Source organism: Nakamurella panacisegetis, from assembly GCF_900104535.1.
Classification (GTDB): domain Bacteria; phylum Actinomycetota; class Actinomycetes; order Mycobacteriales; family Nakamurellaceae; genus Nakamurella; species Nakamurella panacisegetis.
In genome coordinates this window covers 173,015-403,700 of record NZ_LT629710.1, presented here as the reverse complement: position 1 = coordinate 403,700, position 230,686 = coordinate 173,015, and the positions used below count along the sequence as shown (strand labels likewise).

205 protein-coding genes, 2 tRNA genes, 1 pseudogene and 4 riboswitches (2 of these 212 cut by a window edge) are annotated in these 230,686 nt (G+C 70.2%); of the genes and pseudogenes, 131 read left to right on the top strand and 77 right to left on the bottom strand.

Annotation, left to right across the window (positions count from 1 at the left end; genetic code table 11):
- On the bottom strand, window positions 1-18 hold the beginning of the coding sequence (locus tag BLS97_RS24385) for a 50S ribosomal protein bL37 (protein ID WP_370531406.1). The gene continues 57 nt to the left of window position 1, outside the view; the window shows 18 of its 75 coding nt (coding positions 1-18); it begins with the start codon at window positions 16-18; its stop codon lies beyond the left edge, outside the window.
- A 269-nt stretch (window positions 19-287) separates the two neighbouring features.
- Between BLS97_RS24385 and BLS97_RS01800 the strand changes: the two genes are divergently transcribed.
- Entirely contained in the window at window positions 288-503 is a 216-nt protein-coding gene (locus tag BLS97_RS01800) for a biotin/lipoyl-binding carrier protein (protein ID WP_090474274.1), read from the top strand.
- Entirely contained in the window at window positions 500-2,047 is a 1,548-nt protein-coding gene (locus tag BLS97_RS01795) for a sensor histidine kinase (protein WP_090474273.1), read from the top strand. The genes BLS97_RS01800 and BLS97_RS01795 overlap by 4 nt, the downstream gene beginning before the upstream one ends.
- Before the next feature lie 152 nt (window positions 2,048-2,199).
- Here the strand turns inward: BLS97_RS01795 and BLS97_RS01790 are convergent, their stop codons facing one another.
- From BLS97_RS01790 to BLS97_RS01780, 3 genes are all read right to left on the bottom strand, one after another.
- The gene (locus BLS97_RS01790) at window positions 2,200-3,282 is read right to left on the bottom strand and encodes an NADH:flavin oxidoreductase/NADH oxidase (protein WP_090474272.1); all 1,083 of its coding nucleotides are present in this window, start codon (window positions 3,280-3,282) and stop codon (window positions 2,200-2,202) included.
- Between the two features lie 131 nt (window positions 3,283-3,413).
- The gene (locus BLS97_RS01785) at window positions 3,414-3,665 is read right to left on the bottom strand and encodes a WhiB family transcriptional regulator (protein WP_090474271.1); all 252 of its coding nucleotides are present in this window, start codon (window positions 3,663-3,665) and stop codon (window positions 3,414-3,416) included.
- 323 nt (window positions 3,666-3,988) lie between these two features.
- Window positions 3,989-4,951 (bottom strand): diacylglycerol/lipid kinase family protein, encoded by a 963-nt coding sequence (locus BLS97_RS01780; RefSeq protein ID WP_090474270.1) that lies wholly within the window; start codon window positions 4,949-4,951, stop codon window positions 3,989-3,991.
- Window positions 4,952-5,038: 87 nt separating this feature from the next.
- Here BLS97_RS01780 and BLS97_RS01775 point away from each other — a divergent pair, with 87 nt between their 5' ends.
- Window positions 5,039-5,476, top strand: coding sequence for a hypothetical protein (locus BLS97_RS01775; protein WP_157695115.1), 438 nt, complete (start codon window positions 5,039-5,041; stop codon window positions 5,474-5,476).
- Here BLS97_RS01775 and BLS97_RS01770 read toward each other — a convergent pair.
- The 3 genes from BLS97_RS01770 to BLS97_RS01760 all read right to left on the bottom strand — a co-directional run bounded on the left by BLS97_RS01770 (window position 5,433) and on the right by BLS97_RS01760 (window position 7,198).
- Complete coding sequence (locus BLS97_RS01770) at window positions 5,433-5,921, bottom strand: GNAT family N-acetyltransferase (protein ID WP_090474268.1); 489 nt, start codon at window positions 5,919-5,921, stop codon at window positions 5,433-5,435. The genes BLS97_RS01775 and BLS97_RS01770 overlap by 44 nt on opposite strands.
- Window positions 5,914-6,534 carry a histidine phosphatase family protein gene (locus BLS97_RS01765; protein ID WP_090474267.1) on the bottom strand — a complete coding sequence of 207 codons (621 nt, stop codon included), beginning with the start codon at window positions 6,532-6,534 and terminating at the stop codon, window positions 5,914-5,916. The genes BLS97_RS01770 and BLS97_RS01765 overlap by 8 nt, the downstream gene beginning before the upstream one ends.
- Before the next feature lie 67 nt (window positions 6,535-6,601).
- Complete coding sequence (locus BLS97_RS01760) at window positions 6,602-7,198, bottom strand: dTDP-4-dehydrorhamnose 3,5-epimerase family protein (RefSeq protein WP_090474266.1); 597 nt, start codon at window positions 7,196-7,198, stop codon at window positions 6,602-6,604.
- Window positions 7,199-7,329: 131 nt separating this feature from the next.
- On the opposite strand from BLS97_RS01760, the gene BLS97_RS01755 reads away from it, so the two are divergent.
- Together BLS97_RS01755 and BLS97_RS01750 are read left to right on the top strand one after the other, a co-directional pair.
- A complete protein-coding gene (locus BLS97_RS01755) occupies window positions 7,330-7,632 on the top strand; it encodes a 4a-hydroxytetrahydrobiopterin dehydratase (RefSeq protein WP_090474265.1) in 303 nt (100 codons plus the stop codon).
- A 179-nt stretch (window positions 7,633-7,811) separates the two neighbouring features.
- Entirely contained in the window at window positions 7,812-8,672 is an 861-nt protein-coding gene (locus BLS97_RS01750; protein ID WP_157695114.1) for an AAA family ATPase, read from the top strand.
- Between the two features lie 11 nt (window positions 8,673-8,683).
- Here the strand turns inward: BLS97_RS01750 and BLS97_RS01745 are convergent, their stop codons facing one another.
- Window positions 8,684-9,496 (bottom strand): IclR family transcriptional regulator, encoded by an 813-nt coding sequence (locus tag BLS97_RS01745; RefSeq protein ID WP_231988306.1) that lies wholly within the window; start codon window positions 9,494-9,496, stop codon window positions 8,684-8,686.
- 73 nt (window positions 9,497-9,569) lie between these two features.
- On the opposite strand from BLS97_RS01745, the gene hutH reads away from it, so the two are divergent.
- From hutH to hutI, 5 genes are all read left to right on the top strand, one after another.
- Window positions 9,570-11,141 carry a histidine ammonia-lyase gene (gene hutH, locus BLS97_RS01740; protein WP_231988305.1) on the top strand — a complete coding sequence of 524 codons (1,572 nt, stop codon included), beginning with the start codon at window positions 9,570-9,572 and terminating at the stop codon, window positions 11,139-11,141.
- A 77-nt stretch (window positions 11,142-11,218) separates the two neighbouring features.
- Window positions 11,219-12,895 (top strand): urocanate hydratase, encoded by a 1,677-nt coding sequence (gene hutU, locus BLS97_RS01735; RefSeq protein ID WP_090474262.1) that lies wholly within the window; start codon window positions 11,219-11,221, stop codon window positions 12,893-12,895.
- Window positions 12,892-14,127, top strand: a complete 1,236-nt coding sequence (locus BLS97_RS01730; protein WP_197676356.1) for an allantoate amidohydrolase — start codon at window positions 12,892-12,894, stop codon at window positions 14,125-14,127. The genes hutU and BLS97_RS01730 overlap by 4 nt, the downstream gene beginning before the upstream one ends.
- 110 nt (window positions 14,128-14,237) lie before the next feature.
- Entirely contained in the window at window positions 14,238-15,575 is a 1,338-nt protein-coding gene (locus BLS97_RS01725; protein ID WP_090474260.1) for a formimidoylglutamate deiminase, read from the top strand.
- Entirely contained in the window at window positions 15,563-16,792 is a 1,230-nt protein-coding gene (hutI, locus tag BLS97_RS01720) for an imidazolonepropionase (protein WP_090474259.1), read from the top strand. The genes BLS97_RS01725 and hutI overlap by 13 nt, the downstream gene beginning before the upstream one ends.
- Before the next feature lie 572 nt (window positions 16,793-17,364).
- Here hutI and BLS97_RS01715 read toward each other — a convergent pair.
- From BLS97_RS01715 to BLS97_RS01695, 5 genes are all read right to left on the bottom strand, one after another.
- Window positions 17,365-18,417, bottom strand: a complete 1,053-nt coding sequence (locus BLS97_RS01715; RefSeq protein WP_090474258.1) for a type IV toxin-antitoxin system AbiEi family antitoxin domain-containing protein — start codon at window positions 18,415-18,417, stop codon at window positions 17,365-17,367.
- Between the two features lie 213 nt (window positions 18,418-18,630).
- Window positions 18,631-22,458, bottom strand: a complete 3,828-nt coding sequence (locus BLS97_RS01710) for a multifunctional oxoglutarate decarboxylase/oxoglutarate dehydrogenase thiamine pyrophosphate-binding subunit/dihydrolipoyllysine-residue succinyltransferase subunit (RefSeq protein ID WP_231988303.1) — start codon at window positions 22,456-22,458, stop codon at window positions 18,631-18,633.
- 170 nt (window positions 22,459-22,628) lie between these two features.
- Window positions 22,629-23,813: an acyl-CoA dehydrogenase family protein gene (locus BLS97_RS01705; protein WP_090474256.1), complete on the bottom strand. Its 1,185-nt coding sequence runs from the start codon at window positions 23,811-23,813 to the stop codon at window positions 22,629-22,631.
- A gap of 48 nt (window positions 23,814-23,861) precedes the next feature.
- Window positions 23,862-27,689, bottom strand: a complete 3,828-nt coding sequence (locus tag BLS97_RS01700; RefSeq protein WP_231988302.1) for an ABC transporter ATP-binding protein — start codon at window positions 27,687-27,689, stop codon at window positions 23,862-23,864.
- Window positions 27,690-27,739: 50 nt separating this feature from the next.
- The gene (locus BLS97_RS01695; RefSeq protein WP_090474255.1) at window positions 27,740-28,360 is read right to left on the bottom strand and encodes a DUF4190 domain-containing protein; all 621 of its coding nucleotides are present in this window, start codon (window positions 28,358-28,360) and stop codon (window positions 27,740-27,742) included.
- Window positions 28,361-28,576: 216 nt separating this feature from the next.
- Between BLS97_RS01695 and BLS97_RS01690 the strand changes: the two genes are divergently transcribed.
- Window positions 28,577-30,139, top strand: a complete 1,563-nt coding sequence (locus BLS97_RS01690; protein ID WP_090481056.1) for a phytoene desaturase family protein — start codon at window positions 28,577-28,579, stop codon at window positions 30,137-30,139.
- 16 nt (window positions 30,140-30,155) lie between these two features.
- Here the strand turns inward: BLS97_RS01690 and BLS97_RS01685 are convergent, their stop codons facing one another.
- Complete coding sequence (locus tag BLS97_RS01685) at window positions 30,156-31,166, bottom strand: endonuclease/exonuclease/phosphatase family protein (RefSeq protein WP_157695113.1); 1,011 nt, start codon at window positions 31,164-31,166, stop codon at window positions 30,156-30,158.
- A gap of 88 nt (window positions 31,167-31,254) precedes the next feature.
- On the opposite strand from BLS97_RS01685, the gene BLS97_RS01680 reads away from it, so the two are divergent.
- Complete coding sequence (locus BLS97_RS01680; RefSeq protein ID WP_090474253.1) at window positions 31,255-31,719, top strand: nucleoside deaminase; 465 nt, start codon at window positions 31,255-31,257, stop codon at window positions 31,717-31,719.
- A 12-nt stretch (window positions 31,720-31,731) separates the two neighbouring features.
- Here the strand turns inward: BLS97_RS01680 and BLS97_RS01675 are convergent, their stop codons facing one another.
- Window positions 31,732-32,694 (bottom strand): nucleoside hydrolase, encoded by a 963-nt coding sequence (locus BLS97_RS01675; protein WP_090474252.1) that lies wholly within the window; start codon window positions 32,692-32,694, stop codon window positions 31,732-31,734.
- Window positions 32,691-33,017: a hypothetical protein gene (locus BLS97_RS01670; RefSeq protein ID WP_157695112.1), complete on the bottom strand. Its 327-nt coding sequence runs from the start codon at window positions 33,015-33,017 to the stop codon at window positions 32,691-32,693. The genes BLS97_RS01675 and BLS97_RS01670 overlap by 4 nt, the downstream gene beginning before the upstream one ends.
- Window positions 33,018-33,269: 252 nt before the next feature.
- Here BLS97_RS01670 and BLS97_RS01665 point away from each other — a divergent pair, with 252 nt between their 5' ends.
- The 4 genes from BLS97_RS01665 (at window position 33,270) to BLS97_RS01650 (ending at window position 36,914) form a co-directional block, all read left to right on the top strand.
- Window positions 33,270-34,049: an electron transfer flavoprotein subunit beta/FixA family protein gene (locus tag BLS97_RS01665; RefSeq protein ID WP_090474250.1), complete on the top strand. Its 780-nt coding sequence runs from the start codon at window positions 33,270-33,272 to the stop codon at window positions 34,047-34,049.
- Between the two features lie 22 nt (window positions 34,050-34,071).
- On the top strand, window positions 34,072-35,040 hold the full coding sequence (locus tag BLS97_RS01660; protein ID WP_090474249.1) for an FAD-binding protein: 969 nt from the start codon (window positions 34,072-34,074) through the stop codon (window positions 35,038-35,040).
- 156 nt (window positions 35,041-35,196) lie between these two features.
- A complete protein-coding gene (locus tag BLS97_RS01655) occupies window positions 35,197-36,015 on the top strand; it encodes a GNAT family N-acetyltransferase (protein ID WP_197676355.1) in 819 nt (272 codons plus the stop codon).
- A 47-nt stretch (window positions 36,016-36,062) separates the two neighbouring features.
- Window positions 36,063-36,914: a lysophospholipid acyltransferase family protein gene (locus BLS97_RS01650; RefSeq protein WP_157695111.1), complete on the top strand. Its 852-nt coding sequence runs from the start codon at window positions 36,063-36,065 to the stop codon at window positions 36,912-36,914.
- A gap of 38 nt (window positions 36,915-36,952) precedes the next feature.
- On the opposite strand, the gene BLS97_RS22570 is transcribed toward BLS97_RS01650, so the two are convergent.
- Window positions 36,953-37,618 (bottom strand): hypothetical protein, encoded by a 666-nt coding sequence (locus BLS97_RS22570; RefSeq protein WP_157695110.1) that lies wholly within the window; start codon window positions 37,616-37,618, stop codon window positions 36,953-36,955.
- Between the two features lie 121 nt (window positions 37,619-37,739).
- On the opposite strand from BLS97_RS22570, the gene BLS97_RS01640 reads away from it, so the two are divergent.
- Entirely contained in the window at window positions 37,740-38,966 is a 1,227-nt protein-coding gene (locus tag BLS97_RS01640; protein WP_157695109.1) for a GNAT family N-acetyltransferase, read from the top strand.
- A gap of 88 nt (window positions 38,967-39,054) precedes the next feature.
- On the opposite strand, the gene BLS97_RS01635 is transcribed toward BLS97_RS01640, so the two are convergent.
- Window positions 39,055-39,276: a hypothetical protein gene (locus tag BLS97_RS01635; protein WP_090474245.1), complete on the bottom strand. Its 222-nt coding sequence runs from the start codon at window positions 39,274-39,276 to the stop codon at window positions 39,055-39,057.
- 168 nt (window positions 39,277-39,444) lie between these two features.
- Between BLS97_RS01635 and BLS97_RS01630 the strand changes: the two genes are divergently transcribed.
- The 3 genes from BLS97_RS01630 (at window position 39,445) to BLS97_RS01620 (ending at window position 42,928) form a co-directional block, all read left to right on the top strand.
- Window positions 39,445-40,650 (top strand): cysteine desulfurase family protein, encoded by a 1,206-nt coding sequence (locus BLS97_RS01630; RefSeq protein WP_090474244.1) that lies wholly within the window; start codon window positions 39,445-39,447, stop codon window positions 40,648-40,650.
- An 11-nt stretch (window positions 40,651-40,661) separates the two neighbouring features.
- Window positions 40,662-41,732 carry a tRNA 2-thiouridine(34) synthase MnmA gene (mnmA, locus tag BLS97_RS01625; RefSeq protein ID WP_090481050.1) on the top strand — a complete coding sequence of 357 codons (1,071 nt, stop codon included), beginning with the start codon at window positions 40,662-40,664 and terminating at the stop codon, window positions 41,730-41,732.
- A 104-nt stretch (window positions 41,733-41,836) separates the two neighbouring features.
- Window positions 41,837-42,928 (top strand): uroporphyrinogen decarboxylase/cobalamine-independent methonine synthase family protein, encoded by a 1,092-nt coding sequence (locus tag BLS97_RS01620; protein WP_231988301.1) that lies wholly within the window; start codon window positions 41,837-41,839, stop codon window positions 42,926-42,928.
- Between the two features lie 127 nt (window positions 42,929-43,055).
- Here BLS97_RS01620 and BLS97_RS01615 read toward each other — a convergent pair whose 3' ends face one another.
- On the bottom strand, window positions 43,056-43,442 hold the full coding sequence (locus BLS97_RS01615; RefSeq protein WP_197676354.1) for a pyridoxamine 5'-phosphate oxidase family protein: 387 nt from the start codon (window positions 43,440-43,442) through the stop codon (window positions 43,056-43,058).
- Between the two features lie 39 nt (window positions 43,443-43,481).
- Entirely contained in the window at window positions 43,482-44,051 is a 570-nt protein-coding gene (locus tag BLS97_RS01610; protein WP_090474242.1) for an NADPH-dependent FMN reductase, read from the bottom strand.
- Window positions 44,052-44,552: 501 nt separating this feature from the next.
- Between BLS97_RS01610 and ligA the strand changes: the two genes are divergently transcribed.
- Both ligA and BLS97_RS01600 read left to right on the top strand, forming a co-directional pair.
- Window positions 44,553-46,733, top strand: a complete 2,181-nt coding sequence (gene ligA / locus BLS97_RS01605; RefSeq protein WP_090474241.1) for an NAD-dependent DNA ligase LigA — start codon at window positions 44,553-44,555, stop codon at window positions 46,731-46,733.
- A complete protein-coding gene (locus BLS97_RS01600; protein WP_090481044.1) occupies window positions 46,730-48,190 on the top strand; it encodes a cobyric acid synthase in 1,461 nt (486 codons plus the stop codon). The genes ligA and BLS97_RS01600 overlap by 4 nt, the downstream gene beginning before the upstream one ends.
- 2 nt (window positions 48,191-48,192) lie before the next feature.
- On the opposite strand, the gene BLS97_RS01595 is transcribed toward BLS97_RS01600, so the two are convergent.
- Both BLS97_RS01595 and BLS97_RS01590 read right to left on the bottom strand, forming a co-directional pair.
- Window positions 48,193-48,546 (bottom strand): VOC family protein, encoded by a 354-nt coding sequence (locus BLS97_RS01595; RefSeq protein ID WP_090474240.1) that lies wholly within the window; start codon window positions 48,544-48,546, stop codon window positions 48,193-48,195.
- 19 nt (window positions 48,547-48,565) lie between these two features.
- Window positions 48,566-49,783: an MFS transporter gene (locus tag BLS97_RS01590; protein ID WP_157695108.1), complete on the bottom strand. Its 1,218-nt coding sequence runs from the start codon at window positions 49,781-49,783 to the stop codon at window positions 48,566-48,568.
- 63 nt (window positions 49,784-49,846) lie between these two features.
- On the opposite strand from BLS97_RS01590, the gene BLS97_RS01585 reads away from it, so the two are divergent.
- Window positions 49,847-50,749 carry a LysR family transcriptional regulator gene (locus tag BLS97_RS01585; RefSeq protein ID WP_090474238.1) on the top strand — a complete coding sequence of 301 codons (903 nt, stop codon included), beginning with the start codon at window positions 49,847-49,849 and terminating at the stop codon, window positions 50,747-50,749.
- A gap of 70 nt (window positions 50,750-50,819) precedes the next feature.
- Here the strand turns inward: BLS97_RS01585 and cobN are convergent, their stop codons facing one another.
- The 3 genes from cobN to lon all read right to left on the bottom strand — a co-directional run bounded on the left by cobN (window position 50,820) and on the right by lon (window position 58,141).
- Window positions 50,820-54,479, bottom strand: a complete 3,660-nt coding sequence (cobN, locus tag BLS97_RS01580; protein ID WP_090481041.1) for a cobaltochelatase subunit CobN — start codon at window positions 54,477-54,479, stop codon at window positions 50,820-50,822.
- 71 nt (window positions 54,480-54,550) lie between these two features.
- Window positions 54,551-54,704: riboswitch (cobalamin riboswitch) on the bottom strand.
- A gap of 109 nt (window positions 54,705-54,813) precedes the next feature.
- Window positions 54,814-55,683: a DNA-3-methyladenine glycosylase family protein gene (locus tag BLS97_RS01575; protein ID WP_090474237.1), complete on the bottom strand. Its 870-nt coding sequence runs from the start codon at window positions 55,681-55,683 to the stop codon at window positions 54,814-54,816.
- 112 nt (window positions 55,684-55,795) lie between these two features.
- On the bottom strand, window positions 55,796-58,141 hold the full coding sequence (gene lon / locus BLS97_RS01570) for an endopeptidase La (protein WP_090481038.1): 2,346 nt from the start codon (window positions 58,139-58,141) through the stop codon (window positions 55,796-55,798).
- 266 nt (window positions 58,142-58,407) lie between these two features.
- Here lon and ygiD point away from each other — a divergent pair, with 266 nt between their 5' ends.
- Window positions 58,408-59,253 carry a 4,5-DOPA-extradiol-dioxygenase gene (gene ygiD / locus BLS97_RS01565; protein ID WP_090474236.1) on the top strand — a complete coding sequence of 282 codons (846 nt, stop codon included), beginning with the start codon at window positions 58,408-58,410 and terminating at the stop codon, window positions 59,251-59,253.
- A 103-nt stretch (window positions 59,254-59,356) separates the two neighbouring features.
- Window positions 59,357-60,982, top strand: a complete 1,626-nt coding sequence (locus tag BLS97_RS01560; RefSeq protein ID WP_090474235.1) for an APC family permease — start codon at window positions 59,357-59,359, stop codon at window positions 60,980-60,982.
- A 75-nt stretch (window positions 60,983-61,057) separates the two neighbouring features.
- Here the strand turns inward: BLS97_RS01560 and BLS97_RS01555 are convergent, their stop codons facing one another.
- Complete coding sequence (locus tag BLS97_RS01555; protein WP_090474234.1) at window positions 61,058-61,708, bottom strand: SRPBCC family protein; 651 nt, start codon at window positions 61,706-61,708, stop codon at window positions 61,058-61,060.
- Entirely contained in the window at window positions 61,705-62,052 is a 348-nt protein-coding gene (locus BLS97_RS01550) for an ArsR/SmtB family transcription factor (protein WP_090474233.1), read from the bottom strand. The genes BLS97_RS01555 and BLS97_RS01550 overlap by 4 nt, the downstream gene beginning before the upstream one ends.
- Before the next feature lie 147 nt (window positions 62,053-62,199).
- Between BLS97_RS01550 and BLS97_RS01545 the strand changes: the two genes are divergently transcribed.
- Complete coding sequence (locus BLS97_RS01545; RefSeq protein ID WP_090474232.1) at window positions 62,200-63,219, top strand: LacI family DNA-binding transcriptional regulator; 1,020 nt, start codon at window positions 62,200-62,202, stop codon at window positions 63,217-63,219.
- A complete protein-coding gene (locus BLS97_RS01540) occupies window positions 63,219-63,947 on the top strand; it encodes an SDR family oxidoreductase (protein ID WP_090474231.1) in 729 nt (242 codons plus the stop codon). The genes BLS97_RS01545 and BLS97_RS01540 overlap by 1 nt, the downstream gene beginning before the upstream one ends.
- A 51-nt stretch (window positions 63,948-63,998) precedes the next feature.
- On the opposite strand, the gene BLS97_RS01535 is transcribed toward BLS97_RS01540, so the two are convergent.
- The 5 genes from BLS97_RS01535 to BLS97_RS01515 form a co-directional block, all read right to left on the bottom strand.
- On the bottom strand, window positions 63,999-64,235 hold the full coding sequence (locus BLS97_RS01535) for a hypothetical protein (RefSeq protein WP_090474230.1): 237 nt from the start codon (window positions 64,233-64,235) through the stop codon (window positions 63,999-64,001).
- A gap of 270 nt (window positions 64,236-64,505) precedes the next feature.
- On the bottom strand, window positions 64,506-65,777 hold the full coding sequence (locus tag BLS97_RS01530) for an FAD-binding protein (protein ID WP_090474229.1): 1,272 nt from the start codon (window positions 65,775-65,777) through the stop codon (window positions 64,506-64,508).
- On the bottom strand, window positions 65,774-67,270 hold the full coding sequence (gene araA, locus BLS97_RS01525; protein WP_090481035.1) for an L-arabinose isomerase: 1,497 nt from the start codon (window positions 67,268-67,270) through the stop codon (window positions 65,774-65,776). The genes BLS97_RS01530 and araA overlap by 4 nt, the downstream gene beginning before the upstream one ends.
- Window positions 67,257-67,955, bottom strand: coding sequence for an L-ribulose-5-phosphate 4-epimerase (locus BLS97_RS01520; RefSeq protein ID WP_090474228.1), 699 nt, complete (start codon window positions 67,953-67,955; stop codon window positions 67,257-67,259). Before BLS97_RS01520 ends, araA begins: the two co-directional genes overlap by 14 nt.
- 127 nt (window positions 67,956-68,082) lie before the next feature.
- Window positions 68,083-69,975: a glycoside hydrolase family 127 protein gene (locus BLS97_RS01515; RefSeq protein ID WP_197676353.1), complete on the bottom strand. Its 1,893-nt coding sequence runs from the start codon at window positions 69,973-69,975 to the stop codon at window positions 68,083-68,085.
- Between the two features lie 132 nt (window positions 69,976-70,107).
- Between BLS97_RS01515 and BLS97_RS01510 the strand changes: the two genes are divergently transcribed.
- The 7 genes from BLS97_RS01510 (at window position 70,108) to BLS97_RS01480 (ending at window position 79,049) form a co-directional block, all read left to right on the top strand.
- Window positions 70,108-71,121, top strand: a complete 1,014-nt coding sequence (locus BLS97_RS01510; RefSeq protein ID WP_197676352.1) for a LacI family DNA-binding transcriptional regulator — start codon at window positions 70,108-70,110, stop codon at window positions 71,119-71,121.
- 63 nt (window positions 71,122-71,184) lie between these two features.
- Entirely contained in the window at window positions 71,185-72,288 is a 1,104-nt protein-coding gene (locus BLS97_RS01505) for a LacI family DNA-binding transcriptional regulator (RefSeq protein WP_090474227.1), read from the top strand.
- A 132-nt stretch (window positions 72,289-72,420) separates the two neighbouring features.
- Window positions 72,421-74,094, top strand: coding sequence for an ABC transporter substrate-binding protein (locus BLS97_RS01500; RefSeq protein ID WP_157695107.1), 1,674 nt, complete (start codon window positions 72,421-72,423; stop codon window positions 74,092-74,094).
- Window positions 74,091-75,152, top strand: coding sequence for an ABC transporter permease (locus BLS97_RS01495; protein ID WP_090474225.1), 1,062 nt, complete (start codon window positions 74,091-74,093; stop codon window positions 75,150-75,152). Before BLS97_RS01500 ends, BLS97_RS01495 begins: the two co-directional genes overlap by 4 nt.
- Window positions 75,149-76,105: an ABC transporter permease gene (locus BLS97_RS01490; protein ID WP_090474224.1), complete on the top strand. Its 957-nt coding sequence runs from the start codon at window positions 75,149-75,151 to the stop codon at window positions 76,103-76,105. Before BLS97_RS01495 ends, BLS97_RS01490 begins: the two co-directional genes overlap by 4 nt.
- Window positions 76,102-77,775, top strand: a complete 1,674-nt coding sequence (locus tag BLS97_RS01485; protein WP_090474223.1) for an ABC transporter ATP-binding protein — start codon at window positions 76,102-76,104, stop codon at window positions 77,773-77,775. Before BLS97_RS01490 ends, BLS97_RS01485 begins: the two co-directional genes overlap by 4 nt.
- A 98-nt stretch (window positions 77,776-77,873) precedes the next feature.
- On the top strand, window positions 77,874-79,049 hold the full coding sequence (locus BLS97_RS01480; protein ID WP_090474222.1) for a glycoside hydrolase family 1 protein: 1,176 nt from the start codon (window positions 77,874-77,876) through the stop codon (window positions 79,047-79,049).
- On the opposite strand, the gene BLS97_RS01475 is transcribed toward BLS97_RS01480, so the two are convergent.
- Entirely contained in the window at window positions 79,042-80,058 is a 1,017-nt protein-coding gene (locus BLS97_RS01475) for a Kiwa anti-phage protein KwaB-like domain-containing protein (protein WP_090474221.1), read from the bottom strand. The genes BLS97_RS01480 and BLS97_RS01475 overlap by 8 nt on opposite strands.
- Window positions 80,055-80,600 carry a hypothetical protein gene (locus tag BLS97_RS01470; protein ID WP_090474220.1) on the bottom strand — a complete coding sequence of 182 codons (546 nt, stop codon included), beginning with the start codon at window positions 80,598-80,600 and terminating at the stop codon, window positions 80,055-80,057. Before BLS97_RS01470 ends, BLS97_RS01475 begins: the two co-directional genes overlap by 4 nt.
- Before the next feature lie 321 nt (window positions 80,601-80,921).
- A riboswitch (cyclic di-AMP (ydaO/yuaA leader) is annotated at window positions 80,922-81,115 on the top strand.
- 7 nt (window positions 81,116-81,122) lie between these two features.
- Between BLS97_RS01470 and BLS97_RS24105 the strand changes: the two genes are divergently transcribed.
- The 6 genes from BLS97_RS24105 (at window position 81,123) to BLS97_RS01440 (ending at window position 88,146) form a co-directional block, all read left to right on the top strand.
- Entirely contained in the window at window positions 81,123-81,890 is a 768-nt protein-coding gene (locus tag BLS97_RS24105; protein WP_090474219.1) for a LysM peptidoglycan-binding domain-containing protein, read from the top strand.
- 115 nt (window positions 81,891-82,005) lie between these two features.
- Window positions 82,006-83,220 (top strand): precorrin-3B synthase, encoded by a 1,215-nt coding sequence (locus BLS97_RS01460; protein ID WP_197676351.1) that lies wholly within the window; start codon window positions 82,006-82,008, stop codon window positions 83,218-83,220.
- Entirely contained in the window at window positions 83,217-83,876 is a 660-nt protein-coding gene (locus tag BLS97_RS01455; protein ID WP_172832192.1) for a precorrin-8X methylmutase, read from the top strand. The genes BLS97_RS01460 and BLS97_RS01455 overlap by 4 nt, the downstream gene beginning before the upstream one ends.
- Complete coding sequence (locus tag BLS97_RS01450; protein WP_090474218.1) at window positions 83,873-85,411, top strand: precorrin-2 C(20)-methyltransferase; 1,539 nt, start codon at window positions 83,873-83,875, stop codon at window positions 85,409-85,411. Before BLS97_RS01455 ends, BLS97_RS01450 begins: the two co-directional genes overlap by 4 nt.
- Window positions 85,412-85,888: 477 nt before the next feature.
- Complete coding sequence (locus tag BLS97_RS01445) at window positions 85,889-86,386, top strand: MarR family winged helix-turn-helix transcriptional regulator (protein ID WP_157695106.1); 498 nt, start codon at window positions 85,889-85,891, stop codon at window positions 86,384-86,386.
- Between the two features lie 89 nt (window positions 86,387-86,475).
- A complete protein-coding gene (locus BLS97_RS01440) occupies window positions 86,476-88,146 on the top strand; it encodes an MDR family MFS transporter (RefSeq protein WP_090474216.1) in 1,671 nt (556 codons plus the stop codon).
- A 90-nt stretch (window positions 88,147-88,236) separates the two neighbouring features.
- On the opposite strand, the gene BLS97_RS01435 is transcribed toward BLS97_RS01440, so the two are convergent.
- Entirely contained in the window at window positions 88,237-89,589 is a 1,353-nt protein-coding gene (locus BLS97_RS01435) for an amidohydrolase (protein WP_090474215.1), read from the bottom strand.
- Window positions 89,590-89,753: 164 nt separating this feature from the next.
- Between BLS97_RS01435 and BLS97_RS01430 the strand changes: the two genes are divergently transcribed.
- Together BLS97_RS01430 and BLS97_RS01425 are read left to right on the top strand one after the other, a co-directional pair.
- Window positions 89,754-90,116 (top strand): ArsR/SmtB family transcription factor, encoded by a 363-nt coding sequence (locus BLS97_RS01430; RefSeq protein ID WP_090474214.1) that lies wholly within the window; start codon window positions 89,754-89,756, stop codon window positions 90,114-90,116.
- Window positions 90,100-90,582, top strand: coding sequence for an SRPBCC family protein (locus tag BLS97_RS01425; protein WP_157695105.1), 483 nt, complete (start codon window positions 90,100-90,102; stop codon window positions 90,580-90,582). Before BLS97_RS01430 ends, BLS97_RS01425 begins: the two co-directional genes overlap by 17 nt.
- Window positions 90,583-90,871: 289 nt before the next feature.
- On the opposite strand, the gene cobM is transcribed toward BLS97_RS01425, so the two are convergent.
- Together cobM and cbiE are read right to left on the bottom strand one after the other, a co-directional pair.
- A complete protein-coding gene (cobM, locus tag BLS97_RS01420) occupies window positions 90,872-91,609 on the bottom strand; it encodes a precorrin-4 C(11)-methyltransferase (protein ID WP_090474212.1) in 738 nt (245 codons plus the stop codon).
- Window positions 91,606-92,850, bottom strand: coding sequence for a precorrin-6y C5,15-methyltransferase (decarboxylating) subunit CbiE (cbiE, locus tag BLS97_RS01415; protein ID WP_090481019.1), 1,245 nt, complete (start codon window positions 92,848-92,850; stop codon window positions 91,606-91,608). The genes cobM and cbiE overlap by 4 nt, the downstream gene beginning before the upstream one ends.
- Window positions 92,851-92,908: 58 nt before the next feature.
- Window positions 92,909-93,060: riboswitch (cobalamin riboswitch) on the top strand.
- Window positions 93,061-93,119: 59 nt separating this feature from the next.
- Here cbiE and BLS97_RS01410 point away from each other — a divergent pair.
- The 5 genes from BLS97_RS01410 to BLS97_RS01390 are packed head-to-tail and all read left to right on the top strand — an operon-like array spanning window position 93,120 to window position 100,159.
- Entirely contained in the window at window positions 93,120-95,216 is a 2,097-nt protein-coding gene (locus tag BLS97_RS01410) for a magnesium chelatase subunit D family protein (protein ID WP_090481016.1), read from the top strand.
- On the top strand, window positions 95,216-95,830 hold the full coding sequence (gene cobO, locus BLS97_RS01405; RefSeq protein ID WP_090474211.1) for a cob(I)yrinic acid a,c-diamide adenosyltransferase: 615 nt from the start codon (window positions 95,216-95,218) through the stop codon (window positions 95,828-95,830). Before BLS97_RS01410 ends, cobO begins: the two co-directional genes overlap by 1 nt.
- Window positions 95,824-98,418: a cobyrinate a,c-diamide synthase gene (locus BLS97_RS01400; protein ID WP_090474210.1), complete on the top strand. Its 2,595-nt coding sequence runs from the start codon at window positions 95,824-95,826 to the stop codon at window positions 98,416-98,418. Before cobO ends, BLS97_RS01400 begins: the two co-directional genes overlap by 7 nt.
- On the top strand, window positions 98,415-99,515 hold the full coding sequence (cobA, locus tag BLS97_RS01395) for a uroporphyrinogen-III C-methyltransferase (protein ID WP_197676348.1): 1,101 nt from the start codon (window positions 98,415-98,417) through the stop codon (window positions 99,513-99,515). Before BLS97_RS01400 ends, cobA begins: the two co-directional genes overlap by 4 nt.
- On the top strand, window positions 99,512-100,159 hold the full coding sequence (locus BLS97_RS01390) for a histidine phosphatase family protein (RefSeq protein WP_090474209.1): 648 nt from the start codon (window positions 99,512-99,514) through the stop codon (window positions 100,157-100,159). The genes cobA and BLS97_RS01390 overlap by 4 nt, the downstream gene beginning before the upstream one ends.
- Here the strand turns inward: BLS97_RS01390 and BLS97_RS01385 are convergent.
- Complete coding sequence (locus BLS97_RS01385; protein WP_090474208.1) at window positions 100,127-100,708, bottom strand: histidine phosphatase family protein; 582 nt, start codon at window positions 100,706-100,708, stop codon at window positions 100,127-100,129. The two genes, BLS97_RS01390 and BLS97_RS01385, sit on opposite strands and share 33 nt — an antisense overlap.
- Before the next feature lie 69 nt (window positions 100,709-100,777).
- Between BLS97_RS01385 and BLS97_RS01380 the strand changes: the two genes are divergently transcribed.
- A complete protein-coding gene (locus BLS97_RS01380; RefSeq protein WP_231988295.1) occupies window positions 100,778-101,554 on the top strand; it encodes an adenosylcobinamide-GDP ribazoletransferase in 777 nt (258 codons plus the stop codon).
- Here the strand turns inward: BLS97_RS01380 and cobU are convergent.
- Window positions 101,551-102,090, bottom strand: coding sequence for a bifunctional adenosylcobinamide kinase/adenosylcobinamide-phosphate guanylyltransferase (gene cobU, locus BLS97_RS01375; RefSeq protein ID WP_090474206.1), 540 nt, complete (start codon window positions 102,088-102,090; stop codon window positions 101,551-101,553). The genes BLS97_RS01380 and cobU overlap by 4 nt on opposite strands.
- Before the next feature lie 59 nt (window positions 102,091-102,149).
- On the opposite strand from cobU, the gene BLS97_RS01370 reads away from it, so the two are divergent.
- Window positions 102,150-103,130, top strand: coding sequence for a cobalamin biosynthesis protein (locus tag BLS97_RS01370; protein ID WP_090474205.1), 981 nt, complete (start codon window positions 102,150-102,152; stop codon window positions 103,128-103,130).
- Here BLS97_RS01370 and BLS97_RS01365 read toward each other — a convergent pair.
- Window positions 103,075-103,857: a cobalt-precorrin-6A reductase gene (locus BLS97_RS01365; RefSeq protein ID WP_090474204.1), complete on the bottom strand. Its 783-nt coding sequence runs from the start codon at window positions 103,855-103,857 to the stop codon at window positions 103,075-103,077. The two genes, BLS97_RS01370 and BLS97_RS01365, sit on opposite strands and share 56 nt — an antisense overlap.
- A gap of 86 nt (window positions 103,858-103,943) precedes the next feature.
- The gene (locus BLS97_RS01360) at window positions 103,944-104,633 is read right to left on the bottom strand and encodes an ACT domain-containing protein (RefSeq protein ID WP_090474203.1); all 690 of its coding nucleotides are present in this window, start codon (window positions 104,631-104,633) and stop codon (window positions 103,944-103,946) included.
- 232 nt (window positions 104,634-104,865) lie between these two features.
- Between BLS97_RS01360 and gatC the strand changes: the two genes are divergently transcribed.
- From gatC to gatB, 3 genes are read left to right on the top strand one after another with little or no spacing between them, the layout of a single operon-like run.
- Window positions 104,866-105,210: an Asp-tRNA(Asn)/Glu-tRNA(Gln) amidotransferase subunit GatC gene (gene gatC / locus BLS97_RS01355; RefSeq protein WP_269457483.1), complete on the top strand. Its 345-nt coding sequence runs from the start codon at window positions 104,866-104,868 to the stop codon at window positions 105,208-105,210.
- 58 nt (window positions 105,211-105,268) lie between these two features.
- Entirely contained in the window at window positions 105,269-106,801 is a 1,533-nt protein-coding gene (gatA, locus tag BLS97_RS01350) for an Asp-tRNA(Asn)/Glu-tRNA(Gln) amidotransferase subunit GatA (RefSeq protein ID WP_090474201.1), read from the top strand.
- Between the two features lie 38 nt (window positions 106,802-106,839).
- Complete coding sequence (gatB, locus tag BLS97_RS01345) at window positions 106,840-108,327, top strand: Asp-tRNA(Asn)/Glu-tRNA(Gln) amidotransferase subunit GatB (RefSeq protein WP_172832336.1); 1,488 nt, start codon at window positions 106,840-106,842, stop codon at window positions 108,325-108,327.
- A 39-nt stretch (window positions 108,328-108,366) separates the two neighbouring features.
- Here gatB and BLS97_RS01340 read toward each other — a convergent pair whose 3' ends face one another.
- The 5 genes from BLS97_RS01340 to BLS97_RS01320 are packed head-to-tail and all read right to left on the bottom strand — an operon-like array spanning window position 108,367 to window position 114,025.
- The gene (locus tag BLS97_RS01340) at window positions 108,367-109,593 is read right to left on the bottom strand and encodes a PQQ-dependent sugar dehydrogenase (protein WP_090474199.1); all 1,227 of its coding nucleotides are present in this window, start codon (window positions 109,591-109,593) and stop codon (window positions 108,367-108,369) included.
- The gene (locus BLS97_RS01335; RefSeq protein ID WP_090474198.1) at window positions 109,593-111,059 is read right to left on the bottom strand and encodes a PH domain-containing protein; all 1,467 of its coding nucleotides are present in this window, start codon (window positions 111,057-111,059) and stop codon (window positions 109,593-109,595) included. Before BLS97_RS01335 ends, BLS97_RS01340 begins: the two co-directional genes overlap by 1 nt.
- Window positions 111,049-111,573 carry a PH domain-containing protein gene (locus BLS97_RS01330; RefSeq protein WP_090474197.1) on the bottom strand — a complete coding sequence of 175 codons (525 nt, stop codon included), beginning with the start codon at window positions 111,571-111,573 and terminating at the stop codon, window positions 111,049-111,051. The genes BLS97_RS01335 and BLS97_RS01330 overlap by 11 nt, the downstream gene beginning before the upstream one ends.
- 4 nt (window positions 111,574-111,577) lie before the next feature.
- Window positions 111,578-113,440 carry a dihydroxy-acid dehydratase gene (gene ilvD, locus BLS97_RS01325; RefSeq protein WP_090474196.1) on the bottom strand — a complete coding sequence of 621 codons (1,863 nt, stop codon included), beginning with the start codon at window positions 113,438-113,440 and terminating at the stop codon, window positions 111,578-111,580.
- A 60-nt stretch (window positions 113,441-113,500) separates the two neighbouring features.
- A complete protein-coding gene (locus BLS97_RS01320; protein WP_157695104.1) occupies window positions 113,501-114,025 on the bottom strand; it encodes a PH domain-containing protein in 525 nt (174 codons plus the stop codon).
- Between the two features lie 320 nt (window positions 114,026-114,345).
- On the opposite strand from BLS97_RS01320, the gene BLS97_RS01315 reads away from it, so the two are divergent.
- From BLS97_RS01315 to ilvC, 3 genes are all read left to right on the top strand, one after another.
- Window positions 114,346-116,163, top strand: a complete 1,818-nt coding sequence (locus BLS97_RS01315; RefSeq protein WP_090474194.1) for an acetolactate synthase large subunit — start codon at window positions 114,346-114,348, stop codon at window positions 116,161-116,163.
- 84 nt (window positions 116,164-116,247) lie between these two features.
- The gene (gene ilvN, locus BLS97_RS01310) at window positions 116,248-116,760 is read left to right on the top strand and encodes an acetolactate synthase small subunit (RefSeq protein ID WP_090481009.1); all 513 of its coding nucleotides are present in this window, start codon (window positions 116,248-116,250) and stop codon (window positions 116,758-116,760) included.
- A 203-nt stretch (window positions 116,761-116,963) separates the two neighbouring features.
- Window positions 116,964-117,989 carry a ketol-acid reductoisomerase gene (gene ilvC, locus BLS97_RS01305; protein WP_090474193.1) on the top strand — a complete coding sequence of 342 codons (1,026 nt, stop codon included), beginning with the start codon at window positions 116,964-116,966 and terminating at the stop codon, window positions 117,987-117,989.
- Window positions 117,990-118,087: 98 nt separating this feature from the next.
- Here the strand turns inward: ilvC and BLS97_RS01300 are convergent, their stop codons facing one another.
- A complete protein-coding gene (locus BLS97_RS01300) occupies window positions 118,088-118,792 on the bottom strand; it encodes a hypothetical protein (protein ID WP_157695103.1) in 705 nt (234 codons plus the stop codon).
- 307 nt (window positions 118,793-119,099) lie between these two features.
- Here BLS97_RS01300 and serA point away from each other — a divergent pair, with 307 nt between their 5' ends.
- From serA to BLS97_RS01255, 9 genes are all read left to right on the top strand, one after another.
- Window positions 119,100-120,701, top strand: a complete 1,602-nt coding sequence (serA, locus tag BLS97_RS01295; protein WP_231988294.1) for a phosphoglycerate dehydrogenase — start codon at window positions 119,100-119,102, stop codon at window positions 120,699-120,701.
- A 215-nt stretch (window positions 120,702-120,916) separates the two neighbouring features.
- Window positions 120,917-124,315, top strand: coding sequence for a S8 family serine peptidase (locus BLS97_RS23330; protein ID WP_090474191.1), 3,399 nt, complete (start codon window positions 120,917-120,919; stop codon window positions 124,313-124,315).
- Window positions 124,316-124,571: 256 nt separating this feature from the next.
- Entirely contained in the window at window positions 124,572-125,594 is a 1,023-nt protein-coding gene (locus BLS97_RS01285) for a 3-isopropylmalate dehydrogenase (RefSeq protein ID WP_090481003.1), read from the top strand.
- Window positions 125,595-125,601: 7 nt separating this feature from the next.
- Window positions 125,602-127,263, top strand: coding sequence for a citramalate synthase (gene cimA / locus BLS97_RS01280; RefSeq protein ID WP_090474190.1), 1,662 nt, complete (start codon window positions 125,602-125,604; stop codon window positions 127,261-127,263).
- A 47-nt stretch (window positions 127,264-127,310) separates the two neighbouring features.
- Window positions 127,311-128,084 carry a fumarylacetoacetate hydrolase family protein gene (locus BLS97_RS01275; protein ID WP_090474189.1) on the top strand — a complete coding sequence of 258 codons (774 nt, stop codon included), beginning with the start codon at window positions 127,311-127,313 and terminating at the stop codon, window positions 128,082-128,084.
- 34 nt (window positions 128,085-128,118) lie between these two features.
- The gene (gltX, locus tag BLS97_RS01270) at window positions 128,119-129,687 is read left to right on the top strand and encodes a glutamate--tRNA ligase (RefSeq protein ID WP_090474188.1); all 1,569 of its coding nucleotides are present in this window, start codon (window positions 128,119-128,121) and stop codon (window positions 129,685-129,687) included.
- Window positions 129,684-130,463, top strand: coding sequence for an HAD family hydrolase (locus BLS97_RS01265; protein WP_090474187.1), 780 nt, complete (start codon window positions 129,684-129,686; stop codon window positions 130,461-130,463). The genes gltX and BLS97_RS01265 overlap by 4 nt, the downstream gene beginning before the upstream one ends.
- A 108-nt stretch (window positions 130,464-130,571) precedes the next feature.
- Window positions 130,572-130,643: transfer RNA gene (locus tag BLS97_RS01260), tRNA-Gln, on the top strand.
- A 96-nt stretch (window positions 130,644-130,739) separates the two neighbouring features.
- Window positions 130,740-130,815 (top strand) — tRNA-Glu (locus BLS97_RS01255).
- 50 nt (window positions 130,816-130,865) lie between these two features.
- Here BLS97_RS01255 and BLS97_RS01250 read toward each other — a convergent pair.
- Window positions 130,866-131,567 carry an IclR family transcriptional regulator gene (locus BLS97_RS01250; RefSeq protein ID WP_090474186.1) on the bottom strand — a complete coding sequence of 234 codons (702 nt, stop codon included), beginning with the start codon at window positions 131,565-131,567 and terminating at the stop codon, window positions 130,866-130,868.
- A gap of 152 nt (window positions 131,568-131,719) precedes the next feature.
- Between BLS97_RS01250 and leuC the strand changes: the two genes are divergently transcribed.
- The 3 genes from leuC to BLS97_RS01235 all read left to right on the top strand — a co-directional run bounded on the left by leuC (window position 131,720) and on the right by BLS97_RS01235 (window position 134,692).
- Window positions 131,720-133,132, top strand: coding sequence for a 3-isopropylmalate dehydratase large subunit (gene leuC, locus BLS97_RS01245; protein ID WP_090474185.1), 1,413 nt, complete (start codon window positions 131,720-131,722; stop codon window positions 133,130-133,132).
- A gap of 14 nt (window positions 133,133-133,146) precedes the next feature.
- Entirely contained in the window at window positions 133,147-133,740 is a 594-nt protein-coding gene (gene leuD / locus BLS97_RS01240) for a 3-isopropylmalate dehydratase small subunit (RefSeq protein WP_090474184.1), read from the top strand.
- Between the two features lie 253 nt (window positions 133,741-133,993).
- A complete protein-coding gene (locus BLS97_RS01235) occupies window positions 133,994-134,692 on the top strand; it encodes an HU family DNA-binding protein (protein ID WP_090474183.1) in 699 nt (232 codons plus the stop codon).
- Window positions 134,693-134,790: 98 nt separating this feature from the next.
- Here the strand turns inward: BLS97_RS01235 and BLS97_RS01230 are convergent, their stop codons facing one another.
- Window positions 134,791-135,789 (bottom strand): NUDIX hydrolase, encoded by a 999-nt coding sequence (locus BLS97_RS01230; RefSeq protein ID WP_197676347.1) that lies wholly within the window; start codon window positions 135,787-135,789, stop codon window positions 134,791-134,793.
- Window positions 135,779-137,866, bottom strand: a complete 2,088-nt coding sequence (locus BLS97_RS01225) for an RNA degradosome polyphosphate kinase (protein ID WP_197676535.1) — start codon at window positions 137,864-137,866, stop codon at window positions 135,779-135,781. The genes BLS97_RS01230 and BLS97_RS01225 overlap by 11 nt, the downstream gene beginning before the upstream one ends.
- Before the next feature lie 570 nt (window positions 137,867-138,436).
- Here BLS97_RS01225 and BLS97_RS01220 point away from each other — a divergent pair.
- The 3 genes from BLS97_RS01220 to BLS97_RS01210 all read left to right on the top strand — a co-directional run bounded on the left by BLS97_RS01220 (window position 138,437) and on the right by BLS97_RS01210 (window position 141,391).
- Complete coding sequence (locus BLS97_RS01220; RefSeq protein ID WP_231988292.1) at window positions 138,437-139,225, top strand: lysophospholipid acyltransferase family protein; 789 nt, start codon at window positions 138,437-138,439, stop codon at window positions 139,223-139,225.
- A complete protein-coding gene (locus tag BLS97_RS01215; RefSeq protein WP_231988291.1) occupies window positions 139,222-140,247 on the top strand; it encodes an NAD(P)H-dependent glycerol-3-phosphate dehydrogenase in 1,026 nt (341 codons plus the stop codon). The genes BLS97_RS01220 and BLS97_RS01215 overlap by 4 nt, the downstream gene beginning before the upstream one ends.
- 64 nt (window positions 140,248-140,311) lie before the next feature.
- Window positions 140,312-141,391 carry a D-alanine--D-alanine ligase family protein gene (locus tag BLS97_RS01210; protein WP_090474180.1) on the top strand — a complete coding sequence of 360 codons (1,080 nt, stop codon included), beginning with the start codon at window positions 140,312-140,314 and terminating at the stop codon, window positions 141,389-141,391.
- Between the two features lie 20 nt (window positions 141,392-141,411).
- Here BLS97_RS01210 and BLS97_RS01205 read toward each other — a convergent pair whose 3' ends face one another.
- Window positions 141,412-141,981, bottom strand: coding sequence for a DUF3515 domain-containing protein (locus tag BLS97_RS01205; protein ID WP_157695102.1), 570 nt, complete (start codon window positions 141,979-141,981; stop codon window positions 141,412-141,414).
- A 16-nt stretch (window positions 141,982-141,997) separates the two neighbouring features.
- Window positions 141,998-142,231: an Lrp/AsnC family transcriptional regulator gene (locus tag BLS97_RS01200; RefSeq protein ID WP_090480994.1), complete on the bottom strand. Its 234-nt coding sequence runs from the start codon at window positions 142,229-142,231 to the stop codon at window positions 141,998-142,000.
- A gap of 338 nt (window positions 142,232-142,569) precedes the next feature.
- Between BLS97_RS01200 and BLS97_RS01195 the strand changes: the two genes are divergently transcribed.
- From BLS97_RS01195 to BLS97_RS01180, 4 genes are read left to right on the top strand one after another with little or no spacing between them, the layout of a single operon-like run.
- On the top strand, window positions 142,570-143,514 hold the full coding sequence (locus BLS97_RS01195) for a thiamine-phosphate kinase (protein WP_407938035.1): 945 nt from the start codon (window positions 142,570-142,572) through the stop codon (window positions 143,512-143,514).
- A 57-nt stretch (window positions 143,515-143,571) separates the two neighbouring features.
- Window positions 143,572-144,246 carry a uracil-DNA glycosylase gene (locus BLS97_RS01190; RefSeq protein ID WP_090474177.1) on the top strand — a complete coding sequence of 225 codons (675 nt, stop codon included), beginning with the start codon at window positions 143,572-143,574 and terminating at the stop codon, window positions 144,244-144,246.
- Entirely contained in the window at window positions 144,243-146,597 is a 2,355-nt protein-coding gene (locus BLS97_RS01185) for a molybdopterin-dependent oxidoreductase (RefSeq protein WP_090474176.1), read from the top strand. The genes BLS97_RS01190 and BLS97_RS01185 overlap by 4 nt, the downstream gene beginning before the upstream one ends.
- Window positions 146,598-146,603: 6 nt before the next feature.
- Window positions 146,604-147,323, top strand: coding sequence for a YqjF family protein (locus tag BLS97_RS01180; RefSeq protein WP_197676346.1), 720 nt, complete (start codon window positions 146,604-146,606; stop codon window positions 147,321-147,323).
- Between the two features lie 65 nt (window positions 147,324-147,388).
- Here BLS97_RS01180 and BLS97_RS01175 read toward each other — a convergent pair whose 3' ends face one another.
- A complete protein-coding gene (locus BLS97_RS01175) occupies window positions 147,389-148,432 on the bottom strand; it encodes a nicotinate-nucleotide--dimethylbenzimidazole phosphoribosyltransferase (RefSeq protein ID WP_090474174.1) in 1,044 nt (347 codons plus the stop codon).
- A 131-nt stretch (window positions 148,433-148,563) separates the two neighbouring features.
- Between BLS97_RS01175 and BLS97_RS01170 the strand changes: the two genes are divergently transcribed.
- The 7 genes from BLS97_RS01170 (at window position 148,564) to BLS97_RS01140 (ending at window position 155,974) form a co-directional block, all read left to right on the top strand.
- Entirely contained in the window at window positions 148,564-148,842 is a 279-nt protein-coding gene (locus tag BLS97_RS01170; protein ID WP_090474173.1) for a hypothetical protein, read from the top strand.
- Window positions 148,843-148,939: 97 nt separating this feature from the next.
- Entirely contained in the window at window positions 148,940-150,097 is a 1,158-nt protein-coding gene (locus tag BLS97_RS01165; protein ID WP_090474172.1) for an acyl-CoA dehydrogenase family protein, read from the top strand.
- Between the two features lie 78 nt (window positions 150,098-150,175).
- Window positions 150,176-152,839 (top strand): valine--tRNA ligase, encoded by a 2,664-nt coding sequence (locus BLS97_RS01160; RefSeq protein ID WP_090474171.1) that lies wholly within the window; start codon window positions 150,176-150,178, stop codon window positions 152,837-152,839.
- Between the two features lie 331 nt (window positions 152,840-153,170).
- Complete coding sequence (locus BLS97_RS01155; protein WP_090480991.1) at window positions 153,171-154,547, top strand: bifunctional folylpolyglutamate synthase/dihydrofolate synthase; 1,377 nt, start codon at window positions 153,171-153,173, stop codon at window positions 154,545-154,547.
- A complete protein-coding gene (locus BLS97_RS01150) occupies window positions 154,544-154,942 on the top strand; it encodes a DUF4233 domain-containing protein (protein WP_090474170.1) in 399 nt (132 codons plus the stop codon). The genes BLS97_RS01155 and BLS97_RS01150 overlap by 4 nt, the downstream gene beginning before the upstream one ends.
- 52 nt (window positions 154,943-154,994) lie before the next feature.
- Window positions 154,995-155,405 carry a nucleoside-diphosphate kinase gene (gene ndk, locus BLS97_RS01145; protein WP_090480988.1) on the top strand — a complete coding sequence of 137 codons (411 nt, stop codon included), beginning with the start codon at window positions 154,995-154,997 and terminating at the stop codon, window positions 155,403-155,405.
- Window positions 155,402-155,974, top strand: coding sequence for a GNAT family N-acetyltransferase (locus BLS97_RS01140; protein ID WP_090474169.1), 573 nt, complete (start codon window positions 155,402-155,404; stop codon window positions 155,972-155,974). The genes ndk and BLS97_RS01140 overlap by 4 nt, the downstream gene beginning before the upstream one ends.
- 42 nt (window positions 155,975-156,016) lie before the next feature.
- Here the strand turns inward: BLS97_RS01140 and BLS97_RS01135 are convergent, their stop codons facing one another.
- The gene (locus tag BLS97_RS01135) at window positions 156,017-156,295 is read right to left on the bottom strand and encodes a hypothetical protein (protein ID WP_157695101.1); all 279 of its coding nucleotides are present in this window, start codon (window positions 156,293-156,295) and stop codon (window positions 156,017-156,019) included.
- 332 nt (window positions 156,296-156,627) lie between these two features.
- Between BLS97_RS01135 and BLS97_RS01130 the strand changes: the two genes are divergently transcribed.
- The 14 genes and pseudogenes from BLS97_RS01130 (at window position 156,628) to BLS97_RS01065 (ending at window position 173,854) form a co-directional block, all read left to right on the top strand.
- Window positions 156,628-157,584, top strand: a complete 957-nt coding sequence (locus BLS97_RS01130; protein ID WP_090474167.1) for an ABC transporter ATP-binding protein — start codon at window positions 156,628-156,630, stop codon at window positions 157,582-157,584.
- A complete protein-coding gene (locus BLS97_RS01125) occupies window positions 157,584-158,381 on the top strand; it encodes an ABC transporter permease (RefSeq protein ID WP_090474166.1) in 798 nt (265 codons plus the stop codon). The genes BLS97_RS01130 and BLS97_RS01125 overlap by 1 nt, the downstream gene beginning before the upstream one ends.
- Window positions 158,378-159,217 (top strand): ABC transporter permease, encoded by an 840-nt coding sequence (locus BLS97_RS01120; protein WP_090474165.1) that lies wholly within the window; start codon window positions 158,378-158,380, stop codon window positions 159,215-159,217. The genes BLS97_RS01125 and BLS97_RS01120 overlap by 4 nt, the downstream gene beginning before the upstream one ends.
- A 318-nt stretch (window positions 159,218-159,535) precedes the next feature.
- Window positions 159,536-162,967, top strand: a complete 3,432-nt coding sequence (locus BLS97_RS01115; RefSeq protein WP_090474164.1) for a translation initiation factor IF-2 N-terminal domain-containing protein — start codon at window positions 159,536-159,538, stop codon at window positions 162,965-162,967.
- A gap of 346 nt (window positions 162,968-163,313) precedes the next feature.
- Window positions 163,314-163,628 (top strand): 50S ribosomal protein L21, encoded by a 315-nt coding sequence (gene rplU / locus BLS97_RS01110; RefSeq protein WP_090474163.1) that lies wholly within the window; start codon window positions 163,314-163,316, stop codon window positions 163,626-163,628.
- 16 nt (window positions 163,629-163,644) lie between these two features.
- Window positions 163,645-163,923, top strand: coding sequence for a 50S ribosomal protein L27 (gene rpmA / locus BLS97_RS01105; protein ID WP_090474162.1), 279 nt, complete (start codon window positions 163,645-163,647; stop codon window positions 163,921-163,923).
- Window positions 163,924-164,066: 143 nt separating this feature from the next.
- Entirely contained in the window at window positions 164,067-165,659 is a 1,593-nt protein-coding gene (obgE, locus tag BLS97_RS01100) for a GTPase ObgE (protein WP_090480985.1), read from the top strand.
- The gene (gene proB, locus BLS97_RS01095; RefSeq protein WP_090474161.1) at window positions 165,656-166,900 is read left to right on the top strand and encodes a glutamate 5-kinase; all 1,245 of its coding nucleotides are present in this window, start codon (window positions 165,656-165,658) and stop codon (window positions 166,898-166,900) included. The genes obgE and proB overlap by 4 nt, the downstream gene beginning before the upstream one ends.
- Window positions 166,897-168,222 (top strand): glutamate-5-semialdehyde dehydrogenase, encoded by a 1,326-nt coding sequence (locus BLS97_RS01090; RefSeq protein WP_090474160.1) that lies wholly within the window; start codon window positions 166,897-166,899, stop codon window positions 168,220-168,222. Before proB ends, BLS97_RS01090 begins: the two co-directional genes overlap by 4 nt.
- 23 nt (window positions 168,223-168,245) lie before the next feature.
- Window positions 168,246-168,857 (top strand): annotated as a pseudogene (gene nadD / locus BLS97_RS01085) (nicotinate-nucleotide adenylyltransferase); the annotation flags it as partial.
- A 146-nt stretch (window positions 168,858-169,003) separates the two neighbouring features.
- On the top strand, window positions 169,004-169,492 hold the full coding sequence (gene rsfS / locus BLS97_RS01080; protein ID WP_090474159.1) for a ribosome silencing factor: 489 nt from the start codon (window positions 169,004-169,006) through the stop codon (window positions 169,490-169,492).
- Window positions 169,489-170,136, top strand: coding sequence for a histidine phosphatase family protein (locus tag BLS97_RS01075; RefSeq protein ID WP_090474158.1), 648 nt, complete (start codon window positions 169,489-169,491; stop codon window positions 170,134-170,136). The genes rsfS and BLS97_RS01075 overlap by 4 nt, the downstream gene beginning before the upstream one ends.
- Before the next feature lie 407 nt (window positions 170,137-170,543).
- Window positions 170,544-171,449, top strand: coding sequence for a ComEA family DNA-binding protein (locus BLS97_RS01070; RefSeq protein ID WP_197676345.1), 906 nt, complete (start codon window positions 170,544-170,546; stop codon window positions 171,447-171,449).
- Window positions 171,446-173,854, top strand: a complete 2,409-nt coding sequence (locus BLS97_RS01065; RefSeq protein ID WP_090474157.1) for a ComEC/Rec2 family competence protein — start codon at window positions 171,446-171,448, stop codon at window positions 173,852-173,854. Before BLS97_RS01070 ends, BLS97_RS01065 begins: the two co-directional genes overlap by 4 nt.
- A 40-nt stretch (window positions 173,855-173,894) precedes the next feature.
- On the opposite strand, the gene BLS97_RS22565 is transcribed toward BLS97_RS01065, so the two are convergent.
- Window positions 173,895-174,680 carry a hypothetical protein gene (locus BLS97_RS22565; RefSeq protein ID WP_157695100.1) on the bottom strand — a complete coding sequence of 262 codons (786 nt, stop codon included), beginning with the start codon at window positions 174,678-174,680 and terminating at the stop codon, window positions 173,895-173,897.
- Between the two features lie 462 nt (window positions 174,681-175,142).
- Here BLS97_RS22565 and BLS97_RS22560 point away from each other — a divergent pair, with 462 nt between their 5' ends.
- Window positions 175,143-175,283, top strand: coding sequence for a hypothetical protein (locus BLS97_RS22560; protein WP_157695099.1), 141 nt, complete (start codon window positions 175,143-175,145; stop codon window positions 175,281-175,283).
- A gap of 40 nt (window positions 175,284-175,323) precedes the next feature.
- On the opposite strand, the gene hemL is transcribed toward BLS97_RS22560, so the two are convergent.
- From hemL to hemE, 8 genes are read right to left on the bottom strand one after another with little or no spacing between them, the layout of a single operon-like run.
- Window positions 175,324-176,652, bottom strand: coding sequence for a glutamate-1-semialdehyde 2,1-aminomutase (gene hemL / locus BLS97_RS01045; RefSeq protein ID WP_090474153.1), 1,329 nt, complete (start codon window positions 176,650-176,652; stop codon window positions 175,324-175,326).
- The gene (hemB, locus tag BLS97_RS01040) at window positions 176,649-177,665 is read right to left on the bottom strand and encodes a porphobilinogen synthase (protein WP_090474152.1); all 1,017 of its coding nucleotides are present in this window, start codon (window positions 177,663-177,665) and stop codon (window positions 176,649-176,651) included. The genes hemL and hemB overlap by 4 nt, the downstream gene beginning before the upstream one ends.
- On the bottom strand, window positions 177,662-178,444 hold the full coding sequence (locus tag BLS97_RS01035) for a uroporphyrinogen-III synthase (protein ID WP_090474151.1): 783 nt from the start codon (window positions 178,442-178,444) through the stop codon (window positions 177,662-177,664). Before BLS97_RS01035 ends, hemB begins: the two co-directional genes overlap by 4 nt.
- The gene (gene hemC / locus BLS97_RS01030) at window positions 178,441-179,364 is read right to left on the bottom strand and encodes a hydroxymethylbilane synthase (protein ID WP_090474150.1); all 924 of its coding nucleotides are present in this window, start codon (window positions 179,362-179,364) and stop codon (window positions 178,441-178,443) included. The genes BLS97_RS01035 and hemC overlap by 4 nt, the downstream gene beginning before the upstream one ends.
- Window positions 179,361-180,584: a ferrochelatase gene (locus BLS97_RS01025; RefSeq protein WP_090474149.1), complete on the bottom strand. Its 1,224-nt coding sequence runs from the start codon at window positions 180,582-180,584 to the stop codon at window positions 179,361-179,363. Before BLS97_RS01025 ends, hemC begins: the two co-directional genes overlap by 4 nt.
- On the bottom strand, window positions 180,581-181,312 hold the full coding sequence (hemQ, locus tag BLS97_RS01020) for a hydrogen peroxide-dependent heme synthase (protein WP_407938028.1): 732 nt from the start codon (window positions 181,310-181,312) through the stop codon (window positions 180,581-180,583). The genes BLS97_RS01025 and hemQ overlap by 4 nt, the downstream gene beginning before the upstream one ends.
- 6 nt (window positions 181,313-181,318) lie before the next feature.
- A complete protein-coding gene (hemG, locus tag BLS97_RS01015; RefSeq protein ID WP_197676344.1) occupies window positions 181,319-182,815 on the bottom strand; it encodes a protoporphyrinogen oxidase in 1,497 nt (498 codons plus the stop codon).
- Window positions 182,812-183,906 (bottom strand): uroporphyrinogen decarboxylase, encoded by a 1,095-nt coding sequence (gene hemE / locus BLS97_RS01010; RefSeq protein ID WP_231988287.1) that lies wholly within the window; start codon window positions 183,904-183,906, stop codon window positions 182,812-182,814. Before hemE ends, hemG begins: the two co-directional genes overlap by 4 nt.
- A 228-nt stretch (window positions 183,907-184,134) precedes the next feature.
- Between hemE and BLS97_RS01005 the strand changes: the two genes are divergently transcribed.
- On the top strand, window positions 184,135-185,421 hold the full coding sequence (locus BLS97_RS01005) for a glutamyl-tRNA reductase (protein WP_090474147.1): 1,287 nt from the start codon (window positions 184,135-184,137) through the stop codon (window positions 185,419-185,421).
- Between the two features lie 96 nt (window positions 185,422-185,517).
- Here BLS97_RS01005 and thrC read toward each other — a convergent pair whose 3' ends face one another.
- Together thrC and BLS97_RS24100 are read right to left on the bottom strand one after the other, a co-directional pair.
- Window positions 185,518-186,795, bottom strand: a complete 1,278-nt coding sequence (gene thrC, locus BLS97_RS01000) for a threonine synthase (RefSeq protein ID WP_090474146.1) — start codon at window positions 186,793-186,795, stop codon at window positions 185,518-185,520.
- Window positions 186,796-186,808: 13 nt separating this feature from the next.
- A riboswitch (SAM riboswitch) is annotated at window positions 186,809-186,962 on the bottom strand.
- A 48-nt stretch (window positions 186,963-187,010) separates the two neighbouring features.
- Window positions 187,011-187,709: a peptidylprolyl isomerase gene (locus BLS97_RS24100; protein ID WP_090474145.1), complete on the bottom strand. Its 699-nt coding sequence runs from the start codon at window positions 187,707-187,709 to the stop codon at window positions 187,011-187,013.
- A 270-nt stretch (window positions 187,710-187,979) separates the two neighbouring features.
- On the opposite strand from BLS97_RS24100, the gene holA reads away from it, so the two are divergent.
- Window positions 187,980-188,918, top strand: a complete 939-nt coding sequence (gene holA / locus BLS97_RS00990; protein ID WP_090474144.1) for a DNA polymerase III subunit delta — start codon at window positions 187,980-187,982, stop codon at window positions 188,916-188,918.
- A gap of 101 nt (window positions 188,919-189,019) precedes the next feature.
- Here the strand turns inward: holA and rpsT are convergent, their stop codons facing one another.
- The 3 genes from rpsT to BLS97_RS00975 form a co-directional block, all read right to left on the bottom strand.
- Window positions 189,020-189,280 carry a 30S ribosomal protein S20 gene (gene rpsT / locus BLS97_RS00985; protein WP_090474143.1) on the bottom strand — a complete coding sequence of 87 codons (261 nt, stop codon included), beginning with the start codon at window positions 189,278-189,280 and terminating at the stop codon, window positions 189,020-189,022.
- Between the two features lie 132 nt (window positions 189,281-189,412).
- Window positions 189,413-190,210 carry an esterase/lipase family protein gene (locus tag BLS97_RS00980; RefSeq protein WP_157695098.1) on the bottom strand — a complete coding sequence of 266 codons (798 nt, stop codon included), beginning with the start codon at window positions 190,208-190,210 and terminating at the stop codon, window positions 189,413-189,415.
- A gap of 274 nt (window positions 190,211-190,484) precedes the next feature.
- Window positions 190,485-191,096, bottom strand: coding sequence for a TetR/AcrR family transcriptional regulator (locus tag BLS97_RS00975; RefSeq protein ID WP_090474141.1), 612 nt, complete (start codon window positions 191,094-191,096; stop codon window positions 190,485-190,487).
- A 125-nt stretch (window positions 191,097-191,221) separates the two neighbouring features.
- Between BLS97_RS00975 and BLS97_RS00970 the strand changes: the two genes are divergently transcribed.
- From BLS97_RS00970 to BLS97_RS00960, 3 genes are all read left to right on the top strand, one after another.
- A complete protein-coding gene (locus BLS97_RS00970) occupies window positions 191,222-192,022 on the top strand; it encodes an alpha/beta fold hydrolase (RefSeq protein ID WP_090474140.1) in 801 nt (266 codons plus the stop codon).
- A 7-nt stretch (window positions 192,023-192,029) separates the two neighbouring features.
- Window positions 192,030-192,815 (top strand): oxidoreductase, encoded by a 786-nt coding sequence (locus BLS97_RS00965; protein ID WP_090474139.1) that lies wholly within the window; start codon window positions 192,030-192,032, stop codon window positions 192,813-192,815.
- An 81-nt stretch (window positions 192,816-192,896) separates the two neighbouring features.
- Window positions 192,897-193,253: a DoxX family protein gene (locus BLS97_RS00960; protein WP_090474138.1), complete on the top strand. Its 357-nt coding sequence runs from the start codon at window positions 192,897-192,899 to the stop codon at window positions 193,251-193,253.
- A 1-nt stretch (window position 193,254) separates the two neighbouring features.
- On the opposite strand, the gene BLS97_RS00955 is transcribed toward BLS97_RS00960, so the two are convergent.
- A complete protein-coding gene (locus tag BLS97_RS00955) occupies window positions 193,255-193,974 on the bottom strand; it encodes a TetR family transcriptional regulator (RefSeq protein ID WP_090474137.1) in 720 nt (239 codons plus the stop codon).
- 69 nt (window positions 193,975-194,043) lie between these two features.
- On the opposite strand from BLS97_RS00955, the gene BLS97_RS00950 reads away from it, so the two are divergent.
- Window positions 194,044-195,507, top strand: a complete 1,464-nt coding sequence (locus BLS97_RS00950; RefSeq protein WP_090474136.1) for an MFS transporter — start codon at window positions 194,044-194,046, stop codon at window positions 195,505-195,507.
- A gap of 89 nt (window positions 195,508-195,596) precedes the next feature.
- Here BLS97_RS00950 and BLS97_RS00945 read toward each other — a convergent pair whose 3' ends face one another.
- Genes BLS97_RS00945 through BLS97_RS00935 form a run of 3 tightly spaced genes read right to left on the bottom strand, consistent with a single transcriptional unit; the run spans window position 195,597 to window position 197,757 of the window.
- The gene (locus tag BLS97_RS00945; RefSeq protein ID WP_090474135.1) at window positions 195,597-196,166 is read right to left on the bottom strand and encodes a mismatch-specific DNA-glycosylase; all 570 of its coding nucleotides are present in this window, start codon (window positions 196,164-196,166) and stop codon (window positions 195,597-195,599) included.
- On the bottom strand, window positions 196,166-196,564 hold the full coding sequence (locus BLS97_RS00940) for an MmcQ/YjbR family DNA-binding protein (RefSeq protein ID WP_197676343.1): 399 nt from the start codon (window positions 196,562-196,564) through the stop codon (window positions 196,166-196,168). Before BLS97_RS00940 ends, BLS97_RS00945 begins: the two co-directional genes overlap by 1 nt.
- Window positions 196,561-197,757, bottom strand: a complete 1,197-nt coding sequence (locus BLS97_RS00935) for an amidohydrolase (protein WP_090474134.1) — start codon at window positions 197,755-197,757, stop codon at window positions 196,561-196,563. Before BLS97_RS00935 ends, BLS97_RS00940 begins: the two co-directional genes overlap by 4 nt.
- A gap of 283 nt (window positions 197,758-198,040) precedes the next feature.
- On the opposite strand from BLS97_RS00935, the gene BLS97_RS00930 reads away from it, so the two are divergent.
- The 6 genes from BLS97_RS00930 (at window position 198,041) to hemW (ending at window position 203,942) form a co-directional block, all read left to right on the top strand.
- Window positions 198,041-199,039 carry a GGDEF domain-containing protein gene (locus BLS97_RS00930; protein ID WP_090474133.1) on the top strand — a complete coding sequence of 333 codons (999 nt, stop codon included), beginning with the start codon at window positions 198,041-198,043 and terminating at the stop codon, window positions 199,037-199,039.
- A gap of 146 nt (window positions 199,040-199,185) precedes the next feature.
- Window positions 199,186-201,045: a translation elongation factor 4 gene (gene lepA, locus BLS97_RS00925; RefSeq protein ID WP_172832190.1), complete on the top strand. Its 1,860-nt coding sequence runs from the start codon at window positions 199,186-199,188 to the stop codon at window positions 201,043-201,045.
- A 194-nt stretch (window positions 201,046-201,239) separates the two neighbouring features.
- On the top strand, window positions 201,240-201,869 hold the full coding sequence (locus BLS97_RS00920) for a sensor domain-containing protein (RefSeq protein ID WP_157695097.1): 630 nt from the start codon (window positions 201,240-201,242) through the stop codon (window positions 201,867-201,869).
- A 31-nt stretch (window positions 201,870-201,900) separates the two neighbouring features.
- Complete coding sequence (locus BLS97_RS00915) at window positions 201,901-202,215, top strand: antibiotic biosynthesis monooxygenase family protein (protein WP_090474130.1); 315 nt, start codon at window positions 201,901-201,903, stop codon at window positions 202,213-202,215.
- A gap of 61 nt (window positions 202,216-202,276) precedes the next feature.
- Entirely contained in the window at window positions 202,277-202,543 is a 267-nt protein-coding gene (locus BLS97_RS00910) for a hypothetical protein (RefSeq protein WP_090474129.1), read from the top strand.
- 172 nt (window positions 202,544-202,715) lie between these two features.
- Window positions 202,716-203,942, top strand: coding sequence for a radical SAM family heme chaperone HemW (gene hemW, locus BLS97_RS00905; RefSeq protein ID WP_090480968.1), 1,227 nt, complete (start codon window positions 202,716-202,718; stop codon window positions 203,940-203,942).
- 174 nt (window positions 203,943-204,116) lie between these two features.
- On the opposite strand, the gene BLS97_RS00900 is transcribed toward hemW, so the two are convergent.
- On the bottom strand, window positions 204,117-204,452 hold the full coding sequence (locus BLS97_RS00900; RefSeq protein WP_090474128.1) for a type II toxin-antitoxin system VapB family antitoxin: 336 nt from the start codon (window positions 204,450-204,452) through the stop codon (window positions 204,117-204,119).
- Between the two features lie 205 nt (window positions 204,453-204,657).
- On the opposite strand from BLS97_RS00900, the gene hrcA reads away from it, so the two are divergent.
- The 21 genes from hrcA (at window position 204,658) to BLS97_RS00805 (ending at window position 224,429) form a co-directional block, all read left to right on the top strand.
- Entirely contained in the window at window positions 204,658-205,680 is a 1,023-nt protein-coding gene (gene hrcA / locus BLS97_RS00895) for a heat-inducible transcriptional repressor HrcA (protein WP_090474127.1), read from the top strand.
- Window positions 205,681-205,792: 112 nt separating this feature from the next.
- The gene (gene dnaJ / locus BLS97_RS00890) at window positions 205,793-206,938 is read left to right on the top strand and encodes a molecular chaperone DnaJ (RefSeq protein ID WP_090474126.1); all 1,146 of its coding nucleotides are present in this window, start codon (window positions 205,793-205,795) and stop codon (window positions 206,936-206,938) included.
- Window positions 206,935-207,717 carry a 16S rRNA (uracil(1498)-N(3))-methyltransferase gene (locus BLS97_RS00885; protein ID WP_231988285.1) on the top strand — a complete coding sequence of 261 codons (783 nt, stop codon included), beginning with the start codon at window positions 206,935-206,937 and terminating at the stop codon, window positions 207,715-207,717. The genes dnaJ and BLS97_RS00885 overlap by 4 nt, the downstream gene beginning before the upstream one ends.
- A 61-nt stretch (window positions 207,718-207,778) precedes the next feature.
- Entirely contained in the window at window positions 207,779-208,564 is a 786-nt protein-coding gene (locus tag BLS97_RS00880) for an alpha/beta hydrolase family protein (RefSeq protein ID WP_090474125.1), read from the top strand.
- A gap of 176 nt (window positions 208,565-208,740) precedes the next feature.
- The gene (locus BLS97_RS00875) at window positions 208,741-209,091 is read left to right on the top strand and encodes a histidine triad nucleotide-binding protein (RefSeq protein WP_090474124.1); all 351 of its coding nucleotides are present in this window, start codon (window positions 208,741-208,743) and stop codon (window positions 209,089-209,091) included.
- Between the two features lie 211 nt (window positions 209,092-209,302).
- On the top strand, window positions 209,303-210,313 hold the full coding sequence (locus BLS97_RS00870; protein ID WP_090480961.1) for a PhoH family protein: 1,011 nt from the start codon (window positions 209,303-209,305) through the stop codon (window positions 210,311-210,313).
- Complete coding sequence (gene ybeY / locus BLS97_RS00865; RefSeq protein ID WP_090474123.1) at window positions 210,310-210,867, top strand: rRNA maturation RNase YbeY; 558 nt, start codon at window positions 210,310-210,312, stop codon at window positions 210,865-210,867. The genes BLS97_RS00870 and ybeY overlap by 4 nt, the downstream gene beginning before the upstream one ends.
- 5 nt (window positions 210,868-210,872) lie before the next feature.
- Window positions 210,873-212,315: a hemolysin family protein gene (locus tag BLS97_RS00860; protein WP_090474122.1), complete on the top strand. Its 1,443-nt coding sequence runs from the start codon at window positions 210,873-210,875 to the stop codon at window positions 212,313-212,315.
- Complete coding sequence (locus BLS97_RS00855; RefSeq protein ID WP_231988283.1) at window positions 212,312-212,677, top strand: cytidine deaminase; 366 nt, start codon at window positions 212,312-212,314, stop codon at window positions 212,675-212,677. The genes BLS97_RS00860 and BLS97_RS00855 overlap by 4 nt, the downstream gene beginning before the upstream one ends.
- Complete coding sequence (era, locus tag BLS97_RS00850; protein WP_090480955.1) at window positions 212,677-213,597, top strand: GTPase Era; 921 nt, start codon at window positions 212,677-212,679, stop codon at window positions 213,595-213,597. The genes BLS97_RS00855 and era overlap by 1 nt, the downstream gene beginning before the upstream one ends.
- Window positions 213,598-213,713: 116 nt before the next feature.
- Complete coding sequence (locus tag BLS97_RS00845) at window positions 213,714-214,793, top strand: SIS domain-containing protein (RefSeq protein ID WP_090474121.1); 1,080 nt, start codon at window positions 213,714-213,716, stop codon at window positions 214,791-214,793.
- Between the two features lie 27 nt (window positions 214,794-214,820).
- On the top strand, window positions 214,821-216,224 hold the full coding sequence (locus tag BLS97_RS00840) for a M20/M25/M40 family metallo-hydrolase (protein ID WP_090474120.1): 1,404 nt from the start codon (window positions 214,821-214,823) through the stop codon (window positions 216,222-216,224).
- Between the two features lie 90 nt (window positions 216,225-216,314).
- Complete coding sequence (locus BLS97_RS23650) at window positions 216,315-217,064, top strand: hypothetical protein (protein ID WP_231988282.1); 750 nt, start codon at window positions 216,315-216,317, stop codon at window positions 217,062-217,064.
- Between the two features lie 152 nt (window positions 217,065-217,216).
- Entirely contained in the window at window positions 217,217-218,509 is a 1,293-nt protein-coding gene (locus BLS97_RS00830) for a M16 family metallopeptidase (protein WP_407938034.1), read from the top strand.
- A complete protein-coding gene (locus tag BLS97_RS00825) occupies window positions 218,509-220,053 on the top strand; it encodes a M16 family metallopeptidase (RefSeq protein WP_090474117.1) in 1,545 nt (514 codons plus the stop codon). Before BLS97_RS00830 ends, BLS97_RS00825 begins: the two co-directional genes overlap by 1 nt.
- A 47-nt stretch (window positions 220,054-220,100) precedes the next feature.
- Complete coding sequence (nudC, locus tag BLS97_RS00820; protein ID WP_090480952.1) at window positions 220,101-221,018, top strand: NAD(+) diphosphatase; 918 nt, start codon at window positions 220,101-220,103, stop codon at window positions 221,016-221,018.
- A 90-nt stretch (window positions 221,019-221,108) separates the two neighbouring features.
- Entirely contained in the window at window positions 221,109-223,130 is a 2,022-nt protein-coding gene (locus BLS97_RS00815) for an ATP-dependent DNA helicase UvrD2 (RefSeq protein WP_090474116.1), read from the top strand.
- Window positions 223,131-223,308: 178 nt separating this feature from the next.
- Window positions 223,309-223,464, top strand: coding sequence for a hypothetical protein (locus tag BLS97_RS22555; protein WP_157695096.1), 156 nt, complete (start codon window positions 223,309-223,311; stop codon window positions 223,462-223,464).
- Window positions 223,465-223,622: 158 nt separating this feature from the next.
- A complete protein-coding gene (locus BLS97_RS00810; protein WP_090480949.1) occupies window positions 223,623-223,907 on the top strand; it encodes a WhiB family transcriptional regulator in 285 nt (94 codons plus the stop codon).
- Window positions 223,908-223,999: 92 nt separating this feature from the next.
- Entirely contained in the window at window positions 224,000-224,125 is a 126-nt protein-coding gene (locus BLS97_RS24095) for a hypothetical protein (RefSeq protein WP_269457480.1), read from the top strand.
- A 103-nt stretch (window positions 224,126-224,228) separates the two neighbouring features.
- Entirely contained in the window at window positions 224,229-224,429 is a 201-nt protein-coding gene (locus tag BLS97_RS00805) for a hypothetical protein (RefSeq protein WP_090474115.1), read from the top strand.
- A 5-nt stretch (window positions 224,430-224,434) separates the two neighbouring features.
- On the opposite strand, the gene BLS97_RS00800 is transcribed toward BLS97_RS00805, so the two are convergent.
- From BLS97_RS00800 to BLS97_RS23170, 3 genes are all read right to left on the bottom strand, one after another.
- Window positions 224,435-225,784: an ABC1 kinase family protein gene (locus BLS97_RS00800; protein ID WP_090474114.1), complete on the bottom strand. Its 1,350-nt coding sequence runs from the start codon at window positions 225,782-225,784 to the stop codon at window positions 224,435-224,437.
- A 131-nt stretch (window positions 225,785-225,915) separates the two neighbouring features.
- Complete coding sequence (locus tag BLS97_RS00795) at window positions 225,916-226,989, bottom strand: hypothetical protein (RefSeq protein WP_090474113.1); 1,074 nt, start codon at window positions 226,987-226,989, stop codon at window positions 225,916-225,918.
- Between the two features lie 161 nt (window positions 226,990-227,150).
- Window positions 227,151-227,300 carry a DUF5679 domain-containing protein gene (locus BLS97_RS23170; RefSeq protein WP_172832188.1) on the bottom strand — a complete coding sequence of 50 codons (150 nt, stop codon included), beginning with the start codon at window positions 227,298-227,300 and terminating at the stop codon, window positions 227,151-227,153.
- A gap of 259 nt (window positions 227,301-227,559) precedes the next feature.
- On the opposite strand from BLS97_RS23170, the gene mgrA reads away from it, so the two are divergent.
- Window positions 227,560-228,585 (top strand): L-glyceraldehyde 3-phosphate reductase, encoded by a 1,026-nt coding sequence (gene mgrA, locus BLS97_RS00790; RefSeq protein WP_090474112.1) that lies wholly within the window; start codon window positions 227,560-227,562, stop codon window positions 228,583-228,585.
- Between the two features lie 68 nt (window positions 228,586-228,653).
- Here the strand turns inward: mgrA and BLS97_RS00785 are convergent, their stop codons facing one another.
- Window positions 228,654-229,973, bottom strand: a complete 1,320-nt coding sequence (locus tag BLS97_RS00785) for a zinc-dependent metalloprotease (RefSeq protein ID WP_090474111.1) — start codon at window positions 229,971-229,973, stop codon at window positions 228,654-228,656.
- A 154-nt stretch (window positions 229,974-230,127) separates the two neighbouring features.
- On the opposite strand from BLS97_RS00785, the gene BLS97_RS00780 reads away from it, so the two are divergent.
- On the top strand, window positions 230,128-230,686 hold the 5' portion of the coding sequence (locus BLS97_RS00780) for a YlbL family protein (RefSeq protein WP_090474110.1). 506 nt of this gene lie beyond the right edge of the window; only the first 559 of its 1,065 coding nucleotides appear in the window; its start codon is at window positions 230,128-230,130; its stop codon lies beyond the right edge, outside the window.

Sequence of the window (230,686 nt, the reverse complement as noted above, 5' to 3'; positions counted from 1 at the left end):
ACGACCACGCTTGCTCATGGTGACTCCAATGTTGAGGTCTGCTCTGCTGCCGCCGGACCGGGTTGGTGCAGCGATGTGCCCATTTTGCCATGTCGACGGGGCGCCTCCGGCCAGCGCAGCCTGACCCGGCCGCCCGGCTCCGGCCGACGCGCTGGTCGAGTGCGGCTGCGGACCGGGAACGCCGGGACGGCGTGAAAGGATGACGGCAGTCCCTGGGGGTGTCGTGCGGCCGGTGCCACGCGGTAGATGCCCCAGGGTGGGCGGATTAGTGAGTGGAAGGAACGCCGATGGCGGAGGAAGTTCGCGCCGAGATGGTCGCCAACGTCTGGAAGGTGCTGGTCGCGGTGGGTGACGCGGTCGTCGACGGCGACACCTTGGTCATCCTGGAGTCCATGAAGATGGAGATCCCGGTGATCGCCGAGGTCGACGGGGTGATCGCGATCCTGGGCGTCGCCGAGGGTCAGGTCGTCCAGGAGGGCGACTTGATCGCCGAGATCTCCTGAGCACTCTCTCCGACCTGCTGGCCGAGCACACCGCTCTGCCAGGGGCATCGGTTGCGCACCTGCAGGGCCTGGTCTCGGAATGGCAGCTGCTGGCCGACCTGTCGTTCTCCGACTTGTTGCTCTGGGTGCCGACTGACACGGCCACCCCGGACGACCTGGCCCATGGGCCGGGGTGGATCTGCGTGGCGCAGGTGCGGCCGACGACCGGCGCAACGGCCCACCTGGACGACATGGTCACGGTGCGGGCCGATCCCGGTGAGTCCGAGTTGCTGCAGGACGGCTGGGACCAGGCCGACATCGTCTCCGAATCGGAGTTGGGCGAACTCGACGCTGCGGGGGTGCCGCTGCGCCCGGCCCGCGAGCCCCGGAGCCGGACCCACCGCCGCGAGGTGGTTCCGGTCCGGCACCACGAGGTGATCGTGGCGGTCGTCACCCGCGACACGGGCCGCCTGGTCGGGCGTGAGGCCAGCATGCTGGAGACGGCCTACGTCGACGCGGCCGAGGACCTCTTCCGGATGGTCACCGACGGCACCTTCCCGCCGGCCGCCCAGACCGGCGAGATCCACACCGGCCCGCGCGCCGGTGACGGGCTGCTCCGGCTGGACGCCGACGGTCGGGTCGTCTACGTCAGCCCGAACGCGGTCTCGGCCTACCACCGGATGAACCTCACCGGTCCCGTCATGGGTGGCGACCTGGCCACGTTGACCCGCAAGCTGATCGCCGACCCGTTCGACGCCGCCGAGCTGGCCGCCCGGATCTCCGGTGCCGTGCAGGGCCGGAGCAGCCTGCGGATGGAGGTCGAGGTGCGGGCGGCGACGGTCCTGTTCCGCGCGTTGCCGCTGCGGCCCCGAGGTCGGCCGTCCGGGGCTCTGGTGCTCGTCAGGGACGTGACCGAGGTCCGCCGCCGCGACCGAGCGCTGCTGAGCAAGGACGCCACCATCCGGGAGATCCACCATCGGGTGAAGAACAACCTGCAGACCGTGGCCGCTCTGCTGCGCCTCCAGGCTCGCCGCTCCAAGGAGGGAGCCGTCAAGCACGCGCTCTCCGAATCGGTCCGACGCGTGTCCTCGATCGCCCTCGTGCACGACACCCTGTCGCTCTCGCCCGATGACCGGGTGGATCTGGACCAGATCGTCGACAAGCTGGTGCCCATCGTGGCCGAGGTGGCTTCGGCGGAGACCAGGGCCAGGGTCAAGCGGATCGGCAGTTTCGGCATCATCGGGGCCGAACTGGCCACCCCGTTGGTGATGGTGCTGGCCGAGGTGGTGCAGAACGCGCTCGAGCACGGCTACCGCGAGCCGCGCACCGATGCCGAGGTGGTGATCGGCGTGGACCGCTCGGCCCGCAGCCTGGACATCAGGGTGGTCGACAACGGGATCGGCCTGCCCACCGGCTTCTCGCTCGAGAAGGGGGCGGGCCTGGGCCTGCAGATCGTCCGCACGCTGGTCGACGCCGAACTCCTGGGTTCCATCGGCATGCGCCGGCGAGATGACGCGCCGGGCACCGAGGTGCTCATCCGCATCCCGCTGCGGGGCCGCACGTAGTTCCGCGCATACGGAACTGCCCGGCGCATACAGAACGGCCGGTTTCGAGGCTGAAAAGGCCTGAAACCGGCCGTTCTGTATGCGCCGGGCCGGAACGTATGCGCCGAGCCGGAATGTGTGGGCTCGGGCCAGCCGGGCGGATCAGGCGACGACTAGCGCCAGGCGCCTCGTTCGTACTGCGGACGGTAAGGGGCCTTGTCGGTGGGCAAGCCGAGTTCGTGCGCGGCGCGCAGCGGCCAGCCCGGTTCGCGCAGGGCAGCGCGGGCCAGCAGGACGGCGTCGGCGCTGCCGTCGGTCAGGATGCGTTCGGCCTGCGCCGGCTCGGTGATCAGGCCGACCGCCCCGGTGGGTAGGCCGGTGGCTGACCGCACGGCGGCGGCCAGCGGGACCTGGTACCCGGGCCCGACCGGGATGTCGGCCTTGGCCACGTTGCCACCGCTGGAGACGTCGACGAAGTCGGCGCCAAGGCGCCCGACCAGTTCGGCGGCCAGCTTGGTCTCGGCGAGCGACCATCCGCCGTCGGTCCAGTCGGTTCCGGAGAAGCGGACGAACACCGGCTTGTCGGCCGGCCAGGACGCCCGCACGGCGGTCACCACCTCCGACAGCAACCGGCTGCGGCCGGCGAAGTCGCCGCCGTAGCCGTCGGTCCGCTGGTTGGACAGCGGGGACAGGAACTGGTGCAACAGGTAACCGTGCGCGGCGTGGATCTCCACCACGTCGAAACCGGCCTGGTCGGCCCGCCGGGCCGCCGCTCCGAAATCGGCGACGACCTTGGCGATCGCCTCGACGCTCATGGCCTGCGGCGGTGCGTACCCGTCGAACGCGAGAGCGCTCGGCCCGACCGTCGTCCACCCGCCGTCGGACTCGGGTACCGACCCGGACTTCCCGGCGAACGGCGAGTAGGTCGATGCCTTTCGTCCCGCATGGGCCAACTGGATACCGGTCACCGTGCCCTGCGCGTGCAGGAAGGCGTTGATGCGCGTCCAGGCCTCGGTCTGGACGTCGTTCCAGATACCCGCGTCCTGCGGAGAGATGCGCCCCTCCGGGCTCACCGCCGATGCCTCGGTGAGGATCAGACCGAACCCGCCGATGGCGTGCGAGCCGAGATGGACCAGATGCCAGTCCCCGGGGACCCCGTCCTGGTCCTGGCAGCTGTACTGGCACATGGGCGCGAGGAAGATGCGGTTGGCGAAGGTGACGCTCCGCAGGGTCAAGGGCTCGAAGAGAAGGCTCATGCCTCATGCAGCAAATTGCCGGGGGCGGACATTCCACGCGCGTCGCTGCGGCTCGGAGCGCCGCGTCCGGTGCCCGCAGACAGCAGAACGCCCCGACGCTGGTTCGCGTCGGGGCGTTCGGACCGATATCTCTACAGGCTGCGGGCGCGGGCCCTGGCCCGGCGACGCTTGAGCGCGCGACGCTCGTCCTCGCTCATGGCACCCCAGACGCCGGCATCCTGGCCGGTCTCCAGAGCCCAGGCGAGGCACTCACTCGTGACGGGGCAGCGCTGGCAGACGGCCTTGGCTTCGGCGATCTGCAGGAGCGCTGGTCCGGAGTTCCCGACCGGGAAGAACAGCTCCGGATCTTCGTCGCGGCAGATTGCGCGGTGGCGCCAGTCCATCTTGTGACCACTCCTTCGTGTAGGCGGCCCGAGGTGGGTCACCAGGTTAGTGCGGGACAAAGCAGAAGAACGTGACAGCTCGTCAGTCTGGCTAACGATCCATCCGATGCGAGAGTTCCCAGAACTGGATTTCTGGCAATCGGGTGATCGGGTGTATTGGGGCCCCCGACGTCTGACTCAATAGTTTCATGTGACACGGGGATGTCAAGAGTTCGTGACGGCGAGGTTACGTAGCTCACGTTTCGGTTACGACCTGGCCTGCTCCCTCACCATGATGCCTGATCGGAACGATTCAGACCAGGGGTTTCCCTGTCAACCCCCTGTTAAGACCCGGACATTTCGTCGTGGAGACGGACGGGCGCGCCGGTGAGGACCCGTAAGGCTCCGGGGACCGATGTGAACGTGGCTCCGGTCCGCAGACCCAGATAGTCGCCGTCCACTTGCAGGGCCACGGGCTCGGAACAGGAGACTGTGATGGAATTCACGTCATCTTTCCGGAGAAGATGACGCGATGACGGATCGCCATCGGTCCGCAGCAGCTGGCTGGACACCCGCAACACCGTCGGAAGGCGCAGGCTGGTCAGAGCGAAGACGCCGAGACCCCGATCGGCTGACGTTCCGGGGTTGGTGCGGACCGCGCGGCCTTCGAAGTAGGTCCACGGGTCGACGTTCGACACGAAGACCAGGTGGGCCGGGGTGGGGGCCGGGACGCCGTCGATGGTCAGGGTCAGCCGGGGATGACGACGGTCGGTCCTGAAATACTCGCTGATCGCCTTGCGGACGTGCAGGGCGTTCGAGATTGCCCGACCGGTGGCCCGCCGGCTCTCCACCGCCGCGACCACCTCGGCGTCCAGACCCATCCCGGCGTTGAACGTGAAGTACCGATCGTCGACCCGCCCGAGGGAGATGGTGCGCGGGTGCTGCCGGACGATCAGGGCCTCCAGGATCTGTTCGGTGGCCAGCACCGGGTCCTGGTCGATGCCCATCGCGCGTGCGAAGACATTCGTCGAGCCGCCCGGCACGACGGCGATCATCGGGGCATCGCGACCGGCGCCGGCGGTCATGATGCCGTTGACGACCTCGTTCACCGTGCCGTCGCCGCCGTGCACCACGATCAGTTCGGCCCCCCCGGACACGGCCTTGGCGGCCAGTTCGGCCGCGTGGCCGCGGTGATCGGTCTGGGCCACCACCAACCTGACCTCGGCCGCAAGGGCGTGCGCGAGCAGATCGCGACGGCGTTCAGTGGTCGCGGTCGCGTGTGGGTTGACGATCATCATGGCGCGCATATCGTCGGGCAGCCTACGTGTTGGCCGATCGATCGCGGCGCGATCGGCGCGCCCCGGAGAGTGTGACGCCGCCGGTAATCTGGGCCGGTGAGCCAGCCTTCGCCTTCGGGCCCCGTCGTCATCCCGCCTCCCCGATCCGTGGCGGCGGCCGGGGCGTTGGTCATTGCCGAGGCATTGGGCCTGGTCGTGTTGGCCGGCGTGATCGTCGCCTCTGGCCTGCGGCACTCCGCGGCCGTTGGTCAGTTGCTCGCCCAGGGCGCCTACTACGTGATCCTGGCCGCCGGGATGGTGTCCTGCGGGCTGGCGCTGCTCCGGGGCCGACGGTGGGGACGGACGCCCGCCCTCGTCGTGCAGATCGTGCTGGCCGCGGTCGGCTACTGGATGGCCGTCCCGAGTGGTCGGCTGTTGCTGGGACTGGCGCTGATCGGGGTGGCCGTCGTCACCGGCGGCCTGCTGCTGACCCGCGCGGCCAACGTGTGGGTCAGCCGATTCCCTTCCCTGTTCGGGCCAGATCCGGACCGGTGAGCCGGAACACCGTCCATCCGTCCATCCCGGTCGCGCCCAATGATTCGTAGAAGGCGATGGACGGGGCGTTCCAGTCCAGCACCGACCACTCGACCCGGGCATAGCCGTTCGCCACGGCGATCTCGGCCAGGTTGACCAGGAGCGCCTTGCCCAGTCCGGTGCCGCGCCGGTCGGGCTGGACGTACAGGTCCTCCAGGTAGATCCCGTGCACGCCCTCCCAGGTCGAGTAGTTCAGGAAGTGCAGGGTGTAGCCGACGATCTCGCCGCCGGCTTCGGCCACGTGCCCGAACACGGCCGGCGCCGGGCCGAACAGCGAGGTGTGCAGCAGTTCGGCGGTCAGGTGGCACTGCTCGACCAGCTTCTCGTACTCCGCCAGTTCGTAGACCAGCTCGACGATCTTGTCGACATCGGCCGGGGTGGCCGGGCGGATCCGGGGATCAGGCATCGGAGGCCTCGCTCGACTGGTCGACAGTGGTGTGGAACGGAACGACGTTGGCGTGCTCGATGCAGGGCAGGTCGTGATAGGTGCCCAGGACGGTGACGGCGGCCGGATCCATCAGCAGCATGCGGCCCTCGGTGATGGCCAGACCGACCCAGCGCACGGCCAGTACCCGGGACATGTGCCCGTGGCAGACCAGTGCGACGTCGCCGCCGGCCAGCGCGGTCCGGGCCGCGGCCAGCACGCGATCGGCTCGGTCGGACACCTCCTGCGGAGTTTCACCGCCCGGCGCGCCGTCGGTGAAGATCGCCCAACCGGGGCGTTCGACGTGAATCTGGCGGCTGGTGATGCCCTCGTAGTCGCCGTAGTTCCACTCGGCCAGGTCATCCATGACGGCATCGATCTGCAGGCCGGCCAGCTCAGCGGTGCGTCGCGCCCGCAGCCGGGGACTGCTCCACACGGTCGCCGGCGTCAGCCGCAGTCCGGACAACAGGGACGGAATGGTCCGGGCCTGTCGGACCCCCTCGCCCGTGAGGTCGAGGTCGGTCACCGACGTGTGCTGCCCGCTGGCGCTCCATGTCGTCTGGCCATGCCGGATCAAGGCGATTCTGGACGCCATCTGCGGTTCCTGTTCTGTGCCGGTCGAGTCGTCAGCGGATCGAACCGCCGTTGGCGGAGGTGGGCCGTCAGGCCAGGGTGGCCACGTAGGCCTGGCAGGCGTCCCAGGTGGGCAGGAGACCGCCGGCCACCGCCTCGGTCAGCGTGGGTGCGGCTTGGTCCTTGTCCGACAACGTGAATTCGACATCGGTCGGTAGGGGGAGGCCCAACGCCGGGTCGAGCGGGTTGATCGCGTGCTCGCGACCGGGGGCGTACCCGGTCGAGCAGAGATAGCTGAGCGTCGACCCGTCCTCAAGGGCCAGAAACCCGTGGCCGAGACCCTCGGACAGGTAGACCGCGCGGCGGTCGACCGTGTCCAACCGGACAGCGTCGACGGCGCCGAAGGTGGGCGAGCCGACCCGCAGATCGATGATGTAGTCGATGACGGCCCCGGCCGCGCAGGTGACGTACTTCGCCTGGCCCGGCGGCACGTCGGCGTAGTGGATGCCGCGCAGGCTCCCGGCCTTGGACACCGACATGTTGGCCTGGGCCAGTTCCAGGCGGTGGCCGGCCGCATCGCGGAGTTTGTCGACCTTGAACCACTCCAGGAACAGGCCGCGTTCGTCGCCGTGCTGGACAGGTGTGAATTCGAAGGCCCCGGGGACGGCGAGTTCTCTTACCTGCATGATCGGTAACCCTATCGTGGCCGCGGAGGCGACGATTGCTCGCCCGTCGGACGACGCCGAGGTAGGTATCGCCGGTCCATCCCGGCCGTCCGGCTCTTGACCGCCGGCCCGCGCGGGGTGACCGTGACGACATGACGCAACGACTGGACGAGACCCAGATCAACCGCGAACTCGCTGCCCTCCCGGCCTGGAGCCGGGTCGGCGACGAGATCCAGGCGAATTTCACCGCTCCCGACTTCATCGGCGCCTTGGCGTTCGTCAACTCGATCGCCGCCCTGGCCGAGGCGGCCGGACACCATCCGGACATCGACATCCGGTACAACGTCGTGTCCCTGGCCCTGACCACCCACGACGCGAAGGGCCTCACCCACAAGGACTTCGCGTTGGCCAAACAGATCGACATCGCCGCGGCCGGGATCGTCGACGCTGGCTGAGCGGTCGATATTCGTGCGCGATCGTCGGTGCCGGAGGCTACCTTCGACCACAGCCATCGAGGGGCGATTCAAGGGGGCTGAAGTGACGGACGGGAAGACCACGGACGACCGGGCGTCGGAATCGGAGCGGCGGTGTTTCTCTCACCTTCGCTGACCTGCCGGGCACCGAGCGGTCGGCCGTGGTGCTTCCCGACGTCGTGCTCGGCCGGATCGAACGGCACGCACTCGGCGTGGCCGAGTACCGCTCGGAGCTGCTGGCCGCCGGGCAGCACCTCAAACGTGGCCTGCTGCTGTACGGCCCGCCGGGTACGGGCAAGACCCACACCACCCGCTATCTGGTCGGGCAGATGGCCGGCTACACCCGGTTGCTGGTCACCGGCCGGGCATTGCACGCGGTGGGTTCGGTGGCGGAGTTGGCCCGTTCGCTGGAGCCGGCCGTCATGGTGCTGGAGGACGTCGACCTGGTTGCCGAGGACCGCACCCACAGCCCGGGGCCGAGTCCGGTGCTGTTCGACCTGCTGGATGCGATGGACGGCGCGGCGCCCGACGCCGATCTGCTGTTCCTGCTGACCACCAATCGGGCCGACCTGCTGGAGCCGGCGCTGGCGGCCCGGCCCGGTCGGGTCGACGTTGCGGTGGAGGTCGACCTTCCGGATGCCGAGGCCCGCGGCCGATTGCTCGCCCTGTACGGACGATCGGTACCACTCGAGCTGTCCGCCGCGGAAGTCGAAGCGGTGGTGGCCCGCAGCGAGGGAGTGACGGCCTCGTTCCTCAAGGAGCTGCTCCGTCGGGCGGTGCTCGAATCGCTCCGGGATCGGTCGCCGCTGACCACCGTCACCGCGGCCCACGTCGGCCTTGCCCTTGACGATCTGTTGGACAGCACCCAACGGGTCACCCGGAGCCTGCTCGGGGTCGGCAACGACCAGGAAACTCTCCCGCCCGGTGGCGGCCTGGGAATTCCGCCGGGCGGCGCCACCGGTTGGGCCGGAACGATGAGCGGAGCGATCGTTCGTCACGCCGGCCTGCGCCCGCGCGGGTAACGCGCCGGGCGTCATCGCATTCGGCCGCCGATCGCTGCCGTCAGGGCGCCGACGGCCTGCTGGACCGGCTCCACCAGATGCTCGAACGAGCAGTCCGGATGACGGGAGGCGGCGGGGCAGGAGTGGGCCACCGTGATGCCGATGGCCGCGATCGGCATCGCGTTGTGGTCGAACACGGCCGCGGCGACCGATGCCGCGCCCGGGGTGATCTGGCCGTCCTCGTCGGCCCAACCGCGGCGGCGTACCTCGATCAGGGCCGATCGCAGTTCGGGCAGGTTGGCCGGGCCCCGCCCGGTCCGGTCCACGAACGCCCCGGCGTCCGGTAGCAGGGCCCTGACCTGCCGCGCCGGAAGATTCGCGAGAATCGACAGCCCGGTCGCGGTGAGCGCGGCCGGCAGCCGGATCCCGACGTCGGTGACGAGAGTGACCGTGGTGCCCGGGGGTTTCTCCTTGACCAGGTACAGGGTCTGTGCCCCGTGCAGCACCCCGAGGTGGGCGGTGGCCCTGGTCACCGCAGCCAGCCGGAGCAGGATCGGCCGGCCGAGCCGCTCCAGCGGTTCCGTCCGCAGGTAGGCGCTGCCGATCTCGAACGCCCCGACGCCGAGGCCCCACCGTCGTTCGGCGGGGAGGTGCACGGCGAAACCGGCCGCGGCGAGCTCGGTGAGCAGCTCGTAGGTGGTCGATCGGGGAAGTCCGAGATCGCGAGCGATCGCACCGGCCGACACCGGCGACGGCCGGCTGGCCAGCAATCGGAGCACGGCCAACCCCCGGCGCAGGGCCGGGGCCGGGCCGGAGGGATCGGCGTTCGTGACGGGGGGCAGCACTTGTCCGGTATACCGGACAGCAACCATCTTGGCGCCCTCGCGCCGGTGCGTGGTGCAGGCATCCAATGAAGGCGTGAATCTCACCTCCGCCGTCCTGCCGACCCCCAGCGCCCTCGAACCGGTCGAAATCGGGGTCGGACCGATGACGCCGGCGGAGTTCCTGGACGTGACCCGCGGTCGCCGCGCGGTCGTCATCGCCGCCGACGCGCTGGCCGAGATGACGATCACCCGGAACGTCATCGACGCCCTGGCCGGTGACACGGTCCCGCACTACGGGATCTCCACCGGCTTCGGAGCCCTCGCGACGAAGCACATCTCCGTCGACCGGCGGGCCGCCCTGCAGACGTCGCTGATCCGGTCGCACGCGGCCGGAAGCGGCCCGGCGGTCGAGATCGAGGTGGTCCGCGGCCTGATGCTGTTGCGCCTGTCCACCCTGTGCACCGGACGCACCGGCATCCGGCCGGCCACCGCCCAGGCCTACGCCGGGATGCTCAACGCCGGCATCACGCCGGTCGTCCCGGAGTACGGGTCCCTCGGGTGTTCCGGCGACCTGGCCCCGTTGGCCGCCGCGGCCCTGGCGCTGATCGGCGAGGGCACCGTGAACGACGCATCGGGTGCCGAGGTGGCTGCCCTGGCCGCGCTGACCGCAGCCGGGCTCACCCCCGTGGTACTGGCCGAGAAGGAGGGTCTGGCCCTGATCAACGGCACCGACGGGATGCTCGGGATGCTGTTGATGGCGCTGGCCGACATCAACGAACTGCTCGACGTCGCCGACATCTCGGCGGCGATGTCGGTCGAGGCGCTGCTGGGCACCGACCGGGTGTTCGCCTCGGCCCTGCACGCCCTCCGCCCTCAGCTGGGACAGGGCATCTCGGCCGCCCGGATGGCCGCCGCCCTGGCCGGCTCGCCGATCGTGGCGTCCCATGCCGGTCCGGAGGACACCCGGGTGCAGGATGCCTACTCCCTGCGCTGCACGCCGGCCGTGCACGGCACGGCCCGGGACACTGCCGCGCACGCCGCCCTGATCGCCGACCGCGAGCTGGCCAGCGCCATCGACAATCCGGTGGTGCTGCCCGACGGGAGCGTTCAGTCCAACGGCAACTTCCACGGCGCCCCGCTCGCCGCCGTGCTCGACTTCCTGGCCATCTCGGTGGCCGACGTGGCCAACATCGCCGAACGCCGCACCGACCGAATGCTGGACGCCAACCGCAGCCACGGTCTGCCCCCGTTCTTGGCCTACGAGGTCGGCGTCGACTCCGGACACATGATCGCCCAGTACACCCAGGCCGGGATCGTCGCCGAACTCAAGCGGCTGGCCGTCCCGGCGTCGGTCGACTCGATCCCGTCGTCGGCCATGCAGGAGGATCACGTGTCCCTCGGCTGGCACGCCGGCCGCAAGTTGCGGCGGGCGGTCGACGGGCTGCGCCGGGTACTGGCCGTCGAGATCCTGACCGCGGCCCGTGCCCTGGACTTCCGGGCACCACTGGCCCCGGGGCCCGTCACCGGAGCCGTCCATGACCTGGTCCGCACCGTGGTCGACGGCCCCGGGCCGGACCGTCATCTCGGGCCGGAGATCGACGCCGTGGTCGGACTGCTCGACTCGCATGCCGTGACCAGCACCGTCCAGCCCCTTTTGCCCGGGTAGTCCCTCCGAGCCGTCCGACCCGACTGAATCCAGCCCAGGCCGCCCAGCAGCCGAACCTCAGCGAGGAGCCCCCACCGATGTCAGCTCTCCCCGGTGCCCGTCCCGTCCGCGCGAACCGCGGCACCACCCTGACCGCCAAGTCGTGGGCCACCGAGGCCCCGCTGCGGATGCTGCAGAACAACCTCGACCCCGAGGTCGCCGAGGACCCGGACAATCTCGTGGTCTACGGCGGCACCGGTAAGGCCGCACGCGACTGGAAGTCGTTCGACGCCATCTCCCGGTCCCTGATCGACATGGAGCAGGACGAGACCCTGCTGGTCCAGTCGGGCAAGCCGGTTGGCATCCTGCGCACCCACGAGTGGGCCCCCCGGGTGCTGATCGCCAACTCCAACCTCGTCGGCGACTGGGCCAACTGGCCCGAGTTCCGTCGACTGGAAGCCATGGGGCTCACCATGTACGGCCAGATGACGGCCGGGTCGTGGATCTACATCGGCAGCCAGGGCATCGTCCAGGGCACCTACGAGACCTTCGCCGCGGTGGCCGACAAGCGCTTCGGCGGCTCGCTGGCCGGGACCCTGACGCTCACCGCCGGCCTCGGCGGGATGGGCGGCGCCCAACCGCTGGCCGTCACCCTCAACGGCGGCGTCGCACTGTGCATCGAGGTCGACCCGCACCGCGCCCGCCGCCGCGTCGAGACCCGCTACCTGGACATCGTGGCCGACAGTCTCGACCACGGAGTCGAACTGGCCCTGAGGGCCAAGGCCGCCCGTACGCCGCTCTCGGTGGCCGTCATCGGCAACGCCGCCGACATCGTCCCGGAGCTGCTCCGCCGCGGCGTCGACGTCGACATCGTCACCGACCAGACATCGGCGCACGACCCGCTGTGGTACCTCCCATCCGGGGTCTCGCTGGAGGACTGGCACGACTACGCCGAACGCAAGCCGGAGGAGTTCACCGATCGGGCCCGTGACTCGATGGCCACGCACGTGGAGGCCATGGTCGGCTTCATGGACGGGGGGGCCGAAGTGTTCGACTACGGCAACTCGATCCGCGGTGAGGCCAAGTTGGCCGGCTACCAGCGGTCCTTCGACTTCCCCGGGTTCGTCCCGGCCTACATTCGCCCGCTGTTCGCCGAGGGCAAGGGCCCGTTCCGTTGGGCGGCGCTGTCGGGTGACCCGAAGGACATCTACGCGACCGACGTCGCCGTGCGGGAGATGTTCCCCGACAACGAGAAACTGCAGCGCTGGATGCGCCTGGCCCCCGAGAAGATCGCCTTCCAGGGACTGCCGGCGCGGATCTGCTGGCTCGGCGCCGGGGAGCGTCACCTGGCCGGGGTCCGGTTCAACGAGATGGTCGCCGATGGCCAGATCAGTGCGCCGCTGGCCATCGGCCGTGACCATCTGGACTCTGGCTCCGTCGCCTCCCCGTACCGGGAGACCGAGGCGATGGCCGACGGCTCCGACGCGATCGCCGACTGGCCGCTGCTCAACGCCCTGGTCAACACCGCCTCGGGAGCGTCCTGGGTGTCGATCCACCACGGCGGAGGGGTCGGCATCGGCCGGTCCATCCACGCCGGTCAGGTGTGCGTGGCCGACGGCACCGAGCTGGCGGGGCGGAAGCTCGAGCGGGTGCTGACCAACGACCCGGCGACCGGGGTGCTCCGCCATGTCGATGCCGGCTACCCGGAGGCCGAGGTGGCCGCCGAACGCACCGGGCTCGTCATCCCGATGTCCGTCACCGAAACGGCCCGATGATGAAGTACGGTCCGCCGCCGGCCGCGTCCGGGCGGTTCAACTCGGCCTGGGCCGAACTGGCCACCGTCGGCCGCGACCATCGTCGGGGCGGCTACTCACGGCACGTGTTCGACGACGCCGACATGCAGATGCGGGAATGGTTCACCGCCCAGGCCGCGCGACGGGGGCTGGACACCGAGGTCGATCGGAACGGCAACATCTGGGCCTGGTGGGGTACGCCCGGCCCGGGCGCCGTCGTCACCGGGTCGCACCTCGACTCGGTGCCCGGAGGGGGAGCGTTCGACGGTCCCCTCGGCGTCGTATCGTCGCTGCTGGCCATCGACGAGCTGCGGGTGCGCGGGTTCGCGCCGGCCAAACCGATCGCGCTGGTGTGCTTCGCCGAAGAGGAGGGCGGCCGGTTCGGTCTGCCCTGCCTCGGCTCTCGGCTGATGACGGGCATGGCCGACCCCGAGCACGTCCGCCGGCTGCACGACCCGGACGCGATCTCGTTCGCCGACGCGGCCCGTCGGGTCGGCTTCGACCCGACGACGATCGGACCCGATCCGGACCGCGTGGCCATGATCGGCGCCTTCGTCGAACTGCACGTCGAACAGGGCCGCTTGCTGCACGCTGCCGACCCGAACGCCGCGGTCGCCGTCGGCACCCAGATCACCGCCCACGGCCGGTGGCGGATGACGCTGACCGGCGAGGGCAATCACGCCGGGACGACCCGGCCTGCCGACCGGCACGACCCGATGATCCCGGCCGCCGCGGCCATCCTGGCCGCCCGGCGGACGCTGAGCCTGTACGACGGGGCGGTGGCCACGATCGGGCGGCTGGAACCGGTCCCCGGCGGGACCAACGTCATCGCGTCATCTGTCGACGCCTGGATGGACGTCCGTTACGGCGCCGCCGCCGACACCGCGGCACTGGTCGACGAGATCGTCGCCGCCGTTCGGGAGGAAGCGGAGCTGGAGGGTTGCACCCTGGTCGTCCACCGGGAGTCGCTGTCGGATCAGGTGATGTTCGACCCGGCACTGACCATGGATCTGGCGTCCGCGTTGAAGGTACCCGTCATCCCGACCGGCGCCGGACACGACGCGGGCATCCTGGCCGACCGGGTCCCGAGCACCATGCTGTTCGTCCGGAACCCGACCGGGATCTCGCACGCTCCCGGCGAACATGCCGAGACCGCCGATTGCCTGGCCGGGATCGAGGCTCTGGCCGACGCCCTCACCGAGCTGGCCCGGTGACGTCCCCCGTCGCTGCGCTCGCCCCGGTGACATCCCCCGCTGCGCTCGCCTCGGTGACATCCCCCGCTGCGCTCGCCTCGGTGACATCCCCCGTCGCTGCGCTCGCCCCGGTGACCACCTACCGCTGCACGTCTGCGTTCGTCGACGGCGAACTGACCGGCCCGGTCGACATCCGGTGTGCCGATGGACTCGTCGTCGCGGTCGGACCGGCCGTGGGGGAGTTCGACGAACTGCTGCCCGGAATGGTGCTGCCTGGGTTCGCCGATGCCCACTCGCACCTGTTCCACCGCGGATTGCGCGGCCGGACGCACGGCGACTCGGCCGGCGTCGGCAGCTTCTGGACCTGGCGGGACACCATGTACTCGCTGGCCGACCGCCTGACGCCGGCCACGTTCCACGCCCTGGCGGTGGCCGTCTACACCGAGATGGTGTGCGCCGGCTTCACCGCGGTCGGCGAATTCCACTACCTGCACCACGCTCCGGGCGGCGGACGGTACGACGATCCCAACGCGATGGGGCTGGCCGCCGCACAGGCCGCCGACGAGGTCGGGATCGGTCTGACCCTGTTGGACGTCGCCTACCTGGCCGGTGGGTTCGACCGGCCGTTGAACTTGTCCCAACAGCGGTTCACCGACGGGACGGCGGCCGGATGGGCGGCCCGGGTCGCGACCCTGCCCGACGCGCTACCGATCGGGGAGTACGCACCGATCCGGGCCGGCGCCGCCATCCACTCGGTGCGGGCCGTGCCGGTGGCCGACCTGCCCGTGGTGGCCCGGTTCGCCCAGTCGTCGGGGATGCCGCTGCACGTGCATCTGTCCGAGCAGCTGGCGGAGAACGAGGCCGCGCTGGCGGCCACCGGTCGCACGCCGACCCAGCTGCTCGACGATGCCGGCGCGCTCTCCGACCGGACGGCGGCGGTGCATGCCACTCATCTGACCTCGCACGACATCAAGTTGCTGGGGGCCGCGCGAAGCTCGATCGTCATCTGCCCGACCACCGAGGCCGACCTGGCCGATGGCCTGCCCAGGGCCGCGCAGCTGCGGGTGGCCGGCGCGATGCTGGCTCTGGGCGGCGACCAGCATGTGATCACCGATCCGTTCGCCCAGGCTCGTGGACTGGAGTACGGGGAACGGTTGGCCACCGGCGTTCGGGGAACCTTCTCTCCTGAAGCTCTGCTGGAGGCGGCCACCGCGGCGTCCCACCGGAGCATCGGCTCGTCGTCCGGCCGGATCGCCGTCGGCGCACCGGCAGACTTCGTGGCGGTGCGGACGGAGAGCGCCCGGACCGCCGGCTCGGTCGGACTGCAGCTGCTGATGTCGGCGTCCGCCGCCGATGTCGCCGTCGTCGTGGTCGGCGGTGTGGTGCAGGCGCGGGACGGTGTGCACGTGCGGCTCGGCGATCCGGGTGCGTTGTTGGCGAATGCGATCAGAGAGGCATGGTCAACGTGACCGGTTCGGCGACAGGAGCCGTGGTGCGGAAGTCGGTCGATACGGCTCGGTCCACGGCGATCACCGGGATTTCCCGGTTGGTCACGAACGACCCGGGGGCCGGGCCAGGAGCGCTCGGCATCGTCGAGGACGCGGCGGTGGTGATCGAGGGCGACCGGATCGTGTGGGTCGGACCGTCGTCTGCGGTCCCTCCGGCCGATATCGGCTTCGACGCCGCCGGACGGGCGGTGCTACCCGGTTGGGTCGACTCGCACAGTCACCTCTTGTTCGCCGGCGACCGTTCGGCCGAGTTCTCGGCCCGGATGGCCGGCCAACCCTATGCGGCGGGCGGAATCCTGACCACGGTGACCGCCACGCGCGAGGCATCCACTCCCGACCTGGCGGCCCGCCTCGACCGTCGGATCGCCGAGATGGTGGCCGGCGGCACCACCTGCATCGAGACCAAGACCGGCTACGGCCTGACCACGGTGGACGAGGCCCGGTCGGCATCGCTGGCCGCCGCGGCCGGGGTGGACGTGGTGACCTTCCTCGGGGCCCATCTGACCGCACCCGAGTTTGCCTCCGACCCGGATTCCTACGTGGATCTGGTCTGCGGGCCGATGCTCGACGCGGTGGCGCCGAACGTCCAGTTCATCGATGTGTTCTGCGAGGAAGGGGCCTTCGACGAACCCCGTACCCGCCGGATCCTGGCCGCCGGAATGCGGAAAGGACTGGGGCTCAAGGTGCACGGCAACCAGCTGGGCGAGGGAGCCGGGGTCCGCATCGCGGTCGATTGTGGTGCCGTGTCGGTGGACCACTGCACGTATCTGTCCGATCGGGACATCGACCTGCTCGGGGGTTCGTCCACCGTGGCCACCCTGCTGCCGGTGTGCGATCTGTCCACCCGGCAGGCTCCGGCCCCTGGCCGTCGCCTGATCGACGCCGGTGCCACCGTCGCGCTGGCCTCGAACTGCAATCCGGGCTCCTGCTACACCCCGTCGATGGCCCTGGCCGTCGCGCTGGCCGTGATCCAGTGCGGCCTGACGGCCGACGAGGCCGTGGCGGCGGCGACCGTCGGCGGCGCGAGAGCGCTGGCCCGCACCGATGTCGGTGTGGTCGCGGTCGGCAAGCGGGCGGACCTGCATGTCCTTGACGCCCCGAGCCACGACTACCTGGCCTACCGGGTCGGCCTGCCGATGACGCACGCCGTCTGGCGCGCCGGCGTGCGTGCCGTCTAGCTGACCAGCTCCTGCGCGCGGTGGTGGCGTGCGGCTATCGGCTGTCGGCGTACGGCTGTCGGCGTGCGGCTGTCGTTCGGCGCATACATTTCGTCCCGGCGCGGGCTGGTTGGCCCGTTCTGCGCTGTTCCGAGCCCGAAATGGGCCGTTCGGTATGCGCGCCGGCGGTCCCATGGGTGCGGCTGTCGTTCGGCGCATACATTTCGTCCCGGCGCGGGCTGGTTGGCCCGTTCTGCGCTGTTCCGAGCCCGAAATGGGCCGTTCGGTATGCGCGCCGGTGCGGCTGTCGTTCGGCGCATACAGTTCGTCCGGGCGCGGGCTGGGTGGCCCGTTCTGCGCTGTTCCGAGCCCGAAATGGGCCGTTTGGTATGCGCGCCGGCGGTCCCATGGGTGCGGCTGTCGTTCGGCGCATACAGTTCGTCCGGGCGCGGGCTGGTTGGCCCGTTCTGCGCTGTTCCGAGCCCGAAATTGGCCGTTCGGTATGCGCGCCGGCGGTCCCATGAACTCGCCACCGGAACCGTCACAAGAACTCGCCACCGGAACCCGTCACAAGAACTTGCCACCGGAACCCGTCACAAGAACCCACGGAAGGTCGGGTCCGGCCAGCCCTGCCCCAGACCGGGCTCGGACCACCCTGGGGGCGGCTGCATCGACCAGCAGTCCGGCGCTCGGCGTCCGCGTCGTCGGGCAATCATCCGCCGCAGGCGGCCCGCGAGTTCGGCCGGTCGACCCACCGCGAGGGCGGCGTCGAAGCGTAGGACGTCGAAGTCGAGGTCCCGGATCTCTCGCTCCCGGTCGTTCTGATCCATGACGATCGTCGCCGCATCGGGCCGATCGTTGTACTTGATCTGACCGTCCGCCTCCAGGACGATTCCGTGCTCGGGCAGCAGGAGATCAACCCGCCGCGGCTTGGCGCCTCCGATGATCCACGGGTTGGCCACCGCCTCGGGCAGTCCGAAGGTCAGGCAGGCAAGCCGTCCGGCCGACTCCACGGGGCTCTCCGAACGTCGATCCGCGCGGCTCAGAACCCACTCCACCGACTGCATTCCCTTGTACCGCTTGAGATTCTCCGCAACGTCCCACAGTTGTTCGGGCGTGATGCCGACCGCCAGGGCGTAGTCGCCGACGGTGAGACCCTGCAGTCGGCTACCCATCCGGATGACGTCGATGCAGGCGTACGCCGCGCTGGTCACCGCAACACTGGAGAACGGCCACCGGTGGTGCGGAGGGAGCCAGCCGAAGCGGATGCGACCGTTCGGGGTCCGGGAATGGCCGCGATGGGCCGAACCGGGACGAAGCACCCGGGGGAGGTCGGGCGGTTCACCCCACATGGGCAGTCCCAGGATCGCCGCGGCCGAGAAGTCACTGGCCGATGCGTCACGGCGACCGCTGATGGTCCACGCGCGGCTCCGCAACCCGAATCTCTCCCAGGACGATGCGGCCTCGAACCGCAGCCGGTCGGCGTAGACCCCACTGCTCAACTGCAGCAGGTCGCCGTCCCGTTCGAGGCGACGGATCACCTTGTCGGAGATCCCGAATTCGCGGGCATCCGACGTGACGATCAGACCCCTCCGGGTCGAGTCGAGCAGACGGAGATCTTCGTTCAGTGCGCTGAGACGTTGCATGCTGGACCAGCGTGATGCCGGCGGCGAGCCGGGGCCAGCGAGCTGCGGGGAATGTGGACAACTCGGAGGCCGGTGCACAACTGACCTTCCGAACGCTTGCGCACTGACCTTCGGACGCTTGCGCACACAAAAGTGCCCGTATCCGGCCGGAACGGCGCGAATACGGGCACTTTCGACTGCGCAGGGCAGCAATGTATGCGCCGAAGGGCAGCCTCAGCCGGCGAAGGCCGCCGCGATCACCGCTGCCTGCTCGACTTCGTGCACCCGGAGCGAACCGGCCGACGGGGCGGCCATGGCGCGGCGGGAGACCCGCTTGATCCCGGTCAACCGGGGGAGCATCTCGGGCAGCGCCAGGGCCAGGAACGTCCAGGAACCCTGGTTGGCCGGTTCCTCCTGCACCCAACGGAAATCGGTGACGTTCGGGTAGGCCTCCAGGATGTGCGCGAGCTTGCGCCGCGGCACGGGGTAGATCTGCTCGATCCGGACGATCGCCGTGTCGGTGATGCTGTTGGCCCGGCGGTGCGCGTCCAGTTCCCAGTACAGCTTGCCCGAGGTGAACAGCACCTTCTTGACCGCACCGGGGTCGGCCGAGACGTCCGGGATCACCGACTGGAACTTGCCCTCGGTGAAGTCGGCGACCGAGGAAACGGCCGCCTTGTTGCGCAGCATCGACTTCGGGGTGAAGACGATCATCGGGCGGTGGACGCCGTCGAACACGTGCCGGCGCAGCAGGTGGAAGTAGTTGGCCGGGGTGGAGGGCACCGCGACCGTCATCGAACCCTCGGCGCACAACTGGAGGAACCGCTCGATGCGGCCCGACGTGTGGTCGGGGCCCTGGCCCTCATGGCCGTGCGGCAGCAACAGCACGACGCCGGTCTGCTGACCCCACTTGGCCTCGCCGGAGGAGAGGTATTCGTCGATGACGGACTGGGCACCGTTGACGAAGTCACCGAACTGCGCCTCCCACAGCACCAGGGCCTCGCGGTTGGCCACCGAGTAGCCGTACTCGAAGCCGAGCCCGGCGTACTCGGTCAGTGCCGAGTCGTAAGCCAGGAACTTGGCCTGACCTTCCGAGAGATTCTGCAGCGGAACGTATTCCGCGCCGGTGTTGCGGTCGATCAGCGCCGCGTGGCGTTGCACGAAAGTCCCGCGCCGTGAGTCCTGCCCCGAGAGCCGGACCAACCGGCCGTCCATCGCGATCGAGCCGAAGGCCAGCAGCTCCCCGAACGCCCAGTCGATTCCGCCGTTGCGCGACATCTCCACCCGACGCTCCAGCACCGTCTTGACCCGGGGGTGAGCGGTGAATCCGGACGGGAAGTCGACCTGCGCGTCGGCGATCCGGTGCAGGACCTCCAGCGGGATCGCGGTGTCGACCTTCGGCGGGATCGGCTGCTCGGCCTCGACCGACGGGCTCGGCGCGGCGATGCCGCGCTCGAGTTCCTTGACCTCGTTGAACACCCGTTCCAGCTGCTGGTGGTAGTCCTTCAGCGACTCCTCGGCGTCCTCCGGGGACAGGTCGCCGCGGCCGATCAGGGCCTCGGTGTAGATCCGCCGGACGGAACGCTTGCCGTCGATGATCTGGTACATCAGCGGGTTCGTCATCGAGGGATCGTCACCCTCGTTGTGACCGCGCCGCCGGTAGCAGACCATGTCGATGACGACGTCCTGGCCGAACGCCTGCCGGTATTCCACGGCCAGGCGGGACACCCAGACCGCGGCCTCGGGATCGTCGCCGTTCACGTGGAAGATCGGGGCCTGGATCATCTTCGCGACGTCGGTGCAGTACTCCGACGAACGTGACGCCTCGGGGGCGGTGGTGAAACCGACCTGGTTGTTGATGATCACGTGCACCGTGCCGCCGGTGCGGTATCCGCGCAGCTGGGACAGGTTCATCGTCTCGGCCACGACACCCTGGCCGGCGAACGCGGCGTCCCCGTGCAGCGCGATCGGCAGCACCGTGAAGCCGCCCTCGCCCAGGTTCAGCAGGTCCTGCTTGGCTCGGGTCACGCCTTCCAGCACTGGGTCGACGACTTCGAGGTGCGAAGGGTTGGCCACCAGCGAGACATCGACCTGGCCGTCACCGAACGGGCGGATGTACTTGCCCTCGGCCCCCAGGTGGTACTTGACGTCACCCGAACCGTGGGCCTGCCGCGGGTCGAGGTTGCCCTCGAACTCGCGGAAGATCTGCTGGTACGGCTTGCCGACGATGTTGGCCAGCACATTGAGGCGGCCACGGTGGGCCATGCCGATGACGACCTCGTGCATGCCGTACTCGGCGGCCCGGTTCAGCGCGGCGTCGAGGAGCGCGATGACCGTCTCGCCGCCCTCCAGCGAGAACCGCTTCTGACCGATGTACTTGGTCTGCAGGAACGTCTCGAACGCCTCGGCGGCATTGAGCCGACCCAGGATGTACTTCTGCTCGTCCTGGCCCGGCTTGTCCCGCTTGACCTCGACCCGTTGCTGGATCCATTTGCGCTGCACCGGGTCCATGATGTGCATGTACTCGACGCCGACGGTGCGGCAGTAGGAGTCGCGGAGTACGCCGAGCACGTCGCGCAGCTTCATGAACTCGGCGCCGTTGAACCCGCCGACCGGGAACTCGCGGTCCAGGTCCCAGAGGGTCAGGCCGTGCGAGAGCACGTCGAGGTCGGGGTGCCGGCGCTGGCGGTAGTTCAGCGGATCGGTATCGGCCATCAGGTGGCCGCGGGTGCGGTAGGCGTCGATCAGTTCCAGCACCCGAGCCGTGCGATCGACCGATCCGGCCCGGCCGGCGTCGAAGTCCTGCACCCAGCGAACCGGCTCGTACGGGATGCGCAGCGACGCGAAGACCTCGTCGTAGAAGCCGTCCTCGCCCAGCAGCAGCTGATGCACCCGGCGGAGGAATTCGCCGGACTCCGCGCCCTGGATGATCCGGTGGTCGTAGGTCGAGGTCAGCGTCATGATCTTGGAGATGCCGAGCTCGGACAGGGTCTGGTCGCTGGCGCCCTGGAATTCGGCCGGGTACTCCATGGCCCCGACGCCGATGATCGTGCCTTGACCGGACATCAGCCGCGGCACCGAGTGCACGGTCCCGATGCCGCCGGGGTTGGTCAGCGAGATGGTGGTGCCGGCGTAGTCCTCGGCCGTCAGCGCGCCGTTGCGGGCCTTGCGGACGACCGCCTCGTAGGCCGCCCAGAACTGCGTGAAGGTCATCCCTTCGCAGTTCCTGATCGGGACGACGACCAGCGTCCGCTGCCCACCCTTGCCCGGCAGGTCGATGGCCAGACCCAGGTTGACGTGGGCCGGCGTGACCATCTGCGGCTTGCCGTCGACCTCCTGGAAGTGCCGGTTCATGTTCGGGTAGGCACCGAGGGCCTTGATGATCGCGTACCCGATGATGTGGGTGAACGACACCTTGCCGCCGCGGTTGCGGCGCAGGAAGTTGTTGATGACGATGCGGTTGTCGCCGATGAGTTTGGCCGGGACGGCCCGCACCGACGTGGCCGTCGGGACCTCCAGCGAGGCTGTCATGTTGCGGACAACGGCCGCGGAGGCGCCGCGGAGCGGGGCGCTGACGTCGTCGGAGCTCTTCTCGGCGATCCGGGCCGCCTTCGCCGCCTTGTTGACGACCAGGTCGTCCGGGGTCGCCGTGGTGGCCGTCCGGGCGGCCGGCTTGATCGGTTCGGGGGCGGTCATCGGCTGCGCCTTGGCGGCCGGGGCGGGTGCGGGGGCCGCCTTGGCCGGCGTCGAGGGAGCCGGCGCCGAGGGGGCAGAGGAGACCGGAGCGCCGTTCTTCCGGGCGGGTGGCGGCGGGGGCGGCGGGGTCTTCGCCGCCGGGGCGGCGGCCGCCGGCGCCGGGGCCGAAGGTGCGGCCGGGGCCGCCGGGGCGGCGACCGCTGGTGTCGCCGTGTCAGCGGAACCGTTGCTGCTCAACGCTTTACGCTGCTCGGCGACGGGATCGGTGAAGAAATCTCGCCAGATCTGCTCGACACTGGCCGGGTCGGCGAGGAATTGGTTGTACTTCTCCTCGACGAACCAGTCGTTGGGACCGAACTCTGGCACGGTGGCTGACGACACTGTCGCGATCCGCCTTCTCGACTCTGGACGATGTGTAGACCTGTCAAGGCTAGTCCGCCGTCACGCAACGGGGTGAACTGACGGCGGGACATGCCTCACAGTTTCCCTTTCCGTGTCGGCGCAACCCTGGGCCGGGTTGGTGGGCCACGCGGATCTCATGCGAAGGCATCGAATCCGGTCAGGGCCTTGCCCAGGATCAGCTGATGGATCTCGGCCGTTCCCTCGTAGGTGAGCACCGTTTCCAGGTTGGCCGCGTGCCGCATCACCGGGTAGTCGCCGGTGATGCCACTGGCCCCGAGGATGGTCCGGCTGGTGCGGGCGATGTCCAGCGCAGTGCGGGTGGAGTGCAACTTGCCCATGGAGATCGCCTGGGGGGTGGCCGTGCCGGCATCCACCGCACGGCCGATGTGCAAGGCCATCAGGTAGGCGCTGTTCCAGGCGGTCGTCATGTCGGCCAACTTGGCCTGGGTCAGTTGGAAGCCGGCCAGCGGTCGACCGAACTGGATGCGGGTGGTCGCATAGTCCAGGGCGCTGGCCAGGGCATCGCGGGCGGCGCCGAGGGCGCCGAAGAGGATTCCGGCTCTGGCCTGGTTCAAGCAGCCCAACGGTCCGCGGAGCCCGGTGACGTGCGGCAGGATCGCCGTCTCCGGTACCTCCACCCCGTGCAGAACGATTTCCGCGGTGGCCGAGGCACGGAGGGACAGCTTGGCCGGCACCTCTCGCGCGCTGAATCCCGGAGTGCCGGTCGGCACCAGGAACCCACGCACCACGTCCCGCCCGCTGTCCTCGTCGGTCGTCTTGGCCCAGATGACGGCCACGTCGGCGACGGTGCCGTTGGTGATCCACATCTTGACGCCGTCGAGACGGAACCCGTCGGCGGTCCGGGTCGCCCGGGTGGTCATCGATGCCGGGTCGGAGCCGGAGTCGGGTTCGGTGAGCCCGAAGCAGCCGAGCAGTTCACCGGCGGCCATCCCGGGCAGCCACCGGTCCTTCTGCTCGTCCGATCCGTACTTCCAGATCGGATACATGGCCAGTGATCCCTGGACCGAGACCAGCGATCGGACGCCGGAGTCGCCGGCCTCCAGCTCCAGGCAGGCCAATCCGTACTCGACCGCCGAGGCCCCGGCACACCCGTAGCCGTCGAGGTGCATACCCAGGAGACCGGACTCGCCGAACTGGGCGGCCAGCTGCCGGGCCGGGATGCGGCCGTCGGCATACCAGCGGGCGATGTGCGGCCGCACCAGGTCGTCCACCAGGTGGCGAGTGGCGGTCCGGATGTCCCGCTCGGTGTCGCTCAGCGTGGCGTCGATGTTCAGCAGGTCCGGCAACACGGGGGTCATGCCGACCAACTTACGAGCGGTTCCGGCCCGGCGCCGCACGAGGCTCCGTCACGGCTGCTCGGCGTAGAGGCGGCTGTAGAGGCCGCCGCGGTCGAGCAGGTCCGCGTGCGTGCCGATCTCGACCACCTTGCCGTGGTCCATGACGATGATCCGATCGGCGCGGGACGCCGTGGTCAGCCGGTGCGCGACGACGATCGTGGTCCGCCCCCGGGCCAGACGGTCCGTGGCCGCGAGCACCGCGGCCTCGGCCGCCGGATCCAGCGCGGCGGTGGCCTCGTCAAGGAGCAGCAACTCCGGGTTCACCAGCTCGGCCCGGGCCAGCGAGATCAGCTGCCGCTGCCCGGCCGAGAGATTGCGTCCGCGTTCCTCGACCTGGTGCCGGAAGCCGCCGCGTAGCCCGGCGATGGCCGCGACGGCTCCGACCGAGCGGGCGGCCGCTTCGACGTCGCGGTCGGAGGCGTCCGGACGCCCGTAGGCGATGTTGTCGCGGACCGTGCCGGAGAACAGGTGCGGCTCCTGGGGCACCACACCGAGCTGCCGGCGGTAGGAGCCGAGCTCCAGCGAGCGGACGTCGACGCCGTCGATCAGGATCGCGCCGGACGTCACGTCGTAGAACCGCGCGATCAGCTTGACCAGCGTGGACTTGCCGGCCCCGGTCGGGCCGACCACGGCGACCGTCTCCCCGGAGGTGATGTCCAGGGTCACCCCGTCCAGCGCGGCGGCGGCGCCCGGTTGGGCGGTGGAGTACCGGAATCCGACGTCCTTCGCCGCGACGTGACCGGTCAGCGCCGGCGCGGGGACCGGATGGGCCGCCGGCGGGGTCGAGGTCGGGGTGGAGAGCAGATCACCGATCCGGCTCAGGCCCACGGCGGCCTGCTGGTAGCCGTCGAAGATCTGCGACAGCTGCTGGATCGGGGAGAAGAACGAGTCCAGGTACAGGACGAAGGCGACCAGGGTTCCGGCCGTCACCGCCCCGGTGACCACTCGGTGCGCACCGACGCCGAGCACCAGGGCGGCGGCCAGTTCGCTGAGCAGAGCGACGAACGGGAAGTAGATCGAGATCGCCGTCTGGGCCCGCATCCGCGAGCGGCGGTAGTCCTCGCTGCGGGCGGCGAAACCGGCCGCGTTGGTCTCCTCCCGGCCCAGGGCCTGGGTGATCCGCATGCCGGAGACGTTCTCCTGCAGATCGGCGTTCACGATGCTGACCTTCTCCCGTGCCTCCGTGTACGCCCTGGTCGAGTAGCGCCGGAAGAAGAAGGTGGCCACCGCCAGTGGCGGCAGCACCGAGAAGGCGAGGAGCGCCAGCCCGACGTTCATGAAGAGCAGGACCACCGCGATGCCGCCGAAAGTGGCCAACGAGACGACGGACGTGACCAGTCCGGTCTGCAGGAAGGACGACAAGGCATCGACGTCGGCCGTCATCCTCGTCATGATCCGGCCGGCCATCTCTCGTTCGTAGAAGTCCAGCCCGAGGCGCTGCAGGTGGGCGAACTCGCGGATGCGCAGGCCGTACAGGACGGTTTCACCGGCCTTGCCGGTGACGATCTGCTGCCAGCGCTGGATCGCGTAGTCGGCCACCACGATCAGCAGGGAAATGACCGATGCAGTCCACACCACTCCGATGGCGCCCTTGGCGACGCCGTCGTCGATGCCGCGTTTGATCAGAATCGGCAGCATCAGGGCGGCCACCGCGTCGGCCGCGATCAGGATCAGGGACAGGATCAGCAGGGCCCGGACCGGGCGCAGGGTGCGGCTGAGCGACAACTTTCCCAGCAGTGGGTGCGGATCCTGCAAGGCGGCCGCGGCCGCCTTGCCGGTCTTGGGCACCACTAGGTCGTCCGGCAGTTCGGGCGGGGGCGGATCGGTGGCCGGGGGGAGCGCGGCGACCCGGGCCAGGAGGTCGGGGGTGGCCGGCAACGAGCCGAGCATGCCCCCGCCCGGGCCACCGCCGACGCGGGGGTTCTCGATGGTCCGGATCTTCATCTCCGACGTCGTTTCGACGGCCGGCCACAGATCGGGGGTGAGGCCGTCGTCGGCCGGGTCGGCCACCGGCCGGGCGGTCGGGGCGGAGCGGTCGATCTCCTCGCCGTCGCCGCCGAGCAACTCGCGATACGGCGCGCAGCGGACCATCAGATCGTCGTGCGTGCCGGTGTCCACCACCCGGCCGGCCACCACCATGGCGACGGTGTCGGCCAGCTCCAGGGTGCTACGGCGGTGCGCGATCAGGATGGTCGTGCGGTCGGCGGTCAGTCGGTGCAGGGTGCTGTGGATGGCCGCCTCGGTCACCGGGTCGACGGCGCTGGTGGCGTCGTCGAGGACGAGGACCCTGGGATCGGTGATCATCGCCCGGGCCAGGGCCAGACGTTGCCGCTGGCCCCCGGACAGGGTGAGGCCGCGTTCGCCGATCACCGTGTCGAAGCCCTCGGGCAGCGCGTCGATGAAGTCCTCGGCCTCTGCTGCCCGTGCGGCGGCGCGGATATCGGCGTCGGTCGCCTCGGGTCGGCCGTATCCGATGTTCGCCGCGATCGAGGCGGAGAACAGGAACGCCTCCTCGAACACCACCCCGACCGTCCCTCGCAGGTCGGCCAGGGTGAAGTCCCGGATGTCGACGCCGCCGAGCCGGATCGAGCCGGACTGGCCCTCGTAGAAGCGGGGTAGCAGCAGGGACACCGTCGACTTGCCGGAGCCGGACGCGCCGACCAGCGCCACGGTGGAGCCAGCCGGGACGTGCAGGGTGAAGTCGTCCAGCACCGGCTCGTCGTGGGTGTAGCCGAAGCGGACGCCGATCAGGTCGACGTCGATCGGGCCGGGCGGAACCGGGGTGGCCGGCCCGACCGGATCGGTGATCGCCGCCCGGGAGTCGATGATCTCCACCACCCGCTCCACCGAGGCCCTGGCCTGTTGACCGAGGATGAGCAGGAAGGACAGGGTGCGGGTGGGCGACACCAGCTGGGACAGATAGAGGGTGAACGACAGGAAGGTGCCGACGCTGATGGTGCCGTGCAGGGCCAGGTAGCCGCCGAGGGCGAGCACTCCGACCTGCCCGAGGGCGGTGAGCGCGACCAACCCGGGATTGAGCCGGGCGGTGAGGCGGACCGCCCGCATCCGGTCCGCGTACAGCCGGGCCGCCCCCCGGCGGAGCCGTCCGGTCTCGCGGTCCTCCTGGCCGAAGCCCTTCACCACCCGGACGCCGGTGACGTCCTCCTCGACGATCTCGGCCACTTCGGCCGCCGACTGCTGGGCGGCCCAGGTGGCCGGGAACAGCGTCGTCCGGGTGGCCCTGGTCAGCAGGAAGATCGCCGGGAGGGTGATCAGGGCGGTCAGGGTCAGCAACGGTGAGAGCCACACCATGATCGCCAGCGAGGCCACGAACAGCACGACCTGCCCGGCCGACAGCGGTACGACGGCCAGCAGGCCCTGCACCATCTGCAGATCCGACGAGGCGCGGGAGACCACCTGGCCGGTGCGGAGCGCGTCCTGCGCCGCCCCGTCCAAGCGGGCCAACGCGGCGAACACGTCCTGACGCATGTCGTGCTGCACGTCCAGGGACAGCCGGCCGCCGGCCCAGCGGCGGATGAACGACGACCCGAAGCGGATCAGGGCCAGCACCACCAGTGCGGTGATGATCAGCGGAAGGCCCGCGGTGTGCCCGGAGCGGGCATGGTCCACCGCGGCGCCGGTCAGTAGCGGAGTCAGCGCTCCGAGGCCCACCCCGGCGAGCGCGGACAGCCCGGCCAGCCAGGCGGCGGTCGGGTGCCGTCGGCAGTATGCCCACAGCCGGCGGATCCACCCGGCGGCTCGGGGTGTCTCCGGTGCGGCGGGCGTGGTGACCGCATTGGTGGGCAGATCGGTGTCGACGTCGGAGGCAGGTGGCACCTGGTCACGGTAACCGCGGTCACCGACAGCCGGTGCCGTGCGGTGTCGCGTCAGGAGTTGGTGTAGATGCCGAAACCGACGGAGCCGAGCACAGCGACGAACACGACGATCAGCAGCACGGCGGCGATGATTCCCAGGACGAGACCGGCCATCGCCGCTCCTCGATTGGTCGCCTCGCCGCTCTTGACCCGGCCCAGCCCGACGGCACCGAAGATGACGGCGAGGATCCCGAGGATGAACCCGATGAAGTTCCAGCAGAAGACAACGCCGATGATTCCGAGCACCAGAGCAGCGGTGCCCATGCCGTTGCGCGGACCGACCGGATAGCCCGGAACCATCGGCACACCGTAGGTCGGAACGCAGTAGCCCGGAGTGCCGTAGGCCGGGGGGTAGCCCGAGGTCGCCGGTGGGTAAGCGCCGGTCGGGTAGGCGGGCGGGGGGCCGTACCCACCGGGCGCGGGCAGCGCCGGATATCCGCTGGTGTCGGGGGAGCCGGCCAGATGGCCGGGGATCGGGTCCGGTCCGGGGTACCCGCCCTGACCCGGGTACCCGGGCGGGGTTGACGGCGGTTGCGACGCGGGCGGCGGATAGCCGCTGCCCGCCGGATAACCCGATGTCGGATACCCGTGCGGGTCGGAGGGGGGCGGTTGATACGGGTCCGGCGTGGTCATCGAGGTTCCCCAGTTCGTCGTCGGTGCGCAGTGCCGGGTGCAAGCTCTCCGGGCGTCGCCTGGTGCGCGATGTTGGTCGGAGCATAGCTGCTGCAGGGGTCGACGGACCGGGTCGTTGGACCCGTGTGTGCCCTACGCTGACCGGCATCCACGTGACCTCGACGCCGACGCGGGTCGGGCGGCGCGGCGCGGCGAGCGGGAACGCAGGTGACGGTGATGCGGTCGGGTGCTGATCGGGTGCTGGTGGTCGGCGGCGGCCACAACGGTTTGGTCGCTTCCATTCTCGCCGCCCGGACGGGTGCGCGGGTCACCCTGCTCGAGGCGGCGGACCACCTGGGCGGGGCGAGCGTCGGCAGTCGTGTGTTCGCCGGCCACCCGGTCCGGTTGAGTCGCTACTCCTATCTCGTCTCACTGATGCCGCAGCAGCTGATCGACGAACTCGGTATCGACCTGACGCTCCTGTCGCGCGACGTGTCCTCCTACACCCCGTACCGGCGAGACGGAGTGCCCGGCGGCCTGCTGGTCGAACGCAAGCCCGGTCCGGCCACGTCCGCCTCGTTCCGTGCGCTGACCGGATCCGACCGCGAGTTTCAAGCGTGGCAGCAGTTCTACGCTGAGTGCGCGCAGATGGCGAGGGTGCTCGCCCCCGCTCTGTCGGGGCCGATGCGCACCCGCTCGCAGGTCAGGGAGGCCGTCGTCGCGGCGGCCGGCCCCCAGCTCTGGACGGACATCTTCGAGACTCCGCTCGGCGTCGGGATCACCCGCCGTTTCGACGACGACCTGGTCCGCGGGGTGGTGGCCACCGATGGCCTGATCGGCACGCACACCTCCCTGTTCGACGAGTCGTTGCTGGCCAACCGGTGTTTTCTCTACCACCTGATCGGCCGGGGGACCGGCGAGTGGTTGGTGCCCATGGGCGGGATGGGCGCGGTCGCCGAAGCGCTCACCGCCAGGGCGGTGGAGGTCGGGGTCCAGATCGTCACCGGGGCCCGAGTGGTCTCGGCCGGCGAGGACACCGACGGTGTGCGAGCGGCCACCGCCGACGGACGCGACTTCGCGGCCGATGTCCTGCTGGCCGCGGTGGCCCCGATGACTGTTCAGCAATGGCTCGGCCGGCCCGCGGCCCGTCCGGTCGGTGCGCAGCTGAAGATCAACATGTTGCTGGATCGGTTGCCTCGTCTGGCTTCCGGCGTCGACCCGGCGGTCGCCTTCGCCGGTACGACGCATCTCGAGGAAGGGTTCGACCAACTCGAAGCGGCGTACCGGGATTCGGCGGCCGGCCGGATTTCGTCGCCGCTCCCCGGTGAGGTCTATTGCCACTCGCTGACCGACCCGTCGATCCTGAACGGCCACTCCGGAGCCACCCTGACGCTGTTCGGGCTGCACACCCCCGACGCGCTGTTCCGCGAGGACCCGGAGACGGCTAGGGCGCAGGCGGCCGAGGCCGCCTTGGCCGCCCTGCAGCTGCACCTGGCCGAACCGCTCACCGATTGCCTGGCCCGCGACGCGAACGGCCGGCTCTGCCTGGACGTCGCCTCCCCGCTCGACGTCGAGGCCTCGGTGGGCATGCCCGGCGGCAACATCTTCCACGGCGACCTGAGCTGGCCGTGGCTCGACGACGAGGTCGACCCGACGCCCGCCCAGCGGTTCGGGACGCAGGTCCCTGGGTGCACGAAGATCCTGCTGGCCGGGGCCGGGACGGTGCGTGGCGGCGGGGTCTCCGGCTTGGGCGGCGCGGCCGCGGTCGACACCCTGCGCGCGGGTCGACCGACCGGTTGACCCGTTCGACGGCCGGTCAGCGACGGCGCAGTCGCACGATCACGGCGCGGTGGTCGCTGGCGCCCACCCGTACCGTCCGGCTGCCCAGCACGTCGTAGCCGCCGTTGACCAGGACGTGGTCGATCGGTGCGGCCAGCGGCGCCGGGAATGCGGCGGGCCACGTGCCCTCGGCCCCCCGGCCGGCCCGGACCGCGGCGTCGAAAGACGGCTCCAGGTGCCGCATCGGCCCGTGGTCGATGGTGGCGTTGAAGTCACCGGCGACCACCGAGTCGGGGTTCGACCGGCACAGGTCCACCGCGCGTGACACGTAGGTCGCCCACTCCGGGTACCCGACCGCGGCCACCGGGGCCCCGGGATGCACGGCGGCGAAGGTGGGTCCGGAGCCGGACCGGGGCGTCGCGAGGACGGCCCCGAGCAACATCAGCGGGGCCGGAACCTGTTGGTAGGAGCCCAGATTCTCACTGAGCAGCAGACTCGTGGTGTCGAACCGGCGTGGTCCCTCGGTGGTCGAGAACGCCTGGAACGGGTGTCCGGCGGCGGCCAGGCGGTCCGCGATGCGGGCGGCATCGGCGGGCGAGGTCTCCGGTAGCGACACCATGACCGACGAGGTGGCCGGGAGTTCGGCGAGTACCAGTGCGGCCACCTGCTCCGGCGTCGCGGCGCCACCCAGCGTGTTGAGGCTGATGGCCACCAGATCCGCCCGTCCGGGAACCGGCCGGCAGGCCCAGCCACGGCGGGCGACGATGCCGGCCTGCCCGAGGCCGGCTAGAGCCAGGGCCAGGCCGGCGGTCGTCCTGGTCCGGCCGGGGGTGGTCGTTCCGCCCCGCAGGACGGCGAGGCCGGCCGAGGCGAGCAGCAGGCTCAGCGGGCCGCGAAACGAAAGGGCATGCAGTACATACGGTGTCGTCGACAGTCCGAGGCGTTCCGGCCGCACCCCGGCGCCGACCAGGGCGGCCACGGGCAGGATCGTGCGCAGGCCGAGTCGCGGCGACCGGCGGTCGCGGGGCAGTTCGGGGTCGGTCCGCATGCCGTTCAGCATGCCAGGGATGAAACGATGGACTCGGACCGCTGAGCGACGTCCGCCGATGTTCCCAGGCCACCCACGGAGGATCCACATGAGCCAGACCACCCCCAGCGCAACCGATCTGGAACATCTCGCCGCCGCCGTGGCCGCGGCCCGGAAGGGCCGGTCCGAGGGAGGTATCCCGATCGGGGCGGCGTTGGTGGTCGACGGCGAGATCCTGGCCACCGGTTCCAATCAGCGCGTGCAGCTGGGCAGCGCCATTCGTCACGGCGAGACCGACTGCCTGGAGAACGCCGGCCGCCTTCCGGCCCGCGTGTACGCCAAAGCCACCATGGTGACGACATTGTCGCCCTGCGACATGTGTACCGGGGCGATCCTGCTCTACAAGATCCCGCGGGTCATCGTGGGGGAGAACCGCACCTTCCGCGGGGCCGAGGACCTGCTGCGCAGCCGGGGCGTCGAGGTGATCGTGGTCGACGACCCGGCCTGCGTGCAGATGATGACCGACTTCATCGACGAGGAGCCCGAGCTCTGGAACGAGGACATCGGCGTCTGACCGGCTGGTCCCTCAGGCGCTGATGGTCGCCAGCCACAGGTCGGCATAACGGCGGCCGTCGACCTCCAGGGCGACGTCGACCATCGTCGGGCGGGTCTGCTGCGGATCCGCCTTCAGGTCGCCGATCCAGGTGCGGCGGTCGACCACGGTCTGTCCGCGGGCCAGCCCGCGGCTCAGTTCGACCTGCACCGGGAACCGTTCGGTCCGCAGGCCGTCAGGGTCGACCACGGCGCAGACGGTCCCGGCATCGCCGATGGTGGCGGTGTCGGCGTCGAACGTGTCGCAGGCGAATTCGATGAGCGAGCCGGCCAATTGCGCGGCCGGGTCCAGTCGCGACCGCAGGCGGGCCGCCTCGGACCGGGAGATCACCACGTCGTTGAACACGTCGAGCCCGTACATCGTCACCGGGATGTCGAGTTCGCCGGCCGCGGTCAGCGCCACGGCCGCGGCTTCCGGGTCGTGCCAGATGTTGAACTCCGCGGTCGCCGTTGCGTTCCCGACCGACGCGGACCCGCCCATGAACAGGATCCGTTCGATGCCGGCGGCCACCTCGGGATGGGTCCGCAGCAACAACGCGATGTTGGTCAGCGGAGCGCTGGGGACCAGCGTGATCTTCTCGCCCGTCCCGACCGCTGCCATCAGCTCGCGGCGCAGCAGTTCGACCGCGCTCAGCCGGCTCATCCGGCGGTCGGACGGGCGGGAGAATCCGCCCAGGCCGTCCACGCCGTGGACGTGGCTGGCGTCGGCCGGGGGTACCAGCATCGGCCGCGCCGACCCGCGGGCCACCGGGATGTCCGGTGCCCCCGCGGCGTCGAGCACGTACCGCGTGTTGGCCGCCACCTGCTCCACTCCCGTGTTACCGACGACGCAGGTCACCGCGCGCAGGTCGATGCCGGGATGACGGACCGCGAAGAGGAGGGACATGGCATCATCGATGCCGGTGTCCACGTCCATGATCACCGGAATCGGGCTCATCGACCAGCTCCGGCCGACCGGCCGCGGCCCAGTTTCGCTTCCAGTTCGAGGCGCTCCCGGCGAGCCTTCCTGACCCGGCCGTATCGCTGGGAGAGGACGACCAGAACGGGGATGGCGATGACGACCACCACGATCCACCAGGGCCAGGCCGCCTGGAGTGTGATCAGCGTCGCGCTCACGAAGAAGAGCAGCATGCAGCCGATCAACGCGATGTGGGTCGACAACGGGACGTTCGATTTCAACGGATTGCTGTCCGGGCCGGTCAGTTCGGGCGCGGAACCCACAGTCAGCGGTCGGGAGAGGCGGGGCTCGGAGGAGGACACGAGGACAAGCGTGCCACGCCCGGCCCGATTCGCCCCGGTCGCACCGGCGGCCCGCGGGATGAGAAGAGGTGTCGGCTAAGCTACTGGCGAGTAACTTAGCGGTTATCGGCCACCGCCGGACCGGTCCCTCGCGGCCGGGGTGAGAACATGGGCGCCAGATTGTCCGGCGGCGTCCTCGTTGCGGCGGACGAGGAGATCGGTACCACCGCACGCCAACTACCACGAGCAACTACTGAGAGGTTGAGCAGGACCATGGACATTGCAGTTCTGGTCAAGCAGGTGCCTGATACGTATTCCGAGCGCAAGCTGCGCGAGGGCGATTGGGTCCTGGACCGTGATGCGGCCGATGCCGTGATCGACGAGATCGATTCCAAGGGGGTGGAGATCGGTCTGCAGTTGACCGAGGCCCACGGTGGGACGGTGACGGTGGTGACGATGGGTCCGGACCGGGCCACCGAGACCCTGCGCAAGGCGTTGGCCATGGGCGCCCACAAGGCGGTGCACATCAATGACGCGGCGTTGGCCGGGTCGGACGCGTTGCAGACGTCGGCGGCGTTGGCGGCTGCGTTGAAGACGTTGAACGTGGATCTGATCATCACCGGGAACGAGGCGACCGACGGCCGGACGGCGTCGATGCCGGCGATGCTGGCCGAACGGCTGGGGCTGCCCGCGGTGACGTCGGTGGTCTCGATCGCGGTCGAGGGGTCCACCCTGTCCGCGGAGCGGGTGGTGGAGGGCGGGTCGGCGAAGGTGTCGGCGTCGCTGCCGGCGGTGGTGTCGGTGAACGAGAAGATCGGCGAGCCTCGGTACCCGAACTTCAAGGGCATCATGGCCGCCAAATCCAAGCCGGTCACCACGTTGTCCGCGGCCGATCTGGGCCTGGACGCCGGTTCGCTGGGACTGGCCAATGCCTCCACCCAGGTGGTGTCGGGCGCCCCTCGGCCGGCCAAGTCCGCCGGCGAGAAGGTCGTCGACGACGGCACCGGCGGCACCAGGATCGCCGACTACCTCGTCGCGCAGCGACTCGTCTGAGCCGGAAAGGAAGACCACGATCATGAGTGAAGTTCTGGTTCTCGTCGAACACGTCGACAACGCGTTGCGCAAGGTGACCCTGGAGCTGCTGGCGGCCGCGTCCGCGTTGGGGTCCCCGTCCGCGGTGGTGGTCGGTGCCCCGGGTACCGCCGCCGCCCTGGCCGATCAGCTGGCCGCGGCCGGCGCGAGCAAGATCTACGCGGCGGAGTCGGTGGACCCGACCCGGGTCCTGCTCACCGGGCAGGTCGCCGCGCTGGCCGCCGCCGCGGCCGCGGCCGGCGATCCAGCGGCGGTGCTGGTCGCCTCCACCTTCGACGGCCGGGAGATCGCCGGCCGGCTCGCGGTGCGGTTGGACTCCGGTCTGCTGGCCGACGTCGTCGGGGTCGAGCTCGAGGGCGGCGCCGTGGTGGCGACGCAGTCGGTGTTCGGCGGCGCCTACACCACGAGGTACGCGGTGACCCGGGGTGTTCCGGTGATCTCGGTGCGGGCCAACTCCATCGAGGGGGCGGCCCCGGCCGTCACCGCACCCGAGATCGTCCCCCTGGAGACCGAGGCCGGCCCGGCGGTGACCACCGTCGTGCAATGGCTGCCCGAGGAGCAGGGCGATCGCCCCGAACTCGGCGGCGCGAAGGTCGTCGTCTCCGGTGGCCGCGGGGTCGGTTCGGCCGACAACTTCCACGTGGTGGAGGAGCTGGCCGACACGCTGGGCGGCGCCGTCGGCGCGTCCAGGGCGGCGGTGGACTCCGGGTACTACCCACACCAGTTCCAGGTCGGGCAGACCGGCACCACCGTCTCCCCGCAGCTGTACATCGCGTTGGGTATCTCCGGTGCCATCCAGCACCGCGCCGGGATGCAGACCTCGAAGACGATCGTCGCGGTCAACAAGGATCCCGACGCCCCCATCTTCGAGATCGCCGACTACGGCGTCGTCGGTGACCTGTTCACCGTCGCCCCCCAACTCGCCTCGGAGATCAAGGCTCGCAAGGGCTGACGCGAACGGCCGGCACCGGGAGGGGCCCGGAACTGACGCTTCGACGTCCGTTCCGGGCCCTTCCTGCTCGGCTCGGCTGAAATTCACGCAGCGGCCACCAGGTGGACGCTGCGCATTCGGCGGTCCTCCGATTCGGCTGCGCACACTCTGCAGAACGTGACCACCACAGAGTTGCAGACGAAGGCCAACCAGCTGATCGACGCTCCACCTGTCAACGGTTATCACGTCGCGCTGGCCGCTGATGCGGCCGATGTGCTCGCCGCCCAACGACTCCGGTACGACGTCTTCGCCACCGAAGGCGGGGCGGACACTCCGGGGCCGGCCGGCCTGGACGTCGATCCGTTCGACGACCTGTGCGACCACCTGCTCGTCCGGGCCTCCGGCCCCTCGGCCGATCCCGGCGAGGTCGTCGCCACCTACCGGCTGCTTCCGCCGCACGCCAACGATTCCAGTCCCCGCGGACACGGCCTCTACTCCCACACCGAGTTCGACCTCACCGCACTCGAGGGCATCCTCGACCGCACGGTCGAGGCCGGCCGTTCCTGTGTCGCGGCGGAACACCGGACGGCCGCGCCGATCTCGTTGTTGTGGGGCGGCATCGCCCGGTACATGCAACTGACCGGGTACCGCTATCTGATGGGCTGCGCCTCCATTCCGCTCACCGACGGCGGCTCCGCCGCAGCCTCTTTCGCGGATCTGGCCGCCGAGCGGTACGCCGCGCCGCCGGCCCTCCGATGTCGACCGCGCAGGGAGTTCGAGGTCGCCGGAATCGCCCGGCGGCGGACGGACGCGGTGCCCCCGTTGCTGCGCGGCTATCTGCGTCTCGGGGCCGTGGTGTGCGGGCCGCCGGCGTTCGACCCCGATTTCGGAACCGCCGATTTCCTGGTCCTCCTGGACCTGCAGACGGCGAACCGGCGCTATCTGCGGTTCTTTCTCGGCGCCGATGACGTCAACCTGCTCCGGGACGCCCGATGACAGGGTGCGTCCGCCCGGCGTGCGGGGCCGACTGCGTCGACCCACCGATGTCGGAGGTCAGCACCACTCGCTACCTGACGCGCGCCGTGCAGTTGACGGTTGCGCTCACCGTCGGTGCCGTATTCATCGCGGTGTGCTCGAGTGTGCCGGGTCCCGGGCGAGCCGGAAGGGGATCGTGGGCGCAACACAAGGCGTCTCGCTGGGTCCTGCGGGCGGTCGGCGTGCGCCTGTCGGTGCACGGCGCTCCGCGGTCCGGGCCGAGCCTGGTCGTCGGCAATCACGTGTCGTGGCTGGACATCCTGGCCCTGTCGGCGTCGGCCCCGATGCGCATGGTGGCGAAATCCGAAGTCGCTCGATGGCCGCTGATCGGCCGTTCCGCCGCTCGAACCGGCACCCTGTTCCTGGAGCGGAAGCGGCTCCGCGAGCTGCCCCAAGCGGTCGCCGACATGACGGCGGCCTTGAGGTCCGGATCCAGGGTGCAGGTGTTCCCGGAGGCCACGACGCGGTGTGGCGGGGCGCTGGATCGGTTCCACCGCGCGCCGTTCCAGGCCGCGATCAACGCCGGAGTGGTGATCTCGCCGGTCACCGTGCAGTACCTGGACGGTGACGACGCGGGTATCACCTCGGCGGCGTTTGTCGGAGACGAGACCCTCGCGTCCAGCGTGCGGCGGGTGCTCCGGACTCCGCGCACGACGGTGCAGGTGCACTGGCTGCGTCCGATCCCGGCCATCGCCGGAACCGGACGCGATCACGTCGATCGCGCTCGGGTGGCCGCGCTTGCGCAGAACGCGGTGGCCAGGAACCTGGGCCTGCCGGTGCGGCGCCCCGACGGAGTGGCCGCCGTGCCGACGGTTGGCCGCGTGCTCGGCCCGGACGGGGTGCGGGCGCTCGCCGGTTGATCCGCGGTGCTCCGGACTCGGTCCGGCGTGTCCTGAGGTCAGCCGGTGCGGGCGGTCGAATCGGGAACGTCGCCGGTCTCGACCGCTTGCTGACCCGGGCACGTGGTGCCCACTCCGATGCTGACCTGGGCGCTGCGTCGTCCCGTCGTGATCAGAATGGGCAGGCACATCGGACGATCGACGTAGTAGCCGCCGGCGTAGGCCAACCATGTGCCTTCCGGACGCGCCGGATCCTGGCAATCGGTCACCGTGAGTTCGGCGGCGATCGGCGAGACGCCCCAACCGATCCGGGCCCGGTCGGCGAATCCGGGGCCGATGCCGATGGTCAACGAGGCTCCGGCCCTCACCAGCAGACCGGTCTTGGCGAACAGTCTCGTCTGCGTTCCGGCCAGACCGCTCTCCGTCGCCTGCAGGGATCGTGCTCTTGGGCTGGCCGGCAGGGCGACCACGTCGAGAACGATCGTCCATTCCGGCGGCGGATCAGCTGAGTCGATCGACGGTGCGCACGAGAAGTCGGCGCGCGAGGGCGTGATCGACCCGCCGACTGACGGCACGGCCGTCGCCGCCTCGGCCGACACCGTCGGCGCCGTCGACGCCGTCGACGCCGTCGACGCCGGCGACGTCGCGCCGGTCGTGCAGGCTCCCAGCACCGCGGCCAGAACCAGACCACAGGCCGCCGGCCGAGATACGGCAGATCTTGGCATTTTCACCCCATCGCCCGATCTGATTGTGGAGAGCCAGGACGGTGACCGCAACCCGATATCCGGAGACGCAGGTGGTCGTCGACTCGACGAGGCGCGGGGCGGACCCTTTAGCCTTCCGGACATGACCTTGGACGTACGCACCATCACCGAAGACGAGTTGCCGGCGTTCAGCGCGGCCTGGGGGCTCGGGTTCCTGCACCCCACCGAGGACGCTGAGGCCGATGCCAAGGCCCGCCGCGGCGGCACGGTGCTCGATCGGACCTGGGCCGGTTTCGACGGCGACCGGATCGTCGCGACGACCCGTTCGTTCCCGGTCGCGCTGACCGTCCCGGGCGGCGCGGCCGTCGACGTCAGCGCCATCACGTCGGTCAGCACCCTGTCCACCCACCGCCGGCGGGGCCTGGCTACCCGCCTGATGACGGCCGACCTCGGCGCCGCGCGGGCCCGCGGCGAGGTCGCGGCCGTGCTGCACGCCTCGGAGTGGGGGATCTACGGCCGTTTCGGCTTCGGGCCGGCCAGTTCCGAATGCACCCTCGTGGTTGACGCCGCGGCGCAGCTGCGGGAGCCGGTGGCCGGTTCGGCCGAACTCGTCGACCGGGACACCGCCCGGGCCCTGCTGCCGGAGATCTACGCGGGCTACCTGGCGGCGACGTCGGGCGAGATCTCCCGGAACGACTGGGCGTTCGACCTGAGCCTCGGAATCCTCCGGCTACCCAGCCGGGATCGCGTCAAGCCCGGCTTCCACGTGATCGTGCGGGACGTCGAGGGCCGCGCGGTCGGGTTCTGCCGGTACGAGGTCGAGGACCGGTGGGAGCAGAGCCGGGCCCGGCACCTGGTCAGCTCCTCCCTGTTCGTCGCGGTGAACGACACCGGGACGGCCTTGCTCTGGCAGCACCTGCTGAGTCTGGACCTGGTGGCCGAGATCCGGGTCGAGGTGAGGCCCGTCGACGATCCGCTGCCGTACCTGGTGACCGACGGCCGGCAGGTCCGGCGCCACGAGCCGATCGATTCGCTGTGGCTGCGTCTGCTCGACGTTCCGGCCGCGCTGTCGGCCCGGCGGTATCGGACGAGTGGCCGGCTGATGCTGGAGGTGGCCGACCGGCTGGGCTACGGCGCCGGGCGGTTCGTGCTGTCGGTCGCGGACGGAGCGGCCACCTGTGAGCCGACCGATGAACCGGCCGATCTGACCATGGACATCAGCACCCTGTCCTCGCTGTACCTGGGTGGGGTGGGGGCCAAGACCCTCCACCGGGCCGGTCTGATCGAGGTCGGCGACCCGGCACTGGCCGACGTGGCCGACACGATGTTCGGGTGGGGGACCGCGCCCAGTTGCACCACGATGTTCTGACCTCGCCGGGCGGCGCTCCCGTTGGCCCGGAGAGCCGACAGCCACACCCGGTTGGTCCGGGTGTGGCTGTCGGGTGCGGCGGCTGAGGTCAGCCGGTCTTGCCCTGCAGGGCGACCAGGACGCCGGCCAGCGCGAAGTACTTGTTCGAGCCCAGGTCCTTGATGGTCTTGATACCCATCTCGGCCAGGATGCCGTCGTGCCGCTCAGTCAAGCCGGCGAGCGCCGACGGCGGGGCGGCCAGGATCTCGTCGAGGCCCTTGTCCTCGAACGCCTTGTCGAGGCCCTTGGAGAGGTTCACCGAAACTGCCACGATGCACTGCCTTTCGTGTGGTCGATCTTCCGCCGGGCCACCCGATGCGGCCGACACGGGGAGTTAACGCCCTCGCGGATGATCCGGGCAACCGCGACACCGCTGTTCCACCGGTCTTCGGCCCACGATTTGGGGTGATCGCCCGGCCACGGCCTACCCTGGTAGGCGATGACCTACCTCGACCACGCCGCAACCACCCCGGTCCTTCCGGCGGTGGTCGCTGCAATGACCGCGGCCATCGGTCAGTGTGGCAACGCCTCGTCCCTGCACAGCTCCGGCCGGGCCGCTCGTCGCCGGGTCGAGGAGTCCCGCGAGTCGATCGCTCGTGATCTCGGAGCTCGTCCCAGCGAGGTCATCTTCACCTCCGGGGGGACCGAGTCCGACAACCTGGCCGTCGCCGGCATCTATCGGGCGAGGGTCGGTGCCGACCCGGCCCGACGGCGCATCCTGGCCTCTCCGGTGGAACACCACGCCGTCCTGGATGTGCTCGAGTACCTGCAGGCCCACGAGGGAGCCGTCATCGGCTGGCTCGAGGTGGACGACTACGGGCGCGTGCACGCCGACACCCTGGCCGCGGCGATCGCCGAGGATCCGGCTGACGTTGCCCTGGTCACCGTGATGTGGGCCAATAACGAGGTCGGGACGGTCAACCCGATCCGTGAACTGGCCCAGGTGGCGCACGTCCACGGGATTCCGCTGCACACCGATGCCGTCCAGGCGCTCGGACAGGTACCGGTCGACTTCGGGCGCAGCGGGGCCGATGCCATGACGATCACCGGACACAAAGTCGGCGGTCCGACCGGCGTCGGGGTGCTGCTGTTGTCCCGGGACGTCAAGGTGGTGCCGATCCTGCACGGCGGCGGTCAGGAGCGGGGAGTCCGTTCAGGCACCCTCGACGTCGCCGGGATCATCGGTCTGGCCGTGGCCGTGGCCGATGCCCAGGCCCTTCGGCCCGAGCGGGCCGTCATGTTGGGCCAACTGCGCGACCACCTGGTCGAGCGCGTTCGCGAGTTGATACCCGACGTTGTGCTGGCCGGCGATCCGGGTCAGAGCCTGGTCGATTCCGGTCCGTCCCGGTTGCCCGGCAACGCCCATCTGCGGTTCCCGGGCTGTGATGGCGATTCACTGCTGATGTTGCTCGATGCCCGCGGCATCGAGTGTTCCACCGGTTCGGCCTGCACGGCCGGGGTGGCCCGGCCGTCCCACGTGTTGCTGGCGATGGGGATCCCGGAGTCCGAGGCCCGCGGCGCGCTCCGGTTCTCTCTTGGTCACACCTCGACCGCGGCCGACGTGCAGGCGGTCCTGGACGCGATCGGTCCGGTGGTCGAACGGGCCCGGAAAGCCGCGCTGGCCGGCGCCCGGAGGCGGGCATGAAGGAGCCGAAGTTGAGAGTCTTGGCCGCGATGAGCGGCGGCGTCGATTCGGCGGTCGCCGCTGCCCTGGCCGTCGATGCGGGGCACGAGGTGACCGGCGTGCACATGGCGCTGTCCCGGCAGCCCGGGACGCTGCGCACCGGGTCCCGCGGGTGTTGCACCGTGGAGGACGCCTTCGACGCTCGCCGCGTCTGTGACCTGCTCGGGATCCCGTACTACGTCTGGGATTTCAGTGCCGAGTTCGCCGAAGGGGTGGTGGACGACTTCCTGGCCGAGTACGCCGCCGGGCGCACGCCCAACCCGTGTCTGCGCTGCAACGAGAAGATCAAGTTCGCGGCGCTGCTGGACCGGGCGGTCGCGCTCGGCTTCGACGCCGTGGCGACCGGGCATCACGTGAAGCTCATCGACGGGGTCCTCCACCGCAGCGTGGACGAGGCCAAGGATCAGTCGTACGTGCTGGCTGTGTTGACCGCCGATCAGTTGGCGCACACCATGTTCCCGCTCGGCGAGATGACGAAGGAGCAGGTCAGGGCCGAGGCCGCGCGCCGCGGTTTCGCCGTGGCGGCCAAGCCCGACTCGTACGACATCTGCTTCATCCCGGACGGCGACACCCACGGCTACCTGGTCGAGAAGCTCGGCGCCCAGCCCGGTTCGGTGGTCGACGCCGAGACCGGTGAGGTGCTCGGTGAGCACGACGGGTTCTTCGCGTACACCGTGGGGCAGCGCAAGGGCCTCGGACTCGGCCGTCCGGCCGCCGACGGCAAGCCGCGGTACGTACTCGGGATCGAGCCGATCAGCGGCACCGTCAAGGTGGGACCGGTGACCGGCCTTGATGTTTCGGTGATCACCGCCGGCCGGGTGGTGTTCTCCACCGGGGTGGCCCCGGACTTCCCGTTCCGGACGGTCGCCCAGGTACGTGCCCACGGTGGCAACGTGGCCGGATCGGTGGATCTGGTCGACGGCCACCTGCGATTGACGCTGGACGAGACCATCCGCGGTATTGCTCCCGGGCAGACCGTGGTGTTGTACGACGAGGGCAACGACTATGTCATCGGCGCCGGAACCATCACCAAGGCAGGATGAGTCCACGTGCTCTGCTCGGCATTCCGATCCCTTTCTGAGTTGGACGGTTCACCCACCGCGGTCATCGGCCGTCATCGGTCGGCCCGACGTCGCCGGCGCCAGCCGTGAACGACCAGCGGGATCGGGGCGGGATCGAGATCGCGACCGGGTCTGACATCGAGACCATCGTTCCGTTGCGCGTCAAGCGGTCCTGGCACGATGGGGTGGCCACCGGAATCGGTTCGCTGCCCGGGGATTCGCCGGACGAGGCGGCCCGGATGATCGCCGGTGAGCTGCCCGATCTGCCGTATCTGGCCGAGTTGCCCGATCGGGGCGTCGGCGCCGACATGGTCGGGCGGACGGTGGGCCTGTTGGTCGACGTCTTCGCCGAGGTGGTGCCGTCGGGGTGGCGGGTCATGCGCCGCCCGGGGCGGGATGTCCGCCGGGCCAAGGACTTTCTTGAGTGGGACCTGGACGCCGCGACCGAGCAGTACGCCGGTGCCGACTGGGTCAAGGTGCAGGTCTGTGGTCCCTGGACCCTGGCCGCCCAGGTCGAGGTGGGATCGGGGAACCGCGCTCTGATCGACGACGGAGCGGTGGACGACCTGGCCGCGTCGTTGACGCAGGGTCTGCTCGATCACCTCTCCGAGCTCGGTCGGCGGCTGCCCGGCACGTCGTTCGTCGTGCAGATCGACGAGCCGTCGGTGCCGGCCGTCATTTCCGGAATGCTGTCCACGCCAAGCGGTTTCGGAACCGTCCGGGCGGTGGATCGGCAACGGGTCGGGCAGGTACTGCAGCGGGTGACCGACGCCCTCGGCGAGGTGCCGACGGTTGTCCACTGCTGCCACGAGTCGGCGCCCCACCGGCTGCTGAGGGCGGCCGGTTTCGACGCGCTGTCGGTCGATTTCACCGACGTCGGTACCAGTGCGGCTCGGCTGGACCCGATCGGCGAGCTGGTCGAGGGCGGCACCGTCTTCCTGGCCGGCCTGGTTCCCGGTGTCCGGCCCACCGGCCGCGCGCCCGATCTGAGGAGCTGGGCTGCCCCGGTGCTCGGCACCTTCGACCGGCTGGGCTTCCCCCGCGAGACCCTCTCGCAGCGCGTGGTGCCGACTCCGACCTGTGGGCTGGCCGGCGCCGATCACGACTGGGCCCTCGACGCCATGAAGACCGTTCGTCAACTCGCCCAAGCCTTCCAGGACCCGCCCGAAGGCTGGTGACCCCGTATCCGGCGTGGATCAACTTCTCAGGCCTGGATCAAGTTGTTGACTTCTGTCCCGCGCGTCCCAAATCGGCGAAGTTGATCCATGCCGGATACGGGCGGTCAGATGAGGTGCAGATGGCCGGTCAGATGTTGCCCATGATGCGGTCCACGGCCATCAGCAGCACCACGCGGGTCGGGTTGATACGCGGCTGCCGGTATCGCCGGGCATACAGCTCCACGGCCAGTGCGACGTCGTCCGGATCACGCGACACCGAGATCGGGCCCTCCAGGGTGAGCCAGAACCGGCCGTCGATCTGGTTCAGTGCGGCCCGGGCGCCGACGCGAGAGGCGTTGCGCACCTTGATCGATCCGTCGTTGGTGATCACGCGGGCGATGCCGTCCAGATAGGTGAAGCCAACCGGCACCACGTGCGGGGTCCCGGTGACGCGCAAAGTGATCAGAGAGGCCAGATGCCGCTCGGTCAGGAAGACCCGAGCGGCATCCGGTAGATCAAGCGGATCGAATTTCACTGCTCCAGCCTGACACAACTTCGGCTCAGGCCCCGACGGTCAGACCGTTGCGCGGAGCGGTGCCAGAGCCGCGCTGACCTTGACCAGCTCGTCCAGCATGACGTTCGCCGCGCCGGTGTTGGCGTCATTGGGGACGAACTCTCCGTCGACGATCTGCGGGAAGACCACCGGCAGGGCAACGGCTTCCGGGATCGGGATCATCCGCAGCACGGGCACCACCTGGCGGATGTCGTGGGCCGCACGCAATCCGCCCGACATGCCGCCGTAGGTGACCAGGCCGACGGGCTTGTAGGCCCACTCGGCCGACAGGAAATCCAGCGCGTTCTTCAACGGTGCCGTCATCGAGAAGTTGTACTCGGGAGAGACGAAGATGAACGCGTCGGCCGAATCGACGGCCTCGGACCAGGCGATCGTCTTCGGGTGCACGTACTGGCGCAGTCGGGGGTGGTTCGGCTCGTTCATGAAGGGCAGGTCGATCTCGGCCAGATCGAGGACCTCGACCCGGTCGAAGCCGCCGTGGGTCCGCGCCACCTGGGCGATCCAGGTCCCAATGGGCAGGCCGATGCGACCCGGGCGGGTGGACGCGATGATGATCTTCAACGTGGACAAGGGATGGCCTCCGTGGTTCGGCGTGCGACGCGTCGGCAACGCAGCGCATCATGACGTGTCAACTATCGCGCTCGAGGCGATGTTCCGGCGGCCGGAGTGAGCACGCTCACGTCGACCTCCGGCTGGTACGGAACTTCGCCGGATCGCTGCCGCGAGGTCGGGCCGGTGGGCTGAGCCGGTGAGGTGGCGATGGAACGGCGACGCCGTCACACCGGTTTGCCACCGTCACACCGGTTAGCCACCGTCACACCGGTTTGCCACCGTCACACCGGTTAGCCACCGTCACACCCGTTCCCGCCCCGGAGCGGGGTGTGGCTCGGGTGGACGGATGTAGCTGGGGTGAACGGGGGTCACGGAAGCGGTGGACTTTGTGCGTCGAGCCGCGCGCGGCCCCGCGCCGCCCCCCGGAGCACCGTCTGCGCACTGCCTCGCGATCAGCCACTCCTGCGTCGAACCTGCGTCGAACCGCTCGCTGTCGGGGTTCCTGGCTAGGCTCTCAGCATGAGCACGACGACCACTCCTGACGAATCCGCGCAGGTCGCACTCCCGGCTCCCAGCCTCGACGTGCCCACGGAGGCCGCCCAACGGCACGCCGAACTGTCGCAGGAGGTCACCGATGCCCAGTTCCGCTACTACGTGCTGGATGCGCCCACGATGTCGGACGCCCAGTTCGACGAGTTGTTCCGTGAGCTGCAGGCGCTCGAGGAGCGATACCCGGTCCTCCTGACGCCGGACTCACCGACCCAGCGGGTCGGCGGGTCGGGGTTCTCCACCGGGTTCGCTCCGGTCGAACACGCCGAGCGTTTGCTCAGTCTGGACAACGTGTTCTCGGCCCAGGACATGGTCGACTGGCTGGACAAGGCGAAGCGTGATGCCGGCGGCGAGGTGAGCTGGCTGACCGAGCTGAAGATCGACGGCCTGGCCATCAATCTGACCTACGAGAACGGTCGTTTGATCCGGGCCGCCACCCGCGGAGACGGGCGAGTCGGCGAGGACGTCACGCCGAACGTCAAGACGATCAAGACGATCCCGCACCGGCTGGCTGACGACGGTGGGCACGACGTGCCGGAGTTCGTCGAGATCCGTGGCGAGGTCTTCTTCCCGCTGGCCGGATTCGCCGACCTGAACGCCCAGCTCGTCGCGGCCGGAAAGGCCCCGTTCGCCAATCCGCGCAACTCCGCCGCCGGCTCGTTGCGACAGAAGGACCCCCGGATCACCGCTTCACGCCCCTTGACCATGCTGTGCCACGGCATCGGGGCGCGCCGCGGGTTCGACATCGAACGTCAGAGCCAGGCCTACGAACGGCTCCGGGCCTGGGGGCTTCCGGTGTCCGATCACAACCTGGTGCTGCACACCACCGACGAGGTGCTGGCCCGGATCACCTACTGGCACGAGCACCGCCACGACGTCAGTCACGACATCGACGGTCTGGTCGTCAAGGTGGACGAGTTGGCCCTGCAGCGCCGACTGGGGGTGACCTCGCGGGCTCCGCGATGGGCGATCGCCTACAAGTACCCGCCCGAAGAGGCGACCACCCTTCTGCTGGACATCGTGGTCAATGTCGGCCGGACCGGGCGGGTCACGCCGTTCGCGGTGATGGAGCCGGTGCTGGTGGCCGGGTCCACGGTCAGCCAGGCGACCCTGCACAACGCCCAGGAGGTGGTCCGCAAGGGCGTCCTGATCGGTGACACCGTCGTTCTGCGCAAGGCCGGCGACGTCATCCCGGAGATCCTGGGGCCGGTGGTGGAACTGCGTGAGGGGCGACAACTGCGCGCCTTCGAGATGCCGACGCACTGCCCGGAATGCGGGACCGAGCTGCGTCCGATGAAGGAGGGCGACATCGACATCCGTTGCCCCAACTCGCGAACGTGCCCGGCCCAGCTCCGGGAGCGGGTGTTCCACCTGGCCGGCCGAGGTGCGTTCGACATCGAGGGCATGGGGTACGAGGCGGCGACCGGCCTGCTTGCGGCCGGGGCGATCACCGACGAGGGAGACATCTTCGGCCTCACCGAGGAGACCCTCAAGACGGTGCCGATCTTCCTGCGGGCCAAGGACGGCGAGCTCACGGAGATGGGTCGCAAGCTGCTGCTCAACCTCCAGGCGCGCAAGGACCAGCCGCTGTGGCGGGTGTTGGTCGCGCTGTCGATCCGGCACGTCGGGCCGACCGCGGCGCGGGCGCTGGCCGGCCATTTCGGCTCCATGGACGCGATCCGCGCGGTCGCGACCGACGAGCGGCAGGAGGAACTGGCCGCGGTCGACGGGGTCGGGCCGACCATTGCCGCCGCGTTGACCGAATGGTTCAAGGTCGACTGGCATCTGGAGATCCTCCGGAAATGGGAGGAAGCCGGCGTCCGGATGGCCGACGAGGCCACCGACCGGCCCGAGCAGACGCTGGCCGGCCTTTCGATCGTCGTCACCGGGTCGCTGGTCGACTTCAATCGGGACGAGGCCAAAGCCGCACTCCTGGAGCGTGGCGCCAAGGCGGCCGGTTCGGTGTCGGGCAAGACCTCGTTCGTCGTCGTCGGCGACAGCCCCGGCTCAAAGTACGACAAGGCGGTGTCCCTCAAGGTGCCGATCCTGGACGAGGCGGGCTTCAAGGTGTTGCTGATCGACGGCCCGGACGCGGCGCGTGCCGTCGCGCAGATCGGCGAAGCGGCCGCGGACGTGGGGAAGGAGTCCTGACCGCCCGCGGGATCTTGATCGCCGGGACGTCGTCGGATGCCGGAAAGTCCTTGGTGACCACCGGAATCTGCCGCTTCCTGGCCCGTCAGGGGTTGAAGGTGGCGCCCTTCAAGTCGCAGAACATGTCGAACAACTCGATGGTCTGCGCCGACGGTTCGGAGATCGGGCGGGCCCAGTACCTGCAGGCCCAGGCGGCCCGAGCGGAACCGGAGTCGGCCCTGAATCCGGTGCTGCTCAAGCCGGGGTCGGACCGCCGGTCACACATCGTCCTGCGGGGAAAACCCGACGGCGTCCTGGACGCGGGCGAGTTCGCCAGCGGACGGCAGCACCTGGCCGCCGCCGCGTTCGCCGCCTACGAGGAGCTGGCGCAGAAGTACGACGTCATCGTCAGCGAGGGCGCCGGTTCGCCGGCCGAGATCAACCTGCGGGCGGGCGACTACGTCAATCTGGGACTGGCCCGCCGATTCGACCTACCGGTCATCGTGGTCGGCGACATCGACCGCGGCGGAGTCTTCGCGTCGCTGTTCGGCACCGTCGGGCTGCTCGACCCGGCGGACCGCGCCCTGATCAAAGCCTTTGTCATCAACAAGTTCCGGGGTGACCAATCCCTGCTCAAGCCGGGGTTGGACGAGCTCACGAAACGTACCGGCGTCCCGTTCCTGGGCGTGCTGCCCTGGCTGTCCGATGTCTGGCTCGACGGCGAGGACACGTTGCTGGTCGGTCGATGGGGTGGTCAGGTGAGGGCCACCGAGGGCCGTCAGCTCACGGTCGCGGCGGTGCGGTTCCCCCGGCTGTCCAACGCCACCGACCTCGACGCCCTGGCCGGAGAGCCGGGGGTCGCGGTCATGATGACCACCGACCCGGGAGTCCTGCGCTCGGCCGACGTCATCGTGCTGCCCGGCTCCCGGGCCACCGTGTCGGACCTGGAGTGGTTGCACGGCAACGGCTTGGCGTCGGAGGTGGTGGCAGCTGCCGCGGCCGGGAAGACGGTCGTCGGGATCTGCGGCGGCTATCAGATGCTGGCCCGCACGATTCACGACGAGGTGGAGTCCCGGGCCGGCGCGGTCGAGGGGCTCGCTCTGCTGCCGGCCGACGTCCGGTTCGAAACCGGCAAGCGACTCGGGCTGGTCGACGGCAGCTGGCAGGGGCACCCGGTCCGCGGGTACGAGATTCATCACGGAGTGGCCACGGTCGATTCGTCGGCCGAGTCGTTCCTGGACGGCTGCCGGCAGGGGAGTGTCTGGGGTACCACCTGGCACGGCACCTTCGAGAACGACGGCTTCCGGCGGGCCTTCCTCGCCGGTGCCGCCGACCGCGCCGGGGTGCCGTTCGACCCGGCCCCGCCGGCCGGAACCCTGGGGTTCGGCGACCGCCGGGAACTCATGATCGAGCGCCTGGCCGACGCGGTGGCCCAGCATCTGGACACCGACGCCCTCCTGGGGATCATCGGTCGCTGAGGTCAGCTCCGATGGCCGACGACATTGATGACGTTGCCACAGGGGTCGCGGACGAAGAACCGGCGGACACCCCATGTCTCGGTGGTGAGCGGGTGCACGATCTGCAGGCCCCGGCGTTGAGCCTCGGCGTAGGCGCCATCCACGTCGTCGGTGTGCACGGACATGACCGAATCCTCCGGCGCGGTCGCGTCGTGGGTGACGAGCTGGACGCTCGTCACACCGTCCGGGGCGGTGAAACGGGCCACCCAACCCATGTTGAATTCCTCGGTGCGGAACCCCAGGAAGTCGGTGTAGAAGCTCTTCGCGGCCTCGATGTCGGTCACGGGAAGGTTGGCCGTCACGCGTGTGCTGTCCATGTCCGCTCCTTAGCCGACGTCATCGTCCGGGATCCAAACTACGCGCGAGGCCGAACGCCGCCACGGCCAGAACGGCGATGGCGATGACGGTGGCGCTCCAGCCGCCGACCAGGAACGCCAGGCCAACGGCAGCCCCGAGGGTGCTCGATCCCAGGTAGTAGGCCATCAGGTAGAGGGCGGACGCCTGAGCCCGGCTGCGGCTCGCCCGGGCCGAGATCCATCCGCTGGCCGTGGAGTGGGCCGCGAAGAATCCCGCGGTGAAGATGACCAGCCCGACCGTGATCGATCCCAGATGGTCGGGCAGCGTCAAAGCGAGGCCCCCGAGCATCAGGGCGATGCCGCTGCACAGCACCCGGCGGCGGCCGAACCGCCCCGCGCAGTAACCGGCCGCCGTCGAGCTGACCGTGCCGGCCAGGTAGGCCAGGAAGAGCCGGGACGCAGCACTACCGCTGAGGTCGATCGGCGCGGAGGTGAGCCGGAAGGTCAGGAAGTTGTAGCAGGCGACGAAACCGCCCATCAGCAGAAAGGCTATGCCGCAGAGCTTCCGGATCCCGCTGTCGGCCAGCAGTTCGCGGGCCGCGCGCAGATGGTGGCCGCCGCGCGCCGGCACCGGCGTGAACCGTCGGGGGGCCGGGAGGAGCAGGGAGAAGGTCAGGATGGCCACCGAGGCGAAGGCAGTGAACATCAGCACTGCGAACCGCCACGAACCGAAGTCCAGCGCGATGCCCGGTACCAACCGGCCGACCACTCCGCCGATAGTGTTGCCGGCGACGTAGATGCCCATCGCCCCGCTGACCTTCGACGGGTGGATCTCGTCCCCGAGGTGCCCCATCCCCACCGCGACGACGGCGCCCAGGGCGATGCCCATCAACGCCCGGCAGGTCAGCAACTCCCAGAAGTGGGTGCTGGTCGCACATCCCACGGCCAGCAACAGCGCGGCCACCATGCCGATGCGCATCATGCGGGCCCGCCCGAACGACTCGGCCAGGCTGGACATCGGCAGGATGGCCAGGGCCAGGCCGCCGGTGGCGAAGGAGACGGTCAGGCTGGCGACGGTGGCGCTCACCCCGAAAGCGGTGCCGACGGACGGCAGTACGGCCTGCGTGACGTACAGCAGCCCGAACGCGGCCAGCCCGGCCGCCAGCATCGCGACTTCCAGCCGATGCACTTCGCGCGACCCGGCGTAGGAGTCGGTGCGGCCGCTCGCGGTCGCTGCGACTTCGTTCGTTGTGGTCACCGCGTCCACGGTAGAGACGAGCCACTCATGCGTCCAATACGATTTCACCTTTAGACTGATGCAATGACGTATGAGTCGTTCGGGTTGGCGACGACCCTGGAGCAGCTGACCGCGATCGCCGAGTTCGGGCAGATCACCGCCGCGGCACAGCATCTGGGTATCCCGCAGCCGACGCTGTCCCGGGCTATGGCCCGGTTGTCACGTGACCTGGGCACGCCGCTGCTGCAGAAGGACGGGCGAGGCGTGCGGCTGACCCGGCACGGGGAGTTGCTCGCGGCCAGCGCCGGCCGGGCGCTCGACGAGCTGATGGCCGGGGTCCGGGCGGTTCGGGCCGAGGCCGATCCGAGCACCGGAACCGTCATCCTCGGTTTCCTGCACAGTCTCGGCCCTCTGGTGGTGCCGGCGTTGCTCCGCGGGTTCCGTCGCGAGTATCCGGGGGTCACCGTGCGTCTGGTGCAGGATTCAGCCGACGGCCTGCTGCGGCGGATCCCCGGTGGTGGAGTGGATCTGGTGCTGGCCGCCCCGGTCCCGGGCGATCCGCGCTGGCGGTCGCGTCCACTGGCCGAGCAGCCGCTGGCGCTACTGGTGCCGGACGGAGACGAGTTGGCGCAGGCAACGACGGTCGGGGTCAGCGATCTGGCCGGACGGGAGCTGATCACCCTGGCGGCCGGTTACGGCGTGCGCACGATCACGGATCAACTGCTGCAGGCGGCCGGGATTCCCCGGTCGTACGCCTTCGAGAGCCAGGAGATGACCACGGCCGCCGGTCTGGTGGCGGCGGGCCTTGGCATCGCGATCCTGCCGCCCGGCAACGAGGTGCCCGGGACCCGGGCCCGTCCGCTCTCGGACCCGGCGGCCTCCCGCACCCTGTCTCTGGCCTGGTCGGCCGACCGCGAACTGTCGCCACCGGGACGGCACCTGCGCAGTCATCTGATCCGGTTCGCGCCCAACCTGCTCACCGGCTGAACCGGTCGCCGGCGACTGATCGGCGTTCCCGGCACCGACCGCAGGGTGACCGGGGCGGTGGGTGCGATCCTCAGGCGCCCGCGTCCTCCAGGTCACCCTCGACGTCGAGGTAGACCCGCGACATCTGCGCCAGCAGGTCCGGATCGGGTTCGGACCACAGCCCGCGGTCGGCCGCCTCGTTCAACCGCTCGATGATGCCCCGCAGCGCCCACGGATTGGCGTGCTTGAGGAACGCCTGGTTCTCCGCGTCGAGCGTGTAGGTCCGGGCCAGGGTCTCGTACATCCAATCGGTGACGACGCCCGCTGTGGCGTCGTACCCGAACAGATAGTCGACGGTGGCGGCCAACTCGAACGCGCCCTTGTACCCATGACGCCGCATGGCCGCGATCCACCGGGGATTGACCACCCGGGCCCGGAACACGCGAGCCGTCTCCTCGGTCAGGGAGCGGGTGCGCACCGCGTCGGGCGAGGTCGAATCCCCGATGTACGCAGCGGGAGCGGTACCGGTCAGCGCCCGCACGGTGGCCACCATGCCGCCGTGGTACTGGAAGTAGTCGTCGGAGTCGGCGATGTCGTGTTCCCGGGTGTCGGTGTTCTTGGCCGCCACTACGATCCGCCGGTAGTTGGCCTCCATGTCCTCCCGCGCGGGCCGGCCATCCAACTCGCGACCGTAGGCGAAACCGCCCCAGGCGGTGTAGACCTCGGCCAGGTCGGCGTCGTCCCGCCAGTTGCCCGACTCGATCAGCGGCAGCAGTCCGGCCCCGTACGAGCCCGGCATCGAACCGAAGATCCGGGTGGTGGCCCGCCGTTCGTCACCGTGCCGGGCCAGGTCCGCCTGCGCGTTGGCCCGGACGTAGTTCTGATCGGCCGGCTCGTTCAGGCCGGCGACCAGCCGCACCGCGTCGTCGAGCATGGCCACCACGTGGGGGAACGCATCCCGGAAGAACCCGGAGATCCGCACCGTCACGTCGACCCGCGGGCGACCCAGTTCGGCCAGCGGGATGACGGCCAGGTCGGACACCCGGCGGGACGCCTCGTCCCAGACCGGGGTCACGCCCATCAGGGCCAGCACCTCGGCGATGTCGTCGCCTGAGGTCCGCATGGCCGATGTGCCCCAGACCGACAGTCCGACCGACTGCGGGTACTGGCCGTTGTCCTCGAGGTACCGCTCGATCAGCGAGGCGGCCATGGCCGCGCCCGTGTCGTAGGCCAGTCGCGAGGGAATGGCCTTGGGATCGACCGAGTAGAAGTTCCGGCCGGTCGGGAGCACGTTGATGAGCCCGCGCAGCGGCGAGCCGGACGGGCCGGCCGGGACGAAACCGCCATCCAGGGCATGCAGGATCGAGGTCAGCTCGGCCGACGTTCCGGCCAGCCGCGGCACCACCTCCGAGGCGGCGAACTCCATGACGGCCAGCACCGACGGATCGCTGTCCGGCATCACCGACGCGACGACGGATCCCATCGCGGAACGGACCCACCCCGCCTCCTCGGCCGCCAGGACGAGCGAACGGGCTTGCGCCTCAACGGCATCAACGGCGGCGAGTTCGGCGCCGTCCTTGAGCCCGAGGGCCGACCGGAGCCCGGGCAGAGCGTTGGTGACGCCCCCCCAGACCTGAGACGCCCGCAGCATGGCCAGCACCAGATTGACCCTGGCCTCGCCCACCGGCGCCTGCCCGAGCACGTGCAGCCCGTCGCGGATCTGCATGTCCTTGACCTCGCACAGCCAACCGTCGACGTGCAGGATGAAGTCGTCGAACTCCGTGTCGTCGGGTCGGCCGGCGGCCCCGCCCAGACCGAGATCGTGGTCCATCTTGGCCGCCTGGATCAGCGTCCAGATCTGCGCGCGGACTGCCGGCAACTTGGCCGGGTCCATGGCCGCGATGTTCGCGTGTTCGTCCAGAAGCTGTTCCAGGCGGGCGATGTCGCCGTACGACTCGGCCCGGGCCATCGGCGGGACCAGATGGTCGACGATGGTGGCGTGTGCCCGACGCTTGGCCTGGGTGCCCTCGCCCGGGTCGTTGATCAGGAACGGGTAGATCAGCGGCATGTTGCCGATCGCGGCGTCCGTGCCGCAGCCGGCCGACATCCCGACGTTCTTGCCCGGGAGCCACTCCAGGTTCCCGTGCTTGCCCAGGTGGACGACCGCGTGCGCGCCGAAACCCCGTTCCAGCCACCGATAGGCGGCCAGGTAGTGGTGCGAGGGCGGCATGTCGGGGTCGTGATAGATGGCCACCGGATTCTCGCCGAAACCACGCGGCGGCTGGATCAGCACCACCACGTTCCCGGCCTGCAGGGTGGCCAGCACGATCTCCCCGTCCGGGTCGGCCGATCGGTCGACGAACAGGTTTCCCGGCGCCTCCCCCCAGGTCTGCGTCATCGGCTCGGTCAGTTCGGCCGGCAGATCGGCGACCCAGCGGCGGTAGTCGGCCGCGGCGATCCGAACCGTCTGGCCGGAGAGCTGCGCGCCGGTCAGCCACTCCTCGTCCTGGCCGCCGGCGGCGATGAGCGCATGGATCAGCGCGTTACCGGCCGTCGTGTCCGGGTCCTCGCCGTCGATCGGGTCCAGTGGGGCCAGGCCGGGCAGAGCGTCCGGACCGTCGGCCGGCCCCACGTCGTACCCGGCGTCGCGCATGGCACGCAGCAACCGGATGGCCGACACCGGGGTGTCGAGGCCGACCGCGTTGCCGATCCGGGAGTGCTTGGTCGGGTAGGCCGACAGCAGCAACGCGATCTTCCGGTCGGCCGGCGGGGTGTGCCGCAGGCGGGCGTGGGCCAGCGCGACGCCGGCCACCCGGGCACACCGCTCGGGGTCGGCCACGTAGTGGGGGAGGCCGTCGGCGTCGGTTTCCTTGAACGAGAACGGCACCGTGATGATGCGGCCGTCGAACTCGGGCACCGCGACCTGGGTGGCCACGTCGAGCGGCGAGAGTCCCTCGTCCGATTCCTGCCAGGCTGACCGGCTCCAGGTCAGGCAGAGTCCCTGGAGAATCGGGATGTCCAACGCCGCGAGGGCGGCCACGTCCCAGTTCTCGTCCTCGCCGCCCGCGGTCGCGGCGGCCGGCTTGGTGCCGCCGGCGGCCAGCACGGTGACGATCAGCGCGTCGCAGCTGCCGAGCTCGGCCAGCAGGTCAGGGCCGGCGTTGCGCAGGCTGGAGCAGAAGATCGGGGCGCCGCGACCGCCGGACTCGTCGATGGCGTCGGCCAGGGTGTGCACGAAACCGGTGTTGCCCGACGCCTGGTGGGCCCGGTAGAACAGCACGCCGACCTTGGGGCGGACGGCGATCTCGGGGAGCTCCGGACGGGGAAGGGCACCCCAGGCCGGCAGCACCGTCGGGGCCTCGAAGCCTTCGCCGGTGAGCAGCACGGTGTCGCTGACGAACGCGTGCAGCTGGGCCAGGTTGGCCGGACCACCCTCGGCCAGGTACCGGTGGGCCTGTGCGGCGATCCCGATCGGGACGGACGAGAGGCGCATCAGCTCGGCGTCCGGAGTCTGCTCGCCGCCCAGCACGATCAGCGGGACCCCGCGGGCGGCCACGGCATCCAGCCCGGCCTGCCACGACCGGGCCGTGCCCAGGATCCGCACGATGATCACGGCGGCGTCGGCGATCAGCGGTTCGAGGTCGGTGGTCACGTCCAGCCGCGACGGGTTGGCCAGGGTGAAGTCGGCGCGGCTGGCCCGCCCGGACAACAGGTCCGTGTCGGAGGTGGACAGCAGGGCGATGCGGGACAACGGCGAGGCGAGATTCACGGGGCTCCTTCTCACCGGGCCTGGGACCGATGATCGACGGGTCGCCGCAGGGTCAATGTCCTGGCTCCCGGATCGACGCACGTCGCCGGCCTTCCGGCGATGGCGCTGCCGTGGCCTGACACCAGCCGGCGAACCGGCCGATCTCGGTGGCGCAGTACTCCCCGGTCACAGTGGCTCAGGCCGCCCCGGATGCTCGCCGGGTTCCTGACGCCTGTGGCGTGGTGCTGGTCCTGCCACTGTCCTTGCCCCGGACCGGGCGCGTCAAGCCGGGTCGCCGGCCGCCGTCGATCGACACCGCGTTCCATCCGGCTGCCCGTCAGAGGATCCGGTGCCCGGCCGCCCGGATCAGCACCGTGGCCCATGTCCGGTACGGCCGCCATGGCTCGGCGATCCGCTCGAAATCAGCCGGCTCGCAAGGCTTGTCGAGGTGATAGAGGCGCGTCACCAGATCCCGGGCGAGCGGCTCGTCGGCCGGGAGGACGTCGGTGAAGCCGGTGGCCCGGATGGTGATCAGCGAGGCGTAGAACGGGCCGATGCCCTTGATGCGCTGCAGCTGCGCCGTCGCCACCTCCGGGCCGGACGCCAGCAGGCGCTCGACGTCGAGCAGGCCGTCCAGGGCGGCGCGGGCGACGCCCTGCATCCGGTCCAGCTTGTCCGCCGGAAGCCCGGGGAACTCGGTGACGGCCAGCATCTGCTCCGGCGTAGCCAACGCCGCCAGGTGCTGCCCGGCAAGGGCGAACACCCTCCCGTTGGCCTCGGAGAACCGGCGCCGGACCTCGGCCATCTGCTTGGCCGGGCGGCGGGCGGACAGCACGGACCACACCGCAGCCTCGTAGGGCGAATAGAACAGTGGCGGCAGCAGGCCGGGCGCCGCGGCCTGCAGAGCCCCGATCACCGGATCGCGTCGTCCGACCTCGGCGAAACCGGTCGCGTCGCGATCCAGCGACAGCACGCGGGCGACCTGGGCCTTGATCGAGGCCACGTTCCCGTCCCCGCCGTGGATCTCGCCGTGCACGCCGGCCTCGTCCTGCCGGAGCACGACCCCGACCTGATGACGCAGGTCGTCCTGGACGAACGCCAGCCGCATCACGCCGTCGAACGGCTGCGAATGCCGCTGGCCGAATCCGAATTCCACCGACTCCCGGAGCGAGAACGCGGCGGTCGGGACGATCGTGAAGGTGTCCATGCGGGGCAGTCTGCCCCGGCCCACCGACAGCCGGGCGGGAGCGCCGTCCAACGGACAGACGTCCGGCCCGGTGGCCGCGACAGCGACCTCCGGGCCGGACTCAGGGGGTGGATCAGGCGGCCACGGGCGCCGCGGCCGCGGCGACCGGCTCGAGCGCGACGGCCAGGATCTCGGCCACGTCGCTCACCGGGATCACGGTCAGTGCGGCGAGGACCTCCGACGGCACGTCGTCCAGGTCGGGCTCGTTCCGCTTCGGGATGAAGACCGTCTTGACCCCCGCCCGCTGGGCCGCCAGCAACTTCTGCTTGACCCCGCCGATCGGCAGCACCCGGCCGTTCAGCGTGACCTCACCGGTCATCGCCACGTCGGCCCGCACATTGCGGCCCAGCGCCAGCGAGGTCAGCGCGGTCACCATGGTCACGCCCGCGGACGGTCCGTCCTTCGGCACCGCACCGGCCGGAACGTGCAGGTGAATGTTGCGCTGCAACGCTTCCGGGGCGATCCCGATCTCCGCCGCGTGCGCCTTGAGGTAGGACAGCGCGATCTGCGCCGACTCCTTCATGACGTCACCCAGCTGACCGGTGAGCTTGAGCTGCCCGCCGCCCTCGGTCACCTGGACCGCGTTGGCCTCGATGAACAGCACGTCCCCGCCCAGGCCGGTGACGGCCAGGCCGGTGGCGACGCCGGGTACCGCGGTCCGCTCGGCCGTCTCCGGGGTGAACCTTGGCCGTCCCAACAGATCCTTGAGCTGCGGCTCGTCGATCTCGATCGGGCCGGTCTCGGTGGCCAGCCGGGCGGCGACCTTGCGAAGGGCCTTGGCCAGCAGGCGTTCCAGTTGCCGGACGCCGGCCTCCCGGGTGTAGTCGGCCGCGATCTCGTGCAGCGCGGCGTCGGTGATCGTCACCTCGTCGGTCGACAGCGCAGCCCGTTCCAGCTGACGGGGCAGCAGGTGGGTGCGGGCGATCGCGACCTTGTCGTCCTCCGTGTAGCCGTCCATGGTGATCAGTTCCATCCGGTCCAGCAGGGCCGACGGGATGGTGTCCAGGACGTTGGCGGTGGCCAGGAACAGCACGTCGCTCAGGTCGAGGTCGATGTCCAGGTAGTGGTCGCGGAAGGTGTGGTTCTGCGCCGGGTCCAGGACCTCCAGCAGCGCGGCCGCCGGATCTCCCCGGTAGTCGGCGCCGACCTTGTCGATCTCGTCCAGCAGCACGACCGGGTTCATCGAACCGGCCTCGGTGATGGCCCGGACGATGCGGCCGGGCAACGCACCGACGTAGGTGCGCCGGTGGCCGCGGATCTCGGCCTCGTCCCGGACGCCGCCCAGCGCCACCCGGATGAACTTCCGGTCCAGGGCCCGGGCCACACTCTCGCCGAGAGAGGTCTTTCCCACGCCGGGCGGACCGACCAGCACCATGACGGCACCGGAACCGCGCCCGCCGACCACCTGCAGTCCGCGGGCGGCGCGGCGACCGCGCACGGCCAGGTACTCCACGATCCGGTCCTTCACGTCGTCCAGACCGTGGTGATCGGCATCGAGCACCGTCCGGGCGTTGCCGATGTCGGTGTTGTCCTCCGTCTTGACCGTCCACGGAATCTCCAGCACCGTGTCCAGCCAGGTCCGGATCCAGCCCGCCTCCGGGCTCTGGTCGCTGGCCCGTTCCAGGCGCCCGACCTCGCGCAGCGCCGCTTCACGCACCTTCTCCGGCAGATCGGCGGTCTCCACCCGGGTGCGGAAGTCTTCCGCCCCATCGGGTTCACCCTCGCCGAGTTCCTTGCGGATGGCCGCCAGCTGCTGACGCAGCAGGAATTCGCGCTGGTTCTTCTCCATGCCTTCCCGGACGTCGCCCCGGATCTTCTCGGCCACGTCCATCTCGGCCAGGTGGGCCTTGGTCCACTCGATGACCAGTTCCAGCCGCTCGTGCACCGACGGCGTCTCCAGCAGCTGCCGCTTCTGCTCCGTAGTGAGATACGGGGCCCAACCGGCGGAGTCGGCGATGGTCGCCGGATCGGTCATCTTCTCGACCGTGTTGATGACCTGCCACGCGTCCCGCTGTTGCAGGGTGGCGATCACCAGGGACTTGTATTCCTTGGCCAGCGCGCGGGTCTCGTCGCTGGGGGTCTCGTCCTCGACGAGTTCCGCCTCGACCCACAGAGCGGCACCGGGGCCGGTGACGCCGGCGCCGATCTTGGCCCGCCGGCCGGCGCGGAGCACTGCGGCGGGAGCGCCGCCGGCCAGCCGGCCGACCTGCTCGATGGTGGCCACGACGCCGTACACGGCGTAGCGGTCCTTGAGACGGGGGGCCAGCAGCAACTCACCCAGTGAGTCGTCGGTGCTGGTGGCGCGGGCCGCGTCGACGGCCGCCTGCGAGGACTCGTCCAACTCGATCGGCACCACCATCCCGGGCAGGATGACGGACTCGGTGAGGGACAGCACCGGCAGGTTCTTGGTCTGGGTCATGTCATTGGTCATTTATGGCACCCTTCAAAACTTGAGCGTGTCTGACTCAATGCTCGGCGAGTGTCGTTTGTTCCCTATGGGTTCCGCGTTCGCCTTGGGCGAACGACGCCGAGCCACCCAGCCGCCGATCACCGGCGCGGGAGTGACGGTGGGCCCGTACATCGAGGGTGAAATATCGTTGGGGGTGCTCACCGGGGCCGAGAATCTAGCGTTCAGACGGAGACGGCATGACGACGGGACAGAACTCCACCGCTGCGGACCGTCCTATGCCCGCGGCGTTCATCGGCCACGGCAATCCGATGAACGCACTGGAAGTGAATCGCTACACCACCGCCTGGAGGGCATTCGGCCAGGCCGTGCCCCGGCCTCGAGCCATTCTGGTCGTCAGCGCGCATTGGTACATCAACGCGACGGCCGTGACCGCAATGCCGCGGCCGCGAACGATCCACGACTTCTACGGATTCCCGCCCGAACTGTTCCAGGTGCAATATCCCGCGCCCGGTCTGCCCGAACTGGCCACGGAGGTGAGTGACGTCGTCCATCCGACCTGGGTCGGGGCGGACGTCGACAGTTGGGGCATCGATCACGGGACGTGGTCGGTCCTGGCCCACGCCTTCCCCGATGCCTCCATACCGGTGGTGCAGCTGAGCATCAACGCCGACAAGCCGCTGGACCATCACCTGGAACTCGGCGCGAAGCTGGCCCCCCTACGAGACCGAGGGGTGCTCATCGTGGCCAGCGGCAACGTGGTGCACAACCTGAGTGGGATGAACTGGAAGCTGGCCGACGACGGATTCGACTGGGCCCAGCGGTTCGACGAGGAGGCCAAGGAACGGATGCTGACCGATCCGACGGAGTTCGCGACCCTGGATGCACATCCGGATTTCCGGCGGGCCGTGCCGACACCGGACCACTTCATACCGGCCCTGTACCTGGCCGGCCTGGCCGGCGAGGCCCGTTCGGATTCCACCGATGTGCTCGTCGACGGCTACGCCTACGGGTCGTTGTCGATGACGGCCTACACGCTCGGTATGTCGTGCCCCCACGTGGCCGGGGTCGGCGGTTCGTCGCAGCCGCCGGCCTCTGTGCCTCCGGACGGCTCCAACATCTGAGGACCCGGGCCGGGCCGGGCCGGGCATCGCACGAACCCGCCTCCGGTGGCACGATTGACGCTGGTGACCAGCCGACCACCAGTCAGACCCACGGGAGCCGTTCATGGCCCATGACCTGCGATCCCAACCCGGCCCGCCGCCGATAACGCCGGACAAGGGACTCAAGCGCGGGGCGCTGGGACTCGTCTCCAGCGTCGTCATCGGGGTGGCCTCGACGGCGCCGGCCTACAGCCTGGCCGCCACGCTCGGCTTCATCGTCACCGGCGTCGGCCTGCAGTCGCCGGCCATCGTGGTGCTGGCCTTCGTCCCGATGCTGTTCACCGCCATCGGCTACTCGGAGCTCAACAAGGCCGATCCGGACTGCGGGACGACGTTCACCTGGGCCACGCGGGCCTTCGGACCGACCACCGGCTGGCTCGGCGGCTGGGGCATCCTGGCCGCGGACCTGCTGGTGATGTCGAGCCTGGCCCAGGTGGCCGGGCAGTACGTCTTCCTCCTGTTCGACGCCAACGACATCGGTCACGACCCGACCAGCAACTGGGTGCTGCTGGTCGGCATCGCCTGGATCGTGCTGATGACCTGCATCTGCTACGTCGGCATCGAACTCTCGGCCCGGTTGCAGCGAGTGCTGCTGGCGGTGGAACTCATCGTGCTGCTGACCTTCGCCGTCGTGGCGTTGGTCAGGGTGGGGATCGGGCACGCGCCGACCGGCGCCATCGGGGTGTCCTGGTCCTGGCTGAACCCGTTCCGTATCGACTCGTTCTCGGCGTTCTTCCGCGGGCTGCTGTTGATGATCTTCATCTACTGGGGCTGGGACAGCGCCGTCTCGGTCAACGAGGAGACGGCCGACCCGTCGCGCACCCCCGGGCGCGCGGCCGTGCTGTCCACCCTGTTGCTGGTCGTCACCTACGCCCTGGTGACGGTGGCCGCGCAGTCGTTCGCCGGCATCGGGACCAGCGGCATCGGCCTTGGCAACCAGGACAACGCCGGCGACGTGCTGTCGGTGCTCGGCTCGGCCGTGTTCGGCCCGGGCTGGGTCGGCTCGTTCCTGTCGCACCTGCTGGTGCTGATGGTCCTGACCTCGGCCGCCGCGTCGACCCAGACCACCATCCTGCCCACCGCCCGGACGTCGTTGGCCATGGCCACCTATCGCGCCCTGCCGAGGGTCTTCGCCAAGATGCACCCCCGGCACCTGACGCCGTCCGTCTCGACCCTGACCTTCGGCGCGGTGTCGATCGTGCTGTACGCCATCCTGAACAACGTCGCCAACCCGACGAGTGTGATCGCCGACTGCGTGACGGCGCTCGGGATGATGATCGCGTTCTACTACGGCCTCACGGGTTTCGCCTGCACCTGGTACTACCGCCGGACCCTGCGCCAGAGCGCCCGGAACCTGTGGATGCGCGGGATCCTGCCGACCGCCGGCGGTCTGATCCTGTACTTCGCCCTGGCCTGGAGCCTGCACGACGACTGGCTGGACCCGAACGTGTCCGGCGCGGCCAGCTACACCGTCTGGCACCTGCCGTTCAGCCCGCACTGGAACATCGGGGGAGTGTTCCTGCTGGGCGCGGGCACCGTCGCGTTGGGCATCGGGCTGATGATTCTGCAGCGGCTCACGCAACCGCCGTACTTCCGGGGCGACACCCTGGCCGTGTCCGCCGCGCCGGCCGTGGGGGTCACGGCGAGCCAGGCCCCAGCGGACGAGTCGCCGGACGGCGAATCGGCCTGACCGGCCGCCGGGATGTCCGGCCCGGCTGCTCCCGCCGGTCGACGGGGTCGCGCCTCACCGACGACCACCGGGCGGTCACGACCGGGCGGCGTCCGGCTCCGTCCCGGTGTAGGCGGCGAGGGTGCGGGCGGCCGCTGCCTGCGCCGCGTCCGGATCGTCGCCGGCGGCAATGTGCGCCTGGCACCATGCGCTCCCGGAGCGAGTGATGAAGTCGTGTCCGGCCGGAGACGCCATCCAGGCCATCGCTCCGGTCGGGTCCACCGCCTCTCCGGACGCCAGGTGAAGGGTCAGGCCGATGAGCGCCATGTCCCAGCCGATGCCGACCGCGCCCGGGCCGAACTCGTTCCACCGCTGATCGTCGACGTGAGCCGTGTGCTCGAGACGGAACTCGGTCCGGTCGGCGGCCAGGGCGGTCAGCCGCAGTTCGATCCAGCTGACGTCGCCCCCGATCTCCCAGGTGGCCGAGAAGCCATGCGGGGCATCGCAGGTCTGGACGGTCCCGCCCGCGTTGCCCTCGAGTTGGTAGTGGCCGCCGACGCTCAGGTCGCCGGTGATCGGCAGGAACCACCGGGGGATCCGTTCGGCGTTCGTGCAGGCGTCCCAGACGTCCTCGAGCGCGGCCCGGTAGGTCTGGGTGATGGTCACCGTCCTGGCCTCGCCGGCGGCCATGGTGCGGCGGCCGACAGTTCGTTCGACGGCGTTGATCTGTTCCGAGATGTCGATCATGGCTGTTCGTCTTCCTTCCGGTTCGGGTGGCGGCGTCCCCGTGCGAGTTCGGTGGCCAGTGCATCCAGCGGTGGCGTCCAGAAACGGCGGAACCGGCCCAACCAGGCGTCCGCATCGCGCAGGGCATCCGGCGCCACCGCGTAGAGCCGGCGGGCGCCCTCCGGGCGCACGTGGGCGAATCCGTTGTCTCGCAGCACCTTCAGGTGCTGCGAGACGCCGGGCTGGCTGATCCCGTATTCGGCCGTGATCGTCGCCGTGAGCGATCCGGCGGTCTGTTCGCCCGACAGCAGCAGTTCCAGGATCCGGCGCCGGACCGGATCACCCAGGACGTCGAACGCATGCACCGGACCATCTAATCGCCGTCTCTTATATAAGTCAAGAGTGAAATCGCCGCGATTGCTCTGTCACCGGTGACAGGGGTTGCTCTGTCACCGGTGACAGACCGGCCGCTCTGGGGTAGTTTCACCCGGACAGGCAGCGGAAGGACGTCGATGAGCACCATGCGCGAAGTCGCGGCGCTGGCCGGGGTGAGCGGTAAGACGGTGTCGCGGGTGATCAACGGCGACCGGTACGTCTCGACCGACGTCCGCGAGCGGGTGGAGCGAGCCATCGCCGAGCTGCGCTACGTGCCCAACATGCTCTCCCAGGCCTTCCGGAACGGACGGGACACGGCCATCGGGGTCGCGGTGCCGACCATCGCCGACGCGTTCTTCGCGGCCGTGGTGCAGGCGATCTCGGAGCGGGCCAGGGCCCGCTCGACCCCGGTGCTGATCACCAGTCTGGGCACCGATGCCGCCCAGGAGCAGGTCGCAGTGGAGGCGCTGCTGCGTCGTCATGTGGCCGGATTGATCATCGCCCCGGTGTCGGCCGACCAGTCCTACCTGCGCCCGTGGCGGGAGACCACCGAGCTGGTCTTCGTCGACCGGCCGCCGAGCCGGATCGCCGCCGACAGCGTGATCGAGGACGACGAGGGTGGCGCGGCGGTCGCCGTGTCCCACCTGCTGTCCGCCGGCCACCGCCGGATCGCATTTCTCGGTGACGGGTCGTCCGTGGTCACCACCGGGCGCCGGCTCGACGGGTACCGGACGGCGCTGGCCGGGGCCGGCATCGGCGAGCGCGAGGATCTGGTCTGTCTGGTCGACCGGACCGGTGGCGATCCGGGTTCCTCGCTGGACGTCCTGCTGAGGCTGGACGAGCCGCCGACCGCGGTCTTCTCGTCGAACGCGCGGCTGTCGGTCGCGCTGGTGTCGGACCTGCACCGCCGTCGTCGGACCGATCTCACCGTGGTGAGCTTCGGCGACTTTCCGATGGCCTCGGCCCTCACCCCCGCGGTCACCGTGATCGACCAGGACCCGGCGTTGCTCGGCCGGACGGCCGCGGACCGCCTGTTCGACCGCATCGACCGGCCCGGCGCCCGCCGCAAGCGGCAGATCCTGCTGCCGGTCGAGCTGCGCGTCAGACCGACCCACACCCACCCACGAACCACCGAACAGATTGGATCGCAAGCGTAATGACCGAATTCGAAGGACGCACCATCCTCGTCACCGGCGCCGGGGGAGGGATCGGCGGCGCCACCGTCCGCCAGCTCGTGGCCAAGGGCGCCGACGTGATCGCCGCCGGGCGGACGGCCGAATCCCTGGAGAAGATCGTCGCCGAGACCGCCGCCCGCCCGCTGGTGTTCGACCTGGAGTCCGAGGAAAGCATCAAGAACGCGGTCGACGGGCTCGACCTGTGGGGGGTGGTCAACTGCGCTGGCTTCGGAGGCGAGATCGCCAGTCCCCAGGACACCGACATCGACGTGTTCGACAAGGTGATCGCCATCAACGCGCGCGGTGCGTTGCTGGTCATCAAGTACGCCGCCCGCACCCTGATCCGCCTCGGACGGGGCGGATCCATCGTCAACGTCTCCAGCCAGGCCAGCCTGGTCGCGCTGACCAGCCACGTCTCCTACGGCTCGTCGAAGGCTGCGCTGGACAACATCACTCGCGTCTCGGCGTTGGAACTGGGCCGGTACGGCATCCGGGTCAACAGTGTGAATCCGACCGTCGTCATGACGGACATGTCGAACTTCTACTGGGGACGCGACGACATCGGCAAGCCCTTCCTGGAGCAGATGCCGCTCGGTCGCTGGGCGACCGAGGACGATGTGGCCGGGCCGATCGTGTTTCTGCTCAGCGACGCCTCGGCCATGATCAGCGGGGTCTCGTTGCCCATCGACGGTGGTTACACCAGCCGCTGAGCCGGAGGCCGGGCGGTCACGGTTCGTCGGGCCCGCGGCGGGCCCGGACGGTCAGGACTCTCTCGTCCGGAAGCGTTGCTGAGCACCCTGTTTGGTGAGGCCGTAGATCGCTCCGACCTGCCCCCAGGTCGCACCGGCGGCTCTGGCCTCGGCGACGGTGGAGGCCTCGAGTTCCTCCAGCTGTTCCAGGGCCGCCCGGACGGCGTCAAGGCGGACCAATGGATCCGCCACCTCGCGGAGTGCTTCGACCGCGCGGGCGACGCGCTTCGCGTGGGTGGGCTCCGGCACCGTCGTAGCCTACCCGTGTCGTTTCGGCGTCAACGAGTAGTTGCCGTCGGGGTCAATGGTATGTTGACGTCATCGTCAACGGATGCTTGACTGTCGGCATTCGAGACGAGTGCGGTGGCCGCCCGATCGGCCACCCGGAGCGAAAGGAGGCGAACATGGCGAAGAAGAAGGACAAGAAGAAGGGCAAGAAGAGCAAGAAGAAGTGAGCTCCGACCCTCCCGGGACGCGGCCGCCGGCACCAGCCGGCGGCCGCCCTGGGAATCGGGGGAGTCAGACCCGGATCAGCCGCTCGACCAGTTCGTTGCGGAACTTCCCGGCCGGGTCGTAGGTGCGCAGCAGACCTCGGAAGTCGTCCATCCGGGGGTAGAGCGTGTCCAGGACCTCCGGGGCCGTGGCGAACACCTTGCCCCAGTGCGGACGGGCGCCGAACGGCGCCAGGGCGGCCTCGATCGCCGCCGTCACCGGCGCCAGCGCCACCGGATCCGGCCGGAACGTGAAATGGAAGGCCACGCTGTCCTGCCGGTGACTCGGGCTGATCCACAGATCGTCGCCCGCGATGGCCCGGAACTCGGAGATCATCAGCACCGGAGCGATCAGCGACGAGATCTCCTCCAGCGCCTGCCGGGCAGCCGCCGCCTGAGCCAGGGGCAACAGGTATTCGGCCTGCAACTCGTCGCCGCTGCTCGGGGTGAATTCGAGCCGGAAGTGCGGGAGGCGCTCGTTCCACGGCCCGGGCACACCGAGTTGGGCGGTGGCGTTCTCGCCCGGCATGCCGGGCACCGGGTTGACGTCGACCGCCGCCGGTATACCGCCGAAGAAGTCGTCGGTGCCGGTGAACGCGTCCACTCTGGACTTCCGCCAGACCTGGTAGCGCCCCGGGGTGGTCCAGTCGGTGAAGACGCTGACGCTGTAGCCCGAGGCCATGATCTCCTGGAAGTGCTCGTCCAGGGTCGTGGCGTTCAGCTCCTCGAAGACGTCCTGGCGGATGTCGAAGGTCGGCACCACCTCCAGGGTCAGTGACGTCATGACGCCCAGGGCCCCCAGGGCCAGCACCATCCCGTTGAACGGCTCGCCGTCGGCGCGGCGGCTCAGCGAAACGAGGTCACCGCCCGGCCCCACGATCTCGATCGCGGACACGATAGTGGCCAGATTGCCGTTGCCGACCCCGGATCCGTGGGTTCCGGTGGCGCTGGCGCCGGCCACCGAGATGTGCGGCAGCGAACCGGTGTTGTGCAACGCGAAGCCCTGCCGCTGCAGGAAGCGTCCCAGTTCGCCGTAGCGGGTGCCGGCGCTGACCTTCACCTGCCCCGCGGCCGAGTCCAGTTCCAGCACGGTGGGCAGGCCGGACACCGAGACCAGGTCGCCGGCGGTGTCGGCGATCCGGTTGAAGGAATGCCCCGAACCCAGGGTGCGCACCGCCCGGGCCCCGGCGACGATCCGCTGCAGTTCCGGAACGCTCGTCGGGCCGTGGAAGCGGGCCGCGGAGAAGGTGACGTTGCCGGCCCAGTTGGTCCGCTCCACCGTCGTCGGGTCGGTGGTCACAGGGCTTGCGCCAGACGGTGGTAAGCCTGGTTCCAGCGCAGTTCCTGCGAGAAGCGGCGGGTGGTGGTCTGCTGGTCGATCAGCAGCAGTTCCACACCGATGATCTCGGCGAAGTCGGCCAGTTCCTCGACCCCGACGGCCGAGGACAGCACGGTGTGGTGCGGGCCGCCGGCGGTCAGCCAGCACTCGGTCGACGTCTCCAGGTCCGGGTGCGGCTCCCAGACCGCGCGGGCCACCGGGAGCTTGGGCAGCGGCTCGGACGGGGGCACCACGTCGATCGTGTTGGCGACCAGCCGGAAACGCTCGCCCATGTCGGCTATGCCGACCACGACGGCCGGCCCCGGGGCCGCATCGAACACCAGACGCACTGGATCCTCCCGTCCACCGATGCCGAGCGGGTGGATCTCCAGCCGCGGACGGGCCGCGGCGATGCTCGGGCAGACCTCGAGCATATGCGCGCCCAGGATCTTCGCCGGCTGCGCGCCGAAGTCGTAGGTGTAGTCCTCCATGAACGAAGTCCCACCCGGCCGGCCGGCCGCCATGGCCTTCACCGTGTGCAGCATGACCGACGTCTTCCAATCGCCCTCGCCGCCGAAGCCGTAGCCGTCGGCCATCAGCCGCTGCACGGCCAGCCCGGGCAACTGCCGCAAACCGCCGAGGTCCTCGAAGTTGGTGGTGAAGGCGCCGAACCCACCGTCGGTCAGGAAGCGGCGCAGCCCGGCCTCGATGCGAGCTCCGTAGCGCAGGGATTCATGACGGTCGCCCCCCGGGAGCAGCTCCTCGGCCACGTCGTAGTCGAGCAGGTAGGTCTCGATCAGATCGTCGACCGCCGCGGCCGGAACGTCGTCGACCACCTCGACCAGATCGTTGACGGCGTAGGTGTTCACCGATACGCCGAACCGGCGCTGGGCCTCCACCTTGTCGCCCTCGGTGACGGCCACGTCCCGCATGTTGTCGCCGAACCGGGCCAGCTTGAGCCGGCGGACCGCCGTCGCGCCGACCGCCGCCCGCTGCCAGGCGCCGATCCGAGCCGTGACGCGTGGATTGCTGACGTGACCGGCGACGGTCTTGCGGGCCACCCCGAGCCGGGTCTGGATGTACCCGACCTCGCGGTCACCGTGCGCGGCCTGGTTCAGATTCATGAAGTCCATGTCGATCTCGGCCCACGGGAGATCGACATTGGCCTGGGTGTGCAGATGCAGCAACGGCTTGCGCAGCGCGTCGAGCCCGTTGATCCACATCTTGGCCGGCGAGAACGTGTGCATCCAGATGATGACGCCGACACAGTTGTCGTCAGAGTTCGCGTCCAGCATCACCCGGCGGATGGTATCGGCGTTGGTCAGCACCGGCTTGAACACCACCGGTACGGCCAGGTCCGGGCTGGCGTCCAACTGCCGCGCGATCTCCGCCGACTGGGCGGCCACCTGGTCCAGAGTCTCGGGGCCGTAGAGGCCCTGGGATCCGGTCAGGAACCAACATTCACGAATTGCCATCGGTGTGCCCATCTTGTCCGTAGATGTTCTGGTAGCGGTCGAACAACGAGTCGATGTCGCTCTGGGGGATCGGGTGCGGGACGCCGAGTTGCCGGGCCAGGGCGACCGTCCGGCAGACGTCCTCGCACATGACGGCGGCCTTCACCGCGTCCTTGGCGTCCTTGCCGATGGTGAACGGTCCGTGGTTGGCCATCAGTACGGCACGAGAGCGGCTGCCGCGCAACGTGTCGACGATGCCCTTGCCGATGGAGTCGTCGCCGATCAGCGCAAACGGCCCGATCGGGATGTCACCGCCGAACTCGTCGGCCATCATGGTCAGCACGCACGGCACCGGGATGCCGAGGGTCGACCAGGCGGTGGCGTAGGGGGAATGGGTGTGCACGACGCCACCGACGTGGGCCAGGTGACGGTAGACGTAGGCCGCGGCCGCGGTGTCGGAGGACGGAAGGTGGTTGCCCTCCACCAGGTTTCCGTGGAGGTCGGTGACCACCATGGCGTCGGCGTCCAACTCGTCATAGGAGACACCCGACGGTTTGATGACCATCAGGTCTGCCCCCGGCACCCGGGCCGACACGTTGCCGGCGGTCCAGATGACCAGGCCGTTGCGCGGGAGTTCGGCGTGCAGTTCGGCCACCTGCGCCCGCAGGGAGTCGATGGTGGAACGGATCTGCTGGGAGATGGTCATGGCCGGACTCCGGCGAGATCCGGGCGGGGGCAGGGTGTGCGGCGCGGGAGGCCGGTGCCGCCGGTATCGGCCGGCCGTGGCCGATGAAGGGATTTCATCGCAGAAGCCTTTCAGTCAACAGTGATCGTCAGGTGGTGGGAAGCCAGACCCGCATGCCCCCACCGCCGCGGTTGCCCCAGCGGTAGTAGGGAATCAGTCGCAGTTCGACCTCGCCGGATCCGGCGGAGGACGCCGGCGTGGTGCTGTACAACTCGTCCGGCCGCTGTCGTACCCGGCCGCCGGCCAGTGTCAGCACCGTGGCCATCAGGTGGTCGTCGGTCCCGCCCGGCCGGACCTCGGGGGTCGCCGGGACCAGCACGTCCTCGATGGTGATCCCGTCCGGCAGATCGGTCTGTTCCAGGGCGTACAGCACCGGGCCGCGGGTGACGGCGACGCAGCCCCGCGACGCGTCGACGTGCGGGTGGGGATGCACGACGCTGATGGGCAGCGGCAGGGTGAACACGACGGTGTCGGCGCCACCGGTGATCCGGAGGTAACCGTGGTCGGTCCGGTCCGGAGTGACCACCACCCCGTCCACGACGACGCGCTGACCATCGGCCCAGGCCGGTACCCGCAGCAGCAGGGTTCCGGTGAAACGGTGATCGAACCCGATCTCGATGCGACCGTCGAACGGATAGCCGGTGCGGACGGCGGCCCGGGTTGCCCCGAATCGGCCGTCCAGGGTGATGTCGCCGTCGGCGTAGAGGTGGATCTGCAGGCCGTCCCCGTCGGTGGTGACCAGGTAGTCGTGCACCGAGCTGATCAGCCGGGCCAGGTTCGGCGGACAGCAGGCACAGGTGTACCAGGGCAGCCGGCTCGACGGGGCGTCCTCGTCACTGCCGTCGTGGTCGGATCGGAGTTGCAGTGGGTTGGAATAGAAGAACTCGGTGCCCTCGACCGAGGTGGCGACGGCGATGCCGTTGTACAGGCCGCGTTCCATCTCGTCGGCGAACCGGCCCTCGCCGGTGGCCAGCAGCATGCGGGCGTTCCACATGAAGTTGGCGATGGCGGCGCACGTCTCGGAGTAGGCGCGGTCCGGTGGCAGCTCATAGGAATCACCGAACGACTCGTCCCGATGACGGGCTCCGAGTCCGCCCGAGATGTACATCTTGCGGCGGTGCACGCTGTCCCACAGCCGTTCCAGCGGCGCGTCCAGCGAGCGGTCGTCCAGTTCGGCCCGGAGGTCGGCCATGGCCGTCGTCAGGTACACCTGGCGAACGGCGTGACCGGTCGCCTCGGTGACCTCCCGCACCGGAAGGTGATCCTGGAAGTAGGGGTAGCCGAACCGGTCCTCGCCGATCAGTTGGTGACCACTAAGGTCGACCATGTCGCGGGCCAGGTCAAGGTAGCTGGGTTCGCCCGTGGTCCGGTAGAGCTCGACCAGGGCCGTCTCCACCTCCGGGTGACCACAGATGAAGGGTTCGTCGGCGAACCGCTTCGCGACCAGATCGGCGAACCGGCGGCCGATCTCGAGCAGGTCGGCGCGGCCCTGGGTCCGCTCCCACGCGATACCGGCCTGCAGCAGATGCCCGAGGCAGTAGAGCTCGTGCCCCCATCGCAGGTCGCCGAACCGCTCGGCGGGCTTGACCGCCTGGACGTAGGAGTTCAGGTAGCCGTCCTGGGCCTGGGCGCGCTGCAACAGCGCGACGGTCGCGTCCACGAACGGCAGGAACTCGGTGATGTCGGATCGGCCGGCCTCCCACCCGATGGCCTCGAGCACCTTGTAGATGTCGGAGTCGGTGAAGAACATGCCCTGGAACGACTTCTCCGATTCCCCGGCCGCGATGCGCAGGTTCTCCACCGCGCCCGAGGTCTCGAGCTGGGCGATGCAATGACCGATGGTGGCGGCTCGGTTGACCAGCTGCCAGCGCCCGAGCCAGCCGTCCGGGGTGAGGGTCACGTCCTGATGGGGCAGTGGGCGAAGCGGCGTCATGGTGGTGGCGATCGGACCGAATCCGCGGGAGTTGGGCAGAGCGGTCAAGATCTGGCCTCCGTGAGCCTTGTTCGCCGGTGAAAAGGAGCCCCGAGGGCGGGGCTGCGGTCGAGGTGAGGCGACAGTACATCGATGTACAGGGCGGCGTCTACATCGATGTAGATCGGCTACGCTGGATCGGTGGCCGTCACCATGGAGGATGTCGCCCGGCTGGCCGGGGTCTCGAAGAAGACGGTCTCCAACGTGATCAACAACTACCCGTACCTGCGTCCGGAGACCAGGGCCAGGGTCGAGGACGCGATCGCGACCCTGCAGTACAAGGTCAACGTCTCGGCGCGCAACCTCCGCTCCGGGCGGACCGGCATGATCGCCCTGGCCATTCCCGAGCTCGGGCAGCCGTACTTCGCGGAACTGGCCCAGTCCGTGATCTGGGCGGCCGCCCGATTCGATCTCACGGTCTTCGTCGAGACCACCGGCTCCGAGCTGGAACGGGAGCGGTCGGTGCTCTCGGGGGCGCGGCGGAGCCTGGTCGACGGGTTCATCTACAGCCCGTTCGCGATGGGCCCGGCCTACGCCGCCGAGATCCCGCTCGACCTGCCGCTGGTACTTCTCGGCGAACGGGCCTTCGACCGCCCGGTCGACCACGTCGCCATGGCCAACGAGGCCGGTGCCCGGGCGGCGGTCGACCATCTCCTGGACCAGGGATGCCGCCGGATCGCCCTGATCGGGGTCGACCCGGACGACGAACCGGGCGCGGCGACGCTTCGCGTCGCCGGGGCGCTGGGCGCGATGACCGACCGCGGCGTCGCGCCGGTGCCGGAACTGTTGGTCAACCCCGGCGTCTGGCACATGGACACCGGCGCGACCGCCATGCAGGGCCTGATCGACTCCGGCCTGGAATTCGACGCTGTCTTCTGCCTCAACGACGCGCTGGCCATCGGGGCACTGAGATCGCTGCTGCGCAACGGGGTCTCGATTCCCGGCGACGTCTGCGTGGTCGGCTTCGACGACACACAGTCGGCCGCCTACTCCACCCCCGCGCTGACCAGCGTGTCACCGAGCCGGGACGCCATCGCCGAGTTGGCCGTCACCCTGCTGCACCGCCGGCTCACCCAGGACGTGCCGCTGGCCGACCGGAAGCAGATCATCGCCCCGTTCGAGCTCAAGATTCGCGAATCCTCGTTGCGGCACTGAGTCGCGGTGCCGGCCGTGCGCGGTGCCCTACACTCGGCCTCCCAGAGGTGGGAAGGGGCAGCAATGCCGTCCGCGTCCAAGCATGCGACGGTCTACGACGTCGCGTCGCTGGCCGGGGTGTCGATCGCCACCGTGTCGCGGTTCTTCCGCGATCCGCAGGCGGTCCGGCCCGCGACCAGGGAGATCGTCGCCGCCGCGGTCCGCACCCTCGGTTACGTCCCGAGTGCCAGTGCTCGTGGCCTGGCCGCCAACCGGACCGGAGTGCTCGGCCTGTGTGTGCCCGGCGTGGACGGCCTGGACGACCCGGATCTGGCGCCCGAAGTGGCCGGGAATGTGACGATCCGGCGCGACGACGGGCCCGGAGGTGACCCCGGCGGGCGGCAACTCTACGTCGACCAGGTGATGCGAGGGGTCGAGATGGAGGCCTGGCGGCGCGGTTTCGCGGTGATGACCTCGGTGATCCGGGGGCCGGGCAAGGATGCCGCGGTCAGTGACATCGCCGGCCGGGTCGATGCGCTGGCCGTGCTGTCGCGTACCGCTTCGGATGACGTGCTGCGCCATATCAGCCAGCGGGTTCCGGTCGTCATCCTGGCCGGTCCGTTGGCGGACAACACCTTCGACCACGTCGGGGTGGACAACGAGGCCGGGGTCCGGGCCGTGACCGGGCACCTGCTGGCCGGGCACGTCTATCGGGACCTTGAGTTCGTCGGTGGGCCAACGGGTTCGCCCGACTCCGATGCCCGGTTCCAGGGCTTCCGGGCGGCCATGTCCGCGGCTGGGCGCCCGGTGCCGTCGGACGTCAAGTGGCACACCGATTTCACCACCGCCGGAGGAAGAGAAGTGGGCCGGCAGATGCTGGCCGCCGGCGCTCTGCCTCGTGCTCTGGTGTGCGCGAACGACCAGAGTGCGGTCGGATTGCTGGAGGTGCTCACCGAGGCCGGGGTGGACGTGCCGGGGGAGGTGGCGCTCACCGGCTTCGATGGCATCGAGGCCGGGCGCCTGGTGCGGCCCCGGATCACCACCGTGGCCCAGCCGATGGCGCTGATGGGCCGGAGTGCGGTGGACGTGCTGGTCAGGCGTCTGGCCGACCGGCGGGCCGCCCGCATGGCGCGGCTGCTCCCGGTCGAGGTGCTTCTCCGGGAGAGCTGCGGTTGCTCGCGCGTGTGACGTGACCCGGCGCCATCCCGAGGTTCTGGGCTTGCCCGACCGGGTTGCCGAGCGGCAATGTATGCGCTTACAGTGGGTACCGGCACGGCCGAAGATCCTCACGTCGATGACGACACGAAGGAGAACCGCTCGATGAAACGTCTCCCACTACGGCGGGCGCCCGGCAGACGCAGACGCGTCGCCGCGTTCCTGGCCCTGACCCTGGCCACCTTGCTCGCTCTGTCGGGATGCAACATCGCGGTCCAGGGCGGTTCCAGCGGAGCCGGCGAGCCAGGCGCGGTGTTGATCGCCGCCGACACCGGTTCCCCGACCATGGCCCGGAACTTCAATCCGTTCGCCTCCTCGGCCCGTGTCGGCGCCAAGTTCATGTACGAGCCGCTCGGCGTCATGAACCAGATCGACGGCAAGGACACGATGTTCCTGGCCACCGGCTACCGGGTGGAGAATCCGACGACGATCGTCTTCACCATTCGGCGAGGGGTCACATGGACCGACGGAGCGGACTTCACGCCGGCGGATGTGGCATTCACCTTCGGATTGCTCAAGGCCCATGTCGCCCTGGACACCACCGGGGTCTGGCAGCACGTGAAATCCGTTGCGGTGTCAGGTGACGACGTCACCTTCCACCTGCTCGGGCCGGACGTGCCGGCCGCCCAGATCATCGAGAACGTGCCGATCGTTCCGCAGCACATCTGGTCCGGTGTGGCTGACCCGGTCACATTCACCAACCAGACGCCCGTGGTCACCGGTCCCTACACGCTGGGCACGTTCAATCCGAACGAATACACCCTGGTGAAGAACGACCACTACTGGCAGGCCGACAAGGTCGCCATCGACAAACTGGTCTTCCCCGGTTCCAACAGCCAGCTCGACATCGTGGATAACGGTTACGACTGGGCCTATTCGTTCCTCACCGACGTGCAGAACACCTGGGTGAAGCAGAACGGCGGCAAGAATGTCTACTGGTATCCGCCGGGCGGCACCATCGCGCTGTTCCCGAACCTGACGAAGGCGCCGTTCAACAACCTGAACTTCCGCCAGGCGCTGTCCTACTCGCTGAACCGCAAGCAGATCGCCGACACCGCCGAGCAGGGCTACGTCCAGCCGGCCGGGCAGAGCGGTCTGCTGCTGCCCAACCAGCAGAAGTGGCTCGATCCGTCGTTACCCAACGGCGGCAACATCTCCCAGGACACGGCCAAGGCGCTCTCGTACTACCAGAAGGCCGGGTACCACCAGAGCGGCGGCAAGATGGTCGACGCCTCGGGCCGGCAGCTCGTCCTGACCATCACCACGGCCAACGGCTATTCCGACTGGCTGCAAGGCGTGCAGACCGTGCAGAAGCAACTGTCCGCGCTCGGCATCAGCGTCAAGATCAACCAACCGCAACCCGCGGCCTACGCGCAGCAGCAGCAGAACGGCACCTACGACCTGATCGTCGGTTCCTACGGCGGCACCGGCTCGGTCTATCAGGACTTCAACAACCTGCTGAACTCGAAATTCGCCGCTCCGATCGGTACCGCAACGACGGCCAACTACCAACGGTTCAAAAGTCCCGCGGCCGACAAACTGCTGGCCCAGTACCAGGCGACGAGCGACCCGGCGACGCAGTTGCGGATCGCCCACCAGCTGGAGCAGATCGTCTACACACAGCTCCCGGCCATCGGGATGTTCTACGGCGGGCTGTGGGGGCTGTTCAGCAACGCCAATTTCACCGGCTGGCCCAGCCAGGCCGATCCGTACGCCCCGCCGATCACCTGGATGTCCTCCGTCCTGCTGATCCTGACTCATCTGAAGAAGGCGTCATGACGATCACCACACCGGCGCTGGCCGCCGGGGCGTCGCCGGCCGATGCCGCCAAAGGACCGAAGTCCGGCACCGGGCGCGGCCCCTATCTGGCCCGCCGACTCGGCCTGCTCGCTCTGACGCTCTGGGCCGCAGCCACTCTCAACTTCATCCTGCCGCGCCTGATGCCCGGTTCGCCGGCCGACGCGGCCATCGCCAAACTGGCCCAGAGCGGCCCGGTCAGCCCGGCCACCAAGGCGGCGATCGAAGCGCAGCTCGGCGTGCCGACGGGCAACGTCTGGAGTCAGTACTGGCATTACCTGGGGAGCATCGTCCGGCTCGATTTCGGGGTGTCGTACACCTTCTTCCCGGAGTCGGTGTCGAGCCTGATCGCGAAGGCGCTTCCCTGGACCCTGATCTTGGTCGGTCTGGTCACCATCGTGGCGTTCGTCGTTGGCACGCTGATCGGCGTACTGGCAGCCTGGCGGCGGGGCACCTGGCGCGATTCGCTGCCGACGCTGTCCGGTTCGTTCATGTCGGCCTTCCCGTACTTCTGGACGGCCCTGCTTCTGTTGTTCTTCCTGGGCTACGTGTTCCGGTGGTTCCCCACGTCCGGCGCGTACAGCCGGGACGTCTCCCCGAATCTGTCCTGGAGCTTCATCGGCGACGCGGCCTACCACTCGGTGCTACCCGCACTGACGATCCTGATCACCTCGCTCGGCGGCTGGATCCTGGGCATGCGGAACACGATGATCAACACCCTGGGCGAGGACTACGTGACCTTCGCCGAGGCGAACGGTCTGCGTCCGCGGACGGTCGCGCTGAAGTACGCGGCGCGCAACGCCATCCTGCCGAACCTCACGTCCTTCGGCCTCGCGCTGGGCGGCGTCGTCGGCGGATCCCTCTTGGTGGAACGGGTGTTCAACTATCCGGGGGTCGGATATCTGCTCTACAACGCGGTGGTGAACCAGGATTTCCCGCTGATGCAGGCGCTGTTCCTGATGATCACCACCAGCGTGCTGCTGGCCAACTTCCTGGTCGACATCCTGTACGGATTCCTGGACCCGAGGACGCGCCGATGACCACCCACGCCGAATCGAAGCCCGTTCCGCCGGCTCCCGTTCCGCCGGCGGCGACTCCGGACGCATCCGGGGTAGCGCCGAACATCCCCGGGCCGCTGAGCATGCTGGGTCGCACGGTCGGGGTGCTCTGGAGCAACACCAAGGCCCGCATCGGCCTGATCCTGCTCGGATTCTTCGTCCTGGTCGCGATCTTCGCGCCGCTCATCGCGCCGTACGCGACCGACGACAACAGTTTCGGCCGCAGCCTGCCCGGCAGTTCGGCCCACTGGTTCGGCACCACCGCCGCCGGTGAGGACGTGCTGAGCCAACTGATCTCCGGGGCGCGGATCTCGGTGTTCGTCGGTTTCGCGGCCGGGCTGCTGTCGACCGTCGTCGCGGTGGTGGTCGGGCTGCTGTGGGGCTATCTGCGGAACTGGGTCGGTGACGTCATCAACTTCGTGGTGAACCTGTTCCTGGTGGTGCCGGGCCTGCCGCTGATGATCGTCATCGCCGCCTATCTGCAGAACGGTGGGATCGCGATGATCATCCTGGTCGTGGTCATCACCGGGTGGGCCTGGGGCGCCAGAGTCCTGCGGTCTCAGACCCAGTCGTTGCGCAGCCGCGATTTCGTGACGGCCGCCGTATTCAGTGGGGAGGGTACGTTCCGCATCGTGTTCCGGGAGATCCTGCCGAACATGGTGTCGCTGATCGTGGCCAGCTTCTTCGGGGCGGCCACGGCCGCGATCCTGGCCGAGGCCGGCCTGGAGTTCCTCGGTCTCGGCGACTCGTCGACCGTCAGCTGGGGAACGATGCTGTTCTGGGCGCAGAACTCCAATGCGTTGCTGCGCGGCCAGTGGGCCCTGCTGTTCGCTCCCGGCCTGTGCATCGCCCTGCTGGCCACCTCGATGACGCTGATCAACTTCGGCGTCGATGCCTTGTCGAACCCGCGTCTGCGGGAAGGAGCTGGAAGATGAGCCTGCTCAGCGTGGAGAACCTCTCGGTGCGGTACGACCCGCGCGGGGCTCAGCCGGTGCTCGCCGTCGACGACGTCAGTTTCGAACTGCAGCAGGGTGAATTCGTGGGCCTGGTCGGTGAGTCCGGCTCGGGGAAGTCCACGCTCGGGTTTGCCCTGACCCGGCTTTCGAAGCCGCCGGCCCACATCGTCGGGGGCCGGATCGATTTCGACGGCCGGGACGTCGCGGGTATCGGTGACGAGGAACTGCGGACCATGCGGCACGGCGGATTCGCCATGGTGCTGCAGTCGGGCATGAACGCCCTGAACCCGGTCCGTACCGTCGGGCACCATTTCGGCGACATCTTCGCCGCCCACTCCCATGTGGCCAAGGGCGCCCGCAAGGCCCGGGCGGTGGAACTGCTGGGGAAGGTCGAACTGCCGGCATCGGTCCTGGATCGCTACCCGGGTGAACTGTCCGGCGGTATGCGGCAACGGGTGTCGATCGCACTGGCCCTGTCGCTGGAGCCGAAGCTGATGGTCTTCGACGAGCCGACCACCGCACTCGACGTGCTGGTCCAGCACGCCGTCATGGACACCATCACGACGCTGCAGAAGCAGGAGAACTTCACCGCCATCTTGATCAGCCACGACCTCGGAGTGGTGCTGGAGGCCACCGAGCGGGTCATGGTCATGAAGGACGGCGTGATCGTCGAGGACAACAGCGCCCCGGAGATCCTGCGCAATCCGCGGCACGAGTACACCCGGATGCTGCTCAGTCACTACGGCGATCCGCGCGCGGAGACCGTGGAGCTGCCTGGGCTGGCCCGGCGGACGGCAACCGCGGCCTCCCCGGCGGACGTCTCGGGTCGGGTGCAGGGTGCGCACGACGCGTTCGTCGTCGAGCATCTGAGAAAGGTATTTCCACCGCCGCGGCGCGGGGAGGCGGCGGTCACCGCGGTCGACGACGTGTCGTTCACCCTGGAGCCGGGGGAGTCGATGGCGCTGGTCGGCGCCAGTGGCAGCGGCAAGAGCACCATCGCCAAGCTGATCACCGGCGTCGAGGTCCCGACCTCGGGGACCATCCGCTTCGGACGGCTGACCGTCGACCGACTGAACCGGAAACGCCTGCGCGAGTTGCACTCCCAGGTCCAGATGGTGTTCCAGGATCCGTACGCGGCCCTCAATCCGCTGCACACGGTCGAGTACATCCTGACCCGGCCGGTGAAGAACATGTCGGGTCTGACCGGCGGAGCCGTTCGGGCGCGGGTGCTGGAATTGCTGGACACCGTCGGGCTGACGCCGGTCGAACAGTTCGCGGCGAAACTGCCCCACCAGCTCTCCGGCGGCCAACGGCAGCGGGTGGTCATCGCGCGGGCGTTGGCCTGCAACCCGCAGGTGATCATCGCCGACGAACCCGTCTCGATGCTGGACGTCTCGCTGCGGGCCGGCGTGCTGGCCCTGCTGGAGGACCTCCGGGTGAGATGGGGCGTCAGCATGCTCTACATCACGCACGACCTGCTGTCGGCGCGTGTGGTGACCGACCGGATCCTGGTGCTGAACAAGGGATCCGTCGTCGAATCGGGTCAGACCGCCGAGGTGCTCCAGCACCCGAAGGACGACTACACGATCACCCTGCTGAACGCCGTTCCCCGTCCGACCCGGGCCCTGGAGCGGGTCGCGCCGCACTGATCGGCGGGGCCGGTCTCAGGCCGCCCCGGCGGGCGGAGGTGACGGGCCAGGTCGAGTAGAGGGATCCAGTGAGCAAGACGAACGGAAGGACTGAACCCATGCCGCAGTTTCCGGAGGAGTTCCTGTGGGGGGCGGCCACCGCGGCCCACCAGGTCGAGGGGAACAACGTCAACAGCGACTGGTGGGTGCTGGAACACGCCCCCGGGAGTGCGATCGCCGAGCCGAGTGGCGACGCCTGCGACAGCTATCACCGGTACCGCGAGGAAATGGCGATCCTGGCCAGGCTGGGTTTCAATTCCTACCGCTTCAGCCTGGAATGGGCCCGGATCGAGCCGGAACCGGGATTCTTCTCGCTGGCCGAGATCGACCACTACCGGCGGATGGTCGCGGCCTGTCACGAGTTCGGGCTCACGCCGGTGGTCACCATGCTGCATTTCACCGTTCCGCGGTGGATGCGGGATCGCGGGATGTGGCGGCATCCGGAGGCGGCTCAGGCCTTCGGCCGGTACGTCGAGAAAGCCCTGGACGTCGTGTCCGACGGCGTCGAATGGGTCTGCACCATCAACGAGCCGAACATCGCGGCTATGCTCGCCGGCGGCGAGAATGCGGCGAATCTGGTCGCCCATGGCCTGCCCGCCCCCGACCCTTTGGTCGCCGAGACACTCGTGGCCGCGCATGGCATCGCCCGCAAGGTGCTGTCAACGGTGCCGGCCATCCGGAGCGGCTGGACGGTGGCGACCCAGGCGTTCCAGGCCGAACCGGGGTGTGAGGACATCGCCCTGACCTATGGGCATCCCCGGGAGGACTTCTATCTGGAGGCCGCGCGCGGCGACGACTTCGTCGGCGTGCAGGCCTACACGCGGACCATCATCGGACCCGACGGGCCACGTCCGGTCCGGACGGATGTCGAGAGGACGCTCACCGGATGGGAGTTCTATCCACCCGCCCTGGGTATCGGAGTGCGCAATGCCTGGGCCGTGACCGGCGGGGTGCCGGTGATGGTGACCGAGAACGGCATCGCTACCGACGACGACGAGCGACGGATCGCCTACACCGCCGGTGCGTTGGCCGGCTTGCACGACGCCATGACAGACGGGGTGGACGTGCTCGGCTATCTGCACTGGAGCGCCCTGGACAACTTCGAGTGGGCGTCCGGCTACCGGCCCACCTTCGGCCTCATCGCCGTCGACCGCAAGACGTTCGTCCGCACCCCGAAGCCCAGCGCCGCCTGGCTGGGGCGCGTGGCCCGGACCGGAACCCTCCCGCTCAGCTGAGGTCCCCCCGGTTGCGCACCACCTCGATCTTGGAGTTCGCCTCGTAGTTGATGTTGGTCAGGTCCGAGCGCAGGAAGTCGTCGTCGAGCAGCTTGAGCAGGGCCCAGCGGTGCTGCGGCTGCGGGCTGAACACCAGGGCCGGGGCATTCCCGGACCGGTCGATCGGGACGTCGATGTGCTCGTTGCGTTCCAGGAAACTCAGGACGCTCGGCATGTCCAGCGCCTCCGGGTAGCCCGGCTGGTCCATCTTGTGCTGGATGGACAGCAGCTTGCGCATCATGTTGATGTCGCTCTCGCACGCGGCCTGCAGGGCCTCGGCGCCGACGATGTCGAGCCGGCCCAGGGTCGCGGCATAGGTGGAGGCCGCCCGGGCCCTCAGATCGGGCAGGGCACCGAACAGCGATTCGTAGGCGCTGTTGCTCTTCATCAGGACCACGGTGCTCGTCTCGCCACCGAAGACGAACAGGCGCAGGCTCCGGTCGATCACCAGCGGCTGGGCGTCGAGCGAGGCGAACCGCTCGCCGGTCCAGACGGCCATGATCTTCGTGTGCTGGGCCAGCGCCTTCTCGGGCGAGAAGCCCTGGTAGAGACGCCCCAGATCCTGCCCGTCCCGACGACGCACCCGCAGGGCCAGCAGGCTCCGCCGACCGAAGTCGGTGGAGCGGTCGTACTGCAGGTGGGTCGCGGCGAGCACCATCGGCTCCACGTCGACCAGCGGGCCGTCGTCGACCGTCCCGTGCACCCACTCGTGGGCCGCCGGGGTGTGACCGGGTTGCATAGGGCGGAGCTCGGCGTCGGCCGCGGCGGAGGCGGTCTCGGCCACCTGGTTGAGCAGCGCGTCGGCCAGGTCGGTGCTGATCGGCACGTCGTACACGGTGGGCGAGTCGGTGCGATGGCCGTTGATCAGCAGCAGGGTGACCGTCAAGGCGTCCGGATCAGCGAGCGCGGCCACGCGGCCGCGCAGGTCGGCCTCGGTCGGCTGGGCGGGGGCAGGGGTGGCAGTGGTCACGGCCGGTGCTCCTTCGGTTGCACGTAGATGTAGCCGCCGAGCGGCACGAGCAGGATCGTCTCGTCCGGAGCCAGGTACCAGGCGCGGCTGATCACCAGCAGGAAGCCCCGATCGGCCCGCCCGAGTTCGAAGATCCGAAACCCGAGCGCGGCGAGCACCGGGTTGGAGAAGTACATGTCGCCCTGCAGGTACAGCAGGGCGATCAACACCAGATAGATCAGCAGTCCCCAGCGGGCCGGCGCGGCGGCGCTGGTGGTGACGAAGAACGGCACCACGTACGACGCGAAGAACTTCAGCGCCTCGCCCTCCCGGGGCTTGGCCGTGTGGATCGTCTCGGGAACCGCATTGCGCCGGGGAACGGCTCGGGTGAGGAACAGCAGGGTCCCCAGGACGCCCGCGACCGCGACCCCGGCGAACAGCCATCGCAACCACGGCACGTGGAACGAGTCGAGCACGGCCAGCAGGACCAGCAACGGCGCGTAGGCGGCCGACAGCATGATGACCCGGACGGCCAACGACGGCCGGAACGCTGCGTTTCGCACGAACAGGACGGTAGTCAGGGGGACCGACAGCGCTCCGGCACCCGCCGGCTGGAGTCGGCGCGGAGCCCGGTCTTGGAGAAAATTCCCTGTGATTCAGGCCACAAGACATATTGCGAGATCAAATTCGGCCCGAACTGCACAAATGGCCCTGAGGCTTCTCCGTGATTGTCTCGTTATCGTGCTGTGATCATGGGAAATGGCCGATTCTCGACGGCCGGCACTCAGGGACCGGTCGTATGGTTCTCATCAGCGGTCGAAAGTTGATCGCCTCCAAGCAACTTCGTGGGCCGCCGCGCCGAGCGCTGTCCGAATGGTCCGCGAAACCCTCACACGCAGAAAGGCTTGGACAGCGGCGGGGGACCCACCGCAGTTCGGATGTTCACCCACATCCTTGGGGTCAAGCCGGAACCGTCATGACGGCGCCGGCCGGGCGATACCCCACGTCCACCGCGGCACCACGCGCGGCGGCACGCCCGAACCCGACAGCTCACCTCGCAGGCGCAGCAAGGGGAACACAGACACATGAGCATTCGCCACATCGGTCGGCACCGCCGACCCAGCACCAGCCTGATGTCCGCCGGACGCACCATCGCCTTCCGCACCGTCGCCGCCGGCGTCGTCATCGGCACGCCGATGATCGCCCTGGCCGGAACGGCCTCGGCCGCTCCGGACTCCACCTGGGACGCCATTGCCCAGTGCGAGAGCACCGGCAACTGGGCCATCAACACCGGCAACGGCTACTACGGCGGCCTGCAGTTCTCGCAGAGCACCTGGGAAGCCGAAGGCGGCACCGCCTACGCCGCCCGGGCCGACCTGGCCAGCAAGTCCGAGCAGATCGCCATCGCCGAGAAGACCGCGGCCTCCCAGGGCTGGGGTGCCTGGCCCGTCTGCTCGGTGCAGGCCGGAGCCACCGGGCAGAGCGTGACCCTGCGCAGCACGCCGTCGAGCAGCTCGTCGAGCTCCAGCTCGTCCGGCTCGAGTTCGTCCGGCTCGAACTCGTCCGGTTCGAACTCGTCGGATTCCAGTCCGTCGAACTCCGGTTCCGCGTCGTCGGATTCCGATTCCTCGAGCTCCGGGTCCGATTCCAGCTCGTCGAACTCGGCGCCCGTCACCAAGAAGTCGGGGAGCGCGGCCGATGGCGACTACACCGTCAAGTCGGGCGACACCCTGTCCAAGATCGCCGCGGCCCGGAGCGTCTCGGGCGGTTGGCACGCGCTGGCCAAGGCCAACGCCGACGTCATCCCGGACCCGGACGTCATCTACCCGGGCCAGGTCATCCGCCTCGGCTGATCCGGATCCGGGTACTCGGGCCGTCCCCGTCATCGTCCTCGGACGGTGCCGGAGACGGCCCGAGTGCTTTCCTCCGGGGCCGGTGATGTCGGTCCGGCATGCCACCATGGGTGCTGTGAGTGCATCGTCCCCCTGGGCTGCCCCCCGGACGCAGCCGGATCGCTGCCCCGGGCTCCTGCGTCCGCATCAGGCGGCCGACGGGGCTCTGGTTCGACTGCGCATCCCGGGCGGCGTGATCAGCGCGGCCGCTCTGACCGAGGTCGCCGCGGTCGCGACCGAATTCGGTGACGGGCAGGTCCGGTTGACCTCCCGCGGCAACCTGCAACTGCGCAGCGTCCCGGTCGACGCCGAAGGCGACGTCCCGGCAGAGATGGTCGACCGGATCGCGGCCGCCGGTCTGCTGCCGTCGGCTCGTCACGAACTGGTCCGCAACATCGTCTGTTCCCCGCTCACCGGTCGCGTCGGCGGCCGGGCGGATCTGCGGCCACTGCTGGCCGAACTCGACGCACGCCTGTGCGCGTCCTCCGAACTCGCCGCCCTGCCGGGCCGGTTCCTTTTCGCCCTCGACGACGGCCGCGGTGACGTGCTCCCGCTGGCCCACGACCTCGGCGTGCTGGCCGTCGACGCCGAGTACGTGCGGCTCAGCGCGGCCGGCGCGGTCGGTGCTCCGATCCCGCTGCACCGGGCCGCCGGTGAGCTGCTCGTCCTGGCCCGCCGGTTCCTGGCCCGCCGCGGGGCGGCGTGGCACGTGCGCGAACTCGACGGGGCGCCGCTGATTCCCGATGCCGGCGACCCGATGCTCCCGCTCGGCGGCCCACTCGACTTCGGCCGGCTCACCCAGGTCGACGGACAGGGCCTGTTGTCCCTGGGCGTCCCGCTGGCCACTCTGACCGCGGATCAGGTGGACGCGGTGGCCACGGCGGCGACGCGGAGCGGATCGGGCATGCTGGTCGTCACGCCGTGGCGCGGGCTCCTGCTGCCCGACCTGCGCGAGGACGCCGCCCAACCGGCGGCGGCGGGTCTCATCCTGGATCCGGAATCTCCGTGGCGGAACATCTCCGCCTGCGCCGGGGCTCCCGGCTGCGTCAAGGCCGCGGCCGCCACCCGGCCGGTCGCGGCGCTGCTGGCCGGAACGGGCTGCTCGGCATCAACCCCGGGCGTGCACGTCGTCGCCTGCGCGCGCCGCTGCGGGGCGCCCAGCGGCGAGCACATCCAGGTGCTGGCCGGCCCGTCCGGGTTCACCGTCTCCGGCCCGTCCGGTCGGCCCGACATCAACTGCGACGCCGCCCATCTGGCGCAGGTCGTCGCTCGCGCAAGGAATGGTTCGTGACCGACAACCTCATCGCCGCACCGAGAAGACGCTACGACTACGTCACCGACGGGCTCGAGATCTACCGGCGGTCGTTCGCCACCATCCGGTCCGAGACGGACCTGTCGGGGCTGCCCTCGTCGGCCGAGAAGCTCGCGGTCCGCATGGTGCACGCCACCGGGCAGATCGACCTGATCCGTGACCTCTGGGTACATCCCGGCCTCGTCCCGGCCGCGCGCACGGCGCTGGAGGGCGGCGCGCCGATCTTCACCGACGCGCACATGGTCGCGTCCGGCGTGACGCGGGCCCGGCTACCCGCCGACAACGACGTCATCTGCCTGCTCCGGGATCCCCGGGTGCCCGAACTGGCCGCCCGCTGGGGGACCACCCGGTCCGCGGCCGCGGTCTCCTTGTGGGGGCCGCGGCTGGAAGGTGCGGTGGTCGCCATCGGCAATGCGCCGACGGCTCTGTTCCACCTGCTGGAGCTCATCGACGACGGGGGGCCGCGCCCGGCGGCCATCGTCGGAATGCCGGTCGGGTTCATCGGGGCCCGGGAATCGAAAGAGGCGCTCTTGCAACACGAAGCAGGCATCCCCGCGGTCATCGTCCGCGGTCGCCGCGGCGGCTCGGCGCTGGCCGCGTCCGCCCTCAACGCCCTGGCCCAGGACCGCGAATGACGGGCCGACTGTACGGAGTCGGGCTGGGCCCCGGCGATCCGGAGTTGATCACCCGCAAGGCGGCCCGGTTGATCGAGGCGGCCGATGTCATCGCCTATCACTCCGGTACCCACGGCCGGTCCATCGCCCGGTCCATCGCGGCCGAGCTGCTGCCGGCCGGCGTGCGGGAAGAGCCGCTGGTGTACCCGGTGACCACCCAACGGTCGTCCCATCCGGGCGGCTACCAGGGGGCGATGGCCGACTTCTACGACGAGTCCGCGGAACGGCTGGCCGTGCACCTGCGTGCCGGGCGCACCGTGGTCGTGCTGTGCGAGGGGGACCCGCTGTTCTACGGGTCGTACATGTACCTGCACGACCGGTTGGCCGGGGAGTTCGTCACCGAGGTGGTGCCCGGCGTGACCTCCGTGTCGGCCGCCGCGGCGGCCGCCGGTCGACCCCTGGTCCGCCACGAGGACGTGCTGACGATCCTCCCCGGAACGCTCCCGGTGCCCGAGCTGGCCCGCCGTCTGGCCGACACCCAGGCCGCGGCGATCATGAAGCTGGGCCGCACCTTTCCCGAGGTGCGGGAAGCGCTCTCGCAAGCCGGCCGGCTCGACGCGGCCCTGTACGTGGAGCGCGCGTCGACCCCCGGCCAGGCGCTGGTCCGGGTGGCCGACGTGGATCCGTCGACGGTGCCGTACTTCTCGATCATCCTGGTGCCCGGCGCCGACCGGCAGGTCGGTGCCATGTCCGGCGACGCCGGCTCGTCGTCGGTGGCCGCCCCGGCCCCGGACCCGACCGAACTGATGGTCGTCGGGCTCGGTCCGGGACCGGACAGGTGGATCACCCCCGAGGTCACCGCCGCTCTGGCCGCAGTCGACCACATCGTCGGCTACGGCCCATATGTCGACCGGGTTCCGCAACGAGACGGATTGCAGCGTCACGCTTCCGGCAACACGGTGGAGGTTGACCGGGCGCGATTCGCGCTCGACCTGGCTCTGGCCGGCGAGAAGGTGGCCGTCGTGTCCGGCGGGGACGCCGGTGTGTTCGGCATGGCGTCAGCCGTGTTCGAGGCAGCGGAGGACGAGCGATACGCGCCGGTCAAGATCACCGTGCTGCCCGGCCTGACCGCCGCGCAAGCGGTCGCCGCGGCCGCGGGCGCCCCGCTGGGTGGCGACTACGCCGTCATGTCGCTGTCGGATCGGCTCAAGCCGTGGGACGTCATCGCCGACCGGCTGCGCAAGGTGTCCGAGTCCGACCTGGTCCTGGCCATCTACAACCCGGGGTCACGATCCCGGCCGACCCAGGTTGCCCAAGCGAAAACCGTGCTGCTGGAACATCGATCGGCGAACACCGTGGTGATCATCGGCCGGTCCGTCGGCCGGCCGGACGAGTCGGTGCAGACCACCACTCTCGGCGCCCTCGACCCGGCGAGCATCGACATGCAGTGCCTGCTGATCATCGGCGCCAGGGGAACCTTGGTCACCGGTGATCGCGTGTTCACCCGTCGATTCGTCCCGGAGGTGGTGGCCACGTCGGTCGGCGGCATGTCGTGACGGCGATTGCATCGGCCCGATCAGGGCGACGTCGGTGCCCCGCCCGCGGATCCGTCGGCGGTGATCATGGGACGCTTTCCGGGGGTGCACGAGCCACTCGCTGATCCACGGCTGACCTCCGCGCATACGCTTCTGCCCGGCGCAGATCGAAGTGCCCGTTCCCGGCGAAAGTCCGCCGGGAATGGGCACTTTCGTCTGCGCCGGGCCTTTTGGTATGCGCGGAGGCCCAGCTTCATATCCGCACAGGCCCAGCTTCATATCCGCAGCGGCCCAGGCTTCGTATGCGCGGAGGCCCAGCTTCATGTGCGCGGAGGCGCAGCTTCATGTGCGCAGCGGCCCAGGCTTCGTATGCGCGGACGGTCAGCTCTGCATACGCGACGGGATCAGTCCGCGGAGCGGCGTTGCCGCGCTGCCGCCTGAGTCGCCCCGGTCACAGTTGCTTGAGTCATGCAAGCAATATGCTTAGCATCGGTAATTGTGCAGAGTGAAACAACCGGACCCACCACGCAGGACTGCGTCGACCTGCTGCGCTCGCTGCAGCAGTTGACCCGTGCTCGTCGGCGGTCGATGAGATACAAGCAGGACGCCGGAGCGTTGATGATGCTCAGCGCCCTGGAGGGGACGCCAGGGGCCCGAGTCTCGATGCTGGCCGAGATGTTGATGATCGACATCTCGGCGGCCAGCCGTCAGGTGGCCGCGCTGGAAGGGGCCGGCCTCGTCGCCCGGGTCCGGGACGAGGCCGACCACCGAGCACAGCTGGTTCGGCTGACCGCCGCGGGGGAGATGGCCCTGGCCACTGCCTGCGAGACCGCCGGATCGGACATCGCCGGCCGGATCTCCAACTGGTCCGCCCAGGACCTGGGCACCCTCACCGATCTGGTCCGGCGCCTGGCCACCGACCTGGTCGCCAGCGAGCCGGGCTGCGCGAAGTCCCCGCCCGCCGCGTACCGGGTCCCGGCGTTCACCGTCGGCTGACCACGGAAGTTCGACCGCTGCCGGTCACCCGGCCTGACGCAATACCGGGCTCCATCCAAGGCCCGACCCTCTTTCGAAAGCGTGAACACATGACCAGCGCCACCGCGCCCCAGACCCAGCCGGCCCACGCCGGCGAGATCGGGACCATGTCCCACAAGCAGATCCTGCAATCACTGTCCGGACTGCTCATCGGCATGTTCGTGGCCATGCTCTCGTCGACCGTCGTCACCAACGCGCTGCCGACGATCATCAACCAGCTGCACGGCACCGAATCGGGTTACACCTGGGTCGTGGTGGCCACCCTGCTCGCCCTGACCGCGACCACCCCGATCTGGGGGAAGCTGTCGGACCTGATGAGCCCCAAGCTCCTGGTCCAGCTGTCCCTGGTCGTCTACGTCGGCGGATCGGCGATCGCCGGCCTGTCGCAGAGTGTCGGCATGTTGATCTGCGCCCGGGCCGTCCAGGGCATCGGCGCCGGCGGCCTTCTGGCGTTGGTCCAGGTGATCATGGCCCGGATGATCTCGCCGCGGGAGCGGGGGCGCTACAGCGGCTACCTCGGTGCCGTGTTCGCGCTGGCCACCGTGCTCGGCCCGCTGGTCGGCGGCGTGATCGTGGACACCCCCTGGCTCGGCTGGCGCTGGTGCTTCTACGTCGGAGTCCCGTTTGCCGTCGCCGCAATCATCGTCCTGCAGAAGACCCTGAGGCTGCCGACGATCAAGCGCGAGGCGAAGATCGACTACCTGGGGGCCAGTCTGATCGTCGCCGGTGTCAGCGTTCTGCTCATCTGGGTCTCGCTGGCCGGCACCAACTTCGACTGGCTGTCCTGGCCGTCCGCGGTCATGGTGATCGGCGGTCTCGCGTTGCTGGCCGTGGCGGTGTGGGTGGAGAGCAAGGTCGCCGAGCCGATCATCCCGCTCGCGATCTTCAAGAACCGCACCGTCACCTACGCATCGATCGCCAGCCTGCTGGTCGGATCCTCCCTGTACGGCATCACCGTCTTCCTCAGTCAGTACTTCCAGGTGTCCCGCGGCGACAGTCCGACCATGTCGGGCGTGGCCACCATCCCGATGGTGCTGGGGATGTTCGTGACGTCGCTCGTGATCGGCCGGATCATCACCCGGACCGGCAAGTGGAAGCGATACCTGGCCGCCGGCGGTGTACTGCTGGTCGCCGGACTGGCGGTGCTGTCGACGATGTCGTCCACCTCGCCGTACTGGGTGTTGGCCGTCGGCATGGCCCTGGCCGGCAGTGGCATGGGCGCCACCATGCAGAACCTGGTGCTGGCCGTCCAGAACAGCGTCTCCATCCGTGACATCGGTAGCGCTTCGGCCACCGTCTCCTTCATCCGATCGCTGGGTGGGGCCATCGGCGTCAGCGCCCTGGGGGCCGTCCTGGCCGGCAAGGTGACCTCGCACGTGGCCTCCGGACTGGCCCAGCTCGGGGTGCCGGCCTCGGCCCTCGGTGCATCGTCCGGTACTCCCGACACCTCCGCCCTGCCCGGACCGATCGCCACCGTCGTCAAGAGCGCCTACGGCACCGGCACGGCCTGGGCCTTCGGGTTGAGCGCAGTCGCGGCGGCGATCGGGGCCGTCGTGATCTTCCTGATCAAGGAGACCCCGCTGCGGGCCAGCAACACCGCACCGGAAGAACTCAACGTGATCCTGGATGCCGAAGTGGTCCAGGAAGAGGCGCTTCTCGACCTGGGCGACGCCGGGGATCCGACGTCCGGCGACACCCTGGTGGCGAGCGCACGCAGCTGATCGTCCCCATGACGAAAGGGGCGGCAGACCGAATCCCGGTCGGCCGCCCCTTTTCTGCGTTCGGAGACCGATGTCTCTGCTCCACCTCGATCAGGGATCGTAGAACTGCACCGATGCGCCGGACGAGAGGTCGACGAGACGTCCGGCCCGGGAATCGATCTCGGCCAACAGGCCCGGGACGTCGACGGTCAGCAGCTGCCGATTGCGCATCAGCACCCGGCCGGCCACCACGGTGGACTTCACGTCGTGGGTCTGGACGCCGTAGACCAGGGCGGCCCGCGGGTCGTGCAGCGGCCGATGGCGCATGCCGGACAGGTCGACCAGCGCGATGTCGGCCCGCTGCCCGGGTTCGAGAGCACCGGCGCCCGGGCCGAGACGGGCGGCGGCGGCTCCACCTCGCATGGCCAGTCGCAGAGTGTCCGAGACCGACAGGAACATGGCGTCACGGGTTTCGAGTTTCTGCGTCTCGGCGACCAGACGCAGTGCCTCCCAGACGTCCAGGGTGTTGTGCCCGGCCGCTCCGTCGGTGCCCGCGGCTACGGTGACGCCGAGTCCCAACAGGTCCCGGATGGGGGTGAGCGGCCACAGGGCGTGCTTCAGGTAGACCTTGGGACAGCTGGCGACCGCGATCCGATCGGCGTGCGCGGCCAGCATGTCGTAGTCCCGCGGCAGAATTCCGCAGCCGTGGGCGATCATCACCCCGGCGTCCAGGATGCCGGTCTGCTGCAGGACTTCGATCGGGGTGACGCCCCGCCGGGCCAGGCTCGACTCGGCCTGCTGGACGTTCTCGCTGGCGTGCAGGTGCACCCCGATCCCCAGGCGCCGGGCATGGTCGGCGAGCAACGTCAGATCGTCGTCGTTCACCGTGTAGGGCGCATGCGGTCCCATCGACACGCTGACCCGCCCGCCTGCTCCACCGTGCCACTGCTCCGCGAAGGCGACCGTCGCCTCCAGAGCGTCCCGCCCCTGGCTGCTGAAGTACGTCGGTGCGATGTCGGCCCGGATCCCGCTCTCGGCCACGGCTTCGGCGATCTCGTGGGGAGTGAAGTAATGGTCGACGAAGGTCGTCACGCCGGAGGAGATCATCTCGGCACAGGCCAGCAGGGCGCCGTAGTACACATCCCGATCGGTCAGATTGCTCTCCATCGGCCAGACCCGCTTGTTGAACCAGTCGTGCACCGGCACGTCCTCGGCCGCGCCGCGGAACAGCACCATCGGACTGTGGGTGTGCCCGTTGACCAACCCGGGCGTGGCCAGCAGTCCGTGGCCGTCGAGGATCTCGACACCATCCGGGACGAGCTGACCGGTCGGCGTGATCGCGGTGATCAGCCCGTCGTCGATCCTGATGTCCTGGGCCGTACGGACCGTCACATCGCCGGACTCCGGGACCACCAGCACATCGCAGCCTTGGATGAGCAGCGGGCCGGGCGGGTCGATCGTCATCGCGGGAACGCTACAGCGAGCGCCGCCCCGCCCTCGATGGCGGGTGATCGAGGTGGCGTGGCAGCGGCGAGATCGGGAATTTTCCACGGGCCGACCCATTGACGGGGCGGGCGCCGAGTGCTTCTATAACCATATGGTTCGCAAACCGCTTGGTTTGATACAGCATGAATGAGGCGCCGGCGACGGACCAGCTCAGCCTGATCTTCGCCGCGCTGGCCGACCCGACACGCCGCGCCATCCTGGCCCGGTTGACCGCCGGCGAGGCCACCGTCAAGGAACTGACCGAGCCGTTCGAGATGAGCGGTCCGGCGATCTCCAAGCACCTGCGCGTACTCGAGCGCGCGGGTCTGATCGAGCGCGGCCGCGATGCGCAGCGTCGGCCGTCGATGCTCCGGGCGGCGCCGTTGCAGCAGGTGAGTCGGTGGACGGAGGAATACCGCCGATTCTGGGATGCGAGCTACCGAAACCTCGACGACTATCTCGTCACCCTCCAGTCGAAGGAGCAGAACAATGGCCACCACCAGTAATGCGCATCAGACGGTCTGGACCACGCCAACGGACACCCAGATCGTCTCCGAGCGGGACTTCGACGCGCCCATCGACGTCGTGTTCGCCGCGTTCACCCGACCCGAACACGTCCAGCAGTGGTTGCTCGGGCCGGACGGCTGGATCATGCCGACCTGTGAGATCGACCTCCGGGTCGGCGGCGCCTGGCGGTATGTCTGGCGCAATCCGTCCGACGGGCGGGAATTCGAGATGCACGGCGTGTACCGGGAAATCGAGCCCCCCGGTCTGATCATCAACACTCAGGTGTACGAAGAATCGGAATCGGTGAACCGCATGGAGCTGACCGGGGTCGGCGGCCGCACCCACATGCGGCACACCATGACTCTTCCGTCCCAGGAAGCTCGCGATGCCGTGCTGGCCACCGGGATGACCAGCGGCGCCGACACCAGCTACGACCGTCTCGAGTCGTATCTCGCCGCGCGGTAGCCGGCCGCGCCATAGTGGGCCGCTCCGTAGTCGGCGGCGCACAGCCGGCGGCGCAGGGCGGTCGCGCATACGCCGGTCGCGCATGGTCGGTCGCGCACAGCCGGTCGCGCATGGTCGGCCGCGCATACGGAAATGCCCGGAATCGGCGGGAATCTGCCGAGAATGGGCATTTCCGTATGCGCCCGGACGGAATGTATGCGCCCGGACGGAATGTATGCGCCGGGACGGAACGTATGCGCCGGGACGGAACGTATGCGCCGGGACGGAACGTATGCGCGGAAGGGCAGCCTCAGCGGGGGCGGGTCGCGTAGAGGTGGGAGTCGGCGAAGTGCTTGGCGCCCAACGTGTTCCCGACGATGATGACAGCCGCCTGGCGCAGGCCGGCCGCTTCCACCTGGTCGGCGATGTCGGCCAGGGTGCCGCGCAGCACCAGCTCGGACGGAGCGGATGCGTTGGCCACCACCGCGACCGGTGCATCCTGGCCGTACTCCGGCACCAGATCGGCCACCACCTGACGGATCCGCGTGATGGCCAGGTGCAGGACGAGCGTCGCCCGGCTGCGGGCCAGCAGTGGAAGGGCCTCGGTCTCCGGCATCTTGGTCGACCGCGCCTGGGCCCGGGTGAGGATGATGGTCTGGGACAGCTCCGGGGCGGTGAGTTCCCGACCCAGGATGGCGGCGGCCGCGGCGTAGGCGGGCACCCCGGGGGTGACGTCCCAGGGCACGCCGGCCGCGTCCAGCCGCCGGGTCTGCTCGGCCAGGGCCGAGTAGATCGACGGGTCGCCCGAACACAGCCGGGCGACGTCGAGTCCGGCGGCATCGGCCCGCACCAGATGGGCGGTGATCTGGTCCAGGTCAAGGTGCGCGGTGTCGACCAGATCCGCCCCGGGCGGGCAGTGGGCCAACACGTCCGACGTGATGTAGGTACCCGCGTACAGGCAGACCGGGGCCGCGCCAAGGAGTCTCACCGCCCGGACGGTCAGCAGGTCGGCCGCTCCGGGCCCGGCGCCGATGAAATGAACCGTCATGCCGGACCTTCCGAAGCTCTGGTGATCGACCATTGGGTGACGGCCCGGGAGGGCGTCCAACCGGTGAACGTGCCGACCGGGGCGGCACGTTCGACCGACAGCCGGACCAATTCCCCGCCGAGGGCCTTGTACCGCTCGAACAGTGCCGCCTCGGTCTCCAGGGTCACCGCGTGGACGACCAGACGACCGCCCGGACGCAGTGCGGCCCAACAGGTGTCCAGCACTCCCGGCGTCGTCGCACCGCCGCCGACGAAGACCGCGTCCGGCTCCGGCAGGCCGTGGAGCGCGTCGGGAGCGCCACCGACGACCACCCGCACACCGGGAACGCCGAGCGACGACGCGTTCCGCCCGATCCGCTCGGCCCGCCCGGCATCCCGCTCGATCGCGATCGCGGCGCACCGCGGATCGGTGCGCGCCCATTCGACGGCCACCGAACCGGCGCCGGCGCCGACGTCCCAGAGCAGTTGGCCCGGCACCGGAGCCAGCCGGGCCATGGCCGATGCCCGCACGTCGCGTTTGGTCAGCTGACCGTCGTGCTCGAACGCCTCGTCAGGCAGGCCCGGAACGCCCGCCAACAGGACCGTGCCCGGGTCGGAGACCAGGGAAAGGCAGATCAGATTCAGCCGGGGCGACACCGCCGCCCAGGCCCGCGCGGTGCCCTCGATCCGGGATTCGGCCGGGCCACCGAGCTCGCCCAGCACCGTCATGCCCGATGCCCCGTACCCGGCGCCGACCAGCAGCGACGCCACCTGTGAGGGGGTGTTCTCGTCGGCGGAGAGCACGATCAGCCGGCGCCCGGGCCCGACCCGGGCCAGCACCGCCGCCGGATCCCGGCCGACCACGGTGACCACGTCCACCGACTCGGCCGGCCAGCCCATCGCCGCCCGGGCCAGGGCGACCGACGACACCGCCGGCACCACGGTGACGTTCTCCGCGCCGAGCCGGGCCACCAGCGTGCTGCCGACACCCGACACCATCGGATCGCCGGAGGCCACCACCACGATCTCGCGGCCCGCGTACTCGTCCAGCAACGCGGACAGGCTGGGCAGCATCGGCGTCGGCCACCGGCGGCGATCTTGGCCCGGGATGTCCGGCAGCATGGTCTGGTGGCGATGTCCGCCGATCACCAGCGGGGCGGCCGTGATGGCGTCCCGCGCGGCCGGTCCGAGGCCGTCCCAGCCGTCGGCCCCGATCCCGATCACGGTGACCCGGGCCGGGGGGACGGGTGTATCGGAGGGCACGGCCACCGACCCTAGCCGCTCGAGGCGGCGGCGCCGGTCGGAGCGTGCGGCTGCGCCGGCAACTGTGGGATCATTCGGGCGACCCCTCGAGAGGAATCCCGGTGGATCACGCCCTCACCGGCGTGGTGAATCCGGAGCGGTCCCGCCACTGTGAGCTGACGTCCCACCGACGAACAGCAAGCCAGGACGTCTCGAGTCGTCCCGCCCGCCCACCATCCGGGCGGCGGACCGTCAACGCGGGCGTGGACACCCGCACGAGGAGCTCGCAGATGCGTACCTACCCCTTCACGGCCGTCGTCGGGTCCGACGACATGGCCCTGGCGCTCGCCCTCTGCGCGGTGTCCCCGGCCATCGGCGGGGTACTGGTGCGCGGGGAGAAGGGCACCGCCAAATCCACCATGGTGCGGGCCCTGGCCGCGTTGCTGCCGGCCGTCGACGTCATAGCGGGGTGCCGGTTCTCCTGCGACCCGGCCGACCCCGACCCGCGGTGTCCCGATCACGCGCAGCACAGCGCGGCCGCCGCGCGACGGCCGGCCCGGCTGGTCGAACTCCCGGTCGGCGCGACCGAGGACCGCGTGATCGGCTCCCTGCACCTGGAGAAGGCGCTGGCGGCCGGCATCACCGAGTACGAGCCGGGGCTGCTGGCCGCGGCCCACCGTGGCCTGCTCTACGTGGACGAGGTCAACCTGCTGCACGACCACTTGGTCGACCTGTTGCTCGACGCGGCCGCGATGGGCCGCTCGACGGTCGAGCGGGACGGTGTCTCGGTCGCCCACGCCGCGCGGTTCGTGCTGGTCGGGACCATGAACCCGGAGGAGGGCGAGCTCCGTCCGCAGCTGCTGGACCGGTTCGGGCTGACCGTGGAGATCAGCGCGCCGCGGGACCCGGCCCTCCGGGCCGAGGTGATCCGCCGCCGACTCGCGTTCGACGCCGACGCCGACGCCTTCAGCCATCGCTACCAGGCGGCCGAGACCGAGATAGCGGACCGGATCCGGCTGGCCCAGGAGGCGATCGGCGGGGTGAGGTTGTCCGATGCCGCGCTGGTCAAGATCGCCGAGGTGTGCTCGGCCTTCGAGGTCGACGGAATGCGGGCGGACATCGTCACCGCGCGCACCGCGGTGGCCCACGCGGCCTGGCACGGCCGGACCACCGTGACCCGGGCCGACATCCGGGCCGCCGCCCGGCTCGCCCTGCCGCATCGACGGCGGCGCAATCCGTTCGACGCCCCCGGGCTGGACGAGGAACTCCTCGACGCGATCCTGGGCGACCAGGAGCCCGACCCGCCGTCACCCGAACAACCAGACCCCACGGAGCCTGATCCCACCGAGCCTGATCCCACCGAGCCCGACGCCGACGGGAACGGCCCGGACCTGGATGGCCCGGCCGACGGTTCGTCGGAGCCGCGGGCCGAGTCGGCCGGTGACGACCCGTTGCCGGACACGACAGACGACGAGCCCGGAAAGAGCCGGCCCGACGCCGCGGCCGACCCGCCACCGGACGCCCGGCCCCAGACTCCGGGCGCCGGCCCGGGGACCCACCGCACCGCCACCCCGGGAGGGGCCTTCCGGACCCGCTTGTTCACCGTCGCCGGCAGCGGGGAGGGGGAGGCCGGCAAACGCTCGCGGGCCATCACCTCCATCGGCCGGACCGTCGGATCGACCCCACTGGTCCGCGGGGCCGGCGGGTCGGTGCACCTGACCGCGACGGTCAGGGCGGCGGCGCCCTACCAGCTCGGCCGGGGCCGGGTCGGTGCCGGTCTGTTGTTGCGGCACAGCGACTTGCGTATGGCCGTGAAGGAGGGCCGGGAATCCAACCTGGTGCTGTTCTGCGTCGATGCGTCCGGTTCGATGGCCGCCCGGACTCGGATGGAACAGGTCAAGACGGCCGTGCTCTCACTCCTGATGGACGCCTACCAACGCCGCGACAAGGTCGGCCTGGTCACCTTCCGCGGGCACGACGCGGTGCTCGCCCTGCCGCCGACATCGTCGGTGGAAGTGGCGGCCAGACGCCTGGCCGACCTGCCGGCCGGGGGGCGCACGCCCCTGGCCGAAGGACTGCTCACCGCGCGGGAAACGCTCCGGCTGGAACGCATCCGCGATCCGCGCCGCCGCCCGCTGCTGGTCCTGGTCACCGACGGCCGGGCCACTTCCGGTCCGGACGCGCTGATCCGATCGCGGCGGGCCGGCGCCCTGCTCGCCGCCGAGCACGTGTCCAGCCTGGTGATCGACTGCGAGACCGGACGTTTCCGGATGGGCCTGGCCGCGGCGTTGGCCCAGAGCCTGGCCGCCGAGTACGTCCCGCTCGGCGAGGTCGGGGCGCAAGCCCTGACCGCGGCGGTCCGCGACTCCCGGGGGAGGGCCGCGTAATGCCGCAGGGTCAACCGGAATCGATCCCGCAGGACGGGCTCACCACCCGCCAGCGTCGCAACCGCCCGCTGCTCATGGTGCACACCGGCGACGGCAAGGGAAAGTCAACGGCCGCCTTCGGCCTCGCGTTGCGCGGTTGGAACCAGGGCTGGTCGGTCGGGGTGTTCCAGTTCGTCAAGAACGCGAAGTGGCGGATCGGCGAGGAGACCGCGTTCGAGACCCTCGGCGCGCTGCACACCGAACGGGGCACCGGCGGTTCGGTGGAATGGCACAAGATGGGCTCCGGCTGGTCGTGGAGCCGGCAACCGGGGTCCGAGTCGGACCACGCCGAGCAGGCCGCGCAGGGCTGGGAAGAGATCAAGCGGCGCCTGGCGGCGCAGACCCACGGTCTGTACGTGCTGGATGAATTCACCTACCCGATCAACTGGGGCTGGGTCGACATCGATGACGTGGTCGCCACTCTCGCCGCCCGTGCCGGCCACCAGCACGTGGTGATCACCGGGCGCCGGGCCGACCCGAAACTGATCGAAGCGGCCGACCTGGTGACCGAGATGACGAAGATCAAGCATCCGATGGACGCCGGACAGAAGGGCCAGCGGGGAATCGAATGGTGACCCGCCTGCCCCGGATCGTCATCGCCGCCCCGGCGTCCGGACACGGGAAGACCACGGTGGCAACCGGTCTGATGGCCGCGTTGCGGCTGGCCGGACATCGCGTGTCCGGGCACAAGGTGGGACCGGACTACATCGATCCCGGCTACCACGCGCTGGCCACCGGGCGTCCGGGCCGCAATCTGGATCCGCACCTGGTCGGTGAACACCGCCTGGTGCCGCTGCTGCTGCACGGCGCGGCCACCCCGGAGCCGGCCGACATCGCCGTCGTCGAAGGGGTGATGGGCCTCTACGACGGGGCGATCGGCCGGGACGGGTTCGCCTCCACCGCGCACGTCGCCGGGATCCTGCGGGCCCCGATCGTTCTGGTCGTCGACATCTCCTCGGCCTCCCGGACCATCGCCGCGGTGGTGCACGGGCTGGCCACCTTCGAACCCGAGACCCGGATCGCCGGGGTCATCCTCAACAAGTCCGGGTCGGCTCGGCACTCCGGCGAGGTGACCAGCGCTCTGGAGGCCACCGGTATCCCGGTGCTGGGTGTGCTGAACCGCGACGACGGGATCTCGGCGCCGTCCCGGCACCTGGGGTTGGTGCCGGCGCAGGAACGCGACGACGCCCGGACCGGCCTGGATCGTCTGGCCGGGCAGATCGCGGCCGGGGTCGACCTCGACGAGATCCTCCGGATCGCCTGGGGGGCAAGTGATCTCGACGGACAGGCGTGGGATCCGGAGCGGGAGTTGGCCGGATTCTCCCGGCCGATGTCGGCGGTCAAACCGGTGGTGGCGGTGGCCGGAGGTCGCGCGTTCACCTTCCGGTACGCCGAGACCGACGAGTTGCTGCGCGCGGCCGGGCTCGACCCGGTCGTCTTCGACCCGGTGTCCGACGACGCCCTGCCCGCCGGAACCCGCGGCATCTATCTGGGCGGCGGATTCCCCGAGGTGCACGCGGCCGGGCTGGCGGCCAACGAGTCGATGCGCGCATCGTTGCGGGCCGCCGTCGATGCCGGCGTGCCGACGGTCGCCGAATGTGCCGGGCTGCTCTACCTCTGCCGGAGCGTCGACGGCGCCGACATGGTCGGCGCGATCGAGGCGAGCGCCGCCATGACGCCGAAGTTGACGTTGTCCTACCGCAGCGCCATCAGCCCGGCCGACACCTTGCTGGCCCCGGCCGGCCACCGGTCGACCGGGCACGAATTCCACCGCACCACCGTCGATCCGGTACACGACGGCCGGCCGGCCTGGTTGCTCGACGGCGTCCCGGCCGGTTTCTCGATCGATCCGGCGGGGACCGGCAAGCCGACCTTGCATGCCTCCTATCTGCACAGCCACTGGGCCGGATATCCGTTGTTCGCGGCCAATTTCGCCCGGGCGGTGCACGACTTCGAGGGCGCCGTACCGGTTCCCGCGGTGCCGGTGCGCCCGACCGGATCGCCCGTCGTGCCCGTGGCACCGGCCGGGACCGGCCCGGTCGTCGCCGCCCCGGAGTTCGATCTGCACCACCACGGGGACGCCGACATCGCCGATGGATTGGTCGATCTCGCCGTCAACGTCCGCGTCACGGCGCCGCCGACCTGGCTGGCTGCCCTGATCGCCGACACCGTGGTCGATCTCGCGCACTACCCGCGACCGGAGGCCGCGTCCGAGGCCATCGCCGTCCGTCATCAGCGACCGCGTAGTCAGGTGCTGCCGACCAGCGGCGGGGCCGAGGCGTTCGCCCTGCTGGCCCGGGCCCTGCACCCGCGGCACGCCGTGGTCGTGCATCCACAGTTCACCGAACCGGAGGCCGCCCTGCTGGCCGCCGGCCATACGGTGGATCGGGTGATCCTGGACCCGGCCGACGGATTCGTCCTGCACGCGGACCGGATCCCGGACCAGGCGGACCTGGTGATGATCGGCAACCCGACCAATCCCACCGGGGTCCTGCACCCGGCGGCGGCGCTGCGCTCTCTGGTCCGGCCCGGTCGGGTGGTGGTCATCGACGAGGCCTTCATGGACGCGGTCCCGGGTGAGTCCCAGTCGCTGGCTGAGGCCCTGGTGCCCGGCCTGGTCGTGCTGCGGTCCCTGACCAAGACCTGGGGGATCGCCGGGCTGCGGGCCGGCTATGCCGTGGGCGACGAGTCGGTGATCGCCGCGATGGCGGCGCAGCAACCGTCGTGGTCCGTGTCGACCCCGGCGCTCGCAGCCATCGTGGCCTGTCTGCAACCGGCGGCGGTGGCCGAGGGTGCCGCGGCGACGAGAATCATCGCGGCCCACCGTCGGGTGCTCGTCGACGGGCTGGCCGAGTTGGGAATCCCGGTGACCGGGTCGCCGAGCACCCCGTTCGTGCTGGTCGACACGTCCCGGATCGGGGCCGTGCGGGATGCGCTGCGTGGCCACGGATTCGCCGTCCGCCGGGGCGACACCTTCCCCGGGCTGGGGTCGCAGTGGATCCGGATCGCCGTACGCGAACCGGCCGTCACCCGCCGCCTGCTGGAGACGTTGGCCACTATTGCGGCCACCGGCGCCGCCGGGGGCGCCTCGCCCGACCGGGCCCGTCGCTCGGCCCGTCCCGATGAGGCAGGATGGCCTGCTGTGCACAAGGTGAACGGATGACCGGCCCAGCGGGCGACATGAGAATCGACCTGCCGGTGCGGGGCCGTCAGGTGGTGGTGGTCGGCGGGGGCGTGGCCGCATTGGGCCGGATCGCCGCCCTCCGGGCGGCTCGGGCCGACGTCGTGGTGTTCGCCGTCGACCCGGTGGCCTCGGTGACCGACTTCGCCGACCGCGACCTGATCACGTTGCATCAGCGGGACATCGACGAGGACGACCTGCGCTCGTCCTGGCTGGTCTTCGCGGCCACCGGCGACGCCGACGCCGACGCCGCCCTGGTCGAGCGGGCCGCGGCGGTCGGCCGGTTCTGCCTCACCGGCTCCGGCCGGGCCGCGACCGAACCGGAGAACACCCGGCGCAAACTCGGCGGCCGCGTCGTCCTGGTCGGCGGTGGGCCGGGCGATCCCGGGCTGCTGACCTTGACCGGCATGCGGGCGATCCAGGAGGCCGACGTGGTGATCGCCGACCGGCTGGCGCCGCTGGCCGTGCTGCAGTACGTCCGGCCCGGCGCCGAGATCATCGACGTGGCCAAGATTCCGCGGGGTGAGTTCACCTCGCAGGAGGAGATCAACCGGCTGCTGATCACGCATGCCAAGGCCGGCAAGTCCGTGGTGCGGCTCAAGGGCGGCGACAGTTTCGTGTTCGGCCGGGGCGGCGAGGAGTGGCAGGCCTGTGCCGCGGAGGGTATCGAGGTGCAGCTGGTACCCGGGGTGTCCTCGGCGCTGGCCGGACCGGCGCTGGCCGGCATCCCGGTCACGCACCGCAGCCTGAACCAGGGCTTCACCGTGGTCACCGGGCACGTGCCGCCGGGTGACCCGCGGTCCACCCTGGACTGGAATGCATTGGCGCACACCGGGACTGCCCTGATCGTGATGATGGGCGTGGCCAATCTGGCGGCCATCGCGGCCACGCTGATCGCCGCCGGCATGGATCCGGGCACACCGGCGGCCACGGTGGCCGACGCCGGCCATCCCGGCCAACGGACGGTTCGGGCCCGGCTGGCCGACATCGCCGATGCGACGACCGATGCCGGGCTCGCCCCGCCAGCCGTCACCGTCATCGGATCGGTGGCCGGATTCGACCCGATGCAGCCGGAATGAACCCGGCCGCCCCGGCCCTGCACCTGGTGCGGCACGGGCAGTCCACATGGAACCTCATCGGCCTGGTCCAGGGGCAGACCGCCCATCCGGAGCTGACCGAACTCGGCCGGGACCAGGCCGTTCGGGCGGCCACCCGGTTGGCCGACCTCCCGATCGTCCGGCTGCTCACCTCCGATCTGGTCCGAGCGGCACAGACGGCCGAGATCATCGGGGCCGCAATCGGTGTCCGCCCGCAGGCGACCGCCCTGCTGCGGGAGCAGGACGTCGGCGACCTGGAAGGCCGGCCCAGTGACGACGCGGCCCTGGCCTGGGAGGCGGCCGCACAGGCGCTGGACGTCTACGGGGATCCGATCGGAGCGGTCGACGTCCGGCCGGGCGGCGGTGAATCGCTGCGTGACGTGCTGGCCCGGGTGACCGCCCTGCTGGCCTCGCCCTGGATCACCGAAGCGGCCGGGGACGTGGTGCTGGTCTCCCACGGTGACACCATCCGGGTGATGCTGGCCCACCTCCTGGGGGACGAGTTCGAGGACCTGGACTGGCGGCGGGTGGACAACGGCGAGGTGCACTCGGTCCACCGCACCGATGACGGAGCCGTGCGGTACGTCGTCCGCTCAGGCGCTCTCGTCCCGGGCCCACAGGGCTGACCAGGCGGCGAACGGCATCAGCGACCGCATGGTCCACCGGGCGTCGGATCGGCTGCAGCTCAACGCGTCCAGCGGCGCGACGTCGAAGTTGAAGTAGGCCGATTCGGGCAGCCCCAGCAGGTGGACGACGGCCGCGCGCACCACCGCCGGCGACGTGACCAGAACGGTGCGGCCGTCCGGCCAGTCCCCGTCGCACCGCCGGCCGACGCGGGCGATCAGTTCGGACACGGTCTCGCCGCCGGGTGGGCGCACCGTTGGCCGGCGGAAGAAGTCCGCCAACTCGGGTGTGCCGGCCATCAGCAGATCCATCGGGTCGGCGCCGGCCCACGCCCCGAGATCCAGATCGTCCAGTGCCGGGTCCACCTCGGCCGGCCAGCCGAGACCGGACGCGGTCTGGGCACAGCGTTGTTCTGATCCGCGCAGACATCCCACCATCCGGATCGGGGCCGGCTCGACCCGGCCGACGACCGCCGAATCGGGCGTCGGGAACGTCGCGGCGCGGGTCGAGTCGATCGGGGCGTTGGCCACGAAGACCAGGCGTGCCGCCATCGGATGTCCCTCCCACCGCCGGATGTCGTGGTGGCAGGATAGCCGCGCCGCGCCTGAAAGACTGGGCCGGTGAAAAGCGGATCGGTCCGGGACGGAGTCCGTCTGGCGATGGGCACCATGACGGCGCTGCGGGTACCGGGGCCGGTGGTGGTCGACCGCGACAGCGCTCGCGTGGCCATGATGGTCGCCCCGCTGGCCGTGCTGCCGGTGGCCGTGATCGCCGGGGCGGTCGCCGAACTCGGCCGGGCGGTCGCGATCTCGCCGCTCGTTGTCGCCGTCCTCGTGCTCGGGACCTTCGCCCTGGGCAGCCGGGCCCTGCACCTGGACGGTCTGGCCGACACGGCCGACGGCCTGACCGGCTCCTACGACGCCGAACGGGCGCTGGAGATCATGCGCCGGGGCAACACCGGTCCGGCCGGCGCCGCCGCCCTGGTGCTGGTGCTCGTGCTGCAGGTCGCTGCGCTGACGCCGATCCTGGCCCGGCCCTGGGGCCCGCTGGTGGCGGTGGTGCTGCTCGGCCTGGCCCGGTCGTCGCTGCTGGTCACCTGTGCGGCCGGCATTCCGGCGGCCCGACCCGGCGGGCTCGGGGCGTCGGTGGCCGGGGTGATCCCGCGGCCGGCCGGCGTCGTCCTGGGGGCGGTGGCCGCCGCGATCGCCGCGGTGGTGCTGCCGCTCAGCGGCCGACCCTGGTGGCAGGGCGTGACCGCGGTCGTCGTGGCCGGTGCGGCCGTGCTGGCGTTGGTGCTGCGGTGCCGCCGCCGGTTCGGGGGCATCACCGGCGACGTGGTGGGCGCCGGGATCGAGGTCGCCGCGGCCGCACTCCTGGCGGTGGCCGGTGCCGGCTAGAGCCGGAGCACGCGGCCCGCGACGACGAGCAGCACGTCGTCGCTGACCGCGGCGATGCCCTGATTGACGGTGCCCAGCAGGTCCCGGAACAGCCGTCCGGAGCGGTGCTCGGGGAGGATGCCCATCCCCACCTCGTTGGTCACGGCGACCAGGGGTCCGCTCGCGCCGACCCAGGCCTGGGTCAGCTCCTGGACCCGGTGGTCGAACTCGTCACGCCAGTCGGCGGCCGGCCGGTCCCAGCCCCGGAGGTCGTCCATCAGGGCGGTCACCCAAGTGCCGAGGCAATCGACCAGCACGGCGCCGTCGGCGGCGCGCACCGCGGCGGCCACGTCGATCGTCTCCACCGTCGACCAGTGGGCCGGGCGGCGGGCCTGATGGAGCGCGACCCGCTCCGCCCAGTCCGGGTCGGCGACCGGGTCGGGGATCGGGCCGGGGGCGACGTAGGTGACGGATTGCTGGTGTTGCAGAAGGGATTCGGCGTAGGCCGACTTCCCGGAGCGGACGCCGCCGGTGACCAGGGTGCTGCGGACCGTCATCGGTTCTCGGGGTCCTCTCGGGCGGTCGGGGGTGACCGGGCCACCGTACGCTGACGGGCGTGACGACGTCCCGCGCCCGCAGTGTCGGCCTGCTCGCCGGCGTGCTGGCCGACCGGCTGCTGGGCGATCCGCGGCGATTCCACCCGGTGGCCGGGTTCGGGCGGCTGGCCGCCGGCCTTGAGCAGATCGACTACCGCGATGCGCGAACGGCCGGCGTCCTCCACGTGGGGTTGCTGGTCGGCGGGACGGCGCTGCTGGGCCGCACGCTCGAGCGCTCCGCCGCCCGTCCGGTGACGCGTGCCGTGGTCACCGCCGCCGCCACCTTCGCCGTTCTCGGCGGTCGTTCGCTGCAACGGGAGGCCCTGACCATCTCCGGCCGGCTCCGCTCCGGGGAGCTGGAGGCCGCCCGGCTGCAGATCACCCACCTGGTCGGCCGGGACCCGTCCCGGCTGGACGCCGCGCAGATCACCAGGGCCACCATCGAGTCGGTGGCCGAGAACACGGCCGACGCGGTGGTCTCGCCCTTGTTCTGGGGAGCCATGGCCGGGATGCCGGGACTGCTGGCCTACCGGGCGGCGAACACGTTGGACGCGATGATCGGCCATCACCGCCCGCGCTACGAGAACTACGGCTGGGCCGCCGCCCGGCTCGACGACGTCCTGAACTTCGTCCCGGCCCGGCTCTGCGTCGTCGTGGTCGCGCTGTGTGCCCCGGTGGTCGGTGGCCGTCCGATGGACGCGTTGCGGGCCGCGCGACGCGACGGGCCGGGACATCCGAGCCCCAACGCGGGGCCGGTGGAGGCGGCGTTCGCCGGTGCGCTGGGCATCACCCTGGGCGGGGTCAACGTCTACGCCGGCCGCGTCGAGGACCGCGGCACCCTGGGCGACGGCCCACCGCCGGAGGTACCCGACATCGCGCGGGTGGCCCGGTTGTCGGCGGCGGTCACCCTGGTCACCTCGATCTCGGCCGCGATGCTCGGGTCGGCTATCGGCTCGCGCCGATCCAGGCGACGGCGTCCTCGACCGTGGCGACGGCGTTGACTCCGGGCCGGGTGGCCGGGCGGCGCACGACGATCACCGGGATGTCCAGCCGGGCCGCCGCGTCCAGCTTCGCCGACGTGTAGGCGCCGCCGGAGTCCTTGGTGACCAGGACGTCGAGCGACCGGGTCGTCATCAACTCGATCTCTCCGGCCAATCGATACGGCCCGCGGTCCCGGATGATCTCCCAGCGCTGCGGCAACGTCCCTTCCGGCGGCTCGACCACCCGCACCACGGTGACCCGGTCGGCGAGCACCCGGAAGTCGTCCAGGGTCTGCCGACCGGTGGTCAGGAACGCTCGGCGCCCGGCCTGCCGCGCCGCGACTGCGGCTTCGGACGTCGAATCCACCCACCGCCACGATCCCGCGTCGGGGCGCGTGCCCCAGCCCGGGCGGGCCAGGCGCAGCAGGGGCGTACCGGTGACCTGGACCGCCGCGGCGGCGTGGCCGGACATGGTGGCGGTGAACGGATGAGTCGCGTCGACGACGGCGGCGTACCGATGAGTCCGGAGGTGCTCGATCAGTCCGGCCGTGCCGCCGAAGCCGCCGATCCGCACCGCGCCGACCGGCAGCGCCGGGTCGGACACCCGCCCGGCCAGCGACGACAACACGGTCACGCCGTTGTCCTGCAGGGCCGCGGCCAGGGCCCTGGCCTCGGCCGTGCCGCCCAGGACGAGGACGGTCGGTTCGTCTGCCGGGCCGGTGGGTGGTCGGGACCAGTCGGTGGGCACACGCGAGTCTGGCACGCGGACCGGGGCCCGGCCCGCGTCCGCCCGGGGCTGTGCCGTCGGCGGTGCGCGGCCGCGCTACCGTCCGGTCAGCGCGGCTCGGCGGTGCGCGGGTGCGGCCCGCCGCGGGCGGCCACCACCGCGGTCAGGCCGGCCAGGTGGGCCAGACGGGCGACCTCGGAGTCGCGCAGCGCGGGGCCTCCGGGCCGGCCGACGATCACCGCGATCTCGGGCGAGCCCACCGGGGCGACGGCCATCTCGGTGCCGATGGTCTTCCAGTCCTCGGGCACCCAGTAGGCCTCCGGGTCGAGCACACCGGCTTCCTCGACCGGGGCCCAGCCGGGCGTCACCCCGGTCAGGTTCGGAACCCCGCCGCCGCCGGCGAGCAGATGAATGACCTTGTCGTCGCCGACCCGGACGACGATGGCCCAGCCGGCTCGGAGGACCTTGGGCAGCATCCGGGCCAGGGCTTCGATGGCCTTGGCCGGTTCGGCGGCGATCGCCTCGACGAGTTCCCACTCGCGGTGACGGTCGGCCACCCCCGGGTCGGGACGGACCGACTCCACCCGGACCCCGGGTACGGTCTCAGCCGCGGTGATCAGCACGTCGGGCTGCCGCCCGCTGGGCAGGTCGACGACCAGATCGTCGACGGCGTTCTCGTAGGAGCGTTCGACGATGTCCATGGCCAGGATGTCGGCGCCGACCCGGCCGAGCGCACTGGCCACCGCCCCCAGGCTTCCCGGCCGGTCCGGCAGTACAACCCGAAGCACGTAGGACATGGAACCGCCTTCATATTCTGATGAGTCGATTTGTCGGGTCCTGTTCGTCGTCGCCGCCACCCCGCAACCACGGCCAGTATCGCCGAGAGTGGTTTCCGGCAGGTGTCCTGCGTGAGTCTGCCCGATGTGGGCCCCGCCCGACGTGTCCCGTGGGCCCGGAGACACGACCTAGGATCGTTGAGTACCGCTGCGCGCCCAGCGTCCGGCGACGTATCTACTGCCTTGGAGGATCGTGTCCAGCTCCGCAGAGCCGACCGGCGTGGCCGGATCGAGCCACCCCACGCTCACTCGTGACGATGTCGATCACCTCGCCCACCTGGCCCGGTTGGACCTGACCGACGCCGAACTCGACACCTATGTCGGGCAGTTGTCGGTGATCCTCGATGCGGTGTCGGAGGTGACGGCCGTGACCTCCGGGCAGGAGATCGAGCCGACGACCCACGCGGTCCCGTCGACCAACGTGTTCCGGCCGGATGTCCGGGTACCCGGATTGAGTCAGCGCGAAGCGTTGGCCGGGGCACCGTCAGCGCAGGACGGTCGGTTCCGCGTCCCGCAGATCCTGGGAGAAGAGCAGTGAGCAGGCATCACGTGACGACAATCGGTGCCGCAAACGGCAGGACGAGCGAGGTGGGGGCATGACCGACGATCTGACTCGCATGACGGCGCAGACGCTGGCCGGGCAGATCGCATCCGGCCAGGTCAGCGCGGTCGAGGTGGCCCAGGCGCACCTGGACCGGATCGGCGCCGTCGACGGCGACGTCCACGCCTTCCTGCACGTGTCCGGCGAGTCCGCCCTGGCCCAGGCCCGCACGGTCGACGCCGCCCACGCCCGCGGCGAGGCCGGCGCGTCGGCGTTGGCCGGTGTGCCGCTGGCGCTCAAGGACATCCTGGTGCAGAAGGGATCGCCGGCGACCGCCGGATCCAAGATCCTCCAGGGGTGGATCCCGCCGTACAACGCGACGGTCACCGACCGGCTGCTGGACGCGGGCATCGTCATTCTGGGCAAGACCAACCTCGACGAGTTCGCCATGGGCAGCTCGACCGAGAACTCGGCCTACGGCCCGACCCGGAACCCGTGGGACCTGACCCGGATCCCCGGTGGTTCCGGTGGCGGCAGCGCCGCGGCGCTGGCCGCCTTCGAGGCGCCGCTGGCCATCGGCACCGACACCGGCGGCTCCATCCGGCAGCCGGCGTCGGTCACCGGCACGGTCGGCGCCAAGCCGACGTACGGCGGGGTCTCGCGATACGGCGTCATCTCGCTGGCCTCCTCGCTCGACCAGGTCGGCCCCTGCGCGCGGAACGTCATGGACACCGCTCTGCTGCACGAGGTCATCGCCGGGCACGACCCGCGCGACTCGACGTCGATCAACCGTCCGGTACCGAAGGTGGTCGACGCGGTCCGCCGCGGGCAGTCCGACGGTGTGGCCGGGATGAAGATCGGTGTCGTCAAGGAGCTGGGCGGCGAGGGCTACCAGGCCGGCGTCCTGGAGTCGTTCGACGCGGCGGTGGCCGCGCTGACCGACGCCGGCGCCGAGATCGTCGAGGTCTCGTGTCCGCACTTCCGGTACGCCCTGGCCGCCTACTACCTGATCCTGCCCAGCGAGTGCTCGTCCAACCTGGCCCGGTTCGACGCCATGCGGTACGGACTGCGGGTCGGCGACATCGCCGACGGCGGGAACCTGGTCTCGGCCGAGGCCGTGATGGCGGCGACCCGCGGCCAGGGTTTCGGGGCCGAGGTGAAGCGCCGCATCATCCTGGGCACCTACGCGCTGTCGGCCGGGTACTACGACGCCTACTACGGCTCCGCGCAGAAGGTCAGGACGCTGATCCGTCAGGACTTCGAGAAGGCCTACGGGGCGGCCGACGTGCTGATCTCCCCGGCGTCGCCGGTGACGGCGTTCGCGTTGGGGGAGAAGGTGAACGACCCGATGGCCATGTACCTCAACGATCTGGCCACCATCCCCGGTTCGCTGGCCGGCATCCCGGCGATGAGCGTGCCCAGCGGTATCGCGTCCGACACCGGCCTCCCGGTCGGGCTGCAGATCATGGGGCCGACCCTCGGCGAAGAGCCGATGTACCGCGTGGCCGCGGCCTTCGAGCAGATGTACGTGGCGGCCAACGGCCGGACCGTTGCCGATTCCGCGCCCGAACTGGAGGTTTCCGTATGAACGCCCCCGCCCCGGCGCCCGAGGTGGTCACCGGCCTGATGGACTACGACGAGGCGATCGAGCGGTTCGACCCCGTCATGGGACTCGAGGTGCACGTGGAACTCGGCACCGTCACCAAGATGTTCTGCGGGTGCTCGACGGAGTTCGGCGCCGAGCCGAACACGCAGGTGTGCCCGGTCTGCCTGGCCCTGCCGGGGGCGATGCCGACCCTCAACGAGGCGGCCGTCGAGTACGCCATCAAGATCGGTCTGGCCCTCAACTGTCAGATCGCGCCCTGGTGCCGGATGTCGCGGAAGAACTACTTCTACCCCGACATGCCGAAGAACTATCAGATCAGCCAGTATGACGAGCCCATCGCGTTCAACGGATATCTCGACGTCGATGTCGACGGCGAGACCGTCCGGGTGGAGATCGAGCGGGCCCACATGGAGGAGGACACCGGCAAGTCGCTGCACGTCGGCGGATCCACCGGTCGCATCCACGGTGCCGAGTACTCCCTGCTGGACTACAACCGGGCGGGCGTCCCCCTGGTCGAGATCGTCACCAAGCCGATCTTCGGGACCAAGGAGAAGGCGCCGGCGGTGGCCCGGGCCTACGTCGCCGCGTTGCGGGACCTGCTGCTCTCCCTCCACGTCTCCGACGTCCGGATGGACCAGGGGTCGTTGCGGTGTGACGCGAACCTGTCGCTGACGCCGGCCGGCAACCCGGTGATGGGTACCAGGACCGAGACCAAGAACGTGAACTCGCTGCGGTCGGTCGAGCGGGCCGTCCGCTACGAGATCACCCGGCAGGGCGCGCGTCTGGCCGCCGGCCTGCACATCACGCAGGAGACGCGGCACTTCGACGAGTCGACCGGGACCACCAGCCCCGGCCGCTCGAAGGAGACTGCCGAGGACTACCGGTACTTCCCGGAACCCGACCTGGTGCCGATCGCCCCTGATCCGGCGTGGGTGGAGGAGATCCGGGCGACCCTGCCCGAACTTCCCTGGGTCCGCCGGGCGCGGCTGCAGGCCGCGTGGGGTCTGACCGACCTGGAGATGCGCGACCTGCTGGCCGCCGATGCGGTGGATCTGGTCGAGGCGACGGTCCTGGCCGGAGCGGCTCCGGCCGACGCGCGCTCCTGGTGGTCGGCCTATCTGGGTCAGCGGGCGAACGCCCTTGGCGTGTCATTGCGCGTCCTGGCCATCACCCCGGGGCAGTTGGCCCGGGTGATCGCGCTGGTGGCCGAGGGCACCCTCAACGCGAAGATCGCCCGCCAGGTGATCGACGGGGTGCTGGCCGGGGAGGGTGAACCGGATGTCGTCATCGCCGCGCGCGGGTTGGCGGTGGTCTCGGACGACTCGGCCCTGCAGATCGCTATCGACGAGGCCCTGGCCGCGCAGCCCGCGGTGGCCGAACGCATCCGCAGCGGCAACATCAAGGCCGTCGGCGCCATCGTCGGCGCCGTCATGAAGGCCACCCAGGGGCAGGCCGATGCGGGCAAGGTCAACCGGCTGGTCCTGGTGACCCTGGGCGTCGAAGGCTGATCCGCTCTGCGGACGCCGCCGGCGGCGGCGTCCGCCGGCTCAGTCCGGGCCGTTGCCGCCGGAGGCGCCCCCGTCGGGCAGCACGATGACGCGGTCGTCGGCGGCGACGGGCTTGCCGTGGCCGTCCTTGTTGGACGTCGTCATCCACAAGGCGCCCTTGAGGCCGGTCTGCACCGTCAGCAACCGACCGTAGGTGTGGCCGAGCAGGACCCGCGGGCTACCGGAAAATATCCCGGTCGACGACATCGACACTCCGGCCAACTGCTGTTTTCCGAGCGAGGTGTTGGCCAGAACTCCGTCGGACGTCGCGCAGTCGGCGGCGCCGCCGTCGGCCGCCTTCCAGGTCCAGATCGCGTCGCCCGAGCTCAGGGTCGTGTAGTCGGCCCCGGACCGGGCGGCCAGCAGCACATCGGCCGCGGCCCGATGGTCGACCGCCGCCATGACGCCGGTCGGCAGCACACACAGCCCGGTCACCTGGGTGAACCCGGAGGAGAAGATCGGGGAGGTCTTCTTCGGATTGCCGGGCGCGGGCTTGCCGAACTCGTCGATCCGCAGCAGCTTGCCGCCCAGCGACGTCGCGCTCTGCGTCTTCCCGGCGTCACCGGTGCCCACGTACAGCACCCCGTCGGCGTTGAACGCGATCGCGCCGCCGTTGTCCTTGGTGCCCTTGGGGATGCCGGTCAGGATGGCCTTGGGCTGGTCACCGGGGGCGATCCGGATGATCCGGTTGTCGGTCTTGGTGGTGACGTAGGCGTAGATCAGTTCGTCCTCGGCGTAGGACGGCGACACGGCCACACCGAGCAGCCCGCCGCCGCCGCCGGAGTTGAGCCCGGCGATCGTCGTGACCAGGACCGGCTTCTTCCCGGTGGCCACCTTCAGGATCCGGCCGGTCGTCCGTTCACCGACCAGGGCGCTGCCGTCGGCCAGCGGAGCCAGGCCCCAGGGGGCGGACAGGCACGCCGCGACGACGGCCGGGTCGGTCGGCGTGCAGGGATCGGCCGGCTTGGTCGTCGAGGTCGTGGTCTTGCCGGTGGTCGGCGAAGGCGACGACCGCGCCGTGGTGCTGCCATCCGCCGGCTGCGGGACGACCGGCGTCACCTCGGCCGGCGTCAGGCTGGGCTGCGCGGTGAAAGTGGTGCCCGCACCGGAGAAGTTCGCACAGGCGGCCAGCACACAGGTCAGGCTCAGCAGCAGGGCCGACATGCCTCGTCGGCGCAGGGCACGGCGCCGGCCGGAGGTGGCGGGGCGTCGGGGGCGGGCGTCCATCACCGTTCACGGTACGTGGCGACGGGGGCCCCGGGTGACGTATCGACCACGTCGGCCGCCGGCCGGGACGGCGCGCCTCGCCCGACCTGGTGCAGCAGCACGAGGGCGTCGTCGGCTTCGAGATGTCGCAGTCGCGCCTTTCGTTTGGACGACAGCAGCAGGCGGACGCCGGCCAGGCCGACGCGGCGCTGGAACGGGGTCCGGGTCACCTCCAGCAGTTGCACCCGCGAACGTCGGGCGATCACGGTGTGGGTGGCCAGCACTCGTCGCCACCGGAACGTCACCGTGGTGGCATCGAACGACCAGGCGGCATCCATGGCCTGGCCCCAACCGACCAGTAGGGCCAGCGGGACCGGAACGACGGCCAGGTAGGTGCCCCAGCCGGGGAGCCAGTACAGACCGAAGGCGATCGGCGCAGCGCACAGGACCGGCAGGCTGAGATAGCGGCGGCGGGCCCGGCCGGGCACCGGGGTCAACGGCCCCGGGGTCCATCGCAGTTCGGGGAGGGCCCGGCTGACCAGGTCGAGGGCGGCGTCCAGGCGCAGCAACGGGAACAGGCTGCGCTCGGTGTCGTCGGACGTGCTCAGTCCGGCCACCTCGACCTCGAGCGCGCAGTAGCCGAGCATTCGTCGCCACCAGCCCTGGACGATCCGCACCGCCTGCACCCGGTCGACCGGGATGGTCCCGGACCGCTGGGCGATCAGCCCGCGGCTGATGCGTAACCGGTCACCGTCCCGTGCGAGCGAGAACCGGGCCAGCCGCAAGGAGGTGAGGCCGATGCCGGCCAGAACGGCCAGTGCGGCCGCGGCCAGCAACAGCAGGGCCGTGGTGGTGCCCCCGACGAACACTTCGCGCGTGAGCCGGTGAAACGTCCGCTCCGGCAACAGGTCGCGGGCGCGTCCGAAGGTGGCCGCGGCGCCGGCCAGGATCAGCGGAACCGACGTCCCGGTGACCGCGGCGATCAGCAACGTCCGGGTGTCCAGCGCGGCCAGTGTCACGGCCGGGTCCTCCGGGACCGGGGTTTCGGTCACGAGGCCCGGCGGCCGCAGCGCGGTGCGGAGTGCCGCCAGCGCCGGGGCCGACAGGCAGACCAGGTGGACCGACGAGCGGTGATCGTTGCCGGGAGTCTGGACCTTCAGGCCCCACACCCGGAAGATCCGTTGCACCACACCGCGTTCGGCGTCCAACGCGGTGATCCGGTTGATGCCAATGGTGTGCCGGGTCTGGTTGAACAGGCCCGACCTGACCCGCAGGCTGCCGTCCTGCACGGCGTAGGTACGGGCCCACCATTCGCCCAGCGCCCGCAAGGCGATCAGGCCGGCGAGCACGGCGACCGCCCAACCGGGGGCCTTCCAGATGCCGACCGCGATCAGCGGCAGGAGGGTACGGATCGATCGGCCCAGGCTGATCACCAGGTAGGCCGGGTGCAGCCGGCGCTCGGCGATGACGGCGGGGTCAGACGTCATCGGTGAGCCCGGCCAGTTCGCCGAGGCGGGTGCGGATCAGCGCCGCCTCCCCGCCGTCGAGACCTTCGATGACGACGGTCCCGGCCGCCGTGTGGATGTGCAGGTCGGCCAGGCCGAACCGCCGGGCCAGCAGGCCCTGTTCGGTCTTCAGATGCTGGACGCGGCTCATCGGGACGACCGTCCGGGTCTGCACCGGCCATCCATGCTGCAGGTCGATCTCCCGGTCGGACAACGAGTACCAGAGGAACCGGCGCCGCAGTACCGGACGGATCATCGTCCCGATGACGAAGAACCACACGAACAGCCCGCCGACGACGGCCCACCGGATCGGCTCGGTGAACCAGTCGAGGCCGGCCGCGCCCCAGGCGGTGAGACCGACCGACAGCAGACCGAAGGCGGCGGCCCTCACGCGCCAGTAGGCCAGCACCCGCACCGGCAACTGATGCCGGGCGGCCGGGGCGTCGCCGGGCAGCGGGTCGGCCGTACCGTCCGGAGGGATCGACGGGCCGCTCACCCGATCAGGAGTTCTTGTGCTGCCGGGCCGGGACGACGCGGACGGCACCGGTGGACGCCGACGAGGCCATGGAGGCGTAGGCCTGCAACGCCTTGGAGACGACGCGGTCGCGGTTGCGGGGTTCCCAGGGACGCTCGGAGACCTCCATCTTGGCCCGGCGCTCGGCCAGCGCGGCGTCGGAGACGTTGACCCGCAGGACGCGGTGGTCCACGTCGATCTCGATCTCGTCGCCGTCCTCGATCAGTCCGATCGCGCCGCCGGCCCAGGCCTCGGGGGAGATGTGCCCGACCGAGATCCCGGACGATCCGCCGGAGAACCGGCCGTCGGTGATCAGGGCGCAGACCTTGCCCAGGCCAAGGCCCTTCAGGAACGACGTCGGGTGCAGCATCTCCTGCATGCCCGGTCCGCCGGCCGGACCCTCGTAGCGGATGACGACGACGTGGCCCGGCTGCACCTTCTTACCCAGGATCGCCTCGACGGCCTCCTCCTGGGATTCGAGCACGATGGCGGTCCCGGTGAAATGGAACAGGGACGGGTCGATGCCGGCCGTCTTGATGACGGCACCGTCGGCGGCGATGTTGCCGTAGAGCACCTGCAGCCCGCCCTCGACGGTGTAGGCGTTGGCCTTGTCGCGAATGCACCCGTTCGCCGCGTCGGTGTCCAGCGAGTCCCACCGGTTCGCGGTCGAGAACGCCTGCACCGTACGGACTCCGCCCGGAGCGGCGTGGAACAGTTCGAGCGCGGCGGCCGACGGGGCGGCCGAGCGGACGTCCCATTCGGTGAGCCAGGAATCCAGATCGGGGGAGTGGATGGTGTGCACCGTCTCGTCGAGCAGACCGGCCCGGTACAGCTCGCCGAGAATGGCCGGGATGCCGCCGGCGCGGTGCACGTCCTCCATGTGGAAGTCGGAGTTCGGAGCGACCTTGGACAGGCATGGCACCCGCTTGGAGATGTTGTCGATGTCCTCGAGGGTGAAGTCGATCCCGCCCTCGAGTGCGGCGGCCAGGATGTGCAGGACGGTGTTGGTGGAGCCGCCCATAGCGACGTCCAGGGCCATCGCGTTGCCGAACGCCGCCTTGTTGGCGATGTTCCGGGGCAGCACCGACTCGTCGTCGTCGCGGTAGTAGCGCTGGGCCAGCTCGACGATCAGCGAGCCGGCCCGCAGGAACAGATCCTTGCGGGCGACGTGGGTGGCCAGGGTGGATCCGTTGCCGGGCAGGGCCAGTCCGAGCGCCTCGGCCAGGCAGTTCATCGAGTTGGCGGTGAACATGCCCGAGCACGATCCGCAGGTCGGACAGGCCGACCGCTCGACCTCGTCCAGGCCGGCCTGATCCACGCCGGGGGAGGCCGAGGCGGAGATGGCCGTGATCAGATCGGTCGGGGCGTGGGCCACCCCGTCGACCACGACCGCCTTTCCGGCCTCCATCGGGCCGCCGGAGACGAAGACGACCGGGATGTTCAGCCGCAGGGCGGCCATCAGCATGCCGGGGGTGATCTTGTCGCAGTTGGAGATGCACACCAGGGCGTCGGCGGTGTGAGCGTTGACCATGTACTCGACCGAGTCGGCGATCAGATCGCGGCTGGGCAACGAGTAGAGCATGCCCGCGTGGCCCATCGCGATGCCGTCGTCGACGGCGATGGTGTTGAACTCCTTGCTCACCCCGCCGGCCTCCCGCACCGCTCCGGCGACCAGATCCCCCATGTCCTTGAGGTGCACGTGGCCGGGGACGAACTGGGTGTAGGAGTTGGCGATCGCGATGATCGGCTTGCCGAAATCCGAGTCCGTCATGCCGGTGGCCCGCCACAGGGCGCGGGCGCCGGCCATGTTGCGGCCGTGGGTGGACGTCTTGGAACGAAGCGCGGGCATGGCGAACTCCAGCTGGGCGGTGTTTGTCGGACGAGAAGTCGAAGAACCGGAAGTCCGACGTTACTCGTCGGCGGTGGCGCTCCCGGCCGGGGTCGATGTCGGATCGGTGAGGCGCTTGTCGGGCGGTGCGCCGGTGCCGTCCGCGGTCGCCGGGCCGGTCGGCAGAACCGGGGCCAGGTCCTCGGCCATGGGGGCGTCCGGGCCGAGCAGCAGCCGACCGCCGGACACGGCGGCCAGCCGGGGTAGGTCCCGTGGGCGCACCATCGGCAGGCGAAGCCGGCGCCCGTCAAGGGCCACGGCGATCGCCCACCTCGGCCCGTGGAACTCCAGGCCGTCCAGCTCCGACCACGCGATGGTGCGGGCCCCGAGCAGGCCGACCGTGCGGAGCTGCACGGCGTCGGCCACGGTCCGGGTGATGAGGATGTACACCAGACCGATCAACGGGAACAGGTACAGCACCAGCAGGATGTGGTGGGTTCCCGCATTGGCCAGGGGAGTCACCGCGATGAAGAACAGGAACGGGATCAGGAACGAGACACCGGGCAGCCGGAAGACGGCCTTGCGGTTGACGGAGGGGCTGGTCACGGACCCATCGTCCCATCCGTCGAGGAATGGTCGAGCCTGGTCGGCCGGGTCCGGCCCGATGGCGTTTGACAGTGTCGAAGATCGGCCCGTAAGGTCGGGAGCGTGTCTCAGATTCTCGTACTCCGCTAGCGCGTCCGTTCGGTCACCCCGAACCCGACGCGCAACCCCTTGGTCCCCGCTAACCGGTGGACGAGGGGTTTTTTATTGCCCACACCAGGGCGACGGGCGGGCCGCGAGGCCGGCCAATCAGCGGACGATGAAGACACACCCACCCTTTGTGGCCGTTCTCCAGGCCCGATGAGATCGAAGAGGTCTTCCCCATGACCCAGACACCGACGGCCCCCAGCCGGCCGTCGCCGACCGCCTCGCCGGCCGCCGCCCGACCGCAGCCTCCCGTGGAGCACGTGACCGGCGCCAAGTCGGTCGTGCGCAGCCTCGAGGAAGCGGGCGCGGACATCGTCTTCGGCATCCCCGGCGGGGCGGTCCTGCCCGTCTACGACCCGCTGTTCGACTCGAAGCGGGTGCGTCACATCCTGGTCCGTCACGAGCAGGGAGCCGGGCACGCCGCCACCGGGTACGCGCAGGCCTCGGGCAAGGTCGGGGTCTGCATCGCGACCTCCGGCCCCGGCGCCACCAACCTGGTCACCCCGCTGGCCGACGCGCACATGGACTCGGTGCCGCTGGTCGCCATCACCGGTCAGGTGGCCCGGTCACTGATCGGCACCGATGGTTTCCAGGAGGCCGACATCTGCGGCATCACCATGCCGATCACGAAGCACAACTTCATGGTCACCGACGCGGCCGAGATCCCGACCGTCATCGCCCAGGCCTTCTACCTGGCCTCGTCCGGCCGCCCCGGACCGGTCCTGGTCGACATCCCCAAGGACATCCTGCAGGCCGAGACCGTCTTCAAGTGGCCGACCGAGGTGCACCTGCCGGGGTACCGCCCGGCGTCCAAGCCACACTCGGGCCAGATCAACGCGGCGGCCAAGCTGATCGCCGCCGCCCGCCGCCCGGTCTACTACGTCGGCGGCGGGGTGCTCAAGGCGCACGCCACCGAGCAGCTCAAGGTGCTGGCCGAGCTGACCGGCATCCCGGTCGTCACCACGCTGATGGCGCGTGGCGCCTTCCCTGACTCGCACATCCAGCACCTCGGCATGCCCGGCATGCACGGCACCGTGGCCGCGGTCGCCGCCATGCAGCGGTCCGACCTGATCGTGGCCCTCGGGGCCCGGTTCGACGACCGGGTCACCGGTCAGCTGTCCTCGTTCGCGCAGGGCGCCAAGGTGATCCACGCCGACATCGACCCGGCCGAGATCGGGAAGAATCGGCACGCCGACGTCCCGATCGTCGGGGATGCCAAGGAGGTCATCTCCGAGCTGATCGCCGCCGTGTCGATCGAGCAGACCAACGGTGTGGTGGCCGATCTGACCGCATGGTGGGCCGAACTCGACGAGATCCGCGAGACGTTCCCGCTCGGCTACGACTGGCCGGCCGACGGCAGCCTGTCGCCCCAGTACGTGATCGAACGACTGGGCAAGATCAGCGGTCCGGACACCATCTTCGCGGCCGGGGTCGGGCAGCACCAGATGTGGGCGGCGCAGTTCATCTCCTACGAGAAGCCCTACACCTGGCTCAATTCCGGCGGCCTGGGCACCATGGGTTATGCCGTTCCGGCCGCCATGGGCGCCAAGATGGGCGCTCCCGACAAGGTGGTGTGGGCCATCGACGGTGACGGTTGCTTCCAGATGACCAACCAGGAGCTGGCCACCTGCGCCATCGAGGGCATCCCGATCAAGGTCGCCATCATCAACAACGGCAACCTGGGCATGGTCCGGCAGTGGCAGACGCTCTTCTACGGCGAGCGGTACAGCCAGACCGACCTGGGCACCCACAAGTTGCGGATCCCGGACTTCAAGATGCTGGCCGAGGCCTACGGCTGCGTCGGGCTGCGGTGCGAGTCCAAGGAGGACGTCGATCGGACCATCGAAGCTGCGATGGCCATCAACGACCGCCCGGTCGTGGTCGACTTCACCGTCGGTCCGGACGCCCAGGTGTGGCCGATGGTGGCCGCCGGCACCGGCAACGACCACATCATGGCCGCCCGCGGCATCCGGCCGCTGTTCGACGAGGAATGAGGCGACAGTGTCCAGACCGCAGGTCCACTGCCTTCGTCGCCGCATGACGACGTCGGCCACTACCGCACCGTTCGACGAGGAATGATGAGTACACACACCCTTTCGGTGCTGGTCGAGAACAAACCCGGTGTCCTGGCTCGGGTTTCGTCGCTCTTCTCCCGCCGGCAGTTCAACATCCACTCCCTGGCCGTCGGCCCGACCGAGAACCCGGACGTCTCGCGGATGACGATCGTCGTCGCGGTCGAGGGTCTCCCGCTGGAGCAGGTCACCAAGCAGCTCAACAAGCTGATCAACGTGCTCAAGATCGTCGAGCTGTCGGCGTCGGCCTCGGTGCACCGCGAATTGCTGCTGATCAAGCTGCGGGCCGATTCGGCGGTGCGGGCCCAGGTCGTCACCATCGTCGACATGTTCCGCGCCCACGTCATCGACGTCACCCCCGACTCGATGACGATCGAGGCCGCCGGGACCACCGACAAGCTGGAGGCCCTGGTCCGGATGCTCGAGCCGTTCGGCGTCCGTGAGCTGGTGCAGTCCGGCATGGTCGCGCTGGGGCGAGGGGCCAAGTCCATCACTTCCGAACGCCAGCGCGCAGACTAGGGCGCCCACCACTTACCAACCGCCGCGGTCATCCGCCGCGGCGAGTTGGTCAGGTTGCGCGGCCCGTCGAAATACCCGAGTAGGCGGGCCGCGCAGACAATCGACATCGCATCACCCACCCGGACGCCGCATCGGCGCCCACCCATACCGAGCACCATCGATCAGAACCGGGCCCCGGCCCGCGAAAGGAACGTCGATCACCCATGGCAGCCGAGATTTTCTACGAGGACGACGCTGATCTGTCGATCATCCAGGGTCGCAAGGTCGCCGTCATCGGCTACGGCTCGCAGGGCCACGCCCACGCACTGAGCCTCCGCGACTCCGGCGTCGACGTCCGCGTCGGACTGCTGGAAGGCTCCAAGTCCCGCAGCAAGGCCACCGACGAGGGCCTGCGGGTCGTCACGCCGGCCCAGGCCGCGGCCGAGGCCGACCTCATCATGATCCTGACGCCGGACCACATCCAGCGTCACGTCTACGCCGCCGACATCGAACCCAACCTGACCGCCGGCAAGGCGCTCGCGTTCGGGCACGGCTTCAACATCCGCTACGGCTACATCAAGCCGCCGGCCGACGTCGACGTCATCCTGATCGCCCCGAAGGGGCCCGGACACCTGGTCCGCCGTGAGTTCGTCAACGGCAAGGGTGTGCCGGATCTGATCGCCGTCGAGCAGGATTACACCGGTGGCGCCCAGGCACTGGCCCTGTCCTACGCCGCGGCCATCGGTGGCGCCCGCGCGGGCGTCATCAAGACGACCTTCACCGAGGAGACCGAGACCGACCTCTTCGGCGAGCAGGCTGTCCTCTGTGGCGGTGCCTCGCGGTTGATCCAGACCGGCTTCGAGACGCTGACCGCGGCTGGCTACCAGCCGGAGATCGCCTACTTCGAGGTGCTGCACGAGCTCAAGCTGATCGTCGACCTGATGTACGAGGGCGGCATCGCGAAGCAGCGCTGGTCGGTGTCGGACACCGCCGAGTACGGCGACTACGTCTCCGGTCCCCGCGTCATCGACGAGCACGTGGCCAAGAACATGCAGGGCGTGCTGGCCGACATCCAGGACGGCACCTTCGCGGCGCGCTTCATCGCCGACCAGGATGCGGGCGCGCCGGAGTTCAAGAAGTTCCGCGCCGAGCAGGAGGCGCACCCGATCGAGGAGACCGGCCGCAAGCTCCGCGGCCTGATGAGCTGGGTCAAGTCGGACGACGACTACACCGGCACCGCCGCTCGCTGACGGTCCTGACGCCGAACGGCCCGCCTCCCAGACGCTGGGAGGCGGGCCGTTCGGCGTCGTGTCACGTTCCCCGGGTCGAGACCCGGGTCGGGTGGGGTCTAGAACGTCTTGGCGCCCTTGGACCTGAACCAGGCCTTGGAGGCCGGGTTGAGCATGAAGATCAGCATCAGCACGGGGGCGACGATGCCGATGATGCCGGTGCCGTAGAAGCTGCCGCTGGACGTGGCGCTGATGATCAGTTCGACGATCTGCAGCAGGATGAAGACCGCCGCGCCGATCACCAGGATCTGTGCGTTCTTCCCGGTCAGAGCAACCACGCCGCCCCAGATCAGCAGGATGGCCACGACCGCGAGCGCACCGGCGATCGCCTTGAAGGTTCCGCTGTAGCCACTGACGGTGTTGCAGTCGGCCACGGTGGTGGCGTCCGTGGTGGTCAGGGAGTTGCAGTAGGCGGAGGCCGAGGAGACGATGGAGCTGGCGGCCATGATGATCAGGCCACCGATGATGGCGAAGGCGCCCCAGATGAAGGCGAGAACGGCGGCCGCGGTCACCATGCCCGGTCGCCGGGCGGCCATCGGCGCTCCGTAGCCGGCGGGGGCGAAGCCCGGCGCGGCGGGGTAGGCCGGCTGCGCGTACCCCGGCTGCTGACCGTAGGCCGGCGGCTGCTGACCGTACTGCGGCTGCCCGTACCCCGGCGCCGGGGTCGCGCCCGTGTTCGGGTAGGCGCCCGGGGCCGGCTGACCCGGCGGGGGGTAACCCTGGGGCTGGCTCGGCACAGAGCCGTAGGGCGGGGGAGTCGTCACTGTCGTTCCTTTCGGTGGCGGAGAATTCGAGATCACTGTAGGGCCCGCGTGAGCTCCCGCATCGGCGAACGATGAATTCGCCCACAGATCTTTACCAATCGCGGTGCCGGGGCGACGGCGCCGGGCCCTGACGGCCGGACCCGTCCCGACCGGCCCGGTCGACCTCGATACGATGGCCCCCCGGGCGCACCGATGCACCCGAACCGGACGGGCCGATGGGCGGCATCTCGCCGCCTGCCCGAACCCACCGAACGCGGCCAGGGGATCGACTCACGGCCGAGGACAGCAAGACGGAGATGAACAAAGCGTGCCCACTCCCGCCACACCGGTAGTCCTGATCGCCGAGACGCTCGCCCCTTCGGCGATGCAGGCCCTCGGTTCGGACTTCGACATCCGCCACGTCGACGGCGCCGACCGAGCCGCCCTCCTGCCGGCGCTGGCCGACGCCGACGCCGTGCTGATCCGCTCGGCCACCACCATCGACGCCGAGGCACTGGCCGCCGCTCCCCGGCTCAAGGTGATCGCCCGCGCCGGTATCGGGTTGGACAACGTGGACGTTCCGGCGGCCACCGCCCGTGGCGTGCTGGTGGTCAACGCCCCGCAGTCGAACATCATCACGGCCGCCGAACATGCGATCGCCCTGCTGCTGTCGGTGGCCCGCCAGATCCCAGCCGCCCACGCCACCATGGTCGCGGGCGAGTGGAAGCGCAGCAAGTTCATGGGCGTCGAGATCGCCGACAAGACGGTCGGTGTCGTCGGGCTGGGCCGGATCGGCCAGCTGTTCGCGGCCCGGATCGCCGCGTTCGGCACCCACGTCATCGCCTACGACCCGTACCTCCAGCCGGCCCGCGCGGCCGCGCTCGGGGTGACGCTGGTGGACCTGCCGACCCTGCTGCGCGAGGCCGACATCATCTCCATCCACCTGCCCAAGACCCCGGAGACCCTCGGGTTGATCGGGGCGGCCGAGCTGGCCACGGTCAAGCCGAACGTGATCATCATCAACGCGGCCCGCGGCGGTCTGGTCGACGAGCAGGCGCTGGCCGACGCGCTGACGGAGGGCCGGGTCGCCGCAGCAGGTATCGACGTCTACGTCAAGGAACCGGCCGCACCCGACAACCCACTGCGCAGCGCACCGAACATCGTGCTCACCCCGCATCTCGGTGCATCGACCGAAGAAGCACAGGACAAGGCCGGGACGGCGGTCGCCCGCTCGGTGAAGCTCGCCCTGCGAGGCGACTTCGTGCCCGACGCGGTCAACGTCCAGGCGGCCGGTCCGGTGGCCGACGAGGTCCGCCCGTGGATCCCGCTCGCGTCCCGGCTGGGCACCATCCTGACCGCCGTCGCCGGCAGTGTGCCGGCCAAGGTGGTGGTCGAGGTGCGAGGCGACCTGGCCGACTCCGACACCACGATCCTGCAGCTGGCCGCGGTCCGGGGCATCTTCGGGCCGGTGATCACCGAAGCCGTCACCTTCGTCAATGCGCCGGCCCTGGCCGCCGAACACGGCCTGTCCCTGGCCGGGACGAGCACCAAGGAGACCGGCGACTACCGGTCGTCGGTGACCCTGAGAGCGGCGATGTCCGACGGGTCGACCCGCTCGGTCTCCGGGACGCTGTCCGGCGAGAACCAGGTCGCCAAACTGGTGGAGATCAACAACCGGCACTTCGACCTGCGGGCCGAAGGAGACCTGCTGGTCGTCGCCTATGCCGACCGCCCCGGCGTGATGGGCACCGTCGGTCGGCTGCTCGGGGACGCCGGCGTGAACATCCTGGCCGCGCAGATCTCCCAGGAGATCTCCGGACACGCCTCGATCATGGTGCTGCGGGTCGACGGCCTGCCCGACGCGGGCCTGCTGGAGACGATCGGCGCGGCCGTCTCGGCCAGCGCGATCCGCGGGATCGCGGCCGACTGACCGACGTCCGGCGCCGGCCCAGCCGTGGGCCTCTGGCGCCGGACCTCGGCAGGCCCTACCGTCATCTCCTGGTGCAGCCGCTGGGACAATGTGAGAACCGGGCCTCCGCGGCTGCTTCCGCCCGGCGGAGGCGGCCGCGGAAGGGCCTGGATCGGCGGGATCAGACAGGACGGTGAGGTGTGGCTCGACACCGGAGCCGATCGACCGTCCGGAGCATGCGGACCGCCGGCCTGGCGGCGCTGCTGATGGCCGCCGGGCTGGCCGCACCGTCGGGTCCGGCCGCGTCGGCCACCGACCCGACGGACAGCCGCCCCGTCGCCGATGCGCCGGCCCAACCCGGGCCGATGAAACCGGGCTACAGCAACCTGACCGCCCGCAACGCCGTTCTCCAGCCGACGCTCGCCGCTGGATCGGGCGAGCACACCGTGTTCGTGCAGTTGCCGATGGCCGGGGCGGCCGACGTGTACGACTCGGCCCGCGCCCGGGGTGAGTCGACGGCGCAGGTCAGCGTGGCCGTGGCCGGAGCGCGATCGGCCATCTCCGCGCTCGCCGCATCGGTCTCGGCCACCGCCGCGGCGGCCGATCCCGACGCGGTCACCACGTTCGTCGTCACGAACGCAGTGCCCGGACTGGGACTGACCGCCGACCCGGCCGCACTCCGAGCCGTGGCCGCCCGTAGCGACGTGGTGCAAGTCTCCGAGATCGTCCCGAAGTCCCCGGCCAACGCCGGGGCCGCCCAGCTGACCAGGGCACTCGCGTCATGGACCGATCTGGGAGTCACCGGCCGCGGCGTGCGGATCGGCGTCATCGACACCGGGATCGACTACACCCACGCCGATTTCGGGGGCGCCGGCACCGCCGCGGTCTACCAGGCAGCACGCCACACGAACACCTGGTCGCCGACCGCGCGGGTGGTCGGAGGTTACGACTTCGTGGGCGACGACTACGACTCCTCCGCCGTCTCCGGCGCCGGCACCGCCGCCCGGTCGGTGCCGCATCCGGACGCCAACCCGATCGACTGCAACGGTCACGGAACCCACGTCGCCGGCACCATCGCCGGGGCCGGGGTCACGGCGGACGGGCAGACGTTCACCGGTGACTACGGACAACTGACCGGAGCCGACCTGTACGGGATGAAGGTCGGCCCGGGGATGGCTCCGCAGGCTTCGCTGTACGCGTTCAAGGTCTTCGGATGCTCGGGCACGACCGATGCCGTCATCCCCGCTCTGGACCGGGCGCTCGACCCGAACGGCGACGGTGACTTCCGCGATCGCCTGGACGTCGTCGACCTGTCGCTGTCCGGTCCGGCGGCGGTCCAGGATCCGGAAACGACGGTGCTGGACGCGGTGGCCCGGCACGGTGTGCTGCCCGTGGTGGCGGCGGGCAACGGCGGTGACGAGACCGACTCCGCCGGCTCGCTCGCCACCTCGACGAGGTCGTTGGTGGTGGCTTCCTCCGTCGATGCCTCCCAGCAACTCGACGGCCTGTCGGTGACCGTCGCGGGGCAACCGCCGACGAGCGTCGCCGGCCAGATGTCGACCGCCTATCCCTGGACCCTGGCCGCCGACGTGAGCGGTGAGGTCGTCGCCCTTTCGGCGGCCGACGCGGACGGGTGTGCCCCGCTGTCCGCGGCCGACAAGGAACTGGTGACCGGGAAGATCGCCTGGTTGACCTGGGACGACGACAACTCCACCCGATCCTGCGGGTCGGCCCAGCGGGCTGCGAACATCCGGGCCGCGGGCGGCCGCGGCATCCTGCTGACCAGCGCCGCTCCGATCTTCTCGGGTCCGGTGGCCGGCGACGCGTATCTGCCGGTGTTCCAACTGACGCCGGCCGCGACGGCCGCCCTCCAGCCGTATCTGGACGGCGGGATCAGCGTCACCTTCACCGGGAGCCTGGCCGGTCAGAAGCCCGAGATCGACGATCAGATCACCGATCTGGTCGAGCCCTCGACGGCTCGTGGGCCGCACGACGCGGCGGCGGTCAAACCCGACGTGGCCGCCCCCGGGGACACCGTCACCTCCGCCTTGATGGGCAGCGGGACCGGCGGTGGCCTGCGCTCCGGCACGTCGATGGCCGCGGCCGAGGTGGCCGGGATCGCTGCGCTGGTGCGCCAGCAGCGGCCGGACTGGACCCCCGAGCAGGTCAAGGCGGCCGTGATCAACACCGCCGACCACGACGTCTACGGCGCGGCCGACCGGTCCGGTCCGGCGCTCGGGCCGAACCGGGTCGGGTCGGGGCGCATCGACGCGCAATCGGCCCTGGAGACGACGCTCCTGGCCTACAACTCGGGCACCGCCGGTGGCGTCTCGGTGAACTTCGGGGTGGTCGGGGCCGACCCGGGAGTCGCCACCGTGACCCGGACCACCACCGTGGTGGTCCAGAACACCGGTACCGCGGCGGCCCAGGTCGCGCTGACCTACCAGGCGGTCACGGACCAGCCCGGCGTCACCTATCAGGTCAACCCGTCGACCTTGACGGTCGCGCCCGGCAGCACCTCCTCGGTCGCCGTGACCATGGACATCACCCCCTCCGACCTCCGGCACACGTTGGAGGCCGGCACCCCGGCGCAGCAGACCAACGCCCTGACCGGACTGGACGAGGCTCGCCAGTACCTCGCGGTCGCGTCCGGGCGACTGCTCCTCACCTCGGCCGGGCACCCCGATCTGCGGGTCCCGGTCTCCGGGGGGGCGGAGCCGGTGTCGTCCACCACGGCCGCCGACGGCACCGTCGACGGCCAGCCGGCCGTGGTGCTGACCGGCACCGGATTCTCCCTGTCCTCTCCGGCCGACTCGGCCAGCGTCGCCTACAACTCGCTGACCTCGGTGCTCAATCTCGGGTACCGCAGCAACCGCGCTCCGGCCTGTACGGCTCGGACCGCGACGGCGGGGCCGGCCGCCATCACCTCCTCGCCCCCCGCCCCGGCCGCGGTGGGGACCAGCGCCGCCTGCTCGACCGACGCGGACCGCTCGGCCGATCTGCAGGCGGTCGGCGCGGGCCGCACCTCCGGCGACGCCGGTGACCCCGGCTACCTCTGGTTCGGCCTGTCCACCTACGGCAACTGGGCGAGCGCGGGCAAGAACATGTTCCCGACGGTCAACATCGACACCAACGGGGACAACACCGCCGACTACAGCGTCCAGGTCCAGACGGTCGGTGACCCGACGTCCGCCGGTACCTCGGACCTGTTGTACGCCTTGTTGTTCGACGACGCCGGGGCCGGATCGCTGATCGGCATCTATCCGGTCAACTTCAACCTGGGGGCGGTGGACACGAACGTGTTCGACACGAATGTGATGCTGATCCCGATCGACCCGACGGCCATCGGCTACCGGCCGGGCGATGCCACGTTCCCGATCCGGTACTCGGTGGCCACCTATGCCGCCTACGGCTCGCCGCAGAACGGGGGCACGGTCGATACCACGCCGGCCATCGACTTCGACGTGGCGCGTCCGGCCATCACCACCGGTGCCCCGCTCTGGCAGGACCAGGGCGACACCGGCATCCCGTACCGGCTGGCCGCCGGTACCTCGGCCGCGGACGCGCTCGTCCTGCATCTGCACGGCCGCGACGGTGCCCGCGCTGAGGTGGTCACGCTGACCGGGACGGGCTGACCCGCGGCCGCTGTTCCCTCGGTCGGCCGTCCAAGGGCAGGTGTGCGGAGCGGAAATGTTCGCTCCGCACGCACCTGGACGCCGGTATCCACCTATTGGACCGATATGGTTACTCTTCGCAGTAACTATTGCGCAGCACCGGTCCGGTCGAGTCCGCTCGTTCGGGAACGGAACCTCCACCCCCACCCCGCCCCACTTGGCGTGTCCGACCAGGGTCGATCGCGGCCCGTCGGCGTCAGAGTAGAAACGGTTGAACATGAAGCTCGCGGTCATTCCCGGTGACGGCATCGGCCCCGAGGTCGTCGCGGAGGGCCTGAAGGTCCTGAAGGGCGTCGTGCCCTCCGTCGAGACGACCACCTACGACCTCGGTGCCGCCCGGTGGCACCGGACCGGGGAACTGCTCCCCGATTCGGTCCTGCGGGAACTGCGCGACCACGACGCGATCCTGCTCGGCGCGGTCGGCGACCCGACCGTTCCGTCCGGAATCCTCGAGCGAGGCCTGCTGCTGCGCATCCGCTTCGAACTGGACCACCACGTCAACCTGCGCCCGGCCCGGCTGTACCCAGGGGTGGTCGGTCCGTTGGCCGGGGACCAGGCCATCGACCTGTTGGTGCTCCGTGAGGGCACCGAGGGTCCGTATGTGGGCAACGGCGGCCTGCTGCGCAAGGACACGCCGCACGAGATTGCCACCGAGGTCTCCCTGAACACGTACTTCGGGGTGGAGCGCGTGGTGCGGGACGCCTTCCGGCGCGCCGCCCGGCGCCCCCGCAAGCACCTGACCCTGGTGCACAAGACGAACGTCCTGGTGCACGCCGGTCAGCTGTGGAGCCGTGTCGTCGAAGAGGTCTCGATGGAGTTCCCCGACGTCACGGTCGCCTACGCCCACGTCGACGCGGCGATGATCTACCTCGTCACCGACCCGGGCCGTTTCGACGTCATCGTCACCGACAACCTCTTCGGGGACATCCTCACCGACCTGGCGGCCGCGGTGTCCGGTGGCATCGGGCTGGCCGCCTCGGCGAACCTGGACGTCTCGGGGGCCAACCCGAGCATGTTCGAGCCGGTCCACGGGTCCGCTCCGGACATCGCCGGGGCCGGGACGGCCGACCCGACGGCCACCGTGCTGTCGGTGGCGTTGCTGCTGGACCACCTGGGACTGCCGGACGCGGCCCGACGCGTCGAGGCCGCGGTCGCCTTCGACCTGGCCACCCGCCAGCCCGGCTCGGCCGGCAAGACCACCGCCATCGGTGACCGCCTCGCCGCTCTGGCGTCGAGCTGATCCTCCGATGACCACCACCGCACCCGCGTCGCCGCGGTCGGAACTGCTGCAGCTCTCGCCGCTGGGTGATGCTTTTCACGTGTTCGACACCACGTTGCGCGACGGCGCCCAACGCGAGGGCATCACCTACTCGGTGGCCGACAAGATCGCCGCCGCCACCCTTCTCGACGAGCTCGGCGTCGGGTTCATCGAAGGCGGCTGGCCCGGCGCCATGCCCAAGGACACCGAGTTCTTCGCCCGCGCCGCGGCCGGCGAACTCAAGCTCGGTTCGGCCCAGCTGGTCGCGTTCGGCTCCACCCGCAAGGCCGGGGTCCGGGCGCAGGACGACCTGCAGGTCAGGGCGCTGCTCGACTCGCGGGCGCCGATCGTCACCCTGGTGGCGAAGTCCGACGTCCGGCACGTCGAGCGGGCGCTGCGCACCACCCTGGAGGAGAACCTGAGGATGGTGGGCGACACGGTCGCCTTCCTGGTCGCCGAGGGCCGCCGCGTGTTCCTGGACTGCGAGCACTTCTTCGACGGGTACCGGGCCGATCGCGACTACGGCCTTCGCGTGGCCGAGGCCGCGGTGACAGCCGGGGCCGACGTCGTCGTCATGTGCGACACGAACGGCGGCATGATGCCGATCGGTCTGCACGAGGTGGTCGCACAGGTCAAGGAGCGCACCGGGTTCCGACTGGGCATCCACTGCCAGGACGACACCGGCTGTGCCGTGGCGAACACCATCGCCGCCGTCCAGGCCGGCGCCACCCACGTGCAGTGCACGGCCAACGGTTACGGCGAGCGCGCCGGCAACGCCGACCTGTTCGCCGTCCTGGGCAACCTGGTGGTCAAGCTGGGCCTGCCCGTGCTGCCGCCGGATCGGCTGCCCGAGATGGTCCGCGTTTCCCACGCCCTGGCCGAATTGGCCAACATCGCGCCGGACGCCCACCAGGCCTACGTCGGCTCGTCGGCCTTCTCGCACAAGGCCGGCCTGCACGCGTCGGCCATCAAGGTCGACCCGGAGCTCTACAACCACCTGAACCCCGAGGTGGTCGGCAACGACATGCACATCCTGATCACCGAGATGGCCGGACGGGCGTCGGTCGAGTTGAAGGCCAAGGAATTCGGTCTCGACCTGGCCGGGCTGCCCGAGGTCGTGTCGAAGGTGGTCGACACGGTCAAGGCGCGGGAAGCGGCGGGCTGGAGCTACGAGGCGGCCGACGCGTCCTTCGAGCTCCTGCTGCGCGACGAACTGGCCGCGGCCCGCGGTGAGGCCGTGACCGCGCCGTTCACCCTCGAGTCGTACCGGGTGATCGTGGAGAGGGCCGGGAACGCGGTGCAGAGCGAGGCCACGGTCAAGGTGCACGTCGGCGGCGAGCGGGTGATCCGGACGGCCGAGGGCAATGGTCCGGTGAACGCGCTGGACTCCGCCCTGCGCAGCGCGCTGGCCGATCACCTGCCGGCCCTGGACGGAGTCGAACTGATCGACTACAAGGTCCGGATCCTGGCCGGTCACGCCGGCACCGACTCGGTCACCCGCGTGCTGGTCGCGTCCGCGTCGACCAAGGCCGCCGGCGCGCCCGAGTGGACCACCGTCGGTGTGCACACCAACGTCGTCGAGGCCTCCTGGCAGGCTCTGGTCGACTCGCTCGTCTACGCCCTGGGGCCGACCGTCCAGTCGTCGTCCTGACGGCCGGCGATCCGCTCACCCTCCCGCCCGAAAAGGAATCAATTCTCATGCGCCTGGCCCGGATCGCCCACCCGTCGGGGGTTGCCTTCGTCGTGGTGGAAGGCACCGACGAGGACAACCTGGTGGCCAAGGAGATCGTCGACCACCCCTTCGGCACACCGGAATTCACCGGCCGGGAATGGCCGCTGGGCCAGACCCGGCTGCTGGCCCCGATCCTGCCGTCGAAGGTGGTCGCGGTGGGCCGCAACTACGCCGACCACGCCGCTGAACTGGGCAACGCCGTCCCGGACGAGCCGCTGATCTTCATCAAGCCTTCCACCTCCGTGATTGGCCCCGGTGCCCCGATCCAGATCCCGCCGTCGTCCTCGCGGGTGGAGTTCGAGGGCGAGCTCGCCGTGGTGATCGGCCGTCCGTGTCGAGACGTCAAGGCGGAGAACGCCTCGTCGGTGATCCTGGGCTACACCGTGGCCAACGACGTCACCGCGCGGGACCTGCAGCGGGCCGACGTGCAGTTCACCCGCGGCAAGGGCTTCGACTCGTTCTGCCCGATCGGCCCGTGGATCGAGACCGAACTCGACCCGAGCGACGTCGAGATCCGCACCGAGCTCGACGACGAGGTCAAGCAGGACGGCCACACCGCCGACATGGTGCACAGCGTGGCGGCCCAGATCGAGTTCATCTCGGCGATCATGACGCTGCTGCCCGGTGATGTGATCCTCACCGGCACCCCGGCCGGCGTCGGCCCCATGGTGGCCGGGCAGACCGTGTCGGTCACGGTCGAGGGGATCGGTACGCTCACCAACCCGGTCGTCGACCGTTAGCCGGTCGGCGCGGGCCGGATAGGCTGGTCGGGCTATGACTGACTCGCTGAGCATCCCCGTCCCGCCCGCCGCCGATTCCCACCCCGGGCCCGGTCCGTCGCCGACGGGCGGCCCAGCCGAACCGCCGGTCCGCCCGGTCCGCGCCCGGTTCTGCCCGTCACCGACGGGCACACCACACGTCGGGCTGGCCCGGACCGCCCTGTTCAACTGGGCCTTCGCCCGGCACTACGGGGGCACCCTGGTGTTCCGGATCGAGGACACCGATGCGGCTCGGGACTCCGAGGAGTCCTACCAGTCCCTGATCGACGCGCTGAACTGGCTCGGCATCGATTGGGACGAGGGCCCGCTGGTCGGCGGCCCGCACGCCCCGTACCGGCAGAGCCAGCGCAAGGACATCTACGCCGACGTGGCGCGGCGGCTGCTCGAGGCCGGGCACCTCTACGAGTCCTACTCCACGGTCGACGACTACACCGCCCGCCACCTGGCCGCCGGACGTGACCCGAAGCTCGGCTACGACAATTACGACCGGGTGCCCGACGAAGCCCTCGTCCTGGCGGCGAAGAGCGCCGGGCGGGCCCCGGTGCTGCGCCTGCGGATGCCCGACCGCGACATCTCGTTCGACGACCTGGTCCGGGGCCGGGTGACCTTCCCGAACGGCACGGTGCCCGATCCGGTGATGGTCCGGGGAAACGGGCACCCGCTGTACACGTTGGTGAATCCGGTCGACGATGCGCTGATGGGCATCACCCACGTGCTGCGCGGCGAGGACCTGCTGCCTTCCACCCCCCGGCAGATCGCGCTCTACGAGGCGCTGGCCGACATCGGCGTGGCGCAGTACACCCCGGAGTTCGGGCACATGCCGTTCGTCACCGGTGAGGGCAACCGCAAGCTGTCCAAACGGGATCCGCAGTCCAACCTCTTCCAGTACCGGGAGGACGGCTTCGTCGCCGAGGGAATGATCAACTACCTGGCGCTGCTGGGTTGGTCGCTGGCCGAGGACCGCGATATCTTCACGCCCGAGGAGCTGGTCGCCGCGTTCGACGGAAAGCGGATCTCCGGCAACCCGGCCCGTTTCGACCGCAAGAAGGCCGAGGCCATCAACTCGACCCACCTGCGGATGCTCGCGCCGGCCGACTTCGCCGCGCGACTGTCGGCCTACGTCGTGTCCTCCGGCCGCCTGGCCGAACTGTCCGCGACCCAGCACGCCGTGATCGAGCGGGCCGCGCCCTTGGTCCAAGAGCGCTGCATCCTGCTCAAGGACGCGGCCGAGATGATCGACTTCCTGCTGGTCGCCGAGACCACGTTCGAGGTCGACCCGACGGCCGCGGTCAAGGTTCTCAAGCCGGAGGCCGGGCCGGTCCTGGCCGCCGCGGTCAGCGCCCTGGAGAGTCTGGACCACTTCGTCGCCGCCGACATCGAGTCGGCGCTGAAGGCGGCCCTGATCGACGGACTGGGCCTCAAGCCGAAGGTGGCCTTCGCGCCGGTCCGGGTCGGGGCCACCGGACGGACCATCTCCCCGCCGCTGTACGAGTCGCTGGAGTTGCTGGGCCGGGATCGCACGATGATGCGGCTGCGGGCGGCGATGCAGCTCGCCGATCGATGAATCCTGGCCCGTACGGCGTGCTGTTCGACATCGACGACACGCTGATCGACTTCAGCGGGGCCGCTCGCAACGCCCTGCTCGACGTCGCGGCCGCGTTCGGGTCCGCCCCGGACGTGGGGGAGCGGATGCTCCTCTCGTGGGCGGCGGTCAGCGACGTGCAGTACGAGCGGTTCCTGTCGGGCGAACTGACCTTCGACGACATGCTGGTGGCCCGGATGGCGGCCGTCATTGACGAGATGGATCCGGCGGGCACCCTGGAACTCGACGCGGCGCCCCTGGAAGAACTCCGCAACACCTCGATCTTCACCCACTACGCGCAGTTCGACGACGTCGCGGCCGCGCTGGAGCGCTTCCGGGCGGACGGGGCGGCCATCGCCGTGCTGTCCAACGCGGACGGGCCGTACCAGCGCCGCAAGATGGCCGCGGCCGGCCTGGCCGACTTCATCGACGGCGCCGTGTTCTCCGGTGACCTCGGCGTGGCCAAGCCGGACCCGGGGATCTTCCTGGCCGGGGCCGCCTCGCTCGGGTTGCCGCCGGAGCGCGTCGTCTACGTCGGCGACCGGTGGGCCACCGACGCGATCGGTGCCCTGCGGGCCGGGTTGGCCGCAGTCTGGTTGAACCGCGACGGTGCCGGTCGGCCGCACGGAGCGCAGGACGCGGTGGCGTCGATACCGGGCGCGTCAGCCCGGCTGGCCGAGGTGACCGGGCTGGACGTCGTGGACGGGGCGCTGGCTCGAGAGCTGCTGACCGGCCAGGCCGCGTCACGGATGCTCTGAGCTGGCCCGATGCGCCGAATTGGTCGGGACGCGATCGGCCTGTAAGATGGTCTCTCGGTGCCTTCGTCGGTGAGTGATCGCCTGAAAGTGCCTGCAGTGGAACAGCTTTGGGGTATGGTGTAATTGGCAACACTAGGGATTCTGATTCCCTCATTCTAGGTTCGAGTCCTAGTACCCCAGCGACATCCGAGTACGCGATCGCGAGTGGCCGATCCGGCCCCCGTGGTCAGGTATGATTCTCTTCGGTCACGAGCAGTGCGACCGAGTGTCACCTAGGGCCCCGTCGTCTAGCGGCCTAGGACGCCGCCCTCTCACGGCGGTAGCGAGGGTTCGAATCCCTTCGGGGCTACCAGCGAAAGACCCCCGCGGACTTCGGTCTGCGGGGGTCTTCTGCGTTACCGGCTACAGCCGGGCGGTCAGCGCTTCCGACGCCTGGATCAGATCACCGGCCCACCGTTCGCCCGGGCGGCGACCGATCCGCTCGACCGGTCCGGACACCGAGACCGCGGCGATGACCTGGCCCGCCCGGTCGCGAACCGGGGCCGACACCGACGCCACTCCGGTCTCACGCTCGGCCACCGACTGGGCCCACCCGCGGCGGCGTACCTCGGCCAGCACCCGTTCGGTGAACGAGGCCTCGGCCAGGATCGCCCTGGACGTCGCCGGATCGGCCCAGGCGGTGAGCACCTTGGCCCCGGACCCGGCCGTCATCGGCAGCCGGGTGCCCAGCGGCACGGTGTCCCGCAGCCCGGACGTCGGCTCGGCGACGGCGATGCAGATGCGGGAGAAGCCGTCGGGTCGGTAGATCTGCACGCTCTCCCCGGTGCGGTCCCGGAGGCGGGGGAGCACATCGGCGGCGGCCGCCACCAGCAGGTCGGGGGCGCCGGCGGCGAGGACGGCCAGCATCGGGCCGGGGCGCCAGCGACCAAAGGCGTCACGGGCCAGCAGGCCGTGTACCTCGAGGCCGACGGCCAGCCGGTGGGCGGTGGCCCGCGGGAGTCCGGTGGCGGCGCACAGTTCGGCCAGCCCGCTCGGGGCGGCGGTGGTCGCCCGCAGTACCTGAACCGCTTTGTCCAACACACCGATGCCGCTAGACTGTCCCATGCAGCGATACTAGATTCCCGCATGCTGAGATGTCCACGCGATATCGGCCGGTGCCGGGATTTCCGGGTCCGGCTTGCCCGGACCGGCTCGCTGTGGCACCACGCCGCGCGCCCTTCAGGCGCGGGAAAGTAATCGTGAAAGGAAAGGCCGCAATGGGGCGCACTCTCGCCGAGAAGGTATGGGAAGCACACGTGGTGCACCGAGCGGAGGGTGAGCCCGACCTGCTCTACATCGACCTCCATCTCGTGCACGAGGTCACCAGTCCGCAGGCCTTCGACGGCCTGCGGCTGGCCGGGCGCCCGGTTCGCCGGCCCGACCTGACGCTGGCTACCGAGGATCACAACGTGCCGACCACCGGCATCAATCTCCCGATCGCCGACGAGGTCTCACGCACCCAGATCGAGAAGCTGCGGTCCAACTGCGCGGAGTTCGGCGTCCGGCTGTTCCCGATGGGCGACTTCGAGCAGGGCATCGTCCACGTCGTGGGCCCCCAGATGGGGATCACCCAGCCCGGTATGACGATCGTCTGCGGCGACTCGCACACTTCGACCCACGGCGCGTTCGGCGCGCTCGCCTTCGGCATCGGCACCAGTGAGGTCGAGCACGTGATGGCCACCCAGACGTTGCCGCTCAAGCCGTTCAAGACCATGGCGGTCACGGTCGACGGCGAGCTGGCGCCGGGCGTCACGGCCAAGGACATCATCCTGGCCGTCATCGCCAAGATCGGGACCGGCGGCGGACAGGGATACGTCCTGGAGTACCGAGGGTCGGCCATCCGCGCCCTGTCGATGGAAGCCAGGATGACGGTGGCCAACATGTCCATCGAAGCCGGCGCCCGGGCCGGGATGATCGCCCCCGACCAGACCACCTACGACTACATCCAAGGTCGTCCGCACGCCCCGAAGGGGGCCGACTGGGACGCCGCCGTCGCCTACTGGTCGAGCCTGACCACCGACGACGACGCGGTTTTCGATGCCGAGGTGATCCTGGACGCGGCGGAGCTCTCGCCCTTCGTCACCTGGGGCACCAACCCGGGTCAGGGCCTGCCTCTCTCGGCCTCGGTGCCTGATCCCGAGCTGATCGTGGACGACAACGAGCGCACCGCGGCCGAGCGCGCGCTGGAGTACATGGGCCTCACGGCCGGTACGCCGCTCCGCGAGATCCGGGTCGACACGGTGTTTCTCGGCTCGTGCACCAACGGTCGGATCGAGGACCTCCGGGCCGCGGCCGACATCCTCAAGGGCAAGCGGATCGATCCGGGCCTGCGCATGCTGGTCGTACCCGGCTCGATGCGGGTCAAGGCGCAGGCCGAAGCCGAAGGGCTGGACCGGGTCTTCTCCGACGCCGGGGCGGAGTGGCGCAGTGCCGGATGCTCGATGTGCCTTGGCATGAATCCCGACCAGCTGGCCCCGGGCGAGCGCAGCGCGTCGACGTCGAACCGCAACTTCGAAGGCCGGCAGGGCAAGGGCGGACGCACCCATCTGGTGTCGCCCCTGGTGGCCGCGGCCACCGCGCTGCGCGGAACTCTTTCGTCCCCGGCCGATCTCGTCGGCTCCGAACGCTGAGCAGGAGAACAGACATGGAAGCCTTCACCACCCACACCGGCATCGGCATTCCGCTGCGCCGCAGCAACGTCGACACCGACCAGATCATCCCGGCCGTGTACCTCAAGCGGATCACCCGCACCGGCTTCGAGGACGGGTTGTTCGCCGCCTGGCGCAGCGATCCGACGTTCGTCATCAACCAGCCGGCCTTCGCCGGCGGCTCCGTACTGGTGGCCGGCCCCGATTTCGGCACCGGATCCTCTCGCGAGCACGCGGTCTGGGCCCTGATGAACTACGGGATCCGGGTGGTCATCTCGCCCCGATTCGCGGACATATTCCGGGGTAACAGCTCCAAGGAAGGCTTGCTGGCCGCGGTGGTCAGTGAGGCCGACGTCGAATTGCTGTGGAAGCTGCTGGAGAACGAACCGGGCACCCAGGTGACGGTTGATCTGCCGGAGCAACGGGTCTCCGCGGGGGCCCTGGTGATCGACTTCGAGATCGATCCCTACACCAAGTGGCGACTGCTGGAGGGTTGGGACGACATCTCTTTGACCCTGCGACATGCCGATGAGATCACAAATTTTGAAAGATCTCGGCCGTCCTTCAAGCCGGTGACCACGGCCGTCTGACGGTCAGGGCCCCTGACCTGGGGCAACGGCGAAAGCGCTTGTTGCGCAACACATATGCAAGACAATCCAGTGCCACCGACCGGATCTGCCGGTCGGTGGCACTGCCGTCTCCGGGGTCGCGGAGAGGCCGAAATCCCTTCCAGCAGCGGGTATTGGCGTGGCGTGGTGGTTGGCATTGAGGGCGATTCGGGCCTACCGTGTGCCACCAGTCGGCCCAATCATCCCCGACGGCCGGAAAGTCCTGGGAGGGACAGTGAACAAGACCGATCTGATCAACCAGCTCGCGCAGCGGCTCGATGGGGACAAGAAGGTGTCTCAGACGGCAGTCGAGGGCATCATCGACCTCATTCAGCGCGAGGTGCAGAAGGGCGAGAACGTCTCGATCTCCGGATTCGGCGTTTTCGAGAAGCGCGCCCGCGCCGCCCGAACGGCGCGGAACCCGCGCACCGGCCAGGCGGTCAAGGTCAAGAAGACGACCGTGCCCGCCTTCCGGCCCGGCAAGTACTTCAAGGACGTCATCGCCGGAACGGTCAAGCTGCCCAAGGTGACCGGGAAGCCGACCACCGCCCGGGCCGCCGCCGCCGCCGCGAAGGCTCCGGCCGCCGCCAAGGCGGCACCGGCGACGCGCACCCGCGCCGCCGCGGCCAAGCCGGCCGAGGCCGTGGCGGCCAAGCCGGCCACCCGGACCCGCGCCGCCGCGGCCAAGCCGGCCGCGGTCGCGGCTCCGGCCACCCGGGCTCCGCGGGCCACCGCGGCCAAGGCCGCTCCGGCAAAGGCCGCTCCGGCCAAGGCGGCTCCGGCCACCCGGGCTCCGCGGGCCACCGCGGCCAAGGCGGCTCCGGCCAAGGCCGCTCCGGTCAAGGCCGCTCCGGCGAAGGCGGCTCCGGCCGCCAAGGCCGCCCCGGCCACGAAGGCTCCGGCGGCTCGGCGCGCCCCGGCCAAGAAGAAGTAGTCCGTCCGCCCGGCTCCGGCCGGGCGAATACGAGAAGGCCCGGACCCGATGGGGTCCGGGCCTTTTCCGTACCGGGGCTCAGACCTCCGTGCCCGGGCTCAGACCGGTGGGCTCGGATAGGCGTCGGCCTGGACCAGGCGCCGGCCCTCGAAACTGAGGAACCAGAAGGCCCCCTTGGGCGTTCCGATGCGTGGTAGCGGTACGTCCGAGCGACCGGCCAGCGACTTCACCACTCCCGGGATCACACCGCCCTGACTGCAGGCGACGACGGTCGCGCTGACCTTCGCCGACGGCACGCCGCCAGCGAAGGAGCCGCGGATCGACGCGCCGGCGGCCGGCCGTGCGGGGTGAACCGGTGCGCCGCGCTCCGGCCAGACCGCTTCGGACCCGGCCAGTTCGACCAGCCGCCGGCGGGCGGCCGCTGGGTCGTCACGATAGGACTCCTCGGCCAGCAGCGGCTCGATGGCCACCGCCTGACCGAGCGTGCGGGCCAGCGGCGCCACCGTGGCCCGGCACCGCTCGGCCGGTGCGCTGTGCACCGGGCCCGGCCCGAACGGCAGCAGTTCGGCCACCAGAGCCTGGGCCTGCCTCCGTCCCTTGGCATCCAGTGGACGCAGGATGTCCTGCCCGTCGAACGATTCGCGGTGCCCGGCCCGAGCGTGCCGGACCAGGAGAACACCGCGCAGGTCGGGCCGTTCCAGGCCGAAGGTGTCCAGCACCGCCTTGTCGAAGTCGTAGGACATCAGGGCCCGGGCGGCGCCGGGCGACAGCCATTCCAGCCGGTCGACCTCCTTGTTGGCCGTGAACGAGCCACCCAGAGCCCGGGCGGCGAAGTACTGCACCGTCTTCGGGCCACCGGCGACCGCGTAGGAGACCGTGGTCAGGGCGCGGCCCAGGACCGATCGAAAACCCGTCTCCTCCCAGACCTCTCGCCAGGCCGTAACCGGCGCGCTCTCGCCGCTGTCGGCCTTGCCCTTGGGCAGCGACCAGTCGTCGTACCGCGGGCGGTGGACGAGAGCGATCCTGATGCCGTGCTTGACCGACGGCCGCCACAGGACGGCTCCGGCCGCCCGGACGGCCGAGGCGTCATTCCGCACCGGCGACGCCCCGACGCAGCAGTTCGGCCTGCAGATCCCGGCCCGGACCGTCGACCGGCGATTTCGTCCAGCCGTCGGGACCGAGCAGCCAACAGCGCGTGTCCGGCCGGGCGATGGCGGCCAGCAGGGCGCTCATCCGGTCCGTGGCCGCCTTGTCGGTGATCCGGACCAACGCCTCGACCCGGCGATCGAGGTTGCGGTGCATCATGTCCGCGCTGCCGATCCAGTACTCCTCCTGGCCGCCGCCGCCGAAATAGAAGATCCGGGAATGCTCCAGGAAGCGCCCGACGATCGACCGGACGGTGATGTTCTCGCTGAGGCCCGGCACACCGGCGCGCAGGGCACAGATGCCCCGCACGGTGAGATCGACCGTCACACCGGCCCTGGAGGCCCGGTAAAGGGCATCGATGACGCCCTCGTCCACGATCGAATTCATCTTCAGCCGGACCAGGCCGCCGCGCCCGGCCCGGAAGTGCTCGATCTCCCGCTCGATGCGCTCGACGATCCCGGTCCGGATGGAATGCGGAGCCACCAACAGGTTCCGGTACTCCACCTGGCGGGAATAGCCGGTGAGCACGTTGAACAGGTCGGTCAGATCGGCCCCGATGTCCGGGTCGGCGGTGAGCAGCCCGAGGTCCTCGTAGATCCGGGCCGTCTTGGGGTTGTAGTTGCCGGTGCCGATGTGGCAGTAGCGCCGCAGGGTGTTTCCCTCCTGGCGGATCACCAGAGCGGTCTTGCAGTGCGTCTTGAGACCGACCAGGCCGTAGACCACGTGGACCCCAGCCCGTTCCAGCGCCTTGGCCCAGGTGATGTTGGCCTGCTCGTCGAAACGCGCCTTGATCTCGACCAGAGCGACCACCTGCTTGCCGGCCGCGGCGGCCGAGATCAGCGCGTCGACGATGGGGGAATCGCCCGACGTCCGGTACAGGGTCTGCTTGATGGCCAGCACGTTCGGGTCGGCGGCGGCCTGCTCGATGAAACGCTGCACCGTGGTCGCGAACGACTCGTAGGGGTGGTGCAGCAACACATCAGAGTCGCGGAGCCGGGCGAACACGCTCCTTGGCTTCTCGCCTTCGGTGAAGGCCGGATTGGTGGCCGGTACGAACGGCGGGTCCTTCAGGGTCGGCCGGTCCAGCCCGTACAGCTGCCACAGGCTGGAAAGGTCAAGCAGACCGGGGACTTCCACCGCGTCCGACGGGTCGACGTCCAGTTCGGTGATGAGCAGGTCGAGGATGCGTTCGCTGGTGGTGTCGGTGATCTCCAGGCGGACCGGCGGCCCGAACCGACGCCGGGCCAGTTCGCGCTCCAGGGCCTGCAGCAGGTCCTCGTCGCGGTCCTCCTCCACGTCCAGGTCGGCGTTGCGGGTGACCCGGAAGATCTGGTGCTCCATCACTTCCATGCCCGGGAACAACTCGGCCAGGTGAGCCGCCAGCAGGTCCTCCAGGGGCAGGAAGTCCAGCACCCCGCGACGGACGCGGATGAAACGATCGACGTTGTTGGGCACCTTGACCCGGGCGAACCGCTCGGCCCCGGTCTCCGGGTCCCGGACGATGATCGCCATGTTCAGGCTCAGTCCCGAGATGTACGGGAACGGGTGGGCCGGGTCGACGGCCAGCGGCGTCAGGACCGGGAAGATCTGCGCGGTGAAGTACTCGGCGAGCCGGATCTTGTCCTCGTCCTCGATGGAATTCCATCGGACGATGCGGATCCCGGCGTCCTGCAGAGCCGGCATCACCTCGTCGGTGAAACAGCGGCCCTGCCGCTCCACGAGTTCCTGGGTACGGGCCGAGATCAGCGCCAACTGCTCGGACTGGGTCAGTCCGTCCGTGCTGGCCACCGCGAGCCCCATGTCGCGGCGGCGCATCAGGCCGGCCACCCGCACCATGTAGAACTCGTCCAGGTTGGAGGCGAAGATGGCCAGGAACTTGGCCCGCTCCAGCAGCGGCTGGTCGGGATCCTCGGCCAGGGCCAGCACCCGCTCGTTGAAGTCCAGCCAGCTCAGCTCGCGGTTGTAGAACCGGTCGGCCGGCAGCGGCTCGTCGTCGTGGATGATCGCCGGGGGCTCGGCCTCGGCCATGTGGAACGGTTCCACCGCCGGTGCTTCGATCAGCACGGTCTCGGCTTCGGGCTCCGCGACCTTGGTCCGCGGCGTTCTCGGCTCGGCCCTTGACACGGCCTTGACCGCAGGGCGGGCGGCCGGTGTGGCCGGCGCCTCCGCCGTGAGCGCGCTGATGGACGGTCGTCGGCGGGCCGGAGTCGGCTTTCTCGTGGTGGTCACGCCCGACATTGTTCCGCGCCGCGACGGGGCCCGGCGACCGAGGGCGGTTAACGAACGGCAACGCATCGGTGACGACCTCGGACGACCGGCCGTCTCGCGCCTCGAAAGAGTGAAATTGCCGACCATCACGCGGCCGGGTCGGCCGGTTCGGTGATCCGGGCGCGGAAGCCCACCGGCACCGCACGGGTTCCGGTTGCGCCGGTCACGCTGCCTGCTGCGGGTCGGGGCCACCCGGCGCGACGACGTCACCGGTTGGCCGCGTCCGCTTCCCTCGCCGGAGGGGGAACGGCTTAGGGTGGATCCGAGCCCACCATGGGCCGGGTCCGGCCGATCCTGATGATCGGCCGCGGCCCCGCGAGAGGAGTCGGCGTGCGTCGTCGCGGCCCGGTGTTCGAAACGGCCAACAAGTGGATCCGGTTGTGCGAGATCGTGATGTTCCCGTTGACCCGGATGCTGGGCCGTCCCAGCTTCGAGGGGCTGGAGCACATCGCCGTCCCCGGCCCGGTCCTGGTGGTCGGCAACCACATCTCCGAGCTCGATCCGGTCTACACCGCGGTCTACCTCCGCAAGTCCGGACGGATTCCGCACATCATGGCCAAGGCGTCGCTCTGGAAGGTCCCGGTGGTCGGCAGGATCCTGACCGGCACCGAGATGATCCCGGTCGAACGTGGCGGCGGTCAGGGGCAGGTCGGTCTGCAGGCGGCCATCGACTCGCTCCAGGCGGGCCGGGTCGTCCTGATCTACCCCGACGGCACCTGCTCGCGAGACCCCGACCACTGGCCGATGAAGCCACGGCCGGGCGTCGCCGCGATGGCCCTGGCCGGTGATTTCCCGGTCGTGCCGGTGGTGCACTGGGGTACGCAGGAGGTGCTCCCGTATCTCGGCAAGGGCTTCCATCCCTTTCCCCGCAAGAAGATCCGGATCGTCGCCGGACCGCCGATCGACCTGTCCGCGTTCCGCGGTCAGGCCGTCGATGCGCGCCTGATCCGCGACGTCTCCTACGTCATCCAGGGTGCGGTGCGGGACCTGCTGGCGCAGGTGCGCGGGGTCCCGGCCCCGAAGGACTTCTACGACCAGAAGAAGGCCGAACGCCTGCGGGCCGCGGCCGCGGCCGCCGAAGCGGGGGCGACCTCCGCGCCAGAAACTCCGGAGCGTTGAGTCCGCTCGCCGCCCGACCCGCACTGGACCGGATCGCGGTGCTCGGTGCCGGATCGTGGGGCACCACCTATGCCAAGGTGTTGGCCGACGCCGGCCGGGACGTCGTGCTCTGGGCCCGCCGCGAATCGGTCGCGGCCGGTATCCGGGCGTCCCGGACGAACGAGGCGTACCTGCGTGGCATCGTCCTGCCGGACAACCTGTACGCCACGTCGGACGTCGACGAGGCGCTGGACGGGGTCGACGCGGTGGCGCTCGGAGTGCCGAGCCAGTCCATGCGGGAGAACCTGACCGTCTTCCGTGATTCCATTCCGGTTGGGGTGCCGGTCATCTCGCTGGCCAAGGGGGTGGAGATCGGCACCGGACTGCGGATGAGCGAGGTGATCTCGCGGGTCGGACACATCGAGGAGCCGCGGGTGGTCGTGCTGACCGGTCCGAATCTCGCCGTCGAGATCGCCCAGAACCGTCCGACCGCCTCGGTGCTGGCCTGCGTTGATCACGCCATCGCGGTGCAGGTCCAGAAAGCCTGTGCCACCGGATATTTCCGGCCGTACACGATCACCGACGTGATCGGCGCGGAGATCGCCGGCACCGGCAAGAACGTCATCGCCCTGGCCTGCGGTATCGCCGACGGACTGCAGCTCGGACTGAACACGGCGGCGTCGCTGATGACGCGCGGGCTCAACGAGTTGTCCCGGCTGGGGCAGGCGTTGGGGGCTGATCCGGCGACGTTCGCCGGCCTGGCCGGACTGGGTGACCTGGTCGCGACGTGCTCGTCGCCGTTGTCCCGCAACCGCACACTCGGCGGCCGGCTGGCGGTCGGCATGGGCCTGGACGCGGCGGTCGCGGCGGCCGGGGGACAGGTGGCCGAAGGTGTGGTCAGCTGCCGTTCGATGCGCGATCTGGCTCACCGCCACGGTATCGACATGCCGATCACCGAGGCCGTCTTCAACGTGTGCTACCGGCACATGGCGCCGGCCGACATGATCCGTTCTTTGATGGACCGGCCGCACACGCCGGAATAACCGTCCGCGCCGGTGTCCGTGTCCGTGTCCGGAGGGCGGCCCGGGCGACCGTAGGGTTGCCCCCATGAACGAGCAGCGGATCAGGGTCGCGGTGGTTTTCGGTGGGCGCAGCGGCGAGCATGCGGTTTCCTGCATCTCGGCCGGGAGTGTGCTGGGCCACCTGGATCCGGAACTGTTCGCCGCCACCGCCATCGGGATCACCCCGGCCGGCGCGTGGGTGCAGGTCGACCCGGACCAGGTGCTGGAGAAGCAGGGACGCGAGCTCCCGGCGGTGTCCGGCGGTACGGCCGTCGTGTTGCCGGCCGACCCCACGTCCGCGTCGTTGGTCCCGCTGGGCGTTCCCGGCCCCTCGCTGGACGTGGACGTGGTCTTCCCGGTGCTGCACGGCCCGTTCGGTGAGGACGGCACCATCCAAGGCCTGCTGGAGCTGGCGGACCTGCCCTACGTGGGTCCGGGCGTCCTGGCCTCGGCGGCCGGGATGGACAAGGAGTTCACCAAGAAGCTGCTCGCGGCCGAAGGGCTGCCCCAGGGCGACTACGTGGTGCTGCGGCGGGGCCGGGCCACCCTCACGGTCGACGAGCGGGAACGCCTCGGGCTCCCGGTGTTCGTCAAGCCCGCGCGGGCCGGCTCCTCGCTCGGGGTCAGCCGGGTCGACGACTGGGCCGACCTGGACGCCGCCATCGCCCTGGCCCGGCAAGCCGACCCGAAGGTGCTCGTGGAGGCGGCGATGATCGGCCGGGAGATCGAATGCGGGGTGCTGGAATTCCCGGACGGGCGGATCGAGGCGTCGCCGACGGCCGAGATCCATGTGGCCGCCGGGTACGACTTCTACGACTTCAGCGCCAAGTACCTCGATGACGTCGCCACCTTCGACATCCCGGCCCGGCTGGACGACGACGTGACGGCTCAGATCCAGGACCTCGCCGTCCGCGCCTTCGGGGCCCTGGACGCCCAGGGTCTGGCCCGCGTCGACTTCTTCGTCACGGACGAGGGCCGGGTGGTGATCAACGAGGTCAACACGATGCCCGGGTTCACCCCCATCTCCATGTACCCCCGGATGTGGGGCGCCGCCGGGCTGACCTATCCGGAACTGCTCACCGTGCTCATCCGCACGGCCATCGCCAGGGGGACCGGCTTGCGCTGAGCGGGCCGAGCCGCCGGCGGCTACTCGACGTCGGTCGGCAGCAGGAGGCCGTTCCGGCAGGGCTGACGCGCGGCCAAGGTGGTCCCGACGATGCTGGAGAGGTCGCCCATGGCCGCCGTCCCCGTTCCGGTCGGGACGGTCACGGCGATCCGCACGGTGCGGTCGGCGGCGATGTAGGTGGTGGCGTCCAGCCCGTCGTCGGGCAACTGCAGCCACTTCACGCTGTTGATCTCGGTCAGCTCCGAACTGCAGGTCAGCTCGGCCGGCGTCTCCATCCCGCAGCGGAGGATGACGGCCGGATCACCCCACGCGGCCACGCCGTCGCCGCCGCCTTCGATGGTGCGGCGGGGCGAACCGGCCAGTTCGGACGGCAGATGCGGCATCAGCGACTTGCAGGCCGCCGAGTCGGCGCCGGGCTGGCCCACCGTGGAGACCGGCAGTGGGCCGGTGTCGACCACCGGGTTGTTCTTCTTGATCACACCCAGGGTGACGGCCACCCCGATGGCCAGGACGACCACCGTCAGGGCCGCGTATACCGACCAGGGCTGACCGGACCGACCAGCGTCTGTCGCCGGTTTCGCCCTGGTCACGGTCACCACGGGCCGGTCAGAGCCGGATGACCGGGCAGGTCAGGGTGCGGGTGATCCCGGGCACACCCTGCACCCGGGCGACCACGAGCTTGCCGAGCTCGTCCACGGTCTCGGCCTCGGCCCGGACGATGACGTCATAGGGGCCGGTCACGTCCTCGGCGCTGGTGACGCCGGGGATGACGCCGATCGCGGAGGCAACCGCGGCCGCCTGGCCGACCTCGGTCTGGATGAGGATGAACGCCTGCACCACGGTGTGCTCCTTCGATTTCTTGATCAACCCCCGGACTGCGCCGGAGAGGAGGGTCGCGCTGGGACTCCCGCGGAGTTCATCCCGGAGTTTATCCGAGTGGTCGCCGCGGCCCGGACGCCGTCCGATCCCGCATTCCTGCGCGGCGATCCCCGGCGGCCCGGCCCCGATGGGGCACCATGGCCAGGGACCGATGCGAGTGCCGGTCCGTTCAACCCGCCCGGTGCGACGTTCCCGGGTATCAGCCGGCGCAGCCCGGCCCGACCCGGAGGTGTTTCCCCATCAGTACCGCGCATGGACGAACCGAAGGACGCAGCGGAGCCGCTCCCGAGGCCGGCACGCTGGCCGCGATGGGCGAGTTCGAGCTGATCGCGGCGATCAACCAGGACCAGCCGCAGCGCGAGGACACCAGCGTCGGGCCGGGTGACGATGCCGCGGTGGTGGCCGCGCCCGACGGGCGTGTGGTGGTCAGCGTCGACATGCTGGTGGACGGGGTCCACTTCCGTTCCGACTGGGCCAACGGCGAACAGATCGGACGACGGGCCGCGCTCGCCGCGATGGCCGACATCGCCGCCATGGGCGCCGCCCCGACGTCGTTGGTCGTGGCCGTCTCGGCGCCCGGGACCACCCCGACCGACCTGCTGCTGGGTATCGCCAAGGGTCTGCGGGAAGCCGCCGTCGAGGCCGGCGCGGCCGTGGTCGGCGGTGACACGACCCGGTCCGAGACGCTGACCATCTCCGTCACCGTGCTCGGTGACCTGCGGGGCGCGCCCCCGGTCCGCCGATCCGGGGCCCGTCCCGGGGACGAGGTGGCGGTGACCGGACGGCTGGGCTGGGCCGCGGCCGGGCTGACCATCCTGTCCCGGGGCTTCCGCTCGCCGGCGGCCCTGGTCAATGCCTACCGCGTTCCGGAGCCGCCCTTGTCGGCCGGCATCACCGCCGCCGCCTCCGGGGCCACGTCGATGATCGACGTCTCCGACGGGCTGCTGGCCGACCTCGGTCACATCGCCGAGGCCTCCGGCGTTTCGATCAACATCCGCCGGGCCGCCCTGGACGTGAATCCCCGTCTGGTCGAGGTCGCGTCCGCTCTGGGCAAGGACCCGATGGAGTGGGTCCTCTCCGGCGGAGACGACCATCCGCTGGTGGCGACCTTCCCGCACGGGGCCTCGCTCCCGCCCGGGTGGCAACCGATCGGTACCGTCGGTGTCGCCGGCGACGACGGTCCGACGGTGACCGTCGACGGTTCCAGGCACGAGGGCCCGGGAGGCTGGGACCACTTCCGCTGACCGGATCCGGCCCGGGGGAAGGGCCGGCCGGACCGGTCGCGCGGTAGCGTCGCGACCATGCCAGCATCCCTTGCCGAGACGATGGACCCGGGCTGGGCCCTGGCCCTGGAGCCGGTGGCCGACCAGATCACCGTCATGGGGGACTTCCTGCGCGCCGAACTGGCGCAGGGACGGACCTACCTGCCGGCCGGCCCGAACGTGCTCCGGGCCTTCCAGCAGCCGTTCGACGAGGTGAAGGTGCTGATCGTCGGCCAGGACCCGTACCCGACGCCCGGCCACCCGATCGGTCTGTCGTTCGCGGTCGACCGTGACGTCCGGCCGCTGCCCCGGTCGCTGGCCAACATCTACCGAGAGTTCCGCTCCGACCTGGGTCTCACCCCGCCGCCGCACGGCGACCTGACGTCCTGGACCCGGGCCGGGGTGCTGCTGCTGAACCGGGTACTGACGGTCGAGCCGGGCCGGCCGGCGGCGCACAAGGCCAAGGGGTGGGAGCCGGTGACCGCCCAGGCGATCACCGCCCTGGCCGCCCGGAACCGACCGCTGGTGGCCATCCTGTGGGGGCGGGACGCGCAGAACCTGATCCCGATGCTCGGCGGCGTCCCGTACGTGGCCACCGCCCACCCCTCGCCGCTGTCGGCCGACCGCGGGTTCTTCGGGTCCCGGCCGTTCTCCCGGGCCAATGCCCTGCTGGCCGAACAGGGTGCCGCGCCGGTCGACTGGACCATCACATGACCGAGCAGATCCGGACGGTGCCGACCACCACCCACTGGGGAACCTACCTGGCCCGCACCAACGGTTCCCGGCTGCTGGCGCTCGACCCGCACCCGGACGACCCGGACCCGACCCGGATCGGCGAGTCCGTGGCCGACGCCTCGTCCGGCGTCGGCCGGCTCAGGACCCCGCTGGTCCGGCGGGGCTGGCTGGAGGACGGGCCCGGCCCGGCCGACCGGCCGGGAAGCCGCCGCCGCGGGGACGACGAGTACGTCGCGGTCGATTGGGACACCGCCGCCTCGCTGGTGGCGGACGAGATCACCCGGGTTCGGGCACAGCACGGCAACCGCGCGATCTACGGCGGCTCCTACGGCTGGGGATCCGCCGGCCGGTTCCACCACCCGCAGTCCCAGGTGCATCGCTTCCTGAACCTGGCCGGCGGCTACACCCGATCGGTCGACACCTATTCCTCGGCCGCGATCACCGTCATCCTGCGGCGCGTGGCCGGCGGGTGGCAGACCGCGATGGACTCGACCCCGACGTTCGAGGAGATCGCCGAGCACGGTTCCCTGGTGGTCGCCTTCGGCGGCCTCGCGCTGCGCAACACGCAGGTCAACGACGGCGGCCTGGGCGCGCATCTGTCTCCGGGAGCCCAGCGCACCGCGGCCCGGGCCGGCGTCGACTTCGTCTCCGTCTCGCCGCTGCGAACCGACGCAGCCGAGTTCCTGAACGCCACCTGGCTCCCGGCCCGGCCGGGCACCGACGTGGCCATCATGCTCGGTCTGGCCCACGAGATCGTCGCCGCCGGCCGGCACGACCAGGACTTCCTGGCCCGCTGCACCACCGGGTGGGACGTGTTCGAGGACTACTTGATGGGCCGTTCCGACGGCGTGGCCAAGACCGCCGGCTGGGCGGCCGCGATCTCCGGGATCGACGCCGACACCCTGCGAACGCTCGCGGTGCGGATCGCCACCGAACGCACCGTCATCTCCACCTCGTACTCCGTGCAGCGGGCCGACCACGGCGAGCAGGCTCCGTGGATGGCCCTCACCCTGGCCGCCCTGTCCGGGTCGATGGGCCGGCCCGGCGGTGGATTCGGCTGCGGGTTGGGCGCCCTGCACCGCAACGGGATGCGGCTGAACCGCGTGCCGGCCGCGTCGTTCCCGCAGGGGGTGAACGGGGTCGCCGATTTCATCCCGGTGGCCCGGATCTCCGACCTGCTGACCCGACCGGGGCGCGAGTTCGACTACGACGGCGGCCGCTACACCTACCCCGACATCCGGCTGGTGTACTGGGTCGGCGGGAACCCGTTCCACCATCACCAGGACCTGAACCGCCTGGCCGCGGCGTGGCAGCGGCCGGACACGGTGATCGTGCACGAGCACTTCGCCAACGCCCTGGCCCGTCACGCCGACATCGTGCTGCCGGCGGCCACTTTCGCCGAACGCACCGACTTCGCCGCCGGTCGGGAGGATCCGTTCCTGATGGCCATGGTGGCCGCCTCGCCGCCGCCGGGCGACGTCCTGACCGACTACGAGATCTTCGCCCGGATCGCCGAGAAGCTCGGCCTTGAGGAGAAGTTCACCGAGAACCGCACCGCCGCCGAATGGGTCGACGAACTCTACGAACGGACCCGCAAACGCGCGGCCACCCTGGACGTCCAACTGCCGGAATGGGCCGAACTGGTCGAGCGGGGCCGTGTCCGGTTGCCCGACCTGGACCGTCCGGAGAAGCCCTACGCCGCCCTGCGGGCCAACCCGGAGGCCCATCCCGTGGCCACCCCATCGGGCCGGCTGGAGATCTACTCGACCACCATCGCCGGGTTCGGCTACGCCGACTGCCCACCCCACCCGACCTGGCTGGAGCCGTCGGAATGGCTGGGATCGCCGTTGGCGCAGCGCTTTCCGCTGGCCCTGGTGTCGGGCCAGCCGGAACGCCGACTGCACTCCCAGTTCGACAACGGGGCGTACTCCAGGGCCGGGAAGATCAACGGACGGGAACCGGTGCTCATCAACCCGGCCGATGCCGCCGTCCGGGGTATCGCCGACGGCTGCGTGGTGCGGTTGTTCAACAACCGCGGGGCCTGCCTGGCCGGAGCCGTGCTCTCGGCGGACATCCGCCCGGGCGTGGTGCGGCTGTCCACCGGCGCCTGGTACGACCCGTTGACCCCGGGCGGGCTGGACGTGCACGGCAATCCGAATGTGCTGACCCCCGACCACGGCACGTCGGCGCTCGCGCAGGGCCCCAGCGCGCACACCGCTCTGGTGCAGGTCGAGCTGTGGTCGGGCCCGGTGCCCGACATCACCGTGTTCGGCCCGATGCCCGGGCCGCCGGACCGGAGCGCCCAGCCGTCGTCGGGCGGGCCGGAATAGATGGCGGTGACCGAGTCCGCGCCGCCACTCTCCGGGCCGCGGTTGTCCGCGCAGCGATGGGCCAACCTGACTTTTCTGCACTGGCCGGTGGAACCGGCCGCAGTGCAGGAGTTCCTGCCCGCTGGTGTCCGGCCCGACGTCATCGACGGGCTCAGCTACGTCGGGCTGGTGCCGTTCCAGATGCGCGGGGCCGGGCCGGGCGGCCGGCTGCCGGTGCCGTATTTCGGCGACTTCGCCGAGACCAACGTCCGGCTGTACTCCGTCGATGACGAAGGCCGCAGCGGCATCGTCTTCCGCACCCTGGAAGCGTCGCGGCTGTCCACCGTCCTGCTGGCCCGATGGAGCCTGGGGCTGCCCTACACCTGGTCGGCGATGCGGGTCACGCACACGGCCGACCTGTGGCGGTACCGATCGGCGCGGCGCTGGCCCCGGGTCGCGCCGCATCCGTTGCGGAACCTGGTCACCGTCCGGGTCGGGGATCCGGTCCGGCCGACCCCGCTCGAGACCTGGCTCACGTCCCGCTGGGGGCTGCACACCCGGCTGGCCGGCCGCACCGTGTGGGTGCCCAACGAGCACGGGCCGTGGCCGCTCCGGTCGGCCGAGATCGTCGATCTGGATGACGATCTCGTCGCCGGGGTCGGGGTGCCGGTGGCCGGGGACATGCTCCGGCCGCTGTTCTCGCCCGGGGTCCGGACCACGTTCGGGTGGCCGCAGCGGGTGCGCTGACCCGACCGGACCCGGACCGCCGCCACCGGCGACCGCGGGCCCGGCGGCGGGCCGGCCGCCGAATCTCAGAACAGGTTCGGATCCCAGACGTCGATAGCGTCCTCGGTGCGGACGCCGCCGCCGTCCGGGTCGCCGGTGTCCTCCGAGCGGGCCACCGCTCGGATGGTCGGCACCAGCAGCACGGCGCCCGCCCCGACGCCGAGCCGCAAGCTCCAGGCGGTCAACGGATCCCGGCCCAACAGGTCGAGCAGCCGTCGATGAGTGCGGTCGGACGACAACGACGTGATCACGATGTAGGCCTCGGCCCCCGGCGCCAGGCGGTTCGCCAGCAGCGCCGCGGCACTGCTGGCGACGTCGTCGACCAGCACCGGCACGCCGCGCACGGCCGCCTGCGCGATGAAGCCGGTCAGGGCAGCCAGGTCGGCCCCTCCGGCCACCCGCAACATGCTGTGGGCGTCGGTGCCGGCCAGCCGCACCCGGTACAACGCGTCGCGGACCGCGGCCGCCTTGCGGATCCAGGCGGTGTCGTTGATGCCGGAACCGCGGGACGTGGCCTCGATCGGTTCCACCCCGGTGAGACCGGCGACCACCACCGCCGTGGCGGTGCTGGACGCGACCCCGCAGAGGGACCCGATCAACAGGTCGGCGCCGGCGTCGATCTCCTCGTCGGCGATCCGGCGGCCGGCCTCGAGGGCGGCGTCGATCTCCTCGTGGCTCAGCGCATCCTCGACGTCGATCGGCCCGGACGAGCGGCGGACCTTGACCGTGGTGTCCACTCCGGTGTCCGACAGGTCGGCATCGACGGCGACGTCGACCACCCGCACCCCCACCCCGGACGCCGCCGCGACCTCGGCGACGGGACCGCGGCCGGCGGCGAGATCCGTCGCGCGGCGGGCGGTTTCGGTCGCCGGATGGGCCGACACGCGCCGGGCGGCAATGCCGTGATCCCCGGCCAGGACGACCAGTCGAGGCCGCTCCAGCACCCGGCGATCGGGGAGGGTGCAGGCCTTCAACAGTCGGACCAGCGGTCCGAACGTTCCCAGCAACGGGTGCGGCTCCATCGTCTCCCCGCGGTGCGGGGGGGTGACCGAACCGAATTCGACTGTCACTTCAGTAGCTCCTCTTGCCGTGGCGCCGATGCGGCGTGGCTCACGCTACCGTCGCCAGTAGCGCGCCCGGTTCTCCTGCCGCCTTACGTGCCCGCCCGTACCACCGCCGAAGATCTATCGAAGGAACACTCATGACTGACCTCGGTCCGTTCGACGGCTCCGCCACCGATCCGGGTGAGGGTCTGGCCTGGCGCTGGCTGTTCGCCGACCAGGCCGGGATCGCGGTCTCCGAGCCCGACATCGCGTTCACCGACCAGGACGAGGCCGAGCAGTGGCTCCGCGACCACTTCGAGACCCTCGCCGAGGACGGAATCGCGACGGTGACCCTGATGGACGGCGAGCACGCGGTGTACGGCCCGATGTATCTGACGCCCGAGGGCGGCGGACAGTCGGCGGAGGCCGAGTTCTGAGCCTCGTGAACGGTTGTTAACCGCGGTTCACGTCTGGCATGCTGGACGGATCGTCGACCGCAACGTCGCTGGTGGCGAAGCCCGAGAGGAACCCCGGATGGCCGACTTCTCCGATCCGACCGAATACGCCGACCTGCGGGCCGCGGTCCGGGAGATCACGGCCGCCCACGGCCCCGCCGAGTTCGCCGAACATGGGCGCGCCGGCATCCCGCAGTCGGGTCTCTGGGCCGATCTCGGCCGGGCCGGCTTCATCGGCATCAACGTTCCGGCGCAGTACGGCGGGGGTGGCGCCGGCATGAGCGAACTGGTGGTGGTGGCCGAGGAATCGGCCGCCGGCGGCAGCCCGCTGCTGCTCCTCCTGGTCTCCAGCGCCATTGCCGTCGAGGTGCTGGCCAAACACGGTTCGGAGCAGCAGAAGCAGGAGTGGCTGACGCGGCTGGCCGACGGCAGCGTCAAGGTCGCCTTCGCGATCACCGAGCCCGACGCCGGTTCGAACTCGCACCACATCATCACCGCCGCCGTCCGGGACGGCGACGACTATCTGCTCTCCGGCAGCAAGTACTACATCTCCGGGGTCGACGACAGCGCCGCCATCCTGACCGTCGCCCGGACCGGAGTGGACGAGACCACCGGCAAGGCCAGGATCTCCCTGTTCATGGTGCCGACGTCGGCACCCGGCCTGTCGTGGAATCCGCTGCCGGTGGCCGCGCAGATCCCGGACAAGCAGTTCACCGTGTTTTACGACCAGGTCCGGGTACCGGCCTCGGCCCTGATCGGGGTCGAGGGCGAGGGGCTGAAGCCGCTGTTCGACGGGCTCAACCCGGAGCGCATCGCCGGTGCCGCCCTCGGCGTGGGCATCGGGCGCTACGCGGTCGAGCTGGCCAGCCGGTACGCCACCGGACGTGAGGTCTGGGGAACGCCGATAGGCGCTCACCAGGGAGTGGCCCACCCACTGGCCAAGGCCAAGATCGAGGTCGAGCTGGCCGCGTTGATGACGGCCAAGGCGGCCTGGCTGCACGACCGCGGGCTGCCCGCCGGCGAGGCGTCCAACATGGCCAAGTACGCGGCCGCGGAGGCCGCGGTGGCCGCGGTCGACGCCGCCATCCAGACCCACGGCGGCAACGGCATGTCGGTCGAGTACGGGCTCATCCCGCTCTGGGGTATGGCCCGCCTGCTGCAGATCGCACCGGTGAGCCGGGAGATGCTGCTCAACTACGTGGCTCACCACACACTGCGCCTGCCCCGGTCCTACTGACCTCCCGGTGCGCCGTCGAGCCCGGTGCGCCGTTGCGCGCTGGGAGAACGCGTTCGCGGCGACAACTAAACTGGGACGGTGACGCATTCGACCCCGCAGACGACCATCGACCTCCCCGCCCAGTACGACCCGGCGGCCGTCGAGGTACCGCTGTACCAGCGGTGGCTGCAGGCCGGTTACTTCACCGCCGACGAGAAGCGCGTGCTCTCCGGTGAGCGCAAACCGTTCTCGATCGTGCTGCCCCCGCCGAACGTCACCGGCGATCTGCACGTCGGGCACGCCCTCGACCACACCCTGATGGACGTTCTGTCCCGCTGGCACCGGATGTCCGGCGACGAGGTGCTGTGGCTCCCGGGCATGGACCACGCGGGGATCGCCACCCAGAACCTGGTGGAGAAGAAGCTGGCCGTGGACGGCAAGACCCGTCACGACTTCGGCCGCGAACTGTTCGTCGAGAAGGTCTGGGACTGGAAGCACGAATCCGGCGGGGCGATCCTGGGCCAGATGAAGCGCCTGGGCGACTCGGTCGACTGGAGCCGCGAGCGGTTCACCCTCGACCAGGGTCTCTCCGACGCGGTCCAGACCATCTTCAAGCGCATGTTCGACGACGGCCTCATCTACCGGGCCGAGCGCATCATCAACTGGTGCCCCGGTTGTCTGACCGCGCTGTCCGACATCGAGGTCGACCACTCCGACGACGAGGGCGAACTGGTCTCGATCCGTTACGGGGACGGCGATTCGGCCATCGTGGTGGCCACCACGCGGGTGGAGACGATGCTCGGCGACACCGGGATCGCGGTGCACCCGGACGACGAGCGCTACGCGCACCTGGTCGGCACGACCGTCGAGCTCCCGCTCGTGGGTCGAGCGATCCGCATCGTCGCCGACGCCCACGTCGACCCCAAGTTCGGCACCGGAGCGGTGAAGGTCACCCCGGCGCACGACCCCAACGACTTCGAGATCGGGCAGCGGCACGGCCTGCCGGCCATCACCGTCCTCACCGAGGCGGCGGACATCGTCGGCACCGGAACCCCGTTCGACGGGATGAACCGGTTCGAGGCGCGTATCGCGATCAAGGAGGTGCTGCGTGGGCAGGGCCGCATCGTCGGTGAGAAGAAGCCGTATGTGCACGCCGTCGGGCACTGCTCACGGTCGGCCGATGTGGTCGAACCGCGGCTGAGCCTGCAGTGGTTCGTCAACGTGGCCCCCTTGGCCAAGGCGGCCGGTGACGCCGTCCGGGACGGCCGGACGTTGATCCACCCGCCGGAGTTGGCGCCGCGGTTCTTCGACTGGGTCGACAACATGCACGACTGGACCATCTCCCGTCAGCTCTGGTGGGGGCACCGGATCCCGGTCTGGTACGGCCCCGAGGGCGAGATCCGTTGTGTCGGGCCGAACGAGGAACTGCCGGGCGAGGGCTGGACGCAGGATCCGGACGTGCTCGACACCTGGTTCTCCTCCGGGCTGTGGCCGTTCTCCACCATGGGCTGGCCCGAGCACACCGACACCCTCAAGGCCTTCTACCCGACGTCGGTGCTCGTCACCGGGTACGACATCCTGTTCTTCTGGGTGGCCCGGATGATGATGTTCGGCACCTACCTGGGCACCACCGAAGCCGACGTGCCCTCCGTGCCGTTCCAGACCGTCGCCTTGCACGGGCTCGTCCGCGACCAGTTCGGCAAGAAGATGTCCAAGTCGAAGGGCAACGGGGTCGACCCGCTGGCCTGGATCGACAAGTTCGGGGCCGACGCGGTGCGGTTCACCCTGGCCCGCGGGGCCAACCCGGGGGCCGACCAGGCGATCGCCGAAGACTGGGTCGGCGGGTCGCGCAACTTCTGCACCAAGCTGTTCAACGCCACCAGGTTCGCCATGATGAACGGGGCCGTGCTGCCGGAGGCCCCGCTGGCCGCGGAGGAACTGACCCCGGCCGACCGCTGGGTGCTGGACCGGCTCGACCAGGTGATCACCGAGACGACCGATCTGCTGGGCGATTTCCAGTTCGGAAAGGCCGCCGAGGGGCTCTACCACTTCGCCTGGGACGAGCTGTGCGACTGGTACCTGGAGCTGGCCAAGGTCCAGATCACGTCGGCCGGCGACGACCCGGCCCGTCTGGCCACCACCCGGGGTGTGCTCGGGAACGTCCTGGATTCGGTGCTCAAGCTGCTGCACCCGTTCGTCCCGTTCGTCACCGAGACGCTCTGGACCGCCCTCACCGGAGGCGAATCGCTGGTCATCGCGCCCTGGCCGGCCGGCTCGGGCCGCACCGCCGAACCCGCGGCGGCGGCCTGGGTGGCCGACGTTCAGACGCTGACCACTGAGATCCGGCGGTTCCGCTCCGACCAGGGCCTGGCCCCGAGCAAGAAGGTGCCGGCCCGGCTGGTCGGTGGGGACCGGTCGGTCAACGACTTCGCTGCCGCCCTGACCCGCTTGACCGCCGCCGGTGACGGCTTCGGCGCCACCGCGTCGATCGAGGCGGCCTTGGCCACCGGCAGCGTCCACGTCGAGCTGGACACCTCGACCGCGGTTGACATCCCGGCCGAGATCGCCCGTCTGGAAAAGGATCTCGCTGTGGCGCGGAAGGAGATCGAGGACACCGACAAGAAGCTCGGGAACGAGTCGTTCATGGGCAAGGCCCCGGCTCCGGTGGTCGACAAGATCAGGACCAGGGCGGCCAAGGCGGCCGCCGACGTGGCGCGGTTGACCTCTCGCCTGAAGGAACTGAAAGGCGACACCAATGACTGAACGCGAAGAGTGGGACGACGAGCAGGCCGACGGAGCGTTCCGGCCGTTCGTGAACGACGACCAGTCCGGGGTGGAACGGGACGCTTTCGGCCGGGACGATCGCGGACGCCGGGCCAAGGGTGACATCGAACCGGGCGACAACCCGGACGACGTGAACCCGGAGGACCGGCCGGAAGCGCCGGGCGGCGGCACGCCGATCCCGCCGGCCGAGCACGACGACGACTGGGACGAGGACAACCCGGACGGGCGGCCCCCGGCCCGCCTCGGCGCGGTCGCCGACCACGAGGCCGAGATCGCCGCGGCCACCGCGGACCTCGACGAGGACGCAGGCATGATCGTGCCCGACTCGCCGCCGCTGACCCTGGCCGCGGTGGAGCACCTGCTGAACAGCCGGCGCGCCGAGACGCAGATCTCTCCGACCATCGAGCGCATGGTCGCGCTGATGGACCTGATCGGGAATCCGCAGCAGGCCTACCCGGTGATCCAGGTGGCCGGCACCAACGGCAAGACCTCCACCGCCCGGATGATCGACGCGCTCATCACCCGGATCGGTCTGCGCACCGGCCGGTTCACCTCACCGCACCTGCAGTCGGTGACCGAGCGGATCAGCATCGACGGGGTGCCGATCTCGCCGGAGCAGTACGTCTCGGCCTACAGCGACATCGCTCCCTACGTCGACCTGGTCGACGCGGCCAGCGCACGCACCGGCGGCCTGGCGCTCTCGAAGTTCGAGATCCTCACGGCGATGGCGTTCGCGGCGTTCGCCGAGGCACCGGTCGACGTGGCCGTCGTCGAGGTGGGTCTCGGCGGTACCTGGGACTCGACCAACGTGGCCGACGCCAAGATCGCCGTGGTGACGCCGATCGGGTTGGACCACATGGACTTCCTGGGCGACAACGTGGCCGACATCGCCAAGGTCAAGGCGGGCATCATCAAACCCGATGCGGTGGCCATCGTGGCCCGCCAACTGCCGGAGGCGATGGACTCCATCCTGCGTCGCACGGTCGAGGTGGATGTGGCAGTGGCCCGGCAGGGCAGTGAGTTCGACGTGCTGGAGCGCTCGTTCGCCGTCGGCGGCCAGCGGCTGAGCCTGCAGGGACTCGGTGGGGTCTACGACGACATCTTCCTGCCGCTGGCCGGTGAACATCAGGCCGGCAACGCCAGCGTCGCGCTGGCCGCGGTGGAGGCGTTCTTCGGCGCCGGTGCCGGGCGCGCGCTCGACCTGGATGCGGTGCAGGACGGCTTCGCCGCCTCGGCGTCCCCGGGCCGGCTGGAACGGGTCCGGACGTCACCGACCGTCCTGGTCGACGCCGCGCACAACCCGGACGGCGCGACCGCGCTGGCCGCCGCGCTGGCCGCCGAGTTCTCCTTCGCCCGGCTGGTCGGGGTGCTGGCCGTCATGGCGGACAAGGACGCCGCCGGCATCCTGACCGCCCTGGCCGACTCGTTCGACGAGGTCGTCATCACGGTCAACTCGTCGCACCGGTCGATGCCGGTGGCCGACCTCCGCGATCTGGCCGTCGACATCTTCGGCGAGGAGAAGGTGCACACGGCCGACCGGATGGACAGCGCCATCGCCCTGGCCGTCGACCTGGCCGAGAGCGGCGCCGAGCCGGGGGAGGGCGCCGCCGGGACCGGCGTCGTGGTGACCGGCTCGGTCGTGTCGGCCGGCGACGGCCGGAGCCTGGCCGGATTGCTCCCGGCATGACGGAGCCCGACCAGCCGACCCCCCTGACCCGACCGTACGACCCGGAGCGGGGTCTGCGCGGCGTCATGTCGGCCACGCTCATCCTCGAGGTGGTCGTGGTGCTGCTGTCCATCCCGGTGGCCCGGAACACGGGCTCCGGGACGAGCGGCCTCGGCGTCGTCGCGATCTGTGTCCTGGCCGCGGCGCTGGTCGCCCTGTGCGGGTTCGTACGCCGCCCTTGGTTCGTCCCGGCAGCCCTGACGTTGCAGGCCCTGATGATCGCCGGCTGGTTCGTCACCCCCTCGCTGGGCGTGATGGGCATCGTGTTCGCGCTCGTCTGGGCGTTGATCATCTGGTTCCGCAACGAGTTCCGGCGCCGTCTGGCGGCCGGTACGCTCCCCAGACCACCAGCCTGACGATCCCGTGTCGGGGCAGTACCACCTCTCATCAACCAAGGAGTTCATCGTCGTGTCCGAACGCACCCTCGTCCTGGTCAAGCCCGACGGCGTCGCCCGTGCTCTGGTCGGTGAGGTCATCTCCCGCATCGAACGCAAGGGCCTGACCCTTGCCGCCCTCGAGCTGCGGACGGTCAGCGAGGAGACGGCCAAGGCGCACTACGCCGAGCACGTCGAGCGCCCGTTCTTCCCATCGTTGATCGAGTTCATCACCTCCGGCCCGGTCGTGGCCATGGTGGTCGAGGGCGAGCGGGCCATCCCCGCCTTCCGTCAGCTGGCCGGCGGCACCGATCCGGTCGAGAAGGCCACCCCCGGCACCATCCGCGGAGACTTCGGCCTCGAGACCCAGCTGAACCTGGTGCACGGCTCCGATTCGCCCGAGTCGGCCGAGCGCGAGATCGGCCTCTGGTTCCCCGGCCTGTGAGCGAACACCCGTTGCTCGCGGCCGGACACCGGGCGAGTGACCAACCGGTCGAGATCCGCCGGGTCGGTCCCGGCGGCGAGATGGCCTCCGACAACGCTTTCGCCCTGGCCCTGCTGAACCTCTGGCACTCCGTCTCCGAGGCCGGCGGGGCAGTGGGCTTCACGCCGCCGGTCGACCGGGTGGCGGTCGGGGGAGCGGTGGCCACCGTGATCGAGGATCTGCGGTCCGGTCGGGTCCGGGCCGTCGCGGCCGTCCGCGGCCGTGACGTCATCGGCTTCGCCTCCATCCGGCCGGGACGGCAGACGCAGTCCCACACCGGGTCGATCACGCAGGTGATGGTCTCGCCCGGCAGCCAGGGGACGGGGATCGGTCGCCGCCTGGTCGAGGCCGTGCTCGAGCTGGCCGCCGAGATGACACTGGAGCGCGTCCAGCTGCGGGTACGGGACGGCGTCGGGCTCGCGGAGTTCTACGGCCGCTTCGGATTCCGCGAGGTGGGCCGCTTGCCGAACTGGATCCGGGTGGCTCCGGGCGACGACCGGGACGAGGTACTGCTCGTCAAGGAGTTCTGATCCCGATCCGGTGGAACTGGCGTCAGGGGCGGGGGATCGAAGTCAGTGACGCTGGTCGGCCGAGCCGGTGCGCAGGAACGCCCAGGACACGACGGCGATGCCCACCACCAGCATGACGATGCCGATGATGACCGGGACGGTGATGTCCAGACCGGTGGTGGCCAGCGCCATGGGTTCGGAGCGACCGCTGGTCGGGGTGACGGTGGGGCTCACGTCGTCGACCGTGGCGGCCGCGGCGGCCGCCGGGGCGACCAGCAGGAGGGTGAACAGGGTCAGCAGGGCGAGCACGGCCGCGGACGACATCCGTTTGACCCGTCGCATCGAACTTCCCTTCCTCGAGAACTGGTTCCCGGCGGTGGCGTACCGGCCGGGTCGGCTGAGCAATCTCACAGGACCGTCACGCTCTAGACGTATGAAGACGGCGGCGGTGCCGCCGTTGTATACGTCCGATCGAGTGATTCTTGAGGGCGATTCTACCGCCGCCCTGGGCACTTGACCGCTACTTGACCGGGTGTCGTTCGTCTTACCTGCGCAAATGCTGAGTGATGCGCCCGGCTCGGCTTCTACTCGCGTGAGACTGTCGGCTCCCTGGCGTACGGTCCCAACCTGTGACTGAGATGTCTGGGGTGGGGCGCGGATCCGGGACGCCGTCGATGACGGCGGCGGACCGTGACGGTTCGATGATCAGCGCGGTCGGGCTGCGCAAGTCCTTCCCCGTCAAGGGGGGTGACCCGGTCCACGCGGTGCGGGGGATCGACCTGCAGGTTCCGCGGGGCGAGGCGTTCGGCTTCCTCGGTCCCAACGGCGCCGGCAAGTCGACGACCATGCGGATGATCGCCTGCGTTTCCCCGCGCACCGGCGGCGACCTGCGCATCCTCGGGCTGGACCCGTCGCTCGACGGCATCGCCATCCGGGCCCGGATCGGTGTCGTGCCCCAGCAGGACAACCTGGACCTCGAGCTGTCGGTGCGGGAGAACCTGTTCATCTACGGCCGCTACTTCGGGATCAGCCGCAAGGCATGCTGGGCCAAGGCCGACGAGTTGCTGGAGTTCGCGCAGCTGCAGGACAAGGCCAAGGCCACGGTCGAGTCTCTCTCCGGTGGGATGAAGCGCCGGCTGACCATCGCTCGGTCGTTGATGAACGACCCGGAGATGCTGCTGCTGGACGAGCCGACCACCGGGTTGGACCCCCAGGCCCGCCACGTGCTCTGGGACCGGCTGTTCCGGTTGAAGCAGCAGGGGGTCACGCTGATCCTGACCACCCATTACATGGACGAGGCCGAGCAGCTGTGCGACCGGCTGGTGGTGGTGGATGGTGGTCGGATCGCGGCCATGGGTTCGCCGACGGAGCTGATCGAGCGCTACTCGACCCGCGAGGTCCTCGAGCTCCGGTTCGCTCCAGGGGCCCAGCGCGAGGCCGAGCCCCGGGTCGCCGATCTCGCGGACCGGATCGAGGTGCTCCCGGACCGGTTGCTGCTGTACACCTCCGACGGTGAGGAGGCCCTGAGCAGTGCCCTGGGACGGGGGTTGCGGCCGGTGTCCACTCTGGTCCGCCGGTCGACCCTGGAGGACGTGTTCCTCCGGCTCAGCGGCCGGAGCTTGGTCGACTGATGACGGGCGCCGCCACCACGCGATCGGGCACCCTGATGGTCGTCGAATACCGGCTGCGGGTCGCCCGGCGGTTCCTCACCTCGAGCATCTTCTCGTCGATCGTCACCCCGCTGCTCTACCTGGTCGCCCTCGGCGTCGGTCTCGGCTCCCTGGTCGACGCAGGCAACGGCACCGCATCGCTCGGCGGGGTCGACTACGTGCGCTTCCTGGCCCCGGCCCTGCTCACCGCGGCGGCCGTGCAGACCGGCGTCGGGGAGGCGTCGTTCCCCGTCCTGGGTGGGTTCAAGTGGACCCAGGTGTTCTGGGGGATCACCTCCACTCCGGTCACGCCCGGGCAGGTGGCCGATGCGCAGGTGCTGTTCATCGGGCTGAGGCTCGCGCTGGGGTCGGCGATCTACTACCTGGTGCTGCTGGCGTTCGGCGTGGCCGGGCGACCGGCCGGCGTCCTGATGATCCCGATCGCCGTGTTGACCGGCCTGTCCTGTGCGGTGTGGGTCGTCGCGCTGTCGGCGGTACTGAGGAAGGACGGGCAGGCGTTCAACGTGGTGTTCCGGTTCGGCCTGGTCCCGATGACGCTCGTCTCCGGCTCGTTCTTCCCGATCAGTGCGCTGCCGGTGGCCGCGCGCCCGCTAGCGTGGATCTCCCCGCTCTGGCACGGCAACGAACTGGCCCGCGCCGCCGCCCTCGGAGACTGGCGATGGTGGCCCGGGCTGGGGCACCTGGCCCTGCTGGTGCTGCTGACCGGGCTGGGCTGGTGGCTCGCGCGAGCGAAGTTCGAGCGGCGGTTGGTCGTATGACGAGCCGGCACCTCCCGACCCGCGGTCGGGGGCCGTCATTGTTGCTGCTGCGGGTGGTGCCCCTGCACCTGTACGCGGGCCGGACCCACGTCATCCTGGAGCGAGCGCTGCGGGTCTACAAGCAGTCGTGGCTGGCCGTCGTCTCCGGGTTCTTCGAGCCGCTGTTCTACCTGCTGGCAATGGGTCGTGGGCTGGGCGCGCTGGTCGGACCGATCCACGTCGGGAACGGTGTACCGATCTCCTACGCCGCGTACATCGCGCCGGCCCTGCTGGCCACCTCGGCGATGAACGGCGCGGTGCTCGATTCGACGAACAACGTCTTCTTCAAGATGAAGTTCGCCAAGCTCTACGACGGGATGCTGGCGACGTCCCTCGGTCCGGTCGACGTCGCGCTCGGGGAGATCATCTGGTCGCTGTTCCGCGGGGGCCTGTACTCGAGCGCCTTCGTGCTGGTGCTGCTGGCGCTGGGCCTGCTCTCGTCCTGGTGGGCGCTGTTGGCGGTGCCGGTCGCGCTCCTCGTCGCCTTCGGTTTCGCGGCTGTTGGCATGGCGGTCACGTCCTACATGAAGACGTTCCAGCACCTGGAGTGGGTCACCGTCGCGCTGTTGCCGATGTTCCTGTTCTCGACCACGTTCTACCCGCTCGGGGTCTATCCCCGGCCGATCCAGCTCGTGGTGGAATGCCTGCCCCTCTATCACGCGATCGAGTTGATGCGCGGCCTGTGTCTCGGGCTGGTGACCCCCTCTCTCTTCCTCCATCTGGTCTATTTCGCGGTGATGATGATGGTCGGGGTAGCGGTCGCGTCGCGCCGCCTGGAGAGGCTGCTGCTGCGCTGACGGGCTGCCGTCGGAGCGCACGATCCGCGTCGGAACCGGCCCGTCGGTCCCCGTGTGGGATACTGGGGGTGGTTCGGTGCTGGGATTTCCCGGCTCGGACCCAGCCAGTGGGCCTTGTGCGAGCCGGCGACGAAGCTCTCCGATGCGTGACACATCGACGGGTTCGCTCGCCGCCGCAGCAGGGCCGAGTCGGCTGGACCACTGCAGACTTCCCTGTCCGGCGTTCGCGTCGGGCAGGACATCGATATTCGTGAAGGCTCCTGTGCGGACGCGTTCTCTCAACGCGCCCGGGGGCCTTGAGAGAGGAACCAACAAGCTGTGACTGCTTCGGACACAACCATTTCCCTTGATCAGGCGCTGGCCGATCTACCGACCAAGTTACGGGTGCACGAACTGGCCAAACGGGCCGGTCTGACCTCCAAGGAGGTCATCGCCGGGCTCGCCGCGGCCGGTGTGACGGTCGGCTCGGCATCGTCCTCGGTGCCCGCGGCCGACGCCACCACCTACCTGACCGCCCTCCTCGGAGTGGCCGGTGCGCCGCCCGCGGAGCCGGACCTGGTCGCCGCGGTGGAGAGCACCTCGGCCGAGCTCGACCCCGGATTCTTCGCCGCCCCCCTGTTCCTGCCGCCGGCCGAGGCGAAGCCGGCCCGCCGCCGCCGCGGGGCCAAGGCCACCACGGCCGAGACCGCCGAACCCACCCTGGACGCCGGTGCCGTTCCCGTACCGGTCGAGGTGACCGAGGCCGTGGCCGTCGAGGTGGCCGAGGTCGACGCCGAAGCCCAGGAGACCGGCGCCTCCCGCTCCGGTCGCCGTCGTCGTGGTCGTTCCGGCGGTCGAGGCCGCGCGACCGAGCAGGCTGAGCACGAGGCCGACACGGTGGCCGCACCGTCGACCGGTCCGGTAGCCGAGGTCGGGGAACAGATCTCCGCCGAGGTCGAGACCGAGGGCGAAGGCGCGTCGACCACCGGCGAGGTCTCGACCACGGACGAGGAAGAAGAGAGCGAGCAGGCGGCTCGTCGTCGTCGGCGCCGTGGCCGCCGTGGGCGCGGACGGGTATCCGATGGTCAGGACGAGTCGAACGAGTTCGGCGAGGAGCCGTCCGCGGAGAACGGCGAGCGCACTGCGGACGAGTCGGAGCCGTCGGGCGAAACCGAAGAGGACGAGGAGTCCGGCGAGGAAGAGACCGGTGGCGACGGGGCGACCCGTCGGCGTCGGCGTCGGCGTCGGCGCGGTGGTTCGTCCGAGGGCGGTGCCGACGAGGGCAAGACCGAGGACGAACCGGACAACACGGTCATCCACGTTCGCGAGCCGCGCAGCGAGAAGGCCGCCGGCAGCAGCTCCAACGAGGTCCAGGGGGTTCGCGGGTCGACGCGGCTGGAGGCCAAGCGTCAGCGTCGCCGGGAGGGCCGGGGCACCCGCAGCCGACCGCAGATCCTCACCGAAGCCGAATTCCTGGCCCGCCGCGAGGCGGTCGAACGCGTCATGGCCGTCCGGCAGCGCGGTGACCTGGCGCAGGTCGCGCTGCTCGAGGACGGCGTTCTGGTCGAGCACTTCGTGTCCCGCGCCGGCTCCGAGTCGCTGATGGGCAACATCTACCTCGGCAAGGTGCAGAACGTGCTGCCGTCGATGGAAGCTGCGTTCGTCGACATCGGCAAGGGGCGCAACGCGGTCCTGTACGCCGGTGAGGTCAACTGGGACGCTGCTGGTCTGGCCGGAAAGGCCCGCCGCATCGAGACCGCGTTGTCCGGCGGCGACACCTTGCTGGTCCAGGTGTCCAAGGATCCGGTCGGGCAGAAGGGCGCCCGTCTCACCACGCAGATCTCCCTCCCCGGTCGCTTCCTGGTCTACGTGCCGGGCGGCGGTGCGACCGGTATCTCACGGAAGCTGCCGGACACCGAGCGCAAGCGCCTGAAGTCGATCCTGGATCGGATCGTCCCCGAGGACGCCGGAGTGATCATCCGTACCGCGGCCGAGGGTGTGGCCGAGGAGGAACTGGCCCGTGACGTCGAACGCCTGAAGTCCCAGTGGGAGGAGATCTCCCGCCAGGCGCAGAAGAAGTCGAACGCTCCGCTGTTGCTCTCGGCCGAGCCGGACACGCTGATCAAGGTCGTCCGCGACCTGTTCAACTCCGACATCACCCGGCTGGTGCTCGACGGCGACCAGGCCTACGAGCCGGTGTCCGCTTACATCAACGCGGTCGCGCCGGAACTGGCCGACCGGGTGTCCAAGTACGACGGACCCAACGATGTCTTCGCGGCCTACCGGATCGACGAGCAGATCGCCAAGGCGCTGGAGCGCAAGGTCTACCTGCCGTCCGGCGGCTCCCTGGTGATCGACCGCACCGAGGCCATGACGGTCATCGACGTGAACACCGGCAAGTACACCGGCTCCGGCGGCAATCTCGAGGAGACCGTCACCAAGAACAACCTGGAAGCGGCCGAGGAGGTCGTGCGGCAGCTGCGCCTGCGCGACATCGGCGGGATCATCGTCGTCGACTTCATCGACATGGTGCTGGAGTCCAACCGTGAACTGGTGATGCGGCGGCTGACCGAGTGTCTCGGTCGAGACCGGACCCGCCACCAGGTCGCCGAGGTCACCTCGCTCGGGCTCATCCAGATGACCCGCAAGAAGATGGGTACCGGGCTGGTCGAGGCCTTCTCCGAGCCTTGCCCGCACTGCCACGGACGCGGGCTGATCCTGCACGACGTCCCGATTCAGGACCAAGCGGCGGTGACGGCGGACAACGACGCCGAGGCCCGTTCCGGCCGTAATCGTCGCGGTCGGGGTCGCCAGGAAGCAGCCGTCGCCGAGCAGCCGGTCGTCAAGGTGGTGGCTGCCGCGGTGCGGCCGCCGGATCCGCGCGGTCCGAAGCCGCCGGTGCGTGGCGTCGACGAACACCACGAGGAGCACCGGCCCGACGGCCCGACCGAGCGGCCGATGGTTGCCGCGGCCGCCCCGGCCCGGGGCGACGCGTCCTTCAACGCACCGAAGTCCAGGGACGCCTCCGACGCCGTTTCGGCCGTCCTGGCCGCCCTCGACCGGCAGGCGTTGCAGCAGGCCGCGTCGCAGCCGGTCGCATCGCAGCCGGTTGCCGGAGCTCCGGTCGGTCTCGCGCCGGTCGTCGAAACGACTGAGCCGACCGGTGGCCGTCGCCGTGGTCGCCGTGCGGCCGGTCGCCCGGCCGGTGCCCCAACCCCGGTGACCGGTTCCGCGCCGGCCGAGGATGTGCTGAGCGTGGCCGCCCCCGAGGTCCCGGTGATCGAGACCGTGGCCGTTCCCGAGGTCCAGGCCCCCGAGGTCGTCGAACCGGTCGTCGATGTCGCCGCAGCCGGCGCGCAGGACGTGGTGGCCGAGTTGGAGGCCGAGGAGGCAGTGGCCGACGTACAGGCCGCGATCGCGGCGGAAGCGGCGCAGGCCGTCGAAGGTGCGATCGCGACGGTCGAACCGGTCGCCGAGCCGGCAGAACCGGTCGTCGCGACGGAACCGCCGGTCGCCCGTAAGCGGGCCCCGGCACGACGCCGGGGCAGCCGAGCAGCCGGCGCGGCCGCAGCCGAGGCGGCGCCGAACGGCTCCGCCGAGGCGTCGGCAGGGCCCCCGGCGCAGGTGCCGGCCGCGGTGATCGCCGAGCCGGTGCTCACCACGCCGGCCGTGGCCGCCCCGGTCGATGGCGAGCCAGTCGCGGTGAAGGCGCCCGCGCGCCGTCGCCGGGCCGCGTCCCGCCCGGCCGGACCGGCCGCTCCGACCTCCTGATCCGGGCCTGCCGTGGGGCCTGACCAGCCGGGATCGTGCTGGTTTGGCCCCACGGCCATGCCAAAGGTAGAGTAGGGCGTCTGCCCGCTGCATCGCGGCGGGTCTTCTGCTGCCCGGCACAGAGCCCATCTCGGCGCGGGTCATCTCGGTAACGGGATCGCCCGGCGATACGGGGTCGGCTCCGCCGGGTTCACGCCTGGACGGGTGGCCGGTAGGGCAGCAGGAACCTCGCGTCGGTAGTTCAGCGCGAGGAAGCGACAAACGGAATTACCTCGTCCCCGGGGCTCATCCCTGGGAGCGGAGACCTGACAGCAGCACACGAACAGTTGAGGAAGGCGCGTCCACGATGTACGCGATCGTCAAGACCGGCGGCAAGCAGTACAAGGTCGCCGAGGGCGACGTCATCGAGATCGAGAAGCTCGAGAGCGAGCTCGGCGCAGCCGTGACCCTCCCGGCTGTGCTCCTCGTCGATGGCATCCAGATTTCCACCACGGCCGCCGATCTGGCCGGCGTCACGGTGTCCGGCGAGGTTGTCGCCCACACCAAGGGCCCGAAGATCGTCATCCACAAGTTCAAGAACAAGACCGGCTACCACAAGCGCCAGGGGCACCGCCAGCCGCTGACGCAGGTGCGCGTCACCGGCATCACCGTTGGCGCCTGAGAGAGGCTGAACAGACATGGCACACAAAAAGGGCGCATCCAGCTCTCGTAACGGTCGCGACTCCAACGCCCAGTACCTGGGCGTCAAGCGCTTCGGCGGCCAGGTCGTCAAGGCCGGCGAGATCCTCATCCGTCAGCGTGGCACCAAGTTCCACCCGGGCGACCTGGTCGGCCGCGGCAAGGACGACACCCTGTTCGCCCTCGCCGCCGGCTCGGTCGAGTTCGGCAGCAAGCGTGGCCGCAAGACCGTGAACATCGTTCCGGTCGTCGAAGCCGCCGAGGCCGTCAGCGTCTGAGTTGGTTCGACAGTGAGAAGGGGCGGATCCGGGCTTCCCGGGCCCGCCCCTTTTCCATTCCCGGAATCGGTGCGCCTCTTTCCGGGTTGAAGTGCATAGACCGAAGATCTGTCCCTGCAAGAAAATTTCGCTAGGAGGTGCCCATGGCTCGATTTGTCGACCGGGCCGTCCTGCACTTGCAGGCCGGTGATGGCGGTCACGGATGTTCCTCGGTTCATCGGGAGAAGTTCAGGCCGCTCGGCGGTCCCGACGGTGGCAACGGTGGCAACGGCGGTGACGTCACCCTCGTGGTGGACGCGAACGTCCACACCCTGCTCGATTTCCACTTCCACCCGCACGCCAAAGCCGGCAACGGCAAGGGCGGTTCGGGTGACAACCGAGAAGGGGCCAACGGCGCCGGCCTGGAACTTCTGGTCCCCGAAGGCACGGTCGTCCTCGACCAGCACGGCAACATGCTGGCCGACCTCGTCGGTGTCGGCACCCGGTTCATCGCCGCCAAGGGCGGCCGCGGTGGTCTGGGCAACGCGGCGCTGGCCTCCCGGGCCCGCAAGGCGCCGGGTTTCGCCCTCCTCGGGGAACCGGGTGACGTCGCCGACATCACCCTGGAACTCAAGTCGATGGCCGATGTCGGGCTGGTCGGCTTCCCGTCGGCCGGCAAGTCCTCGCTCGTGTCGGTGCTCTCCGCGGCCCGCCCGAAGATCGCCGACTACCCGTTCACCACGCTGGAGCCGAACCTCGGCGTGGTGACCGCCGGTGCCGAGATCTTCACCATCGCCGATGTCCCTGGCCTGATCCCGGGGGCGAGCCAGGGCAAGGGCCTCGGCCTGGAGTTCCTCCGGCACATCGAGCGTTGCTCCGTGCTGGTGCACGTCGTCGACTGCGCCACCTTCGAGTCCGGCCGCGACCCGGTCTCCGACATCGAGGCCCTCGAGGCCGAGCTGGCCCAGTACACCCCGTCGCTGTCCGACGATCTGGCCGAACGGCCCCGCCTCGTGGTGCTGAACAAGATTGACGTGCCCGACGCCCGTGAGTTGGCCGAGTTCGTCCAGGCGGATCTCGAGGCGGCCGGCTACCGCGTCTTCCCGATCTCTACGGCCACCCACGAAGGCCTGAACGCCTTGAAGTACGCGATGGCCGAAGTCGTGGCGACCGACCGGTCGTCCCGGCCGGCCAAGGTGGCGCAGCGCATCATCGTGCGGCCGTCGGCATTCGACGAGGAGCAGTTCCGCGTCGTCGAGGATCCCGACGTCGACGGTGGGTTCATCGTCAGCGGCGTCCGCCCCGAGCGCTGGATCCTGCAGACCGACTTCAACAACGACGAAGCCGTCGGATATCTCGCCGACCGGTTGGCCCGTCTGGGTGTCGAGGACAAGCTGTCGAAGCTGGGCGCCCAGCCCGGCGCGCCCGTGCAGATCGGCAACATCAGCTTCGACTGGGAACCGACCACACTGGCCGGGGTCAACCTGGAGCCGATCGAACGCGGCTCGGACCGTCGACTGGACCAGCCCGAGCGCGTCGGTGCGGCCGACCGCAAGGCGCTGCACCGCCTGCGTCGTGGCCTGGAGGTGGAGAACCCGGAGCTGGTCGACACCGACATCGAGGTGCTCCGCGCCCGGCTGGCCCCGCGCGACGGCGGCCAGGCGGCGTGGGACGACGAAGGCTGGTCGGACACCAAGTGGGACGCGCTGGACGAGCGGGACGCCGACGAAGTCCGGGAGCAAGAGCAGCCGCGATGACGTATCCGGCTGTGCCCGTCGCCGGCGCGACGGGATCGGACCCCGCAGCGGCGTCGCCCCCGGCCGCCCGGGCGGCCATCGGTGCGGCCCGGACGATCGTCGTGAAGGTCGGGTCGTCGTCGTTGACGACCTCGGCCGGCGGCCTGGATCCGCAGCGGCTGGACGCGCTGGTCGACTCGTTGGCCGCTCGCGCCGGGGCCGGTTCATCGGTCGTCCTGGTGTCCTCCGGTGCCATCGCGGCCGGGCTGGCCCCGCTCGGACTCAAGCGCCGCCCGCGGGATCTGGCCACCCAGCAGGCGGCGGCGTCCGTCGGTCAGCAACTGCTGGCCCAGGTGTACGCCGGATCCTTTGCCCGCCATGGCCTCCGGGTCGGCCAGGTGCTGCTGACGACCGATGACGTCGTGCGTCGCGCGCACTATCGCAACGCCCAGCGGACCTTCGGCAAACTGCTGTCCTTCGGAGTGGTGCCGGTGGTGAACGAGAACGACACCGTGGCCACGGCCGAGATCCGGTTCGGTGACAACGACCGGTTGGCCGCGCTGGTGGCCCACCTGGTCGGAGCCGAGGCGCTGGTGTTGCTGTCCGACATCGATTCGCTGTACACCGGTGATCCGCGCGACCCTTCGTCGGTCCGCATCCCGGACGTCGGCGGTCCGGCCGACCTGTCCGGTATCGAGATCGCGGCCCCGTCCAGCGACGTCAGCACCGGAGGGATGGCCTCCAAGCTGTCCGCCGCTTTGATGGCCACCGGCGCCGGGATCCCGGTGCTGCTGGCCAGTGCCACCGATGCCGGCGCGGCACTGGCCGGCGGTCCTTCCTCGCACGAAATCCCTTCGGTGGGAACCTCTTTCGCGCCCGCCGGTCGCCGCACGAGTGCGCGGCTGTTCTGGTTGCGACACGCGGCGACCAGTTCCGGATCGCTGGTTCTGGACGCCGGAGCGGTGGCCGCGGTGGTGGGCCGCCGGAAGTCGTTGTTGCCGGCCGGGATCCTCGGTGCGTCCGGCGAGTTCGAGTCCGGCGATGTCGTCGACCTCCTCGGCCCGGACGGGATTGCCGTGGCCCGGGGCTTCGTCGGCCACGACGCGGCCGACCTGCCCGGGATCATCGGCCGTTCGCTGTCCGACCTGCCCGAAGAGCTACGCCACGAAGTGGTGCACGCCGACGACCTGATCGCCGTTGGTGGCACCAGGGCGGCCGGAGCCGCGGAGAATGTGACGACTGTCGTTGGAGGCCCGAGATGACTGGGACCGCGAAACCCGGCGCCGGCTCGGCCGACCCGACTCGATCGGTGTCGGCGACCCGCGAACAGGTGCTGGAAGCGGCGGAACGGTCGCGGGCCGCGGCCGCGGAACTGGCGTTGCTGTCCCGTGCCACCAAGGACGAGGTACTCACCGCCATGGCCACCGCGCTGCGGGACCACTTGGCCGACATCCTGGCCGCCAACGAACTCGACGTCCGGGCCGCCGTCGAGGGCGGTACGCCGGAGTCCCTGGTGGATCGCCTGCGTCTGAACGAATCCCGCGTCGAAGCCATGGCCCGCGGCCTGGAGGACCTGGTCGCGCTGCCCGATCCGATCGGCACCGTGGTGCGCGGCAACGTGCTGCCCAACGGGGTGCAGTTGACCCAGGTCCGGGTGCCGCTCGGAGTGGTCGCGATCATCTACGAGGCGCGTCCGAACGTCACGGTCGACGCCGCCGGCATCGCGTTGAAATCGGGCAATGCCGCGTTGCTGCGGGGCAGCGCCTCGGCCCAGGCGTCGAACGCGGTCCTGGTCCGCATCCTGTCCGAAACCGCGGTGGCGCACGGTCTTCCGCGGCACGCGGTGCAGATGGTGCCGGGTACCGACCGGGAATCGGTGAAGTACCTGATGACGGCGCGCGGCTTGGTCGACGTGATCATCCCGCGTGGTGGCGCCGGCCTGATCCAGGCCGTGGTGAACTCCTCGACGGTGCCGGTGATCGAGACCGGCGTCGGTAATTGCCACGTCTACGTCGATGCCTTCGCTGATCTCGACATGGCGGTCGACATCCTGATCAACTCCAAGGTGCGGCGGCCGTCGGTGTGCAATGCCGCCGAGACCCTGCTGGTGCACGCCGATATCGCCGGTCTGTTCGTGCCCCGGGCGCTGGAAGCCCTGGCCGCCAACGGCGTCACCGTGCACGCCGACCCGGCCGTCATGGAAATGGGCGGAACGTTGACCAACCTGGTTCCGGCGGTCGACGCCGACTTCGACACGGAGTACCTGAGCCTGGACATCGCTGCGGCCGTGGTCGACGACCTGGACGCCGCCATCGCGCACATCAACACCCACGGCACTGGCCACACCGAGGCCATCGTGACTTCTGACCTGCGCAGTGCCCGGCAGTTCACGTCCCGGGTCGACGCGGCCGCCGTGGTGGTCAACGCGTCGACCGCCTTCACCGACGGTGGCGAGTTCGGCTTCGGGGCCGAGATCGGCATCTCGACCCAGAAGCTGCACGCCCGCGGGCCCATGGGCCTGGTCGAGCTGACCAGCACGAAGTACGTGCTGACCGGCTCCGGGCAGATCAGAGCGACGTCGTGACCCTTCCCGTCGACCCTGGTGGGCTGGCCCTGCCGCCTCGGCGCAACCGCCCCGCCGTCCCGTCCGGCCGCCGTCGCATCGGCGTCATGGGTGGCACCTTCGACCCCATCCACCACGGCCACCTGGTCGCCGCCTCCGAGGTGGCCGACCGGTTCGAACTGGACGAGGTGCTGTTCGTGCCCACCGGGCAGCCGTGGCAGAAGAGCGAGGTCAGCCCGGCCGAGCATCGCTACCTGATGGCCGTCATCGCGACCGCGGCCAACCCGCGGTTCTCGGTCTCGCGGGTCGACATCGACCGGGCCGGCCCGACCTACACCAAGGACACGCTGACCGACCTGCGCCGCCGCGAGCCGGACGCCGAATGGTTCTTCATCACCGGGGCCGACGCGCTGTCGGCGATCATGGGTTGGAAGGACGTCGACGACCTGTTCGAACTGGCCCATTTCATCGGTGTCACCCGCCCCGGTTACGTATTGGGCGATCTGCCGCTGCCCAAGGGCGCGGTGACCCTGATCGAGGTTCCGGCATTGGCCATCAGTTCCACCGACTGCCGTCGTCGGGTGGCCGCCGGCGCGCCGGTCTGGTACCTGGTGCCGGACGGCGTCGTGCAGTACATCGGCAAGTACGGGCTGTACGCCCGGCCATCGGTGTCCGCGTCGTCCGGGCTCGTGACCGCGGAGCCGGTCCGGACGGAATTCGAGCCGATCGAAGGATCCGAAGCAGTACCGGAAGAAGTAGTACCGAACGGCGCACACGGCGTCGTGACAATCGAGGGAGTGCAGTGACCGCAACCGATTCCGCCATCGCCATGGCAAAGGTGGCCGCTCAGGCCGCCGCCGACAAATTGGCCAAGGACGTGTTGCTGGTCGACGTTTCCGATCGCCTGGCCATCACCGACATCTTCGTCATCGTCACCGGCGCCAACGAGCGTCAGGTCTCGGCCATCGTCGACGAGGTCGAGGAGAAGATGCGCGCCAGCGGCGTGAAGCCGGTCCGGCGCGAAGGCGAACGTGACGGCCGCTGGGTCCTGCTGGACTTCCTGGACGTGGTCGTGCACGTCCAGCACTCCGAGGAGCGGGTGTTCTACGCCCTGGACCGCTTGTGGCGCGACTGCCCGGTGATCCCCTGGGTGGATGCGGACGCACCGGATGGTGAGCTCGGCGCGGCGGCCGATCCGGCGGCGATCCCGGCTGCCTACGCCGAACTGTCCGGTGAGGATCCGGGCGATTTCGGCGACGAGAGGGCCGTCGACGGGCGCCTGGCCGAGTGACTCTCCAGCACCTGATCCTGATGCGCCACGGCGAGACCGACTGGAACGCCGAGGCGCGGTTGCAGGGGCATCGTGACGTCGCGCTCAACGCCGTCGGCCGCCGGCAGGCCGTCGCGGCGGCCCCGTCCGTGGCCGCGCTGGCACCGCAGGTGATCGTGTCGTCGGACCTTTCGCGGGCGCGGAGCACGGCGGCCCCGGTGGCCGAACTCTCCGGGCTCGAGGTCGCCGTCGACCGGCGGCTGCGCGAGACGTCGATGGGTCTGTGGGAAGGGTTGACCCGGGCCGAAGTCGTCGCCGGCTGGCCGGGGCAGTGGGAACGGTGGCGGGCCACATCGGCGCACAATTCGCCGCCGGAGGGTGAATCGCGGTGGCAGGTGGCGGCGCGGGCCAACGGGGTGGTGGACGAGCTCGATGCCGGTGACGTCGAACGGGCTCTGCTCGTCGCTCACGGCGGCCTGATCGTCGGGCTGACCGGGTTGCTGCTGGACCTGCCCGAGGACTCCTGGGCGACCCTGATCGGCATCGGCAACTGCCATTGGGTCGTGCTGCATCGGTTCATGGGCGCGTGGCGGCTGCACTCCTACAACGCCGGACTCGGCGGAGTGGTACTCGCCGGTGGCGAAGAGGAACTCGCGGGCGCATGAGGGCCCGCTGCACCGGACGTTGGCGGTCCGACCCGCGCCGGCGGCGGGTGGGCTGCCGGAACAGGCAGTCGGCGCCAGTCGGGGGTGGCGCCAACTGCCTGTACGCAATGAGAGTGGCGCATCACCGGTTCTGATACCGGCCGTGTGTACAACTTTCTGTCGAGTTCCGGCCGCACACCGCTCGATGGGGACAGCGAAGCGCCAGTTGTCCCCATGCGCCTGGTCATCCACAAACTGCGATCGACGCTGGATCGGCGACCCGGCCCGTACGTAGCGTCGCCGGTGTGCGACATCGACCAGATTCCCGACATCGTTTGGACGGCCTGCGGACGCGTCCGGCGCCGTCCCCGGGACCGACCCGTCCGCCGGATCCGGGTCCGCCGACTCGTCCGGCGGCCGGTGGCTGGGTGCCGGAGGACGACGAGGACGACTTCGCCGGTGTCTGGGACAGCGACCGGTCCCGCCCGGGTGAGCCGATCGACGATGACACCGCCCGCGGCCCGGCCGAAGGTCGACCGGCCCGGACGAGGCGCGGGGCATCCGGGCCGGGATCCCGACGATGGGGCCGTCTGGCGCAGCGATGGGTACCGGACTCGTTGCGGGACAGCCGCATCGATCCCGGGAAGCGGGGCGCTTTGCTGCTCACCCTGGTCGCCGCCGTTGCCGCGTCGGTGGCCGCGATCGGGGTCTGGCGCGACCGACCCGAACCCCGTCCGGTGCAAGCGGTGTCGCTGGCCCAGGCATCGGCGGTGGCCACCGACCGGACGCCTGGGACGACCGGCGCCCGGAGCACTGCATCGCGTGGTCACCCGGCGACGGGCACCGCCCGGGCGGACGCCACCCAGAGCGCCACCGTCGTCGTCTCGGTCACCGGCGCCGTCCGGAGGCCGGGGCTGGTGCGGTTGCCGTCCGGCGCGCGGGTGGCCGACGCCATCGCGAAAGCCGGTGGCACAACGTCATCGGCCACCCTGACCGGTCTGAACCTGGCAGCGAAGCTCACCGACGGAGCGTCGGTGGTGGTGGCCGACCGCGCCGATCCATCGAGCGGGGCCTCCTCTGGCTCATTCGTCTCGGGCTCGGATGGCGGCGGCGGGGGATCCGGTACCGCCGGTGCGCCGGCCGGCAAGCTGGACCTGAACACCGCCGATGCGGCGGCGCTGGACGCGCTGCCCGGGGTCGGCCCGGTGACGGCGGCGGCCATCGTCGCGTGGCGGGAGAAGAACGGCCGGTTCGCCTCGGTCGAGCAGTTGCAGGAGATCCAGGGCATCGGTCCAGCGAAGTTTGCCGCCCTGGCGAAGCTGGTCACCGTGTGACGCGCCGGTGGAAGGAGGAGGACGCTCCGGTCCCGGTCGACCTGCGGCTGATGCCCATGGCGTTGGCCGTGTGGGCCGGCGCGCTGGTCGGACTCGCCCTCGCCGAACGGATGTCGTTGCTACAGGTGACGATGTCGGTTGCCGCGGCGGCGATCACGGTGGCTGCGGCGGCCCTGACGCGGAAGCGATGGTGGACGGTGGGTGCGGTGATGACCGCCGGCTTCGGTGCCTCGCTCCTCGTCTCGGTGCTGCAGGCCCACGCCGCCGCGGACAACCCGTTGACGGTGGCCGGAGCCAACGGCTCGTGGGCCACTCTTCGGGTCACGGTGTCGGTGCCGGCCCGGGCGATCCAGAGTTCGTTCCCGGCTACGGACAGCGCGACCGAACGACCGGCAGAGCGCTGGTTGCTGACCGCACACGCGGACTCGGCGCGGATCGGGACCGTTCAGTTCGAGCCCGGCGCGGATGTCAGCCTGATGGCCGACGGGCCGGCGTGGCCGGAGCTGGTGCCCGGCGAGCAGATCGAGATCAGCGGGCTGTTGGCCCCGGACGGGTATGCGGTGCTGCCCGGAACCATGGTCAAGGTGCGTGGGGACCCGGTGGTTCTCGCCGCTGCGCCGTGGTGGCAGCGGGCCGGCGCCGCCATCCGGAAACACTTGGGGGACAACGCAGCCCAACTCTCGGGTGACGCTCGGGGATTGCTGCCGGGTCTGGTCGTCGGCGACACCGACGGTATCCCGGCCGAGCTGACCGCGGACGCCAAGGCCACCGGCCTGACCCACCTCCTGGCTGTGTCCGGATCACATTTCGCGTTGCTGTGCGGAGTGGCCGTGCTGCTCCTGCGCCGGGCCGGCCCGCGGCCGGCCGTCGCCGGGGGAGCGGCCGTGCTGCTCGGGCTGGTGGTGCTGGTCGGTCCGGGAGCGTCGGTGCTGCGCGCGGCGGTGATGGGCTCGGTCGCGTTGGTCGCGCTGTTGGTCGGACGCGCCCGGTCGGCCCTGCCGGCGCTCGCGGCCGCCGTGATCGGCCTGCTGCTGTACGACCCGACGCTGAGCCGGTCGGTCGGGTTCGCGTTGTCGGTGCAGGCCACCGCCGGTCTCGTCCTGATCGCCCCGGTGTGGTCGAAGGCTTTGCAGCGAAGGGGGTTTCCGTCCGGCTGGGCCGATCTGCTGGCTGTCCCGGCGGCTGCTCACGTGGCCACCATGCCGGTCATCGCCGCGCTGAGCGGCGCGATATCCCTGTCGTCGATTCCGGCCAACCTGCTGGCGGCGCTGGTGGTCGGGCCGGCCCTGGTGATCGGGATGGCCTGTGCCGTGGCCGGCCCGTGGTGGCCCGGGGGTGCGATGGCCCTGGCCCGGATCGATCAACCGCTCCTGCAGTGGATCGCCTTCGTGGCCCATCGACTGGCCCGGTGGGAAGGCGCGTCCCTGCCTTGGCCGGCCAGCGTGCCGGGTGTGCTCGGGCTGGCCGGCCTGTTGCTGACCGGGTTGTTGTTGTTGCGGCAACGCCGCATCAGGGCGCTGGCGGTGGCGGTCGTCACCGGCGCCGGTGTGATCCTGGTTCCGGCCCAGGTGATCTCGCTCGGTTGGCCGCCGCCGGGCTGGGTGCTGGTCGGGTGTGAGGTGGGCCAGGGTGATGCGATGGTGCTGTCCACCGGCGAGCCGGGGACGGCGATCGTGGTCGACGCCGGGCCGGATGCGGCGCTGATGGACGCGTGTCTGCGCCGGTTGAAGATCGGCACGGTGCCGCTGGTGGTGCTGACTCATCTGCACGCCGACCACGTCGACGGGCTGGCCGGCGTCCTCGCCGGCCGGAGTGTGGGGGCGATCGCGGTCGGTCCCGATCGCGATTCGCCGTCCGCGTGGCGCACGATCAACGACCGGGCGACCGCCAAGGGCATCCCGGTGGTCGGGTTGCCCAGGGGAACCCATTGGGCCAGTGGGGATCTTGCCGTCGATGTGCTGGGTCCTACGTCGGCGTTCCGTGGCACCGATTCGGACGAGAACAACGACTCGGTGGTGCTGATGGCCCGCATCGCGGGCCTCCGCATCCTGATGACCGGGGACGTGCAGAACGAGGCCCAACAGCAGCTGCTGGACAACGGGGCGGATCTGTCGGCCGATGTGCTCGAGCAGCCCCACCACGGGTCGGCGAAGATCCTGCCCACGTTCATCGCGGCCGTTCATCCCCAGGTGTCGGTGATCGGCGTGGGGCGCGACAACGACTACGGTCAGCCCAGTCCGAAGGCTCTGGCCCAACTATCGTCCGTCGGGGCCCAGGTGCTGCGCACGGATCTGCAGGGTGATGCCGCGGTCTGCGTCATCGACGGTCAAGTGCGCACCGTCACCCGTGGCGCCGTCCTGCCCGCCGGCTCCGGACACGTCCGAGGCGGGAACGACGGCGCCTGACGGCGCCGGCAAGGTCTGCTCTCCCGACCGATCGTGCGACCTAGCGATCGGGGAACGAACTGAGCTCCGCCTGCAGGGCGGACAGTTCCGCGGCGAGGGCGTCGGCCCGGGCCTGAGTGCTCCGGCGGTGATCGTCGAGCAGGGTCTGCACCAATTCGGTCAGCTTCGGCTCGCCGAGGGACTGGACGATCTCCCAGACCCTGGACGGCGCGACGACGGTCGGACGGACGGCCACCTTCGCCCCGATCCGGGCGTCGATGCGCCATGCTGCCGACTCGTCGCCGGTCGTGCTGATGGTGATCGTCACCGGAGCGCGCCGACCCCGGACAGCCGGTGCCTTAGCCGGTTTCGGCCCGCCGGGCGCGGCTGTGCTCGTCCGGGCCTCGGCGGGCGCGGACGTCGGTACGCCCGGGGCCGGGGTCGGGGCCGCGGCCGATGCCAATGCGGAGGCCGACCCGGCCGGCGGGACGGGCCGCCCGGCCGGCCGCGACGGCGGCAGGGGGGATCGCGGCTTCGGCGCTCCCGCGGACGGAACGGCCGCGGCGGCGGTCGCCACGGCGCCGGCCGACCGTCGGGGCGGGGCACCGATCAGGTCACCGGGGGCAAAGGGCAGTACGTCCTTGGCCCCGCCCACCGGAACCTCGACGAACACGAACTCCTCGCCGTCGACGGCCGGATCACCGATCCGCCGTACTCGCCCCGTCACCCCGTCCGGGAACTGGTCGGACGGCGCGATGCCGACCTTCACGATCTTGCCCAGATCCAGTGCCGTGCGCAGGACCTCGACATCGGGCGGGGTGGGGCGCGGGGGTTTACGGGGAGGCATGTGATGTCCTTGGCGTCGGGTGCTGAGGTCGTTGCCACCTGATCCTCCCAGCCTGCACCGACAACCACCGGCAACGACTCCACCGGACATGCGGACCGGCGTCGCTGCTGGAAGCAAGGCCACCTGAGGTGCCGGGGTGTTGGATAGTCCGCTTCAGGACTGCGCGGCGGTCAGGCCGGTTGTAGACACGACGACAGGTGCGTTCCATTCCGTGGGCGGGCAACCTGGTCCGTTGGGCCGGCCTTCGGTCGGCTTCACAGAGACGCTAACGAGACGATGACGCCGCTCGAGCCGCTGATCGTATGGCAGTCCTTCGAGCATCCGGCGGCTCCCAGGACGCTGCCGGCAACGATTGCCGACACGACGAGCATCTTGCGCACTCTCATCGCGTCACCTCACCTCGCCGGGCAGGAGTACGCGCGCCGGAGGCACGACGAACGTCTGGTCCACAAAGTAGCCCCGGTGCCAGTCCTACTTGCTCGGAGCGGGCGGGCCGACGGATATCGCCAGCTGCCCGCGGGGCACAACGTGCCGCAGGAGGATCCGGTCGGGTTCGCCGACGTCGACGTCGACGCCGTCCTGACCTTGCGCCGTTCCCCGTGACCGCGACCTCGCGGTGACGGGGAAGACCGGCGCGGCCGGATCAGACCAGTTGGGACGCCGCCGCCTGCGCGGCCGCCGGCAGTGCGTCGGCGATCCGGGCCAGGGCGGTGTCGTCGTGGGCGCCGGAGACGAACCACGCCTCGTAGGCCGACGGCGGCAGGTAGACCCCGGCGTCGAGCATGGAGTGGAAGAACGCCGCGAAAGCGGTGGTGTTCTGGCGGCGGGCGTCGTCGTAGTTGCGGACCTCGTCGGGGCCGAAGAAGATCGAGAACAGATTCCCGGCCCGCTGCAACCGGTGCGGCACTCCGGCCGCGGCCAGGGCCGCGGACGCGAGATCGCCGAGCGCCAGGGCGGTTGCGTCCAGGTGCCGGTACAGGTCGTCGGTGCAACCCTGGAGGTTGGCCAGCCCGGCCGCGGTGGCGATGGGGTTCCCGGACAGCGTCCCGGCTTGGTACACCGGGCCCAGCGGGGCCAGCAGGCTCATGACGTCGGCCCGGCCGCCGAACGCACCGACCGGCAGGCCGCCGCCGATCACCTTGCCGAAGGTCATCAGGTCCGGTGTCCAGCCCTGCCGCGCACCGTCCAGGCCGAACATCCCGGACCGGCTGAGCCGGAACCCGGTCATGACCTCGTCGGAGATCAGCAGGGCCCCGTCGGCGTGGGCGATCGACGCGAGCTCGGCGTTGAATCCGTCGAGCGGGGGCACCACGCCCATGTTCGCCGCGGCGGCCTCGGTGATGACGGCCGCGATGACGCCGGGTTCGGCCGCGAACGCCGCCCGGACCGCCTCGATGTCGTTGTAGGGCACCACGATCACCTCGGCCGTGGTCGACCGGGTGACACCGGCGGAGTCGGGCAGCGCGAACGTGGCAACGCCCGACCCGGCCGAGGCGAGCAGCGCGTCGACGTGCCCGTGGTAGCAGCCGGCGAATTTCAGGATCTTCGGTCGGCCGGTGAATCCGCGCGCGAGGCGGATCGCCGACATGGTCGCCTCGGTGCCGGACGAGACGAGTCGAACCTGCTCCACCGGGGCCACCCGGGCGACGATCTCCTCGCCCAGCGCCACCTCGCCGACCCCGGGCGTTCCGAAGGACAGCCCCCGGTCGACGGCCGCCCGCACCGCGGCGATGACGTCCGGGTGTGAGTGCCCGAGGATCATCGGACCCCAGGACCCGACCAGGTCCACGTACTCCTTGCCGTCGGCGTCGGTGATGTACGCCCCGCGCCCGGACGACATAAAACGCGGGGTGCCGCCGACGGAACGGAATGCCCGTACCGGCGAGTTCACCCCGCCCGGGGTCACCCTGGAGGCGCGCGCGAACAGCGCGGCACTGTTGGGGGCAGCCGTCACGTCGAAATGGTCGTTCATATCTGTCGTCCCGCATTCAGCTTGGTCGCGACCTCGGTCGCCCAGTAGGTCAGGATGATCGACGCGCCGGCGCGCCGGATGGAGGTGAGCGTCTCGAGCACGGCCCGGTCCCGGTCGATCCAGCCGTGGGCGGCGGCCGCCTCGACCATGGCGTACTCGCCCGACACCTGGTACGCGGCAACCGGTACGTCCACCGAGGCGGCCACGTCGGACAGCACGTCCAGGTAACTCATGGCCGGCTTCACCATCACCAGATCGGCGCCCTCGGCGAGGTCCAGCGCCACTTCGCGGGCCGACTCGCGGCGGTTGGCCGGGTCCTGCTGATAGGTCCGGCGGTCGCCGATCAACGCCGAGTCGACGGCCTCGCGGAACGGTCCGTAGAACGCGGACGCGTACTTGGCCGCGTAGGCGAAGATGCCGGTGTCGATGTTGCCGGAGCCGTCCAGGGCGCCCCGGATGTGCCCGACCTGTCCGTCCATCATCCCGGAGGTGCCGAGCAGGTCAGCGCCGGCGGCAGCCTGGGCCAGCGCCATTTCGGCGTAGCGCACCAGGGTCGCATCGTTGTCGACCGCGCCCCGGGCGTCGAGCACGCCGCAGTGGCCGTGGTCGGTGAATTCGTCCAGGCACAGGTCGGCCATCAGCACGGTCGCGTCGCCCACCTCGGCCTTCAGATCGGCCAGAGCCAGGTTCAGAATGCCGTCCGGCTCGCTGGCCGCGGTACCGACCGCGTCCCGCTCGGCCGGGATCCCGAAGATCATCAGCCCGCCCACCCCGGCCGACACCGCTTCCACCGCAGCCGCTTTCAGTGAATCACGGGTGTGCTGCAGGACGCCCGGCATGGAACCGAGGGGCGACGGCTCGGTCAGGGATTCCTTGACGAACATTGGCAGTACCAGATCAGCCGGATGCAGACGGGTCTCGGCGACCAGGCGACGCAGCGGTGGAGTCCGCCGCAGCCGTCGTGGCCGGCTGACCGGGAACGACGGGTAGGCGGACGGGTGTGGAGGCGTCATCGGGTCGACCTTCTGAGCGGGTGGCGGGTGGCGTGGGCGACCAGGCCGGCGATCAGGGCGGCGTCGGTCGGGTCGGTGGCGGTGAAGGCGATCGGCAGCCCGGCGGCTCCGGCGGCGGCGGCGGTGGTCGGGCCGATCACCCCGATCGCGGTGCCGGGCGCGATGACCGTCGAGGCGAGGGCGTCGACCGTGCTCGGTGAGGTGAACAGGACGGCCTCGAACCGGCCGTCGGCCAGATCGGCGGCGACACTCGGAGCCGGTGGGACCGGCAACGTCCGGTAGGCGACGACGGGCTCCACCATGTATCCCTTGGCCCACAAGGCGTCGGCCAAGGTGCGGGCGGCGATCTCGGACTGTGGCAGCAGCACCGACTCGCCGGTTCGGGCGGTCGGCCAGATCGAGGCCAGGGCGGCGGCCGAGCCGCCGCGCTCGGGGTTCAGATCGACCGGGAACCCGGCGCCCCGGAGAGCGGCGGTCGTGGCCGGGCCGACCGCCGCAACGCGGGTGTCGGCCGAGATCACCGGGTGCAGGGCCAGCCTTTCCGCGCGGCGCAGCATCGCATCGACGGCGTTGACCGAGGTGAAGCCGACCCAGTCGTACTCGCCGGCCGACAGGGCCATGGTCGCCCCGTCGAGCGCCGCCAGATCGCTCGGCGGGTGGATCGCGATCATGGGAATGGCCTGGGCGACCGCGCCCTCCGCCCACAGCAGGTCGACCAGCGAGGACGCCCGACCCTCGGAGCGGGGCAGCAGGACCCGCCAGCCGCTCAGCGGGGTCATGGCGCGGCCGACAGCAGATCGGCGGCCCCATCGTCGATCAGCTCCGCGGCCAGCTGCGCGCCGAGCTCAGCCGCACTGCCGGCCGGACCGCTGATGCGACTGCGTATCTCGCGGCTTCCGTCGATGGCCATGACGGCCCCGGTCAGGGTCAGTTGGCCGGCCGAGACGGTGGCGTAGGCGCCGACCGGTGCCGTGCAGCCGGCCTCCAGGGCCGCCAGCAGGGTCCGTTCGGCGACCACCGCCGCCCGGGTCCCGCCGTCGTCGAGGGTGCGGAGGGCGCCGGCGAACCAGGAGCCGTCGGCGTCCAGCGCCCGGCACTCCACGGCCAGGGCACCCTGGGCCGGGGCGGGCAGCATCAGGTTCGGGTCCAGCCTCTGGGTGATGGCGGCGCCGCGCCCGATCCGGGACAGACCGGCCGCGGCCAGCACCACCGCGTCCAAGGTGCCCGACGTGACCAGACCCAGCCGGGTGTCGATGTTGCCGCGGATGGGCCGCACCTGAAGATCCGGCCGCAGCCGCAACAGCTGCGCGGCCCGGCGGGGCGAGCCGGTGCCAACGGAGGCACCGGCCGGCAGCTCGTCGATGGTCAGTCCGTCCCGGGCACACAGTGCGTCGGCCGGATCCTCCCGTACCGGCACCGCGGCCAGGGACAGGCCGTCCGCCGCGGCCGTCGGCAGATCCTTCAGTGAGTGCACGATCACGTCGACGTCGCCGGCCAGCAGTCGCGACCGCACCTCGATGACGAACACCCCGGTGCCCCCGATGCTGGCCAGCGGACCCTGATTCACGTCCCCCTGAGTCCGGATCCGGACCAGCTCGGCGGTCCCGCCGGAGATGGCGACCAGTTGGTCGGCGACCAGACCGGACTGGGCCAGAGCCAGTGTGCTGCCGCGGGTTCCGACCCGCAGGTGGTCGGTCACGGCGCGTTCCGGATGCCCGAGGCGGCCAGCCGGGCCGGATCGACGTCGAGCTGCTGCCAGTCGGCGGCCGAATCGACCGCGGCCGTGGTCGGTTTCGGCCCTCGGGCGTTGACGCAGCACTGCGCGGCGCAGAAGTCCGGACGGGCCGGGCAGCCGGTGGCCGAGATCCGCGGGGGGGCCAGGGCCGGTTCGAGCCGGTCCATCAGCAGGTCGACCAGTGCGGACACGAACCGGGGATCGGTGCCCGGCGTGGCTACCCGGTGGAACCACAGGCCGAGCGAGGTGGCGGTGTCAAGGGCCTCGTTGTCCAGGTCCCAGACCACTTCGACGTGATCGGAGACGAAGCCCACCGGGATGACGACGACACCGCGGCGGCCGAGCGCGGGCAGGCCCGAGATGACGTCGTTGACATCGGGTTCCAGCCACGGCATGGACGGCGGTCCGGAGCGTGACTGGTAGGCCAGCTGCCAGGACAGTGGCCGGCCGAACCAGGACTCGAGGGCAGAGGCCACCACGCCGCACACGGCCAGATGCTGGTCAACGTAGGCACCGGTCGGGGTGTGATCACCGAGGGAGGCCGAACCGGCCGACGCGGCCATCGTCATGGGGATGGAGTGGGTGGTGAAGACCAGCTCCAGGTCCTCCAGGGCCAGTCCGGCCGACAACGCCTGCGCCACCGCCGCTTTCGCGCCGTCGATGAACGGGTCGATGAACCCCGGGCGGTCGTGGTAGGGCCGCACCTTGTCGATCCGGACGGTGCCGACCAGGCCGGTCGACTGCAGTGCCAACCCGAAGTCCTCGCGGTACTGCCGGCAGGACGAGTACGACGAGTAGGCCGACGTGGCCAGCCCGAGCAGTCGCACCTGTCCGTCCCGCGCGGCCTGCGCGACGACATCGGCGATGAACGGAGCCCAGTTGCGGTTGCCCCACAGGACCGGCACCCGGACGCCGCGACGTTCCAGTTCGGCCTGCAGGGCAGCGCGGAGCCGGCGGTTCTGCTCGTTGATCGGCGAGATGCCGTCGAGGGCCTGGTAGTGGTGCGACACCTCGACGAGACGTTCGTCGGGGATGCCGCGGCCCCTGGTCACGTTGCGCAGGAACGGCATCACCTCGTCCGGGCCTTCGGGGCCGCCAAAGCCCGCGAGCAACACCGCGTCGTACTCCAGGGTCGACGGGCTCACGCCGCCGGCGGTCTGCAGGTCCGGTGACGAACCGCTCAACGGAGCACGTCGATGACGCCGGCCTCGTCGATGCGCCGCCCGGAGAAGAAGGGAATCTCCTCCCGCACATGCATTCTCGCGGTGGACGAGCGCAGGTGGCGCATCAGGTCGACCGTGTCGTGCAGTTCGTCGGCCTCCAGCGCGAGCAACCATTCGTAGTCGCCCAGGGCGAACGCGGCGACCGTGTTGCTCAGCACCTGGGTGTACTCGCGACCCATCATCCCGTGTTCGACCAGCATGCCCCGGCGTTCGGCGTCGGGCAGCAGGTACCACTCGTAGGAACGGACGAACGGGTAGACGGTGGCCCAGTTCTTGGGCTCGGCTCCGGCCAGGAAGGCGGGGATGTGGCCCTTGTTGAACTCGGCCGGCCGGTGCAGACCCATGGCCGACCAGGACGGGTGCAGGCTGCGCCCCACCGCGGTGCGGCGCAGCGAGCGTGCGGCCTGCTGGAGCGCCTCGGCCGTCGGAGCGTGCCACCAGACCATCAGGTCGGCGTCGGCACGCATGGCCGAGACGTCGTAGAAACCGCGGATCTGCACGTCCCGGTCGGCCAGTGCGGCGACCAGCTCGCTCAACTCGGCGGTCGCCTTGTCGTCCGGGGCGTCCAGGTCGCCCGCGCGGGTGTAGACCGCGAAGGCGGTGTAGCGGATCGAATCGTTGATCTCCCGCGCGCTGGCCCGGATGGCGGGGGCTGCGGTGACGGCATCGTCGTTGCTCATGTCATCCATCTTCTCTCAGCGGTCGGCGGGCCGCGGCCCGTCCGCCTGTGTTGTGACCGACAGCAGACGCGTGGCGGCGGTGCGGGCTCCGGTGATCACGGCGGCCAGCCCGGTGCCGTCGACCATCGAACCGGTCAGGTGGAGCCCGGGCTGCTGGGCGATCTGCCCCTTCAGGGTGGCCATGGCGGCCCGGTGCCCTGGTTGCGGACGGGGCAACGCTGACGTCCACCCGATCACGTCGCTGTCGATCAGGTGCGAGCGGTCGAGGTCCACCCCCAGCAGGACCGACGCGTCCCGTAGGGCCGTCCCGACCAGGTCCGACGGCAGGTCGTCGTCGCCGCGGCCGTAGGACAACCGCAGCACATGACGGCCGGGCCCGGCCGCCTGCGCCAACCACGCCCACTTGGCGGTCGCGTGGGTCAGGGCCTTGGCGGCGACGCCGGAGGCGTGCCGCGACACCAGGATGCCGGTGCCGCGCGGGTGGGCGTCCAGGGCCGGATGTTCCACGACCAGGGTCACCAGCCGCACCGTGTTGGTGACGGCCGCAGTGGGCGGCACGTCGACGTCGACCAGGGCGAGGATGCGGCTGATATCCGCGCCGGGTACGGCCAGTACGACGTCGTCCGCGCCCACCTGATCGTCACCGACGAGGACCCGCCAACCGTCGGCCGCCTGGGCCGCGGCCCGGACCGCTGTGTCGGTGAGGACCAGGCCGCCGAGTCGCTCCAGGTCGGCCCGCAGGGCCTCGACCAGCGTGTACAGGCCCCCGGTGAGCCCGGCCACGGCCGAGCCGGGGCGGGCCGAGGTGGCCCGCAGGCGCCGCACCGCAGTGGCCAGGGAGCCCGTCCGGGACACGGCCGCACGGAGAGCGGGCTGCGCGCTGTCCAACTCCAACTCGTCCGGGTCGGTCGAGTAGACACCGCCGGCGACCGGTTCGACCAGGCGCTTGACCACGGTCCGGCCCATCCGGCGCGTGACCATGCCGCCCAGGGTCGCGGCGGTGCCGCCGACCCGGCGGGGGAGCAGCAGGTCGAGGGCGGCGCGGGTGGCGCCGATCGGGCCCAGGACCCGCCGGACGTCACCAGCCAGCGGGTGGGCCGGGATGCCCAGCAACGAGTCGGTGGGCAGCGGTGCGCTGCCACGGGCATGCCGCACCCAGGCGCCGGCGGGGTTCGGGGACACCACACGGGACGACAACCCGAGGTCGTCGATCAGGTCCAGCACGGCACGGGTGGCAATGGCGAACGACTCGGCGCCGGCGTCCAGGTCGAGATCGGCCACCCGGTGCCGGGCGATGCACCCGCCGACCGACGAGGTGGCCTCGAACAAGGTCACCGCCCGCCCGGCGCGCGCCACCTCCCAGGCCGTCACCAGCCCGGCGATACCGCCGCCGATGACGACGACCGAGGTCGGCTCGAGCCCGGTCGGCTCGGCCATCAACGGCTGCGCGGTCCCCGGTCGGGCCGGGCCGGAGGTGGCGGCGAAGAACTCGAGGCTGTGGCGGCCGGTCACGGCTGGTCGTGGATGAACGCGACCAGCCGGGTCAGCACCTCCGGATCGGTGTCCGGCGGCACGCCGTGGCCGAGGTTGACCACGTGCCCGGGGGCCGCCCGGCCGGCTCGCAGGCAGTCGAGCGTTGCCGCCTGCAGCGCGTCGTCACCGGCGAACAGCAGGGCCGGGTCGATGTTGCCCTGCAACGGGGTGCGGCCGCCCAGCCGCTCGTTCGCGACATCCAGGGGCACCCGGTGGTCGACTCCCATGACGGTGGCGCCGGTGTCGCGCATGGCGACCAGCAGCTCCCCGGTGTTCACGCCGAAGTGCACCCGGGGGACCGGAAGATCGGAGACCGAAGCGAGCACCGCCGCGGAGTGCTCGGCGACGAAGCGCTGGTAGTCGGCCAAGGACAGCCCCCCGGCCCAGGAGTCGAACAGCTGCACGGCGGAGGCTCCGGCCAGGATCTGGGCCCGCAGGAAGGCACCGGTGATGCGGCCGACCCAAGCGGCCAGGGCGTGCCAGGTCTCCGGATCGGCGTGCATCAGGGCCTTGGTGCGCAAGTGTTCCCGGCTGGGGCCGCCCTCGACCAGGTAGGAAGCCAGGGTGAACGGTGCGCCGGCGAATCCGATCAGCGGCGTGGCGCCCAGTTCCTGAACGCAGTTGGCGGCCGCCTGGATGACGGGCTGCAGGGCGGCCGGGTCGAGCTCCGGGAGAGCAGCGACGTCGGCGGCGGTGCGGATCGGGTGGTCGATGACCGGACCGGTGCCGGGCACGATCTCGACGCCGATCCCGGCCAGCTTCAGGGGTACGACGATGTCGCTGAACAGGACGGCCGCGTCGACCCGATGACGGCGGACCGGCTGCAGCGTGATCTCGGCGGCCAGGTCAGGCGTCAGACAGGCCTGCAGCATGTCGATGCCCCGGCGCACCTCGAGGTATTCCGGCAGCGAACGACCAGCCTGCCGCATGAACCACACCGGGTGGCCGGTGGTCGGCTCACCCCGGTAAGCGGTCAGCAGCGGCGACCGGCCCGTCCGGCCGTCGGTCAGGGGGTGGTCGGCGGGAAGGGCCGCGAACGTCGGTTCGGTGGCGGGTGCGTGCGTCGTCATGATGAGACCCATCGTCCCACCACGGCGGGAGTGGGCCGGTCGCGCATCACGGTGCGCGAAGCGGCGGGTTAGCCGACCCTTGGTGATTCATGTCTCCCGAACGCACGGGCGATGGCTGACGGCGCACGTCACGCGGGGTACCCGGTGGTGGAGGCGACTGGATGGGGGTGCCGGTCAGTGAGTGTCGCCTGTCCCGGAAGTGCCTGGTCAGAGCGGTAGAATAGTCAAATGCTCATGGTTCTCGGTGCCAGCCACCACGACCTCGAGCTCAAGGCGTTGGAGCGGCTCTCGGCCAGCACCGACTCGCTGAGCCAGGCGTTGCGCGAGCTGTCGACCCAGGACGGATCGATCAGGGGCGCGGTGGTGCTTGCCACCTGCAACCGCCTGGAGATCTACCTGGACGCCGACCGGTTCCACGATGCCATCGACGCCGTCACCCACCGCATCGCCGAGGTCGCCCAGATCGACGAGGCCGAGGCGGCTGCCCTGCTCAAGGTCAGGGTGGGTGCGCCGGTGGCTGCACACCTGTTCACCGTGGCCTCCGGACTCGATTCCATGGTGGTCGGCGAGGCCGAGATCTCCGGCCAGGTGTCCCGCGCCCTGACGGCCGCCCACGCGGCCCGGACCACCACCCCGGTGCTGCACTCGCTGTTCCAGTCCGCCGCGCGCACGGCCAAGCAGGTCGCATCCCGCACCGGGCTCGGGTCGGCCGGGCGGTCGGTCGCGTCGGTCGCGATCGACATCGCCACCGCCGGACTGGCCGAACCCGGTTCCGACGAATCCACATCGCTGGCCACCGCCACCTGTTTGATCATCGGCACCGGTGCCTACGCCCGGGTGGTGGCCACCGCTCTCCGCGCCCGCGGCTGCACCCGCCTGCAGGTGTTCTCACCGAGCGGGCGCGCCGACACCTTCGCCGCCACGCACCACGCCGAGGTCGTCCACGCCGGGCAGTTCGCCGACGCCGTCGCCAAGGCCGACCTGGTGGTCGCCTGCAGCGGCACCACCGGCAATGTGCTCGACGTGGAGACCGTGACCGCAGCCCTCGCCCTCCGCGACACCCCGCTGCCGGTGGTCGACCTGGCCCTGCGGCCGGACGTGTCGGAAGGGGTACGGGCCCTGCCCGGCGTGCGGGTCGTCGACCTGCACAGCGTGGCCGACGGTGCCGCCCCCGAACATCGCGAGGCGATCGCGGACGCCCAGGACGTGGTGATCGCCGCGGTGGCCCGGTTCGAGGACGACCAGGCCATCCGCACCCTCGACCCGGCCGTCATCGCTCTGCGGCAGCACGTCTCGCTGGCCGTGGAGAAGGAGATGGTCCGGCTCCGGGCCAAGTACGACAGTGACGTCGCGGCCGAGGTCGAACTGGCGATGCACCGGGTCACGCAGTCGCTGCTGCACACCCCGACCCTCCGGGCCAAGGAGCTGGCCCGCACCGGCGACGGGGCCGGCTACCTGCAGGCCTTGCACACGCTGTTCGGGATCGAGATCCCGGACCAGCCCGCGCCGCACTGATCCGGGCCGTTTTCGCGACCCTCCCACACCAGAAGCGGCCCGTCTCCGATGGAGACGGGCCGCTTCTCGTGTCGGTGCGGAGGCTCCGGAGGAGGTCTACGCGAGGCCGGTGGCCTCGAACGCCGACAGGGTCGGCGCGATGGTGGCGCTCGGTCCGACGACGTGGGCGATGGCGTCCAGCGTCTTCAGCCCGTCCCCGGTGTTGAAGATCACTGTCTCCTCGTTCGGGTCCAACTGGCCGGAGGCCAGCAGCTTCTTCAGCGTGGCCACCGTGACACCGCCCGCCGTCTCGGCGAAGATGCCCTCGGTCCGGGCGAGCAGCTTGATGCCCTCGATGACCTCTTCGTCGGTGACGTCCTCGATGGCGCCGCCGGTGCGGTTGACCACGTCGAGGACGTACGGTCCGTCGGCCGGATTGCCGATGGCCAGGGACTTGGCGATGGTGTCCGGGCGCACCGGCTGGATGAAGTCGTGACCCTGTTTGAACGCGGTCGACACCGGGTTGCAACCGGTGGCCTGCGCGCCGAACACCTTGTACGGGGCCTCGTCGACCAGGCCGAGCGAGACCAGTTCCTGGAACCCCTTGTCGATCTTGACCAGCTGGGCGCCCGACGCGATGGGGACGACGACCTGCTGGGGCAGGCGCCAGCCGAGCTGCTCGGCCACCTCGTAGCCCAGGGTCTTGGACCCCTCGGCGTAGTACGGGCGGACGTTGACGTTGACGAACGCCCAATCCTCCTGCTCACCGGCGATCTCGCCGGCCAACCGGTTGATGTCGTCGTAGTTGCCCTCGACAGCGATCAGCGTTCCGCCGTAGGCGGCAGTGGTGAGGATCTTCTGCTGCTCCAGGTTGGACGGCACGAAGACCACGCTGCGGATTCCGGCCCGCGCGGCGGCCGCGGCCACGGCATTGGCCAGGTTGCCGGTGGACGGGCAGGCCAGCACGGTGAAGCCGAGCTCGCGGGCCGCGGCCAGCGCGACGGCCACAACGCGGTCCTTGAAGGAGTGCGTCGGGTTGCCCGAATCGTCCTTCACCCACAGGGTTTTCATGCCCAGCTCGCGGGCCAGGTTGTCGGCGCGGACGAGCTTGGTGCTGCCCGGGTTGATGTTCGGGGTGTCGGCGATGTTCGCCGGGACCGGCAGCAGCGGCGCGTAACGCCAGATGTTCTGCGGGCCGGCTTCGATCTGTTCGCGGAGCGCTTCGCCCGAGGTGGTGAACTCGTAGGCGACCTCGAGTGGACCGAAACACTCGGTACACGCGTAGAACGGCCCGAGGGCGACGCGGTTTCCGCATTCGCGGCAGGACAGGGCAACCGCGGGACCGAGATCGACGGTGGTGCCGGTGGAGGGGGACGTAGGTATGACAGTGGTCATGACGAGGCCTTTCGTCTCATCTTTCCCGCCGGAGCGGGACGGACGGGGCACCTGCTGATGATCGGCCTCGCGGTCGGAGGCATAGGCCTCTACAACGAGAAAGAGATCATCATCAGTGGTTGCCGGGGCTTCATCGGGCCGTATCCCTCTGCCCCTCTGGATGAGTGGTGATTCAGTTGTCCGATCAGGCTACCGCATGAGTCGACGGGCGCCGATCACGAATGCACCGTGATCTTGGTGATGGTGACCGCGGACGACGGCGCGCCGTCGGTGCCTCCGCCGGTCACGCCGGCGGCCGCGATCTTGGTCAGCACGTCCAGGCCGGAGGTGATCTTGCCGAACACCGTGTAGTCCGGCGGCAGCTGCGACTTCGCATAGACCAGGAAGAACTGCGAGCCGTTGGTGTCCGGGCCCGCATTGGCCATGGCCACCGTCCCGGCCGGGTAGGTCATCGAGGAGTTGGTCTCGTCGGCGAAGCTGTAGCCGGGCGTGCCGCTTCCGGTCCCGGTCGGATCCCCGCACTGCAGGACCTGCAGGGACGTGCTCGTGGTGAGCCGGTGGCATTTCGTGTCGTCGAAGTAGCCGGTGGTGGCCAGATGAACGAAACTGCCGATGGTGCAAGGGGTCGTGGCGCGGTTCATCGCGATCTTGACCTCGCCCTGGGTCAGGCTGATGGTCGCGTCGACCGTGCCGCTGTTGGGCTCGGAGGCGGCCGGGGGAGTGACTGCCTTGGCCGGGGTACTGCCGTCGGACGGGTAGGAACAGGTCGCCCCCGCTCCGGCCGGGGACGAGCTGCTCGCCGCGGACGTCGACGCGGCGACGGCGCGGTTGGACGTGCTGCCGGAGTTGGACGCGCACGACGTCACCAACAGGAGCGACAGGACAGCGGCGACGGCGTGACGAATCGGGCGCACGGAGGTTCCTTACCGGAGACGAGGGGAGCGGGGGCCACGGACAGCAGCAGGCTCGACCACTTTATCGGGCCGACCGACTGCTGCCGGCGACCCTTCGGGCCGCGTCGCCGTCGGTGCTTGTGTCCGGGTGTCGTTGTGGGTTGGCTCTCGAGCGACTCTTGTCCGGCTGGACCATCACCGACTGCTGCCGGCGACCCTTCGGGCCGCGTCGCCGTCGGTACTCCCTGTCAAGATGGACCTGTGCCCACTGCGACCGTTGTCGATCCGTTGATGTTGGTGCTCGGCGACGAGCCGCTCCTGGTCGACCGGGCGATCATGTCAGCGGTGACGGCGGCCCGTCGGGCCGATCCGGACGTGGAACGGCGGGAGGCGCTGGCCACGGCGCTGACGCCGATGGAATTCTCCGACCTGGTCGCACCCAGCCTGTTCGCTGAACCACGGGTGGTGGTGATCCGCCAGGCCCACGAGTCATCGAAGGAGATCGCGGCCGCGCTGGGCCACTACGCCACCGATCCGGTGGAAGGCGTCGTACTGGTCGTCCAGCACGCCGGCGGAGCGCGGAACAAGGCGCTCGCCGACGGGTTGCGCAAGGCCGGCGCGGCGGTCATGACGTGCAACAAGTTGACCAAGCCGGCCGAACGCATCGAATTCGTCCGGCACGAGATCCGGTCCGCCGGCGGGACCACCACACCGGACGCAGTGGCGGCGATCGTCGACGCGATCGGGTCGGACCTGAGAGAACTGGCCGCGGCCGCGAGCCAGTTGGTGGCCGACACCGGAGGCATGGTCGACGAGTCGGCGGTCCGCCGGTACCACCGGGGCCGGGCCGAGGTCAGTGGATTTGCCGTGGCCGACCTGGCCGTGGCCGGTGACGTGCCGGGCGCGCTGGAGGCCCTGCGGTGGGCGATCGGGGTGGGAGTGGCGCCGGTGCTGGTCGCCGACGCGCTGGCCGACGGGATCCGGACGGTGGCCAAGGTGTCCGGCGCCCGCCCGGGCAACGGGTACGCGCTGTCCGGGGAACTGGGCATGCCGCCGTGGAAGATCGACCGGGCCCGCACCGCCGCCCGGCACTGGACGGAACCGGGTCTGGCCCGGGCGATGGAGGTGGTGGCCGACCTGAACGGCGCGGTGAAGGGGTTGGCCGTCGACGCCGACTACGCGTTGGAGAAGGCCGTCATGGACCTGTCGAGGGCCCGCCGCCTTCGCTGACGCCGACGCTCTCCGTCCGGTCGCCCGGACACGGCAAGTCGGCCGGGCACGCCAAAAGGGGCGACACCGTTGCCGGCGTCGCCCCTTTCGATGCAGCTACGTCAGAGCGCGTTGACCTGCTGGGCCAGCGCGGACTTGCGGTTCGCGGCCTGGTTCGCGTGGATGACGCCCTTCGACACGGCCTTGTCGAGGCTGCGGGTCGCGGCGACCAGTTCGGTCTGCGCAGCGGACTTGTCGCCGGAAGCGGTGGCGGCCTTGACGCGACGGATCGCGGTCTTCAGCGCCGACTTCACGGACTTGTTGCGCAGGCGAGCCTGCTCGTTGGTGCGGATGCGCTTGATCTGGGACTTGATGTTGGCCACGCCTGATTGCCTTCGTTTCGTCTCTAGGTATTGTGTGCGTCCTGCTGGTGTGACTCCGGCGGAGCGCACACGAGTATCCAGGTTAGCAGCCGGTTGCGGCTGAACTCCAATCGTCGCCCGGGCCGAGCGGGCTCAGCAGGTCAGGGCCCTGGCCGGCGGTCGCCCGCCGGTGGCCAGAGCGGCCAGGGTCCAGTTGATCACACCGCGGACCGCGGGCAGATGCACGTGGTCGGTCCGCAGATTCGGGCACTGCCGTTCGACCACGATCGACCGGACTCGGTCCGCGGGCCCGGCCGGTATCTGCGACGCAATCGGCGTGACGACGGTGTCGCCGGTGGTCGAGACCTCCGCGTAGCGGACCGCCCCGTCCAGATCACCGCCTCGATCGAGCTCCTTCAACAGGGCCGACCCGGCGATCTGGTCCGCGCACGCCGGACAGATGCTGGCCGGGAGCGCTCCGGCCAGCGGGGACGTGGTGCCGTTCCACGACGGGGCCAGCAGCACAGCGGTACTGACCCGGTCGGCCAGCCCGTCGCGCCGGAGCGCCGTCCGCAGGACCAGGCCGCCCTGGGAGTAGGCGATCACGTCGATCGTCGTCGCGGCGGTGTCCGCACTGACCGTTTCGACGAAGGCGGCGATCTCGGCGGCCGATGACTCGATCGAGTCCACGCCGCCGTTGCCGTAGTCGATCCCGTAGACGCACCGGCCATCGGCCCGCAGGGCCGGAACGAGGGCCGAGAAATTCGAGGCCAGCGTGGAGAACGTGCCGTGCAGCAGCACCACCGGGCGGTCCTTGCTGCGACAGCCTTCGACGTTCACCCCGGCCAGGCCGGCCGCCGGCAGAGCGGAGGGCACCGTGTGCCCGGACGCCGACGGCGGGGCGTTTCCGGACCGGGACGAGGCGGTGTCCCGGGACGGCGCTGACGCCACGGTCCCGGACGGGAAAGACGTCGAGCCTCCGCTCGGTGGTGACGTCGTACTTCCGGCCCGCGGCGGCGCGATCGACGATGTCGGCCGGCCGAACGGGGACGGGGCTGGGACCTCGGATACCCGGGACGCGGAGGCAACCGGCCCGGTCGCGGCAGAGGCTGGCCCTCCGGAGGTCGGCGCCGCCGAAGGGGGCGACGTGCAGGCGGACACCAGGAGCAGCACGGCCACGGTGGCCAGCATCGCCCACCGCCGGACGGACCCCGGGGATGGCCGGTCAGATGGTCGCAACAAGGGCGTCCCAAGCGCGCAGGAAGTTCGTCTCGATCCCGGGCGAATCATCCAGGGACGCCCCGACGACCGCTCCGGTCCGCAGCATCATCAGGATCTGGGCCATCGCCTCCGGCGTGGGATGACCGAGTTCACGCAACAGGTCGGCCGTGCGGTCGATGATCCACTTGCGGTGCCGGGTGGCCACCGCGCGGGCCGGATGGCTCCGGTCGAGATGCTCGGCCGAGGCGTTGATGAAGGCGCACCCGTTGTGCTCGTCGGCGAACCCGCCGGCGGCGACCATCTCGGCCATGCCGCGCAGGCCGGCGCGGGGATCACCGGCGTGCTCGGCCAGCATCGCGGTGATGGCCGCCTCGTTGGCGGCGGCGCGGTTCTGCAGGTAGGCGACCACGAGGTCGTCCTTCGACGGAAAGTGGCGGTACAGGGTCACCCGGGTAACGGCGGACTCGTCCACCACCCGATGGACACCCACGCTCCGGATGCCCTCTTCGTAGAACAGCCGGTCGGCCGTGGTCAGGATGCGGGACCGGGCCGCCGACGGTCTCCCGACCTGGTGGGGCCGGCTGTGCGTGATCTTCGCCTCGGGCGCGTCGGTCACCGATCCTCCACCTCTTCCGTCCTTCGAATCGGGTCTTGCCCGGGCTGCTGGCCTGGTCTACCGTTTCAGTGTAGGTAGATCGTTCGGTCTACGTCGGGCTCGTCGTCACGAGGTGAGGTCTTCCTATGGCTGTATCCGGCCGATCCGTTGTCTTCGTCCATGGACTGTGGTTGCACGCGTCGTCGTGGCGACCCTGGGTCGAGAAATTCGCGGCGGCCGGGTATTCGCCCGTGGCGCCCGGTTGGCCCGGTGAGGCCGAGACGGTGCAGGGATCACGCGACAATCCCGACGCCATCGCCGGGCACGGGATCGACGAGGTCGTGGAGCACTACCGGGCGATCATCGACACCCTGGAGACGAGACCGATCCTGATCGGGCACTCCTTCGGCGGCACGCTGGTCGAGAAGATGCTCGGGCTGAACATGGGGGTGGCGGCCGTCGCCATCGATGCCGCCCCGATCAAAGGCGTTCTGCCGCTGCCCATTTCGTCGTTGCGGGCCTCTTTCCCGGTGTTGAAGAACCCGTCCAACGCCGGCAAGGCGGTGTCGCTCACGCCCGAGCAGTTCCGTTATGCGTTCGGCAATGCGATTCCCGAGGAGGAGTCGGACGAGTTGTACCAGAAGTGGAGCATTCCGGCCCCGGGTAAGCCGCTCTTTCAGGCGGCCACGGCCAATTTCAATCCGCATTCGGAGACGGCCGTCGACACGGAGAATTCCGAGCGGGGTCCATTGTTGCTGATCATGGGCGGCCAGGATCACACGGTTCCCGAGGCCATCACCAAATCAACTCTGAAGCAGTACAAGCATTCCACTGCGGTCACCGAACTGAGGGGATTCGCCGACCGGGGGCACTCGCTGACCATCGACCACGGGTGGGTCGAGGTGGCCGCCGCCGGCCTCGAGTTTCTCGCCCGACACGGTCTGTAGGACCAGGATGGACACCGGACTTCGTGGCCGTCGGGCAGTGGTCACCGGGGCCAGCAAGGGTATCGGTCTGGCCATCGTCGAATCACTGGCCGCCGAGGGCGCGCATGTGATCGCCGGGGCTCGGCACAGCAGCCCGCGCCTGGACGCTCTGGTCGCCGCCGGGTCGGTGACCGCGGCCCGAGTCGATCTGGCGACGCCCGACGGACCGCAGCACTTGATCGACCAGGCCCTCGCCGGTGGTGGCGTCGACATCCTGGTCAACAACGTGGGTGCGGTGACGCCGCGGGTCGACGGGTTCCTGGCCGTCACCGACGAGCAGTGGATGGACTCCATGAACCTCACGTTCATGGCCGCGGTTCGGTCCGTTCGCGCCGTGCTCCCGGGGATGCTGGCCGCCGGCTCCGGAACGATCGTCACGGTGGCCTCGGTGAATTCGTTCCTGCCCGATCCGGGTGTCATCGACTACTGCGCAGCCAAGGCGGCGCTGGCCAATTTCAGCAAGGCGCTGTCCAAAGAGGTTGGGCCGCTGGGGATCCGGGTCAACACGGTCAGTCCCGGCCCGGTCGAGACCGATCTGTGGCTGGCGGAAGGGGGAGTGGCCGATGCCATCTCCGGAGCGTCCGGTCAGGACCCGGCGACGATCGTCGCGGCGGCCACGGCCGGTACGGCCACCGGCCGGTTCACCCAACCGCAGGAGGTGGCGGATCTGGTCGTGCTGCTCGCCGGCACACGCGCGGCCAATGTGACAGGGGCCGACTTCGTCATCGACGGCGGTCTGACCAGCACGCTGTGAGCCGGACCGTCCCAACCGCCGGATCCTCGTGAGTCGAGTCCCCACCTCGGGAGCAGTGACGGGTTGGGGGAGCATGGACCGATGAACCGCCGGCCGTCAGGCACCACCGTTGTGTTGATCGCGCTGTTCGCCGGATCCGGGGTGCTGCACTTCCGCCGCCCCCGGCCGTTCGTGGGCATCGTGCCGAAGATGTTGCCCCGCAAGGAAGAGCTGGTGGCGATCAGTGGGGCCGTCGAGTTGGCGAGCGCGGTGCTGTTGGCCGTGCCTCGCACTCGTCGAATCGGTGGGCTGCTCTCGGCCGCGCTGCTGATCGCCGTGTTCCCGGCCAACGTGTCGATGGCGCTCCGCTCCGGGAACCGACCGTTGTGGTTCCGGATCGCGGCATGGGCCCGGCTCCCACTGCAGGTGCCGCTGATCGGGTGGGCGACCCGGGCCTGATCTACAGCGCCGCGACCTGCGCCTTGACCCCGGCCATGAACAGGTCGATTCCGGCACCGAAGTACGTCGCGTCGTCCTCGCACTCGATCAGGGCGGACGCCGACTCCAGCAGCAACGGGTACCGGTCGCGCGGGAGCGCGGCCAGGCCGGCCCGCTTCCGAGCCTTGAGTTCGTCCCATTGTGACTGGGGGAAGCCGTATTCCGCGCCGGGCTGGACGGAGACGAGCATCATCATGGTCTGCAGCGAAGCCCGGGCGATGTCGGCACTGGCCTGCACCGACAGTCCCGCCCCGCGCAGCAGGGACAGGGCACGCTCGGTGAGGTCGAGCCCCTTCTCGTTGTGCAGCACCCGGGCGCCGACGAGGTCCATCGCGCCCGGATGCGAGCGAAGGGCGGCGAGCAGTCGTTCCAGCAGAGTGCGATAGGTCTCGTGCCAGGGACGGCCGTCCTCGTCCGGGATCTCGATGCCGGCGAACACCTGGTCGCCCATGGCCGCGAGCAGTTCGTCCTTGTTCTTGACGTGCCAGTACAGAGCCATCGGCGTCACCCCGAAGTGCTGGGCCAAGCCGCGGATGGTCACCTTGTCGATTCCCTGGGTGTCGGCCATGTTCAGGGCGACCTCGATGACCGACTCCCTGGTCAGATCCTCGGCCGGCTGGGGTGGCCGACGACGGGATCTGGCCGGTTGGGCCGTGCTCTGCGAACTGATTGCCGAAACCATGTTGACAACTGTACAGCGTAGAGCGTTTGCTATACGGCATACATGTACGACGTATAGGAGATGACGTAGATGACAATCACCGGCACCGGATCCAAGAGCGCGCCGCCAGCGTTGCGACCCCGGCTCACCCTTCTCGCGGTGGCTCTGGCCACTTTCATGACCTACCTGGACAACAACATCGTCAACGTGGCCACGCCGGCCATCCAGAAGGACCTGCACCTGAGCATCTCCGGGCTGGAGTGGGTGGTCAGCTCCTACATCCTCGTCTTCGCGAGCCTGCTGCTGGCCGGCGGACGACTCGCGGATGTGTTCGGGCGCAAGCGGTTGTTCCTGATCGGGCTCGCCCTGTTCACCGTGGCCTCGCTGGCCGCGGGTCTGGCCGGCGACTCGGCCACGCTCATCGGGAGCCGGGCGCTGCAGGGTCTCGGAGCGGCCCTGGTCACCCCGACCACGTTGGCCATCATCTCCGCCACCTACACGAACGCTCGGCAGCGAGCGGCCGCCGTTGGCATCTGGAGCGGGGTGGGAGCCCTCGCGTTAGCCGTCGGTCCGCTGCTCGGCGGCCTGCTGTCGCAGCACGCCAGCTGGGAATGGATCTTCTTCATCAACGTCCCCGTCGGTGTCGCCACCTTCGCCCTCGGTGCCAGGGTGATCGGCGAGTCCAGGGTCGATTCCGGCCCGCGCCGGCTCGACGTGCCTGGTCTGGTCACGTCGGCCCTGGCGCTGTTCGCGCTGACCTTCGCCCTGATCGAAGGCGAACGCCGGGGATGGACCTCGACTCTCATCCTGATCTCGTTCGCCGTCGCCATCGGGTTGGCCGTCGCGTTCATCCGCATCGAGCTACGCAGCGCCCAGCCCATGGTCCAGATCTCGCTGTTCGCCGAGCGGGTCTTCACCGGCGGTCTGATCGCCCTCATGATGTGGGGCTTCGGTCTCTTCGGAATCTACTTCTTCACCTCGCTGTACCTGCAGAACGTGCTCGGATTCTCGCCCACCAAGGCCGGTCTGGCCTTCCTGCCCATGGCCTTGCTGATGGCTGCCGGCGCCGTCATCTCCGAGCAGGTGTCACGGCGGCTCGGGGCCCATCGGGTGGTGGCCGTGGCCATGTTGCTGATGGGGGCGGGCATCGCGTCGGTCAGCCTGTTGTCGGCGGATGCCACCTTCCTCGACCTGATGCCCAGCTTTGCGGTGATCGGCATCGGCGGTGGCTTGACCGTGCCGTTGACCGCCAGTGTCCTCGACGCCATGCCCCGGGAGGAGGCCGGCGTGGCGTCCGGCATCTTCAACGCTTCGCGGGAAGTGGCCGGGCTGCTCGGCATCACGGTGATCGGCGCGATTCTGGCCGCGCGTCAGTCCGGGCTGCTCTCCGGTGGCACCGCCCCGGTGGACGCGTTCCTCGGCGGGTACCGGGTCGGCCTGCTGGTGGCCGCTGCGCTGGTCGCGGCCGGTGCGGTCGCCGCCTACGTCGGGCTGCGGGCCACGGCGGCCCGAACCGAGGCCGCTGCGCGTACGCCGGAACTGGCCGACGCCTGAGACCGAGCGGTACCCGACGCGGCGGGCGTCACGGGACCTGTCCCGTGACGCCCGCCCTTGGACGCCCGCCCTTGGACGCCCGCCCTTGGTCAGCCCGTCGCCAGGCCGGCCGCGACGGCGACCTCCCGGTAGGCCGCGGCCAGGCTGTCCACGGTCTCGTGGGCGTTCAGGCCACTGGGGTTCGGCAGCACCCACACCGGGACGCCGGCGATCTCCTCGCTCTGCCGCCCGGGCCGGGCGCCCGGGCGACCGAACGCCGTCCGGTAGGCAGTGATCCCCAGTACGGCCACGACTTTCGGGCGGACCCGGGCCACGACCTCGGCCAGGGAAACACCGCCGGCACGGAGTTGCTCCCGGGTCAATTCGTCGGCTCTGGCGCTGGCCGCCGGGACCAGGTTGGTGATCCCGATCCCGCGCTCGAGCAGATGGGCGAGATCCTCCGGGCGGTAACCGGCCGAGGCGTCGATGTCCCGGTCGATGATTCCGCCCCGGCGCAGAGCCGGGTAGAAACGATTGCCGCGCCGGGCGAAATGGGCTCCGACCGCGGCCGTCCACAAGCCCGGATTGATGCCGACGAACAACAGCCGCACGTCCGGGCCCAGCAGATCGGGGACGGTTCTGCCGCTGAACGCCTGCAACTCGCTGCGGCTGCGGCCCATCAGCGAGCGTCCAGGGCCGAGCGGAGAAGGTCTTTCGGATCGACGCTGGCCGCGGTGCGGGGTCCGGATTGCAGCAGATACCCCTCCACCAGCAGCTCGGCGACGGCGGACCAATCGACCGGGCGGTCCAGCCAGACCCCGATCCATCCGTTCGATCCCACGTAGGCCGGGACGTAGTAACTCCCGGGATCCGCGGCAATCCACTCGGCCTGCGCGCCTGGGGCACCCTTCACCCACAGCTCGGTCCGACCGCTTCCGTGGTGGTCGTCCATGACCGTGGCGAAGGTCTTGCCGCGGACCTGATACGCCGGTGCGCCATGGGCCGGTCGCACCGATGTGTCCGGCAGAGCAAGGCACATCACGGCGATCCGGGCGGTCGGTCCGGGCGCCGGAGTCACCGCGGCGTCACCTTCCCGGTCCCGGTCGCGGCGTCGTAGGCGTACACCGGTTGACCGGCGATGTAGACGGACAGGGCGCGTTGCATCACGTCCAGCGGGTCACCGGACCACAACACCAGATCGGCGCTCTTGCCCGGCGTGATCGAGCCCACCCGGTCGTCCACACCCATCACCTTCGCCGGGTTGATGGTGATGGCCTCCAGGGCCGTGACCGCGTCCAACCCCTCCTTGACGGCGAGAGTGGCCTGGTGCACCAGGAAGTGGATCGGCACCACCGGATGGTCGGTGATGATCGAGATCTCCACTCCCGCCGCGGCCAGCCGTCCGGGATTGGCCAGCGAGCGATTGCGCAACTCCACCTTCGACCGGGTGGTGAACAGCGGGCCGATGAGTACCGGTATTCCCTTGGCGGCCAACACATCCGCGATCAGGTGGGCCTCGGTGCCGTGGTCGATGACAAGCTGGTAGCCGAACTCCTCAGCGATCCGGATCCCGGTCGCGATGTCGTCGGCGCGGTGGGAGTGCTGTCGCCACGGGATCTCCCGATTCAGCACCGATGCGAGCGCCTCGAGCTTGAGATCGCGGGACGGCGCGGCCTTGTCCGGATCCGCGTGGGCGAGTTGATCGAGGTAGTTGGAGGCCTCGACGAACGCGTTGCGGATCACCGCGGCGGTACCCAACCGAGTGGACGGCGTCTGCTTGCGGTCGCCGTAGACGCGCTTGGGGTTCTCGCCCAGGGCCGATTTCAGGCCGGATGGGGACCGCAGCACCATATCGTCGACCGTTCGTCCCCACGTGTGGATGGCCACCGTCAACCCGCCGATCGGATTACCCGACCCCGGGTTCACGTTGACCGTGGTCACCCCGCCCGACAGGGCGTCGTCGAAACCGGTCTCCACCGGGTTGATGGCATCCAGCGCCCGCACCCCGGCCGTCACCGGATCCGTCATCTCGTTCGTGTCGTCGCCGGCCCAGCCCTCGGCTTCCTCGTGCACGCCGAGATGGGTGTGCGCGTCGATGAATCCGGGCAGCAACCATTGACCCTGGCCGTCGACGATCTCGGCTCCGGGCGGAGCCACCACGTCCGGTCCGGCCGCCGTGATGATCCCGTCGGTGACCACGACGGCACCGTCGAAGGGCGCACCGTCGATCGGTACGACGTGCACATCGACGATGGCCAGCAGTGAACTCATGATTTCCTCCGTGCGCGTTTCGGGACCGCGGACCCGCCGAGGGCCGCCGAGGTCCGAAGCTACTCGCCGGGTCCGACGGCGGTCCGGGCGCGGCGACGCGTGATCGCTGCGTTCCCGGTGAGTGGCACCCCGTAACATCGGCCACGGTCCGTCCTGGACCGACCCAGAACCCTGATGAACTGCTCGAAACCGAGGCTGAGCTCCAGTGAGTCGCTGTCGAAGGTCGGTCTCCGCCGGGTCGACGACGGCTGCCCCGGACCGTCCGGAACGGCCGCTCAACTACATGGCCTCGGTGACTCTCGGCCTGTCCGCCGCCTCGAACCTGGCGATCAACCTCGCCATGCGCGAGGGCGGACGTTGGGGCCCGTTCGTCACGGCGCTCGGGGTCGCGCTCGGGCTGATGGGTCTGGTCGGTCTGGTTCTGGTCCGGACCGGCGTGGTGGTCTCGGCCACCGCCCTGGACATCGCCGCCGCGCTGGCCCTGGCCGGTACGACCATCGGCTTTCTGATGCACGCGCTCCCGTCCCCGCTCACCTGGGGATCGCTGACCGCCTACACCGCCCTGGCCCTGGTCGGCGCGGCCGCCACCATCCGGAATGCGGTCGTCTTCGTGGCCTTCCAGGTGTTCGGGATGACTGCATGGGCCGCGGCCGGGCTGGTGTTCGGCGTGCCCGGGGGGCTGTTCATCAACCTCATCCCGGTGATCCCGCTGGGCGCCGCCATCGCCGTCGGGTTCTTCCTGGCCCAGCGGCACGAACGAACTGTGCAGCGAGATCTGATGGACCAGCTGCGGTTGGCGGCCGAATTCGACCTGCTGACCGGTCTGCTCAATCGATCCGGGTTCGAGACGCGAGCCGCGCGGCTGTGGGCGTCGGATCGGGCACGGCGCGGCGTCTGGTGCGCGTTCGTCGACATCGACCACTTCAAGTCGGTGAACGACCTCTTCGGGCACGAGCGCGGAGACCAGGCCCTCCGGGAGATCGCGGTCGCGCTCCGCGGGCTGGCCGGCCCCGAGGATCTGCTGGTCCGGTGGGGCGGTGACGAGTTCGTCATGGTCGGCTGCTGGCCGGCGCCGTCGGAGGCGTCCCTGACCCGCCGGTTGAACAACCGGACCACCAGCGCCGAAGCCGGCGTGGTGCCGCGGGTCACCGTCGGGGTGGCCGAGCGCCCGTTCGGGCTGGCGTTGACCCCGGACGAACTGCTGGATGCCGCCGACCGCCGGATGTACGAGTTGCGCGCCGGCCGCGAAGACCGCAGCGTCCCGGTCGCCCCGGCTCCGTAGCGCGCGGCCGGCGCCGGGTGCCCGCTCACGGATAGGGGACCGGCTGGTCCCGGGCGCCGCGGGGTGACGGCCAGGCGTGGGACAATGGACTGCCCGGTCGACCACGGCCGGTCGCCGTCAGCCCCCGTTCCCGCAGAAAGACCCTCGTGACCCAGGCTTCCCACGCGCACCGCACGACGTTCACCCCGCCGGAGCTGATCCGGAATTTCAGCATCATCGCGCACATCGACCACGGCAAGTCCACGCTCGCCGATCGCATGTTGCAGCTGACCGGGGTGGTCGACGGACGGCAGATGCGGGCCCAGTACCTGGACCGGATGGACATCGAGCGCGAGCGCGGCATCACGATCAAGTCGCAGAGCATCCGGCTGCCGTGGTCGGTCGCCGATGCTGAGGGTCACATGCAGGACCACGTCCTGCACCTGATCGACACCCCCGGCCACGTTGACTTCACCTACGAGGTCTCGCGTTCCCTGGCTGCCTGCGAAGGGGCGGTACTGCTGGTCGACGCCGCGCAGGGTATCGAGGCCCAGACACTGGCCAACCTCTACCTCGCCCTGGAGAACAACCTCACCGTCATCCCGGTGCTGAACAAGATCGACCTCCCGGCCGCCCAGCCGGAGCGGTTCGCCGAGGAGATCGCCCACATCCTCGGCGGTTCGCCCGACGACGTGTTGCGGGTGTCCGGCAAGACCGGCGCCGGGGTCAAGGAACTGCTCGACAAGGTCGTCGCGGAGATCCCGGCTCCGGTCGGCAATCCCGACGGTCCGGCCCGGGCGATGATCTTCGACTCGGTCTATGACATCTACCGCGGCGTCATCACCTACATCCGCGTCATCGACGGGCAGATCTCCCCCCGCGAGCGGATCCAGATGATGTCGACCAAGGCCACCCACGAACTGCTCGAGGTCGGCATCATCTCGCCCGAGCCCATCCCGACCCGCGGGCTGGGTGTCGGTGAGGTCGGTTACCTGATCACCGGCGTGAAGGACGTGCGACTGTCCAAGGTCGGTGACACCGTGACGTCGGAGCGGCGCGGGGCCACCGAGGCCCTGTCCGGTTACCGGGATCCGCGCCCGATGGTCTACTCCGGCCTGTACCCGCTGGACGGCTCGGACTACCCGCTCCTGCGGGATGCCTTGGACAAGCTCCGGCTCAACGACGCCGCCCTGACCTACGAGCCGGAGTCGTCGGCCGCCCTCGGATTCGGCTACCGCTGTGGGTACCTGGGTCTGCTGCATCTGGAGATCACCCGCGATCGCCTGGAGCGCGAGTTCAACCTCGACCTGATCTCCACCGCCCCCAACGTCGTCTATCAGGTGACGATGGAGGACACATCCGTCCACACGGTCACCAACCCCAGCGACTGGCCCGAGGGCAAGATCGCCTCGACCGTCGAGCCGATCGTGAAATGCACGATCATCACGCCGAGCGAATACATCGGGGCGATCATGGAACTGTGCCAGTCGCGCCGCGGTGTGCTGGGTGGGATGGACTATCTGTCCGAGACCCGCGTCGAATTGCGGTACACCATGCCGCTGGGCGAGATCATCTTCGATTTCTTCGACGCGCTGAAATCCCGCACCCGTGGCTATGCCTCCCTCGACTACGAGGAGATCGGCATGCAGGACTCGGATCTGGTGAAGGTGGACATCCTGCTGCAGGGTGAGCCGGTCGATGCGTTCTCCGCGATCCTGCACCGTGACTCCGCCTATGCCTACGGCGTCTCCATGACGGCCAAACTCCGGGAACTGATTCCGCGCCAACAGTTCGAGGTGCCGATCCAGGCCGCCGTCGGATCTCGGGTCATTGCCCGGGAAACCATTCGGGCCATGCGCAAGGACGTCCTGGCCAAGTGCTACGGCGGTGACATCACGCGGAAGCGCAAGCTGCTGGAGAAGCAGAAGGAGGGCAAGAAGCGGATGAAGATGGTGGGCCGGGTCGAGGTCCCCCAGGAAGCGTTCATCGCCGCTCTGTCCACCGACGCGCCGACCGGCAAGAAGTAGGCGACCGCCCCTCGGGTTCACGGGGCCTGGGCCCCCATGGGTTGGCGGTCCAGGGCCCTTCCGGGCGCCGTCGCCCGTGCAGCAGGATCGACGTCGTGAATACACCGACGATCCAAGACCGAGACGAACTGAGTTCCGTCGACTGGTTCGGCGCCGCTGCTGCGCCACCGACCGACCCGCCGAGGACGAGCCGCGTGCGCCGATCCGCTGGGGTGTTCAGCCCGGCCACCTGGGCCGAGGCCCTCTACGCCGTCGTCGATCTCGCGCCGGCCATCACTTTCTTCGTGCTGTCGGTCACGATGATCGCGCTCGGGGTGAGCTTGACCGTCATCTACGTCGGGGTGCCCATTCTGGCTCTGGCCCTGCTGATCGCGCGGGCCGGCGGGCATCTCCAGCGGGTCCTGGCCGCGGCCCTGCTGGACCTGCCGTCGGTGCGTCCGGTTCCGATCCGCCGCCGTCGGCCCGGCCCGATCGGCGCGCTCACCTCGATCCTGCGCGATCCCGGGTGCTGGCGCGCCGTGACCTATCACTGCATCAAGATCCTCCTCGCTCCGGTGACCTTCGCCTTCGCGGTGGCGTTCTATTCGGCCGGTCTGGGGGCCATCACCAACGGACTGTGGCAGCGCTACCTGCCGTACCAGTCGGCCGCCGACGGTTCTCTCCACCGTGGCATGCAGTGGTGGCCGAACTACTTCGTCGACACCTGGCCGCGCATGCTGCTGTTGGCCGTGGCCGGTGCCTTGCTCCTCGCCGCCGCGCCGCGCGTCGTGCGGTTCTTCACCACCATCGACCGGATGTTGATCACCACCCTGCTGAGCGGCTGAACGCAGGTGGCGAGCGCTCTACGCTGAGTGAATGTCAGTCGTGAAGATCAACGCCATCACCATTCCCGACGGGTCCGGACCAGAGCTGGAGCAGCGGTTCGCGGCCCGGCTCGGCGCGGTCGACGGTTCGCCCGGTTTCGAGGAGTTCTGCCTGCTGCGACCGACGGCCGGGGAGACCCGGTACTTCGTTTACACCCGCTGGGCCAGCGAAGAGGACTATCAGGCCTGGGCCGCCACTCGGGCGCAGGGTGCGCACGCCGGCCCTGGGCCCGGTGCCGCCCGGCCGTCGGTGGCCACCGGTGCGACGCTGCTGGAGTTCGAGGTCGTCTCCCGCACCACCGCGTGACCGCAGGCACATGCCGGCCTCGGAGCGTCGGCGCCCGGGTTGGGTGTGACAGGGTGGATCCGTGAGCTGGAAAGACGTACTCGACGGGGTCGACGCGGTCGAGTCCTGGATCGCCGGGCAGTCCTACTGGGTCCAGGTCCCGGTGCTGCTCGTCGTCCTGGTTCCGCTGGTCTGGCTGGTCGCCGGCGGGATCGACCGGATCGTGGAGCGGCTGGTCTGGCCGCGCACCCGTCGGGAGATGCGCCTGGCGGCCGCGGCCGCGATCGCCCGTCATGACGGTTCCGGTCCGGTGCTGAGCGTCACCGATACCGCCGAGCCGACCCGATGAACCGCCCGCTGCCCGCCGTCAGCCGGCGGTGGATGTCGATCGCCCTGCTGGCCCTGCTGGCCGTCGCCGTGGCCTACTCGATCTGGCACTGATCCGCTCGGCGCAAGCGGGTCGGGTGCCTGCCGAACGGCCGTTGGTACGGCGAGGCCGGTCGCTCGGGCAGGATGGTCGGGTGCCCTCCACCCTGCCCGAGGGCGACCCGGTACCAGCCGACGGCTCTCTTCCGGAGCAGGCGTACCTCGGATCCGCCCACCGCGCCCTGTCGATCTATCTGCACGTGCCGTTCTGCGCGACCCGCTGCGGCTACTGCGATTTCAACACCTATACGGCCGGTGAGCTCGGCAGCTCGGCCTCCCCGGACTCCTGGTACGACGCCGCGCTGGCCGAGATCGACCTGGCCGCGCGTGTGCTGCGGGCTCACGGTGACCAGCGTGCCGTGTCCACCGTGTTCGTCGGCGGCGGCACCCCATCGTTGATGGGAGCGGCCCGTCTGGGCGGGCTGCTGGCCCGGGTCGACGCGGTGCTCGGGCTGACCCCGGACGCTGAGGTGACCACCGAGGCGAACCCGGAATCGACCGATCCCGCCCTGCTGGCCGGACTGCGGGCCGCCGGGTACACCCGGCTGTCCCTCGGGATGCAGTCCACCGACCCCGGCGTACTGCGCGCGCTCGAACGGACCCACACGCCGGGCCGGCCGCTGGAAGTGGTGGGCTGGGCTCGACAGGCCGGTTTCGAGCACGTCAACCTCGACCTGATCTACGGCACCCCGGGCGAGACGGACCAGCAGTTCGCCGACTCGCTGAGCGCGGCCATCGGCGCCGGCGTCGACCATGTCTCGGCCTATTCGCTCATCGTGGAACCCGGCACGCGCATGGCCAGGGCGGTGCGGACCGGACGCCTGCCGATGCCGGCCGAGGACGTGCTGGCCGACCGGTACCTGATCGCCGACCGCATGCTGACCGATGCCGGTCTCGCCTGGTACGAGGTCTCGAACTGGGCGGCTGACGACGCAGCCCGCTGCCGCCACAACCTCGCCTACTGGCGGGGTGACGACTGGTGGGGGATCGGACCCGGCGCCCACTCGCACGTCGGCGGGGTGCGCTGGTGGAACGTCAAGCACCCGCACGCGTACGCCACCGCGCTCCAGCAGGGGCGGTCCCCCGGCTATGCCCGCGAGGTGCTCGATGACGAGGCCCGCCGCACGGAGGACATCCTGCTCCGCCTGCGGCTGCGCGAGGGTCTGCCGCTGCGCCGGCTGACCGACGCCGGCCGGGCCGAGGCCGCCGCCGCGGCCGTCGAGGGACTGCTCGATCCGGTAACCCTGGCCGTCGGCACCGCGGTGCTGACCCAGCGCGGCCGGCTGCTGGCCGACGGAATCGCCATCCGCCTGCTCGACTGAGGTCGCCGCCGGCGTGTTTCGTCGTGCCGCGTGGATCATCTTCGCCGGTTTGGGACCAGCGTGACGAGAGTGAACATCTTCGTCCATGCCTGCGAAGTTGATCCACGCCGAGGAACGGGGGGCGGGGCGGGGCGCGACGGTCGATGCCGACGCCAGTTCGGTGCAGGCGGAGGCTCAGCGGGGGTCGGCGGTGGCGCCCATGGAGGTGCCGCGCAGGTCGTCCAGGTTGAGCACCCGGACGTGGATGACGGTCCGCTGCTGCAGCGCCGCCCTCAGCGCGCGGTGCAGTCCGTCCTCGAGGAAGACCTCCCCGGCCCAGTACACGGCGTGCGGGAACAGGTCGCCGTAGAACGTCGAATCCTCGTCCAGCAGGGTGTCCAGGCGAAGCTCGCGTTTGGTGGTGACCAACTCGTCCAAGCGGATCTGTCGAGGCGGGATCTTCGCCCAGTCCCGCATCGAGAAACCGTGATCCGGGTAGGGGCGACCGTCACGGACGTCCTTGAAGATCATGGTTGTGTTCCTTGTGGCGTTGACGATCGGCGGGGCGCGGCGACAGGCGGGTGAAGACCGGACCGACCAAGGGTAGCGGTCGGTGGTCGGCTCCCGACGGATTTCCCGTGCCCGCAGCCGGGGGTGCGCGGCGCTTACACTTGGCAGACGAGCGCGGAGAGTGCCAATTCCCGCGCCCACGAGGGACGATGCAGGGAGGTGACGGATGTCCGCCGAGGACAGGCGATTCGAGGTGTTGCGCGCCATCGTCGCCGACTACGTCGCCACCCACGAGCCGGTCGGGTCGAAGGCGCTGGTCGACCGGCACCATCTTCGGGTCTCGCCCGCCACCATTCGCAACGACATGGCCGTTCTGGAGGACGAGGGCTACATCGCCCAGCCCCACACATCGGCCGGCCGAATCCCGACGGACAAGGGCTATCGGCTCTTCGTCGATCGGTTGTCGCAGGTCAAGCCCCTGTCGATGGGTGAGCGAAAGGCGATCCAGGGCTTCCTGTCGGCCGGGGTCGACCTGGACGACGTGCTGCGCCGGTCGGTTCGCCTGCTGGCCCAGTTGACCCGGCAGGTCGCGGTCGTCCAGTACCCGAACCTGACCAGGTCCGTGGTCCGGCACGTCGAGATCGTGGCCCTCGGGACAAACCGGTTGCTGCTGGTCGTCATCACCGACACCGGCCGGGTCGAGCAGCGGGTGGTCGAGGTCGATCAGGAGATCACCGACGACACCGTGTCGGTGCTCAAGGGTCTGCTCGGCGGGGCCATCACCGGCCGGCGGTTCGCCGATGCGGCCGACGGGCTGCGCGATGTCGTCGAGCGGGCCGACCCGTCCGTGAAGCCGGCGGCCACCACCGCGGTGGCGGCTCTGCTGGAGGCGTTGGTCGAGCATCCCGAGGGCCGGCTGGTGCTCTCCGGGACGTCTCACGCGACGGGCGCCTGGGCTGACCAGCCGGGCAGCCTGCGCGGCGTCCTGGAAGCCCTGGACGAGCAGGTCACGCTGTTGAAGCTGCTGGCCGTGCTCGAGTCGCCGGACGCGATGATCGTCTCGATCGGACAGGAGAACGACGACGCCAACCTGTCGACCTCGGCGCTCGTGTCGGCCGGCTACGGCCGCGGCGACATGCTGATGGGCGGGTTGGCCGTGGTCGGCCCGACTCGGATGGACTACCCAGGAACGATGGCCGCCGTGCGAGCGGTGGCCAGATATGTCGGCGAGATCGTCGCCGGCCGATAGACGAAGGCCCGACCGCACGACGCCCCGGTCACGGGGATAGTCGTGCGAGAGGCAAGTACCGGGCCACCCCGTTCGGGTGGCCCGTCAGAACAGCGAAACAGGAGTTCACCAGGTGGCACGGGACTATTACGGCCTGCTCGGCGTGGCCAAGAACGCGTCGGCCGACGAGATCAAGCGGGCCTACCGCAAGCTCGCACGCGAGCTGCATCCCGACGTCAACCCGGACGCGGCCGCCCAGCAGCGGTTCAAGGAGGTCACCGCCGTCTACGAGGTGCTGTCCGACCCGGCGAAACGCCAGATCGTCGACCTCGGCGGGGATCCACTGTCGCCCGGTGGTGGCGGTGGCGGAGGCATGAGTGACCCCTTCGGGGGCGCCGGGGTCGGGCTCGGCGACATCATGGACGCCTTCTTCGGCGGTGGCGGACAGCGTTCGCGCGGTCCCCGCTCCCGGGTCCGTCAGGGCGACGACGCGCTGATCCCGGTCGAGCTCACGCTGGAGGAGTGCGCGACCGGGGTGGCCAAGGATCTGGCCGTCGACACGGCGACCCTGTGCTCGGTGTGCCACGGGTCCGGCTGCGCCGAGGGCACCCACCCGGAGACCTGCGACACCTGCAAGGGTGCCGGAGAGATCCAGCAGGTCCAGCGCTCGCTGCTCGGCCAGGTCATCACCTCCCGGCCGTGCCCGGTGTGCCGCGGGTTCGGCGAGGTCATCCCGGAGCCGTGCCGCCAGTGCAACGGTGACGGCCGGGTCCGCACCCGGCGCACGGTCAGGGCCAACATCCCGGCCGGCGTCGGCGACGGCATCCGGGTCCGGCTGTCCGGCCAGGGTGAGGTCGGTCCGGGTGGCGGTGCCCCCGGAGACCTGTACGTCGAGGTTCGCGAACTGCAGCACGACAAGTTCACCCGCGACGGCATCGACCTGCACTGCACCGTGCACCTGCCGATGACGGCGGCCGCATTGGGCACCTCGATGGCCCTGCAGACCCTGCACGCCGTCGAGGACCTGGACATCCAGCCCGGCACCCAGTCCGGGACGGTCATCACCCTGCGGAACCAGGGCATGCCCCGGCTGCGCGGTACCGGCTCCGGCCACCTGCACGTGCACCTGGAGGTCGTCACCCCGACCCATGTCGAGGGCCGGCAGGCCGACCTGTTGCGGGAGCTCGCCACCCTGCGCGGCGAGGAACAGCCGGAGCTGGCCACCCGTGGCCACGGCGGCCTGTTCTCCCGCATCCGCGACTCCTTCGCCGGACGGTGACCGGGGCCCCGCCGCCGGACACCAGCGGACTGAGCCGCCCGTTCTTCCTGGTCCCGACCGTTCCGGGCCCGGGGCCGTACCGGCTCGACGGTGCTGAGGGCCGGCACGCGTCGGTCGTCCGCCGGATGCGGGTCGGGGAGGAGCTGGTCCTGACCGACGGGACCGGTGCACTGGCCGTCGCCGCCGTCACGGCGGTCGACCGGGCCAGCGTGCAACTCGACGTTTCGGCCACCGAGCAGACCGCACCCCCGGCGGTGACGGTGACGCTGGTCCAGGCGCTGCCCAAGGGCGAACGCAGCGAGCTCGCGGTGGACCTGGCCACGGAAGCCGGGGTGGACGCCCTGGTCCCGTGGTCCGCGTCGCGCTGTGTTGCCCGATGGACCGCCGACAAGACGGTGAAAGGGGTGCAGCGCTGGCAGACCGTCGCGCGGGAGGCGGCCAAGCAGTCCCGCAGGCCCACCGTTCCGGTCGTCGCTCCGTTGGCCTCCACCGCGGGCGTCGCCACGTTGATCTCCGGCGCCGCCGGTGCCCTGGTCCTGCACGAGGCGGGGTCGGTGCCGATCACCGAGGCGGTACTCCCGTCGTCCGGCGAGCTGGTCCTGGTCGTGGGGCCGGAGGGTGGGGTGTCGCCCGAGGAACTGGCCGCGTTCCGTGAAGCCGGCGCCCAGGTGGTGCGTCTGGGTCGCGAGGTGCTGCGCACCTCGACCGCCGGCGCCGTCGCCCTGGGCGCGCTCGGAGTGCTGGCCCACCGCTGGGCCGATCGGGCCGCATCGTCGTGAGAGCAGTTGACGGCAGGGTGGTCGTCGCCCCTTCGACCGAGCACGCGATGATGGTCACGCCATGACGACCGTCCAGGAGTACAGCTACGGCTCCCACCCGAGCCAGTTCGTGCGTATGCACCTGCCCGCCGGGGACCGTCTGCCCGTCGTGGTGGTGGTGCACGGCGGATTCTGGCGGAACAAGTACGGAGTCGAACTGGCCGAACCGCTGGCCGCCGACCTCGCGAAGTTCGGTGTGGCGGCCGCGGCGGTGGAGTACCGGCGGGTCGGCGACGGCGGGGGATGGCCGACGACCATGGCCGACGTGGCCCGTGCCGTCGACCATCTGGCCTCCGCCGGACAGTACGTCGCCGAGGGGCGCCTGCGGCTGGATCGCGTTGCCGCCGTTGGGCATTCGGCCGGCGGGCAGCTCGCCGCGTGGCTGACCCACCGCCGGTCGCTGCGATCCGGGACGGCGGGTTCGATCACCGCCACCTCGCACTTCGTCCCGGTGATCGGCGCCGTCGCCCAGGCCGGTGTGCTCGACCTGGTCGGCGCGTCCCTCGAGCGCCTCGGTGACGGCGCGGTCGACGACCTGATGCAGGGTGCCGCCGGGTCCGTCCCGCAGCGGTACCACCACTCGTCGCCCCTGGCCCATGTCGGGGACGGCGCCGCCGTGGTCTGCGTGCACGGCGACCAGGACGAGGACGTGCCTCTGTCCCAGTCCCAGCGCTACGTCGACGCCGCCGTCCTGGCCGGGGACCCGGCCCGCCTGGTGGTCCTGCCCGGCGTCGATCACATGGGGCTCATCGACGTCCGGTCCGACGCGTGGGCGGTATGCCGCGACTCCCTCCTCCAGATGGTCTAGCGGCCCTCAGGCGAGCCGTCTGCGGCGTTCTCCTCGTCTCGGAGACAAAGGCGGTCTCCGTCGACTCCTCGGCCTTGCATCCGGCGCACCTGAGAACCGCTCCGGCCCTCAGGCGAGCCGTCTGCCGCGTTCTCGCCGTCTCGGACGCGACGGCAAGATCCCAGTAAGTTGGCCCCATGACTGATCCCGACTGCCTGTTCTGCCGGATCGTGGCCGGAGCCGTCCCGGCGACCATCGTCTACAGCGACGCCGACGTGGTGGCCTTCCGCGACATCAACCCGCACGCGCCGGTGCACGTCCTGGTGGTTCCGCGGCTGCACTACGCCGATGCGGCCGCCCTGGCCGCCGCCGACCCGGCCCTGGTCGGGGCGATGGTCTCCGGGGCGCGGTCGGTTGCAGCCGGCGAAGGGGTCGAGAAATCCGGGTACCGGTTGATCTTCAACACCGGTCCGGACGCGGGCCAGACCGTGTTCCACGCCCACCTGCACCTGCTCGGCGGCGGGCCCCTGCGGCTGACGATGGCGTGATCAGCGCACAGCGGAAACCTGATGGCGCTGGCGACGATAGAATCCATACGGTAGGGACGAGATCACTCCTCCACACTCCGACCACCGAAAGTAGGCAGCGCTCCTAGTGCCGGACACTCCCACGGCCGCCCAGGCGACACCCGACCCGAGTTCGGGCAACGGTCAGACGCCGCGCGGCCGGACCGCAGCTACGAGCAACGCCGAGTTCACCATGGTGGTCGCCGACGAGAAGGCCATGGTCGGCCTTCTCGGCTCCCGCGATCTGCTGCTCCGCCTGCTCGAGGAGCACCTTGCGGCCGACATCCACGTCCGCGGCAACCGCATCACCCTGCGCGGACCCGACGCCGACGTCGCCTTTGCCGAACGCGTGATCCGCGAGCTGTTGCAGCTGCAGGCGTCGGGATCGGTCATCACACCAGATGCGGTCCGCCGCACCATCGGGATGCTGACCGACGCCGACGAAGACGCCGAGGCGCCGTCGCAGGTCCTCGGGCTGAACATCATCTCCCGCCGTGGCCGGGTGATCCGCCCCAAGACGCTGAACCAGAAGCGCTACGTCGACGCGATCGACGAGAACACCATCACGTTCGGTATCGGGCCGGCCGGGACCGGCAAGACCTACCTGGCCATGGCCAAGGCCGTGCAGTCGCTGCAGGCCAAGCAGGTCACCCGGATCATCCTGACCCGGCCGGCGGTGGAGGCGGGGGAGCGGCTGGGATACCTGCCGGGCACTCTGTCCGACAAGATCGACCCATACCTGCGCCCGCTGTACGACGCGCTGCACGACATGCTCGATCCGGAGTCGATCCCGCGGTTGATGGCGGCCGGCACCATAGAGGTGGCGCCGCTGGCCTACATGCGCGGACGCACCCTCAACGACGCCTACATCATCCTCGACGAGGCCCAGAACACCACGGCCGAGCAGATGAAGATGTTCCTCACCCGTCTGGGGTTCGGCTCCAAGATGGTCGTCACCGGCGACGTCACCCAGATCGACCTCCCCGGCGGCCAGCCGTCCGGCCTGCGGGTCGTCCGGCAGATCCTCAAGGACGTCGATGACGTCTCGTTCAGCCTGCTGACCTCCGCGGACGTGGTCCGGCACCGGCTGGTCGGCGACATCGTCGACGCCTACGCCCGCTGGGACGAGACGAACACCGACCCGGCCGCCGATCACCAGGACCGTCGTCTGGGCCATTCGAACCGCCGAGGGGGACGGTCGTGAGCATCGAGGTCGCGAACGAGTCCGGCGTCGGGGTGGACGAGTTGGCGCTCGTCTCGGTGTCCCGCTACGCCCTGGGCCGGATGGGCATCAACTCGCTGGCCGAGTTGTCGATCCTGCTGATGGACGTCGAGGCGATGACGGAACTGCACATCAAGTGGATGGACGAAGAAGGTCCGACCGACGTGATGAGCTTCCCGATGGACGAGCTGGAGACGGCTCGCCGCCCGGACGAGGCCGGACCCGGTCCGGCGCTGCTGGGCGACGTCGTGCTGTGCCCCGCGGTGGCGCTGGAGCAGGCCACCCAGGCCGGCCACAGCCTCGACGACGAACTGCATCTGCTCACCGTGCACGGCATCCTGCACCTGCTGGGTTACGACCACGTGGAGCCGGCCGAGGAACGCAAGATGTTCCAGCTACAGAACGAACTGCTCGACGACTGGCGTGACGAGCGCGAGCGCGAGGCCTACCAGGCCCGGCTCGCCGCCGTCGACTCGGCGGTGCTGGACGTCGTGGCGGCGGTCGAGCCCTCGCCCGACCCATCCGAGGATCACTGACCGGCGTGAACGCTCTGGATGTCGTCCTGCTCATCCTGGCCGCTGCTCTGATCCCGATCGCCGGACTGCTGGCCGCTGCGGACGCCGCGATCACCATGGTCTCGGCGGCGCGGGTCGAGGAGATGCAGCGGGAGGGTCGGCGCGGTGCCGCGTCCTTGTTCGCGGTGGTCGCCGACAAACCGCGCTACACGAATCTGTTGCTTCTGCTCCGGGTGGGTGCCGAACTGACCGCCACCGTGCTGGTCTCGGCGGTGGCCCTGAGCACCTGGGGTTTCCGCGTCTGGGTCGGCGCGGCCATCGTGCTGGTGATGCTGCTGGTCTCCTACGTGGCCATCGGTGTCCTGCCCCGCACCATCGGGCGCCAGCACCCGTACACGATCGGCCTGGTCGCGGCCGGCGCCACCCGGGCCATCGGGCGCGTGCTGTCCCCGGTGGCGTCGCTGCTGATCCTGTTCGGGAACGCCATCACCCCGGGTCGTGGCTTCCGGGAAGGCCCGTTCTCCTCCGACATCGAACTGCGGGAGCTGGTCAACCTGGCCGGCGATCGCGGTGTGGTCGAAGAGGCGGAACGGGAGATGCTGCAGAGCGTCTTCGAGCTCGGCGACACCATCGTGCGCGAGGTGATGGTGCCCCGGACCGAGGTGGTCTGGATCGAGGAGACCAAGTCGTTGCGGCAGGCTCTGCACCTGGCCACCAACTCGGGCTTCTCCCGGATCCCGGTGATCGGCGAGGACGTCGACGACGTGCTGGGCGTGATCTACATCAAGGACCTGATCGCCCGGACCCTGTCGATCGACCCCGGTGACCGCGGGCCGACGCTGGCCGAGGTGATGCGGGCTCCGGCTTTCGTCCCCGAGTCGAAGAACGTGGATGCGCTGCTGCGCGACATGCAACGCACCAGGACCCATTTCGCGGTCGTGGTCGACGAGTACGGCGGCACCGCCGGCATCGTGACCATCGAGGACATCATCGAGGAGATCGTCGGGGAGATCACCGACGAGTACGACGCGCCCCAGCCGGATCCGATCGAGCACCTCGAGGACGGGATGGTCCGGGTCTCGGCCAAGCTGCCGGTCGAGGACCTCGGTGACGTGTTCGACGTGGAGCTCCCGTCCGACGACGTCGAGACCGTCGGCGGTCTGCTGGCCCAATTGCTCGGACGTGTGGCCCTGCCCGGCGCCGAGGCCACGGTCAACGGACTGAAGCTGATCGGCGAGGCCGGAGTGGACCGCCGAGGGCGCCCGCGGGTGCAGACCCTGCTGGTGCGCCGGCTGACAGAGCAGGAGCAGGCCGACCTCGCCGGCGACGGACGCGAGGAAGAACCGGAGCTGGAGTTCGAGGCCGCGGATGCCGAGGCCGATCGGCCGGACCGGTCCGAGAAGAACGACAAGCCCGAAAAGGCCGACAAGCCCGAGAAGGCCGACAAGAGACAGAGGATCGACCGGTGACCCTGCACGACCCCGCCCCCAGCTCCGACCAGCAGGTCCTGCTCCCCGAGGACGCCAAGCTGGTGACGCTGGCCCGTGGTGCGAAGGGCCGCGCCGGTGCCGTCCAGGGTGCAGCCGTCCGTGACGAGGACGGGCGTACCTACGCCGCGGCCACGGTGTCCCTTCCGTCCCTTACCCTCACCGCTCTGCAGGCGGCGGTGGCGCTTGCCGTGTCGTCCGGGGCGACCGCGTTGGAGGCGGCCGTCGTGGTCGGCGCCGGCGGCGCCGACCCGGCATCGCTGGCCGTCGCTCGCGATCTGTCGACCGCGCACCTGATCGTCACCGACGACGCCGGTGTCGTCGTGCAGCGGATCAACCCGTGATGGCCCGCAAGACCGATGCCGCGGCCCATCGTTCCGGGTTCGCCTGCTTCGTCGGGCGGCCCAACGCAGGGAAGTCGACCCTGTTGAACGCCCTGGTCGGAACCAAGATCGCGATCACGTCGGACAAACCGCAGACCACCCGGCGCGCGGTCCGCGGCATCGTCACCCGGCCCGATGCGCAACTGGTCATCGTGGACACGCCCGGCATGCACAAGCCGCGGACCCTGCTCGGAGAGCGCCTCGGTGACCTGGTCCGCAGCGTGTGGAGCGACGTCGACGTGGTCGGCTTCTGCGTGCCCGCGGACGAGAAGGTCGGGCCGGGTGATCGCCGGATCGCGGCCGAGTTGTCCGAACAGGCGCCGAAGACACCGATCATCGGGATCATCACCAAGACGGACAAGGCCACCCCGCAGCAGGTGGCCGAGCAGTTGCTGGCCCTGTCCAAGGTTCGCGACTTCGCCGAGGTCATCCCGGTGTCGGCGGTAGCCGACAGCCAGGTTGACGTGCTCGCCGACCTGCTCATCGACCGGCTGCCGGTGAGCCCGCGCCTGTACCCGGACGCCGAGCTGACCGACGAACCCATGGAGACCCGGATCGCGGAACTGGTGCGCGAGGCGTCGCTGGACGGCGTCCGCGACGAACTGCCGCATTCGCTGGCCGCGCTGGTGACCGAGATGGGTCCGCGCGAGGGGCGCACCGACCTGACCGACATCTACGTGACGATCTTCGTCGAACGGGACTCGCAGAAGGCGATCGTCCTGGGGCATCAGGGTTCTCGGTTGTCCTCGGTGGGCCGCCGAGCGCGGCTGCAGATCGAGGAGCTGCTCGGCACCCGGGTGTATCTGAATCTGCACGTCACCGTGGCCAAGGATTGGCAACGGGATCCCCGCCAGCTCCGCAAGCTCGGCTTCGACCTCTAGCTCCGCCGACTTCGCCGCACCGGACGGAGGTGACGCCTGCTCAAGGCACTGTTCAATGCTGCTCGTAACCGTTACGATATGAGCAATTGCGAGCATTGAACGAACAGGAGCGGTGAATGTCGGATCAGGTGGTCTCGCCCAGGCCCGGTGCGCAGGTGCAGCTCGAGATGGCCGAACAGCCCGAGGTCCTGGCCCGGATAGTCGGGCGGCGGACGGAGTTGCACGAGCTGGTCCGCAGCCGCCTCCCGAGCCGCCTGCGCGGCATCTCCCTGATCGCCCGCGGGTCGAGCGACAACGTCGCCGTGCATGCCCGGTATCTGCTCGAACTGGCCACCGGCCTGCCGGTCAGCCTGATCGCGCCCAGCATCATCACCCGCTACCACCACACGCCCGATTCCCGGGACCATCTGGTCGTCGCCCTCTCCCAGTCCGGGAAGACCCCCGAGATCGTCGACGTGGCCCGGCGTCTGGCCGACGGCGGGGGAATGGTCGTCGCCGTGACCAATGACGACGACTCGCCCCTGGCCGCCGCGGCGACGGTGACCCTGGCCGTCGGAACCGGCCGGGAACTGGCCGTGCCGGCCACCAAGACGGTGACCGGTCAACTGGCCCTGGTCACTCTGCTGGCCGAGGCCGTCGGGAGCAGCATCGCCGAATACACCGGGGGAGAGTCGGCCTGGGCGGCCTTGCCCGACGCGGCGGCGCAGACCCTGGCGGACGAACGGCTGCTGGCCGAGGCGGTCGCCGTCCTGCAACCGCGCGGTACGGCCATCCACCTGGCCCGCGGGCTGACCTACTGCGCCGCCCTGGAAGGCGCGTTGAAGTCCAAGGAGACGAGCCGGCGGGTGCACGAGGGCTTCTCCAGCGCCGACTTCCTGCACGGTCCGCTCACCGTCGCCTCGGACGAGGTCGCCGTGGTGGCCTACGGGGCGCGCGGCCCGGTGCTGGCCGATGTCGCCGAGACCGCACGGGCGGCAGCCGAACTCGGTTCCCCGGTGATCGGTGTCGGCGCTCCGGAGGTCTGGAACGGTGTGCCCGGCGCCATCGGGCTGGCCGTGCCCCAGACCCTCGGTGAGGCGCTCGCGGTGATCCCGTTGGTGATCCGGGGTCAGCAACTGGCGATCGCCACCACCCTGGCCCTCGGGCTGGATCCCGATCGCCCGGCGGGGCTGAACAAGGTCACCGCCACCCACTAGAAATCCGGCCGGGCATAGGTTTGTCCCATGACTTCCGAACGCGACGTTGTCCAGGCCGGAGCGGCCCAATGGCTCGACACACTGCAGGACTGGGTGCGGATCCCGTCGGTGAGTGCCGACCCGGGCCACCACGGCGACGTCACCGCCAGCGCCGAATTCCTGGCGGAGCAGCTGCGGGCCAACGGTTTTCCCGATGTGAAGGTCCTCGCTGACGGGCCGTGGCTACCGGCCGTGCTGGCGCACTGGCCGTCGGGCGATCCGGACGCCGTCCGGGTCGTCGTCTACGGCCATCACGACGTCCAGCCCGCGGACGGCGTCGAACGCTGGACCTACCCGCCGTTCGAGCCCCGGATCATCGACGGTGTGCTGCACGGCCGGGGGGCCAGTGACGACAAGGGCAACATCGCCATGCATCTGCTGGGGCTGCGCGCGCACCTGGCGGCCACCGGACGCACGTCACCGGCGGTGAATCTGACCCTGCTGGTGGAGGGCGAGGAAGAATCCGGTTCCCCGCACATCATGGAACTGCTGCACGCCTACCGCGACGAGCTCGCGGCCGACCTCATCGTGGTCTCCGACACCGGCATCTTCGGGCCGGAAACGCCGTCGGTGTGCATCGGCATGCGCGGCCTGGTCGCCGCCGAGATCCACGTCCACGGACCGGACATCGATCTGCACTCCGGGTCCTTCGGGGGTGCCGTGCCCAACCCGATCACCGAACTGTCCCGCATCCTGGCCGCCCTGCACGACGACGACCGCCACGTCACGGTGCCCGGCTTCTACGACGACGTGATCGAGCCGACCGAGGCCGAGCGCGCCGCGACGGCCGCTCTCCCGTTCGACGAGGAGGCCTGGATCACCGGGCCGGCGGCGTCCCGAGCGGCAGCCGGTGAGGCCGGCTGGACCACCCTGGAACGGATCGGCGCCCGCCCGACGGCTGAGATCAACGGCATCTGGGGCGGCTACACGGGACCGGGCAACAAGACCATCGTGCCCACCGACGCCTACGCCAAGGTGACGTTCCGACTGGTCGGCAGACAACAGCCGGCCGTCATCCAGCAGCAGGTGACGGATTTCGTCACGGCGGCCGCGCGTCCGGGCGTGCAGGTCGAGATCCATTGGGAAGGAGCCGGTGTCGCCCCGCTCTACGTGGACACGGAGCACCCGGCGACCACGGCCACCCGGGCCGCGCTGGGGCAGGCCTTCGACACGGACGTCGTGTTGATGACCAGAGAAGGCGGGTCGGGTCCCGAGGCGGAACTGGCGGGCGTCATCGGGGCGCCGCTGGTCTTCCTCGGGGTGATGACCGACGACGACCAGATCCACGCGCCCAACGAGAAGGCGGTGGTGTCGTTGCTGCTGAAGGGCTGTGAGGCGGTCGCGCACCTGTGGCGCGAGCTGGCCGAACGGGGTCGGGCCGGGTTGCGGTAACGCCCGCTCGCGAAGCTGCCGGCTCGCCTTGCCCGGCCGTTCCCCCGAGCCTTCGGCCCGACGCACCGCCGGGTGTGCCATGATCCGCGGGTGGGCAGACATGGGGCCGGTCAGAAGGACAGGCGTGGCGGCGGCCGCATGGTCCGGTTGCCGGTCCCGCTCGTCGCCGCCGGGCTGCTGGTGGTCGCCGCGGTCGGCTTCGGGATCTGGCTGTGGTCGGTCCGTTCGGTCACCGATCCGATCGACGCCGACCCGGTCGACGCCTACGCCGTGGTGATGTCGTCCCCGTCCTGCGCGTCCGGTGCGGGCAACACGGTCGTCGAACTCGCCGTGACCCCGCCGGTCCGCAGTTCGGTGTCCGCCTGCGGGCACCGGGTCGGCGAACGGGTGGCCGTGCAGTACCTGCAGGGCCATCCCGACCAGGCGCGGCTGTCCGGCACCACCGTCGCGCATGCCGATCCAGCCGGCCGATGGCTGCCCATCGCCATCCTGGCCGCCGGGCTGCTGGCCGTGATCGCCACCGTCACCCTGCTCGTGGAGCGACGCGCCTCTCGGCACGCCGGTTCCCCCGCGCGCGTGACGGTGGCGCAGCTCCGGGCCGGGGCGAGCACGCCCGCCGTCGACCCGCCCCCGGCCGGTTGGACCCCCCGGCCGGCGGCGGCAACGTCGGCACCGGCGCCGCCGGCAGCGAGCACCGAACCGGCGGACAACCCCGATGTGACGTCCAGGGTCGCGATGCCGGGCTTCCCCGGTGCGACCGTCCAGCCCTTCCGTCCCAGCGAGATCGCGGTGGACGAGGACCTGTTCACGCACCACGGGGTCGAGCCGCCGGACCGGTGACCGGTGCCGTTACGCCACCGGCGCAAGCACCCGGCCCCGCCGCCGCCGTTCGCGTCGTTAGGGTGGTTGGCGTGAGTCCAACCGCGAAGAGCGCCCCACGTCGTCCGCCGGCGAAGAAGTCCAAGGTCCGGACGGCGACCCCGGCCGCCGGAATCGTTCCCGGCGCCGACTACCCCGTCCGACGGTTCACCTTGGCCAATGGTCTGCGAGTGGTGCTCGCCCCCGACACCAGCAGCGGAGTCGTCGGTGTGGCCGTCCACTACGACGTCGGGTTCCGGTCCGAGCCCAAGGGCCGCACCGGTTTCGCGCACCTGTTCGAGCACCTGATGTTCCAGGGCAGCGAGTCCCTGCCCAAGCTCGAGCACTTCCGCCTGGTCCAGTCGTCAGGTGGAATCTTCAACGGGTCGACCCACACCGACTACACCGACTACTTCGAAGTGCTCCCGGCGGCCGCGCTGGAGCGCGGCCTGTTCCTGGAGGCCGATCGCATGCGGGCCCCGCGGATCACCGCCGAGAACCTGGCCAATCAGGTCGACGTGGTCAGCGAGGAGATCCGGCTCAACGTCCTGAACCGGCCGTACGGTGGATTCCCCTGGATCGACCTGCCGCCGGTGCTGTTCGACACGTTCGCCAACGCGCACAACGGTTACGGCGACTTCGTCGACCTCAACGCGGCCACCGTGGAGGACTGCGCCGACTTCTTCGAGCGCTTCTACACCCCGGCCAACGCCGTACTCACCGTCTGCGGTGACTTCGAGGTGCCGCGCGCCACCGATCTGATCCACCGCCACTTCGACGACGTCCCGTACCGTCCGGCCCCGGTGCGCCCGTCCTTCGCCGAGCCGTGGCCGACCACCGGCCGTCGGGCCGAGAAGATCGACCGGCTGGCCCCGGCGCCGGCCTTCGCGGTCGGCTGGCGCCTTCCCGATCCGGTGGCCGACCTCCCCGGTTACCTCGCCCACGTGTTGCTCGGCCAGGTCCTCTCGGAAGGGGAGTCGTCCCGTCTGCAGTCGGCCGTGATCGCCGAAGCGGGTCTGGCCACCGAGATCTGGGCCGGCCCCGGCCTGATGGGCGGACCCCTCGACGCCCGGGATCCGGACGTCTTCGTACTCGGCGCTGTCCATGCGGCCGAGGTGCCGGCCGACCGCGTCATCGAGGCCGCCGCGGCCCAGATCGCCCTGCTGGCCGACACCGGGCCGACGGAACGGGAACGTGCGAGCGCGATCGCCCGGTTCACCGCCGGGCTGTACCGCGAGAACGACAGCATCAGCGCCCGCACCCGCTCCATCGGCTCACTCGAGTTGCTGCACGGGCGGGCCGAGTTGCTCGGCGAGATCCCGGGCATCATGGCGCAGATCTCCGTCGAGGAGATCGCCTCCGCGGCGAAGTCTCTCGACCCGGCCGTCGGCGCCGTGCTGACCATCACCCCCGCGGCCGGCGAATGATGGCCGAAACGAAGAAGGCCACGCACAAGCAGAATTCCACCAAGTCGGGAGCCGGCAAGTCCGTGAGCAACAAGACCAAGACCGGCAAGAAGGGCGCCACCTCGGCCACCTCGGGCAAGAAGGCGGCGGCATCCACCGGCACCCCCGGAGGGTCGAAGAAGAAGGGCGGAGCCACGCCGGCATTCGTGGCGGGCCGGACCGCGGAACAGATTGCGGTGACCTCCGTCGGCCCGCGGCCGGTGCCCGAACTCTCCACCGCCAGGACGGCATCGCACCCGGAGCTGTTGACCAGGACGATCGACAACGGGCTGCGGGTGATCGCCGTCCGCAAGCCCGGCACACCGCTGGTCGAGGTGCGGTTGCGGGTCCCGTTCGGCGGGAGCACCGCCGCGCACAGTGCACGCGCCGAGGTGCTGGCCGCGACTCTGTTGCTGGGCACCGGTTCCCGGACGCGGGAGCAGGTGGACGCCGAGCTGGCCGTGGTCGGGGGGCATCTCGATTGCTCGGTCGACCCGCAGCGCCTCGCGGTGACCGGTTCGGTGCTGTCGACCGGACTGCCGGTGTTGCTCGACGTCCTCGCCGAGTCATTGGTGGAGCCGGCCTTTCGCCGGCACGACGTCCTCGGCGAACGCGACCGTCTGGTCGAACACCTGGCCATCGCGGCCAGCCAGCCGTCGGTCGTGGCCCGGGCCCACCTGCAGACCCGCCGCTTCGGGAACCACCCGGCCACCCGGGAAATGCCCGACCCGGCCGTGGTGGCCACCGTCGGAGTCGCCGCGTTGCGTTCGCTCCAGCAGAAGGCCCTGCTACCGGCCGGCTCCACCCTGGTGCTGGTGGGCGACATCGAGCCCGATCGGGCACTGACGCTGGTCGAGGTGGCACTGAGCCGATGGAGCGCTCCCGGTACGGCGCAGCCGCTGTCCAGCCCGCACGCCGTCGTCGGAGGAGCGGTCAAGGCCTTCCACCGCGACGGGGCCGTCCAGTCCCAGGTCCGGCTCTCGGCGGCGGCCCTGGAACGGACCGATCCGGACTACGCGGCGGGCCAGCTGGCCAACCTGATCTACGGCGGGTACTTCTCCTCCCGGCTGGTCGAGAACATCCGCGAGGACAAGGGTTACACCTACAGCGCACATTCCAGCTTCGAGTTCTGGCCGGCCCGGGCCGCCGTGACGGTCAGCTTCGACACCACCACCCCGTCGACGGCGGCGGCGCTGCTCGAGGCGCGGTACGAACTGGGCCGGCTGGCCCTGAACCCGCCGGAGCCGAAGGAGGTCGAATCGGCCCGCAACTACGCGCTCGGCACCCTGGCGACCTCCCTGGCCACCCAGGCCGGCTACGCGTCGACGTTGTCCTCCCTGGCCGGTCTGGGCCTCGACGTCGACTGGGTCAGGGAACATCCGGCGCGGTTGTCGGCGGTTACCGTCGACGACGTGACGCGGGTGGCCGGAACGCTGCTCGCGCCGACCGGTTACACCGGCGTGGTGGTCGGTGACCTCGAGGTGATCGGTTCGTCGTTGACCGCTCTCGGCGGCGTGGAGCTGTGAGGACCGAACCTGTACTGGCCGGCGGTACCCACGGATTCCCGATCGCCATGCCGGTGCTGTCACGGGCGTCGGCCGATCGCTCGGAGGACCTGCGAGACCCGGCCCGTACGGTGGCCGCCTGGCCGCAGGCCCGGATGATCACCATGGACGAGAACGGGCGTACGCCGATCCGTGAGGTCGACGGCCGGGTGGCCCTTGACCACCGCCCGGCGACCGATTTCGGGGACGTGCCCCCGGCCGAGGCGGTCCTGCTGGGGACGGTCGCCGACCCCGAATCCGGGCCGGTCGACTACTGGGCCGTCGCCGGCGAGGTGTCGGTCGGCGGGGAACTCTGGTCGTTCGCCGGTCAGCCCGATCCGTCGACCCTTCGGGAGGTCGGTGGGCTGCTCTCGGACACCGACGCCGGCCTGATGACGGCGGCCGTGGCCGTCCTGAACTGGCACCGGGCCGGGGGTTTCTGCCCGCGCTGCGGAGAACCCAGCGCTCCCGAGACGGCCGGCTGGTCGCGGATCTGCTCGAACGGGCACCAGGAGTTCCCGCGCACCGACCCGGCCGTCATCGTGCTGGTGCACGACGGGGCCGATCGCATGGTGCTGGCCCGCCAGCCCAGCTGGCCACCGGGGCGGGTCTCCGTGCTGGCCGGTTTCACCGAGGCGGGGGAGTCGCTGGAGGGCACGGTCACCCGGGAGATCGGGGAAGAGATCGGCGTCACCGTCACCGATATCGGCTACCTCGGATCTCAGCCCTGGCCGTTCCCCCGGTCGCTGATGGTCGGATTCGCGGCGCGGGCCGAGGTCGGCGCGGCCCTGAATCCGCGGGTCGACGAGATCGAGGCGGCGCACTGGGTCGATCGGGCCACGGTCCGGCGGATGCTGGCGAACGGCGGTAGCTCGGACGGCTTCATCCTGCCTCCTGGCATCTCGATCGCCCGGCGCATGGTGGAGGGCTGGGCGGCGCTCGACTGATCGATCCCCACGCAGCGGAGAGAAATTGTCCACATCCGGCGCGGAGGATTTCCTCACGTCGTACACCCGTGCGAAAATGGATGAGTGACAGTGGATCTGCTGGCCGGGCTCGACGACGGGCAACGAGCCGCCGTGCTCGCCCCCAGCGGGCCGGTCTGCGTTCTCGCCGGGGCCGGCACCGGCAAGACCAGGACGATTACCCATCGCATCGCCCACCTGGTGCAGGACGGCTCCCATCCGGTCAGCGAGATCCTGGCCGTCACCTTCACCACCCGGGCGGCCGGCGAGATGCGGCTCCGGCTGCGCAATCTCGGCGTGCCGGGGGTGCAGGCGCGGACGTTCCACTCGGCCGCTCTCAAACAACTCAAGTACTTCTGGCCCAAGGCCGTCGGCGGCCAGTTGTGGCCCGTGCTCGAGCACAAGCTGCGCCTGGTGGCGATGGCCGCCAAGCGGGCCGGCGCCGGCACCGACGCGGCCACCCTGCGGGACCTGGCCAGTGAGATCGAGTGGGCCAAGGCCTCGCTCATCGGCCCCGACGACTATCTGGCGGCCGTGGCCCGGCACCACCGGGACACGCCGGTGGCGGCGGCCACCGTGGTGAAGGTGTTCGGCGGTTACGAACGGGCCAAGAACGAGGCCGAACAGCTGGATTTCGACGACCTGTTGCTGCAGACCTGCGCCATTCTGGAATCCGACGAGGACGTGGCCCGCGAGTTCCGGTCGCGCTACCGCTGTTTCGTCGTCGACGAGTACCAGGACGTGACGCCGCTGCAGCAGCGGATGCTCGACGCCTGGCTCGGTGGCCGCGACCAGCTCACCGTGGTCGGCGACGCGAACCAGACCATCTACTCCTTCGCCGGGGCCTCCCCGGCCAACCTGCTGGACTTCGATCGTCGATACCCGCACGCCACCGTTGTCCGGCTGGAGCGTGACTACCGTTCCACCCCGCAGGTGGTGACGTTGGCCAACCGCATCATCGCCGGCGCGCAGGGCAAGGCGGCGCGGCTCCGCCTGAAACTGGTCGCCGTACTGCCCGACGGTCCGGCCGCGTCGTTCGACGAGTACCCGGACGAACCGGCCGAGGCCAGAGCCGTCGCCCAGAAGGCATCGATCCTGATCCAGGGCGGCACGCCGCCGTCGGGCATCGCCATTCTCTACCGCATCAACGCCCAGTCGGAGGTCTACGAGAAGGCGCTCTCCGACGCGTCGGTGCCCTACGTGATCCGCGGCGGCGAGCGGTTCTTCGCCCGTCCCGAGGTGCGCAAGGCGATCATCGCGCTACGCCAGGGGGCCAACCTGAACGTGGACGTCCCGCTGGTCCCGGCCGTGCGTCAGCTGCTCAACCCGGTCGGTCTGACCGAGGAACCGCCACCGGCGGGCGCCCTGCGCGATCAGTGGGATTCGCTGCTGGCCCTGGTCGGGGTGGCCGAGGAACTGGCCGACGCCACGCCGGACGCCACCCTGGCCACCCTGGTCGCCGAGCTGGACCAACGCTCGGATGCCCAGCACGCACCGACTGTCGAAGGAGTGACCCTGGCGTCGCTGCACGCCGCCAAAGGTCTGGAGTGGGACGCCGTGTTCCTGGTCGGGCTGACCGACGGAACCTTGCCCATCCAGCACGCCGAGACCCCGGACGAGGTCGAGGAGGAACGGCGGCTGTTCTACGTCGGAGTGACCAGGGCCCGGACGCGTCTGGCCATTTCCTGGGCCCTGTCCCGGACCGAGGGCGGCCGGCGCGGACGCAAGCGGAGCCGGTTCCTGACCGGCCTCGCCCCCGAGTCGGCCCCGGTCTCCCGCAACCGCCCGGCCGGGCGTTGCCGGATGTGCGGCGGACCGCTGAGCACACCCGCGGAACTCAAGATCGGCCGGTGCGACAACTGTCCGTCGACCGCCGACCCGGAATTGGTCGACGCCCTGCGCGACTGGCGGAAGACGACCTCCAGCCAGGCGTCGGTGCCGGCCTACGTGGTCTTCTCCGACGCCACGTTGCTGGCCATCGCCGAACGACGTCCCACCGATGATGCTGCGCTGCTGGCCATTCCGGGGATCGGGCGGACGAAGCTGGACGCCTACGGCGCCGACGTGATCGGCATCGTCTCCGCCACGCGCTGACTCCACCGGCTCGGCGCAGGTTCTTCGGCGACGGCTGGGCGGGGCCGAAAGAAATCTCAGAAGTTCTTGTTTAATCGGTTGCGCGGCCGGTGTAGGGGCGCATATGGTCGTCCTCGTTCCCAGTTGAACCGCCTCTCCCCGCCCGGGACGAGACCGCTACAGAAGGAGGTGCCGGACCGTGAATGACTACATCCAGAACCAGTTCGGTACCGCCGCTGTCGCGGACAGCGGCGTTGCCCGCATGCGTGTCGTCGGCGTCCCGGATTTCGCGGGACACCCGTCGGCTACGCCGGAGGGCACTCTGCGTCCGGCCGGGGATGAGCAGCTGAGGTAGAATCCAGCTCAACGCTCGCCTCCGGCCGCGGAATCCGACCTTCAGGGTCGCATTCCGCGGCCGTTGTGTATCCCGGCCGATGCCGACCCCCAGATCTGTGTGGGGCCATCCGGCCTCGAACACACAACTCTTCTCAACCCGGAGGTGAGAGAACCTTGATCAGCCTGCTTCTCGACCACGAATCGGACCCGCTCGTCGATCCGACTCTCGGTGAAGGACTGCCGTGTCACACCGGCGATCCGGACCTGTTCTTCGCCGAGCGCCCCGACGACCTGGAACGGGCGAAGGCCCTCTGCGCCGATTGCCCGGCGCGGGCGGCCTGTCTGGCGGCCGCGCTGGAGCGCGCCGAACCCTGGGGAGTCTGGGGTGGCGAGATCTTCGACCAGGGCGTCGTCATCGCCCGCAAGCGGCCCCGGGGCCGGCCGCGCAAGGTCGCCGCATGACCATCACTGACCCCATCTGTGCGCGGGATCACCTGTCTCGCAACGCTTCTGTCCGGCCGGAAACAGCCGGACCCCTTTCTAAGGTGCTCAAAATGAATCTCATGATCGAAAATCTGGTGCGCGACCGAATGCGTCGGACGCAGCGGGACGCCGAGCTCAGCCGAGCGGCCGACCGACTGCGTACCCGCGATCGTCAGAGCCGCCACCGCAGCTCCTGACGGCACGGGAGTACATCGTTTCCACGGAACGGCCGAGAAGTCGCCGCATGCGACCTCTCGGCCGTTTTGTGGCCTCTGCATTTCCGGTGGGTATTCTTCGCCGATGGCCGTGCCCGACTCGACGACACCCGACCCGGATCTGCCCGTCACGGCGTGCGCCCGGTGCGGAACCACCGCGGCCGGCCCGCCGCTCAGCTGGATGTTCGAGATGGATCGGCGTCGCGGCGGCGTGTGGTTCTGCGATCGCTGCGCACGCGAGAACCTCAGATCGGTCGAGGCCAAGCTGAATCAGGAATGGTGGTAGATCGCCTACTCCGTATCGGTCGCGGCGCCCTCGTCCAGGTCGTCCTCGTCGTCGAAACCGGGCTGCCACTGGGCGACGATGGCGCGGAACGGTGCGGTGGCGTCGAGTTGGCACAGCACGCCGATCGAGCCGAAGGTGACGCGGTGGATCATCAGGTAGGACGGCGGCAGGTTGATGTGCCGGGCCAGTTTGGCCTCTTCGCTCGACAGGTTCGACATGCGCGCGGCCTGGGCTTGCATCCACTTGCGCGAGAAATGGAAAGTCTTGTGCCGCAACGGCTCGGCGAACGGAGCCAGGTAGTCCAGCAGCGCCTCCGGATCGGGGTCGAAGCCGTCCAGAATGAAACCCTCGGCCCGCAGCCCGGCCAGGACGTCGTCCGCGTTGCCGTCCAGGGCCAGTCGCGACAGCTTCCCGATGATGGGCGGTGAGCCGCCCGGCAGCCGCGCGATGGAGCCGAAGTCGATGACGCCCATCCGGCCGTCGGCGGTGAGCAGATAGTTGCCCGGATGCGGGTCGGCGTGGAGCAGACCCACCCGCTCCGGAGCGGAGAAGTGCAGCAGGGTCAGCAGCAGCCCGGCCCGGTTGCGTTGCTCGACCGTGCCCGAGGTGATGATCTTGCCGAGGCCCGTTCCGTCGACCCATTCGGACACGATCACCTTGGGTGCACTGGCCAGCACCTTCGGGACGAGGAAGTCGGGGTCGTCGGCGAACCCACGGGCGAACGCCCGCTGGTTCGCCGCCTCGGCGGCGTAGTCCAATTCTTCCATCACGCGCTCACGGATCTCGGCCAGCAGCGGGCGCATCTGCATCCCGGGCACCATCAACCCGAATACCGGGGCGAGGCGGTTGAGCTGATCCATGTCGGCCTTGAGGGCGGCCGCCGCGCCCGGGTACTGGAGCTTCACCGCCACCTCGCGGCCGTCGTGCCAGGTCGCCCGGTGCACCTGCCCGATGCTCGCCGCGGCGGCGGCCTCCTCGTCGAACTGGAGGAAGCGATCACGCCACCCGGTGCCGAGTTGCTCGGCCATCAACCGGCGGACGGTGGAGGCGGGCATGGCCGGCGCGGCGTTCTGCAGCTTCGCCAGCGCCTCCCGGTAGGGCTCGGCGTACTCGTCGGGGATCCCGGCTTCGTAGACGCTCAACGCCTGCCCGAACTTCATCGCGCCGCCCTTGAGCGTGCCCAGCACCTCGAAGACCTGCTCGGCCGTCCGGCGCTGGATCTCGGCCGAGACATCGTCCCGGTCGCGTCCGATCAACCGCTGCCCCCAGCCCAGGGTGACCCGTCCCGCCGCGGACAGGGGCAGGCTCGCCAGGCGGGCGGTTCGGTTCAGGGCACCACGGGGGATTTCGGACACCGTCCCATTGTGTCTGACGCGCGCGTGGGCTCGGCCGGAATCGTGCCGGTGGGCTCGATATGACGCCGAATCGGGCCAAGAACCACCGTTGGGGTCGACGCCGACCCCTTGGTGGACGGTTGGCGGACTGCTCAGGCGGAGCATCCGCAGTCCGGGTGCACCTCCCAGGAACGGCGTCGGGGCGCCAGATCGCCCAGCATCCATTCGATGGTCCCGTCCAGCGTGGCCGGCTTCGTCGTCCCGTCGATGTGCGACAACGCGTCGGCCGCGGCGATCGATGCGGCGGCCGCGGCCAGTTGGATCGCCGGGACCCGGATCTCGTGCCGGAGCTCCTCCTCGAGGGTGCCGCGGAAGTGGTCGATCTCGGACCGGCGGCGCAGGACACAGGCCAGGCAGCTCGATCGGCCGGGGAGGACGAATGGTCCGACGGCCGCGGTGGTCAGCCCGGCCGTCACCGCCAGGTGCGGAAGTCGGGACGCGGTGAGTTCAGCGGCCAACGAGGGGGAGGGGGGCCCGTCACCGGCCAGCACGACCAACGTCAGGCGATGGTGCGGAGCCGGTGCGTTGACCCGGACGCCGGGCGCCGATCGCCGCAGGTTGGCGGCCAGGATCGCGGTGTCGCCGGCCGTCGGGGACCCGATGCGGCCGTCCCTCGGTCCGGTCGTCGCGGTGCCGGCGGCCAGGTCGGCCAGGTCGGCCAGGCGCAGCGCGCGGTCCGGCTGCTGGTGCACATGCCCGACACCGGCCGCGGCCAGTGAGGTGGCGACGGCGGTGGCGACCCGCCCGGTTCCGCGGACCACCACGATCGCGTCCTGGCGGGCCTGCAACGCCCGGCGGGCGGCCGGGATACCGAACGGGTGCACCAGGCTGTCGCGCTCGGGTTCCAGGAACGCGCCGGCCGTCACCCCGGAGAACCTCCACTGGTGGGCCGGGACGAGCAGATGGGCGTCCAGCAACTGACTCAGCACCTCGCGCCACGGCACGGGGTCCGCGTCGTGATCGCGCAGGACCGCCCCGACCGGTGCGGTTCCGTTCAGGCGCCGCAGGATCGAAGCGGCTTCCGGTGGCGCGTGGTGCAGCACCAGGCAGTGGGGCGGTTCGCTGCCGATCTGAACGCTGTCCGGATCGCGGTGAAGAACCGGCAGGCCGCTGATCATGGTGTAGACGCCGGTCAGATCGATCGCGCGCGACGTGGGGACACTCACCCCGGCCCCTCTTCACGCACGCCCACCCGCATGCGATCAGCGTCGCATGCAGCGCGGCCGCCGCGACGGCGTTGTCCACAGGCCGGGACCGGGTGGCCGGCGGTGGCGAGCCCGCGCCGAACGACGCCGGGCCGCGCCGCGGCCCGGCGTCACCCTGCCGATCAGGCCTTGCCGAGGATCCGGTTCATCTTGGTGCCACAGACCGGGCAGGTGCCCTTGGCCATGCGACGCCCGTTGGTCTCGTGGACCTCACCTTCGAAGTCCCGCTTCTCCTTGCACTTCACGCAGTAGCCGTTGTAGGTGTCGGCCATCAGCCTTGTTCCTCTCATCAGGCCGCCGGGCGGCTGTGCCGCCGGTCGGACATGTCAACCCGGATCAGCGACCCGGAACCGTGGCCAACCGTACCCGCAGGTCGGCGGTCTGCCGGGTATTCCAGGGACGCGTCAGCATCGTCGGGGACCGCCAGGGCGAACGCTCCGCGACCGGGCGGGGCGAGAAAGGCGACAAATCGACCACGCCTTTCCGGGGGGTGACGGGGTGCGCCAACCGACGTGATGCGACCATGAGGGCATGACTTTCACGGCCGCAGATGCCCGTTACGACCGCCAACCATATCGCCGAGTGGGCCACAGCGGCCTGGTTCTGCCGAGCGTTTCGCTCGGTCTCTGGCAGAACTTCGGCGATACCAGTTCGTTCGCCACGCAGCGGGAGATCCTGCGCCGCGCCTTCGATCTCGGCGTCAATCACTTCGACCTGGCCAACAACTACGGTCCGCCCTACGGCAGTGCCGAGACGAATTTCGGTCGTCACCTGGCCGACGATTTCCGGCCCTACCGCGACGAACTGGTGATCTCCACCAAGGCCGGCTACGACATGTGGCCGGGTCCCTACGGGAACTTCGGGTCCCGCAAGTACCTGCTCGCCTCGCTCGACCAGTCCTTGGCCCGGATGGGCCTGGACTACGTCGACATCTTCTACTCCCACCGGGCCGACCCCGACACGCCGCTGGAGGAGACCATGGGTGCCCTGCACACCGCGGTCACGTCGGGCCGGGCCCTGTACGCGGGGATCTCTTCGTACTCGCCGGAACGGACCCGGCGGGCCGCCGCGATCCTGGCCGACATGGGTACGCCCCTGCTGATCCACCAGCCGTCGTACTCGATGTTCAACCGGTGGATCGAGGACGGCCTGCTGGACACCCTGGCCGAGACCGGCGTCGGCTGCATCGCATTCTCGCCGCTGGCCCAGGGCATGCTCACCGACCGCTATCTCGGCGGGGTGCCGGAGGGCTCACGGGCGTCGCGGCCGGGCTCGCTGTCCAAGGACCTGCTCACCGACACCGCGCTGCACCACATCCGGGCGTTGGCCGAGATCGCCTCCGGGCGGGGCCAGAGCCTGGCCCAGATGGCACTGGCCTGGGCGCTGCGCGACAGCCGGGTGACGTCCGTGCTGGTCGGGGCGTCATCGGTACAGCAGTTGGAGGACAACATCGGCGCCGTCGACGGCCCGGCCTTCGCTCCCGAAGAGCTGGAACTGATCAATCGCCACGCCGTCGAGTCGGGAATCAATCTCTGGCAGCCGTCCAGCGCCGTCTGACGCACCGAAAAAAGGCCGCCCCACCCCCGGTTCGGAGGTGGGGCGGCATTGCGTTCGGTGAGGTGGTCTCAGACCTCTTTGGGCTTGTCCTGCGGTTCGTCGCCGGGTCCGTCCAGTTCGCTGGTGTCGATGTCCTCGAGACCGGACAGCAGATCGGCGAATTGCTTGTCCCGCTCGACGAATCCCTTCGGATCGTCCAAGTCCGCGCTCGACGGCAGCAGGTCAGGGTGCGACCACAGGGCATCGCGCGCGTCGACTCCGCGGGAGTCCTCCAGCGCTCGCCACAGGTCGGCGGCCGCGCGCAGCCGGCGGGGTCGGAGCTCCAGCCCGATCAGGGTGGCGAAGGTCTGCTCCGCGGGGCCACCGGTGGCCCGCCGCCGACGCAGCGTCTCCTGCAGGGCCGCCGCGCCCGGGAGGCGGTCGCCGACGGCGTCGGCGACGACCGTGTCGACCCAGCCCTCGACCAACGCCAGCACCGTCTCCAGGCTGGCCATGGCGGCCTGCTGGCTCTCGGTCACCTTCGGCTCGAACATGCCGCTGCTCAGCGCGGCCTCGATGCCGGCCGGGTTCGACATGTCCATGGTGGCGGCCAGGTCCTCGACCGCGGAGAAATCGATCGAGATGGCCCCAGCGAAGTTCGCGATGAGCGTCATCACGCGATCCCTGAGCCACGGCACCCCGGCGTACAACCGGTGATGAGCGGCTTCGCGCGCGGCGAGGTAGAGGCGGACCTGATCCTCCGGGAGGTCGAGGCCCTTGCCGAACTCGGAGACGGCCAAGGGCAGCAGCGCCGCCGTGCCCTCGGGGCCGAGCGGCAGACCGATGTCGGTCGACGTGAGAACCTCGACCGCCAGCTGGGCCAAACCCTGGCCCAGTTGCGACCCGAACGCCATGCCGCCCATCGAGCCCATCATCGCCAGCAGCGGGCCGGCCTGTTCGCGAGCCTGCTCGGGCAGGTTCTCCAGCCAGGCCGAGGACACCCGGTCGGCGATGGGGGAGCACAGTTTCTCCCACATCGGCATCGTCGCCTCGATCCACTGCTTCGGGGTCCAGGCGGTCGAATGCCGCACGCCGGCCGGCAGCGACGTGGCGCCGTCCAGCCACACCTCGGCCAGAGCGATGGCGTCGCTCACCTGCTTCACGTCGATGGAGGACGCCGGGTGGGTCTGCGGCACCTGGGACAAGGCCATCTGCTTGGCCAGGTCGTAGTTGACCGGACCGGTGGACGGCGTCGCGTTCGACATCATCTGCCCGAGCTGGGACAGCATCGAACCGAGTTGGGTCAGGTCGAAACCGGGCGGAAGGCCACCCGGAAGCCCTTCCGGCTTTCCCGAACGCTCGGGATCGTCATCGCCGGAGTTGGAGAAGCCGAACGGGAAGTTGCTCATGACTCCACGGTACTGGTGAACATGTGAGCCAGCCCGGACGAGAACGACCTATCGCCCTGAGCGAAATCATTTCCGGGCGAACCCTGACCGGCCGGCCGCCGGGTCGGGGTTCGGGCCGACAAGATCCTCACGTCGAGCACTTATTGTCATCCGCATGTCCTGGTTCTCGTCATTGTCGATCCGCGCTCGCGCCTTGATCGTCGGCTCGACCCTCAGCGTGGCGCTCGTGGGAGTCGGGGCCACCGTGCCCGTCCCGTATGTCGCGCTGGGACCCGGAGTGACGTACGACACGCTCAGTCGGGTCGGCGGTACACCGGTCATCAGCTTCAGCGGTGATGCGCCGGCCAGCGTCAAACAGACCGACGGCACCGGGCACCTGAACATGACCACCGTGTCGGTCTACGACGACATGCCGCTGTTCGGGTTGCTCGGCATGTGGATGAGCGGTGACTACGCCGTCGTCCCGCGGGCCGAGGTGTACCCGCCGGACAAGACCGTCGACCAGGTGAATCAACAGAACACCAAGGACTTCCAAGATTCGCAGTCGGCCGCCGAGATCGCTGCGCTCCGCTATCTGAAGTACCCCAACGTCGTGTACGTCGGCACCATTGCCCAGGACTCGCCCAGCTACAAGGTGCTGGAGCCGCAGGACCAGATCACCGCTGTGGACGGGGCCAAGGTGACCGACTTCGCTTCCCTGCAGGCGGCGCTGA

What these genes read in the sequence shown, in the direction of transcription:
- BLS97_RS01120 (WP_090474165.1), top strand. Translation starts at nt 158,378, where the DNA reads ATGACGAGCCGGCACCTCCCGACCCGCGGTCGGGGGCCGTCATTGTTG.
- BLS97_RS01705 (WP_090474256.1), bottom strand. Translation starts at nt 23,813, where the DNA reads ATGACCCCCGTGTTGCCGGACCTGCTGAACATCGACGCCACGCTGAGC.
- BLS97_RS01185 (WP_090474176.1), top strand. Translation starts at nt 144,243, where the DNA reads ATGACCGAGCAGATCCGGACGGTGCCGACCACCACCCACTGGGGAACC.
- BLS97_RS01755 (WP_090474265.1), top strand. Translation starts at nt 7,330, where the DNA reads ATGACGCAACGACTGGACGAGACCCAGATCAACCGCGAACTCGCTGCC.
- BLS97_RS23330 (WP_090474191.1), top strand. Translation starts at nt 120,917, where the DNA reads ATGCGGACCGCCGGCCTGGCGGCGCTGCTGATGGCCGCCGGGCTGGCC.
- hrcA (WP_090474127.1), top strand. Translation starts at nt 204,658, where the DNA reads ATGTCCGCCGAGGACAGGCGATTCGAGGTGTTGCGCGCCATCGTCGCC.
- BLS97_RS00825 (WP_090474117.1), top strand. Translation starts at nt 218,509, where the DNA reads ATGGCCGAAACGAAGAAGGCCACGCACAAGCAGAATTCCACCAAGTCG.
- BLS97_RS22565 (WP_157695100.1), bottom strand. Translation starts at nt 174,680, where the DNA reads ATGCCTCCCCGTAAACCCCCGCGCCCCACCCCGCCCGATGTCGAGGTC.
- BLS97_RS01540 (WP_090474231.1), top strand. Translation starts at nt 63,219, where the DNA reads ATGACCGAATTCGAAGGACGCACCATCCTCGTCACCGGCGCCGGGGGA.
- ilvN (WP_090481009.1), top strand. Translation starts at nt 116,248, where the DNA reads ATGAGTACACACACCCTTTCGGTGCTGGTCGAGAACAAACCCGGTGTC.
- cobA (WP_197676348.1), top strand. Translation starts at nt 98,415, where the DNA reads ATGACCGGCCCAGCGGGCGACATGAGAATCGACCTGCCGGTGCGGGGC.
- BLS97_RS00845 (WP_090474121.1), top strand. Translation starts at nt 213,714, where the DNA reads ATGTCGGATCAGGTGGTCTCGCCCAGGCCCGGTGCGCAGGTGCAGCTC.
- BLS97_RS01170 (WP_090474173.1), top strand. Translation starts at nt 148,564, where the DNA reads ATGACTGACCTCGGTCCGTTCGACGGCTCCGCCACCGATCCGGGTGAG.
- BLS97_RS01340 (WP_090474199.1), bottom strand. Translation starts at nt 109,593, where the DNA reads ATGGACGCCCGCCCCCGACGCCCCGCCACCTCCGGCCGGCGCCGTGCC.
- BLS97_RS01585 (WP_090474238.1), top strand. Translation starts at nt 49,847, where the DNA reads ATGACGTATGAGTCGTTCGGGTTGGCGACGACCCTGGAGCAGCTGACC.
- BLS97_RS00955 (WP_090474137.1), bottom strand. Translation starts at nt 193,974, where the DNA reads ATGGTTTCGGCAATCAGTTCGCAGAGCACGGCCCAACCGGCCAGATCC.
- gatB (WP_172832336.1), top strand. Translation starts at nt 106,840, where the DNA reads ATGGACTACGACGAGGCGATCGAGCGGTTCGACCCCGTCATGGGACTC.
- BLS97_RS23170 (WP_172832188.1), bottom strand. Translation starts at nt 227,300, where the DNA reads ATGGCCGACACCTACAACGGCTACTGCGTGAAGTGCAAGGAGAAGCGG.
- BLS97_RS00840 (WP_090474120.1), top strand. Translation starts at nt 214,821, where the DNA reads ATGACTTCCGAACGCGACGTTGTCCAGGCCGGAGCGGCCCAATGGCTC.
- BLS97_RS01410 (WP_090481016.1), top strand. Translation starts at nt 93,120, where the DNA reads ATGCGTACCTACCCCTTCACGGCCGTCGTCGGGTCCGACGACATGGCC.
- BLS97_RS01575 (WP_090474237.1), bottom strand. Translation starts at nt 55,683, where the DNA reads ATGGACACCTTCACGATCGTCCCGACCGCCGCGTTCTCGCTCCGGGAG.
- BLS97_RS01480 (WP_090474222.1), top strand. Translation starts at nt 77,874, where the DNA reads ATGCCGCAGTTTCCGGAGGAGTTCCTGTGGGGGGCGGCCACCGCGGCC.
- BLS97_RS01275 (WP_090474189.1), top strand. Translation starts at nt 127,311, where the DNA reads ATGCGCCTGGCCCGGATCGCCCACCCGTCGGGGGTTGCCTTCGTCGTG.
- BLS97_RS00930 (WP_090474133.1), top strand. Translation starts at nt 198,041, where the DNA reads ATGGCCTCGGTGACTCTCGGCCTGTCCGCCGCCTCGAACCTGGCGATC.
- BLS97_RS01385 (WP_090474208.1), bottom strand. Translation starts at nt 100,708, where the DNA reads ATGGCGGCACGCCTGGTCTTCGTGGCCAACGCCCCGATCGACTCGACC.
- BLS97_RS00935 (WP_090474134.1), bottom strand. Translation starts at nt 197,757, where the DNA reads ATGAGTTCACTGCTGGCCATCGTCGATGTGCACGTCGTACCGATCGAC.
- BLS97_RS00870 (WP_090480961.1), top strand. Translation starts at nt 209,303, where the DNA reads ATGGTGGTCGCCGACGAGAAGGCCATGGTCGGCCTTCTCGGCTCCCGC.
- BLS97_RS01650 (WP_157695111.1), top strand. Translation starts at nt 36,063, where the DNA reads ATGTCGGAGGTCAGCACCACTCGCTACCTGACGCGCGCCGTGCAGTTG.
- BLS97_RS01520 (WP_090474228.1), bottom strand. Translation starts at nt 67,955, where the DNA reads ATGACCATCTCCCAGCAGATCCGTTCCACCATCGACTCCCTGCGGGCG.
- BLS97_RS01760 (WP_090474266.1), bottom strand. Translation starts at nt 7,198, where the DNA reads ATGCAGGTAAGAGAACTCGCCGTCCCCGGGGCCTTCGAATTCACACCT.
- araA (WP_090481035.1), bottom strand. Translation starts at nt 67,270, where the DNA reads ATGGCAATTCGTGAATGTTGGTTCCTGACCGGATCCCAGGGCCTCTAC.
- BLS97_RS01430 (WP_090474214.1), top strand. Translation starts at nt 89,754, where the DNA reads ATGAATGAGGCGCCGGCGACGGACCAGCTCAGCCTGATCTTCGCCGCG.
- BLS97_RS01780 (WP_090474270.1), bottom strand. Translation starts at nt 4,951, where the DNA reads ATGCGCGCCATGATGATCGTCAACCCACACGCGACCGCGACCACTGAA.
- BLS97_RS01130 (WP_090474167.1), top strand. Translation starts at nt 156,628, where the DNA reads ATGACGGCGGCGGACCGTGACGGTTCGATGATCAGCGCGGTCGGGCTG.
- BLS97_RS01715 (WP_090474258.1), bottom strand. Translation starts at nt 18,417, where the DNA reads ATGCAACGTCTCAGCGCACTGAACGAAGATCTCCGTCTGCTCGACTCG.
- BLS97_RS01545 (WP_090474232.1), top strand. Translation starts at nt 62,200, where the DNA reads ATGAGCACCATGCGCGAAGTCGCGGCGCTGGCCGGGGTGAGCGGTAAG.
- mgrA (WP_090474112.1), top strand. Translation starts at nt 227,560, where the DNA reads ATGACTTTCACGGCCGCAGATGCCCGTTACGACCGCCAACCATATCGC.
- ligA (WP_090474241.1), top strand. Translation starts at nt 44,553, where the DNA reads ATGAGCACGACGACCACTCCTGACGAATCCGCGCAGGTCGCACTCCCG.
- BLS97_RS01155 (WP_090480991.1), top strand. Translation starts at nt 153,171, where the DNA reads ATGATCGTGCCCGACTCGCCGCCGCTGACCCTGGCCGCGGTGGAGCAC.
- obgE (WP_090480985.1), top strand. Translation starts at nt 164,067, where the DNA reads ATGGCTCGATTTGTCGACCGGGCCGTCCTGCACTTGCAGGCCGGTGAT.
- BLS97_RS01640 (WP_157695109.1), top strand. Translation starts at nt 37,740, where the DNA reads ATGACCTTGGACGTACGCACCATCACCGAAGACGAGTTGCCGGCGTTC.
- thrC (WP_090474146.1), bottom strand. Translation starts at nt 186,795, where the DNA reads ATGACCACTGTCATACCTACGTCCCCCTCCACCGGCACCACCGTCGAT.
- rplU (WP_090474163.1), top strand. Translation starts at nt 163,314, where the DNA reads ATGTACGCGATCGTCAAGACCGGCGGCAAGCAGTACAAGGTCGCCGAG.
- hemQ (WP_407938028.1), bottom strand. Translation starts at nt 181,312, where the DNA reads ATGGATGACATGAGCAACGACGATGCCGTCACCGCAGCCCCCGCCATC.
- cobM (WP_090474212.1), bottom strand. Translation starts at nt 91,609, where the DNA reads ATGACGGTTCATTTCATCGGCGCCGGGCCCGGAGCGGCCGACCTGCTG.
- BLS97_RS01500 (WP_157695107.1), top strand. Translation starts at nt 72,421, where the DNA reads ATGAAACGTCTCCCACTACGGCGGGCGCCCGGCAGACGCAGACGCGTC.
- BLS97_RS01660 (WP_090474249.1), top strand. Translation starts at nt 34,072, where the DNA reads ATGAGTGAAGTTCTGGTTCTCGTCGAACACGTCGACAACGCGTTGCGC.
- BLS97_RS01675 (WP_090474252.1), bottom strand. Translation starts at nt 32,694, where the DNA reads ATGAGCCCGATTCCGGTGATCATGGACGTGGACACCGGCATCGATGAT.
- hemB (WP_090474152.1), bottom strand. Translation starts at nt 177,665, where the DNA reads ATGACGCCTCCACACCCGTCCGCCTACCCGTCGTTCCCGGTCAGCCGG.
- BLS97_RS01390 (WP_090474209.1), top strand. Translation starts at nt 99,512, where the DNA reads ATGAACCCGGCCGCCCCGGCCCTGCACCTGGTGCGGCACGGGCAGTCC.
- BLS97_RS01560 (WP_090474235.1), top strand. Translation starts at nt 59,357, where the DNA reads ATGGCCCATGACCTGCGATCCCAACCCGGCCCGCCGCCGATAACGCCG.
- ilvC (WP_090474193.1), top strand. Translation starts at nt 116,964, where the DNA reads ATGGCAGCCGAGATTTTCTACGAGGACGACGCTGATCTGTCGATCATC.
- BLS97_RS00880 (WP_090474125.1), top strand. Translation starts at nt 207,779, where the DNA reads ATGACGACCGTCCAGGAGTACAGCTACGGCTCCCACCCGAGCCAGTTC.
- BLS97_RS01165 (WP_090474172.1), top strand. Translation starts at nt 148,940, where the DNA reads ATGGCCGACTTCTCCGATCCGACCGAATACGCCGACCTGCGGGCCGCG.
- BLS97_RS01285 (WP_090481003.1), top strand. Translation starts at nt 124,572, where the DNA reads ATGAAGCTCGCGGTCATTCCCGGTGACGGCATCGGCCCCGAGGTCGTC.
- BLS97_RS01005 (WP_090474147.1), top strand. Translation starts at nt 184,135, where the DNA reads ATGCTCATGGTTCTCGGTGCCAGCCACCACGACCTCGAGCTCAAGGCG.
- BLS97_RS01360 (WP_090474203.1), bottom strand. Translation starts at nt 104,633, where the DNA reads ATGTCCTACGTGCTTCGGGTTGTACTGCCGGACCGGCCGGGAAGCCTG.
- BLS97_RS01250 (WP_090474186.1), bottom strand. Translation starts at nt 131,567, where the DNA reads ATGGGACAGTCTAGCGGCATCGGTGTGTTGGACAAAGCGGTTCAGGTA.
- BLS97_RS01695 (WP_090474255.1), bottom strand. Translation starts at nt 28,360, where the DNA reads ATGACCACGCCGGACCCGTATCAACCGCCCCCCTCCGACCCGCACGGG.
- BLS97_RS01265 (WP_090474187.1), top strand. Translation starts at nt 129,684, where the DNA reads ATGAATCCTGGCCCGTACGGCGTGCTGTTCGACATCGACGACACGCTG.
- BLS97_RS00900 (WP_090474128.1), bottom strand. Translation starts at nt 204,452, where the DNA reads ATGATCTTCAAGGACGTCCGTGACGGTCGCCCCTACCCGGATCACGGT.
- BLS97_RS00950 (WP_090474136.1), top strand. Translation starts at nt 194,044, where the DNA reads ATGACAATCACCGGCACCGGATCCAAGAGCGCGCCGCCAGCGTTGCGA.
- cobO (WP_090474211.1), top strand. Translation starts at nt 95,216, where the DNA reads ATGCCGCAGGGTCAACCGGAATCGATCCCGCAGGACGGGCTCACCACC.
- BLS97_RS01450 (WP_090474218.1), top strand. Translation starts at nt 83,873, where the DNA reads ATGACGGGCCGACTGTACGGAGTCGGGCTGGGCCCCGGCGATCCGGAG.
- BLS97_RS01555 (WP_090474234.1), bottom strand. Translation starts at nt 61,708, where the DNA reads ATGATCGACATCTCGGAACAGATCAACGCCGTCGAACGAACTGTCGGC.
- BLS97_RS00960 (WP_090474138.1), top strand. Translation starts at nt 192,897, where the DNA reads ATGAACCGCCGGCCGTCAGGCACCACCGTTGTGTTGATCGCGCTGTTC.
- BLS97_RS01630 (WP_090474244.1), top strand. Translation starts at nt 39,445, where the DNA reads ATGACCTACCTCGACCACGCCGCAACCACCCCGGTCCTTCCGGCGGTG.
- BLS97_RS01485 (WP_090474223.1), top strand. Translation starts at nt 76,102, where the DNA reads ATGAGCCTGCTCAGCGTGGAGAACCTCTCGGTGCGGTACGACCCGCGC.
- BLS97_RS00805 (WP_090474115.1), top strand. Translation starts at nt 224,229, where the DNA reads ATGGCCGTGCCCGACTCGACGACACCCGACCCGGATCTGCCCGTCACG.
- BLS97_RS01435 (WP_090474215.1), bottom strand. Translation starts at nt 89,589, where the DNA reads ATGACGATCGACCCGCCCGGCCCGCTGCTCATCCAAGGCTGCGATGTG.
- BLS97_RS01315 (WP_090474194.1), top strand. Translation starts at nt 114,346, where the DNA reads ATGACCCAGACACCGACGGCCCCCAGCCGGCCGTCGCCGACCGCCTCG.
- hemL (WP_090474153.1), bottom strand. Translation starts at nt 176,652, where the DNA reads ATGAACGACCATTTCGACGTGACGGCTGCCCCCAACAGTGCCGCGCTG.
- leuD (WP_090474184.1), top strand. Translation starts at nt 133,147, where the DNA reads ATGGAAGCCTTCACCACCCACACCGGCATCGGCATTCCGCTGCGCCGC.
- BLS97_RS01190 (WP_090474177.1), top strand. Translation starts at nt 143,572, where the DNA reads ATGCCAGCATCCCTTGCCGAGACGATGGACCCGGGCTGGGCCCTGGCC.
- BLS97_RS01770 (WP_090474268.1), bottom strand. Translation starts at nt 5,921, where the DNA reads ATGCCTGATCCCCGGATCCGCCCGGCCACCCCGGCCGATGTCGACAAG.
- BLS97_RS00965 (WP_090474139.1), top strand. Translation starts at nt 192,030, where the DNA reads ATGGACACCGGACTTCGTGGCCGTCGGGCAGTGGTCACCGGGGCCAGC.
- BLS97_RS01135 (WP_157695101.1), bottom strand. Translation starts at nt 156,295, where the DNA reads ATGCGACGGGTCAAACGGATGTCGTCCGCGGCCGTGCTCGCCCTGCTG.
- BLS97_RS01125 (WP_090474166.1), top strand. Translation starts at nt 157,584, where the DNA reads ATGACGGGCGCCGCCACCACGCGATCGGGCACCCTGATGGTCGTCGAA.
- cimA (WP_090474190.1), top strand. Translation starts at nt 125,602, where the DNA reads ATGACCACCACCGCACCCGCGTCGCCGCGGTCGGAACTGCTGCAGCTC.
- BLS97_RS01490 (WP_090474224.1), top strand. Translation starts at nt 75,149, where the DNA reads ATGACCACCCACGCCGAATCGAAGCCCGTTCCGCCGGCTCCCGTTCCG.
- ygiD (WP_090474236.1), top strand. Translation starts at nt 58,408, where the DNA reads ATGCCCGCGGCGTTCATCGGCCACGGCAATCCGATGAACGCACTGGAA.
- BLS97_RS01680 (WP_090474253.1), top strand. Translation starts at nt 31,255, where the DNA reads ATGAGCCAGACCACCCCCAGCGCAACCGATCTGGAACATCTCGCCGCC.
- BLS97_RS24095 (WP_269457480.1), top strand. Translation starts at nt 224,000, where the DNA reads ATGAATCTCATGATCGAAAATCTGGTGCGCGACCGAATGCGTCGGACG.
- BLS97_RS00970 (WP_090474140.1), top strand. Translation starts at nt 191,222, where the DNA reads ATGGCTGTATCCGGCCGATCCGTTGTCTTCGTCCATGGACTGTGGTTG.
- gltX (WP_090474188.1), top strand. Translation starts at nt 128,119, where the DNA reads ATGACTGACTCGCTGAGCATCCCCGTCCCGCCCGCCGCCGATTCCCAC.
- BLS97_RS01225 (WP_197676535.1), bottom strand. Translation starts at nt 137,866, where the DNA reads ATGGCCGAGGCCGAGCCCCCGGCGATCATCCACGACGACGAGCCGCTG.
- BLS97_RS01730 (WP_197676356.1), top strand. Translation starts at nt 12,892, where the DNA reads ATGATGAAGTACGGTCCGCCGCCGGCCGCGTCCGGGCGGTTCAACTCG.
- leuC (WP_090474185.1), top strand. Translation starts at nt 131,720, where the DNA reads ATGGGGCGCACTCTCGCCGAGAAGGTATGGGAAGCACACGTGGTGCAC.
- lon (WP_090481038.1), bottom strand. Translation starts at nt 58,141, where the DNA reads ATGACCCAGACCAAGAACCTGCCGGTGCTGTCCCTCACCGAGTCCGTC.
- nudC (WP_090480952.1), top strand. Translation starts at nt 220,101, where the DNA reads ATGCCGGTGCTGTCACGGGCGTCGGCCGATCGCTCGGAGGACCTGCGA.
- BLS97_RS00915 (WP_090474130.1), top strand. Translation starts at nt 201,901, where the DNA reads ATGTCAGTCGTGAAGATCAACGCCATCACCATTCCCGACGGGTCCGGA.
- BLS97_RS01595 (WP_090474240.1), bottom strand. Translation starts at nt 48,546, where the DNA reads ATGGACAGCACACGCGTGACGGCCAACCTTCCCGTGACCGACATCGAG.
- cobU (WP_090474206.1), bottom strand. Translation starts at nt 102,090, where the DNA reads ATGACGGTCCGCAGCACCCTGGTCACCGGCGGCGTCCGCTCCGGGAAG.
- era (WP_090480955.1), top strand. Translation starts at nt 212,677, where the DNA reads ATGGCCCGCAAGACCGATGCCGCGGCCCATCGTTCCGGGTTCGCCTGC.
- BLS97_RS24105 (WP_090474219.1), top strand. Translation starts at nt 81,123, where the DNA reads ATGAGCATTCGCCACATCGGTCGGCACCGCCGACCCAGCACCAGCCTG.
- proB (WP_090474161.1), top strand. Translation starts at nt 165,656, where the DNA reads ATGACGTATCCGGCTGTGCCCGTCGCCGGCGCGACGGGATCGGACCCC.
- BLS97_RS00875 (WP_090474124.1), top strand. Translation starts at nt 208,741, where the DNA reads ATGACTGATCCCGACTGCCTGTTCTGCCGGATCGTGGCCGGAGCCGTC.
- gatA (WP_090474201.1), top strand. Translation starts at nt 105,269, where the DNA reads ATGACCGACGATCTGACTCGCATGACGGCGCAGACGCTGGCCGGGCAG.
- BLS97_RS01690 (WP_090481056.1), top strand. Translation starts at nt 28,577, where the DNA reads ATGCGGTCGGGTGCTGATCGGGTGCTGGTGGTCGGCGGCGGCCACAAC.
- holA (WP_090474144.1), top strand. Translation starts at nt 187,980, where the DNA reads ATGTTGGTGCTCGGCGACGAGCCGCTCCTGGTCGACCGGGCGATCATG.
- BLS97_RS01335 (WP_090474198.1), bottom strand. Translation starts at nt 111,059, where the DNA reads ATGACGTCTGACCCCGCCGTCATCGCCGAGCGCCGGCTGCACCCGGCC.
- BLS97_RS01400 (WP_090474210.1), top strand. Translation starts at nt 95,824, where the DNA reads ATGGTGACCCGCCTGCCCCGGATCGTCATCGCCGCCCCGGCGTCCGGA.
- BLS97_RS01765 (WP_090474267.1), bottom strand. Translation starts at nt 6,534, where the DNA reads ATGGCGTCCAGAATCGCCTTGATCCGGCATGGCCAGACGACATGGAGC.
- BLS97_RS01665 (WP_090474250.1), top strand. Translation starts at nt 33,270, where the DNA reads ATGGACATTGCAGTTCTGGTCAAGCAGGTGCCTGATACGTATTCCGAG.
- BLS97_RS01495 (WP_090474225.1), top strand. Translation starts at nt 74,091, where the DNA reads ATGACGATCACCACACCGGCGCTGGCCGCCGGGGCGTCGCCGGCCGAT.
- BLS97_RS01090 (WP_090474160.1), top strand. Translation starts at nt 166,897, where the DNA reads ATGACTGGGACCGCGAAACCCGGCGCCGGCTCGGCCGACCCGACTCGA.
- hutU (WP_090474262.1), top strand. Translation starts at nt 11,219, where the DNA reads ATGTCAGCTCTCCCCGGTGCCCGTCCCGTCCGCGCGAACCGCGGCACC.
- BLS97_RS01790 (WP_090474272.1), bottom strand. Translation starts at nt 3,282, where the DNA reads ATGAGCCTTCTCTTCGAGCCCTTGACCCTGCGGAGCGTCACCTTCGCC.
- rpmA (WP_090474162.1), top strand. Translation starts at nt 163,645, where the DNA reads ATGGCACACAAAAAGGGCGCATCCAGCTCTCGTAACGGTCGCGACTCC.
- BLS97_RS01785 (WP_090474271.1), bottom strand. Translation starts at nt 3,665, where the DNA reads ATGGACTGGCGCCACCGCGCAATCTGCCGCGACGAAGATCCGGAGCTG.
- BLS97_RS22570 (WP_157695110.1), bottom strand. Translation starts at nt 37,618, where the DNA reads ATGCCAAGATCTGCCGTATCTCGGCCGGCGGCCTGTGGTCTGGTTCTG.
- BLS97_RS00785 (WP_090474111.1), bottom strand. Translation starts at nt 229,973, where the DNA reads ATGAGCAACTTCCCGTTCGGCTTCTCCAACTCCGGCGATGACGATCCC.
- BLS97_RS01210 (WP_090474180.1), top strand. Translation starts at nt 140,312, where the DNA reads ATGAACGAGCAGCGGATCAGGGTCGCGGTGGTTTTCGGTGGGCGCAGC.
- hemE (WP_231988287.1), bottom strand. Translation starts at nt 183,906, where the DNA reads ATGACGACGCACGCACCCGCCACCGAACCGACGTTCGCGGCCCTTCCC.
- BLS97_RS01425 (WP_157695105.1), top strand. Translation starts at nt 90,100, where the DNA reads ATGGCCACCACCAGTAATGCGCATCAGACGGTCTGGACCACGCCAACG.
- BLS97_RS01800 (WP_090474274.1), top strand. Translation starts at nt 288, where the DNA reads ATGGCGGAGGAAGTTCGCGCCGAGATGGTCGCCAACGTCTGGAAGGTG.
- BLS97_RS01505 (WP_090474227.1), top strand. Translation starts at nt 71,185, where the DNA reads ATGCCGTCCGCGTCCAAGCATGCGACGGTCTACGACGTCGCGTCGCTG.
- BLS97_RS01440 (WP_090474216.1), top strand. Translation starts at nt 86,476, where the DNA reads ATGACCAGCGCCACCGCGCCCCAGACCCAGCCGGCCCACGCCGGCGAG.
- BLS97_RS00945 (WP_090474135.1), bottom strand. Translation starts at nt 196,166, where the DNA reads ATGGGCCGCAGCCGCAGCGAGTTGCAGGCGTTCAGCGGCAGAACCGTC.
- BLS97_RS01035 (WP_090474151.1), bottom strand. Translation starts at nt 178,444, where the DNA reads ATGACCCCGCTGAGCGGCTGGCGGGTCCTGCTGCCCCGCTCCGAGGGT.
- BLS97_RS01685 (WP_157695113.1), bottom strand. Translation starts at nt 31,166, where the DNA reads ATGCGGACCGACCCCGAACTGCCCCGCGACCGCCGGTCGCCGCGACTC.
- hutI (WP_090474259.1), top strand. Translation starts at nt 15,563, where the DNA reads ATGGTCAACGTGACCGGTTCGGCGACAGGAGCCGTGGTGCGGAAGTCG.
- ilvD (WP_090474196.1), bottom strand. Translation starts at nt 113,440, where the DNA reads ATGCCCGCGCTTCGTTCCAAGACGTCCACCCACGGCCGCAACATGGCC.
- BLS97_RS01150 (WP_090474170.1), top strand. Translation starts at nt 154,544, where the DNA reads ATGACGGAGCCCGACCAGCCGACCCCCCTGACCCGACCGTACGACCCG.